General features: G+C 65.0%; 163 protein-coding genes, 1 tRNA gene and 3 pseudogenes. 93 read left to right on the top strand and 74 right to left on the bottom strand.

From position 1 onward, the window contains the following. The first annotated feature begins 409 nt into the window (after nucleotides 1–409). From rpmH to L1F31_RS18585, 7 genes are all read left to right on the top strand, one after another. Nucleotides 410–547 (top strand): 50S ribosomal protein L34, encoded by a 138-nt coding sequence (gene rpmH, locus L1F31_RS18615; protein ID WP_135537704.1) that lies wholly within the window; start codon nucleotides 410–412, stop codon nucleotides 545–547. Nucleotides 548–549: 2 nt separating this feature from the next. After that, nucleotides 550–915 (top strand): ribonuclease P protein component, encoded by a 366-nt coding sequence (rnpA, locus tag L1F31_RS18610; protein ID WP_265418699.1) that lies wholly within the window; start codon nucleotides 550–552, stop codon nucleotides 913–915. Continuing rightward, entirely contained in the window at nucleotides 818–1255 is a 438-nt protein-coding gene (yidD, locus tag L1F31_RS19015) for a membrane protein insertion efficiency factor YidD (RefSeq protein ID WP_346732472.1), read from the top strand. The genes rnpA and yidD overlap by 98 nt, the downstream gene beginning before the upstream one ends. A gap of 135 nt (nucleotides 1256–1390) precedes the next feature. After that, on the top strand, nucleotides 1391–2344 hold the full coding sequence (gene yidC, locus L1F31_RS18600; RefSeq protein WP_265418698.1) for a membrane protein insertase YidC: 954 nt from the start codon (nucleotides 1391–1393) through the stop codon (nucleotides 2342–2344). A gap of 10 nt (nucleotides 2345–2354) precedes the next feature. After that, on the top strand, nucleotides 2355–2912 hold the full coding sequence (locus L1F31_RS18595; protein ID WP_265418697.1) for a Jag family protein: 558 nt from the start codon (nucleotides 2355–2357) through the stop codon (nucleotides 2910–2912). Next, nucleotides 2905–3567, top strand: a complete 663-nt coding sequence (rsmG, locus tag L1F31_RS18590; protein ID WP_265418696.1) for a 16S rRNA (guanine(527)-N(7))-methyltransferase RsmG — start codon at nucleotides 2905–2907, stop codon at nucleotides 3565–3567. Before L1F31_RS18595 ends, rsmG begins: the two co-directional genes overlap by 8 nt. A 67-nt stretch (nucleotides 3568–3634) precedes the next feature. After that, nucleotides 3635–4531: a ParA family protein gene (locus L1F31_RS18585; RefSeq protein ID WP_265418695.1), complete on the top strand. Its 897-nt coding sequence runs from the start codon at nucleotides 3635–3637 to the stop codon at nucleotides 4529–4531. Here L1F31_RS18585 and L1F31_RS18580 read toward each other — a convergent pair. After that, a complete protein-coding gene (locus L1F31_RS18580) occupies nucleotides 4448–5431 on the bottom strand; it encodes a hypothetical protein (protein WP_265418694.1) in 984 nt (327 codons plus the stop codon). The genes L1F31_RS18585 and L1F31_RS18580 overlap by 84 nt on opposite strands. A gap of 22 nt (nucleotides 5432–5453) precedes the next feature. On the opposite strand from L1F31_RS18580, the gene L1F31_RS18575 reads away from it, so the two are divergent. Then, the gene (locus L1F31_RS18575) at nucleotides 5454–6539 is read left to right on the top strand and encodes a ParB/RepB/Spo0J family partition protein (protein WP_265418693.1); all 1086 of its coding nucleotides are present in this window, start codon (nucleotides 5454–5456) and stop codon (nucleotides 6537–6539) included. Between the two features lie 2944 nt (nucleotides 6540–9483). Here L1F31_RS18575 and L1F31_RS18570 read toward each other — a convergent pair. The 7 genes from L1F31_RS18570 to L1F31_RS18540 all read right to left on the bottom strand — a co-directional run bounded on the left by L1F31_RS18570 (nucleotide 9484) and on the right by L1F31_RS18540 (nucleotide 19389). Then, nucleotides 9484–10572, bottom strand: coding sequence for an N-acetylmuramoyl-L-alanine amidase (locus L1F31_RS18570; protein ID WP_265418692.1), 1089 nt, complete (start codon nucleotides 10570–10572; stop codon nucleotides 9484–9486). Nucleotides 10573–10737: 165 nt separating this feature from the next. Next, nucleotides 10738–11055 carry a thioredoxin gene (trxA, locus tag L1F31_RS18565; RefSeq protein WP_265418691.1) on the bottom strand — a complete coding sequence of 106 codons (318 nt, stop codon included), beginning with the start codon at nucleotides 11053–11055 and terminating at the stop codon, nucleotides 10738–10740. A gap of 107 nt (nucleotides 11056–11162) precedes the next feature. Next, nucleotides 11163–12137: a thioredoxin-disulfide reductase gene (gene trxB, locus L1F31_RS18560; RefSeq protein ID WP_265418690.1), complete on the bottom strand. Its 975-nt coding sequence runs from the start codon at nucleotides 12135–12137 to the stop codon at nucleotides 11163–11165. Between the two features lie 164 nt (nucleotides 12138–12301). Next, a complete protein-coding gene (locus L1F31_RS18555; RefSeq protein ID WP_265418689.1) occupies nucleotides 12302–14974 on the bottom strand; it encodes a protein kinase family protein in 2673 nt (890 codons plus the stop codon). A gap of 21 nt (nucleotides 14975–14995) precedes the next feature. Further along, on the bottom strand, nucleotides 14996–16615 hold the full coding sequence (gene murJ / locus L1F31_RS18550) for a murein biosynthesis integral membrane protein MurJ (protein WP_265418688.1): 1620 nt from the start codon (nucleotides 16613–16615) through the stop codon (nucleotides 14996–14998). 3 nt (nucleotides 16616–16618) lie between these two features. Next, nucleotides 16619–18904 carry a DUF6049 family protein gene (locus L1F31_RS18545; RefSeq protein WP_265418687.1) on the bottom strand — a complete coding sequence of 762 codons (2286 nt, stop codon included), beginning with the start codon at nucleotides 18902–18904 and terminating at the stop codon, nucleotides 16619–16621. After that, entirely contained in the window at nucleotides 18901–19389 is a 489-nt protein-coding gene (locus tag L1F31_RS18540) for an NUDIX domain-containing protein (protein ID WP_265418686.1), read from the bottom strand. Before L1F31_RS18540 ends, L1F31_RS18545 begins: the two co-directional genes overlap by 4 nt. A 139-nt stretch (nucleotides 19390–19528) precedes the next feature. Here L1F31_RS18540 and L1F31_RS18535 point away from each other — a divergent pair, with 139 nt between their 5' ends. From L1F31_RS18535 to rplI, 8 genes are all read left to right on the top strand, one after another. Then, nucleotides 19529–21004 (top strand): CCA tRNA nucleotidyltransferase, encoded by a 1476-nt coding sequence (locus tag L1F31_RS18535; RefSeq protein WP_265418685.1) that lies wholly within the window; start codon nucleotides 19529–19531, stop codon nucleotides 21002–21004. A gap of 109 nt (nucleotides 21005–21113) precedes the next feature. Further along, the gene (locus tag L1F31_RS18530; protein WP_265418684.1) at nucleotides 21114–22820 is read left to right on the top strand and encodes an AMP-binding protein; all 1707 of its coding nucleotides are present in this window, start codon (nucleotides 21114–21116) and stop codon (nucleotides 22818–22820) included. A 409-nt stretch (nucleotides 22821–23229) separates the two neighbouring features. Continuing rightward, on the top strand, nucleotides 23230–25662 hold the full coding sequence (locus tag L1F31_RS18525) for a transglycosylase domain-containing protein (RefSeq protein ID WP_265418683.1): 2433 nt from the start codon (nucleotides 23230–23232) through the stop codon (nucleotides 25660–25662). Nucleotides 25663–25706: 44 nt separating this feature from the next. Further along, nucleotides 25707–27149 (top strand): hypothetical protein, encoded by a 1443-nt coding sequence (locus tag L1F31_RS18520; protein WP_265418682.1) that lies wholly within the window; start codon nucleotides 25707–25709, stop codon nucleotides 27147–27149. 108 nt (nucleotides 27150–27257) lie between these two features. Beyond that, nucleotides 27258–27548: a 30S ribosomal protein S6 gene (rpsF, locus tag L1F31_RS18515; protein WP_025779601.1), complete on the top strand. Its 291-nt coding sequence runs from the start codon at nucleotides 27258–27260 to the stop codon at nucleotides 27546–27548. A 34-nt stretch (nucleotides 27549–27582) separates the two neighbouring features. Continuing rightward, the gene (locus L1F31_RS18510) at nucleotides 27583–28215 is read left to right on the top strand and encodes a single-stranded DNA-binding protein (protein ID WP_265418681.1); all 633 of its coding nucleotides are present in this window, start codon (nucleotides 27583–27585) and stop codon (nucleotides 28213–28215) included. A gap of 46 nt (nucleotides 28216–28261) precedes the next feature. Beyond that, the gene (rpsR, locus tag L1F31_RS18505) at nucleotides 28262–28501 is read left to right on the top strand and encodes a 30S ribosomal protein S18 (RefSeq protein WP_265418680.1); all 240 of its coding nucleotides are present in this window, start codon (nucleotides 28262–28264) and stop codon (nucleotides 28499–28501) included. 15 nt (nucleotides 28502–28516) lie between these two features. Next, on the top strand, nucleotides 28517–28975 hold the full coding sequence (gene rplI / locus L1F31_RS18500; RefSeq protein WP_265418679.1) for a 50S ribosomal protein L9: 459 nt from the start codon (nucleotides 28517–28519) through the stop codon (nucleotides 28973–28975). Between the two features lie 165 nt (nucleotides 28976–29140). Here the strand turns inward: rplI and L1F31_RS18495 are convergent, their stop codons facing one another. The 7 genes and pseudogenes from L1F31_RS18495 to L1F31_RS18460 form a co-directional block, all read right to left on the bottom strand. Next, nucleotides 29141–30478 carry a Dyp-type peroxidase gene (locus L1F31_RS18495; protein ID WP_265418678.1) on the bottom strand — a complete coding sequence of 446 codons (1338 nt, stop codon included), beginning with the start codon at nucleotides 30476–30478 and terminating at the stop codon, nucleotides 29141–29143. A gap of 16 nt (nucleotides 30479–30494) precedes the next feature. Next, nucleotides 30495–31706: pseudogene (gene efeO, locus L1F31_RS18490) on the bottom strand (iron uptake system protein EfeO); the annotation flags it as partial. A 168-nt stretch (nucleotides 31707–31874) separates the two neighbouring features. After that, nucleotides 31875–32846: pseudogene (gene efeU / locus L1F31_RS18480) on the bottom strand (iron uptake transporter permease EfeU). Nucleotides 32847–33002: 156 nt separating this feature from the next. Next, nucleotides 33003–33611 carry a DUF488 domain-containing protein gene (locus L1F31_RS18475; RefSeq protein ID WP_265418677.1) on the bottom strand — a complete coding sequence of 203 codons (609 nt, stop codon included), beginning with the start codon at nucleotides 33609–33611 and terminating at the stop codon, nucleotides 33003–33005. Beyond that, on the bottom strand, nucleotides 33608–33826 hold the full coding sequence (locus L1F31_RS18470) for a hypervirulence associated TUDOR domain-containing protein (RefSeq protein ID WP_265418676.1): 219 nt from the start codon (nucleotides 33824–33826) through the stop codon (nucleotides 33608–33610). Before L1F31_RS18470 ends, L1F31_RS18475 begins: the two co-directional genes overlap by 4 nt. A gap of 61 nt (nucleotides 33827–33887) precedes the next feature. Next, entirely contained in the window at nucleotides 33888–35063 is a 1176-nt protein-coding gene (gene argE, locus L1F31_RS18465; RefSeq protein ID WP_265418675.1) for an acetylornithine deacetylase, read from the bottom strand. Nucleotides 35064–35432: 369 nt separating this feature from the next. Beyond that, nucleotides 35433–36257 (bottom strand): class I SAM-dependent methyltransferase, encoded by an 825-nt coding sequence (locus tag L1F31_RS18460; protein WP_265418674.1) that lies wholly within the window; start codon nucleotides 36255–36257, stop codon nucleotides 35433–35435. 240 nt (nucleotides 36258–36497) lie between these two features. On the opposite strand from L1F31_RS18460, the gene L1F31_RS18455 reads away from it, so the two are divergent. Next, nucleotides 36498–37814: a DUF445 domain-containing protein gene (locus tag L1F31_RS18455; protein WP_265418673.1), complete on the top strand. Its 1317-nt coding sequence runs from the start codon at nucleotides 36498–36500 to the stop codon at nucleotides 37812–37814. Nucleotides 37815–37875: 61 nt separating this feature from the next. Here L1F31_RS18455 and L1F31_RS18450 read toward each other — a convergent pair whose 3' ends face one another. Then, a complete protein-coding gene (locus L1F31_RS18450) occupies nucleotides 37876–39759 on the bottom strand; it encodes an FAD-dependent monooxygenase (RefSeq protein ID WP_265418672.1) in 1884 nt (627 codons plus the stop codon). Between the two features lie 337 nt (nucleotides 39760–40096). Between L1F31_RS18450 and L1F31_RS18445 the strand changes: the two genes are divergently transcribed. After that, nucleotides 40097–40294, top strand: coding sequence for a type II toxin-antitoxin system VapB family antitoxin (locus tag L1F31_RS18445; RefSeq protein WP_265418670.1), 198 nt, complete (start codon nucleotides 40097–40099; stop codon nucleotides 40292–40294). Then, a complete protein-coding gene (locus tag L1F31_RS18440; protein ID WP_265418669.1) occupies nucleotides 40291–40650 on the top strand; it encodes a type II toxin-antitoxin system VapC family toxin in 360 nt (119 codons plus the stop codon). Before L1F31_RS18445 ends, L1F31_RS18440 begins: the two co-directional genes overlap by 4 nt. Nucleotides 40651–40657: 7 nt before the next feature. On the opposite strand, the gene L1F31_RS18435 is transcribed toward L1F31_RS18440, so the two are convergent. Next, a complete protein-coding gene (locus tag L1F31_RS18435) occupies nucleotides 40658–41047 on the bottom strand; it encodes a VOC family protein (protein ID WP_265418668.1) in 390 nt (129 codons plus the stop codon). Nucleotides 41048–41219: 172 nt separating this feature from the next. Here L1F31_RS18435 and L1F31_RS18430 point away from each other — a divergent pair, with 172 nt between their 5' ends. The 7 genes from L1F31_RS18430 (at nucleotide 41220) to L1F31_RS18400 (ending at nucleotide 48738) form a co-directional block, all read left to right on the top strand. Beyond that, a complete protein-coding gene (locus tag L1F31_RS18430) occupies nucleotides 41220–41957 on the top strand; it encodes an ABC transporter ATP-binding protein (protein WP_265418667.1) in 738 nt (245 codons plus the stop codon). After that, nucleotides 41957–43312, top strand: a complete 1356-nt coding sequence (locus tag L1F31_RS18425; RefSeq protein ID WP_265418666.1) for an FtsX-like permease family protein — start codon at nucleotides 41957–41959, stop codon at nucleotides 43310–43312. The genes L1F31_RS18430 and L1F31_RS18425 overlap by 1 nt, the downstream gene beginning before the upstream one ends. Nucleotides 43313–43323: 11 nt before the next feature. Beyond that, nucleotides 43324–44706, top strand: a complete 1383-nt coding sequence (locus tag L1F31_RS18420; RefSeq protein ID WP_265418665.1) for an FtsX-like permease family protein — start codon at nucleotides 43324–43326, stop codon at nucleotides 44704–44706. Nucleotides 44707–44915: 209 nt separating this feature from the next. Next, entirely contained in the window at nucleotides 44916–46253 is a 1338-nt protein-coding gene (gene dnaB / locus L1F31_RS18415) for a replicative DNA helicase (RefSeq protein ID WP_039211746.1), read from the top strand. Continuing rightward, nucleotides 46250–46954 carry a hypothetical protein gene (locus L1F31_RS18410; protein ID WP_265418664.1) on the top strand — a complete coding sequence of 235 codons (705 nt, stop codon included), beginning with the start codon at nucleotides 46250–46252 and terminating at the stop codon, nucleotides 46952–46954. The genes dnaB and L1F31_RS18410 overlap by 4 nt, the downstream gene beginning before the upstream one ends. Before the next feature lie 42 nt (nucleotides 46955–46996). Next, the gene (locus L1F31_RS18405; protein WP_265418663.1) at nucleotides 46997–47905 is read left to right on the top strand and encodes a LysR family transcriptional regulator; all 909 of its coding nucleotides are present in this window, start codon (nucleotides 46997–46999) and stop codon (nucleotides 47903–47905) included. A gap of 2 nt (nucleotides 47906–47907) precedes the next feature. Continuing rightward, nucleotides 47908–48738 (top strand): uroporphyrinogen-III synthase, encoded by an 831-nt coding sequence (locus L1F31_RS18400; protein WP_265418662.1) that lies wholly within the window; start codon nucleotides 47908–47910, stop codon nucleotides 48736–48738. A gap of 1 nt (nucleotide 48739) precedes the next feature. Here the strand turns inward: L1F31_RS18400 and L1F31_RS18395 are convergent, their stop codons facing one another. Next, nucleotides 48740–49951: a winged helix DNA-binding domain-containing protein gene (locus L1F31_RS18395; RefSeq protein ID WP_265418661.1), complete on the bottom strand. Its 1212-nt coding sequence runs from the start codon at nucleotides 49949–49951 to the stop codon at nucleotides 48740–48742. A gap of 176 nt (nucleotides 49952–50127) precedes the next feature. On the opposite strand from L1F31_RS18395, the gene L1F31_RS18390 reads away from it, so the two are divergent. Both L1F31_RS18390 and L1F31_RS18385 read left to right on the top strand, forming a co-directional pair. Beyond that, nucleotides 50128–50604, top strand: coding sequence for an acyl-CoA thioesterase (locus L1F31_RS18390; protein WP_265418660.1), 477 nt, complete (start codon nucleotides 50128–50130; stop codon nucleotides 50602–50604). 106 nt (nucleotides 50605–50710) lie between these two features. Continuing rightward, complete coding sequence (locus L1F31_RS18385) at nucleotides 50711–51280, top strand: DapH/DapD/GlmU-related protein (protein WP_265418659.1); 570 nt, start codon at nucleotides 50711–50713, stop codon at nucleotides 51278–51280. 51 nt (nucleotides 51281–51331) lie between these two features. Here the strand turns inward: L1F31_RS18385 and L1F31_RS18380 are convergent, their stop codons facing one another. Then, complete coding sequence (locus L1F31_RS18380) at nucleotides 51332–52555, bottom strand: amidohydrolase (RefSeq protein WP_265418658.1); 1224 nt, start codon at nucleotides 52553–52555, stop codon at nucleotides 51332–51334. Then, on the bottom strand, nucleotides 52552–53214 hold the full coding sequence (locus tag L1F31_RS18375) for an HAD family hydrolase (protein WP_265418657.1): 663 nt from the start codon (nucleotides 53212–53214) through the stop codon (nucleotides 52552–52554). Before L1F31_RS18375 ends, L1F31_RS18380 begins: the two co-directional genes overlap by 4 nt. A 98-nt stretch (nucleotides 53215–53312) precedes the next feature. On the opposite strand from L1F31_RS18375, the gene L1F31_RS18370 reads away from it, so the two are divergent. After that, nucleotides 53313–53957, top strand: a complete 645-nt coding sequence (locus L1F31_RS18370; RefSeq protein WP_265418656.1) for a GNAT family N-acetyltransferase — start codon at nucleotides 53313–53315, stop codon at nucleotides 53955–53957. A 100-nt stretch (nucleotides 53958–54057) separates the two neighbouring features. Beyond that, nucleotides 54058–54540 (top strand): DUF1772 domain-containing protein, encoded by a 483-nt coding sequence (locus L1F31_RS18365; protein ID WP_265418655.1) that lies wholly within the window; start codon nucleotides 54058–54060, stop codon nucleotides 54538–54540. Nucleotides 54541–54570: 30 nt separating this feature from the next. On the opposite strand, the gene L1F31_RS18360 is transcribed toward L1F31_RS18365, so the two are convergent. The 3 genes from L1F31_RS18360 to L1F31_RS18350 form a co-directional block, all read right to left on the bottom strand. Continuing rightward, nucleotides 54571–54876, bottom strand: a complete 306-nt coding sequence (locus tag L1F31_RS18360) for a GNAT family N-acetyltransferase (RefSeq protein WP_265418654.1) — start codon at nucleotides 54874–54876, stop codon at nucleotides 54571–54573. A 94-nt stretch (nucleotides 54877–54970) separates the two neighbouring features. After that, the gene (locus L1F31_RS18355; RefSeq protein ID WP_265418653.1) at nucleotides 54971–55159 is read right to left on the bottom strand and encodes a hypothetical protein; all 189 of its coding nucleotides are present in this window, start codon (nucleotides 55157–55159) and stop codon (nucleotides 54971–54973) included. Between the two features lie 263 nt (nucleotides 55160–55422). Then, the gene (locus L1F31_RS18350) at nucleotides 55423–55626 is read right to left on the bottom strand and encodes a cold-shock protein (RefSeq protein ID WP_062240453.1); all 204 of its coding nucleotides are present in this window, start codon (nucleotides 55624–55626) and stop codon (nucleotides 55423–55425) included. Nucleotides 55627–56272: 646 nt separating this feature from the next. On the opposite strand from L1F31_RS18350, the gene L1F31_RS18345 reads away from it, so the two are divergent. From L1F31_RS18345 to L1F31_RS18315, 7 genes and pseudogenes are all read left to right on the top strand, one after another. Beyond that, a complete protein-coding gene (locus tag L1F31_RS18345; RefSeq protein ID WP_265418652.1) occupies nucleotides 56273–57355 on the top strand; it encodes an LCP family protein in 1083 nt (360 codons plus the stop codon). 56 nt (nucleotides 57356–57411) lie between these two features. Further along, the gene (gene trxA / locus L1F31_RS18340) at nucleotides 57412–57843 is read left to right on the top strand and encodes a thioredoxin (RefSeq protein WP_265418651.1); all 432 of its coding nucleotides are present in this window, start codon (nucleotides 57412–57414) and stop codon (nucleotides 57841–57843) included. Continuing rightward, entirely contained in the window at nucleotides 57840–58577 is a 738-nt protein-coding gene (locus L1F31_RS18335; RefSeq protein WP_265418650.1) for a class I SAM-dependent methyltransferase, read from the top strand. Before trxA (L1F31_RS18340) ends, L1F31_RS18335 begins: the two co-directional genes overlap by 4 nt. Nucleotides 58578–58709: 132 nt before the next feature. Beyond that, nucleotides 58710–61871, top strand: a pseudogene (gene fdnG, locus L1F31_RS18330) (formate dehydrogenase-N subunit alpha); the annotation flags it as partial. 425 nt (nucleotides 61872–62296) lie between these two features. Continuing rightward, nucleotides 62297–63421, top strand: coding sequence for a 4Fe-4S dicluster domain-containing protein (locus tag L1F31_RS18325; RefSeq protein ID WP_265418649.1), 1125 nt, complete (start codon nucleotides 62297–62299; stop codon nucleotides 63419–63421). Next, nucleotides 63418–64689 (top strand): NrfD/PsrC family molybdoenzyme membrane anchor subunit, encoded by a 1272-nt coding sequence (nrfD, locus tag L1F31_RS18320; RefSeq protein ID WP_265418648.1) that lies wholly within the window; start codon nucleotides 63418–63420, stop codon nucleotides 64687–64689. Before L1F31_RS18325 ends, nrfD begins: the two co-directional genes overlap by 4 nt. 327 nt (nucleotides 64690–65016) lie before the next feature. Next, complete coding sequence (locus L1F31_RS18315) at nucleotides 65017–65247, top strand: hypothetical protein (protein ID WP_265418647.1); 231 nt, start codon at nucleotides 65017–65019, stop codon at nucleotides 65245–65247. 77 nt (nucleotides 65248–65324) lie between these two features. On the opposite strand, the gene selD is transcribed toward L1F31_RS18315, so the two are convergent. Together selD and L1F31_RS18305 are read right to left on the bottom strand one after the other, a co-directional pair. Continuing rightward, nucleotides 65325–66311: a selenide, water dikinase SelD gene (gene selD / locus L1F31_RS18310; protein WP_265418646.1), complete on the bottom strand. Its 987-nt coding sequence runs from the start codon at nucleotides 66309–66311 to the stop codon at nucleotides 65325–65327. A gap of 22 nt (nucleotides 66312–66333) precedes the next feature. Continuing rightward, on the bottom strand, nucleotides 66334–70416 hold the full coding sequence (locus L1F31_RS18305) for a phosphodiester glycosidase family protein (protein ID WP_265418645.1): 4083 nt from the start codon (nucleotides 70414–70416) through the stop codon (nucleotides 66334–66336). Between the two features lie 200 nt (nucleotides 70417–70616). On the opposite strand from L1F31_RS18305, the gene L1F31_RS18300 reads away from it, so the two are divergent. The 11 genes from L1F31_RS18300 (at nucleotide 70617) to L1F31_RS18250 (ending at nucleotide 81573) form a co-directional block, all read left to right on the top strand. Further along, nucleotides 70617–70711, top strand: a tRNA-Sec gene (locus L1F31_RS18300). 101 nt (nucleotides 70712–70812) lie between these two features. Beyond that, nucleotides 70813–72216, top strand: a complete 1404-nt coding sequence (selA, locus tag L1F31_RS18295; protein ID WP_265418643.1) for an L-seryl-tRNA(Sec) selenium transferase — start codon at nucleotides 70813–70815, stop codon at nucleotides 72214–72216. A gap of 62 nt (nucleotides 72217–72278) precedes the next feature. Then, on the top strand, nucleotides 72279–74198 hold the full coding sequence (gene selB, locus L1F31_RS18290) for a selenocysteine-specific translation elongation factor (RefSeq protein WP_265420470.1): 1920 nt from the start codon (nucleotides 72279–72281) through the stop codon (nucleotides 74196–74198). Nucleotides 74199–74290: 92 nt separating this feature from the next. Further along, a complete protein-coding gene (locus tag L1F31_RS18285) occupies nucleotides 74291–75667 on the top strand; it encodes an NAD-dependent succinate-semialdehyde dehydrogenase (RefSeq protein ID WP_265418642.1) in 1377 nt (458 codons plus the stop codon). Between the two features lie 147 nt (nucleotides 75668–75814). Beyond that, complete coding sequence (locus L1F31_RS18280; protein ID WP_265418641.1) at nucleotides 75815–76933, top strand: MerR family transcriptional regulator; 1119 nt, start codon at nucleotides 75815–75817, stop codon at nucleotides 76931–76933. 10 nt (nucleotides 76934–76943) lie between these two features. Then, nucleotides 76944–78161, top strand: a complete 1218-nt coding sequence (locus tag L1F31_RS18275; protein ID WP_265418640.1) for an MFS transporter — start codon at nucleotides 76944–76946, stop codon at nucleotides 78159–78161. A gap of 248 nt (nucleotides 78162–78409) precedes the next feature. Then, complete coding sequence (locus L1F31_RS18270) at nucleotides 78410–79006, top strand: hypothetical protein (protein ID WP_265418639.1); 597 nt, start codon at nucleotides 78410–78412, stop codon at nucleotides 79004–79006. 106 nt (nucleotides 79007–79112) lie between these two features. Beyond that, on the top strand, nucleotides 79113–79694 hold the full coding sequence (locus tag L1F31_RS18265) for an NlpC/P60 family protein (protein WP_265418638.1): 582 nt from the start codon (nucleotides 79113–79115) through the stop codon (nucleotides 79692–79694). Between the two features lie 527 nt (nucleotides 79695–80221). Continuing rightward, a complete protein-coding gene (locus L1F31_RS18260) occupies nucleotides 80222–80827 on the top strand; it encodes a hypothetical protein (protein WP_265418637.1) in 606 nt (201 codons plus the stop codon). A 105-nt stretch (nucleotides 80828–80932) separates the two neighbouring features. Beyond that, the gene (locus L1F31_RS18255) at nucleotides 80933–81178 is read left to right on the top strand and encodes a type II toxin-antitoxin system prevent-host-death family antitoxin (protein WP_265418636.1); all 246 of its coding nucleotides are present in this window, start codon (nucleotides 80933–80935) and stop codon (nucleotides 81176–81178) included. Beyond that, nucleotides 81175–81573 (top strand): type II toxin-antitoxin system VapC family toxin, encoded by a 399-nt coding sequence (locus L1F31_RS18250; RefSeq protein WP_265418635.1) that lies wholly within the window; start codon nucleotides 81175–81177, stop codon nucleotides 81571–81573. The genes L1F31_RS18255 and L1F31_RS18250 overlap by 4 nt, the downstream gene beginning before the upstream one ends. Nucleotides 81574–81585: 12 nt before the next feature. Here the strand turns inward: L1F31_RS18250 and L1F31_RS18245 are convergent, their stop codons facing one another. From L1F31_RS18245 to L1F31_RS18235, 3 genes are read right to left on the bottom strand one after another with little or no spacing between them, the layout of a single operon-like run. Then, a complete protein-coding gene (locus L1F31_RS18245) occupies nucleotides 81586–82857 on the bottom strand; it encodes a M20 family metallo-hydrolase (protein ID WP_265418634.1) in 1272 nt (423 codons plus the stop codon). Nucleotides 82858–82888: 31 nt separating this feature from the next. Beyond that, nucleotides 82889–84616: a thiamine pyrophosphate-binding protein gene (locus tag L1F31_RS18240; RefSeq protein ID WP_265418633.1), complete on the bottom strand. Its 1728-nt coding sequence runs from the start codon at nucleotides 84614–84616 to the stop codon at nucleotides 82889–82891. A 20-nt stretch (nucleotides 84617–84636) separates the two neighbouring features. Then, complete coding sequence (locus L1F31_RS18235) at nucleotides 84637–85968, bottom strand: MFS transporter (protein ID WP_265418632.1); 1332 nt, start codon at nucleotides 85966–85968, stop codon at nucleotides 84637–84639. Between the two features lie 185 nt (nucleotides 85969–86153). Between L1F31_RS18235 and L1F31_RS18230 the strand changes: the two genes are divergently transcribed. The 3 genes from L1F31_RS18230 to L1F31_RS18220 all read left to right on the top strand — a co-directional run bounded on the left by L1F31_RS18230 (nucleotide 86154) and on the right by L1F31_RS18220 (nucleotide 90386). After that, nucleotides 86154–87323 (top strand): PucR family transcriptional regulator, encoded by a 1170-nt coding sequence (locus tag L1F31_RS18230; protein WP_265418631.1) that lies wholly within the window; start codon nucleotides 86154–86156, stop codon nucleotides 87321–87323. 273 nt (nucleotides 87324–87596) lie between these two features. After that, nucleotides 87597–88961: an MFS transporter gene (locus L1F31_RS18225; protein ID WP_265418630.1), complete on the top strand. Its 1365-nt coding sequence runs from the start codon at nucleotides 87597–87599 to the stop codon at nucleotides 88959–88961. Between the two features lie 15 nt (nucleotides 88962–88976). Then, the gene (locus tag L1F31_RS18220; protein WP_265420469.1) at nucleotides 88977–90386 is read left to right on the top strand and encodes an FAD-binding oxidoreductase; all 1410 of its coding nucleotides are present in this window, start codon (nucleotides 88977–88979) and stop codon (nucleotides 90384–90386) included. 81 nt (nucleotides 90387–90467) lie between these two features. Here L1F31_RS18220 and L1F31_RS18215 read toward each other — a convergent pair whose 3' ends face one another. After that, nucleotides 90468–91352: a LysR family transcriptional regulator gene (locus tag L1F31_RS18215; RefSeq protein WP_265418629.1), complete on the bottom strand. Its 885-nt coding sequence runs from the start codon at nucleotides 91350–91352 to the stop codon at nucleotides 90468–90470. 82 nt (nucleotides 91353–91434) lie between these two features. On the opposite strand from L1F31_RS18215, the gene L1F31_RS18210 reads away from it, so the two are divergent. Further along, nucleotides 91435–92400 carry a DMT family transporter gene (locus L1F31_RS18210; RefSeq protein ID WP_265418628.1) on the top strand — a complete coding sequence of 322 codons (966 nt, stop codon included), beginning with the start codon at nucleotides 91435–91437 and terminating at the stop codon, nucleotides 92398–92400. Here the strand turns inward: L1F31_RS18210 and L1F31_RS18205 are convergent. After that, a complete protein-coding gene (locus tag L1F31_RS18205; RefSeq protein WP_265418627.1) occupies nucleotides 92379–93389 on the bottom strand; it encodes a siderophore-interacting protein in 1011 nt (336 codons plus the stop codon). The two genes, L1F31_RS18210 and L1F31_RS18205, sit on opposite strands and share 22 nt — an antisense overlap. A gap of 286 nt (nucleotides 93390–93675) precedes the next feature. Between L1F31_RS18205 and L1F31_RS18200 the strand changes: the two genes are divergently transcribed. Next, on the top strand, nucleotides 93676–94650 hold the full coding sequence (locus L1F31_RS18200) for an ABC transporter substrate-binding protein (RefSeq protein ID WP_265418626.1): 975 nt from the start codon (nucleotides 93676–93678) through the stop codon (nucleotides 94648–94650). 31 nt (nucleotides 94651–94681) lie between these two features. Next, nucleotides 94682–96040, top strand: a complete 1359-nt coding sequence (gene dsdA / locus L1F31_RS18195; protein WP_265418625.1) for a D-serine ammonia-lyase — start codon at nucleotides 94682–94684, stop codon at nucleotides 96038–96040. A gap of 74 nt (nucleotides 96041–96114) precedes the next feature. Here dsdA and L1F31_RS18190 read toward each other — a convergent pair whose 3' ends face one another. Then, nucleotides 96115–99357, bottom strand: a complete 3243-nt coding sequence (locus tag L1F31_RS18190; protein ID WP_265418624.1) for a zinc ribbon domain-containing protein — start codon at nucleotides 99355–99357, stop codon at nucleotides 96115–96117. Between the two features lie 172 nt (nucleotides 99358–99529). Between L1F31_RS18190 and L1F31_RS18185 the strand changes: the two genes are divergently transcribed. After that, nucleotides 99530–100444, top strand: coding sequence for a hypothetical protein (locus L1F31_RS18185; RefSeq protein ID WP_265418623.1), 915 nt, complete (start codon nucleotides 99530–99532; stop codon nucleotides 100442–100444). Nucleotides 100445–100511: 67 nt separating this feature from the next. On the opposite strand, the gene L1F31_RS18180 is transcribed toward L1F31_RS18185, so the two are convergent. Next, on the bottom strand, nucleotides 100512–101867 hold the full coding sequence (locus tag L1F31_RS18180; RefSeq protein ID WP_265418622.1) for an APC family permease: 1356 nt from the start codon (nucleotides 101865–101867) through the stop codon (nucleotides 100512–100514). 122 nt (nucleotides 101868–101989) lie between these two features. Between L1F31_RS18180 and L1F31_RS18175 the strand changes: the two genes are divergently transcribed. Further along, on the top strand, nucleotides 101990–102385 hold the full coding sequence (locus L1F31_RS18175; RefSeq protein ID WP_265418621.1) for a hypothetical protein: 396 nt from the start codon (nucleotides 101990–101992) through the stop codon (nucleotides 102383–102385). Here L1F31_RS18175 and L1F31_RS18170 read toward each other — a convergent pair. Then, nucleotides 102321–103247 (bottom strand): LysR family transcriptional regulator, encoded by a 927-nt coding sequence (locus L1F31_RS18170; protein ID WP_265418620.1) that lies wholly within the window; start codon nucleotides 103245–103247, stop codon nucleotides 102321–102323. The genes L1F31_RS18175 and L1F31_RS18170 overlap by 65 nt on opposite strands. Before the next feature lie 147 nt (nucleotides 103248–103394). Here L1F31_RS18170 and L1F31_RS18165 point away from each other — a divergent pair, with 147 nt between their 5' ends. Continuing rightward, nucleotides 103395–104816 (top strand): aromatic ring-hydroxylating oxygenase subunit alpha, encoded by a 1422-nt coding sequence (locus L1F31_RS18165; RefSeq protein WP_346732471.1) that lies wholly within the window; start codon nucleotides 103395–103397, stop codon nucleotides 104814–104816. Further along, on the top strand, nucleotides 104813–106144 hold the full coding sequence (locus L1F31_RS18160) for an FAD-binding oxidoreductase (RefSeq protein WP_265418619.1): 1332 nt from the start codon (nucleotides 104813–104815) through the stop codon (nucleotides 106142–106144). The genes L1F31_RS18165 and L1F31_RS18160 overlap by 4 nt, the downstream gene beginning before the upstream one ends. An 8-nt stretch (nucleotides 106145–106152) precedes the next feature. Here the strand turns inward: L1F31_RS18160 and L1F31_RS18155 are convergent, their stop codons facing one another. From L1F31_RS18155 to L1F31_RS18130, 6 genes are all read right to left on the bottom strand, one after another. Then, nucleotides 106153–107697, bottom strand: coding sequence for an ABC transporter substrate-binding protein (locus tag L1F31_RS18155; RefSeq protein WP_265418618.1), 1545 nt, complete (start codon nucleotides 107695–107697; stop codon nucleotides 106153–106155). Continuing rightward, on the bottom strand, nucleotides 107694–108521 hold the full coding sequence (locus L1F31_RS18150; protein ID WP_265418617.1) for an ABC transporter ATP-binding protein: 828 nt from the start codon (nucleotides 108519–108521) through the stop codon (nucleotides 107694–107696). The genes L1F31_RS18155 and L1F31_RS18150 overlap by 4 nt, the downstream gene beginning before the upstream one ends. Beyond that, nucleotides 108518–109333, bottom strand: coding sequence for an ABC transporter ATP-binding protein (locus L1F31_RS18145; protein ID WP_265418616.1), 816 nt, complete (start codon nucleotides 109331–109333; stop codon nucleotides 108518–108520). The genes L1F31_RS18150 and L1F31_RS18145 overlap by 4 nt, the downstream gene beginning before the upstream one ends. 2 nt (nucleotides 109334–109335) lie before the next feature. Continuing rightward, nucleotides 109336–110256: an ABC transporter permease gene (locus L1F31_RS18140; RefSeq protein ID WP_265418615.1), complete on the bottom strand. Its 921-nt coding sequence runs from the start codon at nucleotides 110254–110256 to the stop codon at nucleotides 109336–109338. An 11-nt stretch (nucleotides 110257–110267) separates the two neighbouring features. Then, nucleotides 110268–111206, bottom strand: a complete 939-nt coding sequence (locus L1F31_RS18135; RefSeq protein WP_265418614.1) for an ABC transporter permease — start codon at nucleotides 111204–111206, stop codon at nucleotides 110268–110270. A 92-nt stretch (nucleotides 111207–111298) separates the two neighbouring features. Beyond that, nucleotides 111299–111979, bottom strand: a complete 681-nt coding sequence (locus tag L1F31_RS18130; RefSeq protein ID WP_265418613.1) for a TetR/AcrR family transcriptional regulator — start codon at nucleotides 111977–111979, stop codon at nucleotides 111299–111301. 45 nt (nucleotides 111980–112024) lie between these two features. On the opposite strand from L1F31_RS18130, the gene L1F31_RS18125 reads away from it, so the two are divergent. Next, complete coding sequence (locus tag L1F31_RS18125) at nucleotides 112025–112999, top strand: quinone oxidoreductase family protein (protein ID WP_265418612.1); 975 nt, start codon at nucleotides 112025–112027, stop codon at nucleotides 112997–112999. A 17-nt stretch (nucleotides 113000–113016) separates the two neighbouring features. Here L1F31_RS18125 and L1F31_RS18120 read toward each other — a convergent pair whose 3' ends face one another. Both L1F31_RS18120 and L1F31_RS18115 read right to left on the bottom strand, forming a co-directional pair. Continuing rightward, a complete protein-coding gene (locus L1F31_RS18120) occupies nucleotides 113017–114078 on the bottom strand; it encodes a proline racemase family protein (protein WP_265418611.1) in 1062 nt (353 codons plus the stop codon). 8 nt (nucleotides 114079–114086) lie between these two features. Further along, nucleotides 114087–116240: an oxidoreductase gene (locus L1F31_RS18115; protein ID WP_265418610.1), complete on the bottom strand. Its 2154-nt coding sequence runs from the start codon at nucleotides 116238–116240 to the stop codon at nucleotides 114087–114089. 151 nt (nucleotides 116241–116391) lie between these two features. On the opposite strand from L1F31_RS18115, the gene L1F31_RS18110 reads away from it, so the two are divergent. Next, nucleotides 116392–117138, top strand: a complete 747-nt coding sequence (locus L1F31_RS18110; RefSeq protein WP_265418609.1) for a GntR family transcriptional regulator — start codon at nucleotides 116392–116394, stop codon at nucleotides 117136–117138. 203 nt (nucleotides 117139–117341) lie between these two features. Here L1F31_RS18110 and L1F31_RS18105 read toward each other — a convergent pair whose 3' ends face one another. Together L1F31_RS18105 and L1F31_RS18100 are read right to left on the bottom strand one after the other, a co-directional pair. Beyond that, entirely contained in the window at nucleotides 117342–118880 is a 1539-nt protein-coding gene (locus L1F31_RS18105; protein ID WP_139909402.1) for an MFS transporter, read from the bottom strand. 312 nt (nucleotides 118881–119192) lie between these two features. Further along, nucleotides 119193–120737 (bottom strand): aminotransferase class I/II-fold pyridoxal phosphate-dependent enzyme, encoded by a 1545-nt coding sequence (locus L1F31_RS18100; protein WP_346732470.1) that lies wholly within the window; start codon nucleotides 120735–120737, stop codon nucleotides 119193–119195. A gap of 91 nt (nucleotides 120738–120828) precedes the next feature. Between L1F31_RS18100 and L1F31_RS18095 the strand changes: the two genes are divergently transcribed. Further along, the gene (locus L1F31_RS18095; RefSeq protein ID WP_265418608.1) at nucleotides 120829–121833 is read left to right on the top strand and encodes a LysR family transcriptional regulator; all 1005 of its coding nucleotides are present in this window, start codon (nucleotides 120829–120831) and stop codon (nucleotides 121831–121833) included. A gap of 66 nt (nucleotides 121834–121899) precedes the next feature. On the opposite strand, the gene L1F31_RS18090 is transcribed toward L1F31_RS18095, so the two are convergent. The 6 genes from L1F31_RS18090 to L1F31_RS18065 form a co-directional block, all read right to left on the bottom strand. Further along, nucleotides 121900–123285 carry a tripartite tricarboxylate transporter permease gene (locus tag L1F31_RS18090; protein WP_127365151.1) on the bottom strand — a complete coding sequence of 462 codons (1386 nt, stop codon included), beginning with the start codon at nucleotides 123283–123285 and terminating at the stop codon, nucleotides 121900–121902. Beyond that, nucleotides 123282–123704 (bottom strand): hypothetical protein, encoded by a 423-nt coding sequence (locus L1F31_RS18085; RefSeq protein ID WP_157070503.1) that lies wholly within the window; start codon nucleotides 123702–123704, stop codon nucleotides 123282–123284. Before L1F31_RS18085 ends, L1F31_RS18090 begins: the two co-directional genes overlap by 4 nt. Nucleotides 123705–123752: 48 nt before the next feature. After that, nucleotides 123753–124688, bottom strand: a complete 936-nt coding sequence (locus L1F31_RS18080; protein ID WP_265418607.1) for a hydroxymethylglutaryl-CoA lyase — start codon at nucleotides 124686–124688, stop codon at nucleotides 123753–123755. Further along, complete coding sequence (locus tag L1F31_RS18075; RefSeq protein WP_265418606.1) at nucleotides 124685–125959, bottom strand: hydroxymethylglutaryl-CoA reductase, degradative; 1275 nt, start codon at nucleotides 125957–125959, stop codon at nucleotides 124685–124687. Before L1F31_RS18075 ends, L1F31_RS18080 begins: the two co-directional genes overlap by 4 nt. 156 nt (nucleotides 125960–126115) lie before the next feature. Beyond that, nucleotides 126116–128014 carry a helix-turn-helix domain-containing protein gene (locus L1F31_RS18070; RefSeq protein ID WP_265418605.1) on the bottom strand — a complete coding sequence of 633 codons (1899 nt, stop codon included), beginning with the start codon at nucleotides 128012–128014 and terminating at the stop codon, nucleotides 126116–126118. Nucleotides 128015–128092: 78 nt separating this feature from the next. After that, a complete protein-coding gene (locus L1F31_RS18065; RefSeq protein ID WP_265418604.1) occupies nucleotides 128093–129373 on the bottom strand; it encodes a pyridoxal phosphate-dependent aminotransferase in 1281 nt (426 codons plus the stop codon). A 160-nt stretch (nucleotides 129374–129533) separates the two neighbouring features. Between L1F31_RS18065 and L1F31_RS18060 the strand changes: the two genes are divergently transcribed. The 11 genes from L1F31_RS18060 to L1F31_RS18010 all read left to right on the top strand — a co-directional run bounded on the left by L1F31_RS18060 (nucleotide 129534) and on the right by L1F31_RS18010 (nucleotide 142106). Then, nucleotides 129534–130169: a TetR/AcrR family transcriptional regulator gene (locus tag L1F31_RS18060; protein ID WP_265418603.1), complete on the top strand. Its 636-nt coding sequence runs from the start codon at nucleotides 129534–129536 to the stop codon at nucleotides 130167–130169. A gap of 165 nt (nucleotides 130170–130334) precedes the next feature. Continuing rightward, a complete protein-coding gene (locus L1F31_RS18055; protein WP_429860936.1) occupies nucleotides 130335–131096 on the top strand; it encodes an ABC transporter ATP-binding protein in 762 nt (253 codons plus the stop codon). Beyond that, nucleotides 131093–131827: an ABC transporter permease gene (locus tag L1F31_RS18050; protein ID WP_265418601.1), complete on the top strand. Its 735-nt coding sequence runs from the start codon at nucleotides 131093–131095 to the stop codon at nucleotides 131825–131827. Before L1F31_RS18055 ends, L1F31_RS18050 begins: the two co-directional genes overlap by 4 nt. Nucleotides 131828–132054: 227 nt before the next feature. Beyond that, nucleotides 132055–132705, top strand: a complete 651-nt coding sequence (locus L1F31_RS18045) for a nucleotidyltransferase family protein (protein ID WP_265418600.1) — start codon at nucleotides 132055–132057, stop codon at nucleotides 132703–132705. Then, a complete protein-coding gene (locus L1F31_RS18040; RefSeq protein ID WP_265418599.1) occupies nucleotides 132702–133556 on the top strand; it encodes an SDR family oxidoreductase in 855 nt (284 codons plus the stop codon). The genes L1F31_RS18045 and L1F31_RS18040 overlap by 4 nt, the downstream gene beginning before the upstream one ends. A gap of 105 nt (nucleotides 133557–133661) precedes the next feature. Further along, nucleotides 133662–135791 (top strand): hydantoinase/oxoprolinase family protein, encoded by a 2130-nt coding sequence (locus tag L1F31_RS18035; protein ID WP_265418598.1) that lies wholly within the window; start codon nucleotides 133662–133664, stop codon nucleotides 135789–135791. Then, complete coding sequence (locus L1F31_RS18030) at nucleotides 135788–137845, top strand: hydantoinase B/oxoprolinase family protein (RefSeq protein WP_265418597.1); 2058 nt, start codon at nucleotides 135788–135790, stop codon at nucleotides 137843–137845. Before L1F31_RS18035 ends, L1F31_RS18030 begins: the two co-directional genes overlap by 4 nt. Further along, nucleotides 137842–138834: a carbamate kinase gene (locus L1F31_RS18025; RefSeq protein WP_265418596.1), complete on the top strand. Its 993-nt coding sequence runs from the start codon at nucleotides 137842–137844 to the stop codon at nucleotides 138832–138834. The genes L1F31_RS18030 and L1F31_RS18025 overlap by 4 nt, the downstream gene beginning before the upstream one ends. A 28-nt stretch (nucleotides 138835–138862) precedes the next feature. Continuing rightward, a complete protein-coding gene (locus tag L1F31_RS18020; RefSeq protein WP_265418595.1) occupies nucleotides 138863–139780 on the top strand; it encodes an AAA family ATPase in 918 nt (305 codons plus the stop codon). Beyond that, nucleotides 139777–140976 (top strand): VWA domain-containing protein, encoded by a 1200-nt coding sequence (locus L1F31_RS18015; RefSeq protein ID WP_265418594.1) that lies wholly within the window; start codon nucleotides 139777–139779, stop codon nucleotides 140974–140976. Before L1F31_RS18020 ends, L1F31_RS18015 begins: the two co-directional genes overlap by 4 nt. Beyond that, complete coding sequence (locus tag L1F31_RS18010; RefSeq protein ID WP_265418593.1) at nucleotides 140973–142106, top strand: XdhC family protein; 1134 nt, start codon at nucleotides 140973–140975, stop codon at nucleotides 142104–142106. The genes L1F31_RS18015 and L1F31_RS18010 overlap by 4 nt, the downstream gene beginning before the upstream one ends. Before the next feature lie 29 nt (nucleotides 142107–142135). Here L1F31_RS18010 and L1F31_RS18005 read toward each other — a convergent pair whose 3' ends face one another. Then, nucleotides 142136–145099: a bifunctional FdrA/YlbE family protein gene (locus L1F31_RS18005; RefSeq protein ID WP_265418592.1), complete on the bottom strand. Its 2964-nt coding sequence runs from the start codon at nucleotides 145097–145099 to the stop codon at nucleotides 142136–142138. Beyond that, the gene (locus tag L1F31_RS18000; protein ID WP_265418591.1) at nucleotides 145084–146289 is read right to left on the bottom strand and encodes an oxamate carbamoyltransferase subunit AllH family protein; all 1206 of its coding nucleotides are present in this window, start codon (nucleotides 146287–146289) and stop codon (nucleotides 145084–145086) included. The genes L1F31_RS18005 and L1F31_RS18000 overlap by 16 nt, the downstream gene beginning before the upstream one ends. Nucleotides 146290–146324: 35 nt before the next feature. Between L1F31_RS18000 and L1F31_RS17995 the strand changes: the two genes are divergently transcribed. The 8 genes from L1F31_RS17995 to L1F31_RS17960 all read left to right on the top strand — a co-directional run bounded on the left by L1F31_RS17995 (nucleotide 146325) and on the right by L1F31_RS17960 (nucleotide 157088). Then, nucleotides 146325–148094, top strand: a complete 1770-nt coding sequence (locus L1F31_RS17995; protein ID WP_265418590.1) for a PucR family transcriptional regulator — start codon at nucleotides 146325–146327, stop codon at nucleotides 148092–148094. 206 nt (nucleotides 148095–148300) lie between these two features. Next, nucleotides 148301–149776, top strand: a complete 1476-nt coding sequence (locus L1F31_RS17990) for a uracil-xanthine permease family protein (RefSeq protein WP_265418589.1) — start codon at nucleotides 148301–148303, stop codon at nucleotides 149774–149776. Between the two features lie 4 nt (nucleotides 149777–149780). Continuing rightward, a complete protein-coding gene (locus L1F31_RS17985; RefSeq protein WP_265418588.1) occupies nucleotides 149781–150752 on the top strand; it encodes an FAD binding domain-containing protein in 972 nt (323 codons plus the stop codon). Further along, nucleotides 150749–151258 (top strand): (2Fe-2S)-binding protein, encoded by a 510-nt coding sequence (locus L1F31_RS17980; RefSeq protein ID WP_265418587.1) that lies wholly within the window; start codon nucleotides 150749–150751, stop codon nucleotides 151256–151258. The genes L1F31_RS17985 and L1F31_RS17980 overlap by 4 nt, the downstream gene beginning before the upstream one ends. Further along, a complete protein-coding gene (gene cutA / locus L1F31_RS17975) occupies nucleotides 151255–153645 on the top strand; it encodes an aerobic carbon-monoxide dehydrogenase large subunit (RefSeq protein WP_265418586.1) in 2391 nt (796 codons plus the stop codon). Before L1F31_RS17980 ends, cutA begins: the two co-directional genes overlap by 4 nt. A 24-nt stretch (nucleotides 153646–153669) precedes the next feature. Beyond that, nucleotides 153670–154380, top strand: coding sequence for an SRPBCC family protein (locus tag L1F31_RS17970; RefSeq protein ID WP_265418585.1), 711 nt, complete (start codon nucleotides 153670–153672; stop codon nucleotides 154378–154380). Next, on the top strand, nucleotides 154377–155825 hold the full coding sequence (locus tag L1F31_RS17965; RefSeq protein WP_265418584.1) for an amidase: 1449 nt from the start codon (nucleotides 154377–154379) through the stop codon (nucleotides 155823–155825). Before L1F31_RS17970 ends, L1F31_RS17965 begins: the two co-directional genes overlap by 4 nt. Nucleotides 155826–155861: 36 nt before the next feature. Beyond that, on the top strand, nucleotides 155862–157088 hold the full coding sequence (locus L1F31_RS17960; RefSeq protein WP_265418583.1) for an MFS transporter: 1227 nt from the start codon (nucleotides 155862–155864) through the stop codon (nucleotides 157086–157088). 52 nt (nucleotides 157089–157140) lie between these two features. Here the strand turns inward: L1F31_RS17960 and L1F31_RS17955 are convergent, their stop codons facing one another. The 9 genes from L1F31_RS17955 to L1F31_RS17915 all read right to left on the bottom strand — a co-directional run bounded on the left by L1F31_RS17955 (nucleotide 157141) and on the right by L1F31_RS17915 (nucleotide 165504). Beyond that, complete coding sequence (locus L1F31_RS17955; protein ID WP_265418582.1) at nucleotides 157141–158571, bottom strand: amino acid permease; 1431 nt, start codon at nucleotides 158569–158571, stop codon at nucleotides 157141–157143. Nucleotides 158572–158704: 133 nt separating this feature from the next. Continuing rightward, the gene (locus L1F31_RS17950) at nucleotides 158705–159280 is read right to left on the bottom strand and encodes a GNAT family N-acetyltransferase (protein ID WP_265418581.1); all 576 of its coding nucleotides are present in this window, start codon (nucleotides 159278–159280) and stop codon (nucleotides 158705–158707) included. A gap of 148 nt (nucleotides 159281–159428) precedes the next feature. Beyond that, the gene (locus L1F31_RS17945; protein ID WP_265418580.1) at nucleotides 159429–160316 is read right to left on the bottom strand and encodes a hypothetical protein; all 888 of its coding nucleotides are present in this window, start codon (nucleotides 160314–160316) and stop codon (nucleotides 159429–159431) included. Continuing rightward, on the bottom strand, nucleotides 160313–161158 hold the full coding sequence (locus L1F31_RS17940) for a hypothetical protein (RefSeq protein ID WP_265418579.1): 846 nt from the start codon (nucleotides 161156–161158) through the stop codon (nucleotides 160313–160315). The genes L1F31_RS17945 and L1F31_RS17940 overlap by 4 nt, the downstream gene beginning before the upstream one ends. A 38-nt stretch (nucleotides 161159–161196) precedes the next feature. Continuing rightward, entirely contained in the window at nucleotides 161197–161841 is a 645-nt protein-coding gene (locus tag L1F31_RS17935; RefSeq protein ID WP_265418578.1) for a SipW-dependent-type signal peptide-containing protein, read from the bottom strand. Between the two features lie 88 nt (nucleotides 161842–161929). After that, nucleotides 161930–162520 (bottom strand): alternate-type signal peptide domain-containing protein, encoded by a 591-nt coding sequence (locus tag L1F31_RS17930; RefSeq protein WP_265418577.1) that lies wholly within the window; start codon nucleotides 162518–162520, stop codon nucleotides 161930–161932. Between the two features lie 179 nt (nucleotides 162521–162699). Next, nucleotides 162700–163356, bottom strand: a complete 657-nt coding sequence (locus L1F31_RS17925) for a signal peptidase I (RefSeq protein ID WP_265418576.1) — start codon at nucleotides 163354–163356, stop codon at nucleotides 162700–162702. A 121-nt stretch (nucleotides 163357–163477) separates the two neighbouring features. After that, a complete protein-coding gene (locus L1F31_RS17920) occupies nucleotides 163478–164620 on the bottom strand; it encodes an ABC transporter permease (RefSeq protein ID WP_265418575.1) in 1143 nt (380 codons plus the stop codon). Continuing rightward, a complete protein-coding gene (locus L1F31_RS17915; protein WP_265418574.1) occupies nucleotides 164617–165504 on the bottom strand; it encodes an ABC transporter ATP-binding protein in 888 nt (295 codons plus the stop codon). Before L1F31_RS17915 ends, L1F31_RS17920 begins: the two co-directional genes overlap by 4 nt. A 178-nt stretch (nucleotides 165505–165682) precedes the next feature. Between L1F31_RS17915 and L1F31_RS17910 the strand changes: the two genes are divergently transcribed. Beyond that, complete coding sequence (locus tag L1F31_RS17910) at nucleotides 165683–166189, top strand: DinB family protein (RefSeq protein ID WP_265418573.1); 507 nt, start codon at nucleotides 165683–165685, stop codon at nucleotides 166187–166189. Between the two features lie 76 nt (nucleotides 166190–166265). On the opposite strand, the gene L1F31_RS17905 is transcribed toward L1F31_RS17910, so the two are convergent. From L1F31_RS17905 to L1F31_RS17875, 7 genes are all read right to left on the bottom strand, one after another. Next, nucleotides 166266–166922, bottom strand: coding sequence for a response regulator (locus L1F31_RS17905; RefSeq protein WP_265418572.1), 657 nt, complete (start codon nucleotides 166920–166922; stop codon nucleotides 166266–166268). Beyond that, a complete protein-coding gene (locus tag L1F31_RS17900; RefSeq protein ID WP_429860935.1) occupies nucleotides 166919–168349 on the bottom strand; it encodes a sensor histidine kinase in 1431 nt (476 codons plus the stop codon). The genes L1F31_RS17905 and L1F31_RS17900 overlap by 4 nt, the downstream gene beginning before the upstream one ends. A gap of 101 nt (nucleotides 168350–168450) precedes the next feature. Beyond that, nucleotides 168451–169041 carry a class I SAM-dependent methyltransferase gene (locus tag L1F31_RS17895; RefSeq protein WP_265418570.1) on the bottom strand — a complete coding sequence of 197 codons (591 nt, stop codon included), beginning with the start codon at nucleotides 169039–169041 and terminating at the stop codon, nucleotides 168451–168453. A gap of 43 nt (nucleotides 169042–169084) precedes the next feature. Continuing rightward, nucleotides 169085–169936 (bottom strand): anti-sigma factor, encoded by an 852-nt coding sequence (locus L1F31_RS17890; RefSeq protein WP_265418569.1) that lies wholly within the window; start codon nucleotides 169934–169936, stop codon nucleotides 169085–169087. Continuing rightward, complete coding sequence (locus L1F31_RS17885) at nucleotides 169933–170508, bottom strand: sigma-70 family RNA polymerase sigma factor (protein WP_265418568.1); 576 nt, start codon at nucleotides 170506–170508, stop codon at nucleotides 169933–169935. Before L1F31_RS17885 ends, L1F31_RS17890 begins: the two co-directional genes overlap by 4 nt. 228 nt (nucleotides 170509–170736) lie before the next feature. After that, the gene (locus L1F31_RS17880; RefSeq protein ID WP_265418567.1) at nucleotides 170737–171429 is read right to left on the bottom strand and encodes a fasciclin domain-containing protein; all 693 of its coding nucleotides are present in this window, start codon (nucleotides 171427–171429) and stop codon (nucleotides 170737–170739) included. A 155-nt stretch (nucleotides 171430–171584) separates the two neighbouring features. Beyond that, nucleotides 171585–173162, bottom strand: coding sequence for a molybdopterin-dependent oxidoreductase (locus L1F31_RS17875; RefSeq protein WP_265418566.1), 1578 nt, complete (start codon nucleotides 173160–173162; stop codon nucleotides 171585–171587). Nucleotides 173163–173270: 108 nt separating this feature from the next. On the opposite strand from L1F31_RS17875, the gene L1F31_RS17870 reads away from it, so the two are divergent. Beyond that, on the top strand, nucleotides 173271–173774 hold the full coding sequence (locus L1F31_RS17870; RefSeq protein ID WP_265418565.1) for an OsmC family protein: 504 nt from the start codon (nucleotides 173271–173273) through the stop codon (nucleotides 173772–173774). 68 nt (nucleotides 173775–173842) lie between these two features. Here L1F31_RS17870 and L1F31_RS17865 read toward each other — a convergent pair whose 3' ends face one another. Continuing rightward, entirely contained in the window at nucleotides 173843–174715 is an 873-nt protein-coding gene (locus L1F31_RS17865) for an alpha/beta fold hydrolase (RefSeq protein WP_265418564.1), read from the bottom strand. Nucleotides 174716–174857: 142 nt separating this feature from the next. Here L1F31_RS17865 and L1F31_RS17860 point away from each other — a divergent pair, with 142 nt between their 5' ends. The 3 genes from L1F31_RS17860 (at nucleotide 174858) to L1F31_RS17850 (ending at nucleotide 177404) form a co-directional block, all read left to right on the top strand. Beyond that, the gene (locus L1F31_RS17860; protein WP_265420466.1) at nucleotides 174858–175544 is read left to right on the top strand and encodes a trimeric intracellular cation channel family protein; all 687 of its coding nucleotides are present in this window, start codon (nucleotides 174858–174860) and stop codon (nucleotides 175542–175544) included. A gap of 145 nt (nucleotides 175545–175689) precedes the next feature. Next, the gene (locus L1F31_RS17855; RefSeq protein WP_265418563.1) at nucleotides 175690–176484 is read left to right on the top strand and encodes a hypothetical protein; all 795 of its coding nucleotides are present in this window, start codon (nucleotides 175690–175692) and stop codon (nucleotides 176482–176484) included. Between the two features lie 59 nt (nucleotides 176485–176543). After that, the gene (locus L1F31_RS17850; protein WP_265418562.1) at nucleotides 176544–177404 is read left to right on the top strand and encodes a polyphosphate kinase 2 family protein; all 861 of its coding nucleotides are present in this window, start codon (nucleotides 176544–176546) and stop codon (nucleotides 177402–177404) included. A gap of 64 nt (nucleotides 177405–177468) precedes the next feature. Here the strand turns inward: L1F31_RS17850 and L1F31_RS17845 are convergent, their stop codons facing one another. Beyond that, nucleotides 177469–177891, bottom strand: a complete 423-nt coding sequence (locus tag L1F31_RS17845) for an OsmC family protein (protein WP_039211873.1) — start codon at nucleotides 177889–177891, stop codon at nucleotides 177469–177471. Nucleotides 177892–177961: 70 nt separating this feature from the next. Continuing rightward, nucleotides 177962–178531 carry a cysteine hydrolase family protein gene (locus tag L1F31_RS17840; protein ID WP_265418561.1) on the bottom strand — a complete coding sequence of 190 codons (570 nt, stop codon included), beginning with the start codon at nucleotides 178529–178531 and terminating at the stop codon, nucleotides 177962–177964. A gap of 94 nt (nucleotides 178532–178625) precedes the next feature. Here L1F31_RS17840 and L1F31_RS17835 point away from each other — a divergent pair, with 94 nt between their 5' ends. The 3 genes from L1F31_RS17835 to L1F31_RS17825 all read left to right on the top strand — a co-directional run bounded on the left by L1F31_RS17835 (nucleotide 178626) and on the right by L1F31_RS17825 (nucleotide 182192). After that, entirely contained in the window at nucleotides 178626–180035 is a 1410-nt protein-coding gene (locus tag L1F31_RS17835; protein WP_265418560.1) for an MFS transporter, read from the top strand. A 249-nt stretch (nucleotides 180036–180284) separates the two neighbouring features. Further along, nucleotides 180285–181352 (top strand): IS110 family RNA-guided transposase, encoded by a 1068-nt coding sequence (locus tag L1F31_RS17830; RefSeq protein WP_265418559.1) that lies wholly within the window; start codon nucleotides 180285–180287, stop codon nucleotides 181350–181352. Between the two features lie 87 nt (nucleotides 181353–181439). After that, the gene (locus L1F31_RS17825) at nucleotides 181440–182192 is read left to right on the top strand and encodes an MOSC domain-containing protein (RefSeq protein ID WP_265418558.1); all 753 of its coding nucleotides are present in this window, start codon (nucleotides 181440–181442) and stop codon (nucleotides 182190–182192) included. A gap of 75 nt (nucleotides 182193–182267) precedes the next feature. Here L1F31_RS17825 and kynU read toward each other — a convergent pair whose 3' ends face one another. Then, on the bottom strand, nucleotides 182268–183560 hold the full coding sequence (gene kynU / locus L1F31_RS17820) for a kynureninase (RefSeq protein ID WP_265418557.1): 1293 nt from the start codon (nucleotides 183558–183560) through the stop codon (nucleotides 182268–182270). Nucleotides 183561–183816: 256 nt separating this feature from the next. Between kynU and L1F31_RS17815 the strand changes: the two genes are divergently transcribed. After that, nucleotides 183817–184242 carry a VOC family protein gene (locus L1F31_RS17815; protein ID WP_265418556.1) on the top strand — a complete coding sequence of 142 codons (426 nt, stop codon included), beginning with the start codon at nucleotides 183817–183819 and terminating at the stop codon, nucleotides 184240–184242. 1 nt (nucleotide 184243) lies between these two features. On the opposite strand, the gene recQ is transcribed toward L1F31_RS17815, so the two are convergent. Further along, entirely contained in the window at nucleotides 184244–186079 is a 1836-nt protein-coding gene (gene recQ / locus L1F31_RS17810; protein WP_265418555.1) for a DNA helicase RecQ, read from the bottom strand. Nucleotides 186080–186094: 15 nt separating this feature from the next. Next, on the bottom strand, nucleotides 186095–187231 hold the full coding sequence (locus tag L1F31_RS17805) for an MFS transporter (protein ID WP_265418554.1): 1137 nt from the start codon (nucleotides 187229–187231) through the stop codon (nucleotides 186095–186097). Between the two features lie 176 nt (nucleotides 187232–187407). Here L1F31_RS17805 and L1F31_RS17800 point away from each other — a divergent pair, with 176 nt between their 5' ends. From L1F31_RS17800 to L1F31_RS17785, 4 genes are all read left to right on the top strand, one after another. Continuing rightward, a complete protein-coding gene (locus L1F31_RS17800; RefSeq protein WP_265418553.1) occupies nucleotides 187408–187866 on the top strand; it encodes a Rieske (2Fe-2S) protein in 459 nt (152 codons plus the stop codon). A 115-nt stretch (nucleotides 187867–187981) separates the two neighbouring features. Next, nucleotides 187982–188833: an HdeD family acid-resistance protein gene (locus tag L1F31_RS17795; protein WP_265418552.1), complete on the top strand. Its 852-nt coding sequence runs from the start codon at nucleotides 187982–187984 to the stop codon at nucleotides 188831–188833. Nucleotides 188834–188868: 35 nt separating this feature from the next. Continuing rightward, nucleotides 188869–191514 carry a trehalose-phosphatase gene (gene otsB / locus L1F31_RS17790; protein ID WP_265418551.1) on the top strand — a complete coding sequence of 882 codons (2646 nt, stop codon included), beginning with the start codon at nucleotides 188869–188871 and terminating at the stop codon, nucleotides 191512–191514. A 239-nt stretch (nucleotides 191515–191753) separates the two neighbouring features. Next, the gene (locus L1F31_RS17785; protein WP_265418550.1) at nucleotides 191754–192872 is read left to right on the top strand and encodes an endonuclease domain-containing protein; all 1119 of its coding nucleotides are present in this window, start codon (nucleotides 191754–191756) and stop codon (nucleotides 192870–192872) included. Between the two features lie 251 nt (nucleotides 192873–193123). Here L1F31_RS17785 and L1F31_RS17780 read toward each other — a convergent pair whose 3' ends face one another. Further along, nucleotides 193124–193576, bottom strand: a complete 453-nt coding sequence (locus tag L1F31_RS17780) for a MaoC family dehydratase (protein ID WP_265418549.1) — start codon at nucleotides 193574–193576, stop codon at nucleotides 193124–193126. Between the last annotated feature and the right edge of the window lie 49 nt (nucleotides 193577–193625).

Here is a 193625-nt window from a genome sequence, read left to right as displayed (position 1 = left end):
TCTTCCTCAACTTTCAAAAAATTCGTTCTCGGCGTGATCCACACCTGTGCATGACTTCCACATAGTTTTCCACAGATTGTGGACTCATGCCGACTCAGGCCAGTGAATCTCCACACGGGTGGATAAGCTTGTGGAAAACTACATGGGTGTGACTTGTGGACGGCCCTGGGCGACGCGGATGTGAACTGTGATGAATTTCGTCCGAGCGTGACGTGAAACATGGCGGAGCCGTTTGACCGTCGGTGCGCGGCCTCGCTAAGATGGAGTGTCCTGTGTACCGGGCTTCATCCGATTATCCTGATCATCTTTTGGCTCTTATGCACAGGAGTGCTCGGCGGTCGAGACTCTCACCGCCGTTTTTTGTGAGAACGCACCGGCGTTCACCCGCAACCTAGAATCGGAGACTGAAGTGAGCAAGCGTACATTCCAGCCCAACAACCGCAAGCGCGCCAAGAAGCACGGCTTCCGTCTGCGTATGCGCACCCGTGCAGGCCGTTCGATCCTGGCCGCACGTCGTCGCAAGGGACGTTCCGAACTTTCGGCCTGAGCGTGCTTGACGCGGCGCATCGGATCCGCAGCGGCGAGGATTTCAGACGAGTCTTCAAAGCCGGGGTCCGGGTGCGTTCCGAGCACCTCATGGCGCACTGCCTGAGAGACACCGATGATACCCACGCTGCTCGCGTGGGTTTCATCGTATCCAAGGCCGTCGGCAACGCCGTGGTGCGCAATCGCACGAAGCGGCGGCTGCGCGAGATCATCCGTCCGCGTCTGGGCGAACTCGGTGCAGGAGAGCTGTTCGTTCTCCGAGCGCTGCCGCATGCGGCAGATGCGGAGTTCGCGGTCCTCGCGACCGAGGTCGAGGCGCTGCTGGCCAAAGCCCACAAGAAGCTGGAACACCGTGGACGCCGAGCATGATCTGAAACATGTCTCCGAGGTGCCGCGTCGGCCGGCCGGATTCTGGCCGACGGCGGGGTGGATCCTGCGAGTCGGGCCGCGGATGCCCTTCGTCTGGTTCATTCGGGCCTATCGGATCGTCATCTCACCTCTCTATGGACAAGTGTGTCGTTATTATCCCAGCTGTTCCATGTACGGACTCGAGGCCTTCGAGATACACGGAGTTCTCAAGGGCATGGTGTTAACTGGGTGGCGCATACTGCGATGCAATCCGTGGTCCCACGGTGGAGTCGACCACGTGCCGGGATCGGCGCGAGAAGCCAGGTCGAAGACCATCCATGACGGCAGAGCTCCCAGCTGAGGAAATCAGACCGGGCAGTCCCCGCGTGTGAGCGGATGGGCTGACTGCCCCGAGGCACTCACATCGTGTCGCGCAGACCTGTGAACAATGGCAAAATGAACTTCGCTCAAGAATAGTTGCAACGAGGAGAACCGAATGGACTGGATGGACAAGCTGCTCTACCCGCTGCAGTGGGTAGTTGCTTGGATCCTCGCGATCTTCCATGAGATCTTTACCGCGATCGGTCTCCCGGCCGACAGCGGTTGGACCTGGGTGCTCTCGATCGCCGGACTGACCGTGGTCATCCGTGCTCTCCTCATCCCTCTCTTCGTCTACCAGATCAAGTCGCAGCGCAAGATGCAGCTGCTGCAGCCGGAGATTCAGCGCCTGCAGGCGAAGTACAAAGGCAAGAAGGATCAGTACTCGCGCCAGGCCATGGCCGAAGAGCAGATGGCACTGTTCCGCGACAATAAGACGAGCCCGTGGGCCTCCTGCCTGCCGCTGCTCGTGCAGATGCCGATCTTCTTCTCCCTCTTCCGCGTCATCCACAACATGCCGAAGGTCGCCGATGGCTCTGTCGGCGCGATCGGCGGCTTCACTCAGCAGCTGGCGATCCAGGCGGAGAACTCCTCGATCTTCGGAATCCACCTGTCGGCGGTCTTCACCGATGATGGATTCGCCGTCAAGCTCCTCACCGGTGTGCTCATCGTCGTCATGGCCGCCACCATGTTCATCACGCAGAAGCAGATGATGGCGAAGAACATGTCGGAATCGGCAATGGCGAATCCGATGATGCAGTCGCAGAAGATGCTGCTCTACGTCATGCCTCTCGTGTTCGGCATCGGCGGCATCTACTTCCCGCTCGGCGTCCTCATCTACTGGCTGGTCTCGAACACCTGGACGATGGCCCAGCAGCACATGGTCATCCGCAATATGCCCGCTCCCGGCTCGAAGGCCGAAAAGGAGATGCTTGAGCGCAAAGCTCGCAAGGGCAAGACTGTGAAGCAGGAAGAGATCAAGAGCCAGACCGCTGTCGAAGAAGCCCCGAAGAAGAGCGGCCAACGGCAGCAGCCCGTGAGCAAGAACCGCAAGAAGAACAAGAAGCGCTGAGGACACGAACATGACCGAAGAGAAGATCGACGAGACCTCCGAGCAGACCTCCGAGCAGACCGCTGAGGAGACCTCGACGAAACCGACCCGTGCCGAACTCCTCGAGGAAGAGGGCGAGATCGCTGCGGACTACCTCGAAGAGCTGCTCGACGTTGCCGACATCGACGGCGACATCGACATCGATGTCGCTGATGGTCGCGCCCAGCTGTCCATCGTCTGCGAAGACGACGAGGACTCGAACCTGAAGACGCTCGTCGGCAGAGATGGGCGAACCCTCGGAGCACTGCAGGAGCTCAGCCGACTGGCTGTGCAGACGCAGACCGGACAGCGCTCCTGGCTGATGCTCGACATCGACGGTTTCCGCAACAGCCGCCGTGAGGAACTCATCAAGAAGGCGAAGCGTGCGATCGACGAGGTCAAGGACGGCGGCGAGGAATACGCCTTCAAGCCGATGAACAGCTTCGAACGCAAGATCATCCACGACCAGGCGGCACGCGCGGGCCTGGTCTCGGAATCCGAGGGTGAAGGCGACGGCCGCCATGTCGTCATCCGGCTCGCCGATGACTGATCTGACCGAGATCGAAAGCGGACTGCCAGAGATCGAAACACCTCCAGCCGGCACCGAGGAATACTTCGGAACGGCGTTTCCCGCTGCCCAGCGCTACGCAGAGCATCTGGCGACCACCGGGATCGAGTGGGGCCTCATCGGACCACGCGAGGTCGACCGCCTGTGGACCAGGCACATCCTCAACTGTGCCGTCGTCGCCGAATTCGTTCGCGAGAACGATGTCGTCGGCGATGTCGGCAGCGGAGCCGGCCTGCCCGGTATCCCGATCGCGCTGATGCGCCCGGAGGCGAAGATCGTCCTCATCGAACCGATGGAACGTCGTGTCGAATGGCTGAGCATGGTGATCGACGATCTGGGGCTGGAGAACGTGCGCATCGTGCGGGCTCGGGTCGAGGAGCTCGTCGACGAAGAGATGTTCACCGTCGTCACCGCACGAGCGGTCAAGGCGATGACGACTCTCATCGAATGGACGCGTGAGGTCATCAGTCCCGGCGGCCGTATCCTGGCTCTCAAGGGAGCTTCTGTCGAAGGCGAGCTGGCCAAGGCGAAGAAGCTGATCAAGCGGTATCGACTCTCACAGCCGATGATCCACGTCGTCGATGGCGGAGGCATCCTCGAGGTCCCGAGTCGTGTCGTCGAGATCGTGAAGAAATAGTACGAAGTAGAGTTGGTCTAGGCTGGATCAGAGCCTTGTGAAACCGATGGATGATGGAGTGCGCCGTATGCCGATCATGGATGAGTCGTCTCCCATTGGTGCCGCGATTGCACGGGACAACCGTCGTGCGGATCGACTGTCGCAGACAACCTTTCCACGACCGGACGATACCCGCGTCTTCACAATCGCGAACCAGAAGGGTGGCGTCGGAAAGACCACGACGGCGGTGAACATCGCTGCGGCCCTGGCCAACCAGGGTCTCAACGTGCTGCTCATCGACATCGATCCGCAGGGCAATGCGAGCACGGCTCTGGGCATCGACCACTATTCCGAGGTCACCAGCATCTATGACGTGCTCATCGATGACGTGTCGATGCGTGAAGCCGTGGCTCAGTGTCCGGACTTCGACACGCTCAAGTGCGTTCCCGCCACTATCGATCTGGCGGGTGCCGAGATCGAGCTGGTGTCTCTCGTCGCTCGCGAACAGCGGCTGCAGCGAGCCCTCGGCATCTACCTGAAGGAAGAGGAAGCCTCAGGCGAACGCGTCGACTACGTCATCATCGACTGCCCGCCGAGCCTCGGACTGCTCACTGTCAATGCCTTTGTCGCCGCGCGCGAGGTCCTCATTCCGATTCAGTGCGAGTACTACGCACTCGAGGGATTGAGCCAATTGCTGAAGAATATCCAGCTCATCCAGAAGCACCTGAACCCTGAGCTGTCGATTTCAACGATTCTGCTGACGATGTATGACGGACGGACGAACCTCAGTGCACAGGTCGCCGACGACGTGCGCACCCACTTCCCGGAACAGGTCCTCGGCACGGCCATCCCGCGTTCAGTGCGGATCTCGGAGGCTCCGAGCTACGGACAGACCGTGATCTCATATGACCCACATTCGAGCGGTGCACTCTCGTACAGAGAAGCCGCTGAAGAAATCGCGAATCGAGGAGTAAGTGGTGGCTGAACGCAAGAAGAGGGGCCTGGGACGCGGGCTTGGTGCACTGATCCCCGACGCGAACTCCAGCGACCGCCCCGTTGACGTCTTCTTCTCGGGCGGAAACGCCGAGGAAGCAGCGCGGGAGGGCGAAGCAAAGACCTCGCGCACAGCCCGTACCGACCCGGCCGCTTCCATGCAGTCCTCACGACGTCGCAAGCCGAAGGCAGCGACAGCGACGAAGGCCGGAGGCTCGACGAAGGCCGAGACCGGGACGAAGAGCGGCACAACGTTAAAGTCCGAAGGTTCGACGAAGTCGACGAGTGCAGGCTCCGCGAAGACATCGACAGCGAAGTCGTCGACTTCTCGGAGTACAGCCAAGAAGACCACTGGAACGGCATCTGCGGCGTCGAAGCAGGGAACAGGGAAGACAGCTGCCGGAAAGACGGTGACCTCAAGCAGGACTTCGAAATCATCCGGCGGCACCCGGTCTGCTGGGACCACAACGGGCTCGAGCAAATCGGCATCCGCTTCTTCCTCTGAGGCATCCTCTGCAAAGTCGACCCCTGCAAAGTCGACCGCGGCAAAATCGGCTTCCTCTGCGAAGACCACCGGTACAGAATCGAAGAGCAACGCGAAGTCGACGCCGGCCAAGCCCGGTACCGTGAAATCCACTACCGCCAAGGCCAGTACTGCGAAAGCCGGTACCGCTGAGTCCAGCAATGCGTCGAAAACGACCGAGACGTCTGAGGCGACTGTACCTGCACCAAAGACGACGTCTGCGGCAACCGTGCACGAGTCAGATGCGCCGTCGACGAAGAGCGCGGCATCTTCCGCTGATACCGGCAATGCGGTGGAAAACGGTGAATCGCCCGTCCAGGCCCGGATATCGGACACGAACGTGGCCGAGGCCGTTGAGTCGACTGCCACTGGCTCAGACAGCCACTCAGACGTGCGTGAAACCCATCCCGGTGTCTACACGTCATCAGGGTATGACAGTGGTGATGACGAAGATGTTGAGGCGACCGAGACAGGGTCCGTCGTCACCGATGTCCCCTCGACTGAAACTACAGACATAGTTAACTCTGGCGATGGGAGTCAGAACGCCGACCGAGGATCGGTGGACTCGGACTCCGCAACCTCTGGAGAGGACTCGGCTCCTTCGGAAGAGGACACCTCCGAAGCAGACGAAGACGAGGGATCGTATGACGGTGTCGAGTCGATTCCGGATACAGAGTTCGGGGAGATCGATGTCGACCTCATCGATGCGAACCCACGGCAGCCGCGTACGGTCTTCGATGAAGATCTTCTGGCAGAGCTTGTCCACAGCATTCGCGAGATCGGTGTCCTCCAGCCGGTAGTCGTCCGCCAGAAGCCCAGCGATCGGTCTCGCTTTGAACTGATCATGGGTGAGCGCCGTCTTCGCGCGACGAAGGACGCGGGACTCTCGACGATTCCTGCCATTATCAGGTATGTCGAAGATACCGACCTGCTGCGCGATGCCCTCCTTGAGAATCTCCACCGCGCTGAGCTGAATCCGCTCGAAGAGGCGGCTGCCTACGGTCAGCTGCTCGAAGACTTCGGATGCACACAGGAGGAGCTTTCCGAGCGGATCGGGCGTTCGCGGCCGCAGATTTCGAACACTCTTCGGCTGCTTCGCCTTCCGCCCCTCGTGCAGCGTCGGGTCGCCGCCGGCGTGATCTCGGCCGGCCATGCTCGTGCGATTCTGGGTCTGCGGGATCCTGAACATATGGAAGTTCTGGCGCAGCGTATCGTCGCGGAGGGTCTCTCGGTACGTGCCTCGGAGGAGGCCGTCGTGTTGCTGAATCGCGGAGATTCGATCAATGTTTCACGTGCAACGACAAAGGTTGCACCTGAATTCCTGGCTGTCGCTGAACGATTGGGCGATCGATTGGACACGAAGGTCAACATCTCGGTTGGAAAGCGAAAGGGCAAACTCAGCGTAGAGTTCGCTAACCAGGAAGATCTGGATCGGATTCTGGGCCTCCTCGGCATCTCCCAGGAGGATGCAGGCTGACTATACGCTGCACCGGCAGCAGAGGACCCGACGGAAATATCCCGTCGGGTCCTTCTCTTTCACCGCGGTACTCCGTACTTTCGACGAAAATGGACCTCCTACTAGTACTAGGACAAGTGGTCCGTGTTGTCAGGGCATGCTTTCAGGACTTGCTATGTGCTGAGGACTATCCGGTAAGGGATGCACCTGGGTACTATCAGCCTCGAGTCGAAGCAGTTCCGGATTGCATCCGTGCATAAACTGGCTGAATCTGTGGAATGCGCTGTATACGCCACTATCTGTGGATTCTCCTTCTCCCCGTATGGCGAAGACGGCCTTTCAGCATCGTCGTCAACGTGGCCCATCTTTCGGATGTGGATGGAAGACGAGTGGGAAACCTTGCCTATTGGGTATGTCTTGGCAACCGATCTGTGGCGTCATCCAACTTTGCCGGAAGCCGACCGAAATGAGGCTGCGGGGTTGGCACCGCACCATTAAACAGTGTTTCACGTGAAACGATGAAGTTGTGAGTTCGCTATTGCGACCTTGCTGCGCTGCCGCAAGGTCGATGACACTAAGGAGTGCTCAATGCAATGTTGTCCTGTCACCTGCTGAGCTAGTCTAACCGGTGCCAATTGTAAGCGTCGCGTTAAGCCGTGGAAGTCTTCGGTTAGCTGAGCGAGATCGTAATAGGTAGGTCAGTCCGATTCTCGTACCGCTGCACTCGCCTAGACGGCTGTGCGGTTTCACATGAAACATCACTTCTATGACGTAGTCGAATGCCTAACGTGTTGTTATAGGTAGATGATTAAGGAGCTTGTTCTCGGTCATTGGGACTCTTCGTCGTGGGACACCAAATTCACATGGCACCACTTCAAGCTGGCTCCAACCGTGACTAAGAGCCGAGGGAATCGTGGCATTCTGTCCGACGTTACGGGCATGGTTTACTGAGAGCTAGTCTGTGGCCAGGGTGAACGCCTGCGCGTTGAGACGCGAATCGTCGGATCGGTAGACAGTACTCGCGGGGCCTCAGGTTGATGTCGAGCTATCAACTTGTAAGAACCAACGTGTAAGAGCGGTCGAATAGCGTCGTGCTTCGTCGTCCACGGCGGGGTGTTTGTGAAGGCTTTTACTCTAGCAAATCTCTGTTTCACGTGAAACGGGGTCGCTTCGCGCGGACTCTTTCGTAGGTTCCCGGGCTTATCAAGCAGGGAATGGGTAGTGCCAAGACCATCACGAACCCTTCATAGCACTGCGAGATCGATCCTGAGTAAGAATATGTACTGCGTAAGTTTTTCTTCTCCCTAAGGAACCTGTACCTAGGACTGCCATTATTACTAAGTCGGGAGCGTGTTTCACGTGAAACGGGTCGCGATCCGCAGATTCCCTTGATCCCTGCCTCCCATCGCCAAGGTCCATCTGCGGTCTGGTCAGATGACTCTCCCGTTGACGATAGCAATAGAGAAGGCAGCGTCACGCTGAGGCAGGGATGTATAAGTCATAGTCGGCGCACCCGGCAGTCGGTTTCATGCTTGTTTCACGTGAAACGAGGAATTGAATCCTGGTCGTCGACTCGGTGGCGGTTGTTGTCCCGGCTCCTCGCCAGCCCCTGTTCCGCCCCGTTACCCCTGACGAGTATCCGAAGGTGACTGCTGCTGCCTCATCAGTTGATGATGCATTTATGAAGGCTGACCGGGCGCGGAATTCGCATAGGACGGGTGCGTGTGTCGGGGATCTGTTGTGATGGGTAGTGGTTCTGTATGCAGCATACTTGGTTTCCGTTGGTTCCTGCTCTGCGCGGTGTCCCTCTTTCATCGGATTGGGTTCGCCACTATTCCAATCAGGGGGGTGGTGTTTCACCGCCATGTTTCACGAGAAACGTGGGGTCGTATTGCCTCAAGAGTTCGCCTGCCTGTATTTGGTGCGAGGGTGAGGAATGCTCGGAGTGAGCCTGTTCCCATTACCCCTACCCCGTCGTGTGAAATCCTGAATTGCCCTTATAGTCACGGTCTTTGCGCACCGTTGGTTTGGGGCTGACGCCTGAACTTTGGGTAGTAGACATAATAGGCGTCCTTCTTGCTCGTACGCATTGAGGCTTGGACGCCAGTGACTCAGTCGACATAGTTGGCCGTTTGTAGTCAGATCTTGAGTCGACCTGCCCAACTATCAGTTATCAGATTCCCGAGACCGCAGCTACAGGGTCGCCGACGATTCCATCGCGCCTGGTGATCCTCCTCGGAGGTACCGTGTTTCACGTGAAACACAGGCTCTGTATCTTTCCCATTCTTACGGCAGATGGCCCGGGCCCGTAGTGATCGATTGACCTGGTGGATACTACTCGGACGATCGGGCCTGGGCTTCAGGTGAAGTGTTATCAACCTAGTGACAACATCAGTGACCATTTCCGTGCCGTGCATTGAGCCTTTCACCTGCCGCGGGCCGATGGAAATTGCGTCTTGGGCGCGGCGTTGCGCGATCTGCGAGCCGACGGATCGGGTCTGCGGCAGCATTGATACTTCGACGAGAGATTGTCGGTTCTTGATGGTCACAGCCACGTCTGCCCTTATGGGAGCTTCGGTGGCTAACAGATGAATAGAGCTGTCTACAGTAGATATTGCTGGAATCTTGTTTCACGTGAAACAGCGCAGTTCACGTAAGGCGTGTTCGGGCTTGGGTAGGTTTCACGTGAAACATCTAGTCCCATCGAACGGCTGTTAGATGATGCTACTTCGCGGAAGCCACGATCTTGCCGACGGTATCTTAGTGTTGCTTTGCGATCACTGCGGATTCTTGTTGAGAGAATTGGTGTCTTGGAGCCGCATTCCGCCAGTAGGCTTATCCGCACGACAGGTCCCAAGGTCGCTTGGTGATGCACTATGGCACTATGCGCCTTGGGCTGCGCAGCTGCTATCGAGAAGATGTTTGAAGGAGAGGGCGTCCGAGTCCCCGTGACCTCTGAGGCAGGTCAGCTGAGTGCTTTGATCGCTTCGAGACTGAGTGTGCCGGTCTGAGGATCGTTGTCCTCCCGTATGTACAAGCGCTGCAGGCCAGCCGCAACGCCATCTGCGATCGCGTCTCGTACATATGGATCCTGCAGATTCTGGAGATCCTCGTCATTTGTGAGATAGCCGGTGACGACATGCACCTTAGGAGTGCGCAGTCGTTTGAGCGACGCCCACGTCCTTGCATGAGTGCGGCAGTCAAGCATGCCGGTGCGAGCGATGACCTCGCCTTGAATGAGCTCGGCGAGCTTCTGTCCGGTCGGCGAATTGAGGTCGTTCTGTCTTTCATGACCGAAGTAGAAGCTGGCAATGCCTTTCGCTTCTTTGGATTTGCTCACGTCTGCGGTGACTGTGATGACGGCAGACGCTCCGAGCGAGTCAGCGCGGTTGATCTCCACTGCGTCACCTTCGAGCAGAATCGCTCCGGCACCGATGGCCTCTAGCCTCCCGACAAGGCGGCTTGCGATATCATAGGTGATCTGGCGCTCGAGGGCTGTCTGCTCTTCGGTCATGGGCAGTGTCTGAAAATCTACAACTGTAGTTGCTGCTTCGATGACGAATGTGCGTCCGACGAGGGATGTGCCTGATGCCGCGACCCGTGCGCGTTCCTGAAGAGCGAAGAGGTTTCCCGTGTCCTGATTGCGGTTGATCGCGTTGAGTCCGCGCAGAGTCTGTGGTCCCGTCACGCCGTCTACTTTGGTTCCGAGGCTCATCTGCAGCTCCTTCACTGCTGCCTCGGTGCGTGCGGCATATTCGGCGTCTACTCTGCCCGGATAGAACCCCAGGCCGGCGAGGCGTGTCTGCAAGACCAATACATCGTCACCTGTGAGGACCCTGACGGGGTCAAAACGGAGCACACGGTCGCCCAGCTGATATCTCGCGTGCTCGAGCTCTGAAAACGTCTCAGGGCCGAGCACACCGTCGCAGAGGATTCCGCGGTCCTGTTGGAACTGACGCACTGCCAGTTCGAAGGGACGATCGAAGTCGGCGGATTCGGAATCGCCGATGTCGAGCCCCAATCGCGCCATCTGAGCCTTGATATTCGGCAGCATCTCAGAAATATCGCCACGCTCGTAGCGCGGTTGGTCAGTGTTCATCAATGCGTGGCCAATCTTCGGTGTAGCGGTCGGTCGATCAGATTTGTCGGTTGGACAGTTTCAGTGCGCAGATACGTCTAAGGCGCCTGTTGATAGTACAACAGGCGCCTCAGAACTCGATCAGATGAACTCGGAGAGCTCATCCTCGAGAGCAGGCTTCGGACGAGCGCCGATGATCGTCTTGGCGACCTCGCCGTCCTTGAAGACATAGAGCGCTGGGATCGAGGTGATCCCATAGGTGCTCGCAGTCTCGAGGTTCTCGTCGGTGTTGACCTTGACCACGTTGAGCTTCTCAGCGTTCTCTTCGGCGATCTGATCGACGATGGGGCTGACCATGCGGCAGGGTCCGCACCACGGTGCCCAGAAGTCGACGAGCACGGGCTTGTCGGACTTCAGTACGGTCTCTTCGAATGTTGCATCAGTGACTTCTGTCGCCATGGTGACCTTCCTTCGCTGCGGGTTTCACTAATCAAGAACAGTGGTGCGTGCGGTTTCATTCCCGCCAGGGTGGGCGCGGTGTCGTACTGCGCCTGGGGCAGGGCTGATCAGGAAGCAGCGACGGCAGCTTCAACAGCGACCGGCTTTTCGGCGGCCTCGATATCAGCGAGGTAGTGTTCTGCATCGAGTGCTGCCGCACACCCTGAGCCGGCGGCGGTGATGGCCTGACGATAGACGGAGTCGATGACATCGCCTGCAGCGAAGACACCTTCGACCGACGTCTTCGATGCACGGCCTTCCACCTTGAGGTATCCATCGGGACGCATCTCGAGCTGGTCGGAGAACAGGCTGGTCCGCGGGTCGGAGCCGATTGCCACGAACATGCCGGTGACCGGCAGCTCCGAAGTCTCCCCTGTGACTGTGTTGCGGATCGTCAGCCCTGTGAGCGAATCTTCGCCATGGACCTCTGCCACTTCACTGTCGAAGAGGAACTCGAGCTTTTCGTCTGCCTGTGCGCGATCCTGCATGGCCTGAGAAGCACGCAGCTCCTGACGACGGTGGACCAGAGTGACCTTCGACGCGAAGCGAGTGAGGAACGTCGCCTCCTCCAGAGCGGAGTCGCCACCGCCGATGACGGCGATGTGCTGATCGCGGAAGAAGAACCCGTCGCAGGTGGCACACCAGCTGACACCGTGTCCCGACAGCTGCTTCTCATTGGGCAGGCCGAGTTCGCGGTAGGCCGAGCCGGTCGCCAGGATCACTGCCTTCGCTGTGTATCGAGCACCCAGAGCGGTCTCGATCTCGTGAGCCCCCGGGTTGAGCTTGAGAGTCTCGACATCGTCGTAGATGACCTCGGCGCCGAACTTCTCGGCCTGCTCGCGCATGCTCTCCATGAGCTCGGGTCCCTGTACACCGGCGGGGAAACCAGGGAAGTTCTCCACATCGGTGGTGTTCATGAGCTCGCCGCCAGCCGTCACCGAACCGGCGATGACGACCGGTGAGAGGTTGGCCCGCGCCGCATAGACGGCGGCGGTGTAGCCGGCCGGGCCCGACCCGATGATCACGAGTTGAGTATCAGTCATGTGAAAAGATCCCTGCTTCTGTTTGCTGTGCCCGACGCGTCACGGGGTGCCGCGCGGAATGACTCTGGTTCCTATAACGGTACGATGCCGAGGTCTATTCCGCACCCGCTTCCCCCAGCAGCCTGACTGCATAGAACGGCAGGAGTGGAAAAGAGCCTCGTCTTTCAGGAGAACTGAACGGAGCTGATTGTGGCCTTGAAACCGCCGTCTGTCTGCGGCAGTTCTGTGACCCAGAGAATCAGCTTGTCGGTCGTGACCTCCTCATCGAACTTCACGGTCACTCCTTCGTCGGCATCGAAGACACCTTCACCGATGACCTTCGCGTCCTCCGGATCGTCTCCATCGCGGATCTCGAACTTACCTCCGGAATTGCCCGACTTGACCTTGACCTGACTGACCGTCGATTCGTCCTCGAACTCGATGAGCAGGCCGACTCCTGATTTGAGGTTGCCGAAGCTCGCCGAGTTGTAGCGGTCGGTGTTCCACGAGCCCTCGGTTTTCGGGATCACGTTCTCGGTCTCGCTGTCGTGTTCCGACCCGTCGCCTTCGGGGTCGAGCGATTCGACAGTCTCGATCTTCGGAGGATCAGCCTTGGGGGTCTCCTTTTCTTCCTTCTTCGTCGAATCGTCGCTCGGCGCCGAGGTCTCAGCGACCGGCGCCGATTCGTCATTGCCGGAATTGAAGTTGACGACGACGATTCCGATGATGATGGCTGCGACCACGGCGAGTCCGAGCACCAACCACAGGAAGGGCTTCCGGGTGGCGGCGAGATCGCGATCTTCCGGTTCGGAGCCACGACTGCCTCCGGACGCCCCTGCCCCGCCTCCGGACGCCCCGGTTCCAGCTCCACCTGCACCGGCCGCACTGCCAACCCCAGCTGCACCTGCACCAGCCGCCCCTGTTCCCGCAGCAGCGGCTCCGGTTGCGGTCCGCTTGGACGAGGACGGCTTCGACGACGCGGAATCGGCTGACGCCGGCCCGGAACCCGAAGGCGACCCGGACGAGGATGCCTGGTTCATCGACGCAGTCTTCGCTGACGTCGCTGCTGCGGCGGCGGTCGAATCGCTGTGCTGACGACGAGGCCGTCCTGCTGCTTTGCGTTCGGACGGTCGAACGGTCGAAGCAGCCGCAGACGACGAATTGTCGGACGACGAACTCTCGGCCGACGAGACAGCGGCAGGGTTTGACGATTTCTCGGCCCCCGAACCACTGGCCCCCGAACCACTGGCCGACGAACCCCCGGCCGACGAATCACCAGTTGACGCAGCAGCGGTCGGTGGGGCCGCCTCGGTGCTGGGGTCGTCGACGGAATCCGGGGACAGCCGGCGCATCTCCTTCGGCGGCGCCGCGGCGTTGGCCTCCTGCTGGCGCGCGGTCGAGCTCGCTTCGAAGGCAGCGAGACGTCTGCGTGCCTCGTCCTCCTTCGCCTGCGCGATGCGACGCTCACGCTCATACTCGCGGCGCTGGTGCTCGCGCTGCTGTTCATTTGTCTCGAACATCCCGCCGAGGAACCAGGACCCGTCGTCCTCGTCCTCGTCGTTGTCCATGATCACGCGAGTGTCGTTCTCGTCGCTGTCGTCTTCGGCAACGATCTCGAGCGCCTGAGTATCCGGGTCGGAATCGTCCTCGCGGTTCATGATCGGAGTCGTGAGATTCTCGTCGTATTCGTGTGCGGCGTACTCCGAATACTCGGAATAGGTCTGCTCCGGCTCCCACTCTTCCCATTCCTGGGCGGCGTGATCGAGCTCCTCCTTGGCGATGGGGAAGCTCGAGGCCTCTCTCATCTGCATCCGATCCGCGTAGCGTCCTGTGGTGTGCCCGACGACGCCTGCGGCCAGGCCCCGGGTGCCCGGACGGGTGATGCCGATGCGCACGAGGGCGGCCTGCACCTGATCCTGACTGGCGCCGTCCGCGGCGCCAGGGCCAGGGCCGATGGTCTTCGCACGGGGTGCAGGCAGGCTCGTGGCCTCGTCGAAGCTGCGGGGCGAGCTGTCGAACAGAGACTCGTTCTCGGCTACGGGCGCACGGCTGACGTAGCGCAGCAGCTCGGGATCCCAAGTGTCGATGTAGCCGAGGACCTCGGCGACCGAACCAGGGCCGGGATCGGTTCCCGTGATGATTCCGCTGACGAAATCGTCGAGCTTGTCCGGAACATCCGGGTTGAGCGCCTTGACCCGCGCGATGCGCGCGTTCTCCTTCTCCGCGGGAGGCAGGCCGTCATAGGCTTCGTCGCCGGGCCAATAGCCGGTCAGGGCCGCATAGAAGAGCCGGACGAGAGACAACGCGTCCCGGCGCGAGGCCTTCGTGGGCGTATAGTCCTTCGGGTCGATGACCCCGGTGTCCAGCGCCAAGGCCGCATCGATGCCGATGCCGGCGATGACCACTGCGCCCTTCGAGGTCAGTCCCACGAGGCTCGGGCGCAGGAACATGTGGAACAGTCCCCGCCTCGCCGAGGTCACCAGGGCGGTGCCGACCTCGCCGATGAGCGCGCATGCGGCGTCGACGGGCAGCGGCGAACGCGGCAGGATCTGACTGAACGGCGTCACCGCAATGCGTTTGATGACGATGTAGTCGAGGCCGTTCGAATGGCCGACATCAAGCGTCGGCGCGATGCGCGGATCATCGAGGATCGACACGCGGCGGGCAGCTTCGACGACATCGCTGGCTCCGCCCGCATCGGCGACGAGGATGAGCACGGGCTCATCGAGGATGGCATCGAGTCCCGTGCAGACGGCACCGATCTCGGGCTTCTCTGGCAGCCATCGGCGGTCGACAGTCGATACGACGTAACGGCCGGCCACCACCATGCCGGGTTCGATATCGATCAGGGCGACCACCTCCGGTGGGGATTCAAGGGCTCAGGCTGCTTTTCTTAGTTTTCCAGCAACCACGTCAATAATCGAATGCAACTCTCTGACTCTGAGCAAATAGCAAGCTCCGATGAAGAAAAGGAGCATCACGGTACCGACGAGGGCCGTTGTGGCGATCGCCTGCAGACGACCGGACAGGGCGAAGTCCGGGAAGAAGTAGAGCAGACCGTAACCGGCACCGCCGGCGACGATCGCAGCCAGCAGGAACTTCAGATGAGAGGTGAGGATCTCGCGCAGATCGATTTCGCCGAGGCGCTTCTTGAGGATGGCGAACGACAGGATCATCGCGAACAGGTACCCCAGGCTCATGACGAGTCCGATGATCGCCACCGTCACCGACTTCGGGAAGATCGTCGCCGAGAGCACGGCCAGGGATTGGAAGACGATCTGCGGCAGCTGGATGAAGAAAGGCGTCTTCGCATCTCCGTAGGCGTAGAACACCCGCTGTGCCAAGTAGTTCGCGCTGAAAGGCACGAGCCCGAAGATCATGGTGATGATGACCAACCCGATCGCCATGGCCTGCTCCCGACCCGGACCGGCGATGATCATCGCCACCGGCGAGGCGAGGACGACGAGGGCGGCGAGGGCGAAGGTGTTGACCATGCCGACCATTCGCACGCCCATGGAGAAGTCGCCGACGACCGCCTCGGTGTCCTCATCGGCCGCGTTCTTGGCCAGGGAGGTGAACAGAGCGGTGGCCAGCGAGACCGCGATGAGTGAATGCGGGAGCATGAACACGAGGTAGGCGTTCGTGTAGGCCGTGTTCGCGGCATTCCCGTCGCCGGGGATCGACGCACCCGAGGCGACACGGGAGATGATGAGGAAGCCGATCTGGCCGACGAGCATCGCCGCGAACGTCCAGAACGCGACCTTGCCGGCGGATCCGAGTCCGACCCCCCGGAACCCGAAGGTCGGCTTGTACTTGAAGCCGATCCGCTTCAGCGGCCAGATGAGGATGAGCGCCTGTGCCGCGACACCCAGGGTGGCTGTTCCCGCGATGAGGGTGATCTTCTCCGGGGTCCACGTGTCAAGGTGATGGGGAGACGCATTGTTCGATCCGAAGACGACGATGAAGACGGCGAGACCGGCGATCGCGACGATGTTGTTGACTACGGGGGCCCACATGTAGGGGCCGAAGGAGGACTTCGCATTGAGCACTTGGCCCAGCAGAGTGTAGAGCCCGTAGAAGAACAGCTGCGGCAGGCACCAATAGGCGAAGGCGGTGGCCAGGGCCAGCTGTTCGTGGCTCCATCCGGAGGAGTAGAGCCAGACGAGCAGCGGTGCTGCCACGGTCGCCACGATGGTCACCGCACCGAGGATGAGGAAGGACAGCGTGAGCAGCCGGTTCGTGAAGTCCTGGCCTCCGTCTTCTCGCTTCGACGCCCGCACGATCTGCGGGACGAGCACGGCGTTGACCACACCGCCGGCCAGCAGCATGTAGAGGGTGTTGGGAACCTTGTTCGCGATATCGAAGGCGTCGGCCTGGACTGCGGTGACACCGATTGCGGTGGCCAGCATCGAGGCTTTGACGAAGCCGAGCACACGCGAGGTCATGGTGCCGGCGGTCATGATCGCCGAGGACCGGGCCAGGGATGAGAAGCTGGACAAGCGCTACCTCTTTTCGGGGTCGTCGGTCTGGGCGCGGGCCATCGCATCGGCCAGCTGCTGCTCGGGGATCTTCGGGCGCCCGCGCGAAATCGTCTTGATCAAGCCGATCACGAACACCGCGGCCAGTGCCAATCCGACGACGGCCGTACCGATGTTCTCCCAATCGGCACGGACCCGCACCAGCAGCGATTCCTCCCTGGGCAGGGCGTCCCCATCAGCAGTGACCATTTCGATGGTCGTCGGCACATCGGCATTGGCCAGGCCCTCGACGGGAACGTCGACGCGCATCGTCTCTGCGGCCGGGACCTTCACGGTCTCCGTCTCCTGGGTCCGCAGCTGCGGGGTGGAGGACGTCATCCGAATCCGCAGAGTCGCCTCGGCGGGGGAATCATTGACGATCGTGACGGGAATCGTCGTCTTCACCCCGGTGACGAGGAGGACGGACGACCCTTTGCGCAGGTGCAGACTGTCCATGAGCGTTCGACTCTGCTCCCGGGCCCGATCCGCGCAGTCGTTCGGCTTCGGATCCAACGTCCACGCCGCCGAGGTGCAGCTGAGCAGCTCCCGATCCAACCGGATGTCGGCGCCCTTGGGGTCGCTGAAGACGTGGTTGAATCCTTCCTGGTCCGATCGGGTCTCGGCCAGCGAGGCCACCGCGGCCTTGCGGATGTGCGGGGCATCGGAATCCGAGCGGAGCAGTCCGCGGGCCTCGGACGGTGAGTCGAGGAGCTCATCGACCCCGGTCGGGTCGATCCACGGCGACGAAGTGAGCGTCTCGACCGTGTCCTCCCACCCCGCCGAGGCGGCCGTGCGCGGCAGGGGCACCATCAGGCTGCGTGTGCGATAGGGGGCTTCGGACTGGATGGCCGCCGCTTCTGCGACGAGCTCGGACAGCGCCGAGGCGCGATGATCGGAATTGATCGCGGCGGCACTCATGTCCGTCAGCTTCGAGTCCGTAATGAGCGTATCGATCGACGATTCCCCATCGTCGGAGATCGTCGTCTGAGAATGCGAATCATCGTGGATGCCGGTGATCGACGGCTGCTGCTCATCGGTGAGGATCGCCGTGGAATTGCCCGACTTCTTCAGCGCCCGCAGTCCGGCCTTCGTCGCGCTGCCTGCCACCGGCCAGGCGATGTCGGTGCGGGCATCGGGGAAGACGTCCTCGACGACCTTGCGCTGCTTCTGGGCGAACGAACCGAGGCGTTCGATCTTGCTGCCGTGCAGTGCGTGGAGATCCGGATCGCCGAAGGGCAGCGCGACGACAGTGTGCTTCTGGGCCGCAGAGACGAAGTCCTCGTACCAGGTGTTGAGGCGATCACGGCGTTCCTCTTCTGCCTCGAGCTCGGCATCGCTGGCTCCGGTGTCGTCGTCCTCGGCGACTCCGACCGGTGGGGTCTGGGACTGCCCGGCCTCGCCGCTGGGCTCGTCGCTCTGCGGCGGGTCTTCACCGTCGGCGGGAGGGGGTTCGGCGATCGCGGCCTCGAAGGAGGTGATGACCCTCGGGTCGATGGCCAGGGCGAGTTCCCTGTGGTCGAGCAGCTTCATGATCGTTGAGAGCGAACCGCCGTCCGCGATGGCCTTGTCGAGCTGTTCGGGGGCGATGATGCCGCCCTCGGAATGACCGGGCAGCGTGACCGGGGCGAGCACACTGACCTTCGTCTGATCGAACTCCGGTGATGGGTACCACGTGGTGAAGCCGACCGCAGACGCACGGAGGCCGGTGTCGTCGCCGAGCTGTACGGCCAGTCCCCGCGGGCCCCAGGAGCTCACGGGTGAGGACTTGCTCAGCTCCAGATCGTCGGCCGGCACGGTGAAGGTGAACTCGGCTGAGGTGCCGGGATCGATGGTGTCCTCGATCGGCGTGTCGAGGACGGTGCCCGCATCGTCGTCCGCCTCGGTGTCTTTGTCCTTCTTCGCCTTTTCCCGGGCCTTCGGTCCGTCGTGTTCGAGATCGGCGACGGTGCGGTGCTGAGACTGTCCTTGTTTCCAGTCACTCAGCCGGGCCTCCGAATTGAGTTTGCGTGACGACATCTGCAGACTCAGCGACGGCTTCTCGATCGCCTTGTCGGTCGGGTTCGTGACGGTTCCACGCACCGTCAGCGTTCCCTCTTCGTCGACCCAGGGCGTGACCTCATCGAGGGTGATCGAGGCTTTGGCCGCTTGAGTGTCGGCTGCCGCCGGGCTCGCGGACAGAAGCGGAAATGCGAAAACCGGCCCTGCGAGCAGCAGAAGCGTGCTCAGCAGGGCGGCGAGGAATCGCAGGCGGTGGTCGGGAATGGGTTTCACTGCTCCAGTCGGGACACCATCGGTCGGGCGGCGGCGACGATTCGGCGCTCATTGGCGAACGACAGTCGCGAACGCAGGTCGTTGAAGGGCACCCACGCCGCATCGATCGCTTCTTGGTCAGGATCATTATCCACGGTCAGGGTCCCCGACTGTGCACGCAGCAGGAAATGGTGGACGAGTTTGTGGATCCGGATCCCGGTCACCGTGAACCAGTAGTCGACGGTGCCCAGGGGGCAGATGATCTGCCCGGCGATCCCGGTCTCCTCCTCCACCTCACGGCGGGCCGCCTCGGCGGGGGTCTCCGTTCCTTCGAGATGACCTTTGGGCAGGCACCATTCGATCCGGCCGGCCCGATTGATGCGCGCGATGACCGCGACGACCAGCAGCGGATGAGAGAAGTCGACGACGATGCCACCGGCGGAGATCTCCTCCACCGTGGTGCGGCGGGACGCCCTGGGTCCCGGCTTGGGCATCGGTGTGGTCATTCTCCTACCTTAGTAGGCGAATCTTGGAAGTTCCGTGTCATCTGCTCCCGGTAGGCTAAAGGGAATCGGAACTTCCGCCTGTGGCCGGGCGGCACGACTGAGCCGGCAAGAGCAGAAATCTCACGACAGAAGGAGCTCGGTGGATCCGCAGACCGCGCACGCCCGACTGCACGACAAGCTCGACGATCTCGAGCACATCCTCGGCCCGCTGGGTAAGAGGTTCTCCGCGGCCGGCTTCGAACTCGCCCTCGTCGGCGGGTCCGTCCGTGACGCCCTGCTCGGCCGACCGATGCCCGACCTCGATTTCACGACCGATGCGCATCCCGACGACATTCTGGACCTCATCTCAGGCTGGGTCGACACGCACTGGGACATCGGGCGGGAGTTCGGCACCATCGGAGCCGTGAAGTCCGGCGTCCAGATCGAGATCACGACCTATCGCGCCGAGGCCTACGAGTCCGATTCGCGTAAGCCCACAGTGCGCTTCGGCACGGACCTCGATGCCGATCTCGTCCGCCGCGACTTCACCATCGGGGCGATGGCGATCCGTCTGCCGTCGAAGACCTTCGTCGACCCGCATCAGGGCTTCGACGACCTCATCGCCGGGCGCATCCGCACCCCGGGTGCGGCCGCGGACTCCTTCTCCGACGATCCGCTGCGGATGATGCGCGCGGCGCGATTCACCTCTCAGCTCGGGCTCGACCCCGCCTCCGAGGTGGAACAGGCGATGACCGAGATGGCTGATCGCATCGACATCATCTCCGCCGAACGTGTCCAGGTCGAACTCGTCAAACTCATGACCGGCATCGATCCGGCCGCGGGCATCGATCTGCTCGTGCGCACCGGCCTCGCCGACCATGTTGTGCCCGAGGTGGCCGGACTGCAGCTGGAGACCGACGAACACCACCGGCACAAGGACGTCTACCAGCATTCGCTGACCGTGCTGCGTCAGGCCGTCGAACTCGAGAGCAAGTATGCGGCGGCTCAAGAAGAAGCCGGAATGGCCGATGATGATCCGCAGCGCTTGCGAGTACCCGACTTCGTCGTCCGCTTCGCCGCGCTCATGCACGACGTCGGCAAACCCGCCACCCGCCGCTTCCAGCCCGGAGGTGCTGTGACCTTCTACCACCACGATGCGGTGGGAGCGAAGCTCACGGCCAAGCGGATGAAGGCGCTGCGCTTCGACAAGGACACGACGAAGGCGGTCGGCCGCCTCGTCGAGCTCCACCTGCGGTTCTACGGCTACGGCGATGCCGGATGGACAGATTCGGCGGTGCGCCGGTATGTCACCGACGCCGGTCCGCTGCTGTCGCGGCTGCACATCCTCACCCGCGCCGATGTCACCACCCGCAACAAGCGCAAGGCTGACCGTCTGGCATTCGCCTACGACGATCTCGAGCAGCGGATCGAGGCCCTGGCCAAACAGGAGGAGCTCGATTCGATCCGCCCCGACCTCGACGGGAAGCAGATCATGGAGATCCTCGACATCGAACCATCACCCCTGGTGGGCAAGGCGTACAAACATCTGCTTGAACTGCGGATGGAGCACGGACCGCTCGGACCCGAGCGCGCGGAGGCTGAGCTGCGGACGTGGTGGCACCAGCACGACCGGTGACCGACCCCCGCTGATTCATCGACTCATCGGTGCTGATAGCTTCTGAATCGTCTAGATTTGTGCTTGGCGTCACACATAGTGACGTGGGCGACGATGTGAGGAGAGAGTCATGACGGTGACCGATGATTTCAGAGCAGCTCGGGATCAGCTGATCGAGCTCCGCAGCGACTACGACGCAGCGCGTGAGGCGTTCGAGTGGCCGCGGTTCACGCACTTCAACTTCGCCCTGGACTGGTTCGACAAAATCGCTGTCAACAATGACAACCCCGCATTGTGGATCGTCGAACAGGACGGCACGGAGGGCAAGTGGAGCTTTGCGGAGCTGTCGGCCCGGTCGAACCAGGTCGCCAACCACTTCCGCCGTGCCGGGATCAAACGCGGTGACCATGTCATGGTCATGCTCAACAACCAGGTCGAGCTGTGGGAGACGATGCTCGCCGGCATCAAACTCGGTGCCGTGCTCATGCCCGCCACCACCCAACTGGGTCCCATCGACCTGACTGATCGTGCCGAACGCGGTCAGGCCGACTTCGTCGTCGCCGGAGTCGACGATGCCGCGAAGTTCGATGACGTTGATGTCGAGGTCGTGCGCATCATCGTCGGCGGTCAACCCACCCGGCAGCAGGACTACGCGTATTCCGATGCCGATGACGAAAGCACCGTTTTCGACCCGCAGGGCCAGTCGAGGGCCGATGACCTGCTGCTGCTGTACTTCACCTCGGGGACGACGTCGAAGGCGAAGATGGTCGCCCACACCCATGTGTCCTACCCCGTCGGGCATCTGTCGACGATGTACTGGATGGGGTTGACCCCGGGTGATGTGCACCTCAACGTCGCCTCACCGGGGTGGGCGAAGCATGCGTGGTCGAATATCTTCACCCCGTGGATCGCCGAGGCCTGCGTGTTCCTCTACAACTATTCCCGGTTCGATGCCAACGCCCTCATGGAGACGATGGACCGGGTGGGTGTGACGAGTTTCTGTGCCCCGCCGACGGTGTGGCGCATGCTCATCCAGGCCGATCTGGGGCATTTGAAGACGCCGCCGACGAAGGCTTTGGGTGCGGGTGAGCCGTTGAATCCGGAGATCATTGATCGGGTCCATCATGAGTGGGGTGTGCTCATCCGTGATGGGTTCGGGCAGACGGAGTCGACTCTGCAGATCGGGAACTCCCCGGACCAGGAACTCAAGTACGGGTCGATGGGCAAGGCCCTGCCCGGTTTCGATGTCGTTCTCATCGACCCCGCCACGGGTGAGGAGGGTGATGAGGGTGAGATCTGCCTGCGCCTGGACCCGCGCCCCATCGGCCTGACGGCCGGGTATTGGTCGAACGAGGAGAAGACGGCTGAGGCGTTCGAAGGCGGTGTCTATCACACCGGTGATGTGGCCGCCCGGGATGAGGATGGGTACATCACGTATGTCGGTCGTGCCGATGATGTGTTCAAGGCCAGTGACTACCGCCTGTCCCCGTTCGAGTTGGAGAGTGTGCTCATCGAGCATGAGGCTGTGGCCGAGGCGGCTGTGGTGCCGTCACCGGATCCGGTGCGGTTGGCGGTGCCGAAGGCGTATGTCGTGGTGTCGGAGAAGTTCGAGGCCAACGCGGACACCGCCCGGTCGATCCTCGCCTACTGCCGGGAGCATTTGGCCCCGTATAAGCGGATTCGTCGTTTGGAGTTCGCGGAGCTGCCGAAGACGATCTCGGGCAAGATCCGTCGTGTTGAGCTGCGGGCCCGGGAGGGTCAGCTCCACCCGTTCAGTGGTGAACCCGTGGTTGAGGGCAATGAGTACGCGGACACGGACTTCGACCTCAAAAGCTGAGGTCGGTCGCGCTCCTCGGACGGAACCGCCTCGGTGACTCCCGAAGGTGGGACTTCCTCCGGTCGCGCTCCTCGGACGGAACCGCCTCGGTGAAGGTGAACCGTCGCTCAACGGGAAGTCGGGATTTCTCTGGTGCTCCGCACCGAAATCCCGACTTCCCGTTGAATGTGAGCAAACACGCACATGTCATGGTTGAATATCGGCCCGTGAAGTAAAATGCCTGGTGAGACATCGAATACCGGGTTACTCAGTGGAGTATACGGTAACCTGGTGTGTTCGCAGGGTGCTAGGATCAGCACTTTTTCACCCTCTACTAAAGAAGGCGTGCGACACTGTTTTGCGTCTTTGACCTTTTTTCGGACCTCGTCGCCACGCTTTGCGGCAGGCTGACTGACCTGGAGGACCTTGGGTGGCTAAGGGACAACACACAGCCAAGAATATCGGCAGGAATACGAAGAACCTGCTCAATTACCCGCGAGCGGGTGTGAGCGGATGGACTCGTTATCTGCCGAGCATCCGCGTACTCGTCGTCGGCGGGCTCAGCCTCGTCATCGCCCTGTGCGTGCTCTTCGCCATCGGGTATGCCGCCACCGACATCCCCGAGCCGAACCTCGAGGCGACCGGTCAGACGTCGACGATCTACTACAGCGACGGCAAGACGCCCATCGGGCAGTACAAGGTCGAGGACCGCAAGTCGGTGGAGATCGATGAGATCTCCGAGCCGATGCAGAAGGCCGCGATCGCCGCCGAGGACACCTCGTTCTACGAGAACCGCGGAATCTCGATCAAGGGTCTCTCCCGCGCCGTCGTCGGCGTGGCCACGAACAAGTATGCGGGCGGTGGTTCGACCATCACCCAGCAGTACGTGAAGAACTTCTACCTCACGAACGAGCACTCCTTCGACCGCAAGATCAAGGAGATGTTCATCTCGCTCAAGATCGACCAGCAGCAGTCGAAGGACGAGATCCTCGCGAACTACCTCAACACCATCTACCTCGGACGCCGCTCCTACGGCATCGAGGTCGCCAGCCAGAACTACTTCGACAAGCCGGCCTCGGAGCTCAACGTCAGCGAGTCCGCACTGCTGGCCGCGATGATCCAGCGCCCTGGTGCTGCTGATCCCTCGGACAACCCCGAGGCCTACCAGGATCGCTTCGACTACGTCGTGAAGTCGATGGTCGACGAAGGCTTCATCACCGAAGAGCAGGCGGCGAAGGTCGAGATGCCCGAGGTGAAGAAGCAGAACAAGGAGTCCTCACTGTCGGGCCAGAAGGGCTACATGTGGGACTTCGTTCGCCGTGAGGCGCTGCGCAAGCTCGACATCGATGAGGCGCAGCTCGACCGCGGCGGCTACAACATCGTCACCACCTTCGACAAGGATCGGATGAAGGCGGCTGAGCAGGCCATCAAGACTCTCCCGCAGGAACAGCCTGAAGGCATGCAGGCGGGACTCGTCTCGATCGATCCCGACGATGGCGGAATCGAAGCCTTCTACGGCGGCAAAAACTATCTGGACCAGGCCTTCAACGCCTCGACGCAGAGCCACGTGCAGTCGGGTTCGACGTTCAAGCCCTTCGCGCTCGTCGCAGGTCTGGAGAACGGCGTACGGCTGACCGACTCCTATCCAGGCGCCAGCCCGACGACCTTGAATAACGACGGCACTCCGTGGACGGTGAATAACTTCGCCAGCACGAGCTACGGACCCGTCAGCCTGCTCAAGGCGACCCAGTCCTCGATCAACACCGCCTACGCCGCACTCAACGTGCAGGTCGGGCCCGACAAGACCGTCGACGTCGCAGAACGTGCGGGACTGAGCCCGAACTGCACCGATAAGGAGATGAAGTCCGGAGATACGGGCGGCTGCTCGATCGGCCTGACCCCGAACCCCTCGAACGTGCTGGGTACGGCCAGCGTCAAGCCCATCGACATGGCTTCGGCGTACGCGACCTTCGCATCCAACGGCGTCCACCACGAGACCCACTCGATCAAGAAGGTCACGAAGGGCGCCGAAGACGAGGAAGTGTACAAGGCCGAGACCAAGGGCAAGCGCGTCTTCGACAAGGCAGTTGCCGCTGAGACCTCCTACGCTCTGCAGCAGGTCGTCAAGGGCGGTTCGGGCGGATACGCACAGAACCTCGGCCGTCCCGCCGCCGGCAAGACCGGTACGACGAACGAGAACAAGGCTGCCTGGTTCTCCGGCTACACCCCGAACCTCGCGACCTCGGTCGTGCTCTACCGTGAAGTCGACGGGAAGTCCGTGTCGATCGGCTCCTTCGGCGGTCGCGGTGAGGTCACCGGTGGATCCTTCCCCGTGCAGGTGTGGACCGACTATATGAAGAATGCTCTGCAGGGTGAGAAGGTCGAACAGTTCCCGGCCCGCGGCGAACTGCCGGACAAGCCCAAGCCGAAGAACACGAACCCGGCCCCGGCTCCGAAGCCCGAGCCGAAGGAAGAACCCGAGCCCAAGGCTCCCGCTGACAACAGCGACGGAGGCAAGGACAAGGAGACCAAGGCTCCGATCGAGACGCCGAAGGACGAGAAGGACAAGGACTCCGACGGCGACGAGAAGGGCAAGGAAGAAGGCTCCAAGGACTCCGACGGCAAGGACGGATCCGACGAAGGCGACAACGGCGATTCCGGTGACACCGGTGGCTCCGAGAACGGCAACAGTGATAACGGCAACGGCGGAGAGGGTGACAAGGGCTCTGGCGGCGGCAACGAAGGCGGGAACGAAGACGGAAACGGTACTGGAGGCGGTGGCGACACCGGCGGCGAAGGCAGCAGCGACAGTGGTCTTGGCGGCCTCGGCGGAGATACCGACGGTTTCAAACCAGGAGGATAGACGTCGTGGCATTCTCTGCGGCGGCTGACCGGTAACCTCGAGTCATGCCCTCCAAGCCAAGCACCCGGATCGCCGAGCCTCTGCTCGGCGGTCCGGTCGGCATTCACCTCGGTGTCGCCGGACGCCGATTCCGGAGCGCACAGGCGTACGTCCTCGCTGCGGTCCTCGGCGTCACCACCTTCCTCGCCCTGGCTCTGCAGGGTCCGTGCCTGAACTCGGGCTACGAACAGCCGTCCGCCTCGGCGAGGATGTGCTCCGGCCCGCTCTCCACGGCCTTCGCCGGTGATGTCAATCCCGACGTCCTCGGGCGGGCGCACGGGGGTGCGGCCGCGCTGGCCCCGCTCGAGGGACGGCTGGTCGACCTGCTCCACCTGGTCACGGACGACGTGTCACTGTTCATGGTCGTCGTGCTCCTGCTCAACACTGCGGGGATCGCCGCCCTCGGTGCGGGACTGCTCGTCCTCGCCCGCGAACGCGCCTGGCTGATCGCGGCCTTCGCCTCCCCGCTCATCCTCTTCACCCTCGGCTCCACGCTCGATCCTCTCGCCCTGGCCCTGAGCGTCTGGGCGATGGTCCTCTTCGCAGGCTCACCGCCGGTGCCTCCGCGCGGGTGGTTGGCCGGCGTCCTCCTCGGCGTCGCGACGTTCATCAACCCTCTCGCCCTGCTCGTCCTCCTGGCACTGACCCTGGCCGGACCGCACCCGGCCCGTGGACTCAGACCTCGGAATCCGCGGATGATGCTCGCCGCGGCCACCATCACCTCGGCGCTGCTGCTCGTCATCGACCTCACAGCCATCGACCGGATCGTCCACTGGTACTCCGACGCCGTCGACGGCGGCTCCTTCGCCTCGATCCTGCTCATGGCCGAACTCGGTGATGTCTCCGTCTGGGCGCCGCTGTGGATCATCGCCAGCGCCGGAGTGATCCTCGCCGTCGCCGTCTCCCTTCACATGGTCCGCCGAACCGGCCTCGACCCGGCAGTCTCCGCGTGCCTGCTCATCGGCGGCTGCCTGCTGCTGGCACCGGGCCTCATGCCCTGGGACAGCCTGTGGCTGCTGCCCTTCGTGGCCCTGTCCATCCGCCGCTGGTGGGTGCTCATCATCTGGACGCTCGCCGAGGCGGTCTTCGCGATCAGCATCCAACTCGGAGATGTCTCCGGCTTCGAAGCAGACAAGGGACTCGACCCCACCTTCGTCGCCCTCTTCACCCTGCTGCGTCTGCTGGCCCTCGTGCTCGTCGTGATCATGGCCGGGGAGAACCTCTACCGGCGACGGATCCGCGGTGTCATGGTCACCGCAGAGCCGCCTCGGCGAGGGGACGGGGATGGACCGTCGCCGGACGGGGACGCCCCACCTCGGCGAGAGGACGAATGGTCCGATCACCCTGCGGAGGACTCCGCACCGCGCGATGATCCGGACTCCGCATCTGCGGGTAAGGAAGCCCACGCTGACGAACATGACAGCGCGCCGACCGGTCGACTAGACTAGTGAGGTCTGTTCCCATTTCGTGACCAGCATGGAAGCGGGACGGACATGCATATACCCTCCTGCCATGGACCGACCATGGCCGCAAAGACCAGAGGAGGTGGGTGACATATGCGTAAGTACGAGCTCATGCTCATTCTTGACAACGACCTCGAAGAGCGGACGCTGGCTGACACCGTGAACAACCTGATCAAGGTTGTCCCGGCTGAGAACGGCACCGTCGACAACGTGGACATCTGGGGACGTCGTCGCTTCGCGTACGAGATCCAGAAGAAGTCTGAAGGCTACTACGTCGTGGTTGATTTCCACGCCGAGCCCGCAACGACCAAGGAACTCGATCGTCAGCTCGGACTCAACGAGTCCGTTCTGCGCACGAAGATCCTCCGCCCGGACGCCAAGTAAGGCATCTAAGCTACCTCGCTTCAAGGAGCATTCAATGGCAGGCGAAACAGTCATCACGGTCGTCGGGAACCTCACCAGCGATCCCGAACTGCGCTTCACACCTAACGGTGCGGCAGTCGCAAACTTCACCGTGGCCTCGACGCCGCGTATCTTCGACCGTCAGGCCAACGAGTTCAAGGACGGGGAAACCCTGTTCCTGCGCTGCTCGGTATGGCGTGAAATGGGAGAGAACGTCGCCGAATCCCTGCAGCGCGGTACACGGGTCATCGTTCAGGGCCGTCTGAAGTCCCGGTCCTTCGAAACCAAGGAAGGCGAGAAGCGCACCGTCATGGAGCTGGATGTCGACGAAGTCGGCCCCAGCCTGCGACGCGCCACCGCCCAGGTGACGAAGAACACCCCCGGCGGCGGAGGATTCTCCGGCGGCGGCAACTTCGGCGGAGGCCAGGGCGGAGGCGGCCAGCAAGGCGGCTTCGGCAACCAGCAGTCGTCGGGATGGGGCAACAACCCCCAGCAGGGCGGTCCTCAGGGCGGCCAGCGTCAGGGCGGCTACGGCCAGGGCGGCCAGGGCGGCAACAACGCACCGGCGAACGATCCGTGGGCATCATCGAACCCGCAGAGCGGCAACGGCGGCTGGGGCAACCCGGGTGCCGACGAACCCCCGTTCTGATCCACGTCTGAAGACATTTCGAGACATTCGTTAACAGGAGATACTCATGGCAAAGCCAGAGATCCGGAAGCCTATCAAGAAGAAGGCTAATCCGCTCAAGAAGGGCGAAGCGGCGAACATCCACTACAAGGACACCGCTACGCTCCGTAAGTTCATTTCCGACCGCGGCAAGATCCGTGCACGTCGCGTCACCGGCGTGACCGTGCAGGAACAGCGCGTCATCGCGAAGGCCGTCAAGAACGCCCGCGAGATGGCACTTCTGCCCTACTCGAGCACTGCTCGCTGATCGGAGGGAAAGAACATGCCTAACCGCAAAGTGATTCTGAACCAGGAAGTCGACGGCCTCGGTGCCGCCGGCGACGTCGTCGAGGTTCGTGCCGGATACGCACGCAACCTGCTGCTGCCGCGTGGCTGGGCTTCGGCCTGGACCGCAGGCGCTGAGAAGCACATCGAGTCCGTCCGCAAGGCCCGCCAGGCCAAGCAGGTCGCCGACCACGATGAGGCCGTGAAGGTCAAGGGCGAACTCGAGTCGACCACGGCTCGCATCGACATGAAGGCCGGCAAGAACGGTCGCCTCTTCGGCGCCGTCACCCCTGCCCTCGTGGCCGAGGCCCTGCAGACCGCGACCGGACGCGACTTCGATCGCCGTCAGGTCGCCCTGACCGGTCACGTCAAGACCCCCGGCAGCTACAACGCCGTCGTGCGCGTCAACGACGAGATCACCGCGAAGATCAAGTTCGAGGTCATCGGCAAGGCCTGATTCCAGGCTCTGTCCGGAGACCCGGACGTGGTGAGTCGGTCGTGGCTTCGGCCGCGATCCCACGGGATCGCTGATCGTCACCACCACACCACCGCCGAGGCGGCACCTGAGTTCAGGTGCCGCCTCGGCGCTTTTCGTGGGGTTGCGCTTCTCGTGGGGTCGGGCTCAGCTGAAGAGCTTCTGGCCGATCATCGTGTCACCGGTGCCCACGCCGGGCGGAATCGCGAACAGCGCCGAGGCCTGATGCTGCAGGTATTCGGTGAGCAGATCCTTCGTCGCCATGGTCCGCAGGATCGGGTAGAAGTTCGTCCGCGGATCCCGGACGTAGGCGATGAAGAACAGTCCCGCGTCGAGGCGGCCGAGCGAATCGTTGCCGTCGGTGTAGTTGTACCCGCGGCGCAGCATCTTCGCGCCCTTGTTGTGTTCGGGAGCGACGATGGAGACATGCGAGCGGGCGTTGATGGCCGCCGCGCCCTCGGCGTTCTTCGCCGAGAAGTCCAGCGGCGTGAACTCTTCGTCGGTGCTGGGTTCGGACACGGACTGTGGAGCGCCGAAGCGCTTGTCCCGGCCGATGATGTCCTCCTGCTCGGCCAGGGACACCCGATCCCAGATCTCCAAGTACATGTGGATCTTGCGGGCGATGAAATAGGTTCCACCCGCCAGCCAACCGTCGGAGGCCGGGTCATCACCCGACTGGACCCAGAGGTGCTCGGCAAGTTCCTTCTGCGGATCCTCGGACTTGATGTTGTTCGTTCCGTCCTTGAACCCGAAAAGGTTGCGTGGGGTCTCCTGCTCCGTCGATGTCGACGAGGTCCGGCCGTAGCCGATCTGACCCCATCGCAGCTTCGCGGTTCCGAAGGCGATGCGGGTGAGGTTGCGGATAGCATGCACCGCAACCTGCGGGTCGTTCGCGCAGGCTTGGACGAGCAGATCCCCGTCGCTTACATCGGCGTGCAGCGCCTCGTTCGCGAACTTCGGGACGCCCTCCTTGAGGACTGCGGGCATCTTGTCGCCCAAGCCGAAGCGATCCTTGCCGTTCGCGTCGACGAACAGAGTGGCACCGAACCCGAAGGTGATGGTCAGACCGCTGGCCGGGTAGCCCCAGACCTCCCCGGAATCCTTCGGCGGCAGCTGCACATTGGCATCCGGAGCACCGCCGACGAGGTCGCCGGCGCTCATCTGTTCGGCCGCGACGGTCCAGTCCTCGAGGAGGCTGATGAGCATCTGCCGATCGGCGGACGTGACATCGAAGGCCGCGGTGTACATGTTGTCCTGCGCCGGTGTGAGGATGCCCTGCTGCTTCTCGGCCCGGAACGGGTAGCTGAGATGGACAGCGGACTGCTTCTTCTCCTGCGCCCCGCGCACCCCGTAGCCGATCGCCCCACCGCCGACTCCGGCGATTCCCAGCGCACCGGCGGCACCGCCGAGGGCGAAGAGCTTTCTGCGGGGAATGCCGCGGACGGTGCCTTCGGCGGTTGCGGTGTTGTCGTCAGTGCTCATCATCGTGCTCCGGTGGTGCTCAGCGCAGGATTGTGCCGCTGACCTGCGACAGGGGTTCGCTCAGCGCATTCACTGCGTCGGAGAGCTCCTGCTGTGCCTGGGTGTAGTCAGAGTCCTTCGGCGCCTCACCGGCATCCTTCTGCACGGCGGCGACCTTCGAGTAGTCCTGGTAGAGGATGTTGCCCTCGTCGTCCTTGCCGTCCTGGTAGGTCTTGAGCACCTGCTTGACCGCGCCGAGGTTCGTCGTGATCTTCTTCGCGAGTTCGGGGTCCTGGGCTTCGACGAGCTTCTCGACGTTGCCGTAGGCGACTTCTGCGCCCTCGACGTTGGCATGGAAGTCAAAGAGGTCGGTGTGTGAGAAGGTCTCCTCCTCCCCGCCGATCTTCGACAGTGCGACCTCTTCGAGCAGCGCCGAGGCGCCCGTGGCGACATCGGAGAGGTTCAGCTCGAACTTTCCGCTGGCCCCCTCGACCTTGCCGTAGACGAGGTCGTAGAGGGTCTGCGTGTCCTCGTTGAGCTTGTCGGCGACCTTCTTCCGGTCAGCGTCGGACGTGAAAGCATAGCCTTCTGACTCATCAGCGAAGAGGTCGGCTTCGATCCGGTGCCAACCGGTCCACTCCGCGAGCACCTCGGGATCGTTCGGCTTCTTCCCGGCATCGGTCGAGAGATCCTGGACGCGAGCGTCGAGCGAGGAGTCCAGATCACCGGCTTCCTTGATGCCGAACGATTCCGCGGTCGGCTCGATGCGCTCGTAGTGCTGACGGGCCAACGGGTAGAGGGCCTTCGCCTTCTCAGTGTCGCCTGCGGTGTAGGCGTCGGTGAAGTCCTTCGTCGCGTCGACGAGCTGACCGACCTGGTCCTTGACGTAGCCGGTGTAGTTCGTGATCGCCTTGTCCTCGGCGGCCTGGGTGTCGCTGTCCACGGCGACCTCTTCGCCCTTCGTCACCGCGAACTTCGCCAGCCCGACGAAGTCGCCGACCATGTTCGGCTTGCACGCCGTGTAGTACGTGCCTTCGTCGAGGGCGGTGGTCACCGTGGTCGTCGTGCCGGGTCCGATGTTCTCCTTCTCCGACTCGATCTGCAGCTTGTTCTCTGCCAGGATCTCGAACTCGTTCGGCTTCGTGCCCGTATTCGTCACCGAGAAGCTCACCTTCCCCGACGGTTGAGTCGCGGGGCTGACCTCGCAGCTGTCATCGGTGATCGTGACTGTGACCGAGTCCCCGGCCGCGGCCGCATCGTCCTTCTTGTTCTACGGATTGTCGGTGCAGGCGGACAGGGACAGGGCGAGAAGCGCGGCAGTGGGCAGAGCGATGAGAGCGGAATGGCGTTTCATGGTTGTCCTTGCAGGATGAGTCGAGAGAGGGTGACGGTGGTGCGGTCGGTGCGGCTGGGCCGCGTTTCAGGGGTGGAGCGTGGAGGCCGACGATGACTCTGCGGCCGGCGCCGAGGTGGGAGCCGCCTCGGCGAGCTCCGTTCCTTTGCTTGTGGCCGGGTCTGTTCGACCCGTTGCGGTGGGCTGTGTCCGGTTCCTCGCGACGGGCTTCTTCCCGTGGATCTGGCGGGCGAAGATGATGGCGACCGGCACGATGTAGACGATCCAGCCGATGGTCTGAAGCACCGTGGGTTGGACGTTGACCTGGAAGATCGCCTGTCCGAGCACGTAGAGCCAGTAGATCGGGGAGGCGGGATCGGGCAGCAGGTGGCTGAGGTCCCACGCGTGATTCATGATGCCGGGCAGGACTCCGGCCTCCTGCAGGTCGCTGATGCCGTAGGAGAAGATTCCGGCGGCGACGAGGATGAGGAAGTATCCGGTGACGGAGAAGAAGGCCTTCATGTTGATCTTCCGCGATCCCCGGTAGATGAGCCAGCCGAGGACGAGCGAGAGCAGCAGGCCGGTGATGACTCCGGCGGTGGTGGCGACGACGTTGTTCTCTACCGAGGAGCGCACGGTGGCCCAGATGAACAGGGCGGATTCGGCTCCTTCGCGACCGACGGCGAGCACTGCCAGGCCGACGATGCCCCACCCCGATGAGCGTTTGTCCAAGGAGGCGGCCATCGAGGATTCGAGTTCGCCCTTCATCGCCCGGGAGTGCTTGCCCATCCAGAAGATCATCCCGGTCACCAGGGCGACGGTGATGATCGAGAGGACGCCGCCGATGATCTCCTACGCCTGGTAGGTCAGGGTCTTCGGTCCCCAGGTCAGCAGGGCTCCGATCCCGAAGGGGATGAGGGCGGCCAGGCCGACTCCCAGCCAGAGTTTGGGCAGCACGTCCCGGCGATCGGTCTTGACCAGGTAGCCCACGAGGATGCCGATGACCAAGGTGGCTTCGAGTCCTTCGCGCAGGGCGATGAGGAGATTCGCGACGAACATCTGACTCACTCTCGTCAGTTCGTCGAGGCGGGTGTTCGGGCCGTCTCGAAAGTGGATGAACGAATTTAGCCTAACCTAAGGTCGGCGGATTCAGTGTACATCCACTTTCGGGCATCATCTGACGGTGAAAAGCGATGAATTCGCGGGACGGCAGGGTCAGTTGTCGGTGGGGTAGGTCAGCGTCCCGTCGTCGTCGATCCGGGCGCCCTCGCTCAGCTTCGCCGCATCGATGTGGCCTTCGCCGAGGATGTGGGAGACGGGAAGATCCCGGGCGAGCAGCTGATCGGCGATGAGCCTGCGGTGGCACCGCCACCACACGGCTTCCGAGCACATGATCGCGCAGCGCGCCTCCGCGCTCCAGGAGATGAGGGTGCCAAGGTCGGTGCGGAATTCCTCGGAGAGGCAGTGGTCGGCATAGTTGTGGAAGCTGCGGTTCTGCCACCAGGCGTTGACCTCGAAGGGCACCGTGCGGCTGACACGCCGCCGCCCGGTCAGCCCCTCGAGACGACGCAGCTCGATGCCCGCCTCGGCGAGGTCGCCCTCAAGGGTATCGGCGTTGAACCAGGGGTTCTTCGTCGAACCGGGCAGCTTGCGGACGTCGACGACCACCTCGGTGCCGGTGCTGGTGAGCAGTTCGATGAACTCGTTCAGTGAACGATTCGAGTGCCCGACGGTGAGCAGCCGCGGCAGGTCCTCAGCGGACTCCGCTGCGGACTCTGCTGCGGCGTCGGAGTTCCGCGTCGACGTGGTGGTTCGTGCCGTCATTCGTTGTCGATGCGGCGCAGAGCGCTGCCTTTGTGAGCGGCGATGTGATCGGTTTTGTCGCTCTTGATCTCATATTGGGGCTCCTCCGCCGAGGCGCGGCGACGGTGGCCCTTGTAGTCGAAGTCGGCGGTGTGGACTTTTGTGATGCGGCCGGAGACCTGCCCGGCCTCGGAGTTCCAGCCCACGTGGTCGCCGACCGAGAATTCGGTTGCCATGCTCCCTCCTTGACTAGAGCGGGTGATCCTCTCTGCAGTGTACGGCTGTGCCGGTCGGTTCTCAGCTCTCGGAGAGGTCGGTGATGAGGGAGTCGATGAAGGACTCGCAGGCAGCGATCTGTTCGAGCTCGATGAACTCGTCGGGGGCGTGGGCCTGCGCGATGTCTCCGGGTCCGCAGACGACGGTCGGGATGCCTGCTTCGGAGAACAGTCCCGCCTCGGTGCCGTAGGTGACCTTGTCATCGGTGGCGAGGCCGCCCCAGTTCGCGGCCAACGAGACGATGTCCGCATCGGCAGGAGTCTCGCAGCCCGGCGCTGCGGCTTCGATCGTGAAATCGACTCCGGCGGACTCGTTCTCCGCAGCCATGGCGCGGCCGAGTCGATCGGCCTCGGCGCGGAAGCGGTCGATGAGTGCTTCACGGTCGACGGAGCCGAGGGAACGGAACTCGAACTGTACGGTCGCTTCGGCGGGGATCGTATTGACGGCGATGCCGCCGTTGAATGTGTTCGCCGTGACCGAGGTGAACGGCACGACATACGCCTCGTCGAAAGGACCTTCGGTGCGGAACTCGGCGGCGACCGCATGGACGAAGGCAACGAATTCGGAGGCGTAGGCAATGGCGTTGACACCTTCGGGAGTGAGCGAGGAGTGGGCGGCGACGCCGTGGAAGTCGACGCGGAAGACGTTCATCGACTTGTGTCCGCGGATGACGCGCATGCTCGAGGGCTCGCCGACGACGCAGCCGCGGGGCGCCAGTTCCGCCTCGGTGATGGCTTCGACGAGCGAGATCGCGCCGACGCATCCGATCTCCTCGTCATAGGAGAACGCGAGGTGGATGGGTTCACGCAGCTTCGCGGACTTGAGTGCTTCGAGGCGGGAGAGGATGACCCCGACGAAGGACTTCATGTCCGCGCTGCCGCGGGCGAAGTACTTTTCGTCGCGGACCTCAGGAGTGAAAGGGTCCGACGACCAGTCCTGGCCGTCGACGGGAACGACGTCGGTGTGACCGGAGAGGACGATGCCGCCGGTCGTCGTGCCGTCGGCGGCGGGGATGGTGGCGAGCAGGTTCGCCTTCGTGCCTTCGGGGTTCGGGATCCGCTGGAAGGAGATGCCTGCGGCTTCGAGGCGGGCTTCGACATGCTCGATGAGCGGGAGGTTCGAGTCCCGACTCGTCGTGTCGAAGGTGATGAGATCGGTGATCTCGGAGATGGTGGCCTCGGCTGGCTGTGCTGGCACGACTGCTCCTGACTGTCGGATGCGGATGACGTCGATCCGGTCGTCTCGCTGAGTCTGTCGCGGAGGGGCCGTGGTGGCCCCCGTGCAGGACAGCGGTGACCAGACACTCTCACTCTACGTGTCGGGCATCGGCCACGGGGCACCGGCCCGGTGGGTGGGCGCAGGTGGTCCGGTGAGTGCTCGCCGAGGTGGTCCGTCGAGGAGCGGCGGCGGTGTGTGCAGCACCCCGCCTGGTCAGCGCCACCTCCTCTCGCTAGCCGCACAACGCACCGGTCGCCGCAAATCCTCCAGTTGCACCGGTGCGCAATGCCGCTGCGGGTGCGAAGCGATGGGAACGGTGACGGATGCTCGCGTGTGGGCAACGGGTTATCAGCCTCGTGTGAGGATGAGCAGCGCCTCATTTCGCGCCTCGAGGCCGTCATCGGGGATCTCAGCCGACACCTCTTCGCGCATGACCGCTCTCTTCACCGGATCCATCGTCAGCTGAGCCGAGTAGGTGAAGACCATCGACAGCCAATCGTGTTTCGAATAGTGAAGGTCTTCGGCGAAGGTGGTCTCGTCAGCAGTGAATCCGCAGGTCCGCAGCTGCTGGAGAGCAGGGTGTTCGACAGGCTCGAAGTTGTCATCGCCCCCAGCTGTGCCCAGACTCGTCGAGGTGCCTTCCGCATGAAAGCGTGCCGCGATCGCATCGAGTCGTGTTCGCAGCTCGCCTTTGGGTTCGATGTCGTTCCAGGCCAGAGCCAATCTTCCACCAGGTTTCAGCAGTGCGCGGATGCGGGGCAGAGCAGTCATCGGATCGACCCAGTGGAACGACTGACCGAAGCTGATGAGGTCGAAGGTGCGACTGTGGGACGTCCATTCCTCGAAGCCGGAGACCTCCACATCAAGACCTTTGGCCCGTGCGACGGCGGCCATCTCGGGATCCGGTTCGACCGCGAGTATTTCGGCCCCCGCGGCCCGGAGCTGGGCGGCGAGGATGCCGGTCCCGGAGCCGACGTCGAGGATGCGCGGCGTGCCTGACCTGGGATGATCCGAGGGAGTCGGTGAGCCATCAGTCCGGGAGCCTGCCCCCTGCGCGGCCGCTTCCATGATGGCGGTGATGAGTGCGGCAGGATACTTCGGTCGATAGGCGTCATAGTCCTGGGCCGCTTCGCCGAAGGATTCCGCACGTTCACGATTCCCGAAGTACTCCATCCACCGAGCCTAACGTTCATCACCGGGTCGAGTCGGTCTTCTCCTACAGGCAGCCGCACACCCACCTGGTGGACTAGGACGTTGAGCGGGTTACGGGAGGTGGTGCGGTCAAAGGGTCGGTATGGGAGCAACGGTGACGGATGCTCAGCGGGCTCCACGACGAATTCTCAGCGGTGAACCCGCACGCGGATGCGGGTCGAAGCCTCTGATTTCGCTAAAGTCGTGGAGCAGGGGGTAACGATGTCGATCGAGAAGTCACCATCCGTGCCGCGCTTCGGCGCCGGAGGCGGAACCGGCGGGCCGTCAGAGCTCACGCCGGAGGACCAGGAGCGCGCTCGCGGGCTGAAGAAGATGCGCACGCTCGCGCTCTCGCTGCTCATCCTCGCCACACTCATCTTCCTCTCCACCCACCTCTTCACCGACAACACGGGAGTGTGGGGGTTCGTCTCCCGTGCCTCGGAAGCCGCGATGATCGGAGCGATCGCCGACTGGTTCGCCGTCACAGCGCTCTTCCGCCACCCGCTCGGACTTCCGATCCCGCACACCGCGATCATTCCGCGCAAGAAGGACACCCTGGGCGCGAGCCTGTCGGCGTTCGTCGCCGCGAACTTCCTTCACGCCGAGGCGGTGTCGACGAAGATCCGGTCCGCCGAGGTTTCCCACCGCGCCGGCCGGTGGCTGGCCAAGCCCGGCAACCGCGACATCGTCGTCGACCGTGCCGCAGGTGGACTCGAATATGTGCTCGCGCGCATCGACGACGATTCGATCAAGGCCCTGACCAGGAACGTCATCATCCCTCGGCTCGTGGCCACGAGGAAGACCCCGGTTCTGGCACAGCTGCTGCGCCAGATCGTGCAAGACGGCGCCCACCACAAGCTCGTCGACCTCATCATCGCCGAGGCATACACCTGGCTGCGCGACAACCCGCAGGTCATCGACGAGATCGTCCACAACCGGGCACCGTCCTGGGTGCCTGATTTCGTCAATGAACAGCTGGCGAACCGGCTGCAGCGCGAGGTGCTGGGCTGGGTCTCCGATGTCCGCGACAACGAATACCACAAGGCTCGTCAGGCACTCGATGCTTGGTTGGTCGACCTCTCCGACGACCTCGAATCCGACTCATCACTGTCCCAGCGGGCCGAGGCCATCATCAACGACCTGCTCAGCCAGGATGGTGTCGTCGATTCCGTGCTCGAGATCTGGGCTTCGCTCAAGCAGCTGCTGCGCGAGGCGATCATCGACAGCGATGGTGAGGTCCGCGCCCGCATCTGGCAGCTCATCGGCGAATTCGCCGAACGGCTGCAGGCGGACTCGGAATTCTCCCGGCGCATCGACGACCGGATCGCCACGACCGCCGGCGATCTGGCCGAAAGCTTCGGACCGGAGATCGCCAGCGTCATCTCCGACACGATCGAACGGTGGGATGCGAAGGAAGCCGCCGAGCGCATCGAACTCTACGTCGGCCGTGACCTCCAGTACATCCGCATCAACGGCACCGTCATCGGTGCGCTCGTGGGCCTCGTGATCCACACCATCATCGTGCTCCTGCCGGGGTGAAGGGCGGACTGCTGCCCTTCACCCCGACAGAACCCCGTCCGCAGCTTGTCGGCGACGGTGATCAGACTGCGGTGAGAACCTTCTCCCGCACCATGGACTGAGCAAAGAACTCGGTGATCTTGTCCCGAGCACTCAATGGCAGAACGTGAGCCACATACATGTCCGGACGGACGATGACGAGGGCCCCGGAACGGTCGATGCCGCGGGCCTCGAAGATGTCATCGTCCGGGATCGCCGCATAGACCTTCTCCCAATCCATCACCTGCAAGCGACCGACCTTCGGCAGGAAGAGACTGGGAGCGTGCGGCAGGTCGACATCCTGATAACTCTGCTGATAGATGACCTTGGCATCGAAGACGTTGTCGATATCCGAGTTCTCGGGGGTGAAGAGTCCGACCGGGGACTCGTCCGATTCCTCCAACCAAGAAGCGAGCTCGGCCGCTGCGGAACCATCGGCGTCGGCGAACGCGTAGAGGCGCCAGCGGCCATCAGCTCGGAAGTGATGACCGACCTGGACTGTGGTCGTGTCCGCGACCCTGGACACGGGAGCGGATTTGAAGCGCATGCCCACCGGGAACCCCTGTGCCAGTTCCTGTCGTGCACCGGTTCCGATGATCGGTGACGCCGTATACTTCGTATCGAAACCGCCGGGGAAGTTCGCAGTGTCGGTGAAGAAGTCGACGATCTCCTGGGGGCTCTCCATCTCTTCGGGACGTCTCGACATCATCGACGACCACTCCTTGTCGTAGTCGATGAGTTTCTGAGCCACGTCCTGACGCTCGTCGTTATACGTCCGGAGGAGCGACTCGTCGCTGCGACCTTCGAGCACCTGGCCGAGCTTCCACGCCAGGTTCCAGCCGTCCTGAATGGAGACGTTCATCCCCTGACCTGCCTTGGCGCTGTGAGTGTGGCACGCATCGCCGGCGATGAAGACCCGCGGATTCAGATCGGGATCATTCTTGGCGGCAACGTCATCGAAACTCTGTGCGACGGTGTGGCGGACCTCGTAGATGCTGAACCAGGTGACTTCGCGGACATCGACCGAGTAGGGATTGAGGATGCGGTTGGCGCGTTCGATCGCCTCATCTGCCGTAGTCGCAAGGATCCGGTCGCGCGTACTCGGCGTCGGATCTTCGAGAGACACATTGAACCGGGTGAGGAACCCGCCTTCGCGCGGAATGAGCAGAATCGACCCGTCCTTGTCCGATTGGATGCCGCTTCTCGTGCGAAAATCCGGGAAGTCCGTATTGGCGAGGATGTCGATGACGGCCCACGCCTGAGTCGTCGAGTCGGAGGTGAGCCTGACATCGATGCAGTCGCGGACCTTGCTGCGCGCACCATCGCAACCGGTCACATACTTCGTCCACACGGTCCGCTGAGCACCGTGTTCATCCACCAGGTGGACCTCCACCGGGTACTCGCCGTCGTCATGGACGGTGAGGTCGAGGAATTCATACCCGTAGTTGACGTTGATCTTGGCGGGACCATTGGCCGCACGTTCGGCGAAGTAGTCGATGACGCGGGCCTGATTCACTGTCAAGATGGGAAACTCGCTCACATACGACGGAGGATCGGCGGCACGCGCTCCGCGGGCTATTTCGGCAGGGCGTTCGGGGTGTGGCCCCCAAAAGCTCATCTCCCTCATATGGCTGGCCTCTTGAGCGATCGCGTCATAGAACTCGAACGCCTGAAAGGTCTCACAGCTGCGCGGGAAGAGTCCGTCTGCTCGACCTGCTGCAAGGCGACCTGGGCGCCGTTCGATGATTCGTGTGTGCACGTCGGGATACTCGGTGAGCTGCGCGGCTTGAACTATGCCCGCGGGGCCCGCGCCGACGATGAGCACGTCCATCGTGTCGGGGAGCTCCTCGACACGATCAGCTCCTGTCCCTTCCGCATCTCTGATTCGAGGGTCATGGGCGACGTATCCGTTGTGGTGATACTGCATTCAATTAGCTCCTTCGCTAAGTGAGTCGTTTCTCAGGCGGGATCGGACTTGCGATAGTCAGAACATGACTTCTTCTCGCAAGCTGATCCCGCTCTCCTCATTCACAGTGATCTGAGACACACCTGGTGCCGTTGTCATCCTGTGCGGGAGGCGTCTGAAACGCCATGAAATGCTTCCATCCAATGGAAATGATCTGCAGGGGTGTCGGAGCACAAGTGCTTCTGAAACCGGCCCGCCTCCTCGGTATTTCCATCCGTTCCCCGGTGTCCACAGCCGAACAATAATCATCAAAATGTTCATCGTTTAGTGCTAAAATTGATGCTAAAAGGAGGTCAGGATGAGGACGACAGTGACGGTCGATGACGAACTCATTGCCAAGGCGACCGAGCTGAGTGGAATCACCGAGCGTTCGGCATTGATCCGTGAAGCTCTGAAGACACTGGTCAGAGTCGAGAGCTCTCGTCGGCTTGCGGCCCTCGGCGGTACCGATCCTGACAGTTCGGCTCCGCCTCGCCGTCGTGACGACGTGGCATGATCCTCGTCGATACTTCGGTGTGGATCGACCACCTGCATCAGCGGGATGAAGAGCTAGTTCGCCGATTGGAAGACGGAGCGGTCGGCAGCCATTCTGCAGTGATCGAGGAACTCGCTCTCGGTTCGATCCGCTCGCGTGAAGAGGTCCTCAGCAGCCTCGAGGACTTGTTCCGCTTCCCCACTCTCACTCACGAAGAGCTCATGTTCCTGATCTCGTCACATTCGTTGTGGGGACGGGGCCTGAGCGTTGCAGATACACACCTCTTGGGCTCGGTGATGCTCATCGAAGGTGCACTCTTGTGGACGCGTGACAAACGATTGCGTCGGGCGGCCGAAGAACTCGGACGGGCACACTAACGCACGGTCACTCGGCCTGGTGGACGAGCTGAATGAGGTTGCCGACCGTGTCGTCGAGGACGGCCGTGGTGATCGGACCCATCGTCGTGGGCTCCTGAGTGAAGGTGACCCCGAGGCTCTGCAGCCGTTCGTATTCGGCTTGGACGTCGTCGACGGCGAACTGATTCATCGGGATCCCATCGGCCACGAGCGCCTCGGTGAACGGCACCACCGCAGGATGCGAGTTGGGTTCGAGGACGATCTCGACACCGTCCGGGTCCTCGGGTGAGACGACGGTCAGCCACCGCGGACCGCCCATGTCGATATCGTGCTTGAGCACGAAGCCGAGGGTGCCCGTGTAGAAGTCCAGGGCCTTCTGCTGGTCGGTGACGAAGATGGACGTCCAGTTGATCTTCATGATGACTCCTCGGGTTCCGGTCGTGTGTCGGCGCGGTCGATGTCGTGGTGTCTGGAGACTATCAAGCCCGGTGCCCGAATTCGGCTTTCCGCCAAGAGATGTTGGGTTTTCCCCTCCGCACCTTTTGGCTGACTTCATGGCCGGCTCGGCGGCCGAGAGGAAGCATGGAGACATGACTTCTTCACAGCATCCTGCACAGCAGCTTCCCACCATCATCACCGCCGGAAACGTCACCAAACACTTCAATCAGACCTACGCTCTCGCCGGAGTCGACCTCACGATCGGCCTCGGCGAATCACTGGCGATCATGGGACCCTCCGGTTCGGGCAAGACCACCCTCCTGCACTGCCTGGCCGGCATCATCAGTCCCGACGACGGCCGCATCCGTCTCGCCCCGACCGACCGCAGCGCAGCCGCCGATATCACTTCACTCAAAGAATCCGGCCGTACCGCCCTGCGCCGCGAAGTATTCGGCTTCGTCTTCCAGCAGGGACTGCTCCTGCCCGAACTCACCGCCGTCGACAATGTCGCGCTCGCCGCCATGCTCGCAGGCATGAACCGGGCCGATGCCACCGCGCATGCTCGAGCCTGGCTCGACCGCCTCGGATTGACCGAGCATCTGAACAAGCGGATCGGTCAGCTCTCCGGAGGTCAGGCCCAAAGAGTCGCGATCGCCCGCGCCCAGGTCACCCAGCCCGTCGTCACCTTCGCCGACGAACCGACCGGAGCCCTCGACTCACGCACCTCCTCCGAAGTGCTCACCGAGCTGCTGAGCTCCACGACCGGCCGCGGATCCACTCTCGTCGTCGTCACTCATGATGAGAACGTCGCCGCCCGCTGCTCCCGAGTCGTCCGACTCGCCGACGGTCGCATCGTCGCCGACTCGGCCATGCAGGATGTCGCGCACTGATGAACGTCCTTCCCATCCTCCTGTCCCGCCAGTCCCTGACCTCGACGACCGCGAAGCTCGTGGGCATCGCCTTCTTCGCCTGCTCGACGATCTTCCTCACCGTCGCCGGCGGTGCCTGGGCCTTCACCGACCGCCCCGATGTCGCCGGATACTCCGAGATCGCCGACCTCTACCAACTCCTCGCGATCTTCGCCACCGTCTTCCTCATCGTTCCCGCCGTCAGCCTCGGAGTCGCCTCGGCGAAATTGAGCGCCCGCCGGCAGGACGAACGCCTCTCCACCCTCTCCCTCCTCGGCGCCGGCCGCGGCACGATCCGGCTCATCGCCGTCGCCGAGCCCGTCATTCCCGCCGCATTCGGGATCGTGCTCGGCATCGGCGGCTACCTGCTGGCCGCCTGGCCGCTGAGCTTCATCAGCTTCACCGGAGCGCCGCTGGGCTACCGGTCGCTGCTCATGCCCGCTTGGCTGCTCGCAGCCGTCGTGGCGGGCCTCGTCCTCATCTGCCTGCTCGCCTCTCTGCTGGGCCTGCGCAAGATCACCGTCTCCCCACTGGGCGTGCGCACCCGATCCCTGGCACGGAAGTTCCCCTTGGCCCGGGTGATCACAGCGATCCTGCTCGTCCTCGTCGTCGCCATCGCCACCTTCATCTCCACTCAGATGCAGCTGTCGACAACGGCCACAATCCTCTACAGCATCGCCACCATCGGGCTTGCCCTCCTGCTCATCAGCGTCGTCGGGGTGCTGTGCATCCGCATCCACGCAGGGATCGCGGGGAAGACCGCACGCGGACCCGCCTCGGTGATCGCTGCGGGAATGGTCGCCGACGCACCCGGCCAATACTGGCGTCGGGTCGCGGGGCTGGCGATGATCACCTTCATCGCCGTCGTCGGCGGGACGGGCACGGCGATGATGCGCAGCGGTCAGGAGGACTTCTCCGCCGAAGACCGAGCCGTCCTCGGCCCGTACCAGTACCTCGGCGACGACATCTTCACCGGACTCATCCTCACCCTGGCCATCGCCTTCATCCTCGTCATCGTCTCCGCCACCATCAATCAGGCCGCAGACATCCTCGACCGGGCCGACACCTACCGTGAACTCCACGCCGCCGGAATGCCGCAGACCATGATGCACCGGGTCACCGTGAAGGCCGTGATGTCGCCGATCCTCCTCGTCACCGTCGTCTCGCTGCTGCTCGGCGGAGGACTTGCCGTCCTCATGGCTTCTGCCGGCGACCTCGGTGATCCGCTCACCATCGGCACCGTCGCCATCGTCCTCGTCGCCGGAGTCGCGATGGTGTGGCTGGGTCTGCAGTTCACACGGCCCCTCGTCCGCCGAGTCACCGCGGCGTCGGCCTGAAAGGAGCACTCATGTCCACCACGTTTCGCACCGTTCCCCTCGTTCTCGGACGCAGATCTCTGACTTCGGCGAGCTCCATGCTCGTGGCCGCCGCGTTCTTCGCCTGCGCCACACTGTTCCTCACTGTCGCGGCAGGCACGTGGATGTTCTTCCAGATCCCACCGGATCCTGACCCCGCGGCGGAGGGCATGGACATCATGTACAAGACCCTGGCCGCATTGGCCACGGCCCTCCTCGTCATCCCCGCGGCCACCTTGGCCTCGGCCTCGGCGACGCTGTCGGCCCGCCGACAGGACGAACGACTCTCGACGATGTCGCTGCTCGGAGCTCGACGCTCCCAGATCACGGCGCTGGCCGTGGCCGAACCGCTCATGCCGGCACTGGTCGGGATCATCCTCGGTGTCATCGGCTATCTGGGACTGGCTCTGCCGGTCAGCTTCATCCACTTCATGGGCCGGCCCATCGGATACGGCAACATGCTCATGCCCGCCTGGCTCATCCTCGTTGTGGTCGCCTTCCTCGTCGCAGTGTGTGCCGGTTCGGCGCTCATCGGCCTGCGGAAGGTCGCCGTCTCCCCGCTGGGAGTGCGGACGAAGAGCCTGGAGCGGAAGTTCCCGCTGGGCCGCGTCATCGTCGCAGTCGCCGCCGTCATCCTCCTGCCGATCGTGTACACACTCACCCAGGCCGGGGGCCTCGGCGTCGGCATCGTCCTCGGCGCGGTCATCGGCTTCTTCGCCCTCGGACTCATCGTCGTCGATCTTCTCGGCGGGCTCCTCATCCGCTGGTTCGCCCATCTCAGCGGCAACCGAGCGGCCACGCCCGAGCGCCTCATCGCCGCCCGTCTGGTCTCCGATGAGCCGAAGCGATTCTGGCGGCGGGTCTCCGGTCTTGCGATGGCGGCCTTCACCGCCGCCGTGTGCGGATCCGGTGTCGCCCTGTCGCAGCTGGGCATCGACGCTGCCGAGGATTCCCAGGCTGGAGTGAGTGAGGCCGAGACCCATCTCTTCCACGACATGTTCACCGGGGTGCTGCTCGTCATGGGCATCGCGATCGTGCTCATCGCGGTCTCAGCGGTGATCAACCAGGTCGCCGACATCTACGACCGCGCGGACACCTTCGCCGACCTCCACGCCGCCGGCGCCGATCCCGAGCTCTTGCATCGGGCGCTGGTGCGGGCCGTCATGGCCCCGGCGATCTGGGTGTCGCTACTGGCGGGAGGCCTCGGACTGCTGCTCGTGCTCCCCCTGGCAGGAGCCGCGCTCGTCCTCAAACCGGTCACGTTCCTCACGATCCTCCTCACCGTGGTCGTGGGCATCGGGATCATCCGCGGCGGACTGCAGCTGACGAAGCCGATCCTGCACTCCGTAGCCACGGCCGGGCGGGCACGGGACTGACGAAGCCCCACCATCACCGAGGCGGCTCACCCGATCGGGGGGAGCCGCCTCGGTGACGGTGTCCGATTCGGACGGCGAAGTCTGCGTCAGTACCGCGCCCTAGGATGGTCGGCATCACGTCGGTGGGACCCTCCACGGGTCTCCGGGTACAGTTGGAGCGCACCACATGAGGGTGGGTGCCGATCAGCCTGTGAGGAAGAGGAAATCAAGTGAGCAACGACCAGGGCTATGACGGTCTGAGAACCCCGCCGCAGGACGTCGAAGCCGAGCAGAGCGTGCTCGGAGCGATGCTTCTGTCGAAGGACGCCATCGCCGACTGCGTCGAGACGATGAAGGGCGATGACTTCTACAAGCCCGCTCACGAAACCATCTACGAGGCGGTCCTCGACCTCTACTCCCGCGGTGAGCCCGCGGACTCGGTGACCGTGGCGAACTACCTGACGAAGACCGGCGACCTCGCCCGCGTCGGCGGTGCCGCTTACCTGCACACCCTCATCTCCTCCGTCCCGACCGCTGCCAACGCCGGCTACTATGCCGCGATCGTCAGCGAACAGGCCGTGCTGCGCCGCCTCGTCGAGGCCGGCACCCGGATCGTGCAGATGGGCTACGACGCCGAAGGCGACACCGATGACGTCGTGAACTCAGCGCAGGCGGAGATCTACAAGGTCACCGAACGCCACACCACCGAGGATTACGTCATCCTCTCCGACATCCTCGGCGAGGTGGCCCAGGAGATCGAACGCAACGGCAACACCGATGGCCAGACCGCGGGTGTGCCCACCGGCTTCACCGAGTTCGACAACCTCACCAACGGTCTGCACCCTGGCACGATGATCGTCATCGCCGCCCGCCCCGGCGTCGGCAAGTCGACGCTGGCGCTCGACTTCATCCGTTCGGCGGCGATCCACAACGATGCTGCCGCTGTGTTCTTCTCCCTCGAGATGGGCAAGAACGAGCTCGTCATGCGTCTGCTCTCGGCCGAATCGGAGATCCCGCTGCAGAACCTGCGCCGCGGCGAACTCAGCCCGCACGACTGGACGACCCTGGCCGCGACCGAGGCCCGCATCAACAATGCGCCCCTGTTCGTCGACGATTCGCCGAACATGGCCCTGACCGAGATCCGTGCGAAATGCCGACGCCTCAAACAGCAGCACAATCTGCAGATGGTCTGCGTGGACTACCTGCAGCTGATGTCCTCGGGCAAACGCGTCGAATCCCGCCAGCAGGAGGTCTCGGAGTTCTCGCGTTCGCTCAAACTGCTGGCCAAGGAACTCGAAGTCCCGGTCATCGCTCTTTCCCAGCTCAACCGCGGCAGCGAGCAGCGCACCGACAAACGGCCGATGATCTCCGATCTGCGTGAATCCGGTTCGATCGAGCAGGACGCGGATATGGTCCTCCTCATCCACCGTGAGGACATGTACGACAAGGAACACGAACGTGCCGGCGAGGCCGACATCATCGTCGCCAAGCACCGTGCCGGTCCGACGATGGACATCCCCGTGGCGTTCCAGGGCGCGAAGTCCCGGTTCGTCAACATGCCGCAGTGATGGACAGTGGTCGGATGCGCAGCGCCGCGGCGTACGGCAACAGGGCCGATCGCCGCTGGAACCGGGGCAGCAGGAACCCGCTGAGCATCGTTGTCACCGGTGCCGTCTTCGTCGTCGGCATCGGTCTGGTCTTCGCGATCGGGTATCTGTTCCCCTCCGTGCTGCTGGTCACCATCATCCTCGGCTGCCTTGTCTTCGTCGGCGTCACCTTGGCGATGCGAGGAATCATGGGACACACCGGGGCGTACTGGTACACGGGGCCCGTCGTCGCGATCGCCCTCATCGGCACGGTCATGCTCGCCGAGGATGTGGCACTGTCCCAGGCGGGTGAAGTCGCCGAGGTGGTCGTCGTCGATCACGAGGTCGACGTGAAGGTCGCGCGTGACTCGAACGGCAGACACCCACGGAAGGTCTTCACACACACCTACACGCTCGAACGCACCGACGGCACTCCGGTCGCCGAACCGATGATCTACCGCGGCAAGGACGGCTTCGATGACTTCGACGAAGGGGATGTGGTCTCCGTCCTCATCGATCCGGAAGGGAAGGCACCGACCAAACCGGTCGATGACGTCGACTTCGCCGCCGACATCGGCATCCTCGCCACCGGCCTGGTCACCTCGGGGATCGTGTTCCTCATCTGCTTCATCGTCGTGCTGCTGCGATGGACGCGCTCGCCCTCATCGCAGAACGTGCGCTGAGGAATCACGGCGATGTGATCGGATGTGCCTACTATGGCAGGCATGGACACCACTCCCAATGACCTGCTCGTCCTGCTCGCCGTTTCCCGCGCCTCCAAGTTCACGACGGCCGCCCACAACCTGGGACTGACCCACTCGACGGTCTCACGACGCATCGCCGCCTTGGAGAAGTCACTCGGCGGGCGGGTCCTGGCCCGATCCGAGGACGGCTGGGAGCTGACCGAACTCGGACAGAAAGCCGTCACCGTGGCCGAGCAGATGGAGACCGCAGTCGCTGAGCTCGGCAACACAGGGCAGGGACCGGACGCGGTCACCGGAGTCGTGCGCATGACGGCCACCGATGGGTTCAGCGCCTATATCGCCTCCCCGGCGGCGGCGAAGCTGCGGCGCCGGCACCCCGGACTGAGCGTGGAGATCGTGACAGTCACCCGGCAGGCACTGCAACAGCGATCGGGGCTCGACATCGAGGTCGTCGTCGGCGAACCGCGCGTGCACCGGGCGGAGGCGATCGAACTCGGCGACTACGAACTCGGACTCTACGCCTCGCGTGAATACCTGGACACCCAGGGCACTCCCGCTTCGGTGGAGGAACTGAGCGATCACCGCCTCGTGTACTTCGTCGATTCCATGCTCCAAGTCGACGACCTCGACGCACCGAGGCGGCTCTTCCCCGAGATGAAGGACGCGCTGACCTCGACCAACGTCTTCGTCCACGTCGAAGCCACCCGGGCCGGCGCCGGCATCGGGTTCCTGCCCTGCTTCATGGCCGACCTCCACCCGGATCTCGTGCGGCTCTTCCCCGACACTGTGGCCGAACGCCTGCCCTACTGGATGGTTCTGCGCCCCGACTCGATGCGCCGTCCCGCCATCGCGGCTCTCGTGCAGGCGCTCAAAGACCAGATGCTCGCCTTTCAGAATGCCCTCGAGGGCCGCGCCGGGACCAGGATATGAGCATGAACCAGCCCCGTACCGCTGTCGGTGACGAACTGTCGGGACGCCGTATCGTGCTCACCGCACAGCGGCGAGCCGAGCAGCTCGCCTCCGCTCTGGAGAGGCACGGTGCGCAGATCGTGCACGCGCCGACCCTGTCCGTCATTCCGCACAGCGACGATCCCGAACTTGTTGCGCGCACCCGCGAACTCATCGACCACCGACCCGACCTCGTCGTGGTCACGACCGGCATCGGATTCACCGGCTGGGGCGAAGTGGCCGAAGCTGCGGGACTGCGCGAAGAGTGGCACGCGATGCTTTCAGCAGCACGGATCGTCGCCCGCGGCCCCAAGGCACGAGGAGCGATCCAAGCCGCCGGACTCACCGCCGCCTGGGTCGCCGAATCCGAGACGAGCGCCGAGATCGAGGAGACCCTCCTCGCCGATGGCGTCGACGGCATGCGGGTCGCGGTGCAGCATCACGGTGCCGGAGCCGACGGACTCGATGAGGCCTTCGCCGCGGCAGGCGCCGACGTCCGCTCACTCGTCATCTACCGCTGGGGTCCGGCACCCGACCCGAAGGCTGTGGTCGACGCGGTCCGTCTTGTTGCGCAGCGCCAGTGTGATGCCGTCGCCTTCACCTCGGCCCCTGGTGCCGCGGCATTCCTCACCGCGGCCGAGGAACAGGGCCTGCTGCCCGCAGTGATCGAGGCGTTCAACGACGGTGTGGTGGCGGCTGCGGTCGGCACCGTCACCGCGGCTCCGCTGCATGCACAGGGGATCAGAACCGTGATCCCCGAGCGGTTTCGTCTCGGAGCTCTGGCCCGCACCCTGGTCAGTGAGCTCACCGGCTGATTCAGTCCGAGCAGAACTCGATCTCGGCGCCACTCGCTTCACGCAGCGCGGCGATCGCCTCCGCTTCCGACCTCAGCGCTCTCTTCAAAGTCGTCGAGACTGTGCCGAACGGAGCAAACCTGATGTTCAGTCGTCGATTCTGCTTCCGCACCCTCCAGGTGCCGACGATTCTGCCGTCGACGAGGAGCGTCCCGGGATCGCCGACGGTCTTCCAGACCTCGCGGTGGTGTTCCTTGGGCACAATCGTCTCCCGATCGCGCATCTGAGTGTAGGGATCGTGCGGTGGGAGAAGACGGACGCCGCGGGGAAGTTCGGCCCGGTGCAGCCGATCGACATCCTCGGCGAGCATCCAGGCCCTTCGGCCGCAGTCGATTTCGGTGATCTGCCCGTCGAGGAGATCCCACCACGGTTGCGCCTCAGTGGATCGGATTCCGAGCCATGCGGCGAAGTCGGCACGCGTCGACGGCCCATAGCAGTGCAGGTAGCGACGCAGGAGTTCGGCCCTGGCCCGGTCCCGCTCGTTCCCGTCGGGCGCCTGCGAGGAGGTGATCGAGGGTTCGTCGATCCACTCGTCGAGCAGAACGAATGGTGCCGTGTTGCCTTCGCGCGGGGCGAAGCAGAGGACCTGCCGCAGAGTGAGCAGGCGAATGCAGAAATGGACCACACCCGCGCCGAGGCTCTGCCCCTTCGCGTACGGACCGTCGGATTCCCATACCTTCCGCTGTGGGGTGGTCAGGGAGGGGCCGAGTCGGTCGGCCACCTCGGCGCCGAGTTCCGTGATCGTCAGCCGCCGCCCCGGCAGAACCTCGCGCACCTCGGATTCGGACCGATCGACGAGATCGCTCAGTTCCAGGCCGAGATCGTCCACCGACTTCTCGACGCCGAGGACGAAATGTCGCAGAGCTCTCTCTGTCTGCGGCAGCACCCCGGTGGTGAACACCGCGAGATCGGAGGTCGGGACGACGAACGGCGCGCCGCGCATGCACCAGGTCTGCACAAGGGACTTGTCCTCGGCGATCGCGGAGGCGAAACCTGCCTCGGACATATTCTCAACGCGTGCGTGCAAAGCGGTGAGTGCGGAACCGGGAGGACTGTTCTGGATTCCGCAGGCTCCCGCGGCTTCACCCAGCCTATTGTGATCGAGTCGCTCATCGAGGTGGTGAGCACTGAGACGGAAGGCGATGATCTCGTCGTTCGTCGCGGAGTCGGCCATGTGCACAGGCTAACTCAGCGACCAGAATCCACAGGGGACACCTGACCCGGTGGAGTCCGGAGATCATCGGAGCGAGCACACGCTCAGTCCCCGGTTCCCGGCTCGTAGGCGACGTCGTCGAAAGGCGGTGATCCAAGCGAAACGCGAGCGAAACATCTCCTCGCTACGCTGACCGCATGACAGAGACGGCGCATCCTGCACAGAGCCCCGCCCACCATGTGGAGGGCATGAACTTCTATACCCGCAAATGGGTCCGGCCCGAAGACCTCAACGCCAACGGCTCCCTCTTCGGCGGCAGCCTGCTGCGGTGGATCGACGAGGAGGCCGCGATCTACGCGATCATCCAGCTCGGCAACCACCGTGTCGTGACGAAGCTGATCTCGGAGATCGACTTTCAGGCTTCGGCGCGTGAAGGCGACCTCATCGAGATGGGGCTCATCGCCACTCATTTCGGGCGGACCTCGCTGACGATGAAAGCGAGGGTGCGCAATATGATCACCCGGAAGTCCATTCTCAGCATCGAGAAGATCGTATTCGTCGGCGTCGGCGAGGACGGCACCCCGATTCCCCACGGGTATTCGACGATCACCTACGACCGTGATCGGATGGCTCACCCTCAGGCGGAGCCCCTGTCGCAGGCGGGGAAGGTATGAGCAGAGGTTCCCTGACAGGGTGTCGCTTGGCGGAGTGAACGCGTCTAGCCTGGTGGATATGGGCAAGCAGCGGCGTCATCCGCGCACTGAGGAAAGGTGACACCACATGGAAACAGCAGATCTGCTGAAAGCGCTCAATGCCGGAGAGACGATCACCGGCGGATCGCCCCTACACGAGGTGATGCACCGGACCAGCCAGAGAGCTCTGCGCATCACCGCCCAGATCAACGGCAGCTATCACGAACCCGATGAGCTGCGAGCCCTGTTGGCGGAGCTGACCGACCGCCCGATCGACGCGTCCGTGATGCTGTTCCCGCCGTTTCACACCGATTTCGGTCAGAACATCACCTTAGGGCAGCGGATCTTCATCAACTCCGGGTGCAGCTTCCAGGATCAGGGCGGCATCACGATCGGCGATGACACCCTCATCGGGCACAACACCGTCCTCGCCACCCTCAACCACGGGATGGAGCCGGACCGACGTGCCGATATGCATCCGGCCCCGATCACCATCGGACGCAATGTGTGGATCGGGTCGAACGTGACGGTCCTCCCGGGCATCACCATCGGTGATGACGCTGTCGTCGCCGCGGCCTCCGTCGTCACCCGAGACGTCCCCGACCGCGCCGTCGTCGTCGGATCACCGGCGCACGTCGTGCGCACGGTCGATGAGTGAACTGCCTGTCTTCCCGCGGCCGGTCACCGGCCGCGCGACGATCACTCGTGATCAGCCGCCGAGGTAGGCGAAAGCACCGATGACCTGCGCCTTCGTCGCGATCTCAAGTGTCGGATCGAGCTCGGGTGCGAAGAACGGCGAGTGATTGGCCGGAACGTCGGTGAGCACGGTGCCGGCCTCCTCGGCGGCCTGGTACTTTTCGGCATCGAAGGACCCGACGAACCAGTAGGAGTACGGGATGCCGAAGGCACTCGGCAGTTCGCTGAAGTCCTCCGAGGCGGTCGCCGGGGTCGCCTCCTGCACCGTTTCTGTCCCGAAGAACTCGGTGAGCGCCTCGGTGACGGTGTCATTGACGGCCTCACTGTTGTCGGTCAGCGGGAACTGGTCGAAGTATTCGAAGGTCGGTTCCTTCGGTGCGCCGGCGGACTCACATTCGCCGCGGACGATGCGCTCGATCGAGGCGATCACCCGCTCACGCACCGCGGTGTCATACGTGCGGACGTTGAGCAGCAGCTCGGCCCGGTCGGGGATGATGTTCGACTTCGATCCCGCATTCGAGGCCCCGACTGTGACGACGGCGAACTCGCCGGGGTCCGTCTCCCGCGACACGATCGTCTGCAGGCGCAGGACGATCGAGGCGGCGATCACCACGGGATCGACGGAAAGATGCGGCATCGACCCGTGGGCACCACGTCCGAAGACCGTGATCTTCACCGAATCGCCGGCCGACATGACCGGGCCCGCGGCAGTGAAGATCTTTCCCACGGGCATCGGCATGACGTGCTGGGCCAGGGCGACATCCGGTGTCGGGATCTTCGACGTCAGCCCGTCATCGATCATCGCCTTCGCCCCGGCTGCGTTCTCCTCTGCCGGTTGGAACAGGGCGATATAGGTCCCTGACCAGGCATCGCGGTTCTCATTGAGCAGCCGTACCGCGCCGAGGAGGGCAGCCGCGTGCATATCGTGCCCACAGGCGTGCATGACACCGTCGACCTCGGAGGCGTAGTCGAGTCCCGTGTCCTCGGTGACGGGCAGCGCATCGATATCGGCGCGAGCGAGGACCGTGGGGCCATGTCCGTTCTCGATCACCGCGACCAGACCGGTGTCCGAGATGCCCTGGGGCTCGAGTCCGAGATCGGTGAGCTCCGCGGTGATGCGTTCTTTCGTCCGGTGCTCTTCGAGGCTGAGTTCCGGGTTGCGGTGGAGGTCCTTATAGAACTCGCGCTGCCAGTCGAGCTGAGCATCGAGGGAGTCAAGGAATGCGGGTTTCGTCATCGTGTCTCCTGTGATCCGGGGGTGGGTGCTTCCTGCGCTTCGAGCAGCCCGAGAGCGGACAGGTCCTTCCGCAGGGAGGCGGCATCGGTGAACACGTGCCCGAGGATCCCGAGGCGTTCAGCGGCCTCGGTATTCGTCGGCAGATCGTCGACGAACACGGTCCTGCCGGGGTCGAGATCGAACCGGGTGAGGAGGAGCTCGAAGATCGCCGGATCGGGTTTGACCATGCCGACTCGGCCCGAGACGACGATGTCCTCGAGCTCATTGATCGCCGGGGCCACGACGGGCGCGTGATGGATGGTCTCAGCCGACCAGTTCGAGAGCCCGAGCAGGCGGACGCCGGAGTCGCGCAGTTCGTTGACGACCTCGGCCATGCCATCGATGGGGCCGGTCAGTGACTTCTCGAAGTTCTCGTAGTAGCCGGCGATGATCTCACCATGACGGGGATCTGACTCGCTCGCTCGGGCGATGAGCTCGGTGATCGGAACCCCGGAATCAGCTGCGGTGTTGAGCGTGGGGAAGTCGGCCGCCTCGGCGAAGGCATGCCATTCCTCGGCACTCATCCGATCGGACAGAGGGCCTGTCTGATCCCAGCCGATGAGCACATTGCCGAGGTCGAAGACGACGGTCGTCGGAGTCGGGCGATCGGATTCGGTCATTGGCCACCACCTGTCATCGGCATTCTGGAGTCGACTCCCACGCTACCCGGACTCGGCGGGCCATTGTGGATTCGTCCCCGCTGACCTAGGTTGGACACATGATCGGCTACCCGCCACTGCAGATCCGGGTGAAGACGCCCCGACTCGAACTCGTCGGTGCCGACGACGAGATGCTCGCCGCGCTCGCCCCGCTCGTACATGAGGGCAAGGTCTTCGCCGAACCCGCTCCGTACGACGATCCGATGTCCTTCTACGAATCCGATCCGGACGTGCGCGTGAGCAAATGGCTGCAGAGCGTGTGGCGCGGACGGGGACGGTTCACTCCATCGGAGTTTCGTTTGGCCTTCGCGGTCCTCGTCGACGGTGAGGCCGTGGGGATGCAGGACCTCATCGCGGAGAAGTTCGACACCTGCGGCACTGTCCTCTCGTTCTCGTGGCTGTCGACGGATGTGCGCGGACGGGGGCTGGGCACCGAGGCACGCAGCGCCATGCTTCACTTGGCCTTCGCCGGACTCGGTGCCCGGGAAGCCAGCTCCGATGCCTTCGTCGACAACATCGGATCGAACCGGGTGTCCGAGGCGCTCGGCTACGAGCACAACGGCGTCGATTGGGACATCCGCCGCGGCGAACCGGGGCTGATCCAACGCTGGCGGCTGACTCGCGAGGCGTGGGAGGCGAATCGGCGCGAGGACATCGAACTCGGAGGCGTTCCGGAGTTCCTCGAGCTGCTCGATCAGGACTGAGTTCAACGCACTGCCGTGAGGTCAGGGTGTCGATCCCCGCGTTGGACGGAGGGTCTTCTGCGCACTCACTTCGAACCTGACGTCCGTGAGAGAATCGGGTATGGAAATTTGGGCCCTCGTGGCGGCATCGGTGGGCATCGTTGCAACGGGGCTGGTGGCCGGAACGGTGTTCGCATACTCGAACTCGGTCATGCCCGGTCTGCGCAAGGCCGATGACCGGACGATGGTCACGGCGATCCGACTCCTGACTTCGTCGGTCGCCAATCCGGTGTTCCTGATCATCTCGAACCTGGCACTGGTTGCCCAGATCGCGTTCGTGGTCCTGGCCTTCGTGGCGAACCTGCTGTCCGCCTGGGTCGGCATCGCCGCACTGGTCCTCTATGCAGCCACCCAGTTGATCACCTTCGCCGGGAACCTGCCCTTGAACAAAGCCATCATCAACGGCGGCGAACCCACCGCGGACAATGGATGGCACGGATTGCGCACGGACTTCGAGGACCGGTGGACCATGCTCAACCATTGGCGCGTGGTCACCGCCGCCGCGAGCACAGTCCTGTTGGTGGTCGCTGTCGGAATGATGTGATGCGGATGTTCCGTCGATAGCGGTATCCGTTCACAACTCCATCGAGAACACCTCGTGGAGCGGGGATTGGTGTCTGAGGTCGGGGTCGCGGTGCATGCCCAGCTTCTCGGCAACGCGCTGCGACGGCCGGTTCTCATGGTGGATGATGGCGATGAGGAGTGGAGTCACGCCGAGATCACTGGCGAGATCACGGCAGGTCAGAGCCGCCTCGGTGCGGTCTTTGGTGTGTGGGTAGTAGGCCATATCCTGCTCATCGTCGAGGAGGGCCGCCATTTCATCGAGGTCGTTCGACCGCATCTCTCGCAGACGCAAGCGGGGCGTTTCGAGAGGCGTCATGGGTTCAGGGTAGCCGGGAGGGTGGGAACCGTCGTCGGGTTGCGCGGTGATTCGGCGGATCAGCGGAAAGTGTTTGAAACCGAGCTCGAGCCGATCAGCGTGGACGACGCTGTCGGCGGTCTCGGACGACGGCCAGCACCAGCGCGATGATCAGCAGCAGGAGGGCGGAGAACCACAGCAGCGCGGCGAAGTCATGGAGCTGAGGCATCTGGGGAAGCAGAACGCAGGTGGCCGCGAGCAGCGTGAGTGCGACGATCCAACGAGTGAGTCTCGAGTGCGTCATCGCTCCTCCAGCGTCGCGGTTCACGGTCGTTGGCATCGACACTAAGGAGAGCCAAGGCGCCTGTCAACGTCGGTGACGGCGCCCCAGCAACCTGGCGCCGAGTTGCTGGGGCGCCGTCAGGTAGTAATGAGGGGATGAGAACGGCGACCCTTCGTCCCTCGCATCCGACGCGTGGTCGATTGCGAGGGCGAAAGGTCGCCGGTGTGTCTCAGCGGTCTCGCGGGGAGACCGACAAAGTCTCTAGGAGAGACCCTCTAAGAGTCTCAGAGGCCGCGGACGCGAGTCGCCTGCAGGCCCTTGGAGCCCATCTCAGAGTCGAACTCGACGTTCTGACCCTCGGTGAGCTCGCGGTAGCCGGAGGCTTCGATCGCGGAGAAGTGGGTGAACACGTCAGCCGAACCGTCGTCAGGCTGGATGAATCCGAAACCCTTTTCCGCGTTGAACCATTTCACGGTACCTGTTGCCATAATCTTTGTATCCTTATTTTTAAACTGATGACCGCTGATGCGATCGTGATGGTCGAACCCATTTCTGGGCCCGGCTTTCCCGCTGGATGAACTGAATCTTGGACACAGGTCCAACGAAAAACTGTGGGCGAACCGAGAGCTCGGAATTCATGGTGAGGGTGAGGACTCTGGTGAGAGGTCTCTGTCTCAGACGAAATCGTGGGGAGTCTCGGTTTCGATCATGCACTTGAAAGTGCTGGACGGAAGTCGTCAGATGAACGACGTGGAAAATCATGAGGGGCGCGGAAGGCAGACACGCGCCGACGGGCAAACACATGGTGTCGAACGAATCTACCTACACTAAAGACACCATCTGCTCCGCACATTTCTGTGCGAGAACAGTTCAAGCTTAACAGAGAGATCGTCCCAGTGGCGACATCGATCGAGATCATCACCGAAATCAGGCGCCCTGAGCAGGTCCGATGCCAACTCGACGGGCAGTCTGCACGCCGGAGCAGACCGCGCGAGATCGCAAACCGAGAGATGGCGCACAGTGATGTGCACTCGCCGATCCTGGTGTTTAGGATTGTATGCAAAACGTTTTGTATGCAATCCGCCGTGACCCCGGACGCAGGAGCACCGAGCCTTGGACAACCGAGAGACACCAATGCCGCCAGGCCCCCGCAGACAGCGTCGCCTCGCCGCGAAATACCGTCGCCGTCGCACCTTCGTCGCAGCGGCCGCGGTCCTCATCATCGCGGCCCCGGTGACGATCGCGGTGGCGGTGCACAACCTCGGCGCGAACATCTCGTCGTCTCCGCTGCGTGCCCACGACGGTGATGTTCCCGAGAAGCTCACCGACGAAACGAATATCCTCATCCTCGGATCCGACACCCGAGACCTCGACTCGACGAAGGATGACTCGGATGAGGCGGGCTCAGATTCCGATCCGAACGCCGACGGGAACTCCGAGGCCGCCTCGGGGCAGGGATTCGGCACCGCCGAGGGCGCCCGCAGCGATGCGATGATCCTCGCCCACGTCTCAGCCGATGCCGACCGCATCGACGCCGTGCAGATTCCACGCGACACGATCATGGACATCCCGGCCTGCGACGACACCGGAAGCGGGGCATCGCCAGCCGTGCATGGGATGATCAACTCCGCCCTCAACGCAGGACCCGCCTGTTCGGTCTCTGCCGCAGAGGTGCTCACCGGGGTCCGCGTCGATCACTTCATCAATGTCGATTTCGACGGGTTCGCAGCGATCGTCGATGCGCTCGACGGCATCACCGTCGATCTCGACGAACCGTTGAACGATCCGAAGGCGAACCTCGACCTGCCTGCGGGCGAGCAGACCATCGGCGGTGACGACGCGCTTGCGCTGGCTCGCACCCGGCACGCCGTCGGCGACGGCAGCGACATCTCCCGGATGGGCAACCAACAGATGGTCATGGAAGCCATCATCGACCGTGCCAAGAGCGGCCAGGTCCTCACCCGACCGGACCGCCTCTACGGATTCCTCGACGCCGTGACCTCGACCATCGGGGTCGACGAGGAGCTCGATTCGATGCGGGCGCTCGCCTCTCTGGCGACGACGGTCGCCTCAGTGCCGAAGGATGACATCACCTTCGAGATCATGCCGTGGACCGCGGCACCGGAGAACCCCAACCGCGTGGTCAAGTCCGCCGAAGCCGACGCCGTGTTCACCGCCATCAACGACGACGCACCGATCACTGACCTCGTCGGGTGAGGCGCCCGCCCAACCCGTCCATGCGTTATTCAACCTCGGCTCCTAGACTGGGCGGCATGTCTACGATCGAAATCACGCAAGACAACTTCGAGTCGACCATCAACGACAACGAAATCATCCTCCTCGACTTCTGGGCCGATTGGTGCGGCCCCTGCAAGCAGTTCGCCCCCGTCTTCGAACAGGCCGCCGAGGCCAACCCCGACATCGTCTTCGGCAAGATCGACACCGAAGCCCAGCAGCAGCTGGCCGGACTCTTCGCGATCTCCTCGATCCCGACACTCGTCGCCTTCCGTCAGGGCATCGTCGTCTTCGCCCAGCCGGGTGCGCTCGCCGCCCCGCAGCTCGAACAGGTCATCACCGCCGTCAAGGGCCTCGACATGGACGAAGTCCGTGCCGAACTGGCCAAACAGGATGCTGCCGCAGAGACTGACGGCGCGGACGGTGCCGGTCCCGATTCGATCCCGGCAGACCCGGGCGTCGAGCAGTGACCGAGGCCGGCAGCCACCACGACCACACCGGAGCCGAGCACTCCACGGCGGACGACGCCGGAGTGCCCGGTTCCGTGGCCGCTTGGGAAGAGCGCTATGCGGAGAAGCCCGACGCCATCTGGTCGGGCAACCCGAACGCGGCCCTGATCGACATCGTCGGTGACAAGACTCCGGGCCGTGTCCTCGACGTCGGCTGCGGCGAAGGCGCCGACGTCCTCTGGCTGGCCGAGAACGGCTGGGACGCCACCGGCATCGACCTCTCGACCACGGCCATCGACCGTGCCCGCCGGGCCGCCGAAGACCGTGGCGTCCAGGCCGAGTTCGCCGTCGCCGACATCTCCACATGGACACCGGGCATCGCGTCCTCCGACGACGAAGATCGCCGAGGCGGCTTCGACCTCGTCACCGGATTCTTCCTCCACACCCGCCTGCCCGACACCCGGGAAGAGCTGCTCGCCCGGGTCGCTGAGCACGTGGCACCGGGCGGAGCCCTGCTCCTCGTCTCCCACGCCACGATGCCGCCGTGGGCGGCCGAGCACGACGAGAAGTTCGACCACGGGATGGATCACCACCACGAACCGGTGAGCCCGAACGGAGACTTCGCTCTGCTCATCGGTGCCAGCCCTGACCGGTGGGAGATCGAACTCGCCGAGATCCGCACCCGGCAGGTGACCTCTCCCAGCGGTGAACCCGCAGAACTCGAGGACGCCATTCTCCTGGCCCGACGCGTCTGAGTCAGGCACCACCGGAAAGGCCGAGCGGTCACCAATGACCGCTCGGCCCTGGCCGTCTCACCTTGCAGGACGCGGTGAAATCACCCGCCGGGCCTAGTGCCTTTTCCCCGCCCGAAGGGCTATGGTTGAGCCATGGCTCGGTTCAGCTTCCTCGAGTGGCCGGTACTCCGGCAGTTCCGCACGTCGGATAAGACGGGACGCGGAGAATCAGTCGTGTCCCAGAAGACCCGAGACACCACCCCACGCACAACGACGGCCGACAAGGTCGTCCAGTCCGTGTGCCCGTACTGCGCCGTCGGCTGCGGACAGAAGATCTTCGTCAAGGACGACAAGGTCGTGCAGATCGAAGGCGACCCGGATTCACCGATCTCCCGCGGGCGTCTGTGCCCGAAGGGCGCAGCCAGCGAACAGCTCGTCAACAACCCCGGTCGCGTCACCGATGTCCTCTACCGTGCCCCGAAGGCCAAGGACTGGACGAAGATCGAACTGTCGACCGCAATCGACATGATCGCCGACCGCTTCATCGAAGCCCGCCGCAATCATTGGGAGGACTTCGACGACAAGGGCCATCCGCTGCGGCGGACGATGGGCATCGCCAGCCTCGGCGGAGCGACCATCGACAACGAGGAGAACTACCTCGCGAAGAAGCTCTACACCGCGGCCGGGGCGATACAGATCGAGAACCAGGCGCGTATTTGACACTCCGCCACGGTTCCCAGTCTGGGAACCTCGTTCGGGCGAGGCGGCGCCACACAACCCGTCCAGGATATGGCGAATGCGGACTGCATCATCATCCAGGGATCCAATATGGCCGAGTGCCACCCAGTGGGCTTCCAATGGGTGACAGAGGCCAAGGCCCGAGGTGCCCGCGTCATCCACGTCGATCCTCGTTTCACGCGCACCACCGCGATCGCCGATAAGCACGTTCCCATCAGGGCGGGCTCCGACATCGTGCTGCTGGGCGCGCTCATCAACCGAGTGCTCTCGGAAGGCAGCTACTTCGAGGAGTACGTGCGGGCGTATACGAACGCGACGAACCTCATCAGCGACGACTTCATCGGCGCCGAGGACCTCGATGGGCTGTTCTCCGGGTTCGACCCGGACACGCACTCCTATGACAACTCGTCGTGGTCGTACCAGACCGACGACGCTGGGGCACCGGTCCGCGACGAGACGATGAGCGACCCGCGGTCGGTGCTGCAGATCCTCAAGCACCACTACTCCCGCTACACCCCGGAGATGGTGGCCGAGAACTGCGGCATCAAACCGGCGGACTTCGAGTACCTCTACGAGTCCGTGACGCAGAACTCGGGTCGCGACCGGACCACGTGCTTCGCCTACGCGGTCGGGTGGACGCAGCACAGCCTCGGCGCGCAATTCATCCGCACCGCCTCGATCCTCCAGCTCCTGCTGGGCAATATGGGTCGTCCGGGCGGCGGCATCATGGCGCTGCGCGGTCACGCCACGATCCAGGGCTCGACGGACATTCCGACGCTGTTCAACCTGCTGCCGGGCTACCTGCCGATGCCTAACGCCGGAATCCACGACACCTTCGACGACTACGTCGCGGCCGTCGGCACCCCCGAGACGCACAAAGGCTATTGGGCCAACGGGCGTGCGTACGCGACGAACCTGCTCAAGGCGTGGTGGGGCGATGCGGCGACGCCGGAGAACGACTTCGCCTTTGACTACCTGCCGCGGATCAACGGGGCGCACGGCACCTATCAGACGCAGGTGCGCATGCTCGCCGACGGCGTCGACGGATACTTCCTGCTCGGCCAGAACCCGGCAGTCGGTTCGGCGAACGGCCGGATGCAGCGGATGGCGATGAGCCATCTGAAGTGGATGGTCGTCCGCGACTTCAGCCTCATCGAATCCGCCACCTGGTGGAAGGACGGCCCGGAGATCGAGACCGGGGAGCTGAAGACCGAGGACATCGACACCGAGATGTTCTTCCTGCCCGCAGCCAACCACACGGAGAAGGCCGGCACCTTCACGCAGACTCAGCGTCTCGTGCAATGGCGCAACAAGGCAGTCAACCCGCCCGGGGACGCGCAGAGCGAGCTCGACTTCTTCTACGAGCTCGGCAACGCCGTGCGAGAGAAGCTCAAGGACTCCGACGACCCACGGGACCGACCGCTGCTCGACATGACCTGGGACTACCCGGTCGATGACGAGGGCGAGGTCGACGCCGAGGCGGTCGTGAAGGAGATCAACGGCTACTTCATCGGCGGCGAACGCGACGGTGAGCCGCTGGAGAACTTCAACCAGATGACCGACGACGGCACCACCGCCGGCGGCTGCTGGATCTACGCGGGCATCTACGCCGGCGGCGTGAACATGGCCGCGCGACGCAAACCGCGGGCCGAGCAGGACGAAACCGCAGCCGAATGGGCGTGGGCGTGGCCGGCGAACCGTCGCATCCTCTACAACCGAGCATCGGCCGCACCGGACGGAACTCCCTGGTCGGAGCGGAAGAAGTTCGTGTGGTGGGACGAGGAAGCCGGGAAGTGGACGGGCAAGGATGTGCCCGACTTCCCGATCGATCGTGCACCGGCCGCCCGGTCGGATCAGGCGTACGGCGGGCCCAGCCACCTCGACGGCGATGATCCCTTCATCATGCAGGCCGACGGCAAGGGCTGGCTGTTCGCCCCCAGCGGCATGGTCGATGGTCCCTTGCCCACGCACTACGAACCGCAGGAATCTGCGGTGACGAACCCGTTGTACCCGCAGCAGAACAGTCCGACCCGAATGGTCATGCGCCGCGAGGACAACCTGTCGGCTCCGGGTGCCGGAGTGCCCGGTTCCGAAGTGTTCCCGTACGTGTTCACGACCTATCGGCTCACCGAGCACCACACCGCCGGCGGCATGTCCCGTTGGCTGCCGTACCTGTCCGAGCTGCAGCCGGAGATGTTCTGCGAGATCTCTCCGGAACTCGCTGCCGAAGTGGGGCTCGAACCCTACGGGTGGGCGACCCTGGTCTCCCCGCGTTCGGCCATCGAGGCACGCGTACTCGTGACCAGGCGGATGACTCCGCTGACGATCGGCGGGAAGACCGTCCACCAGATCGGACTGCCCTACCACTGGGGCGTCGGCGGAACCGGAGCCGTGGTCGAGGGCGATTCCGCCAACGACCTGCTCGGCGTGACGATGGACCCCAACGTCTACATCCAGAACAGCAAGTACGTCGCGGGAACGATCATTCCCGGCAGGCGTCCGCGCGGCCCCGAACTCGTCGACTTCGTCGAGAAGTACCAGCGAGAGGCAGGGCTGAGTCCCGAATCCGGCAACCAGCAGGTCACAGTGCCCGCCGAGGATGTCGAGGCCTCCCACGGCGCCGGTCACGGCGTCAGCGCCGGTGGGCACGCCCACCGCGGCGGCGATTCGGCCGTCGGCGTCAGCCCGGGCAAGACCTTGGGCGGGGGACCGGAAGGTTCGTCCGACGGGGACGGCCCGAGCGCCTCGGCGAGGGGATCTGATCACGGTACGACCACCTCGGGGGCGGTCGACAGTGCCGATGACCGGACCGGTCGGATCGGCCTCGAACCCGTCGAAACGGCGGTGGCCAACCGTGCCGACGACGGCGACCCGAGCGACGGCGACCCCGACCGGGGCCGGCACGGCGACGGCACGGCGATCACCGACATCGAGGCGGAAGCGGCCGAGGACCGTGCGATGAAGGCGCGGGAACGGCAGGAGAACGAGGAGGAGGACGACTGATGTCGACACCGACGATCGATGAGGGCGCGCTCGCGGACGGGCATTGGCACGATTCTCCGCACAGCCGCAAAGGATTCTTCACCGACACCTCGATCTGCATCGGCTGCAAAGCCTGCGAAGTCGCGTGCAAAGAGTGGAACAACAACCCGCAGGACGGAACCTTCGAACTGCTGGGATCCTCGTACGACAACACGGGCAGCCTCGGGGCGAACACATGGCGGCACGTCGCGTTCATCGAACAGGACTCCGACAGGATCGAGAAGGCACGCGAATCCGGGCGCAAGCTCGTCAACCTCGGGATGCCGACGATCCGCCCGCGCACCGACGAATCTGCCGGAGCGCAGCCCCTCGACGGTGCCCTCGGCGCGGCAGCGGAGGGTCGCACGAGTGCCGGTCTGCCGACGACCCCCGAACTGGGCGTCGATCTGCTGGCACCCGGCGCGCTCGAGCCGACCGACCTGACCGGAGTCGACACGACACCGCCGGACACCGACGATTTCCGGTGGCTGATGTCCTCGGACGTGTGCAAGCACTGCACCCACGCCGGGTGCCTCGACGTGTGCCCGACCGGTGCGCTCTTCCGCACCGAATTCGATACCGTCGTCGTTCAGAACGACGTGTGCAACGGCTGCGGCACCTGCGTGGCCGGGTGCCCCTTCGGCGTCATCGAACGCCGCGACGACGGCACGATCAACACGCCCACCGACCGGGACGACCGCAAAGCCGCGGACATGGACGTGCCGGACAAGGGCACCGCGAACAAGTGCACGCTCTGCTACGACCGCCTCGTCGAGGGGCAGGAACCGGCCTGCGCGCAGACCTGCCCGACTCAGTCGATCAAATTCGGCGACCGCGAGGACATGGTCAGCCAGGCACACGAGCGTGTGGCCGAACTCCATGCGAAGGGACTGACCGAAGCGCGCCTGTACGGGGCGAACCCGAACGACGGGGTCGGCGGAACCGGGTCCGTGTTCCTCCTCCTCGACGAACCCGAGGTCTATGGTCTGCCGCCGGACCCGCGGGTGGCGACGAAGGACCTGCCGAAGATGTACGCCAACGCCGGGATCGCGGCGCTGGGCATGGTGGCCGCAGCCGGACTCGCGTTCCTCGGGAGCAAGCGTTGAGCACATCCGAATATGATTCCTACCGCCCACCCGAGCCCGAAGGCGGACGTCGGAAACGTCGCCGAGGTGGTCGCGGCGGACCGGGCGGCCGTGGCGGTGGCCGTGGTGGCGGATGGAAGAACCGCGGTGCCGATGGCAACCGTGAGATGCCGATGGTCGAAGACGTCGAGTTCAGCTCGTATTACGGGCGGTCGATCGTCAAGGCTCCGCCCTGGGGCGATGAGATCGGAACGTACCTCTTTCTCGGCGGGCTCGCCGGCGGTTCGTCTCTGCTGGGCTTCGGTGCGCAGCTGACCGATCGGCCCGGGCTGCGCATCGCCTCGCGGATGACTGCGATCGCGGCGACCGGCATCGGTGGGGCCGCGTTGGTGGCGGACCTCGGGCGGCCGGAGCGGTTCCTCAATATGATGCGCGTGGTCAAGGTGTCGTCGCCGATGAGTCTGGGCACGTGGATCCTTTCCGGCTTCGGCGTCGGATCGGGCGTGACCTTCGCGATCGAACTCGACCGGGTCACGGGCGAGCGTCTTCTGCCTCTGGGTCCTCTTCGCAAGGTCCTCCACGCGATGGAGACGCCGGCGGCAATCGAATCTGCGTTCTTCGCGACCCCACTGGCCGCATATACGGCCGTGCTTTTGGGCGCGACGGCCGTTCCCACGTGGAATGCTGCGGGTCGCAATGGTCTGCCGTACGTGTTCGTGTCCTCGGCTTCGATGGCCGCGGGTGGTGCCGTGATGGCATTGGCTCCGGTGGCAGAGACCGGACCGGCGCGACTGCTCGCGCTCGCTGGCACCGCCGGTGAGGTCCTTTCGATGCCAGCGATGAAGCAGCGCATGCATCCGGCCGAGGTGGACCCGATGGAGGACGGCGAACCCGGCCGCAAACTTCACCGAGCTGAGAAGCTGCTCATCGCCGGAGCTGTCGGTGCCGCCGCCGTCGAGGTGGGGGCGCGGGTGTTCGCGAAGAAGCTGGGTCGTGATTCTGGTGGTTCGGGTGGTTCTGCAGGTGCGATTGCAGACGCTGTCAGCAGCCTCGGTGGTTCAACTGGTGTCGGCAAGCGGAGTTGGAAGACTCGCGCCGTCCTGCGGGGACTGTCCGTGGTCTCCGGTGCGGCACTGGCAGCTGCATCTGCGTACACCCGCTTCGGCATGCTTGAGGCCGGCATCGAATCGGTGAAGGACCCGCGTCACGTGGTCGAACCGCAGCGCGCTCGCCTCGAGGAACGCCGTGCCCGCGGCATCACCGACGATTCGATCACGACCGGCCGCTAACGTTCTGGTCGGTAACGTTCCGGTCGGTGCCTCGCAAGCATCCCTCACTGTCGGGGCTCCGACTGGTGTTCCGCGAGCATCCCTCACCGCCGGCGCCACTGCCTACAGCTGGCCCCAGCGCCTACAGTCCGCTCGGCACCCCACACCGTTGGCTCGATATCACCCCGGTGCAACGGGGTGTTTTGCCGCTAACGGTGAGGGGTGCGGCACACTCTGGCCGGCCGGGCCATGATTCGGGCGACGAATCGACGCAGACCCTCGCATGCCTGCCACCTACTAGGCAATGAACCTTGCGAATCACAGTGTTTCGGGTAGCGTGAGAGACCTATGAAGAAGCTGCTCCAGGATCGTCAGTCCATCAGAGCCGGTGTGCTTGTGGCCCTGATGTTCCCACTGGTCTACTTCGCCATGCATCTGCTCGGCTGGGGCAGCGATTCATTCAACTGGTGGCAGACTCTGCTGGTCGGTCTCTTCACCGGAGTCTTCTTCTGGTTCTTCACGTCCAGCTTCCGCCAGTTCCGCGACGAGGACGTCACTCCGCGCAGTAACGGAAAATAGCCGCAGCAGAACGCGTGCAGCCTTCGCCGCACATGTGAGACCACCACTGCGTGTGAGACACCCACCGGCCGGCGGAATCACCGCACGTGCACGCCCGAACCCACGACGATCTCACCGATGACAGGATGGCCGGGCAGTTCACCGACGACGAGCAGTCCACCCGAAGTCTGTGCATCGGCCAGAAGCAGCAGATCGTCCTCGGTCACCGAATCATCGGCGGTGAGGTGCGGGCGCACCCAGTCGAGATTCCGTCGGGTCCCGCCGGAGACATAACCGGCGGCAACCGCTTCGTCGACACCGCCGAGGCGCGGCACCGCGGATGCGTCGATGACTGCTCCGACCCCGGAGGCGCGAGCCATCTTGAACAGGTGGCCGAGCAGCCCGAAACCGGTGACGTCGGTGGCGGCCTTCACTCCGGCTGCCAGTGCCGCCCGCGAGGCCTCGTCGTTGAGCGTGGTCATCGTGGCCACTGCCTCATCGATGCTGTCGCCGGTGGCTTTGTGCCGGTTGTTGAGGATGCCCACGCCGATCGGCTTGGTCAATGTCAGGGGAAGACCCGCCTCGGCGGCATCATTGCGCATGAGCTTACCCGGGTGGGCCACACCGGTCACGGCCATGCCGTACTTCGGTTCGGGATCGTCGATCGAATGCCCACCGGCGACGGGGCAGTTCGCTTGCGCCGCGACATCGAGACCGCCGCGCAGCACCTCGGTGAGCAACTCCATCGGCAGCTTCTCCCGCGGCCACCCGACGAGGTTGATCGCCGTGACCGGAGTCCCGCCCATCGCGTAGATGTCGGAGAGCGCATTGGCCGCCGCGATCCGTCCCCAGTCATAGGCATCGTCGACGACAGGGGTGAAGAAGTCCGCGGTCGAGAGCACCGCGAGGTCATCACGGACCCGCACCGCCGAGGCGTCATCACCGTCATCGAGGCCGACGAGGACGTCGGGACCGGACTGACCGACGAGACCGCGCACTGCGTCCTCGAGCTCACCCGGCGGGATCTTGCACGCACATCCTCCACCGTGGGCGAACGAGGTCAGACGGTCCTGCATCTCAGTCATAATGCGAGGCTAACACCGGCGGTCAAGAGGGTCGACGGGCGTCCACCCGTGCCCGTGCCGCGTGGACGGCGATGATTCCGCCGATGACGAGGAGTGCGCCGAGCAGTGCGATGAGCAGGACCGGCCCGCCGGTGCGTGGCAGATCGCCGTCGGACGATCCGCTGCCCGACGAATCCGCGTTCGCACCGCTCCCCGCCGAGGCGGTCGACGAGCCTTCGCTCGACGCTCCGGTGCCGGACCCGGCTCCGTCGGAATCGCCGCCGGACCCGGACCCGGATCGGTCGGAATCGCCGTCGGTCCCGTCCGCGGCACCGTCGGACGAGGAACCCCGATCGGCAGCGGCCGAAGACTCGGACGACGCTCCGTCGTCCGATCCTTCCGACGATCCGCCGTCGTTCGCTCCGCCGTCTTTCGCTTCGTCATCGTTGGGTCCGTCCGAGGAAGCCGCATCGCCGCCCGCCGAGGAAGCACCGTCAGATCCGCCGTCCTCATCACCGGTGTTGTCGTCCGAGCCCTCGGACGATCCGCTGCTGTCCTCGGACCCGTCGTCATCACCGGGGCCCGGAGGCGGCTCCTCCCCGGCCACTTCGACGGTGGCCTTCGCAGTCTTGCCGTTAACAGTGACCTCGACGGTCGCCGTACCGGGATTCTCGGCAGTGATCTGCCCCGTCGCCGGGTTGACGCGCACGACGTCGGAGGCCGCCTCGGGGGCACTGGATTCGGCCGCCTGGGCACTGACCTTCGCGCCCATCGCCTTCTGCATGGCCGCCTCGGCGCCGGAATCGACGACGACACCCTCACCGCCCCACTGAGCGGTGGCCGGCCAACCGACGGGCACGGTGCGCTCACCCTGTTTGAATGATGCAGCAACCTCCGCGGACTGGCCCGGGGCCAGCGAACCGGGGGCCTCAAGCGAGATCGAATCCACCCGCGGCTTCGTCTCCGCAGCCAACCAGCCGACCCGATCGGCCGTGGTCGGATTATCCCCGACATCACCGACTCCGGGATCGATTCCGAGCATCGTCCACCCGGTGAATCCGCCGGTCGCCGGGGTTCCGGCCGGATCCTTCCCGGAGTTGCCGTTGATCAGGTAGCTCACGCCTTCGACCGCGGAGCCGTGGAACGCACCCACATGCCCGTTGATCACGGCCGCGGACTTGCCGCTGTCCTTGCGGAACTCGCCGAGCTTCTTCTCCAACTCCTCGGCCTCCCGCCGGTCCGCGAGCTGGCTCGTCTTCGACGGCAGCGGATCCTGCGGCGGATGGTGGAAGAACACTGTGATGCCGGTGAGCTCATCACTCTCGGCCACCTCGTCGAGGGCGTCTTCGAGCATATTCAGCTGCGCATCATCGCTGCCGTTCAACGTTCCATCCGAGGAATTCAGGGTCACCATCTTCGTCCGACCCACGGTGCGCTCGCCCGTGGGGCTGCCGAACGCGGCCTCGAAGTTCTCGATCTCACCGCCCATGATCTCGTGATTGCCGGGGACATAGACGTACGGGATGGAGTCGTCCCACTCCTCGTCGATGATCGACTTCGCCAACTCGAAATCGGCCGGGGAGGCCTCATCGACGAGGTCGCCGTTGATGACGAGCAGATCCGGTTTCGCCGCGCGGATCTCCTTCAGCGTCCGCCTGGCACCTTCGACCGCAGCAGAGTCGGGATCCGTCGCGACGAACTGGGCATCGCTCATGACCGCGATGTTCTGCGGGCGGTCCTTGACGGTTCCGTTCGTCAGCAGCGCCGGATCATGCCGCGCCGAGGCGGCCGGATCGTCGGTCTCGGGAGTGGAGATCGCCCGCAGGTCGGAAATCGAGATATCGCCCGTGTACTTCTCGGCAGAGCGGGTCTCCATCATCCGGATCCGTTCGAGGGTGAGCGGCTGAGACAGCCCCTCGGGAACGGTGAAGCGGACCTTCTGCCACCCGTCGAAGGTGATGTGATCACCGTCGATGTTCGTCACCGTGCCGTCGGGAGTGCTCACCTGCAGCCTGGGCCAGGCCCCGGTGCCGTCGCCGCGGACCATCATCTCGAACGCCACCGTGTTGCCTTCCAGCTTCACAGGCTCCTTCGGAATGAGGTAATACCCGCGCGTCGCGGAGGAGGTGGAGAAGTCATACTTGAGATCGATGCTCGGTGTGCCCTCGGGACTCGGCTCCCCGGCCGCGAATGACCCGGTGGCCCGATCTTTGCCATCGGTGAACGCCGAGGTGTCGGAGAAGTCGAGGACCTCATTCGATTCGGTGCCGACGGTGACCGGGATGGTCGTCGTCACGTCCCCGACCGTGAGCTTCAGGTTCCCGGAGGTCGGTTCGCCGTCCCGAGAGTCCGCGCTCTTCGCCGCCGTGTCCGGATCGGCGGAGACGACGAGTTCGCCGAGGCTGTCGGTGTCGACCCTGAGCCCTTCATCGGCGTCGACCTCGATGTCGTCGGTTTCGATGAGCGATCGTCTGCCCTCGGAGTCGTACCCTGTCAGAGACACGGACTGCGAGTCCTCGGCGTCTTCGAGGTTGATCGTCCGCGCGCTCGGCCACAGTCCGACCGGTTCGCCGATGACGTCGAGTTCCTTCCGTGCCGTGTGGCCGCCGACCTCGAAGCTCACACGACCCTTGCCGGTGGACTCACCAGTCACGCGTGCGCTCGCCTCATCGGACTCGCCCAGCTTCACTCCGCCGTCGACGCTGAACGTCCCCGAGGCGGCCACCGGTTCGAGATTCGCCCCGAGCCCCGTGCCCTTCATCGTCCGGGACAGGCCCTTGAGCACCGTGGTCTGCTTGTCGAGTTCGGGTTCGATCTGCGCATCGGTGAGCTGCTCGGCCGGAGCATCGGAGTAGAAGACGAGGGCGTTGGCGACTGTGCGCTGCTCACCGTCGGACGGGTCGTTCTGCACCACTGGCGCATCCTTGCCGGCGGCGCGAGCGAGCATCGTCGTCGACCCGCCGCCGTCGAGGTTGACCGCGTTAAAGGCGCCGATGTCGGAGAAGAACTCGCCCATGTCCTCAAGGCTCATGCCGCCGGAGGATTCGCTGCGTCCGTCGATGGTGGTGACGAACAGCTCTGAACCGTCCTTGCTGATGCCCACAGCAGTGCGCGGATGGGCGGTGTCCTCGAGGTCACCGGCGGCGAGGTCGGGGACCGTGCCGTCGGTGAGGATCTGATGGCTGCCTGCAATCCCCATGTCGACGTCCTCGCTGGGACCGATCTCGACGTCGACCTCATCGCCGACCTCGAGTTCTGAGAGCGTCTTCGCCCCCGCGTCGCGACCGAGCAGTACCTGACCATCGGCGGGAATCTCGGGATCTCCTGCCTTCTCGACCATGCCGGAGGCCTCGGTGACTCTGCCGTCGACGACGGTGACGCGGGCGACCTCGGCGGCGATCTCATCGGGTCCGCCGACCGGACGGTCGAGCGTGTGATCGCCCCAGGCTTCGTTGTACACCCCGATCGAGTCGGGGGAGAGTTCCGGGTTGTTCAGTCCGCCGAGTTCCGTCTCCTGCCCGTCGTGGGACAGCGTGCCCGCGGCCGAGAGCATCGACACCGCGGCCTTCTTGTCTTCGAGAGTGAGCGCCGGTTTCGGCTCCTTCGAGCCGATGCGCATGCCCTCCTTCGACACCGAGGTGTAGATCGGCGCCCACGACTTGTTGATGTCGAAGAATGTTCCGTTGACGGCGGCGACCGCCTTCTTCCCGTCGGGGCCTCCGGCCATGATCTCGCTCGTCGTGCCGCCGCCGGCGACCTTGCCGGTATCGCGGACGTCCATCGACAGGGAATCCGTGGTGAGGTCCGCGGTGAGCACATTGCCGTTGTTCCAGCCGCCGTCCTCGAGGCGGGAGAAGTTCGTCAGCTCCAACCCCGGGGCCACGTGCTTGGTCTCCGCGGAGCGCAGCGCCGATCCGTCCTTGCCGAGGTCGTCATCACTCGGCGGTGCGGCATAGGCCGGCGCCGAGGCGGGCCCCGGCTGACCGGGAAGCGTTCCCACGGGCGCGACGAGGGCGGCGAGGACAGCCAACGTGGTGAGGATCGCGGGGACGAATGCGGGGGAGCGGCGTGCTCCTAACGAAGAGAATCGGGTGGATGACCAGGCAGGATGGAGTGAGGAGGGCATGATGACCTTCGAGCGATGATGGCTGGGAACCTTGTCACCTTAGGCCGCCCATGGAGAAGCCTGAGCGAATGCTGAGTGAACTCGGTCGGAAGATCAGGACCGCACCGCTGCACACCTGGCACCGGCCCACTGTACGGGAGTCCAGTTGTCTGCTTCGGTCACCGCACCATCGTCATTCGCTTCCGCGATAGGATCGGCGTGGAGGCGTCCGTGTCCTGGTGGGCGCCCTGGTCTTCAAAACCAGTGAGACCGAGCATCTCGGTCTGGCGGGTTCGATTCCCGTCCGCCTCCGCCAGACATCGTCCGCGCCGACGCCGATCGTCACGGTCAGCGGTGCCGAGAACCGTGGGGAGACTTCGGCTCGCGCACCCGTGCCGGCACATCCAAGGAGGCCAGATGGTCGCAACCGACCCGCGTCGCAACATTCCGCGCACGGACCGCCTCCTCGCCGATCCGGAGGTCATCGCTGCAGGTGAGCACCTCAACCAGGCGACCATCAAGGCGATCATCGCCGAGGTGCAGACTGCGGCTCGCACCGGTGAGATCCCGGTCGCCGAGGTGGCCCCCACCATCATCTCCAAGCTCGGTTCCCGTGCGGCCTCCTCCCTGACCCCGGTGCTCAACGCCACCGGCATCCTCGTCCACACGAACCTCGGCCGAGCACCACTCTCACCCGCGGCAGCACAAGCCGTCACCGAGGCGGCCGGCTACGTCGACGTCGAAATGGACCTAGTCTCGGGCCGTCGCAGCAAACGCGGCACCCGGGCGAAGGCGGCACTTCTGCAGGCTTGCCCCGCCGCCGAGGACGCCCTCGTCGTCAACAACGGAGCCGCCGCCCTGTTGCTCGCAGTCACGGCACTGCGCAACCGGGGGACAGGGGCAGGATCCGGTGCAAAGAGAGACACCGCGCCGAACCCCGTGCACTCACCGTCGACAGCGCGGTCAGACGCCAGCCCCGGCGAGATCATCATCAGCCGCGGCGAACTCATCGAGATCGGCGCAGGATTCCGGCTCACCGACCTCATGACCACCACCGGAGCACGGCTGCGCGAAGTCGGAACAACGAACCGCACCCACCTCGCCGACTACGCCGACGCCATCGGCGAGGACACATCGTGCCTGCTCAAGGTGCACACAAGCAATTTCCGCGTCGAAGGCTTCACCTCCTCGGTCGAGGTCGCCGAGCTGCGCACACTCGCCGATGAGCACGAGCTGCCGCTCATCGTCGACCTCGGCTCCGGACTCTTCACCCCCGATCCCGCCCTGCCCGACGAGCCCGACATCGACACCGCCCTGCGCGCCGGGGCCGACCTCGTCATCGTCTCCGGCGACAAACTCCTCGGCGGCCCCCAAGCCGGACTCATCCTCGGCCGGACCGAGGCCGTGCAGAGGGTCGCCAAGCACCCCCTGGCCCGGGCGCTGCGCACCGACAAACTCACCCTCGCCGCCCTCGAAGCGACGATCACCCACACCTCCAATCCCATCCACGACGCCCTCCACATCGACCTCGACCGGCTGCGCGAACGCACCGCAACCCTCGCCGAGGCGGTCGGCGCCGCCATCGTGGCCCACGACGGTCGGGTCGGCGGCGGGGGAGCGCCCGGAGTGCCGCTGCCCGGCTGGGCGGTCGAACTGCCCGAGGGCTGCGCACCGGCGCTGCGCACCGGCGATCCCGCGATCGTCACCCGAGTCCACCAGGGACGATGCCTCGTCGACCTCCGCTGCGTGCCCGAAACCGATGACGACCGCCTCGCCGCCGCCGTCACCGCGGTGCTCGGCCGCCTCGGTGACGGTGCCTGAGGAGACCCACCATGCCAGACCCCACTGACACGACCCGACCCACTGACACGACCTCACCGAAGATGCCCACCGCCGGCACCTTCGTCATCGCCACCGCCGGGCACGTCGACCACGGAAAGTCGACCCTCGTGAACGCCCTGACCGGGATGGAACCCGACCGGTGGGCCGAGGAGAAGAAGCGCGGACTGACCATCGACCTCGGCTTCGCCTGGACGACCCTGCCCTCAGGACGGGAGCTCGCCTTCGTCGACGTGCCCGGGCATGAGAAGTTCCTCGCGAACATGCTCGCCGGACTCGGCCCCGCTCCCATCGCCTGCTTCGTCATCGCCGCCGACAAGGGCTGGCAGGCCCAGTCGAGTGACCACCGCGACGCGATCGCGGCCCTCGGCATCACTCGCGGTCTCGTCGTCATCACCCGCGCCGACCTCGCCCCGAACACGATCGAGTCGACGAAAGCCCAGGTCAGCGCCCAATTGCGCGGCACGCCTTTGGCGGACGCGCCCATCGTCACGGTCTCCGCGACGACCGGTCAGGGGCTGCCCGAACTCATCGACGTCCTCGACCAGCTCACGGCCACCGCCGAGGACCCGACCACCTCGGCGCGGGTGCGACTGTGGATCGACCGCGCGTTCACGATCAAGGGCGCCGGCACCGTCGTCACGGGCACGCTCACCGCCGGGACCCTGCGCACCGGCGAAAGCGTCGACCTGCACGGCGAGACGATCGACCGGTCCGTGACCATCCGCGGTCTCCAATCCCGCAACGCCTCCGTCGCCGAGGTGACCCCGCAGGCCCGCGTGGCCGTGAACCTGCGCGACGTCCCCGCCGAGGACCTCCATCGCGGCGACGTCCTGCTCACTCCCGACGCCTGGCCGGTCGTGACGATCGGCGATGTGCGCCGCACGATGGGCGAGGACCTCGACTCCGGGGTCCACGAACTCATGGCGCACATCGGCACGGCCGCCGTGCCCGTGCATCTGCGCGCCTTCGACGCCGACCACGCCCGGATCACCCTCGAGCGGCCCCTGCCGCTGCAGGTCGGCGACCGCATCGTGCTCCGCGCGCCCGGAAGCCGCAACGTCTATGCCGGACTGCTTGTCCTCGACGTCGACCCGCCCGAGCTCAACCGTCGTGGTGCCGGCGTGAGACGGGGCCGCGAGCTGGCTGAACGTCCGGATGAGGGCGATATCCTCGCCGAGGTGGCCCGCCGTGGAGCCGTCGAACGCTCCGTCCTCACCCGGTTCGGTCTGCCGGTGCCGGGAGAGGCTGAGGTGACTGCCGGTGACGGAGCTGAGGCAGCCGCCGGTGCTGACGCCGGGGCTGCCGCGCTGCCTGCGGACATCGAGTCCGTCGGTGAGTGGCTTGTCCACGGCCCCGCGCTGACCGCGTGGGTCGAGACAGCGAAATCCCTGGTCACCCGCGAACTCGCGGCCAAACCGATGGCGCCGGGAGTCCCCGTCAAGGCCATAGCCGAGGCGCTGCGCCGGACCGGCACGGGGAACGGGCGAACGACTCTGCCCCTGCCCGATGCGTCTGCCGCAGCGACTCGCACGCTGCTGGGTGCGGTCATTTCACGTGCCGGTCTCGAATCGGTCGACGGCATGGTCCGCCCACCCGGCCACGCGGCCGACCTCGGTGCGGCCGAACCCGGAATCGCCGAACTCGAACGGCGCCTGGCCGCCTCACCGTTCGCTGCACCCGAGGCCGATGACCTCCGTGAACTCGGGCTCGGAGCGCGGGAGCTCGCGGTCGCCGAAAAAGCTGGAAGGGTGCTGCGCCTCGGCGACGGGATCGTCGTCTCACCGCACACGCCGGCGCAGGCGATGCGGATCCTCGCCGGACTCGACCAGCCGTTCACGACGAGCCAGGCCAGACAAGCACTGGAGACGACGAGGCGGACCGTCATCCCCCTACTCGAGCACCTCGACTCGCGCGGATGGACCCGACGGATCGACACCACGCATCGCGAAGTCGCTCGCTGATCGAGCAAAGATTGTATTACAATCAATCGTGAAGTGATCAATCGCGCCCGTCTCGGGCGACGATCGCCACGACTTATGAGGAGCTGCATTCAATGTCGAACTACCGCGTCCAGAACCCCGCCACCGGAGAGATCGTCGAGACCTTCACAGAGGCCACCGACGCCGAGATCGAAACCACCGTCTCCGCCGCCCACACCACGTACCTGACCTGGAAGGACACCGATATCCAGGAACGTGCGGGCATCGTCCGGCGCGCCGCGGAGATCTTCCATGAGCGCAAGGACGAACTCGCGAAGACGATCTCGACCGAGATGGGCAAGTCCTATGCCGAATCCGTCGACGAGGTCGAATTCGCCGCCGACATCATCGAGTACTACGGCGTGCACGGCCCCACCCTCGCCACGGACTACCAGATTCCGTCGACGATCCCCGGCACCGCGCGCATCGAGGCCCTGCCGATCGGTGCCCTGCTCGGTGTCATGCCGTGGAACTTCCCCTACTACCAGGTCGCCCGCTTCGCCGCACCGAACCTCGTGCTCGGCAATACGATCATGCTCAAGCATGCCGACATCTGCGGACGCTCGGCCCTGCTCATCGAAGAGATCTTCCGCGCCGCCGGAGTGCCCGAGGGCGGATACTCCCACCTGTTCGCCAACCATGATCAGATCGCTGCCATCATCGCCGACCCGCGCGTCCAAGGCGTGTCCCTGACCGGATCCGAACGGGCCGGAGCGATCATCGGCGCGCAGGCAGGGCAGAACCTCAAGAAGGCAGTGCTCGAACTCGGCGGCATCGACCCGATGGTCGTCCTCGATGCCGACGATGTCGCCGCTGTGGCTCGCGAGGCGTGGGAGTTCCGCACCTACAACGCCGGCCAGGTGTGCAACTCGAACAAACGCCTCATCGTCATGGACGACATCTACGACGAGTTCGTCGCCGAGCTCGTGAAGCTGGGCACAGGGCTGAAGCCGGGCGACCCCGCGAAACTGGGCGAGGGAGAATACGTGCCGCTGTCGACCCGCGCCGCGGCCGAGACGGTTGACGCGCAGGTGCAGAAGGCCGTGTCCGAGGGTGCACGGGTGCTGGTCGGCGGGGAGCTCGGCGAAGGACGGGCCGCCTATTATTCGCCGACCGTGCTCGTCGACGTGCCCCGGGACTCCGAGTCCTACGAGGAGGAGATCTTCGGACCCGTAGCCACCGTGTTCAAGGTGTCCAGCGACGAGGAGGCTCTCGAGCTCGCCAATGACTGTGCCCTCGGGCTGGGCGGGTCGGTGTTCTCCACCGATGAGGCCCGCGCCGACCGGGTGGCCTCTCGCCTCGAAGTCGGTATGACGCATGTGAACACCATCGCCGCCGAGGCTGCGGAGATTCCCTTCGGTGGAGTGAAGCGCTCGGGCTTCGGCCGTGAGATGGGCCCGATCGGGATGGGCGAGTTCGTCAACAAGCGCCTCCACTTCGTCGCGAAGTAGGGGCCTGCTTACTCATGGAGTAGGACTCAGCGTCGTCGCGTCGTCGAACTCAGCCGAGTGCGGCGGCGATGAGGGGGTGCCGGGGGATGGCAGCGACTTCTCCCGGACTCTTGACCTTCAGTCGGGGTGAACGTCGATGATGGGTCCATGGAGTCCACGCGCGAACCCGAAGCCACCGGAACCGCCGATGTCACCGGAGGCCAGCAGTCGACGAGCCGGTCGCTGCAGACGATCGGTGACTTCGCTCGCGCCGTCGGGCTCAGCGCCAGCGCTCTGCGCGAGTACGGCAGCAGCGGACTTCTGAGACCCGCACACGTCGAGGACCGGACCGGCTACCGCTACTACGGACTCGACCAGCAGCAACGGGCGATCTGGATCCGACGACTGCGCGATGCAGGATTCCGGCTGCGCACGATCGGCACCATCCTCGACAGCGAACCGGCGACCGCCGGAGCCCTGCTCGACGACTGGCTCGCGGAAGCGGTCGGCCGAGCCGATTCCGCCGCGGCGCTGGTCGACGACCTCAAAGCGGTGCTCCGATCCCGGTCCGAGACGCCGCGGGTCAGCCGCGCCCGAGTCGACTCCGCCGTGCTCGCCGCTGCGGTGCGCCAATTGGCACGGCCGAAGGACACCGACACAGCCGATCCGCCCCTCGACGACCTGTGCGTGGAGATCAGGACCGATGCTCTCACCCTGGCCGTGACCGACGGCTTCATGCTCATGGCGCGCATGCGCATCCCCGCCCAGGTCGACGCTCCGTCGGCTGCAGACGGGGCGCCCGGGCCGGTCGGCGCGTCGACGGTCGTCACCGCCTCGGCGCTCATTTCGCCATTGATCCAGAGCACCGAGGTGGCCTTCACGATCGCTGTCACCGGCGGATCCGTCGACCGCCCCGAACAGGTGCACGTTTCGCTGGAGGACTCCGACGGGGAGTCGACGACCCTGACACAGCCCGACCGCGGCTTCCCCGATATCGGCCGCACTGTGGAGGCGGCTGTCGCTCGCCGGCGAGGCAGAAGCCGATTTCGGCGCAACGAGATCTTGCGGCTCGTCGACGAGACTGCGGGCCGGTCGCCGGGCACCGGGGTGTTCCTTCCGGGAGAATCGGAGAGGTTCGAACTCTCCGTCGCCTCACTGACTGCCATCGCCGAGGCGGCCGTCGGCGACGAACTGATCTGCGACTGGGGCGGCGACGCCGATCCCCTCGTGTGGCGGGCTCCCAGCCAACCCGACTTCGTGGCCCTCGTCATGCCGCGCCGGGTCTGAGCCCCGCGCCATGGGGATCTCAGGCAGGGGCCGAGCCCCGCTGCCGAAGGGATTCACCACGTGGGTGTTCACCTCGGTCGTCACCGAACTCGGCACCGGAGTCCTCGGATTCGCCCTGACGTGGGTCGCCTCCGGCCACGGACCGCACCTCGCCGCCTGGGTATTCACACTCACCGTCCTGCCGTCGGTGCTGTTGGGACTGCTCGGCGGGGCGGTCGCCGACCGGTTCGGGCCGCGCCGGGTGATGCTCGCGTGCACACTCGCCTTCATGGTCATCGGCTCAGGGCTCGCGCTCGCCGTGACAGCCTGGTCGACCCCGCCGCCGGTCCTGCTGACGGCCGCCGTGCTCATCGGGGCGGTGGCCGCGTTCTACCGACCCGCCGTCGGAGTCTTCCCACGACTCTTCGTCTCCGAGGGCTCGTTGGGCAGAGCCATGGCCCGATCGGGCATGGCCGCGCAGCTGGCACGCACCATCGCTCCGCCGCTGGGCGGAATCCTCATCGGAATCATCAGCCTCTCCGGGGTGGCCCTGCTCGATGTGCTCGGGTGCCTGATCATGCTCCTCACACTGCTCGCGATCCGACCGCCTCGGCGCGTGGAGCACCTGCCCAATCCGGTCAGCATGCGCGGAATCGTCGACGGGGTGCGAGCTGCCCGGACGACACCGGGAGTCCCGGCCCTGCTGACGGGGGTGTCCATCGTGGCCGGCGCCGTGATCCCGGCGGTCCTCCTCGGCATTCCCCTGGCCGCCCGCGAACGCGGATGGACCGCCGCCGAGGCGGGACTCATCGAATCCGGATGGATCGCCGGGGGTCTGCTGATGAGCGCCGTCTTCGCCTGGCGCGGCATCGCGGATCGGGTGTCGATCCCGATGGTCCTCGGACCGTGCATCGTGGCCGCAGGACTCCTCGGTCTGGCTGTGTCGACCGATTGGAGGGCGGCCTGTGCAGCGACCGTCGTCGTCGGTGTCGGAGTCGTGGTCTTCACCGCGCACGTCTTCCCAGCCTACGTCCTGCTGGCTCCGGCAGCTAAGGTGTCGAGATTCCAGAGTCTGCTCATCGTCGTCCAACAAGCCCCGCAGGTCGTGGTCAACCCGCTCATCGGCCTCGTCGCCGGACTCTTCGGAACGGGTGCGATGATCACGGCCGCGAGCCTCATCGCCGTGGCCGCCTCGTTCGCCATCGGGCGGGACCGCACGCTGCGGACCTTCAGATCCGAGTCCGACTGATCCGAGTCCGACTGATCCGAATTCGACGGATCCGGGTTCACGTGTTGTTGAAACCGTGTTGAGACACCTGTGGCGTGATGTTGAAACGGAATTTGTTGAGGACGCCCAACAGGTCCGACAGGCTGAAAGGCGTGAGCGAAAAGGCAGGATCGCTTGCGTGATCGATGCCGGTATGCGATCGCTTCCCCACTCAGCTGGTCTCGCGTTTTCGACCACAGCATCAGCCCACACAGACGAAGAGGAAGCAGATGACACTCGTACGCAAGTTCACGCTGACGGCACTGTCCGTCGCAGTCGCGGCCGGTGGTGTATCCATGGCGACGACCGCCTCGGCCGCACCCACAACGGCCCCCGTCTCCAAGGAAGCCGCACCATTCACCAGCAAGGCGCTCGACGGCGGCAAGGTGCCCAGCACTCAGGACGCCACTCAGCTCACGCAGGAGCAGATCGACAACGCTCGGACGATCATCGCCGTCGGCAAGGGAGCAGAACTGTCGACCCAGGCGCAGAAGATCGCGGTGATGACCGCACTGCAGGAGTCGAGCCTCTACAACCTCGACGGAGGAGACCGAGACTCCGCCGGCCTGTTCCAGCAGCGTCCCTCCATGGGCTGGGGAACCCTCGCCCAGGTGACCAATCCGGTCTACGCCTCGAAGTCGTTCTACGGCGTCAACCCCGAGGGCACGAACCTCGGCCTCATCCAGATCGCGGGCTGGGAGACGATGGTACCGGGAGCCGCCGCCCAAGCGGTGCAGGGCTCCGCCTTCCCCGCCGAGTACGACAAGTGGGAACCGCTGGCGACCGAGCTCGTCAACGGAAACCAGGACGTCGCCCCGATCAGCTGAGACGCGGGCCATCCGCAACGCACCCGAAAACACTCCGTCCGAAATCACCCTTTCCGAAATCACACTGTCGACGTCGCAGATGCACACACGAGAATGATCAGGAGAAATGATGAAGATTTCGCGCACACTCACGACCACTGTCCTCACCGCAGGAATCCTCGCCGGCGGCACCACGCTGGCCACCGCACCCGCACAAGCCGAATCGGCACCTGCACAGGCCGCGGGCACCGAAACGCAGGGCACACAGAAGCAGACCGCCGGGACGCAGGCAGATGACCGTCGCGATGAGATCATCAGCCGCGCTCAGACCTGGGTCGACCAGGGCGTTCCCTACAACTGGGACGCCACCCACCCGGATCCGCAGGGCAAGCAGTACCGGATGGACTGCTCGGGCTTCGTCTCCATGGCATGGGGCCTCGATGAAAGCCTGAACACGGTGACACTGCCCAATGTCGCCCACGAGATCGACAAAGATGAACTGAAGCCCGGCGACGTCCTCATGAAGGGCGGCCCCGGAACCGAAGGCGCCAACGGCCATGTGGTGATCTTCAACGGCTGGGCCAATGACGACAAGACCGCCTACCACGCCCTTGAGGAGAATGGTTCGCTCGGCACGGTGGCCCACGAGGTCTCCTACCCGTACGACCAGGACGACAGCTTCGTCCCGTACCGCCTGAACGGTCTGTGATCTGAAAGGCTCATGATCAGATCCCTCTGAACAAGTCCGTGATCCGGCACTGATCCGCCGGCACTGATCGGGCAGTGATCCGCCGGCAGTGCTGCGCGCACCGGAGCACATCGTCGCCGCGTCCCCTATCAGGGACGCGGCGACGATGCGTGTGTTGAGGAGGTCACGTCGGAGCGACTGAGTCTTCGCTGGCCCACGCCTGCGAACAGCCCGACGAGACGTTCGAGACCCGGGTCACTGCCTGGTGAGAGCGCCGCTGGTGGCCGCGGAGCGTTCAGCGGACTCTGATGACATGCACACCGAACCGTGACGATTCGTTGCGACGAGACGAAGTCACCTCAAAGGCTCTCTTCATTGAACAGGGCCGGTCGGTCCGTCAGTGTGGTGTGGGGCGATTCCACGGCACCTTCTGCACTGGTGTTCCTGTGCCGATCACAGACCAAATGCCGCAGAACACAACACGTGTGCCGCGCACCAGGAGTCGCCGACCGGGCCGCGTGCCCGATCGACGAAGAAAGTGAGAACAGATGAAACGTGCGCGCACACTTGCGGTGACTGCACTGTCCGCAGCCGTCCTCGCGGGAGGAGTCTCCCTGGCAACGGCGACCTCGGCCTCGGCCGACCCGATCTCCGGAGGCGTCTCGCAGGAGGACACAGGAGCCTCGGACGGCGGCGAATCCGACGCCGGCTCGACCGGAGGGATCGACGACCCGGGCGAGCTGAGCGACGAGCAGGTCGACAATGCGCGCACCATCATCGGCGTCGGCAAGGGCGCGGACCTGTCGAAGCAGGCGCAGACGATCGCCGTGATGACCGCACTGCAGGAATCGAGCCTCAACGACCTCGACGGCGGAGACCGTGATTCCGCCGGTGCCTTCCAGCAGCGTCCCTCGATGAACTGGGGATCGGCCGAGGAAGTCACCGACACCGTGTACGCATCGAAAGCCTTCTACGGCGTCGACTCCGGAACCGACAACCCGGGACTGACCCAGATCGACAACTGGGAGAGCATCGACCCCGGTGACGCAGCACAGGAAGTGCAGCGCTCCGGCTATCCCGACGCCTACGACAAGTGGGAGCCGCTGGCAGAGAAGCTCGTCGACGAGAACCAGGACGTCGACTCCATCGACTGATGACCGCGGGTCCGAGAGTCCTGTCCACTCGGCATCAGGCTATGGATTCGTCCACAACCCCGAGATAGAATGTACCTACAGTAGTGACATTTCGGGAGGTGGAAGATGACCACGATGTCGAGTCGGGAATTCAACCGGGACGTATCGGCGGCCAAACGTGCGGCCAAACACGGACCGGTCACCATCACCGAACATGGTCGCCGCGCGCATGTTCTGCTGACTGCCGATGAGTACGATCAACTCAGCGGCAGATCGGACCTCGTCGGAGATGCCCTCGTCATCCACGACGATGATCCGGACCTCGATCTGCCTCATCGTTCTCAGCGATCGCTGCGAGTGCCCGAACTGTGAGGTATCTGCTCGACACCAATATCGTCAGTGACGCTCGCCGCGGCGAGCGGACTCCCGTCGGATCCTGGATCGCCGCGCAGAGGATCGACGATCTGGCCATCAGCGCCATCACGGTCCTCGAACTCGACGTCGGCGTCCGACGGGACGCCCACGCTGGATCCGTCCTTCGACAGTGGTTCGACGAACAGGTCTCTGAGGTCTTCGACAGAAGAATTCTTGCCGTCGATGCCGAAGTGGCTGTGCAGGCGTCGCGATTGCACGTCCCTGACCCGATGCCCGACATGGACAGTCTGATCGCAGGGACCGCACTCGCGCACTCTCTGACGCTGGTGACGAGGAACATCGCCGACTTCGCGAATACCGGAGTCAGGCTGTTCAATCCTTGGGAGGATTGACCTCCTTCGCCGTCACGCCGCCAATGCACCGGCAGCGAGCCGGCGAACCACCTCGGTGAGGTGATGGAGACCCGAGACCAGATCCTCGTCCTTCGTGAATTCCTCCAGGCTGTGCGAGACCCCGTCGACGCTGGGGATGAAGAGCATGACGGTGGGCACCTCGTCCTTCATATTCGTCGAATCATGCCCGGCCACGGTCATCACCCGCGCCGAGGTGAGTCCCAAGTCGTCCGCGACCGTGCGTGCCAGCTCGACCCCGGCCTCGGAGTAGGGGTTCTGATCCCAACTGTGTTCGGCGACGACCTCGATGCCGACCCGATCGTCCTCGCTGACCTGGGCGATCGTGGACATGAGCTTGTCATGGGCGGCGGCGATCACCTCGGCGCTGGGCGAGCGCAGGTCGAGCAGCAGGCTGACCTCACTGGCGACGACGACCGGGGAATTCGGGTACACGGTGAGCTGACCGCATGCGGTGTGCAGCGCCCCTGGCTCGAAATCATCGACGAGCTCACGGGCGGCCACGACGAGCCGCGCCGCCCCGAGCAGAGCATCCTGACGGTCCGACATGAGCGTCGATCCGCTGTGCGCCTGCGCCCCGGTGACCTTGAACTCGTATTTATGAGCCGCCCATGTGGCGTTGACGAGGCCGATCGTCACCCCGTCCTCCTCCATGCTGCGGCCCTGCTGAACATGGATCTCCGCATAGGAGGCGATCTCAGGAGCTGTGAAGTCCCCGCGCTCGCCGAGTGCATCGAGCGCCTCGGCGACGGTGACACCTGCGGCATCACGGGTGGTCAGAGCCGCTTCGAGCTCGGCCTTGCCGGTGAAGACGTTGCTGCCCATCATCGAAGGCTTGAACCGGGAGCCCTCCTCATTGAACCAGTTGACGACGGCGAGGTTGAACTTCGCCCGCGCCGGATCCGCCCGCAGCTCATCGGCGACGGCGAAGCACGCGTGTGCCGAGGACATCACCCCGTACGCGCCGTCGAAACGGCCGGCCGTGGGCTGGGAATCCATATGCGAACCCGTGAGCACATAGGGGGCGCCGGGCACGAGCTCGAGCAGCCCGAACTGATTGCCGATGGCATCCCGGTGGACGCTGAAACCGTGCTTGACGAGCAGGTCCTCGAACCATTTCCGCTGCTGCCCATCGGCCTCGCTCGCCGCCTGCCGGTCGACGCCGTTCGTGCCCTCGACGGCACCGAAACGCGAATGCACGGACCAATCGGCGAGGAACTCTGCCTCACGATCGGTGCTGATCAGGGAGGGTGAAGAAACAGTCATGGGGAATCCTTTCGAGATGCAGAGATGTCTGTCAGGCGATTTCGTCGGCGGCCGGCGGCGTGGTGGCGGGGTCGATGAGCACGTGGATGAGGGCGGGCCCGTCTGCTGCCAGGGCGCGATCGAGCGCGGGCCCGAACGCCTCGGTCGTCTCGACGCGCTCACCGTGCCCGGTCAGCCCGGCCACAGAAGGATCGGCCCCCGCCGAGGCGGCCCCGGAGCTGCTCGTATCGAATGCCGACATCCACGTCGCGAAGTTCGGGTTGACCATCCGCGTGCCCGATGGGCGACCCGGATAGTGGTTCTCCTGGTGGGACACGATCGTGCCGTACACGCCGTTGTCGACGACGATGATGAGCGGCTTGGAACCGTGCGCGAAGGCCGTGGCGACCTCCTGCCCGTTCATGAGGAAGTCCCCGTCGCCGCAGATCGCGACGGCACATCGGTCCGGGTACGCCAGGGACGCGGCCACCGCACCGGGCACGGCGAGGCCCATGGCTCCGTTGCGGGCTCCGACGAGGCTGGCCGGAGTGTTGTGCCGGATGAAACGGTGACCCCAGATCGTGGCGTTGCCGGCCCCGTAGGTCAGAATCGCCTCCCCGCCGAGGCGGTCGTCGAGGATCCCGAAGGCCACTCCGAGGTCGACCCCGTGCGGGGTCGCACCGTGTGACCCCGAATCGGCGGGCGCCGTCTGGGCGTCGGGTCGATGAGCTGCGAACCGGGCCTGTGCCGCCGCGCGTTCGTCCATCCAGTCATCGGTCCGTGAGCCGCGGGAAGCGGCGGCATCGAGACGGGTCAGTGCTGCGGTGAACGATTGCGGCCCAGCGAGTATCTGCTGGTCGATGCGCCCGGCGTGCTGTGTGGCTTCGGGGTCGAGGGAGACGAGCACGGTCTCGGCGTCGAAGCCGATCGTGTACCCGTCGCTTGCCACATCCGAACGGGTGCAGCCGACGAAGATCAGCAGGTCCGCCTCGGCGAAACCGGTCGCCACGGCATCGGCGCGACCATAGCCGAGCCACCCGGCCCACGCCGGGGAGCTGTGCGGCAGCGCATCGTAGGCGCGCCAATCGCAGAAGACCGGAACCCCCGCCGCGGTGGCGAAGCGAGCGAGATCCGCACCGCAGCCCGACTGCCAGCCGTCACCGCCGAGGACGAACGCCGGACGCTCGGCAGCGGCGATGCGGGCGGTCAGCGATTCGAGCTCTGCGTTCGCCGGGATCGGGGGAGCCGCCTCGGGGAGGGTCGGGGTGGGGGATTCGGTGAGCCGGACGAGCACATCCTCGGGCAGGCCGACGACGACGGGACCGGGACGGCCCGACGCGGCGATGCGCAGGGCATCGGCGGTGAGGTCTCCGGCGCGGTGCTCGTCATCGATGGTGATGACGCGCTTCGCGGTCGAGGAGAACCACTCGGGCAGGCTGAACTCCTGGAAGGAGTCCCGCGACCGATCGGTGAGCGGGACGAGGCCGACGAAGAGGACGAGCGCGGTCGCGTCCTGCCAGGCGGTGTGGACGGCGATCATCGCATTCGCGGCACCCGGACCGCGGGTGACCATGGCGATGCCGGGACGCCCGGTCAGCCGGGATTCGGCCAGGGCCATGAACCCGGCCCCGCCCTCCTGACGGCAGACCACTGTGTCGACGGAGGAGTCATAGAGGCCGTCGAGGACGTCGAGGTAGGACTCGCCGGGGACGGCATAGACGCGTTCGGTCCCCGCGTTCTCCAAGGTGTCGACGATGAGATGACCGGCGGAACGCGCCATGGTGGAGGTGTCCTTTCGAATCAGTGCTTGAAGCCGGGCAGGTCGACGCTCATGCGGGGTGCGACGTAGCCGGCGAAGGCGGTGAAGAGGGAGAGGAAGACGAGCATCGCGGCGGCCGGCCACCAGTGGTCGCCGGCGGAGGCGACGAAGCTCGTGGCCAGCAGCGGGATGAAGCCGGAGAGCATGCCTGCGGCGTTCTGCGCCATGCCCACACCTGTGTAGCGGGTGGTGGCGGGGAAGAGTCCGGTGAGCACCGTGCCCGATGCCGCGTAGGGCAGGGACAGGGTGGACACGGCCAGGGTCATGGCGATGACAACGAGGACCGGGTTGCCGGACTCGAACATGAAGAACGCGGGAACCGCGACGATCGCCGAGGCGACTCCGCCCCAGAGGATGACCTTCGAGGCGCCGTACTTCGTTCCCAGAGCGCCGCCCCAGATGAGGGCACCGATTTCGACGGCGGCGGCGACCATGCTGCCGAGCAGGAGGAGGGAATCGTCGTAGCCGAGGACGTTGACGCCGTACCAGACGCAGAACGCGGTGACGAGGTAGAAGCCGCCGACGCCGAGCAGAGCCGCGGCCATGCCGATGATGATCTGCTTCCACGAGTCGCGGAAGGTCGTGCGGATGGGGCTCTTCTCGACTTCACCGGACTCTTCGAGCTGGCGGAAGACCGGGGACTCCTCGAGGCGGGAGCGCAGGTAGACGGCGACGACGAGCAGCGGCAGGGCGATGAGGAACGGGATCCTCCAGCCGAAGGAGTTGAAGTTCTCCTGCGAGAACACGAGCGTCATGATGAAGAACCCGCCGGAGGAGAGGATCGTGCCGATGGGCGAACCGATCTGCGGGATCGCCGCGTACCGGGCCCGCAGGTGCAGAGGGGCGTTCTCGACGACGAGCGTCATCGCGCCCGACCATTCGCCGCCGACGAAGAGGCCTTGGAGGATGCGCAGGAGGACGAGCAGGGCAGGGGCGGCGAAGCCGATCGCCGCATAGGTCGGCAGAAGGCCGATGAGACCGGTGACGACGCCGATGCCGATGATCGTGATGAGCAGGACCTTCCGGCGGCCGATCTTGTCGCCCATGCGGCCGAAGATCAGACCGCCGATGGGGCGCGCGGCCAGGCCGACACCGAAGGTGGCGAAGGAGGCCATGGCGGCGGCGGTGGCGTTTTCGCTGGTGAAGTACTGGACGTTGAAGACCAGGGCAGCCGCGGCCGAGAAGAGGAAGAAGTCGTACCACTCGAGGGCGGTGCCGATGAGGGCGCCGGCGGCGACCTTGTTCGCGTCCTTGATGCTCAATTCCGTTGTGGCATTGAGCTCGGCGGACGCCGTGATGTTCTGCTCGCTCATGGTTCTCTCCGTCGAGTAGTGGGATCGGGGCCGGGCCGGCCGCATCCAGTTGCAGGTAGTGCACCGGTCGTTGTGATCGACCGGCAGGTTTCGACCTTACAGAGTGTCACATGTTCTTTTCCAGGCGCATTTGTCGCCGAAAATCTGACTGCGCTTGTGCACATGCACATACTCTTGGGTGTGTGATGGATGAGCATGACGGATTTGCGGGTACACGACAGCTGCGGGACAGACCGGAACCCGGAGACGAGCGGCGCTGGCTCGAACTCCTCGATGCCCTCGACCTCGACGAGCTGACCGAGAGATTCATGACCCGCGTGGTCACGGTCTCCGGCTACGATCCCGCCCCGATCCCGGTCTCGGAGCTGCGCCGGACCGGGCGGCTGTCGTTCTCCACCCTCATCGAGGGGCTGCGAGCCGGCGGCTTCGACGGGCCGGTCGCCGTCTCGACGGAGGTCGGGGTCTCCCGGGCACGTGCCGGCATTCCGCTGGAGGCGCTGATGACAGCGATTCGTCACGACTTCAACGTGCTGTGGGAGGTGCTCACCCGGGTGGCGAGCCAGGATGATGCGGAACTCGTCATCCGCCACACCGGCATCGTCCTCTCCACCGTCGACGAATACGTCTCCCAGGTCCAACAGGCCTACACGGCTGAGCTCGCACGGATGCGGGCCGAGGAGTTCTCGGTGCACGCCGGCCTCATCGCCAGCCTCTTCGACGATCCGGACCCGACCGGCGAACGTCTGTCGACGATCGCGGCGGGCCTCGGCCTCGACGTGGATTCCCCGCTGCTCGTCATCGCCGCCACCGGGGACGATGTCCGAGCGCTGCGCGTCCTCATCTCCGATCATGCCCGCGCAGGCGGGACCATGTTCACGCACCACCTCGGCGAGGTTCTCATCGCGTTCACGGTCGCCCCCGAGTCTCCCGGCGAGCTCACCCGCAGAGTCGCCGAGGCGCGGGTCGGATATGTGCGTGCCGAGAGCATCGGGGCTCTGCGCCGTTCGGCGCTGACGGCACGAGACCTCGCCGACGTCATCGGCCCTGATGAGACGTCCGCGATGACGTGGCGACGTGGGTGGGCGAGGTTGGCTGCCCGGTCGCTCAACGCGGCGGGCAACCCGATCCTCGCCGATGTCGAATCGGCGCTTGCCCACTGCGGGCCGGTCGAGCGGGAGCGTCTCATCGAGGCGGTGCGGGTCTACCTCGCCTCGGGAAGCATCGGTGACTCGGCGGCAGCTCTGTTCTGCCACCGCAACACCGTGGCCAACCGGCTGCGCCGTTTCGCCGAACTCACCGGAGTCGACCCGATGATCCCCGCCGAGGCGGCCCGCCTCGTCGTCGGATGGGCGTGAGCTGGGGCGCGGCGGTGTCGCAGCAGAGGCGCATCAACTGGTTCAAAGTGCGGACGCCCCGATCAGATTCACCGCGCCCGCACTTTGAACCCGCTGGTCTGCAATCATGCGCAGCTCCGGCGCCCAGTCACCGTCCCGGTATTCGGTACTTCGCGTCCGAACTCTAGGCGAGCCGGGCGCGCTGTCGTAATGTGTTTCCGTAATGCGCCGACTGCCGCCATCGCGGCACGACCCGAGCCGCCGCCGTGGCCGGTCCTGATCGAAGGAGATCACATGTCATCCGAGGTGAGCCCATCCGTGGGCGGAGCGACCCCCGCCGATTCGGCAATGGAGAAGCGGACCCTGCGCAAGGTGCTCGTCCGCCTCATTCCGTTCATCATCGCGATGTACTTCATCAACTACCTCGACCGCACGAACCTCGGCATCGCCGGCCCCGGCGGAATGAACGAAGACCTCGCGATGACCGCGACCCAGTTCGGCTTCGCAGCGGGCATCTTCTTCTTCGGCTACCTCATCCTCGAGGTGCCCTCGAACCTCGCCCTGCACAAGTTCGGTGCCCGCATCTGGCTCGCCCGCATCCTCATCAGCTGGGGCATCGTCGCCGCCGCCATGGCCTTCGTGCCCAACCACGGCTGGCTCTACGTGCTGCGGTTCGTCCTCGGTGTCGCCGAGGCGGGATTCTTCCCCGGCGTCATCCTCTACCTCACCTACTGGTTCCCGACCTCGATGCGCGCCCGGGCAACCGCCCTGTTCATGCTCGCGATCCCGCTCTCCAGCGTCATCGGCACGCCTCTGTCCTCGTGGCTGATCTCCAGCGGCAACGCGATCTTTGAGAACTTCGCCGGCTGGCGGTTCATGTTCATCATCGAAGGCGTGCCGGCCGTTCTGCTGGGCATCATGTGCCTCTTCTACCTCACCGACCACCCGCGCGACGCGAAATGGCTGAGCGCCGAAGAGCGCAACTGGCTGCAGGCGACGATGGACGCCGAGGAGAAGGGCAAAGCAGAGACCTTCCACTACCCGGTCCGCCGCTCCCTGCTGCAGCCGCGCGTGTGGGCGTTGTCCTTCGTCTACTTCGGCATGGTCTACGGCCTCTACGCGATGAGCTTCTTCCTACCGACGATCATCTCCGGTTTCCAGGAGACCTTCGGCGTCGAGTACTCGATCGTCCAGATCGGCTTCATCACCGCCATCCCCTATATCTTCGGCGCGCTGGCCATGTACTTCTGGTCCCGTCACGGCGACCGCAGCGGCGAGCGGGTATGGCACGTGGCCCTCCCGCTGTTCGTCGGCGGCGTGGCGATCCCGATCGCGCTCTATCTGTCCTCCCCGTTCACGACGATGATCGCCGTCACGATCACCTGCATGGCGATCTGCGCGGCCCTGCCGACGTTCTGGCCGCTGCCGCAGACCTTCCTCGCCGGTGCCGGAGCCGCCGCCGGGCTCGCACTCATCAACTCCTTGGGCAACTCGGCCGGGTTCTTCGCCCCCTACATCACGGGCTGGCTCGCCGACCTCACCGGCACCCAGAACGCGGGCATGTGGGTCGTCGGAGCCGCGATGGTGGCCGCCGGAATCGTCACCCTCATCCTCAAGGCGGCCCCGGCACCCGATAGTGTGAAAACCACGCCGAACTGAGGAGACTTCTTGTCCATTGCCACGCCATCGGAAACAGTCGACTTCGCGGATCTCATCGCCCGGCTGAGTCCGGGTGCGCTGACGACGGATCCCGATGTCATCGACGCCCATTCGAGCGACGAAGCCCTGTTCTGCCCACGTGAGGGTGCGATCGCCCTGGTCAGGGTTGCCTCGGCGAAGGACGTCCAAGAGGTCATGCGGTTTGCCACCGAGCATCGCATCCCCGTCGTCCCGCAGGGCGCGCGGTCGGGGATCTCAGGCGGGGCGAACGCCTCACCCGGGGCGATCCTGCTCAACGTGTCGAAGATGAAGGACGTCATGTCCGTGAACGAGGCCGAACGCCTCGTCACCGTCCAACCGGGCATCATCAACCAGGGCCTCAAAGACCATCTCGCCCCGTTCGGGCTGTCCTACCCGCCCGATCCGGGCTCGGTGGCACTGTCGTCGATCGGTGGGAACATCGCGACGAACGCAGGCGGACTGTGCTGCGTTAAATACGGTGTGACCAGGGACTACGTCCGTTCACTCAAGGTTGTGCTCGCCGACGGGACCCTCACCACGCTCGGCCCGCAGACCGCCAAAGGCGTGGCCGGGCTCGATATGCGCCACCTGTTCATCGGCTCCGAGGGCACCCTGGGCATCGTCGTCGAGGCGACGCTGCGCCTCGTGCCCGCTCTGCCGGATCCGTTCACCGCGATCGCGACCTTCCCGAACGAGCGCAGCGGACTGCAGACCGTGGCCGACTTCATGGCCGGAGGCGGGGTGCCCAGCCTGCTCGAATTCCTCGACGGGGCGAGCCTGCGCATGCTCAACGACTACGGTGACTTCGGCCTCGACTCCGAGGCCGGAGCGATGCTCATCATGCAGGTCGATGAGAATCCGAGCGAGTCCGAAGCGGCGATGGAGACCTTCGCCGAGGTGGCCCGCCGCTGCGGTGCCATCGACGTCGCGTACTCCGATGACCCGACCGACTCCGCGGCCCTCATCACCGCCCGGCGAATGATCCAGCCCGCGTATGAGAAGTTCGCGAACGCCCACGGCGGCGGTCAGCTGCTCGACGATGTGTGCCTGCCGCGCACCGCCGTGCCGGAATTCTGCGACCGTCTGGCCGAGCTGCGTGAGACCTCCGGCCTCGAGATCGCCCTTGTCGCCCACGCCGGGGACGGGAACATGCACCCCTCGGTGTTCTTCGACTCCGGCGACGAGGCGGAAACAGCGAAGGCGCAGGAGATCTTCGAAGAGATCATGCGCGTGGGCCTCGACCTCGGGGGCACGATCACCGGCGAGCACGGGGTCGGGTTCCTCAAACGCGCCTGGCTGCCGAACGAACTCGACGAAGGCTCCCGCCGCATCCAGCTGGCGGTGAAGAACGCGCTCGACCCGTTGGGCATCCTCAACCCGGGCAAGATGCTCGCCGAGATCTGAGCGGAGCGACTTCGTCTCACCGGGCAGGCGACTCCGCTCAGCCGGGCAGTGACTCCGCCCCACCGGGCTGCGTGGTGACCGTCAGCTGTTGGCGAGCTCGCACAGAGCCGTGATCGCATCGGCGATGAGATCCTGCTGCGGGTGGCCCGGGTCGCTGATCGCGTGGATATAGCGGATCGGCTTCGGTGCTGCCAACGGGATGATGGTCACCCCGGGAGGCAGAGGTTCGACGCCGAGTCTGGGCAGCAGTGTCAGGCCGAGTCCCCGGCTGACCATGTGCAGGGCGGTGACGAAGCTGTGAGCCTCATGCTTGAAGTGGATCCGCACACCCGCGCGTGCGCAGGCATCGAAGAGGATCGTTCGGCACGGGCCGCCGCCGGTGTCGTTGTCGATCCAGGGGAGGTCCTCGAGTTCGCTGAGGCCCACCTCCGTGCGGGACGCCAGGGGATGATCGTCCGGCACTGCCACCACATAGGGGTCCTCGGTGAGGAAGTGGCCTTCGACCTGCGGTGGGAACACCGGTGTCGCGGTCTCCGAGACCACCACGTGCAGGTCCGAGTGAAACTCGGTCCACGGTCCCTCGCTGAGATTGAGCTGCACGGTGACATCGGGGTGGCGGTTCTCGAGGTAGGCCACCAGTTCCGGCAGCCATCGTGTGCCGGCCGTCGCGAAATAGCCGATCGACAGGCGTCCGATTCGATTCTCCTGCAGGTCGGAGATGCGCTGTCCCAACCGCCCCGAACTCTCGAGCACTGAGTCAACGTCAGCCATGATCGCCGAGCCCGTGTCGGTCAGGCACAGACCGCGGCCCTGTCGTCGAAACAGCGTCAGGCCGGTCTCCTGCTCGAGGAGTTTGAGATGATGACTGACCGCTGAGGGAGAGAGGCCGAGATGCTGCGCGGCCGAGCGCACCGACCCGGTCAGGGCGACGGACTTGAACGACTGCAGGTGGGCGACGTTGTGCATGCTCGCACTGTACGGATTCTGCGCACAGTTGTGCAATGGTGTGCGCTTTCGTTTCATAGTCGAACGTCGAATAATCGTTGATATGAAAAGTTCTGAGGACAGTCTTCGAACCTCGATGCCGAACCCGGAGCCGAAGACGGCACCACGCGGACTGCCGTGGATCGCGGCGCTGCTGACCATGACCTTCTGGGCGTCGTCGTTCGTCGTCATCCGTGACGCCGGCGAGGCCTTCTCGCCCGGACCGATGGCCCTGCTGCGTGGCGCCTCCGCTGCCCTCGTGCTCTCCGTCTGGATGCTCTTCCGCCGCCCGAGGTTCCCCTCCGGCAAAGTCACCTGGCTGATCATGATCCTCTGGGGAGTCGCCTGGTTCGCCGTCTACGTCGTCGTCCTCAACGCCGCCGAGAAGTCCATCGACGCCGGCACTGCCGCGATGATCGTGAACATCGCCCCGCTCATCATCGCCGTCTTCGCGGGCCTCGTCCTCGGCGAAGGCCTGCCGAAGCGCCTGATCATCGGAATCATCGTCTCCCTGCTCGGAATCGGAATGATCACAGCCGCCACGTTCACCGGGTTCTTCACCGTCGGCGGTCTCGTCCTCAGCCTCGTCGCGGCACTGCTCTACGCGAGCTGCGTGCTGCTGCAGAAGCACTTCCTCTCCCGCGAGGATTCGGTGACGGTCACATGGGCGGGAATCTTCGTCGGTGCCCTGGCCAGCCTCGTCTTCGCCCCTGCGCTCGTCACCGAGGTGGCTGCGGCACCTCTGAACATGACGCTTCAGGTGGTCTACCTCGGGGTGGTGCCCACGGCCATCGCCTTCAACCTCTGGGGCTATGCGCTCAAGCACCTTCCGGCGGGACTGCTCAGCTCCTCGAGCCTCGTGGTCCCCGCCATCGTCGTCCTCCTGGCCTGGATCGTCCTCGGAGAAGTTCCGCCTCCGCTGGCGGCGGCCGGCGGGGTGCTGTGCCTTGCCGGAGCGGCTACGGCGATCGGTCCGCAGATCGCCGGAGCTCTGCGCCGATCGCGATCTCAGCCCTCGGCTCTGCCCTGACGCCAATAGCCCATGAAGGCGATCTGTCTGCGGTCGACCCCGACCTCCTGAACAAGGTAGCGGCGCAGCCGTTTGACGGGTCCGGCCTCACCGGCGATCCAGGCATAGAACGGGCGCTCGCCCTTCTCCGTCGCACTCGAACTGCCCTGGGCCGCCTCGGTGAGGGCCGCGGGCACATCCCAGAGGATCTCTTCGTCGATGTTGACATCGTCGAGTTCCCGCACCGGAGCAACCGACCCATCGGAGGGCCCGGCTCCCACTTGGGCGGGGATTCGGGTCTCCGACCGCACCGCCTCGCGGACGGCGGGTTCGAGGAGTGCACCGACGTCGGCCCCGCCGCGCGGCAGCCACTCGATCTCGAACCCGGCAGGGGCGTCGATGTCGATGATGTCCGCGGGACTCGGGACCTCGAGAACGGCCTTGCCCTGGGCCTGGCCGTCCTTGAGCGAATCGAGGATCGACGCGATTGCGGGCACCGCGGTCTCGTCACCGGCGAGCAGGATCTGGTGGGCATGGCCGGGGGCGAACTCGATGCCGGCGCACGGGGTCTCGGAGTCACGCGAAGGTCCGATGATGTGGAGACGGTGCCCCACCTCGGCGGATTCGGCCCACTGGGCGGCCGGACCCGAATGCCCGTTCGCATCGGTGTGCAGAATCATGTCGACGACGAGCTCACGGTCGGCGTCCCTCCAATCCCGCACGGTGTAGGTGCGCATGGTGCCGCGCTCGGCCGGGTCGACCTGCAGCCACGCCTGGTACCAGGACACTCCAGCCGCCTCCTGCTCGGTGAGGAAGCCGGGCAGATCGAACTCCGGCGCGCTCGCCCCCGTCGGTGGGATGACGAGTTTGATGCGCAGATCCCGCGGATGGGTGTTCGGCCCGAAGGCCTGCAATCCGGCACCGCCGAACGTGATGCGGCGGAAAGACGGGCTGAGGTCCTCGACGGCCAGGACCGTGGCTTCGAAGGCGCCGATGGGAGCTCGTGACACAGATTCTCCTTCACATCCCGAGACCCGGGGGTCTCGGGTGCGTCCCTGGCGGCGGGACGCGTCGAGTTCGTGGGCAGTGCGGTCGCGGACGTGTAATCGTCCGCATCACCACCCTAACCCATTTTAGTAAGGCAAGCCTTTCCAAACAATGCTACGGTGGTCCCGACAACGTCGGCAGTCGGCGCAGCGAATCGCGACCAGCGCCTCCGGCAACCCTGTCACCAGCGACTTCATTCGTCTTCAGCTCTTCACGTCCCAGCCTGGGACGGTCACCGAAAGGTCCTCGATGCACCGTCGACAGCTCCTCGCCCTGTCCGTTCTCGCCCCATTCGCTCTCGTCGCCTGCGGGGACCCGAAGCCGGGTGATCCGCAGAGCGAACCGTCCGCGGGAGCCGGTGCGGCACCGAATTTCACGTACTCGCCGGAAGGCTATGACGGTCTGACGATCGAACTCGATCGGCCCGCCGAACGCATCGCCGCAGACTTCTACTCCGCGGCCGGTCTGGCACAGTACGGGATCACGCCGGTGGCGGTCTTCGGCTTCGGTCAGAACGAATCCCCGGGCAAGTCCTTCGACGCAGACGGCGTCGAGGTCGTCGGCACGGAGATGGAACTCGACATCGAAGCCCTCGCGCTCACCGAACCGGACATCCTCGTCGCCTACGGCAATGAGGCCGGCGACGGCTGGACCTGGTGGGACGAGAAAGTGAAAGACCAGGTCGCAGGGCTCGTCGACTTCGTTCCCGTCAAACTGAGCGAGCAGAGTCCGGACGCGATGTTCGCCCAATACGCCGCGATCGCCGAAGCTCTGGGCAAGGATACGGACGCCGCTCCCGTCGCCGAGGGGCGCAGAGCGTTCGAACGGGCACGCAAACGCATCCGCACGGTCGCAGAGGACAGCGATTCGCTGACAGTTCTGCTCGCGAACTTCAGTGCAGAGATCAACTACACCTCCACCTCGTTGGGGATCGCCCAGATGCTCAGCGAGGACGGACTCACCCTCGTCGGGCCGAAGTCCCCGGCCGACAGCAGCTGGGCCGAAGTGTCCTGGGAGAAGATCTCCGACTACCCGGCCGACGTCGTGCTCGTCCACGACGCCTCAGCCGACTTCGAGGACAACCCCGTGTATCGGCGACTGCCCGCCGTCAGGGCCGATCAGCTCGGCACCTGGGACGACAAACGCGCCTACACCTATGACGGCTACGCGACATGGCTGAACGAACTCGCCGACGTCCTCGAGGGGGCGAAGAAGATCGTCTGAGCCCGGTACGGCTTGCGGCTACGATCGGAGCATGAGCGAACTTCCAGCTGATCTCCGCAATGACGAGGTGATCCGATCCCTGGCATCGGCCCAGGCGACCACGTGGATCCGCAGCACCCCCACCGAGGCGGCCCTGCCCGATCTCGCGGACGTGATGGATGCCGCGGCGGCCCGGTTCGACCGATTCGCTCCCTGGTTCGCCGAGACCTTCCCCGACACTGCAGCCCTGCCCGCCGAGCTCGCGGAGGCATTCCCCGAGGCTGCGGCCGGCGGACTCATCGAATCGCCGTTGGCACGGGCCGCCTCGGCGCAGGAGCGGTTGGACGGGCTCTTCGGAGTGAGCCTGCCGGGGCAGCTGTGGCTCAAACGCGACGACTGCCTGCCGGTGAGCGGATCGATCAAGGCCCGCGGAGGATTCCATGAGGTCCTCGAATTCGCCGAGGCGACCGCCGCCGGCCACGGTCTCGACGCTCATGATCCCGCCACCTATTCGAGTGGACGGTTCCGTGAGATCGCCGCCGACCACAGGATCGTCGTCGGTTCGACGGGCAACCTCGGCTTATCGATCGGGATCCTGAGCGCCCGACTCGGATTCGCCGCCTCGGTGCACATGTCGGCCGACGCCCGCGAATGGAAGAAGACGATGCTGCGCGACCACGGCGTCGATGTCATCGAGCACGCGGGCGACTTCGTCGAAGCAGTGGAGGCCGGCCGCGCCTCGGCGGACGCTGCCGAGAACACCCATTTCGTCGACGACGAGGACTCGGTCAGCCTCTTCGCCGGATACTCGGTCGCGGCCCTGCGACTGCGGCGCCAAATCGAGGCGGCCGGAATCAGAGTCGATGCGGACAACCAGCTGGCCGTCTACCTGCCGTGCGGGATCGGCGGCGGTCCCGGGGGAGTGACCTTCGGACTCAGGCGCGTCTTCGGCGACCATGTTCGCTGCATCTTCGTCGAACCGAGCCAAGCCCCGGCGATGTTCCTCGGCGTGCACACCGGCCGCCACAGCGACATCGCCGTGCAGGACATCGGAGTGTCCGGGGCGACCACGGCCGACGGTCTGGCCGTCGCCCGACCCTCACGATTCATCGGACCGACGATCGGGCCGCTGATCTCAGGCTTCGCCTCGGTGCCGGACGAGGTCATCGCGGCAGGAGTCGGAGTCCTCCACGAGTCCGAGGGCATCGACGTCGAACCCTCGGCGACCGCGGGACTGAGCATCCCCTGGCGACTGGGCACCGAATCGCCGTGGCCGAAGGTGAGCACGCATCTGGTCTGGCTCACCGGCGGGGCGATGGTCCCCGTCGACGAACAAACCGCCTACGTCGCAGCGGGGACGGCGAACTTGGAGCGGATCGCCGGTCCCGCCTCGGCGGTGTTCACCGACTGATCCCCGGTTCCTCCGGTGCGTCGACCGAGCCTCGAGTGCCGATCATCGGGACTGCCGCGGCCCGGCCGGCTCCGTCACCAGTCCCAAGGGTCCTTGTCCACGGTGATGACGATCTTGCCGTCGACGATCTCGGCGGTGCCGGACAGGGAGATGGACACCGTGTCTTCGAATGTGTCGTCATCCCAGCCATCGTAGGTGCCGGTGACCAGGGCTTCGCCCTCGACATCGGAGGAGATCACCCAGGCGGGACCGCCGTTGGGGCCGGTTGAGGATTCGGGGTCCGAGTACGGGTCGGAGCCCAGCGAATCGTCGGCGACGGTGACCGTCGGGTACGACGAGATCGACCAGGTCAGACCGGTGGCGTCATACATGTCGGCCCGTGATGAACCGAATGGGCAGCCGTCGGGTTCGGCGACGGTCTTCTTCGCGCAGCTGTCGAGCAGAGTCTTGACCTGTTTGTCGACTTCGGTGCGGAACGCGTCGGAGGGTTGAGCGGCCAACAGCGGCACGTCCTCACCTTCCATGTCCATGCCATCGCCGAGGAACGCCCGGACCTCAACGGCGTCGGCGCTGATGAGGTCCGATTTCTCTGCCAACCCGATCGTGTAGAGGCCGGGGAAGGCCGGCAGTGCCAATGTCGAACCATCGGTGTCGACGTCGATGCCGTTGACCTTGACCTTCGTCAGTCCGGGGGTGTCGACGGCGAGGGTGAGCAGCTCGGGGGATTTGAGTGCCCAATCGTCGAAGAACAGAGCCTTCTTCCCCGCCTTGTGCAGGGTCAGGGTGCTGTGGCCCTTCGATCCGCCGACGTCGTAGCTGACCGCGACCTCGGCCGTGTCGCCGGAGATGTTCGCATCCTCGACCCTGACATCATCCGGCAGAGCCTTCGCCCCGCCGAGGATGTCGTTGCTCAGCAGGGTCCGTGACTCCTGGGGAACATCGACGTCAGCGACCTTGAGCGCACCTTCGGCATCGCCGTCGGAGAGTTCCGCGAAGTACTTCTCCACCGTCGCTTCGGGGCCGAACATCCGCCCATTGACCTGGGTGACGACGATGAGCGCGGCCACGAGGAGGAGCACCGCACCACCGGCGACGACCGCGACGAGTTTGGCCTTCCTCTTGTCGAAGGGCTGTGCGGGACCGGCGTACGGCTGGGTGGCATAACCAGTCTGCTGGTATCCGGCCGACTGGTAGCCGGCCTGTCGGGGGTCGTACTGCTGGGAGCCGTACTGCTGGGTCCCTGCAGGGCCCTGCGAAAACGCGTACGGGTGGTGACCGGCCGGCGAGGCATCCGGCGACGGTCCCACCGGAGCCGAGTACGCCTGCGCCCCGGCCTGCGGATAGTGCTGCGGGGGACCGGACTGACCCTGGGGCTCTGCCAGACCGGGGCTCTGAGTGCCGACCTGACCAGGATCCTGAGAACTTGCCGGGCTGGGACCGTGAGGGCCGACCTGACCGGGGCCGGGAGCAACGGGTGGTGCCGTCGGCGCGGCGGCCGACGCGAGGCCGGGGTGGACGAAGGCAAAGCGGGGTTCGCTCATGCCCAGGTGAGGCCCCCAGTGCGGATGCACGGCGCGGCCGGCAACGATCCGCGCCAGTGCGGGGAAGGTGAGGACGAGTCGGGGACCGAGGGTGCGCGAGAGCACCTCGACGATCCCACCCCAGACGGCGAAGATGAGGAACGTCCACGCCAGCGGAACGATCCCCGCACGAGCCGCACCGGAACCCCCGAAGATCATGGCCGCCTCGGCGGACCCGGACATCGAGATCCGCATCGGAATGGCAACCAGCGACAGCAGGCCCCAGGCCAGGCAGAAGGCCACGGGCAGCTTCCAGGCGCTCGCCCACTGCTGCTTGTCCTGCTCGATCACGGTCCACGCCGGCCGTCGGGTGACGGTGGCGGCGAAGGTCGCGGCGAGCAGCGCGACCACGACGAAGAGCAGGCCCAACCACAGCTGCCCGGGTGCGTCCTGACTGAAGATGGTGAGGTTCTCGGAGAAGGACTCCGAACCGAAGCCGACATCGCCCTGCGCGGTGGCGCTGATCCCGCCGAGGTGGGTCAGCGAGGTGAGGATGAGGCCCATGTTGATGAACAGCAACGGCACCAGCTGGCCCGGGACGTCCATCGAGAGCGGGAGGACGAAGAGCGCGACGATCGAGAACACGGCGACGGTGACGACGAGGTGGATCCAGGTCACCAGCAGCGGTGGGACGGCCCAGCGCAGGAAGGGTGCGCCGATCGCCTCGGTGCCCTTGAAATGGCCGGCGACACGTCCGGCGATGCTCGTGATGAGGATGACGAGCAGGGGCAGGAAGAATGACCGAGCGGTGATCGCGGAGAAGGAGAAGGACACGGTCCCCTCATTCTCGAAGGTGGAGAAGCGGGCGGCGAAGATGAGCTGCAGGAAGAAGAGCACGAGCGTCATGGACAGGGTCGAGACGCCGATGCGGACCCACGTCGAGACTCGGTTGGGCGAGGGATCCCTGCGCTCGCTGAGCTTCGTCAGCCACCACAGCAGACCGACGATGACGACCGTCACCACCAGAGGTGCGCCGGACATGACGATGTTCAGCTGCGCATTGAAGGATTCGACGGCGTTGATATCCATGTGCAGCACGGCCGAACCGAACAGCGCCAGCGCCATGAGGATGAACGGCAGAGCGTAGCTGATGCCGTCGAGGTTGAAGCCGGTGTCCTCGGTGAACGAACTGAACTCGGGCAGCGAGGCGATGAGCATGGTGAGGATGATCGCAGCGATGATGCCGCCGAGGAGGGCAATCCCCGGAGGGATGAGCGCCGTCTTCCAGGTTGCCCCCTTCGCCAGGGCGGAGGTGAACTTCGACCTCGGTGCCGGCCCCGACTGACCGGGAACGGCGGGGTAGGGCATGGGCCCGGGGCCGGGCGGATAGGGCCCTTGCGGGTAGGGGCCGGGTGGGAGCGAACCGCCGTTCTGCGAATACGGCTGCGGACTCTGCACATACGGGCTTGAACCCGGGCCGTAGTAGCCGGTGCTCGGCGCGGAGTGGGCAGAGGGAGCGGAGGCATCACCCTGCGGTGGGTCCGGTGGATACTGCGTGCTCGGAGGCGAGCTGGGTGCGGCGGGTGCACCATCGACCGGTGGCGCCCAGCGGGCGGTCTCTTCTGTGGACTCGGTCGAGTCTGGTGAGTCGGTGGAATCGGAAGCATTCGTGACGTCGGTATCGACATCGTCCCCGGCCGATTCAGTTTCCTCCGACTGTGGGGGAGCCTGCTCGGGGTCTCGGTCCTTCGGGTTCTCTGCCGCTGTCGGTTGTGTCTCGTCGGTAGCGTCGTCCATGCCCAGTCCTCAAGCGCCGTTGCCTGAAGCCCTCGAAATGCAGTTCAAGATAAAACAATGAACGAGACCTATCAGGCATGTGTAGTACACAACTTATAATAGGCTGTGAATGCAAGAGAAGTGTTCCACATGACATTCTCTGAGATATGGCCTGATCGATCTGGAGTTGCGGATGAGTGCGAATCCTCCCGGGCGCGGAGATGAGAACGAATGGGACGTCAACGACCAGTCCGGCAGCCAGTGGGGGTCGCAGCCTCATTCCCAGCCGAACACCGGGTGGGGCACTCCACAGTCGGGCCAGCCGTCCTCTCCGCCGAATCCGCCGCCGCGCGTGCAGCACCAGCACCCACAGAGTCAGCAGCCCGGTCCTCAGGGCCAGCAGGGTTCGGGCACCTACCAGCAGGGACCGGGGCCTTATCAACAGGGTCCAGGTCCGTATCAACAGAGTCCGGGTCCCTACCAGCAGACGGCAGCGGCCGCCCCGCAGAAGAAGCGCGGCGGTCTGATCGCCCTCTTCGCGGTGATCATCATCGTTCTCGGTGTGGGCATCGGCTGGGGAGCCGCCACCCTGTTCCCGCGCGACTCCGATGATCAGTCCACCGTCGCGTCAACGGGCGAGCCGACGGGCGGTGAGACCGGAAGCGACGGTTCGGCTTCAGCAAGTGCAGCTCCCGAACCCACCGAGGACGAAACGCAGCTGCCCGACGACCCGAAGAAGGCCCTCGAACAGCTCGCCGACACCGACGGGAAAGAGGTCACGAACGACCTCGACGGCAAATGGGTGCCGCAGCTGAGCTCGAAGAAGGTCGGACTCGAAGCCGAAGGCCAGACCTGGGACGAGGAGGCGATCCTCGAAGAGCATCAGGACCTGCGAGAGGAGTTTCCGCGGGTCAAGCTCGTCTGGAGCGGTGATTTCTCAAGCTTCAAGGAAAGCAACTTCTGGGTCACGGTCGTCGGAATCGGCTACAGCGATCCCGAAGACGCACTGTCCTGGTGCTCGTCCCACGGACTCGGGCCCGACTCCTGCTACGCCAAACAGCTGAACACCTCAGGCGGCCACGACGGAACGACTCGACTGCAGGACTGAACATCCCCTCGCCGAGGCGGTTCACCCTCGGATTCGCCGCCGGCTGGCCAGCAGAGGACCGTTGCGCTCAAACTCTGCGGCTGCGCCGGTTATTCAGCAGGTACACACCGATTCCGATGACCAGCCAGATCGCGCCGATGGCCAGGGCCAGAGGATTCGCGCTGACGAGTACGGCGATGAGCAGACCGGCACCGATGACCGGAACGACACCATGGTTGAACCAGTTCGGTGCCTCACTGCCGTGCTTCTTCACGAGGAAGAACCCGACGACCGAGGCCTGAAGGAGCACGAACGCGCTCAGTGCACCGACGTTGACGATCGAGGTCAGCTGGTCGAGACCATCGGCACGGGTCGCCGCCCACCCGGCCACGACGACATTCCCTGCGGCGGCCACGAGGATTCCCTTCCACGGAACACCGGTCTTGGGGGCCACCTCGGCGAGGAAGGTCGGAACCTGTCGCTGCCTGCCCATGTCCATGAGGATGCGGGATCCGGCGGCCTGACCGATCATGGCGGAGAACGCCGCGCCGACGGCCTTGGCCAAGGCGAGGAGCCAGTGCAGCCAGGGGCCGACCGTCGCGTCGACTGCGTTGTAGTACGCGGCACCCTCCAGTGAGGGATCGGCCTGCAGATCCGCGGGTGACAGCGGCGACAGCAGACTGCCCACCCAGGTCTGGGCGACGAAGAGGACGCCTGCCAGGACCAGGCAGATGAGGGTGGCGAGGCCGACGATCCGCGGCCCGCCCTTCGCCTCCTCGGAGAAGGTCGCCAGCGAATCGAAGCCGAGATAGGACAGCACCGCGACGGAGACCGCAGCGAGGACCGCCGTCATCGAGAAGGCGTCGACCCCGGTCAGCGGGGTCATCCACCCGCGAGTCGGACCATGTTCGACGAGGTAGGCGACGCCGAGGACGAGGACGAGGGCGAGGACGGCCACCTCGACGAGGACGACCCCGGTGATCACGCGGGAGGCGACCTTGACCCCGGCGAGGTTGAGCCCGGTGGTGAGGATGACGGCCACCGCCACGAACGCCCACACAGGCAGGGCCGGGAAGATCGAATTCAGGGCGATCCCGGTGAACAGATAGGCGACCGAGGGGATGAAGAGATAGTCGAGGAGGATCATCCATCCGGCGACGAAACCGGCCGGCTTCCCGATGCCCGCCGAGGCGTAGGCGAAGACCGTGCCCGCACGGGGAACCTCACGTGACATGCGCATATAGCTGACTGCCGTGAAGGCCATGACGATCGTGGCGACGATGTAGACCAGAGCCACGGCTCCGCCCGAACGGGCGTCGAGGGTGCCGAACACTCCGACGGCGGCCGCCGGCCCGATGAAGACGAGGCCGAAGAAGACGAGCTCGCTCAGGCCGATCGTTCGCCGCAATCGACCCTGCGTCTCGCTGCTGTCGACATCATTCATCGTCGTGCTCGCCCTTTCGTCCTACTGTGCCGGGACGGCTGTCAGTCCCTCTTACACTACGCCGCAGCGACGACGGTTATTCCGGCTTCCCGCTAGGATCGGGGGAGACGAAGGAGGCCCGGATGACGCATCACCCGCACACGATCCAGCCCGGTTGGGTCCCGCCGAGAAGCGTGCCTGCGAAGAAGCCGTCCGTGGTGCCGGGAATCCTTCTCATCGTCGCCGGTGCCCTCGGTCTCGGGGTCGCGATCGTCATCGCCGTCGTCCCCATGTTCCTGTTCCTCCTCGGAGGCGGTGGGAACGTGGACGCTTTCGACGATGTCGCCTCCGGCTTCGCCATCACAGGACTTGTTGTGGGCGTCGTATCCGTTCTGGTTCTGATCGCCGGAATCGTCCTCACCACCATCGTCGCCAGAAAGCGGCGCAGCTTTAATCCGCCGCGGGTCTGGACGGTCAATCCTCCTGTCGGTTCACAGCAATGGCAGCCTCCCGCAGGGCCTCGAGCGCCGCGGCGATGATCGGCTGGGCACCGGACCCGCTGCGGATTCCGGTGAGGATCTTCCGTGACGGCACGGGATCCCCGTGCAGCGGCACCCGCACGACATCGAACCCCGCAGGCAGTCGGGCCAAGCGCGGAATGAGCGCGACACCCAGCCCTGCCGAGACGAGGGCCGCCCCAGTCTCCCACTCCCGTGACTGGTGGGCCCGCTCCGGTTGGAAGCCGGCAGCGGCGCAGGCTGTGCGCACCAGACGGTTGTAGGGCGAACCGGGCCGGTCGAGGATCCACGATTCCTCGGCGGCCTCACTGAGCGACACTGCAGTCCGGTCGGCCAGACGGTGGTCGGACGGTACGAGAAGGTCGAGATGATCACTGAACAGCGCCGACTGTTCGAAGCGGGGATCGCCGCGCGGTGGCAGCGGGTCGGTGGCTACGACGACGGCGATATCAGCATGTTCGGACACCAAAAGATCGAAGCACTCCTCCGGATCGGCTTCGATGATCGTGACATCGGCACCCGGGAAACGCTCCATCACCGTCAATGCGGTCGGCGGCAGCAGGGCCGCGGCCGCAGTGGAGAACCCGCACAGACGCAGTCGCCTGCTGCGCGTATCGATTCCAGAATCGAGACTGTCGAGTTCGCCGCGGATCTCCTCCCACCGAGTGAACAGCTCCTGCGAGCGCTCGAGGAGGAGCTGACCGGCCCGGGTGAGGACGAGGCCACGGCCGCGGGGTTCGACGACACGGACGCCGAGATCCTTCGACAGGCCTCTGAGCTGGTGCGATACGGCCGACGGTGTGTACCCGAGACGGTGCGCCGCCTCGGTGAGGGTGCCGACCTCGGCAAGGACGCGGAGAACGTGGAGACGCGGATCGATCATGCAATAGTATTGCACGTTTCGGATGAAGAAGATTCGCTTTTCTTCAGCAAAACTCTGGCGGACACTGGGGGCAGGAGCACGAACTCCGAGGTCGCCGCGGGCTCAGCGTCCGGTCAGAGAAGCGGCCGACACGATCACGATGAGGTGGTGGACGAATTGACTCTGGCACCAGAGCAGAAGAGAATCGATTCCAGCGCGAGCAGCCATGGTGCGGCCGGATCGGGTGGGCACGGGCGGACCGACATCGATCGGCTCATCGACGAGAGGGTGCCCGGATACTCGCTGGCGGCGCCCTTCTACATCAGTCCCGAGTTCTTCGCTCGCGATGTCGAGGCGATCTTCGCCTCGACATGGATCTTCGTCGCCTCGACCGCTGAGGTGCCCGAGGCCGGCGACTACCTCACGATCGACATCGGCACCTACTCAGTCATCGTCATCCGCGACGACGATGACGAGATCCGCGCCCATCACAATGTCTGCCGCCACCGCGGCACCCGGCTGCTCAACGACCTGTCCGGATCGGTGGGCAACATCGTGTGCGGATACCACCAGTGGACCTACACCCCGGCCGGCGAACTCATCTCCGCGGGAGTCCAGGCCCCTGGCTTCGACCGGACCTGCTTCTCCCTGCGCTCGGTCAACGTCCGCGTCATCGGCGGGCTGATCTTCATCTGCCTCAGCCCGAACCCGCCGGACGACATCGATGAGGTGGCCGCGGTCGTCGAGCCCTATCTGAGGGGGCACGACATCGCCGGGACGAAGGTCGCCGCGCAGGTCGACCTCATCGAGGACTCGAACTGGAAGCTCGTCATGGAGAACAACCGCGAGTGCTATCACTGCGAGGCCGGGCACCCGGAGCTGACCTGCACGTTCTTCCCCACCTACGGGTACGAGCCCGAAGAGATCCCCAAGCGACTGCAGCCTGCCTACCAGCGGTTCCTCGACGCCGAGGCGCAGCTGCACGCCAATTGCGACCGCAACGGCCTGCCCTACGCGCTCGTCGAGGAACTCAGCGGACGTCCCACCGGATTTCGGATCGAACGGGCAGCCCTCGACGGGCAGGGTGAGTCGTACACGATGGACGGATCGGCCGCCTCGGCGAAGCTGTTGGGCGACTTGGACACCTTCGTCCTCGGCCGGGCCTCGCTGCACGTGCAGCCGAACATGTGGTTCCACGCGATGGGCGACCACGTGGTGACGTTCAGCCTGCTGCCGCTCGCCGAGGACAAGACGCTCGTGCGCACGACCTGGCTCGTCCATGCCGATGCGGAAGAGGGCGTCGACTACGACCTCGACAATCTCACGACGGTGTGGATCAAGACGAACGAACAGGACGCGACCTTCTGCGAGCGCGGGCACCTGGGGATCTCGTCACCGGCATATGAGCCCGGCCCCTACGCACCGACCGAATCGCAGGTCGACGACTTCGTCACCTGGTACATCGAGCGGCTCAAGGCCCATCGGGACGCACTGGTGAGCCGCGCGTGGTCGACCGGGGTGCGACCCACCGGGTCGCAGGCAGCCGGGGCTCGGGCGAATGAAACACGGACGGAGGCGAGTTCATCATGAGGTATCGTCACTCGACATTCACTTCTCAGCGTGCCGGTGCGGCAGCATCAGCGGCCGGGAACCCAGACACTGCGATGCCCCTGAGCAAGGCGACCTTCCGTGTGCCCGCGAAGACCGGGCGGACGTGGGCCGACTGGCCTGCACAGGCGGCCCCGATCGCTCCTGCAGCTTCTGGCCCCGTACCCGCTCACCCGGCCGCGATCACCCCGGTCGAACCGCCTGCTCAGACGGGCCAACTGGCCGTTGTGGCGGAGACGCCGCTCGACCCGGAACTGCTCACCGGCCCCGTCGAGGTCACCGGCATCACCCAGGTCACCCGCGACGTGAAGACCTTCGAGCTGCGAGCCGGATGGATGTCCGTCGTCGACTTCGCTCCTGGCCAGTACGTGACGATGCGCATCCCCGAGCTCGGACTCGAGCGCTGCTACTCGATCTCCTCGGCGCCCTTCGGCACGAACATCTTCACCATCACGGTCAAGCGCGTGGCCGGGGGAGCGGTGTCGACCCACCTGCACGACTTCGTGCAGGTCGGCGATCATCTCCACGTCGACGGGCCCTACGGGCTCTTCAGCACCAACTTCCACCAGGCCGAACGTCACCTCTTCCTCTCCGCCGGCTCCGGAATCACCCCGATCATGGCGATGGTGCGCAGCCTGCTGGCCCGGCAGGGCGGGTACGGCACCGACATCGCCTTCGTCCACAGCGCCTCGACGCCGGTCGACATCATCTTCCGCGCCGAGCTCGAACAGCTCGCCGAAGTCGCCGGGGTCAGCGTCACCATCCTCTGCTCCCGCGACGGGGAGTCGGAGACGTGGGCGGGTCGGCGCGGGCGGATCGATGCGGACACCCTCGCCGAGGCGGTCCCCGACGCGGCCGACCGCGAGACCTTCGTGTGCGGGCCGGGCCCCTATATGGACGCGGTGCGTCCCCTGCTCGCCGAGGCGGGAGTGCCGCAGGCTCGGACGCATGAGGAATCATTCGTCTTCGCGACCTCACCTGCCGACCGGTTGGCCAGGGCCGAGGCGAGGGCCGAGGCCGCGGGAGGCGTCGCCGGAGTCACGGGTGTGTGCCATTCGGTCGAGTTCACGGTCTCCGGGCGCGTGGTCGACTGCGATGAGTCCACGACAGTCCTCGACTCTGCTCTGGATGCGGGTCTGTCGATGCCCTCGTCCTGCTCGGAAGGTGCCTGCGGAACCTGCAAGTCCGTCCTCGTCAGCGGTGAGGTCGAGATGAAGCACGCCGGAGGGATCCGACCGAAGGAGATCGCCGCCGGAATGTTCCTGCCCTGCTGCTCGACCCCGCTGACCGACCTCGTCGTCGAACGCTGAGCAGCGGCTCAGTGCTTGAGCTTCGTCTCCTTCAGCCCGTAGGTGCCGAGGACGTAGGGCTGGAAGTCCACGACGTCTCTGCTCATCCCGTACAGCGCCTTCTGGTAGGCAATCGGGACGATCGGGGCTTCGTCGGCGACCTTCTGTTGGATCTCGGCATACAGTTCGTTCTGCTTGTCCGGATCCTCCTCTGCCACGGCTTCCTCCGCCCACTTCTCCACCTGGGGATTCGCGTACCCTGATCGGATTCCGGAGTCGTCGGTGATGGCGAGGAAGTTGATCATCTGCGAAGTGTCGGAGACGTCCGAGGTCGCATAGCTGACCTGGACTTGGAAGTCACCGTTCGTCCGATTCGTCGTCAGCGTCGCGTCGTCGAGCTTCTGGACGCGAACGCGCAGGCCGATGTCCTGCCAGGCCTGCTGAGCGATCTGGGCGAGAAGCTCACGATCGGGCACTCCCGACGGAATCTGGATCGTGATGTCGATGCCGTCGGGGTGATCGGACTCCTTGACCAGCTGCTTGGCCTTCTCCATATCGAACTGGCTGCTGTCGACGTCGTCCGAGTGTCCGGAGAGACCGGGGGAGATGAATGAAGTGGCGGGTTCGGCGTATCCGGCGTAGACCACCTCGACGATGGACTCCCGGTCGATGGCGTAGGACATCGCGCGCCGCAGCTTGGGGTCGTCGAGGCCCTTCTCCTTGTTGTTGAGGTTGAAGTAGAGGATCTTCGTCGAAGTGAACGCCTGGGCGTTGATGTCCTGGGAGCGGGAGAGCTGACTCATACTCAACGGTGCCGGTTCCTGATTGATGTCGGCCTGCCCACCGAGCAGCTGCAGGCGGCGCGTGTTGTCCTCGCTGACGACATTGAACGTCACGGAATCCAGCGAGGGGACGCCCTTCTCCCAATAGTCCGGGTTCTTCACGAGTTTGAGGCTCTGCCCCTTGTTCCACTTATCGACCTTGAACGGTCCCGTGCCGTCGGCATGCGCGGCCATGTACTCGGCATCGTGGCCTCCGAAGTCGTCGGGATAGATCGACGCGGCGAACAGCGCCATATAGCTCGGCAATGGACCCCACGGTTGTGACAGGTCGATGCGCACAGTGCTGTCATCAACTTTCTTCACGTCTTTGATCGGGTCGAATTCGGCCGCCCAGAGGTTGTTCTCATCCTCTTGATCGCGGGCATAGTTGAGCGAAAAGACGACGTCGTCGGCGTCGAGCTCCTTGCCGCTGTGGAACTTGACCCCTTCGCGCAGATGGAACGTCCACGACAGCTTGTCCTCCGACTCCTCCCAGTCCGTGGCCAGACCCGGTTCGACTCCGGTCCCATCGGGTTTGTTGAGCGTGAGAGTCTCATACACCTGCTGCAGCGTCCAGATGTCTTCGTTCTGGGTCGTCGTCGGGGGCAGGAGAGTGGTGGCATCGGCGGCGCGAGCGAAGACGAGATCGCCTCCGGGCCGTACAGTCTTCTCACCGCCCGAGCCGCACCCGGCGAGGACGAGTAGGCAGGCGCAGAGCGCGGCAGTCATTGCGCCGAAGCGTGTGCGCATCATCGTTCTCCTCCTCGAATCCGATCGAGGTAGGCGCTGTCGAAGCTGGGGATCGCCTCCAGCAGAGTCTTCGTGTAGTCGTCGCGCGGGGAGGCGAAGATCGCCTCGGTGGTGTTCTCCTCGACGAGGCGGCCGTGGTGGATGACGTAGATCCTCTCGCACAGCTTCTTGACGACGGCCAGATCATGGGAGATGAAGAGGATCGACAGATCGAGCTCCTCGCGCAGTCGGGCGAAGAGTGCGACGATCTCCGCCTGAACGCTGACATCGAGCGCGGAGACCGCCTCGTCGGCGACGATGACGTTGGGTTCGACGGCCAGTGCTCGGGCAATCGCCACCCGCTGCCTCTGCCCGCCCGACATGGCGGTCGGTGTGCGGTCGAGGAATTCCTCGGGCAGACGCACCATCTCCATGAGCTGCCGGCACCGGTCCCGCAGTGCGGCCCCAGAGGCGAGACGGTGATGGCGGATCACCTCGACGAGGGTCGCCCGAACCGTATAACGGGGATCGAGGGAGGCGAAAGGATCCTGGAAGACCATCTGTACGACACGCCATTGGGCGCTCGTGCGCTTCTGCGCGAACTCCCGGCCGTCGATGCTCACCTTTCCGTCGTAGTCGCGCTGGAGTCCGCAGATGACGCGTGACAGCGTCGACTTTCCCGATCCCGACTCGCCGACCAGCCCGACGATCTCGCCGGGTCGCACGTGCAGATCGGCGGAGTCGACGGCAGTGAAGGCCCGGTCGCCATGGCCGAAGGTGACGGTGACGTTCTCGGCGTGCAGTCCGAGTGCTGGTGCGGGCGAAGCCTGAGTCTCGGTCTCGGTCATCGGGTCTCCTCGGCGACGGTGTCATCGATGCGCGGGGTCGCGGCGAGCAGGCGGCGCGTGTACTCCTCCTGCGGATCGTCGAAGATCTTCTGCAGCTCACCGCGTTCGATGATCCGTCCGTCCTTCATCACGCTGATGCTCGAGCACAGTTGAGCGACGACCGCGAGATCATGGGTGACGTAGAGCAGGCCGAGCCCCTCGTCCTGCTGCATGCTGCGGAAGAGGTCGAGCACCTGGGCCTGAATCGTCACGTCGAGCGCGGTCGTCGGTTCGTCACAGAGCAGGACCTGTGGTTCCTGAGCCAGCGCAGCCGCGATCATCACGCGCTGGCGCATGCCTCCGGAGAGCTGGAACGGGTAGTTCGAGGCTCGCCGGTCGGGGTCGGCGATGCCGACTCGGTCCAAGAGTTCGACGGCGAGGTCGTGCGCCTGCTTCTTCGACAGTCCTCTGCGTTCGGCGATGGCATCGGTGATCTGCCGCCCCACCTTCAGCACCGGGTTGAGGGCGATGGCCGGTTCCTGGAACACCATGGAGATGCCGGTGCCGCGGATGCGCTGGTCGAACCTCCCGCCCGGTCCGGAGGAGAGGATGTTGCGTCCCTGGAAGCGGATCTCCCCGTCGACGACAGTGGCGCCGGGCGGCAGCATCCCGAGGATGCTGCGCAGGGTCATCGACTTGCCCGATCCCGATTCGCCGACGAGTCCCATCGGCTCACCGGCTTCGAGGCTGATGGACACGTCGTCGAGGATCCGGCGCCGACCGGCTTCTCCGTCGATGTCGACGGTGAGCGAGTCCACTTCGAGAATCGGCATGGTCACCTCTTCGGCTTCAGTGTGTTCGTCAGGCCGTCGCCGATGAGCGCCAAGGCGAAGGAGACGATGACGACGGCGAAGCCCGGCCACAGGATGAGTCCGTAGTTGCCGGTGCCCATGTACTGCTGACCGTCATTCATCATCTGCCCCCAGTCGGCCGTCGGCGGGACGATGCCCATGCCGAAGTAGCTCAGCGTCACGACGACTCCGATGTTGAGGACGATGTCGCTCATCGCGTAGATGATGCCCTGGCTGACGGTGTTGGGGATGACGTGGCGGGCGAGGATCCGTGGTGTGCTCAGGCCGGAGGCTCGGCAGGCGGAGATGAATTCCTGCTCTCTCAGGACGAGCACTTCACCACGCACGATGCGGGCGTAGGCCACCCAGGACACGGCGCTGATGGCGACGAAGATGCTGCCCATGCCGTTGCCCATGACGAAGACGAGCACGATGACGAGGACGTAGAACGGGAAGGCCGAGACGATGTCGGCCAGGCGCATGACGACGATGTCGACCCACCGGCCGAAGTAGCCGGCCAGCGAACCGAGGATGGTGCCGAGGAGGAAGGGTACGATGACGGCGACGACGGCGACGAAGAGATCGATGCGCCCGCCATGGAGGAACCGGGAGAGGACGTCGCGCCCGAGCTGATCCGTGCCCAGAGGATGTGCGAGCGACGACGGGGCGAAGGTGTTGAGCAGGTCCTGCCGGTTGGGGTCATCGGTGACGAAGAGCGGTCCGATGGCGAGCAGAAGCACCATCGCCCCGAGGATGACCGCACCGATCCACAGCTGCAGATTGTGCCTGCGCAGGAACGCCGGCAGGGGCAGGGTGAATCGCGCGGTCGGCGTCGCACGGGAGGCGGTGCCGCCGCGGGTCCGAGGGGGCTTGCCGCCGGGTCCGCCGGGTGCTGGGGAGGTCATCGGCTCGGTCATCATGCCCCCAACCGCACGCGCGGATCGACGAGGCTGTAGACGATGTCGGTGAGCAGGTAGACGAGGACGACGAGCACACCGAAGATCACCGTCAGGGCCTGCACGACGTCGTAGTCGCGAGCAAGGACGGCCTCCATGAGGAGTGATCCGACGCCGGGTATCGCGAAGACGTTCTCGACGACGAGGGCACCCCCGACGAGGTGGCCGACCTGAATGCCGAGGATCGAGATGCCCGTGATCCCGGCGTTGCGGAACGCGTAGTCGATGACGGTTCTTTTCCTGCTCAGCCCCTTCGACAGGGCGAAGTTCGAGTATTCGGCCGACATCGATTCGTTCAGTGCAGCCGTGAGGCTGCGGATGAGCACGGGGCAGATCGTCAGTGCCACCGCGAGGCCGGGCAGGACGAGGGAGTAGAGGTGTTCGCCGAAGCTGCTGCCGTAGCCGCCGACCGGGAAGATCCCCAGACTCACCCCGAGAACGAGGATGAGCAGCGTACCGACGAAGAATGCCGGCATGCCCTGGACCGTGGCGGCGAAGACCCTGGAGACGATCGCCGAGGTGGCTGATCGTGTCGCGGCCACCCACAGGGACAGCGGGACGGAGATGACGACAGCGAAGACCAGGGAGACGAGCATGAGCAGCAGCGTCGCCGGCATGCGCAGCTTCAGCAGTTCGACCACCGAGGTCTGGAAGATGAACGACTGCCCGAAGTCACCGACGAGGAGTCCGCCGAGGAACTGGAAGTACTGAATGATCATCGGCTCGTCGAGGCCCCAGGCATGACGGAGCTGGGCGACGTTCTCCGGGGTGGCTTTGTCGCCGAGATATGCGGCGGCGGGGTCCCCGGGTGCGAGCTTCATGAGGATGAAGGACAGAGTGGCGACACCGAGGACGATCGGGATCATCAGCAGCACACGCCGGAGGATGTACTTGCCCACGCGCGCTCCCTCGAAGTGTGACCTGGATTACATCTGTCATTCTATTCGCAACGTGGGTTGTCTGTGTGGTCCGGGAAGCGGCGTGTCGGGCTCTACCCTGCGGCGATCGCGGTGACGATCGTCTGAATCTGCGGGATGAGCTCGTCGAGTGTGCGGCCTTGTCTGTGGAGCCACTGATCGAGCTGAGCGGCGGAGAGAACCGCCATGACCGCCTCGGCACGGGTCCGGATAAGTTCACGCTCGGGCGCGTTCGCGTCTGACGAATCGGGTTCCGCGAGCGTCCACATCTCGGTGATGAGGATCTCCACGTGGCGCCGCCAGAACGGGTAGCCTTCCCGGTCGAACCGGCCCTTGGGAGAGCTGCTTTCGGTGAGCAGGACGAGATCGAGGTTGCGCGCGATGTGGTTGAGGTAGGCATCGACGAAGGCCTTCAAGCGCTCGCCTCCCGAGGCTCCGGGGCCCAGAGGGGGCGGCCCCTGCAGCATTCTCGCGTGCATGTCCCTGACTCGGTCGTCGAGCAGTGCCGAGGCGATGCCGGGCTTGTCCGTGAAGTTGCGGTAGAGAGTGCCCTTGCCAACCCCTGCGCGCCTGGCCAGCTCGTCCATCGTCAGCCCGTCCACTCCTTTCTCGGCGAGGAGCGCGGTCGCGGCATCGAGGATCTTGCGTCGATTGCGCAGCGCATCGGCGCGCAGAGGTGCCTGCGAGGGAGCCAGGGGGAGAAACTTCTCGGCCCCTCTTCCAGAAACGGACTGCGGTCCGGTAATGTCTGCCATATACGGACTATAGTCCGGATCGGATTCGACTTCGAGGAGGCAGCAATGACATCGATCATCGTCAACGAACACGGGGGACCCGAAAAGTACGTGGTCGCCGCTGACACCGACGCCGCAGCTGCTGCGCCGGCCGAGGGACAGCTGCAGGTGAGACTGGCTCTGGCCGGGGTGAACTTCCTCGACGTCGCCCAACGCCGAGGCGGAACTCCGGTGAAGGCGCCGTTCGCTCCCGGTGTCGAAGGAGTCGGCACTGTCACCGCAGTGGGCGAGGGAGTCGACGGCTTCTCACTCGGCGATCGCGTCGGCTGGATGACCGGAGGTCAGGGGAGCTTCTCTGCGACCGCGCTGGTCAATGCCGACAAGGCAGTGCCGCTGCCGGATGACATCGATGACGAGACCGCTGTGGCGGCACTCATGCAGGGCATCACCGCCCACTACCTGACCACCAGCACCTTCCCGATCTCTGCCGGCGACGTCGTGGTCATCCACGCCGCGGCAGGAGGGCTCGGGCAGATGCTCACCCAGATCGCCGCGCTCAAGGGAGCCACCGTGATCGGTACGACCTCGACCGCAGAGAAGGCTGAGATCGCCCGTGCCAACGGTGCCGCGCATGTCTTCGGCTACGACGACTTCGCTGCAGGAGTCCTCGACGTCACCGATGGTGAAGGAGCAGCCGTAATCTTCGACGGCGTCGGCGCGACAACGTTCGACGACGATCTCAAGGCACTGCGGACCCGCGGCACGGTTGTGGTCGTCGGCAATGCCAGCGGTCCCGTCCCGGCAGTCGATGTCAACACCCTCAGCGCTTCCGGGTCTCTCTTCCTCACCCGACCGACGGTCGTTGACCATGTGCGCACCCCGGCTGAGCTGCGCTCACGCACGGACGAGATCTTCGGCTGGATCCGCGGGGGAGACCTCACCGTCCACATCGGTGATCGTTTCCCCATCACCGAGGTGGCCGCCGCCTTCAGCGCGCTCGAGTCCCGGGCGACGACCGGAAAGGTCATCCTCCAGCACTGATTGAGAAGGACCCGAGCTCACCGCAGCACGAATCCGGGCACGAGGTCATCGAGTGGGTCGATCTCGAACGTCGAGGTGGCCACGCGGTTCGCGCTGCCGGTCACGACCGGGACGACGCCGTCAGCAGTCTCTTCGAGCACTCTTGCCCGGAACCTGGTGCCGACGATCGACTCGTGGACCAGAGTCTGTCCCGCTCCGAGCTCTCCCGTGGCATGCAGGGCTGCCACCCTGGCCGCCGTCCCCGAACCGCAGGGGGAGCGGTCGACCTGACCATCGGCAAAGATCGTGACATTGCGCTGATGCAGCTCACCGCCTGGCAGAGTCCCCAGCCGGTCGACGAAGATCGTGCCGTACACCCCGGAGAGGCGTGCATCCTCGGGGTGGACGGTGTCCGGATGGTCGACCAGACCTGCCTTGACCTCACGCCCGAGTCCGATGAGTTCGGTGAGATTCTCCGGCAGGACCGCACCTCGGTACCCATCGGCACCTCCGCTGTCCGCACCCGAGCCGCCGAGCGGTGTCCCGCCGAGCAGTGCCGTGTCGACGAGCGCGTAGATCGCCCCGCCCCACGCGAGATCGACCGACACCGAACCCCGGCTCGTATCCACAGTGATCCCCGCAGTGATGAGGCGGCTGGGCACATTGACGAAATCCACCGAGGCGGCCCGCCCCTGCGCATCAGTGTGCACCTGCGCACGCACTCGGCCCGAGGGCACGTCGATCGTGACCTCGGTGGTCTCGGATGGATCGACCGGAACCATTCCGGAGGACACTGCCCATGCGCCGAGCGCCATCGTTCCGTGACCGCAGGCTGTGGAGAAGCCGTCCTTGTGCCAGAACAGCACCCCGAAATCGGCTCCGTCGTCATCGGGGGCGGTGATGAAGCCGCCGTACATGTCAGCATGACCGCGCGGTTCGAAGCACAGCAGCCGGCGCAGATCATCGACCGGCGAACCCGGCATGGCCAGCTGCCGCCGCTCGGCCACGCTTGTGCCGGGAATGTCGACCGGAGGCTCGGGCACGATTCGGAACGGTTCGCCTGCAGTATGGAAATCGACGCTTGTGCAGATGGTTTCCACCGTCTCCCTCACAGCCCCATTCCCACTCTCAGTCCTTCCAGCACGGCGGCATGCACATTGCGGGAGGCGACGGCGTCACCGATGCGGTAGAGCGCGAACTTCGGCCCCGCCTCGGTGCCGGATGAACCGATATCGGGCGACGATTCGGACGTGCCCGCCGACGCAGACCCGTCGGCGTCCGGCTGCGGTCGTCCGCGCACCCACGCCTCGAGGTCGGTCGCTCCGTGATTGGACGACTGCTGTCTGAGCTCGAAGTAGACCTCATCGTTGGGCGTCGTCCCGAAATCGACGACCACGGCATCGGTGACGATCTCGGTCTCCCGATCCGAATAGTCGTTGCGCAGGCTCGCCACGATCTCCTTCCCCTCGATCCGCGGCTTCTGGCTCAGACGTTCGCCGAGGCGGACCTCGACTCCGAATTCGGAGAACACCTGCAGGTAGGCCGGAGAATTCATCGACCCCACATCGATGCCGATGGTGCGTTCGGGGCTGACGTAGGTGACCTGCTGGCCGCCGCGAGCCAAGCGCTCGACGGCGTCGAGGGCCGGGTAGAACCCGTGGTCGTCGAAGACGAGCACCCGCTGCTTGGACTTCAGCCGGTCGTCCATGACATCCCAGACGTCGAAACTCGGTCCCTGCTCACGGAAGGGATACCCGGCATCGGGGACCCCTCCGGTGGCGACGATGACGACGTCGGGGTCGAGCGCAATGATGTCCTCCGCCTCGGCGAAGGTGTTCAGGCGGAGGTCAACCCCGTGCTTCTTGCACTGTTGGACGCGCCAGTCGATGATGCCGATGAGGTCGCGGCGGCGCTGCGAGCGGGCGGCGATGCGGACCTGCCCACCGGGAGCGTCCTCGGCCTCGAGCAGGGTCACCCGGTGCCCGCGCACGGCGGCGACCCGGGCGGCTTCGAGTCCGGCGGGACCGGCGCCGATGATGACGACGTGTTTGGGTCCTGACTCGACGTTGTGGGGGACTTCCTGAGGCAGGTCAGCCTCCCGGCCGGTGGCGGGATTGTGGATGCAGGTGGCCGAACCGGAGGTGTAGATCGAGTCGAGGCACATGTTCGCGCCCACACAGGGGCGGATGTCGTCCTCGCGTCCTTCGGCGACCTTGCGGGCCAGATGCGGGTCGGCCAGCTGTGCGCGGGTCATCCCGACGAGGTCGAGGCAGCCGTCGGCGATCGCGAACCGGGCGGTCGCGGCATCGGAGATGCGCGCGGCGTGGAGGACGGGGATGTCGATGGCCTCACGGATGCGGCGGCAGGTCTCGAGCCAGGGCGCCGAGGGGGTGCCCATGCCGGGGATCGCCTCGGCGAGCTGACGGTCCGAATTGATCATCCCGACGTTGAGGTTGAGGAAGTCGATGCCGTGATCGGTGTAGGTCCGCAGGATCTCGGTGGCCTTCTCTTCGTCCATGCCGTCGTCGCGGCGTTCGTCGACGGCCATGCGGATGCCGAGGACGAAGTCGTCCGGGACGGCGGCGCGCACGGCGTCGATGATGCGCATGGGGAACCTGATGAGGTTCTCCAGCTCGCCGGAGAACTCATCGTCGCGGTCATTGAGCCACGGGGCGAGGAAGGAGTCGAGCAGGTGTCCGGCGTGCATGATCTCCAGGCCGTCGAATCCGGCGGCGGCGACGCGTTCGGCGGCAGCTGCGAAGTCGGCGACGATGCGGTCCATGTCGAAGTCCTCGAGGGCCTTCGTGAACGACCGGTGCGCGGCCTCCCGGGTCCTCGACGCCGAGACCAGCGGCAGCCAGTCCCCGGCGAAGTTCGAGGACCGGTGCCCCAGATGGGTCGCCTGGATCATGATCGCAGCACCTTCGTCGTGGCAGTCGCCGGCGATCGCGGACAGCCACGGCACCACCTCGTCGGTGGACAGGTCGATGTTGCCGAACGCGGCGGGCGAGTCCTTGGACACGATGGCCGAGCCGCCGATCATCGTCAGCCCGACGCCGCCGCGCGCCTTCTCCCGGTGATAGAGCCGGTACCGGTCCTTCGGCATGCCGAGTTCGGTGTACGCGGGCTCATGCGACGTCGAAACGATGCGGTTGCGCAGCGTGAGTCTGCCGAGCTCGAAGGGCTGGAGCAGCGGATCGGCGGACGTGCCGGGCGCAGACGTGTTCGGTGCGGGTGTGCCGGATGCGGGGTCGGCGGTCATGGGTTCCTCCTTCATTGCAGGAACGTCACTGTGGGTTCGACTCCGTGGGGAGTCCGGGTGGGTAATCGGTTACCGACTACTTAGTTCAATGGTGCGATCTCGCGGTTATGCTGTCAATAGTCGCCGACCACGATTCGAAGGGGAGTGTGCGATGGAGCGAGTGAGACCGCAGGCCGAATCGCTGCGCGAGCAGGCACTGGGCATCATCCGCGATGCCATCACCTCAGGTGAGCTCGCCGAGGATCGCATCTATTCGGCAGCGGGCCTGGCCAAGCAGCTCGGCATCTCACTCAGCCCGGTGCGCGAGGCGATGATGGCGCTCGTCACCGAAGGGACCGTCGAGGCCGTGCCCAATCGCGGCTTCCGTCTGGTCACCATCACTGAGGCGGACCTCGAGGAGATCATCGCCATCCGCGTTCTTCTCGCTGTCCCCGCCGCCCGCAGTCTGGCAGAGGCCGGCAGCGATGACATCGTCGGTCGCGGCCTGAGAGCTGACGGCGTGCAGGCGGTGACTGACGGGTCGGTGACCGAGACCGGCAAGGCAGCGACCAAATGCGAGGCGATCGACCGACTGCGCGAACTCGCCGAGGCGACCGTGGACGCGGCCGAGGCCGGCGAATTCGCCGAGTTCTATACGCAGGACCGCAGGTTCCATGAGGCTCTGCTCGAGCACGGCCTCGGCGGGCGTGCCGCCGCGATCAGTCTGCGCCTGCGCGATCAGTCACGCCTCTACCGGCACCAGGATCAGATCGGGGCCATCGCGGTCGATTCCGCTCGCGAGCTGCCGAGGATCGTCGACCTCATCGAGTCCGGGGACGCCGCCGAGGCGGCCGACCTCGTCACGTCGAACCTCTACTTCTTCAAACGCGTCCCGGCCACAGCCGACGGCGAAGGCTGATTCGTCACTGTCAGAACGGCCCAGTTTCGGCTGAGTAGCCCAGTTTCGAACATGGGCTGCTCAGCTCAGAGTGGGCTGGTTGTCTCAATCGGCTGTAGTGCGAGCCGAGAAACGACGAAACGACGCTGGGCCGCCCCGAAACAGGACGGCCCAGCGTCGTTTCACTCGATCAGGTATCGCAGTCGATCAGGTTCTCACCTCGATCAGGCGGGTGCCTTGTCGGGGTCGATGTCGACGATCGGCATGGACTCGATGTCCATATCCGGGTTGTCGGCCTGAGTGCGAGCCAGCTCCTCGGCCTCCTCGTGGGTGTTCACCGTCGGGAACGAGCCCGGCAGCGGTCGGTGCGCCGATTCCTTCATGAGCAGCACGGCGACGAGTGCGACGACCGAGAAGAACATGATGTAGAACGCGGGCATGTACGAGTTGCCGGTGACATCGATGAGCGCCTGGGCGAACAGCGGCGTGGTGCCGCCGAACAGAGAGACGCCGAGGTTGAACGTCAGGCCCATCGCACCGTAGCGCGACGCGGTCGGGAACAGCGCCGGCAGGGTCGAGGCCAGGCAGGCGATGTAGAACCCGGCGGGCAGGGCGACCATGAACAGAGCGACCATCACTGCCCACATCTCACCGATCTGCATGACGGCGAACGCGGGAACGATGAGGACGATCGTCATGATGGCTGCTGCCAGGAAGACGAACTTGCGGCCCATCTTGTCGGAGAGTTTGCCGATGAGCGGCAGGCACAGCGACATGACGACGAGGACCGGGATCGTGGCCACGGCCGCCTGGACATTCGAGACCTTGACGGTCTCCTCCAGGTAGGTGGGCATGAAGCTCGTCAGCGCGTAGCCGACCGTCTGGGAGCCTGCGACGACGGCGATGCCGATGAGGATCTCTTTCCAGAAGTGACGGATGACGCCGATGAGGCCGTGGCGGGCGTACTTGTCGTCCTTGACCTTGACGTCGCGGCCGGCTTCCTCGCTCGATTCGAAGCTCGGGGTCTCCGGGATCTTCAGACGGAACCAGATGGCGACGGCGCCGAGCGGGATGGCGATGAGGAACGGGATCCTCCAGCCGCCGTCGAGCATGGCGTTCTCGCCGTTGATGGACGTGGTGATCACGGTCGTGAGAGCCACGGTTCCGGCACCGGCGGCGAAGCCCAGGTAAGAGCCGACATCGAGCCAGGAGGCCCAGTAGCCGCGGGACTTGTCCGGAGCGAACTCCGAGACATAGGTGGTGGCACCGGCGTACTCGCCGCCGGTGGAGAAGCCCTGGATCATCTTGAGCAGGTAGAGGGGGACGATCACCCACAGGCCGACCTGGGCCGCGGTGGGCAGGACGCCGATGAGGGCGGTGGCGGTGGCCATCGTGGCCATCGTGAAGAACAGGACCTTCTGGCGGCCGATCTTGTCGCCCAGCGGTCCGAGCACCATGCCACCGAGCGGGCGGACGAGGAAGGACACGGCGAAGCCGAGGAGGGTCACGAGCAGACCCATCTGTCGGTCCATGCCTTCGGTGAAGACGGAGGTCATCGTCACGGCCAGGTAGCCGTAGACGCCGAAGTCGAACCATTCCATGAAGTTGCCGACTGTGGTGCCGCCGATGGCGGTGCGGATCGATTTGGTTTCGACGACGATGCAGTCATCGGCCTCGAACCGCTTCTGTTTCTTTATTGCACGCCGTTCCTTGCGGGTCGGCTTCTTGTCTTTCTGCGCGGGTCTGTCGTGGCCTTCTGACATCAGTGGTTCCTCGTTTCAGCTGCTGCTAGGCAAGTTGCAGGGCCGAGTCGCCGGAATGGTGCGAACTCTGCGCGGCAGTTGCTGTCGGATTTCGACAATGCAGAACATCCTTGCTTGGTACTCAGGGAGTGTCAATAAAAATTGTGACACAGTTCACGCCGAATGCGCCCGAGGGTAGTTGCCTTCGTTGAAATTCGTCCAGTGGTCCAGAAAATACGCAAGAAAGATGTTGCCTAATTCGCAGTGGCACTTGTCCAGTGACGTTGTCGGCAGCGACCGGCGGACACGGGGTGGATGGTGACTGCGCGAAGATCAGTTCCTGACGACGCGATAGGTCTCGAGTCCGGGGTCGACAGCACCGCGGACGTGACCGGACGGGCTTGCCGCCACGGCCTGGAGGAAGTCGACGATTTCGGCGGTGATCTCCTCGCCGGGCAGGACATTGGGGATCCCGGGCGGGTACGCGGCCAGCGAGTTCACGCTCACCCGTCCGACCGCCTCGGCGGCGGTGACGAGTTCGGAATCGGCGAAGTAGGCCTCACGCGGGGTCATCGCCAGTCGCCCGGCCGTGGGCAGGGGTGGGAGGGCAACTGCCGGGCTCGTCTCCGTGGCGGAGTCTGCGGTTTCGAGGCGCAGGGTCTCCAAGGCGTCGATGAGGCGGCCGATATCCGGGGATTTTCCGATGCCGATGAGCGCGACGAGGGTGGTCGCCGTCGACATTTCGGGGAAGATGTCGAACTCCTCGGCCAGGCGCTTGCGCACCGTGTGGCCGTCGAGGCCGGTGGCGGTGATGTCGATGGGCAGGCGGAACGGGTCGATGTCGACGACGTCGGCATGGCCGAGGAATTCGCCGGACAGCAGATGATAGCGATCGGTGGCCTCGATCTGCGCACGGATGTGGCGGATGTTGTCCAGCGAATCCGTGATCGCCTCGGTCGAGGTCATGAGTGCGCGGCGGGCCAGATCGATCGAGGCCATGAGGTGTGCGTTCTCGCTCGTCGAGGCGGTCATCATGAACGCGCGTGCCAGTGCCGGTTCGAGGCGATCGGCGAATTCGGTGTCGCCGAGGTGGAGCAGCGCGGACTGAGTGAGCGAGCCCGCGAGCTTGTGCGTGCTCATGATGACGATGTCGGCGCCCTGGGTGACAGGGGAAGCCGGCAGATCCGGGTGGAAGCCGAAGTGGGCACCCCAGGCGGCGTCGATGATCAGTGCCGCACCCGCTTCGTGGGCCGCCTCGGCGAGGGCTTCGACGTCGGCGACAGCGCCGAAGTAGCTCGGGGTCACGAGGTAGACGGCGGTCACCGGTTCGGGGTGGTTGCGGATGGCCTGGCGCAGGGCGTCGGGGGTGACGCCGTGGGCGATGCCGTTGACCTCGTCGACGTTGGGGCAGACGAAGCCGGGGTTGAGTCCGGCCAGCACGATGCCGTCGATGAAGCTCGAATGGGCGCTGCGCTGGGTGACCACGCCGGAGCCGAGGGTGCCGACGGCGAGTGCGGCCATGCGGTTGCCCTGCGATGAGCCGTTGGTGAGGAACCAGGTGCGGCGGGCGCCCCAGGCTTCGGCGGCCAGGCGCAGGGCCTCGTCCTTCGGGGTATCGACGCCGAGGTCGATGCCGTCGAAGAGCGGGGGGATGTCCAGGGAGAGGGTGTGCTCGCCGAAGAATTCGGCCTGAACTGCGGAGATGCCTTCGGTCGTGCCTCCGTGTCCGGGGGTGGACAGGAACAGCGAATTGCGGTCGGCCGCGTGCGCCAGGGCTTCGGCGTAGGGCGCGCGGGACTGCGTGAGGGCGGGATGCATCGGCGACCCCGAGGAGGAGTGCGGGGCCGGGGGCATGGGGGAGTCCTGGTGCACGGTCATGCGTCCAGATTAAGGAGGCGAGCAGGTAGGAGAGAATAGCAACTTTCCTCCCTTGTTCTATAGTCAGTATTGAACTCGATGGAGGAGATCAATGGAACCACTCGATACTCGCGGGCTCACCGCTCTCCGGGCCGTCGCCGAGACCGGATCCGTCGCCGCGGCCGCTGCTCAGCTGCAGTGGAGCCAGCCGACGGTCAATCATCATCTGCGCAATCTCGAGCGCGCTCTGGGTGCCACTCTGCTCGATCGCACTCCGCGCGGATCGCAGCCGACGACGGTGGGCCGCCTCGTTGTGACCCGTGCCGTGGAGATCCTCGGTCTGTGCCAGCGCCTCGGCGCCGAGGTGGCGCTGTGGCGGGAATCCCAAGCGGTGCCAGTGCGCATCGGGGCTGTGCCGACGGTCGGAGCCCGCGTCATCCCGCGTCTGCATGATCAGCTGCAGGCTCGGCCCAGGTGGCAGACCCGAGATGAGGCGGTTGCCGGTGACCGGACCGACGTACTCACGGCGGCCCTGGACGTGACGATGGACGAGCATGCGAAGCTCGTCTCCCGACTCGAATCCGGGGACCTCGACCTCGCGCTGCTCGTGTCGACCGACCTCGACCGAACGTGGATTCCGGCGACGCTCAATGCCGCGCACCTGTATTCGGAGCGGCTGTTCCTATGCGTTCCGAAGTCCATCGGTCCGATCAGCGTGGACGACCACGGGCGGCCGGACCTCACGGCTCTGGTCTCACAGACCTGGGCGTTCAGCATCGACCCGGGTGATGCCATCGACGAGGTCGTCCGCTCGTTCTGTCTGTCTGCCGGCTTTGAACCCCGCGTGGGGATGCGGATGGATGACTATGCGGCCATCAATCGGATGATCTCGGCCGGTTTGGCGGTGGCGATGATCCCCGAATCATCGCTGTCGACCGACCCGGACATCACCGTCATCCCGATGCCGCTCAGCGACTGCCGCCGTGACGTTCTGCTCGTCTCCCGGGCGGCACGGCCGCAGCTGCGCGTCCGCCACGATCCGATCGTCGATGCGCACAACTCCGCCATCGCCGAGGTGGTCGCCGACGTCCGCACGGTCACCCGGCAGTGGCGGTGACGCTCGGTCTCAGAGCTAGGTGAGTCGAGGTCTCACCGCGGTTTTACAGGGGGTTGAGCCGCCTTCTCACAGCGCGAGGATGGCGGGCACGGTGAGCACGGCGACGTAGTAGCCCATGAACTGGACGCCGGCGTGCATGCCGATCATCCGGTTGAATAGACCGCCGACGAGGCCGACGGTGATCGTCACACCGAGTGCCAGCAGTCCGCCTTCGTAGAGGCAGATGACGCATATGAGGGCCGCGAATCCGGCGATGATCGCCTCGTGGGAGACCGATCGCATCACCCAGGTCGCCGCCCGGTGGGCGTTTGTCATGACGAAGGGGTAGGCGATGGCGACGGCGATGACCGCTGCGATCACGGAGAAGAGTGCGAACTGACCCGTCGTGAGCAGGTCGTGGAGATTGTTCGTCGTCCCCGCCTCCGCGTCGAGAGTATAGACCGGCGGAGCATTGAACAGGGGTGCCGCCGGACCGGCGGCCATCGGCGAAAGCGGCAGCCCGATGGCGATCAGTGGAATAAGAGTTTCGGCGATATAGGTCGATTCCGTTGTTCCATTCCTGACAGTGATGACAGTCGTCAGTCGCTCATAGCCATTCTTGATTCGGCTGCCGACGGCTTCGCCCATGAGCACGGCCATGGCCACGGGTGAGAACACGAAAGTTGCGCTGGTGATCGCTGCCGATCCGCTGGTGTAGGCGAGTTGTTTGCCGCTCAGAGCCTTGAACGGGTTAAGCAGTCTCCTGTCGCCTCTCGGTCGAACATCAGGCGCAAGGTTGAACTCCCGCTTGCCTTCCTGACGCATGGCCCGACGGCCGACAGGCGACATTGCGGAGAACAGGTCGAAGATGAGCGGACCGGTGGCGATTCCCAAGAAGAACGACGTCGTAAAGGTCGCTTCCTTCTGTTCCATAATGAAGGCCTGGAGTCCGACGATGAGCAGAACGAAGGGGATGAGCGCAGCAACGGCGGCTAGTTTTCCCTTTGAGGTATAGGCGACGAGGACGGCGGCAGCGATGAAGATCCACGGAGCGGCGGCACCGATAGCATCAGCGAATGGCGTGAGTACGAGAGCAAAGACAATCGACAGCGGAACTGCTATCGCAACCGATATGACACCACCAGAGATCGCCTTCTGCAAAGCGATGTGAGGGACGCCCAAAGAGCGCAGAAGCTGAGCTTCGCGCAACATGGGAACGGCGGTGGTATCCCCTGGTATGCCCAGAAGCGTAGTGGGCACAGCGTGGGAAATATGTTTGGAAATGATCGCTGCAAGGAAGAATGCGATGACGCCCGAGGGCGGAACGCCAATAAGGATCACCAAGAGCGCAAGCGGTGCAACGATGGCTGTTTCGTCTGTGCCGGAGATCAGGCCGATCCCTGTGAAGAGCACTCCGGCAAGGACCGCCATTCCAATTGCCCACAGGACGGGTTCGATGAGTTCTGCGCTCACTTCTCCCCGCCCTTCTCCTGGGCGCGAGCCTCATGATTCTCGACAAGCGCGTCGAAGAGGCCGAGGGCCCGAACCTCTTCTTGGACCGCAGGACGCAGTTCGCGGGGGTCGCCCAGGTCCCCGTATTCCTCGACGATTTCGTCGAGGATCTCCTGGCGATTTCGAGTGTCAGAATCGGATGTAGTGATGACTCGCTTGGGCTTGAACAGCACTCCTGTGATGACCGCGCCGATGATGCAACCGACGATTCCGATGAGGAGTGCATAGGAATGGCCCAGAGTCTCGTCGCCTCGGGAAGCAAAGTACTGATCTGAGATCAGGTAGGCCGGGACAGCGATCCCGACTCCGATGGCTATTCCTCCGATGAGATGTTTGGGGTCGACGGTGTCATTCCACACCTCGAGCAATTGCGGCATCATTGCCTGCCTTCTGTCGGCCGACGGCTGTCGGGAACGTGAATGTTGGAACTACCGGCCGAGGACGGCCGAGGACGTTTCGGATGGAAGCGGGATGTCGAGCTGCTCGCCCAGCCACTGGCTGGCCGTCGCCACGGCTTCGAGGTCGACGCCGGTCGAGATGCCCAGGCCCTGGAGCATCCAGAGGAGGTCCTCAGTGGCCAGATTTCCGGAGGCGGTGCGAGCGAAGGGGCAGCCACCGATCCCTCCCGCCGATGCGTCGAACTGACTGACACCTGCTTGGAGCGCGGAATAGACATTCGCAAGCGCCTGGCCATAGGTGTTGTGGGTGTGCAGGGCGATCCGATCGATCGGAATCCCGGCGCCGACCAGGCTATCAAGAACCGCGGTCACATGACCGGGCGTTGCGGTCCCGATGGTATCGCCGAGTGAGATCGTCAGGCAGCCGGCATCGACGAGTCGGCGCGCAGCCGCCGCGACGTGCTCAGGGTCGACCGCGCCCTCCCAGGGATCCCCGAAGACCATGGACAGATAGCCGCGCACCCGCATGCCCGCCGCAGTCGCTGCGTGTGCCACTTCGAGGCTGCGTTCGGTGGTGTGCTGAAGTGGACCGCCGAGGTTGGCCTGCGAGAACGATTCGGTGACGCTGATGAAGACCGAGGCATCTTTCGCTCCCGCCGCGACGGCATCATCGAGACCCCGACTGTTCGGGACGAGGACGGGGAACGCGATATCGGAGTCCAGGTCGAGCCCTGCGAGCACCGATCGGGTGTCGGCCATCTGCGGAACAGCCTGCGGAGAGACGAAGCTTCCGGCTTCGATGGTCTTCAGGCCGGCTTCGGAGAGCCGCCGGATCAGTTCGAGCCGGGTTGAGACAGGAAGTGTGCGTGCTTGCGACTGCAGACCATCTCGAGCGCTGACTTCGCAGACGCTGACCTCGGTCGGCAGGTTCGACGGCACGAACTGCTGTGGGAGCTGTGCCGTCATCGCGATGCACCGGAGCGGAGTTCGTCGAGGATGGACTGGACCCTGTCGAACCGGAATGCCTTCTCTTCGATGAGGCGGTCCACGATGATCGCGGTCTCCTCGGCGTTCGCTCCGGCAGAGGCAGCGAGGTTCTTCGCATGCAGAGACATGTGTCCGCGCTGCACACCCTCGGTGGCGAGAACTCGCAGTGCCGCGAGGTTCTGCGCCAAGCCGGCGGCGACGATCATCTCGGCGAGATCCTGTGCGGTCGCCACCTCGGCGATCTGCAGAGCAGTGCGCGCGGCGGGATGGACCTTGGTGGCGCCCCCGACGAGGCCGACGGGCATGGGCATCTCGAGGGTGCCGACCAGGTCGCCGTCGGCATTCCTCTCAAACGTCGAGAGAGAAGAGTATCGGCCGTCGACGAGCGCATGGGAATGCGCTCCGGCCTCGACCGCCCGAGTGTCGTTGCCCGTTGCGAGAACGACCGCCGAGATGCCGTTCATGATGCCTTTGTTGTGAGTGGCCGCTCGATAGGGGTCGGCTGCGGCGAGTTCGTAGGCATGGAGGATGTTGTCGATGACCTCATTCCCGCCGAGCAGATCCCTGTCGAAGACTGCCCGTGCCCGAGACAGTCGACGGTCCGCCTTGTTGGTGAGGATGCGCAGGAGTGCGTCGCCTCCGGCAATGGCTGCCACGGCTCCGGAGACCGCCTCAGCCATCGTGTTGACCGCATTCGCCCCCATCGCGTCTCGGACATCGACGAGGAGGTGGACGAGAACGTACGTGGTCGTCCGCGCTTCGACGAGACGGACCTCGAGGCCCTTGACTCCGCCGCCGACCTCGACGAGCTTGGGGTCCTGCGCATTGGCCAGGTCGATGATCTCGGCTTGCCGTTCGAGGACACGTATCCGAGCGGCCTGCGGATCCGCCACGTTGATGAGTTGAATCTGTGCCTGCATGATGGGCTCGGTCGAACTTGTGAAGAAGCCGCCGTGCGGACGTGCCATGCGTGCTGCGTTGCTGGCGGCGGCGATGACGGAGGCCTCTTCGGTCGCCATGGGAACGAGGACGTCGGTGCCGTTGATCGTGAAGTTGGTGGCTGCGCCGAGAGGAAGCGAGAACACTCCGAAGATGTTCTCGCTGAGGTTCGCGGCATCTTCGGGGCCGAAGGCATCCGCATCGATCTGGCTGAACAGGTCGGCGTCGAGACCGGTCGAAGCCGCGACGGCTTCCCTGCGGTCATCGACCGACATGTTTCTGAAGTCGGCAATTCGGCTGTTCTCTGCCATCGTAAGTCTCCAGTCAGGTCGTCTTCGGCCGGCATCGGCTGTCAGTCGGAGTTCCTCCGCAGAGATCAGTCAACCAAGGCATCCACGAACTTGCCATGTCTCTTTCGGACATGAAATCTTCTCAGCTATAGCTCTTCCGGACATAGCGAGAGCGATCTAGAGGAACGACTTCAGCTTGTCCAGACGGAGAGCGACCTGAAGGCGGAATGCCCGCTCCGGTGCCCTCCACCCCTGACCGAGTACGAGATCGGCTCTCTCCAGGCGTTGCTTGACGGTGTTGACATGCACCGACATTCGGGTCGCGGTGCTGCGGATGTTCATGCCGGATTCGAAGTACTCCCGCAGCGTCGAGAGCAGCTCGGCTGAATGGGTTCGGTCCCATCGGCGCAGCGGCCCGAGCATCCGTTCCATGAATCTCTCCACCTGCTCCGGCGCGGTGCCGAACATTGCGGTATAGGGTGCGAAGTCCTCGGTGGGAAAGATTCCTTCGCTGATGCCGAGGGAATTGAGAATGCGGATGCATGACCACATTTCGTCCTCGGCGGTGCGCAGCTGCTTCCGGTCGTAATCGGTGTCGGAGATGATCACCAACGAACTGTCGAGGGCGCCCGACTCCTCGAACAGGGTGTCCAGGGTGGGCCTGTCGCGGAACACGGCGCTGGGAAGGAGCACCGTGATCCCGGGGGATCGCTGCGTCATGAGAATGCGCGGCTCGATGCGGACCAGGTGGGCGCCGAGGCGGTCATCGTTATCGCTGTCGCCCTGAATCGTCATCAGTCTCCAGGGTCCGGAGAGGCTGAAGCTGCCGATTCGGGAACGGGCCTCGAGCTCACTGAGATCACGAGTGCCGGCAATGATGTCGACTGCGAGTTCTCCACGGACTCGGTTCTCGGCATCGGCCCGGGCTTGTTCGTTCATTCGGATGAGCGCGAGCGTCTGCGCCGCCTGAGCGACGATGTTCGCGTCACCGTCCGCCGGTTCGTCGGTGAAGCGGACGAACAGTCCGCTGTGCTGTCGGCGGTGGGAAGCCACCGAGGCGACATACAGGTGCTGTGCTCCATCGACCTGTGCGCTTCGGCCCGTCGCCCGGCTGTGACTCAGCGCCGCGTGGACGTCAGCATTGTCCACCGCGATGCCGTCGAAGAATTCCTCGTCGGCGGGGAAGTTCGGAGAGCCGAGGCGTCCACTGTCGACGACGATCACGTCGGCCTGGAGCAATTTGGAGATGGCGTCGAGAACTGCGGGGACTCCTTGTCCCTGCAGGACGAGCTGCGTCAGCTGCTCCTCGACCTCGACGAGCCGTTGGAGGGTGCTGGCCTGCGCGGCTGCCGTCTCCTCGGCTTCCGCGGAGGCTTGGGCCGCCTCTGCGAGGTCTCCCATCAGCTGCGCCGTCTTCAGCACCACGGAAGCGTGGTCTGCGAGAGCTGACAGCAGGGTGATCTCGTCGGTGGTGAAGTCATGTGGATAGCGGTTGGCCGCGAAGAGTGCGCCGAGGACTTCGCCGTCGACGACCATCGGCACTCCGAGGAGTGATTCCATGCGCTCGGCCTTCACCGCGGAGTCGACGCGTCTTTCGTGAGGCAGTCGGGTCAGATCGTAGTTCGACGTCCACTGTGCGGCGCGATCACGCACGACCTGTCCTGCCAGTCCGACGCCGGGAGGCACTCGCAGTTCTTTGAGATTCGCCGAGATCGCTCCGCGACTTGCCTGAACACGTAGGTCGTCGGTCTCTGGATAGTACTGGGAGAGGTAGGCGATATCGCATCCGATGAGTGTTTGGGCGCGGTCGACGAGCTTCTGCAGCAGCTTCTCGGTGTCTCGCACACGGATGAGCTCCGAGGCGCTTTCGAGCAGGGCCGAACGCTCTCGATCCTTCTGCTTCCACCGGGTCATGGTCGAAGAGAGATCGGAGAAGGAGTCGATGAGGTCGGGGTGGTGCTCGAGACCGCGGGCCAGCGCCGTGCGGTCGAGATCGACTCCGCGAGTGAGAGCTCTGACGATCTCGGCCACGGCGGCCGCGGACACGGTCCCCGATTCATCTTCGATCTCAGTCATGAGACCAGTGTCGCAGGGCTCCGTCTTCTCCGCTGCACCCGATGGCGGACGGGCGCAGCACCTGAGCGGTCGTCGCCGTCAGCCGGCTGCTGCGGATCCGGCGCGTGCGGGTTCGCGCACGATGGGCAGCTCACACGTCGTCGGAGCGACCTGCCGGTAACCGGAGAGGAACGTGTCGAGACGTTCGATCGCCTCGGTGAGCACCTCGACCGACGGCAGGGTGACGAGTCGGAAATGATCGGGCTTGGGCCAGTTGAAGGCCGTGCCGTGGGAGACGAGGATCTTCTGTTCGCGCAGCAGGTCGAGGGCGAACTGCTCGTCATCGGTGATGCCGAACTTCTCGACATCGAGCTTCGCGAACATGTACAGCGCGCCGTCGGCCCGGTGGGCCGAGACCCCGTCGATCGAGTTCAGCCCCTCGTAGGCGACCTGCATCTGGTGGCCGAGGCGGCCCGTCGGCAGGATGAGGTCGTCGATCGACTGCTTTCCGCCCAGGGCCGCCTGGATAGCGTGCTGGGCCGGAACATTCGAGCACATGCGCATATTCGCAAGCAGTTTGATGCCCTCGAGGTAGCTGTGCGCTTCGTCCAGCGGCCCGGTGATCGCCAGCCAACCGGAACGATAGCCGGCGACCCGGTAGGCCTTCGACAAACCCGAGAAGGTCAGGCACAGAACGTCGTCGCCGGTGAGCGTGGCCATATTGACCAGTTCGACGCCGTTGTAGGTGATCTTCTCGTAGATCTCGTCGGAGAAGACGATGAGGCCGTGGCGGCGGGCGATGTCGGCGATCTTCTGCAGCGTCTCCTTCGAGTACACCGCTCCGGTCGGGTTGTTCGGGTTGATGACGACGATTCCGCGGGTGCGTTCGGTGATCCGGGACTCGAGGTCGTCCAAATCCGGCTGCCACGCATCTTCTTCCGCGCAGCGGTAGTGGACGGGGGTGCCGCCGGACAGCGCCACCGAGGCGGTCCACAGCGGGTAGTCGGGCCCGGGGACGAGGATCTCGTCCTCCGGGTTGCACAGCGCCTGCAGGCTCAAGGTGATGAGTTCGCTGACTCCGTTGCCGAGGAAGACCTCGTCGGTGCCGAGATTGTGGATGCCGCGGGTCTCGTAGTACTGGACGACGGCGCGGCGGGCGGAGAGGATTCCCCGCGAGTCGGAATAGCCCTGCGTCACGGGCAGGTTCGCGGCGATGTCCTGGACGATCGCCTCGGGGGCTTCGAAGCCGAAGGGGGCAGGGTTGCCGATGTTGAGCTTGAGGATCGTGTGCCCGGCGGCTTCCATCGCCTGGGCCTCTTCGAGGACGGGTCCTCGGATGCCATAGAGGACATTGGCCAACTTCGACGACTGCCTGAACATGTGAACCGAAAAACCTTTCATACGACTGCTGCTACATCCACGCTAGGACCCCGCCGAGGCGGTACTGACCAAACAGAGGCCCGTTTCCCAGACCTTTGCCCCGTCCGGCGGATCGTTGTGCAGACCTTTTGCAACTGGGCCACACGATACTCTGGGGAGCATGGCGGATGTGAAGCCGGGGCCCCGCCGGAGGGGGCGCCCACCTAAGGAAAGCGGCAGTGACGCTCGGACAGCGATCACCGATGCCGCCTCGGTGGAATTCGCGGAGAAGGGCTACGACAAGGCGTCTCTGCGCAGCATCGCCCGCCGAGCCCAGGTCGACTCCGCGCTCGTCCACCACTACTTCGATTCGAAGGCCGGTCTCTTCGCCGAGGTCGTCAGGCTTCCCGTTCGGCCGGACCGCATCGTCCGCACGGCCTTGGACGTATCGGACGACCGCCTCGGCGAGTCCCTCGTGCGCACGGTGCTCAGCGCCTGGGAACGATCGAGCGTGAAGTCGATCGGGGTGACAGTTCTGCGTTCCGCGGTGAGCGACTCGGCGGCGGGGCGCCTGATCAGGCAATTTCTCCTGCGCGAGCTCAAAGGAGCGGTGGCGGCGAGGATCGCGGACAGCGGCGTCGACCAGGCTGAGGCGGATCTGCGGGCCACGCTCGTTCTCACTCAGATGGCGGGTGCACTCATATTTCGCCACGTCCTCGAACTCGACCCGTTGGCATCGATGCCGGTCGACGATCTCACTGCACGCCTGGCGCCCGCGGTGCAGGGGCATTTCGATGAGGTCAGCGACGCGAAGTGAGCCGAACGGCTCCAGCACGATTGCGCCTCACCAGCGGTGGGGCGGCAGTCATGAAATCTCTCCCTGAGAACCCTTGACCGAAGCGCCCTCGGGTGTCATATTCAGCGCATGATGAATAATTCGGTGGAGGCACGAGGGCTGACGATCCGCAGGGGTCGAAAGACAGTGATCGACTCACTGGACCTCGAGTTGCCCAGGGGCGCGATCGTCGGGCTGTTGGGGCCCAGCGGCAGCGGAAAGACGACACTCATGCGGGCCGTCGTCGGGGTCCAGATCGTCGCAGGCGGACGGGTCCAGGTGCTGGGCCGCCCTGCCGGATCGGCAGATCTGCGCCACCGAGTCGGCTATATGACGCAGTCGGCGAGCATCTATGACGACCTCAGCGTGCGGTCGAATCTGCGCTACTTCGCACGAGTGCAGGGCGCTCCGAAGACCGATGTCGACCGAGTCCTCGAACGCACGGACCTGACAGGGCAAGCCGATCGGCTGGCACGGGCGCTCTCCGGAGGTCAGGCCAACCGAGTGTCACTGGCCGCGGCGATGCTCGGATCCCCGGACCTGTTGGTCCTCGACGAACCGACCGTGGGTCTCGATCCTGTGCTGCGCAGTGATCTGTGGGACCTCTTCCGCGGCCTCGCCGAGGAGGGAACGACGCTGCTGGTCTCGAGCCACGTCATGGATGAGGCCACGCGCTGCGACCGGCTGCTGCTCATGCGGGAGGGGGCGATCATCGCCGATACGACACCGCGCGATCTGCTCTCCAGCACGGGGGCCGCCTCGGCGGAAGAAGCGTTCCTCGACATCATCGAAGCGGACACGGCTGGAAGGGGATCTTCCGGGCGGAGCCGGCGATCGGGGACCCATCTGCTCTCGCGAGGCGGTCGCGTTGGCAGGGTCCGCGGCGCGGAAAAGGGAGGTCGGCGATGAACCCGATGCGCACTCTGGCGACAACGGGACGCGTCCTCGTCCAGATCCGGAATGATCCGCGCACGATCGCCCTGCTGCTCATCGTCCCGAGCCTCCTGATCGGCCTGGTGGCGTGGATCTTCGATGAGACCGAGGTGTTCGCCGATATCGGGCCGGCGATGCTTGCGCTCTTCCCGTTCATCGTCATGTTCCTCGTCACCAGCATCGCGACCCTGCGCGAACGCCGCAGCGGAACGCTCGAGAGGCTGCTGTCGATGCCGTTGGGGCGCGGTGACTTCATCCTCGGCTACACCTTGGCGTTCGGACTGCTTGCCGTCGTGCAGACGGCCGTGGCCGTCGGCTACGCGACCCTGGTGTGCGGTCTGGAGATCGAAGGGCCGGTCTGGCTGCTATTCGTCGTGGCGATCGCCGATGCGCTGCTTGGTACGGCTTTGGGCCTGCTGGCCAGCGCTTTTGCACGTACCGAGTTCCAGGTCGTGCAGTTCATGCCCGTCTTCGTGTTCCCGCAGATCCTGCTCGGCGGGATCTTCCTCCCGCGTGATCAGCTGCCCGATGTGCTCGAGGTGATCGGCGACTGGCTGCCGCTCTCGCACGCGATCGATGCACTGGACGCGGTGTCGACCGGTGACGAGGACACCGTCTATATCTGGCTGAGAGTGCTCTTCATCGCCTGCTGGATCGTCGGCGCCGTCATCGTCGGTTCGCTCACCCTGCGCCGTCGGACGCCGTGAGGTGCGGCGGCACTTTAGTCATCTAAGTCTTCAGGCAGCTCGTCCTATTTGCTCGCCAGTCTGCTGGCCAGACCTCATCTGAAGGCCCATGGAGCCACGGCCCGCTAAGCCGGAAGCAATATGCCCGGCGACGCCCTTCCGATACCACGAGATCTGACGATGGGCTGGGACCGTCTTTGGTGAGATATGCAGTGGCACATCGGCGGTAGTGGTGCCACCCTAGGCACATGGATCAGGTAAACCAGGCGCCGAGTCTTCTTCTGCTGGCTGCCGGCAGCGGTACGCGGATGGGCGGGCCGAAGGCACTGCTGCGGTACGCGGACGGCACAGCGCTGCTGACCGCGCAGGTCGAGAAGATGCTGACGGCGGCAACCGCACGAGGACTCGCCTCGGACGTCATCGTCGTGCTCGGCCCGATGTCGGCGCAGGCGTCCCTTCTGGTGCCCCGCAGCGCACGGATCGTCGAAAACTCGGACCACCTTCAGGGCCTGAGCACCTCCTTGATCGCAGGGCTGAATGCGGTGCCGAACAGGGCCGCCGGTGTCGTCATCTCACTGCTCGACCTGCCCGACGTCCCAGCTGAGGCATACGGGCGCCTGCTCGATGCGACTGCCCCCGCAAATCTCGCCCGCGCGCACTGGAACTCGGTCCCCGGCCACCCCGTCGCCCTCGGTCGCGAACACATCGCCGAAGCGCTCGCGGTCGCGGCCGGGGACAAGGGACTGCGGACCATGCTCAAGCGTCACTCGGGCAGCGGCGACGTCACCAGCGTCGAGTGCGCGGACCTGCTGCCGCCGGGCCACGACGGGCTAGCCGATGTCGACACCCCGGAAACCGCAGCCCGATTCGGACTGCATTTGGAAGGAACACGCTCATGACACAGATCGCTTCGACCAAAACACCCGACGCACAGAGAGTTGCCATCGTCTCCGGCACCGGGAAGACCGGGCGCGCGATCGCAGACGCAGTAAGTGCCGCAGGCCATGTGCCGGTCCCTCTCGGGCGGAGGGACCTGACCGATCCCACTGCCGCTCTGCGCGGCTGTCACGCCGCCTACCTCATGGCCCCTAACCTGCACAGCGACGAACTCGGGCTAATCGAGATGCTCCTCGATTCCTCACACAGAGCAGGTATCGAGCGCATCGTCTATCACTCGGTAGCTGCTCCCTACGCACCCTCAATGCCGCACCACCTCGCGAAGGCCGAGGCCGAGGACCGAGTGCGCAGAAGCTCTCTGCCTTTCACGATCGTCCAACCCTGCGCATACATTGAGAACCTCCTGCCCGGACTGCGCGAGACTCCACCCGCCATCAGTGTCGCCTACAGCGCCGACACTCCCTTCGGGCTCATCGGTCTGCGCGATGTCGGTGAGGCGGCCGCGCGGCTGCTCACGACCGAGGACCACCTCGGCGCGACCCTTGAGCTCGGCGGACCGGAGCTCGTCAGCGTCGGGGACGTGGCTCGGGCCGCAGGACAGGTCCTCGGCGCGATGGTGGGCATCGAGGTGACGAATCCAGCGGCCTGGTCCGCGGCGCAGGAGGCCCGCGCCGATTCCGGCATTGACGCCCGTGAACGCGCATGGCTGACGGCGATGTTCGACTACTACGACCGCTACGGACTGCCCTGTGGCAGTGCCGGGATCCCGGCGATCCTCGGGCGCGAGGCCCGCAGCCTCGATGAGGTGCTCGCCGAGGAACTGCACACCAGCCTCGGCGAGAGCCGGTTGTGAACTCTCGCCAACAGACGTACTCGCGTTTGTCAGCTCTTGCCGGTTCAGTCAGCGTGGGCACCGGGAAAGATGGTGACAAATCCCACGCGACCTGGAAGGACGAAGATGTCGCCCCACGCTCCACGGATCCGCATCGGCATTGACACCGGCGGAACATTCACGGACATCGTCGCATTCGACGAATCCACCGGCACACTGACGACGACGAAGACTCCGTCGACGCCGTCGAACCCAGCCGACGGGTTCATCAACGGCATCGATAAGGTGCTGGGCATGCTCGGCGACTCGGTCTCAGCGGAGCACATCAGTGCCGTCAGCCACGGCACGACCGTCGCGACGAACCAGCTGCTCGAGGGCAAGCTCGACCGTCTCGGCTTCATCACCACCGAAGGCTATGAGTTCGTCCTCGAGATCGCCCGTCAGGCAGTGCCCGACGGCTACGGCAACTCCTATTTCTGGGTCAAGCCCGATCGCATCGTCCCCGCCGACCTCGTCAAGACCGTGTCGGGTCGCCTCGACTTCGAAGGCGGCGAGGTCCGTCCCTTTGATGAGGCGCAGGCCCGCGAGGTCGCCCAGTGGTTCAAAGATCAGGGCGTGATGACGCTGGGCGTGAACTTCCTCCACGCCTACGCCAACCCAGTCCATGAGCAGAGGATGCGGGAGATCCTCACCGAGATCCACCCCGAGGCTACGGTCTCGCTGAGCTCCGAGGTGCTGCGCGAATACCGCGAGTACGAGCGTTCGATGACCACCCTCGTCGACGCGGCCGTCAAACCGAAGGTCTCGAAGTACGTGCACAACATCCACGAACGCCTCGACGCCTACACCGGCGCCGGCGAGGACTCCGCTCTGCCCTTCTACATCATGAAGTCCAACGGCGGGGTCCTCTCCGCCGAAGAGGTCGTCCACCAGCCCATCACCACCGTGCTCTCAGGGCCGGCCGCCGGTGCGCTCGGCGCCGGGCTCATCGCCCGGGAAGCGGGCTTCGACCAGGTGCTCACCTGTGACGGCGGCGGCACCTCGACCGACGTCACCGTCGTCATCGACGGAGAACCGGCCCTGACCACCGAGGGCACCGTCGGCGCTTACCCCTCGAAGATCCCGATGATCGACGTCGTCACCGTCGGCGCCGGCGGCGGCTCCATCGCCTGGACCACACCGGAGGGCCAGCTCAAGGTCGGCCCCCAGTCCGCGGGAGCCGATCCCGGCCCCATCTGCTACGGCAACGGCGGCACCGAGCCGACGATCACCGACGCCCACGTCTTCCTCGGGCGGATCCCGCCCCACCTCCTCGGTGGGGAGATACCGCTCGACGTCGACGCGGCGAAGTCCGGCATCGCCCGGATTGCCGAACGCCTCGAGCTGAGCGCGGAGAAGGCGGCGACCGGCATCCTCGAGATCTCCGCCTGGAATCAGGCCAATGCCTTGCGCCAGATCTCCGTCCAACGCGGACTCGACGTCCGTGACTTCATGCTCGCGACCTTCGGCGGCTCCGGCTCCCTGCTCGCCTGCACCCTCGTCGACGTCCTCGACCTCGCCGGCGTTGTCGTCCCCCACGACCCAGGCAACGTCTCGGCGTACGGTCTGCTCACCGTCGACGTGAAGAACGACTACGTGCAGACCAACGTCTGCCGCGACGACCGCCTCGACATCGCCGAGGTGGCCGATCTCTTCGCGGGACTCACAGCCCGGGCCGCCGCCGCACTCGACGGTGAGGGCTTCCCCGCCTCGGCGCACCAGTTCGACCGTTCGGTCGACCTGCGCTACTTCGGCCAGGCCTTCGAGGTCCGCGTCCCGGCACCGGCGGGCGCGATCACGAGAGAATGGGCCGATGAGGTGACCCGAGCCTTCCACGCGGAGCACCGCAAGCTCTACGGCTACGACTTCGCCGCCGCCGACGACCAGTTCGTCGAATGGGTCAACCTCCGTGTGTCCGGCATCGGACCGATCACGCGTCCGGAGACTCGCAGCATCGCCTCGGCCGACGGTGCGCCCGCCCTCGACAAGAGGGCGAAGACCGGTCACCGCCCCGTCTGCTTCGCCGCCGCCGACGGCTTCGTCGACACCCCGGTCTACTGGCGCGAGGAGCTGCTGGCCGGTGACGAGATCGCGGGGCCCGCGATCATCGAGGAGTTCGGTTCGACGGTGCCTCTGCACCCCGAGTTCAGCGCGCGCATCGATCGCGCGGCCAACATCATCATCACCCGCACCACCGGTCAGGAGGACAGCAAGTGACTACCACAGCCGACACGAGCGCCGTCGATTCGGGTTCGATGCTGCGCACCGAACCCCTGACCGGCCAGGAGCTCGCCGACTACATCGCCGCCTCGCCGATCAACTCGGCCGGTCTGCCGACTGCCTACGAGCACGGCAACCGCCTCACCGCGGAAGGGTCGAGCGTCGACCCGATCATCGTCGAGATCGTCGAAGGCACCCTGGCCAGTGTGGAGATGGAGGTTGAGACCTCGATCTCGCGCACCTCACGCTCCCCGATGATCCGCGATGCCCATGACTTCCGCGCCGGTATCCACGACCGACAGCTGCGCAAGCTCACCGGCCGTTCGTACTCCGCACTCGTCCACCCAGTCGTCCGGGACTTCCCCATCGAGGAGATGCGCGAAGGCGATGTCTTCTTCCACAACGACGTCTACGAATCCGAAGGTGGCATCGGCCACCTGCCGGACATGTGCGTGACCGTTCCCGTCTTCGCCGAGGGACGGGTCGTGTGCTTCGTCCAGGCCTTCGGCCACCACGACGACATCGGCGGGGCGTGCCCCGGTTCGATGCCCTCAGGGGCGACGAGCGTCTTCGAAGAGGGCCTCATGATCCCGCCGATCAAGTTGTGGTCCGAAGGGGTTCCGAACAGGTCCGCACTGCGGATCATGTCGCGCAACTCCAGGATGCCGGATTCGCTGTCGGCCGATCTCGACGCCGAGTGCTCGGCCTGCCTGATGGGTGCTCGTCGTCTCTCGGAACTCTTCACCCGCTACGGAGTCGAGACCGTCGAAACGGCCTTCGACGCGATACTGCAGAACTCCACTGAGATCTACCGCCGTGAGATCCTGTCGAAGATCCCCGACGGCCAGTACGTCTGGGAGGACTATGCCGAGCACGACGGCGTCTCGGACCCCATGCTCCACACCCAGCGCATCACGTTGACGAAGACGTCGACCGGGGGACCGGACGACGGACCGCGACTTATCGTCGACTTCACGGGCACCGCCGCCCAGGCCGCGGGACCGATCAACCACTGCGGTGACTATGTGGGCGGAAACTTCCTCAAGAAGTGGCTCGCCCCGATCCTGCGCAACCTCGCCGACACCCCCGAGCGGATGGGCGAACTCGACGTCAACGAGGGCATTGTGCCGCTCATCGAGATGCGCTTCCCGGAGAAGGGTACCCTGCTCACCCCCGAGTTCCCCGGACCGACGAACGCACGCACGTTCGTGATTCTCCGCCTCCTCGGCGTCCTCGCCGGCGTAGTCGCGAAGGCCGTGGACGGCCGCATGCCCGCGGACCAGGAGACGATCCGCTACACCGGGGTCTACGGCAAGGACCGCGATGGCAAGGACTACCTCATGCGCGAGGTCCTCGGCGGAGGCTCCGGCGGACGCTACTACTCCGACGGCGAGGACACGATCCACGTCGTCCCCGACTCCCGGAACCTGCCCACCGAATTCACCGAGTCCCGGTTCCCGTTCCGCGTCGAACGCCTCGGTCTGGCCGTCGACTCAGGCGGTGCCGGTCGTTACCGCGGAGGCCTCGGCTACGAGAAGCACATTCGGATGCTGCGCGACGGGCACTTCATGTCGATCGCCGACCGTTCGATCCTCGCATGCTGGGGGGTCAAGGGCGGAAAAGCGGGCAGGCCGTTCGAAGTGACCATCGATCCGGGAGGTCCGAACGAACGTCAGATCGATGCGCTCGCCGATGCTGAGGTCATCAGAGCCGGTGAGGTCGTTCGGATCCGCACCACGGGCGGTGGAGGCTGGGGCGACCCCCTCGACCGTCCGATCGCCGAGGTGGTCCGCGACGTCAGCTGGGGCAAGGTGAGCATCGCCGGCGCTCGTGAGTCCTACGGAGTCGTCGTCACCGCCGATCCGAGCGCATCCGTCGGCGCCGATGCCGCCGGAGTCGACGGTGCCGAGGCCGACGAGGCGGCCACGACCGAGCTGCGCGAGCAGATGCGGGCCACCCGGGATGCGAACGAGCCCTTCTTCGATCGTGGACCCGGCTATGCCCAGCTCTCCGTCGACGGAGCCTCAGCTGCGGCGGTCGACTGGCTGTGAGGGTCCTCGTCGCCCTCGGCGGCAATGCGATGACCGGGCCCGACGGAGATCCGTCTCCGTCGGCCCAGCAGCGCGCGATCTCCGCCGCGGCCGTGCATCTGGCCGATCTCGCCGCAGCCGGACACGAACTCGTCATCACCCACGGCAACGGGCCGCAGGTCGGCAACATCCTGCGCAAGAACGAACTCTCCGCTCACGAGCTGCCGCCCGTGAGCCTCGACTGGTGCGGAGCACAGACCCAGGGCACCATCGGCTTCACGATCGTCAGCGCCCTCGAACTCGAACTCGCAGCCCGCGGGCTGGGGAACAGGGTCGCCGCCGTGGTCACCCGCACCGTCGTCGACCCCGACGACCCAGCGTTCGCCGATCCGGTCAAGCCGATCGGGTCCTATCAGGATGCGGATTTCGCCGCGGAGATGACCGCTCATGGCCAGACCTGGAAGGACTTCGGCGACAAGGGGTGGCGTCGCGTTGTGGCCTCTCCGGACCCCGTCGAGATCCTCGAGACTCCGATGATCTCCTTCCTTGCGGACTCCGGCTGGATCGTCGTCGCCGCTGGCGGGGGCGGCATTCCCGTCCTACCCGCGGACCGGGGCTGTGCCGGGGTATCCGCGGTCATCGACAAGGACCTCAGCGCTGCGAAGCTCGCCGCCTCGGTGGATGCGGATCTGCTCATCATCGCCACCGATGTGCCCTGTGCGGTCGCCGGCTTCGGCACTCCGGACGCGAGCGATGTCGGTGCCGTCACCGCAGCCGAGCTCAAAGCCCTGCGTGCCACCGGCACCTTCGCCTCCGGTTCGATGGGGCCGAAGGTCGACGCGCTGCTCGACTTCGTCGACAACGGTGGATCACGAGCCGTCATCGCCGAGCTCTCGCAGCTCGCCTCGGCAGTAACCGGGAGAGTCGGCACCGCCGTGAGTTCGCACGGTCAGGCGCACTCGGATGATCGGGTGGCAGCGGACGTTCGAGAGAGCAGAGACGATCAGTAGACTCGACTCGGGAGGAGGCGACGCAGCCATGACGATCTTCGACGATCCCCGTTTTTTGGCACAGGAGCTGGAGCGCGTGGGGCACATCGTCGCACCCGAACTTGCGACCACCTGTGTGCTCGCCCACCGCCTCGGCAAACCTCTGCTGTGCGAGGGCTCCCCGGGCGTGGGCAAGACGAGTTTGGCTCGAGCGCTCGCCCGCGCCTCCGGCGGCTCTTTCATTCGGCTGCAGTGCCACGACGGGCTCGAGGCCAGCCAAGCGCTCTACGACTGGGATTTCGCGAAGCAGATCCTCCACGTGCGCACGATCGAGGCGGCGTCCAGCTCGGCGGGGGAGCGCATCGACGCGATCTGCCTCGACGATGAGCTCCACGACCGGGCCTTCTTGCTCGCCCGTCCGATCCTGCGCGCGATCGAGGACTCGCGGGGACTCGGGCCCGACGAGGCGCGACCGGTGCTGCTTATCGACGAGATCGACCGCGCCGGCGACGAATTCGACGCTCTGTTGCTCGAGGCGCTCGCCGACTGGTCGGTCACCGTGCCCGAACTCGGCACGATCTCGACGCAGACTCCGCCGCTGGTCATCCTGACCTCGAACCGCACCCGCGACCTCCACGACGCCCTGCGCAGGCGCTGCCTCTACCAGTGGTTCGACCAGCCCGGCGCCGAGGCTGAATCACGGATCCTCTCCCTGCACGTCCCCGAGGCCGACGAGTCCCTGCGCCGGGCCGTCATCGCTGCGGCCAACCGACTCCGCAGCGCCGATCTGCTCAAACCTCCCGGCACCGCCGAGGCCATCGACTGGCTGCGCGCCCTGCACGCCCTCGGCCTCGGCGAACTCGACGACCCAGCGATCGCGGCGACGATCTCCGCCGTCCTCAAGGACGCCGACGACCTCGCCCCCGCCCGCACAGTTCTCAGCCCATTCGGAGGGGATGGAACGTGAGGACCCTGACGGACACCTTCCTGACCCTTGGCATCCGGTTGCGGGCCGCGGGACTGCCTGCAGACCCGGACGCGGTGCGGTCGCTTATTACGGCCGCGGCCTGCCTCGACCCGCTCGATCCGCAACAGGTTCGAGCCGCGTCTCGGGCGCTTACCTGCACCCGACCCGAACATCTGCGCCTCCACGATGCGATCTTCGACGCCGTCTTCGGACTGGCAGGCAGACAGGATGCGGAGGAGCCGAGCATCGACGTCGAATATCCCCGGCCCGAGATGAGCACAGAGGGCGCAGGCGGGGAGGCGAGCGAGATCACCGAAGCTGCCCGGACCGAACATCTGCGCCATGTCGATCTCGGGTTCGAACACGGCAGCGAAGCTGCCGCGCTCATCGACGGCCTCGTCTTCCGACCACCGCGCGGCCTTGCACATCGGACTCGCTCGGGTCACACCGGCATCATCGATGCCCCTCGGATCCTGCGTCGGCTCATCCGCAACGAGGAGATCTCAACCATCCCGCGGAGGCGCAGTCTCTATCGCCGGCGCCCCGTCACCCTCGTCGCCGACGTGTCCGCCTCGATGACGGTGTGGCGGGAGCCCGCGCTGCGTTTCCTGGCTCGCGGCTCTGCAGTGCTGGGAGCCCGTTGTTTCACGGCGGGGACCCGCCTGACCAGAGTCGACCTGAGCCCACGAGCTGCGGCCGGACACGGGCGAGGAGGCAGCGGTGTCGCTTCGGCGTTGGATGAGGTCCTCGACGCGGGAGCCGGGACGCGCCTCGGCGATTCTCTGACCGAACTTCTGAGCGGGCGGATGAAGGACCTGGTACGCGGCAGCACCCTCGTCGTCATCAGCGACGGCTGGGAACACGGGGACTGTACGGAGCTCGACATCGCCTGCGCGCGGCTGGCCCGACTCAGCCATCGGTTCCTCTGGGTCAATCCCCGCGCCGGACGCGCAAGATTCGAAGCGCGCACTCGGGGCCTGGCCGTCGCCGCGGCACATGCTGAGGCCGTGCTTCCGGCGACCACCGTCGCCCAGTGGCAGAGGGTTGCCGACTTCATGGCGGCACGGGCATCGGCGCACGGCGCCGGCGTCGTTGGCGCCTTCGCGCTTCCGCGAGCTGTCGGTGGGCCTGTGACCACCGTACCCGCGACTGTGGCCACAGTGCCGACAGCGACTGGTCAGGAGGCGCGCGCATGAACGAAGCCGATTCGATCCTCGCCTGGCTCGACGCAGGTCGGAACTTAGCGCTCGCCGTTGTGACGAAGACCTGGTCATCGGCGCCGCGACCGGCGGGCGCGATGATGGCCGTCGCTGCGGACGGACAGGTCATAGGCAGCCTCTCGGGCGGGTGCGTCGAATCCGCCGTGCACGAACTCGCACTCGAGGTCCTCAGCACCGGTCGTGCGGCCTCGGCCCATTACGGAACGAGCGATGCGGAGGCTTTCGCAGTCGGGCTGGCCTGTGGAGGAGAGATCGACGTCCTCGTCACCCCCGTCCTCGAGCCCGCCACTGTCTCCCGGCTGCGGATCTACCTCGAGGCGGTCTCCGGATCCCGTGCGGCAGCACTGGCTCTCGAGCTGCCGGGAGCCACCGAGGAGGATGGCGCAGAACTTGACGGACCGAGCCGCATTCTCGCCCTCGACGCAGAGGGGAGAGCGCACGGTGACTTCGCTCATGATCGCCTCACCGAACACATCTCCACCGACGCCCGAGCGATGATCGCCGACGGCGCCGCCGGGATCCTCGAATACGATGAGACGGGACGTCGCCTCGGCTCGGGCACTCGCGTTTTCGTCACCACCTCGACGCCTCCGCCGCGCCTGCTCATCTTCGGTGCCATCGACTATGCCGCGGCCCTGGCAGAACTCGGCCGGTTCCTCGGCTACCGAGTCACGGTCTGCGATGCCCGGCAGGTGTTCACCACCACAGAGCGCTTCCCCGCGGCCCATGAGGTCGTCGTCAGTTGGCCTCACCGCTACTTCGCCGCCGAGGCCGCAGCCGGTCGCATCGATGCCTCGACCGTGGTTGCCGTGCTCACCCACGACCTCAAGTTCGACGTCCCGGTACTCCTCGAGGCCGTCCGGTCTGCGGCCGACTATGTCGGTGCGCTGGGGAGCCGGCGCACCCACGCCCAGCGCACCGAGGCTCTTCTCGAGGCCGGGGCGAGCGAGGAGGAGATCGCGCGGATTCACGGTCCCATCGGCCTCGACCTCGGCGCACGCTCTCCAGAGGCGACCGCGCTCTCGATCCTCGCCGAAGTGCTCGCCGAGAGGTCGCAGGGCACCGGGGTGTCCCTGAGCGTGACCACCGGAGCGATCCACCGCTGACGGCGGTCTGCCCCGGTGGGCGCAGGGCATCAGCGCCGCTGTGCGCTCAGGCCCTCGACCGCCGAGGTGAAGCAATCGGCCGGTGGCGTGACGAGTCCCGCGCCCACCTGGCCCACCCCGGCGACCTTTCCGGCCATCCCGGTGTTGATCTGCGGTAGGACGTGGGTACGGAGCACCTTCGCGAGGTCGATTCCGCTCGGCACCCCGCGGAACTCGAGGACGGGGATCTGGTGCTGGGGATGCTCGCCGAGGGTGATCTCATACATCCGGCGGGTGGTGTCGACCGCGAAGGAGACGTCCCCACCGACGAGACGCACGACCGCGGGAGCTGCGGCCATCGCGAGGCCGCCGATGCCCGCGGTCTCCGTGATCGCGGAGTCGCCGATGTCGGGATTGGCGTCCTCGACGCCGTAGGAGCCGAGATAGAGACCGTCGGCGATCTGCGCCGGGCCCGAATACCACTGCTCACCGGTGCCGGCGAGCTGAATGCCGAAGTCCGTGCCGTTGCGGGCCATGGTGACGACGAGAGTCGAGCCGGGCACCCCCTTCGCCGCCGCCATGGCGAGCTTGCACGTGGGCATGACGAGGTTGAGCGCGAAGTAGTCGTTGGCCCCGAGGAAGCGCGCGACCTCGGCGAGGTCGTCAGCGGGGAAGTCGAGGGTGAAGAGCTTCGGCATGATGTCACGGAGGAAGAGCAGGGTCGCCGTCCGATTGCGGTTGTGCCCCTCGTCCCCGGACTGGAGCATCTGCGTGACGTAGTTCTTCGTGTCCAGCGGCCCGGTGGCGGCCACGGCCGCGGCGAGCACGGGGCCGAGCACGTCGCGCATCCAGTTCAGGCGAGTGAGCACCTCCTCGTTGTTCGCTCCGTAGCGCAGCACCTTGCCGAGGCCCTCGTTGAGAGAGCAGTAGGCGCGATTGCCGTGGACCGGGTCGACGAGCTCGAACATCCACATCGAGGGGCTGACCACGCCGGCCATCGGTCCGACCGCGTCACGGGAATGGCAGGGGGCGAAAGAGAAACGGCCATCGGCGAGACCGGCCTCCGCTGCCTCCAGAGTCTCGGCGAGTCCTTCGAAAACGACGGCGCCGGCCAGAGCCCCACGCATCGGGCCAGAGGCTCGGTCCCACTCGAGCGGAGGGCCCGAGTGGAGGAACTCGTCCTCGCGCAGTCCGAGGCATTCGCGAGCCGGTCGCAGTCCCACGACCTCGGCTCCGGCAGAAAGCATGCGCTCGAGCGCTTGTGCGTTCGCCTCCCGGCGACGGGGGTCCGCCATCACCTGATAGAGCGCGGCGGGATCGCCGAGGGCGGGCTTCCACTGAACCTCCGTCACAGGCACCGCCTGGGCACGCAGCTCCTCGGCGAAGAGGCTCAGGCCCACGGAGACCACGGAGGGCGCGGTTTCGAGCAGGCCCGAGAGGCTCTGGGCGCCGGTTGAGTGCGATGACAGTGCGGCGGGGATGCGCTCCGGTGGCACTGAGGATTCGATGACCGTGCTCATCTGTGCCTCGCAGCCGAGGTGGGCGAGTGCACGGCAGCTCGCCTCGGCGTTCGAGAGGAATACCTCGGCGTCGGCGGCGACGAGCGCGCGGACGGCGGCAGAGAAGTCCTGCGGATCGGCGCTCGTGCCGATGAGGCTGACGATGACGGGCAGGACCCGGCCTTCTTCGGCAGCCGTCGACTTGGCATCGGTGATCGCTGCGGCCAGCTCATCGGCGGGATCCGCGTGGGCGCCGTGGCCGAGCACGAGGTCGAGCAGCAGCACACCGGCTCGGGGGCCGAGGTTCCTGATCGCCTGCAGACGCAGCGAGGGGTCGATCATCGGGTGGGCGCGGCCCCGGGTCATCTCGTCGGCACCGAAGTCGAGCACGGTGTGCGTATCGGCGCTGATGGTCATTCCGCTCACCAGCTCAGCACCGGCGAGGGGGATGTTCGAAGAGATCGGGCCGAGCGCGGACCGCGCGATGAGCATCGCCTCATCGGCCATGGTCCCACCGCAGAACAGGCCGATGAGCGAACCGGTCTGCACCTCGACGGATTCGGAGATTCCCCAGCTTGGCCATTCTGGCACAGTGAATCCGGCCGCGCTGAGGGCGGACTCGACCCCGGCTGAGAGACTCGGGGAATCGGGACCGAGGATCGCCCAGCTCACCCGTACACCGAGTTCGGCAGCGCGGTCTTCGATCTCAGCGACCACCTCGGCATCGGCGGGCTTCGAGACCACGATGATGTGCTCGGTCTCGGCGTCGACGGCGAGCGCCTGCAGGGCCTGTCGTGCGCTGAGGCCGCCGACGTCGCGCGAGAGATCGCGCCCGCCCGTGCCGATGAGATGGCTGACCCCGGCCCCGGCAGCATCGAGGAGCACCGAGACTTGCTGAGCGCCCGTGCCCGAGGCCGCAATGATGCCGAAGCTACCGCGCCGCACTTGATTGGCGAATCCCAGCCCGACCCCGGAGATGATCGCAGTACCGCAGTCTGGGCCCATGACGATGAGCCCGTTCTCGGCGGCACGAGACTTGAGTTCGACCTCGGTCGAGACGTCGACATTGTCGCTGAAGAGGAGCACCGAGGACCCGGAATCGAGGGCCGCGAGGGTCTCGACTCCGGCGCTCTCGCCGGGCACCGAGACGAGAGTGAGCCCGGCGTCGGACCCGGCGAGCGCGGATTCGACGGTGAGGGCCGGCTGCACGGAGCCGCCTGGGCCAGTGGACTCGCGGGCGGCGGCGGTGAGCCTGTCGAAGGCGACGTCAACGGCATTGCTGCCTTCTGACAGGGCCGCCTCCGACTGGGCGCGGATAGCAATGATGAGATCGTTCGGGGTGACCTCTTCAGCGATGTCGAAACCGGCTCCACGGATAAGGCCGAGGTTGAGCTCCGAGGCCATCCCAATGAGGGCGTCGTCGACCCCGGGAGTGGTCTTGACCTCGGTCGAGACCTGCATGAGTGCGACCGAGTCGACGTAGACGCCGCGGCGGACGGTCAGTGAACGTGGCATGGATGAGTACCTTTCGAAGAGTGCTGGGTCGGAATGCAGGCCGACTCTCGCGGGCCGTCGCTGACGCGGATGCGGATCATCGCCGCGGACGGAGGTCGGGGTGGTGGCAACAAGGGGCTCGACTTCGGGCGCGAAGGGCGGCTACAGGTCAGAGCTGTGAGGACGGCGTGGAATCCCGTGAACAGGTCGTGGCCGGAACTGTGGCCGATCCGGTCGAGCGGAGAGAGCACGGCGAGGAAGCCCGCAGCCGAGGTTTCGGAGGCGGCCGACCGAGGCGGCGGTTCCGTCCTGTGCGCCGTCAGCAGCCTGTGGGCGGCCTCGATCGCCGCCGCGACCTCGGGTACGCAGTGACCGGCTACGGCCGCACGGATGAGCGCGGCCGACAGTGCAGGAGTCGCGTGGGCGAGGTCGATGGGTTCGACTGTGCGCGAAAGCAGATCGAGCGGAGGGTTCCTGCCTGTGGATCGGAGCGCGAGGGCGATGCCGGACAGAGCGTCGTCACCGCTGGGGGTGCTGCCGGGCCCGGCGCCGATGAGAGCTCGCACCCCAGCCTCGGAGTCGGCGACGTCCTCGTCGAGGAGGGCGGAGGCGAGGTCTCCGGCACGGGAGCCCAGATTCGACAGCCCGGGACGCAGATGGCCGGCCAGGGCAGCCAGCGTTGCCGGGTCGAGGCCCTTCCACGACCGCGCCTTCACACGCAGCGGCCGGTGAGTCCGGACGATGTCGAGCGCGAAGTCAGATAATTCGATCCTCCGAGGTGAGGGGGCATGGTCTTCGACGATCGGCGGATGAGAACCGCGTCGCAGCGCTGAGGCGGCGGGGATCACCCGTGCAGGGGTCCCCGGCCGCAGCGTCGCGAGGTGCTCACGACCGAGCTGCGGAACTCTGAGTCCGAAGGGCAGCTGGAGGGCGGCAGGCCCCAAGATGGGCAACAGGCGTCTGCCGGGACCTCGGGGGTCATAGGGGTCGTCGACTGCGAGGTAGAATCCCGCGCTGAACACATGGACCACCTCGGCGCGGGCAGCGCCATTCCCGGCAGGAGCAGCACTGACCCCGGCGAGGGCCGGGTAGACGTCGGCGGAGGTGCGGTCGATCGGGGAATGGTCAGCGCCGCCGACCCGCGCCGCCTCGATCCGGGGGACCGGCAGGAGGGAAGCGGTGGCGGGAAGAACCACGGACCGAGACCTCATTTCGACAGAGTATCCCGCCCTGTTATCGTCAATGCATGTCAAATGATGCCAAGGATTCGGGATGCGGTCAGCAGGAATTGACATTCGAGGCGGGAGAAGGACACGGTTTCTCCGCCGAATCCCTCACCGTGGCGGATGTGCTCAGACTGCCGAGCATGCGTGGGGCCCGACTCATCGGCGGTGCCGCTGGTCTCGACAGAGTCGTCGAGCTTTCGAACGTCATGGAGGTCCCGGACATCCTGCCCTGGGTCAAGCCCGGGGAGCTGATGCTCACAACCGCGTATCCGATCCGTGATCGTCCCGAGGATCTTGAGGGGCTGCTCGAAACCTTCGATCAGCATGGGTTGGCGGCGATCGGTCTCAAATCCGGGCGCTATCTGGAGCAGATCCCCGAGGCTGCCGTGAAGGCCGCGGATGCTCTCGGCCTGCCGCTCATCCACCTCGGCGAGGACGTCGGTTTCGACGAGATCATGCAGGAGGTGCTCACCGGCAATCTCGACCGGCGGGCTCAGGTCATTGCCCGCACTGAGGCGTCCATGCGCGAGCTCGTCGATGTAGTGGTCGGTGGCGGGGACCTCGCAGACGTGTGCCGCATGCTCGCTCAGTGGACGGGTGTGGCTGCAGCGGTGACGACGCTTGACGGCCGTGTGAGATGTCTGCGCACGGCCGATGCGGAGGCCACGTCTGCCGAGGTCTCCGGTCTCGAGTGCTTCGATCGTTCGGGCCGCTTCCGTGTCGAGGACGAACCTGCTGGCATCAGCCGCCACGCGAATCCCCGAGGTCCTGAGCACCGAGAAGGCGACGGCACCATGAGCGCGGTACTGAATTGGGGAAACGTTGTCATCGAGGGAGGCAGGAGACCGGCGGCCGAGACTCTGCCCGCTCAGAACCTCGGCCGGATCGTCGCCTTCGGCACCCGTACGCTGCGGGCAGGTGACTTCCGTCTGCTGGAACAGGCGGCGGCTGCGGCAGCACTCGTCATCACCCGTGAACAGGCCATCACTGCTGTCGAGAGCAAATACCGCACCGATTTCGTCCTCGAGGTTCTGCGTGGTCACATCGCCTCGACTGGCCGGGTTCTTTCCCACGCGTATTCGCTTGGTTGGGACCTCGACCGGCCCATCAGCATCGCTGTCGCCGAAGTCGATTCCGAATCCGACTCCACGGATGCGAGCAATAAGCGGACGATGCAGGCGCTGTTCGCCAACGCCTGGACGAAGGTCGTCTCCCAGTTCGATCCCCGTGCGGCGGTCGTCGGCTCGGGCGATCAGGTGATCGTGCTCCTGGCGGCAGAGCCGCGAGAGCGGATCGTTCGTCGTTTGGAGGAGTTCGTCTCCTCGGTGAGGGGACACGGGGGAGGGGGCAGGCGACAGTTCTCTGTCGGTATCTCACGCCCTGCCGAGGGCGTCTCGCGTCTGGCGCCGGCCTATCAGGAGGCGATGCGCGCGCTCGAGGTCGGTCGGCAGCTCGACCGCGGTCAGGGTCTGCGTCACTATGACTCTCTCGGCGTCTACCGGCTGCTGCTCCAGGTCGGGGAGCAGACCGAGCTGCGCAAGTTCGCCGAAGAGGTCCTCGGACCATTGGCGACGGATGCCAAGGAGGAGTACGCAGGCCTGCGTGAGACCCTGCAGGCGCTACTTGACCATCATCTCAACGTCGCCGAGACCGCGCGAGCCCTGTTCTTCCACTACAACACTCTGCGCTACCGAATCGGCAAACTCGAGCAGATGGTCGGGCCCTTCACCGAGGATCCCGATCTGCGGCTCTCACTTGCTCTCGCTCTGCAGATCGTCAAGCTGCCCTGAGGACGAGCTCAACCTAAGGTGTTGGCGAAGAGTGCCGAAGGAGAGAGTGACTATTTGGCAGATAATGACGTGATACGGGCCTCATCGGCGAAATAGAGTCTGAACCTAACCCGGATCATCCAAAGACGTCCGATCGTCGGTTCAAGTGGCCGTGCCGCCTTGAGTCAGGATCGTTCGACCTGATGCAAATGGACGAGGAGAAGCACATGTCGATGTTTTCCTGGAAGCTCCACGGCGATGGAAAGACCATAGCGCCTGGGCGGGCTGTTGCACCGGACGAGCGCCTGTCGTGGGGCAGGACCGTAGGGCTCGGCATCCAGCACGTCGTTGCGATGTTCGGAGCGACCTTCGTATTCCCGATCATCATGGGGCTCAACCCGCAGCTGGCAGTCATGATGTCCGGAGTCGGCACAATCATCTTCCTGCTCATCGTCAAGGGCAAGGTGCCCAGCTATGTCGGTACCTCGGCCGCCTTCGTCGGAGGCGTCACAGCTGTCACCGCTCAGGGAGGCACTCCCGCAGAGGTCACCGGTGCGATCATGGTTTCGGGCGTCATCCTTGCGCTCGTCGGTACGTTCATCCACTACATCGGCTCTGCGGCTCTGATGAAAGTCCTTCCGCCCGTCGTTACCGGTGGCGTCGTCATGCTGATCGGCTTCAATCTCGCACCGGTGGTTGCGAACACCTATTGGCCTCAGGACCAGTGGATCGCCGTCATCGTCATGGTCTTCATCGTCTTCGTATCAGTATGGGTGCGTGGCTTCCTCGGTCGCATCGCTGTCTTCCTCGGTCTTGTGCTCGGCTATGTGCTGTCCTGGATCTTCGACCAGGTGTTCGGCCAGATCACCTCTTTCAGTGCTACCGCCGGTGAGGTGACGACCCACTTCCGTGTCGACTTCTCTGGTGTCGCTGCGGCGCCCTGGATCGGATTTCCGCCCATGACCGACACCGCGGCCGGAGTCGTCGGTGTCCATCTGCCTGTTTTCAACGCCGCGGCTATCGTCGTCATGCTTCCTGGCATCATCGCCCTCGTCGCCGAGAATGCTGGTCACGTCAAAGCCGTGGAAGAGATGACGGGAGCCCCCCTTGACAAGTATATGGGGCGTGCCGTCATCGGCGATGGCGTCGCCACCGTCGTCGCCACTTCCGTGGGCGGTTCTCCGACGACGACTTATGCGGAAAACATCGGAGTCATGGCAGCGACTCGGGTCTATTCGACAGCTGCCTACTGGGTTGCCGCTCTGGTGGCGATCCTGTTCGGCCTCTCGCCGAAGTTCGGCGCCCTCATCTCAGCGGTGCCCGGGGGTGTCCTCGGCGGCATCACCGTCGTCCTCTACGGCATGATCGGCATGCTGGGCGCGAAGATCTGGATCGAGAACCGCGTGAATTTCGCTAACCCGCTCAACATCGTGCCAGTCTCGGCGGGTCTGATCATTGCGATCGGCGATGTGAGCCTGAACTTCAGCGAGGATTTCGTCCTCTCGGGAATTGCCTTGGGAACGATATCGATGCTGGTCATGTACCATGTTGCCCGCCGGTTGGCACCTGCTGACATGCTTTCCGACTCCGACGGCGGTGCCGGTGGGGCTGGTCTCTCTGTCGGGCGGGAAGGGCACCAAGGACGTGTTGTCGATGATGCGGAAAGCGACCGCGGCCGACGCGGTCAGGAATCGAGTGAATGAGACGATGAAGCCATCACCCCTGCGAATCCATCGACCGACGACAGTCGACGAGACTCTCGACCTCCTTGCCGCCCGAGGTGACACCGGAAAGATCCTCGCCGGAGGCCAGAGCCTCGTTCCCGTCCTCAACATGCGCCTGGCCGCTCCCAGCGATCTCATCGACATCACCTCTGTGGCCGGAATCGACGATCTCGAGGTCTCGGGCGCCGACGGTTCGGAGGAGATCTGCGTGGGTGCGAGCGTCACACATCGACGGGTCGAACGCAGCGCGGACGTCACCAGGGCCAACCCCCTCCTCGGCGAGGCTCTGCGCTTCGTTGCGCACCCCGCGGTGCGCAATCGGGGCACGACCGTCGGATCGATCGCCCATGCCGACCCCAACGGCGAGATGCCGATGGTCCTCGCGCTCACCGGTGGTCGCATCGAGGCGCGCAGCCGACGCGGTGAGAGGACATTGGACGCCGAGGAACTCAACATCGGGCCGTTGGAGACCTCGCTGGAATCCGATGAGCTCATCACCCGTGCGATCTTCCCAGCGCTGCCCGCGGGTTCGCGCACAGGCTTTGACGAACTCGCCCGGCGCAGCGGGGACTACGCGCTTGCGGGAGTGGGGATGATCCTCGACGTCGACGGCGAGACTGTGACGGGGCTGCGCTGCGGATTCGTCTCCGTCACCGACGTTCCCGACATCCTCGACCTCGGCGAAGCCGTATCAGGTGCCGAGCTCGGCGATGCCTCCACGGTCGCTGCAACGGTCGCCGAGGCGGTGCGTGACTTCATCGACCCGGGCGGGGACATCCACGCCTCGGCGGACTACCGGAGACACCTTGCCGGAGTGATCGCCTCCCGCTTGTTCCGGCGTCTGTGCCGCAGCGACGGCTCAAGCGGTCGCGGAGATGCACGCGGCGCAAGCGGTCGCGGCGAGGACAGCCTGGTCGGGGCGACCGGTGACGACACTGAGAGTAGGCGAGCATGACCGAAGACATCGGCACAGAACCGACATCGAACATCCGACTCGCAGTCAACGGCACCCTCCACGAGCTCGAGGTTCCCGACCGGAAGCTGCTCTCGGACGTGCTCCGGCAGGATCTGGAGCTGACGGGCACCCATGTGGGCTGCGAACACGGAGTCTGCGGGGCCTGCACGGTCCAGCTCGACGGTGAGCCCGTGCGCTCCTGCCTGATGTTCGCCGTCACGGCTCAGGGACATGAGATAACAACGGTCGAGGGCATCGGCGACGATCCCGAGAACCCGTCCGACGTCCAACAAGCCTTCATCGACTGCCACGGTCTCCAGTGCGGGTTCTGCACCCCGGGCTTTGTCACGACCATCGACGCCTACATCGACGAGAATCCGAACCCCACCGAGGAGGAGGCGCGCGAGGCCGTGTCCGGCAACCTCTGCCGCTGCACCGGCTACCAGAACATCGTCTCCGCAGTGTGTCGAGCCGCCGAACTGCGCGCAGAGGGGGCCTCGCAATGACCACTCGCCTCTTCGGCCAGAAGATCACTCGCCGCGAAGACCCGCGCCTGCTCACCGGCCACGGCCGGTATGTCGACGACGTCTCGGGAACGGCGATCGCCGCCGCATTCGTGCGCAGCCCCCACGCCCATGCCGACATCCTCGACATCGACGTGACCGGCGCCCTCGACGTCGCCGGCGTCATCGCGGTGTGGACGCACGAGGACCTGCCCGGACAGGCTGCAGAACGGCTGCCGATGCTCATTCCGCATCCCTCGATCGTCGCCCCGCACACTGGGTACGCCCTGGCCAGGGATCATGTGAACTTCGTCGGCGAGCCCATCGTCATGGTCATCGCCGAGAACCGCTACATCGCGGAGGACGCTGCGAACCGTATCGAGGTCGAGTACAGCTTCCGCGAGGCCGTCGTCGGAGTGGAAGCGTCCCGCGAGGGAACGCGAATCGTCCATGAGGGGATGAAGGACAACGTCGCCGCTCACATCGTGCAGGATGTGGGCGATGTCGATGCGGGCCTCGAGGGCGCGCCCCATGTCCTCGAACTCGACCTCGAATTCGAGCGCAGCGCCTGCATGCCGATGGAGGGCAAGGGCGTCGTGGCACGGTGGGACCCCGGCGAGGAGAGCCTGGAGGTCCACTCCTCGACACAGACGAGCACAGGGCTGCGGGCCGTGCTCGCAGCCAAGCTCGAGATCCCGCTGACCCGGGTCGAGGTCATCACCCCCGACGTTGGCGGAGCCTTCGGTGTGAAGATCAACCACCCCTGGCCGGAGGAGCTCGCCGTGGCCTGCGCCGCGCGTGCGCTCGAGACCACTGTCAAATGGACCGAGGATCGTCGCGAGCACTTCATCTCCTCCGCCCATGAGAGAGCGCAGACCCAGTGGGTCAAGGTCGGCTTCGACGACGAGGGACGGATTCTCGGACTCGACGTGAAGTTCTGGCATGACAACGGGGCCTACCTGCCCTATGGCGTGATCGTCCCGCTCAACACCTCCACCCACATCATGGGCCCGTACGTGATCCCGGCGTTCCGCGTCGAGTACTGGTCGCTGTACACGAACACCGTCATGGTCACCCCGTATCGTGGTGCCGGTCGCGCCCATGCGGTGTTCATGATGGAGAGGACGATGGACGCGATCGCCGCCGAGCTCGGCCTCGACCGCACCGAGGTGCGTTTGCGCAACTTCGTCCGCGACTTCCCGCATCCCATGGGCCTGCGGATGCAGGACGGAGCCGAGGGCTGCATCGACTCGGGAGACTTCGTCACCTCGATGGACAAACTCAAATCGATCGTCGGCTGGGATGAGTTCGAGACCTACCGTGAGCAGGCCCGCACCGAGGGCCGCCGGGTGGGCATCGGTCTCGCCTGCTACATCGAGAGCACCGGTGCCGGGCCCTACGAAGGCGGACACATCGAGGTCGAGTCCTCCGGACGGGTGAACGTCTGGACCGGCCTGACGACCCACGGGCAGGCCCATGCGACGGTCTTCGCCCAGATCGTCGCCGATGAGCTGGGAGTCCCGCTCGAGACAGTCCATGTCAAGACCGGCGATACGCGCAAGCTGCCCTATTCGGTGGGCACATGGGGGTCGCGCGGAGCGGTCATGGCTGGCAACGCACTCCACCTCACCGCGAAGAAGGTGCGGCAGAAGGCTCTGCGGATCGCCGGTGAGTCCCTCGAGGCCGATCCCGAGGACCTCGAGATCGACGAGGGCATGATCCAGGTCAAGGGCGATCCCAGCGCGTCGATGCCGCTGGCGGCGGTGTCGGTGCTGTCGAACCCGCTGCGCTACGCCTTCGACGAGAGTGCACGGGCGGCCACCCAGTTCGCCAAGGACTCCGCCGAGGACGAGCCCTCGATCGGGCCGGGAGAGCAGCCGGGGCTCGAGGAGCAGGAGTTCTTCTCGCCGCTGCGCTCAACCGTGGCCAACGGCATGCATGCCGCGATCGTCGAAACCGATCCGGAGACCGCGGACATCAGAATCCTGCGCTACTGCGTCGTCCACGACTGCGGACCGATGGTCAACCCGCTCGTCGTCGAGGGGCAGGTCCACGGAGGTGTGGCCCAAGGAGTCGGCGGGGCGCTGTACGAGAAGATGGCCTATGACGCCGACGGACAGCTGCTCAACGCCTCCTTCATGGACTTTCTCATGCCCTTCGCGTCCGAGGTCCCTCACGTCGAGACCGACCACCTCGAGACTCCGAGCCCGCTCAATCCGCTCGGCATCAAGGGGGCCGGCGAAGCCGGCACGATCCCCGCCGCCACTGCGATCGCCTCGGCCATCGAGGACGCCGAAGGGATCCCCATCCGCTCGATGCCGTTGGACCCCTCGACCCTGTGGCATATGAGAACGAACCATGCCGCGGGCGAGCTCAACCGCTCCCGCTGAATCCGACCGAAGGACATCCAAACCATGCTCATCTCCTCCACAGCCACGATGATCGCCGATCCCGCGACTGCTTATGCCGCATTCCACGACGAGTCGATCCTCGCCGCGACCATTCCGGGAGTCGAGAGCTTCACCCGGACCGGTGAGGGCAGCTTCGACGTCGTCCTCACCATGGGCGTCGCCGCCATCAAGGGCACGTACAAGGGCACCGTCGCCTTCTCCGAGGAGGTCGAGGACACGTCGTTCGTGCTCAGCGCCAAGGGTGCGGGCGGCCCCGGCACCATCGGTGCGGACATCTCGGTGGCACTGGCACCCGCAGCCGAGGGCGGCAGCGACATCACCTGGGAAGCCGATGCCGTGCTCGGCGGGCCGATCGGTGGAGTCGGACAGCGGATGCTCGGCGGGGTCGCCAAACGCATCGCGAAGAAGTTCTTCGCCGACATCGACGCGGCCATCCGCGACGGTGTGCCGGAGAAAGGTGCGCCCGCAGGTTCCTCGACCAGCTCCGAGGTGGGCGCGGGCGTGCTCCCCGCTGCCGCCGCTCCTGCCGAGTCGAATGGCACTGTCGTGGGTGCGCCCGCGGCTTCGTCCGTGTCAGGAGATGCTCCGGTTCCCGCCGCCCGGGCGACCGGCAGCCACCGACCGTGCGGCGATGGCTTCGTCGTCGGCGCTGCCGTCGGGGCAAGCGCAGCGTTGCTCGGCGTCTGCTTCGGTCTCCTGGCCGGTCGTCGTTGACGACGGATTCCCCGACCTGGCTGTCGCTGACCGAGCAAGCGGCCGTCCTTGACAGTCGTGAGCTCAGCAGCGTCGAACTCGTGACCGCGCACCTCGACCGTATCGCCGAGATCAACCCGGCGACGAATGCGATCGTCACCCTCGAGCCCGAACGCGCGCTCGCCGCGGCCCGTGAGGCGGACCGACGACGTGCGGCCGGCGAAGAGGGCCTGCCGCCACTCTGCGGAGTGCCCATGACCCACAAGGATACGCATGACACCACGGGCATGCGCACGACCTACGGCAGCGAGCTCTTCGCCGATCATGTGCCGCAGCGGACCAGCACCGTCATCGCGCGACTGCAGTCGGTAGGTGTGATCTCCACAGGCAAGTCGAATGTGCCCGAATTCGCGGCCGGGGCGCACACGGCCAACCGAGTCTTCGGGACAACACGAAATCCCTTCGACATCACCCGGTCGGCCGCCGGATCCTCGGGAGGCGCGGCCGCGGCCATCGCCTGCGGAGTCCAGGCTGCCGGGGACGGTTCCGACACCGGCGGCTCACTGCGCCTGCCCGCCTCGTTCAACAACATCGTCGGGCTCCGGCCCTCGCACGGGTGGATTCCCCGGACCTTCCCCGAAGATCCCTGGCAGTGGCTGAGTCAGCCGGGCTTCATGGCGCGCACCGTCGACGACGTCGCCTGGCTCATGGAGCTGTGCAGCGGGACTGGCCCTGGGCCCGCCTCGCCGCGTTGCGGGCCTTGGCGCGAGGAGGCGACCGATCTCAGCGGAATCACCGCAGGGTTCTCCCCCGACCTCGGTGGTCAGCTCGAACTCGAGGCGGAAGTCCGGGACGTGGTCGCCGGCGCTGCCTCGGTGTTCGCCGACCTCGGCGCCCGGCTGAGTGAGGCCGTGCCGGATCTCCGTGCGGCTCGCGGTGTGTTCCGCACGGCCAGGGCCTATGAGTTCGCGGCGAACCTGCGGGAGGTTGATGCCACCCATCCGGGGCGGCTGAAAGCCTCCCTGCAGGCCGATGTTGATGCCGGTCTTGCACTCACCGCCCCCGATCTCTTCGACTTCGACCGGGCACGCACGAAGCTGTGGGCGGCGATGAACGACTACTTCTCCACCCACGACGTCCTCATCACGGTGACCTCGCAGGTCCTCCCGTTCTCTGCGGAGGACGACTACCCCACTCGGATCAACTCTCGACCGATCGATGACTATATGGCATGGGTCGACTCGACGACTCTCATCTCCGCCACAGGCTGTCCGGCACTGAGCGTGCCCGCTGGCTTCGGCTCCACTGGCCTGCCGATCGGACTGCAGATCATCGGCCCGGTCGGTGGTGATGCCACAGTGCTCCGCGTCGCCCGTGGCTTCGAGGCCGCCACCGGATATGCCCGGCGTCGTCCGGACCTGTGGGGGGCGGGAATCTCAAGCCGGGAAGTCAGCATCGGCGGCTGAGAAGAGGAAGCGAACGGTCCGCGAGGGGCGACAGAGATGAAGCGAAGCACGACCACTGACCGTGTTGCCGCCGGCGAACGGTCGGGCACAGGCTGGACGCTGGCCGCGACGACCTATGTGTTCGCGGTCGTCATGATCGGCACCACTTTGCCGACGCCGCTCTACCCGCGCTATCAGGTCGAGTTCGGGTTCGGCAGCACACAGACCACTCTGCTCTTCTCGATCTACGCGGGAGCCGTCATCGCCGCGCTCGTCTTCTTCGGCAGGCTCTCGGAGGCCTGGGGCCGGAAACCGCTGCTGGCCGCAGGCGTCCTCGTCTCCCTCGCCTCGGCGGCGCTGTTCATGGTCGGTGATCATCTCGGTCTGCTCTACACCGGACGGGTGCTGTCCGGGATCGCAGCCGGCATCTTCACGGCCACCGGGACTGTCGCAGTGCTCGAGAATGCTCCGCCCGGCAGACGCGGACTCGCAACGTCTCTGGCCACAGCCGCGAACATCGGCGGCCTAGGATTGGGCAACCTCATGTCGGGAACGGTCGCCGAGGCGTTCCCTCGCCCTCTGTTCATGCCGTTCCTCATCCACGCCGTCCTCCTTCTGCTCGCAGGAGCAGCGCTGGTGGGGGTCAGGGAGAGTGCGCTCTCGCGTTCCCGTTCCCTGCGCCTGCAGCTTCCCGCCATCCCGTCCGAGTCACGTGCGGTCTTTCTCCGTGCGGTGCCGGGTGCCGTCGCGAGTTTCGCGATCGCCGGTCTGTATTCGGCCGTGGCTCCGAGCTTCATGCAGCAGACCTTGGGCATCGCCTCTTCGGCCGTCATCGGTGCGGTCGTCTTCGCGCTCTTCGGGGCATCGGCCGTGTGTCAGCTGCTGTTCCAGGGGCTGGCCGATCGGGCTCTCGTCCTGTGTGGAGGGATCATTCAGGTCGCATGCATGGCGTCCCTGTCGTTCGCACTCCTGGCGGATTCGACCCTGTTGCTCGTCGCCTCGGCGATCCTCGGTGGGGCCGGGCAGGGCTTCCTCTTCACGACGGGCATGCGCGCCATCACGGCCGTCACGGAGGTGCGGAACAGAACGGCAGTGACGACTTCGTACTTCATCCTCGCCTACCTGGCCATGTCGGCGCCGATCATCGGCGTCGGTGCGCTCGCACTCGTGACAGGGCTCGTCACCTCGACGATCACTTTCGCCGTTGGGACAGTCCTGGTGTCCTGTCTGAGTCTGCTCGGGCTCGGGAGATGGAGTAGTCAGCGTCGCGGGGGCGACGGGTAAGCATATTGATGTACTCGAGTTGATCGGCGACTGACGGACGCGAGTCGGGTGATCAGTTCGTTCCGGACCCCATGGGCTCGGTGCGGTCACTGAGTTCGTGGGGTCGGCGACCGTCCCCGCGGACGAACGCGAGGTAGCACAGCCACAGGGCGAGAGCCCACAGCAGGCCGACCCACAGCGCCGGGCGCGAGTCGGGGACGATGCCGACCATGACCAGCACGAAGAGAATGAATGCCACGGTGAGCCAGGAACCGAGGGGCCATAAAGGCACGGGGAATTCGCTGGGCAGACGGTTCTCCCGGGTGATCACGCGTTTCATCCGAAGGTGGGCGGCGAGGATGACCAGCCAGACCAGCAGCGTGGCGAAGGTGGCCAGTGCCCCGAGCAGGAACAGAGCCTGGTCGGGGTAGAGGTAATTGAGAAGCACTCCGACGAGCAGGGCGACGACCATGGTGATGACTGTCATCACGGGCACGCCATTGCGGGAGGTGCGGGCGAAGGACCGTGGGGCCTGCCCCTGTTCAGCCAGCCCATGGAGCATCCGGCCGGCGCCGTAGATATCGGCGTTCATCGCAGACAGCGCCGCAGTGATGAGGACGACTTGGAGGACGGCAGCGGCTGCACTGAAACCGACGGAGTCGAAGATCGCGACGAAGGGACTGACGTCGGAGGTGATCTGGTTCCACGGCAGGATGCACATGATGACGCCGAGGGTGAGCACGTAGAACAGCAGGATGCGCACCGGCACCGAATTGATGGCTGCCGGGATCACCTTCTTAGGGTTCTGCGCCTCTCCAGCGGTGACGCCGATGATTTCGACGCCGCCGAAGGCGAACATGACAATGGTGAACGAAGTGAGCAGACCCCAGATCCCATTGGGGAAGAAGCCGCCGTGGTCGAACAGGGACTGCGGTCCCATATGGTCGTGGTCGGCGATGCCGAAGCCGAAGATGATGATCGCGATGCCTGAGGCGATGAGGGCGATGATCGTGACGATCTTGATGAGCGCGAACCAGAACTCAAGCTCACCGAAGACCTTCACTCCGATCATGTTGATCGCCGCAATGAAGAACACCACGGCGAGCACCCAGATCCACCGAGGCACCTCGGGGAACCAGAAGCCCATGTACACGCCGATCGCGGTGGCGTCGAAGACGGCGACGAGGACCATTTCGAAGGCGAAGGTCCAACCGACGAGGAACCCTGCGAACGGGTGGAGATAGTGGGAGGCGTATTGGCCGAAGGAGCCGGAGACGGGGTGGCGGACGACGAGTTCGCCGAGGGCGCGCATGACCATGAAGACGGCGGCGCCGCCGATGATGTAGGCCAGCAGTACGGCAGGTCCGGCCGATTGGATCGACTCCGACGAGCCCATGAAGAGGCCGGTGCCGATGGCCGAGCCGAGGGCCATGAAACGGATATGGCGAGCGGTCAGGCCCCTTTTCAGGCCTGCGTTCTCCCCGTGCTCGTCGGCTGAAACCATGGGTGTCCTTGACTCTCGACTGCCCGGGGCCACCCTTCGAATCCGCGTTCTGTCTCGGCCCCACGGCCATCTCAGGATCTCATATGGACAAGGAGGTAGTAGACGGACCCCGGAGCAAAGAGTCAGAGGTCACTCAAGCCGTCTGCCTGTCACTGGCGAGCATTCCGAAGATGAGGGTGTCGGTCCACTCGCCCTTCGACCACCAGTCCTTGCGCAGGTGCGCCTCCTCCCGCATGCCGATCCTGCGAGCCAACTTCGCCGAGGCTGTGTTCCGCGAGTCCATCTGTGCGAATACCCGGTGGAGGCCGTAGTGATCGAAGGCGACGTTGAGGACGGCGATGGCCGCTTCGGTGGCGAAGCCGTGGCCGCTGGCGGCCGGATCGAGGATCCAGCCGATCTCCGCTTTCTCATCACTGCCGTCTTCGAGCCACAGCGCGATATCGCCGATGACGCGTGAGCCCTCGAGCGAATCGAGGCCGTCGGCGGTCTCGATGACCAGGGCCAGGGCGCGGGATTCGGTCTCGAGCCCCGTGCGGGGGAGGCGTTTGGCGATCTCGGTCTCGGCCATCTCTGCGGTCCAGGGGTCTTGGAGGAGGAACCGAGAGACGTCCTCACGGGAGTAGATCGGAAGGTGCGCCTCGGCATCGGATTCGACATAGGTGCGCAGACGCAGCCGGTCGGTGGTCAGCGGAAGTTCGAGTGGTTCCATGTGCCTACTCTGCCAGGCGAATCTGTGGGGATGACGAGCAACGCTGGGAACGGGGCTCTGGCGAATGCGTGACTAACGCATGCGAGCGGGCGGCCTCCAGCCTGATCGGCATCCGCGTGAGGTGAGTGGAGGGAACTTGGAGCCTGAGTCAGCTCGCAGCTCGGCCTTTGCGCCTCTGAACAATGGAGATCACGATGCTGCCGAAGAGCAGCAGACCGGCACCGGCGAACAGCACAGGCAGCGACCCGAGCCCCGTCCGCGGAAGCGCCCCGTCGGCATCTGATCCCGCATCTGCTGTTGTATCTGATTCGTCGAAATCTTTGCCTCCAGCGTCCGAAGCGGCATCTGAATCCGAGCTGCCGGAGGCTCCCGTGCTCGCATCACCGTTCGATTTCGAGTCTGAGGCGGCAACAGCTTCGTTGCCTCCGTCTGCGGACGAACCATCATTCTCATCTGAGGAAGAGGCACCTGCATCGCTCGATGCACTGTCGTCGAAATTCGCGTCGGAGTCCTTCGGCGGATCGGTCGGCGGAGGCGTGGGTCCGACATCGTCTCCCTGAGCAGTGACGATGACTCGGAATCGCGCTTGATCTCGCTTGGTGTCGTTCCCCGCCGATTCGGGGAGACGGACGGAGATCGTGATTGACTCCTTGTCGCTTGGGGAGAGCGTGCCGAGCCAGAATGGGGATTCGGTATCAAGAGCTTCGCCGAGAGATGCGGAGACGGTGTCGCCGAATCCGATGATCATGACCTCGGCGGAATCATAGAGCGGACCGTGCGGTGAGGCGGATTCGAAGCGGACACCGGTCATGACGTCCTCATCGGTCGTCTGCGAGACGATGAGTCTCTCCGACTTCGTGTCGCCGGGCACAAAGGTGAGGTCGGTGAAGAGCTTGCCGGGTGCGCTCCCGTCGGGACGGGTGACGACGATCTGACCATCGGCGCTCGCTGAGGCGGGGGCGAGCATTCCGCCGACCGTGGAGAGTAGCAGGACGAACATCGCGACTGCTGTTGACTGAACAAGACCACGAGTCATCGCACAAATACCTCGACGACCATGTCGTTGCTTGGCGTGGTCGAGCCCCACCATTCCATGACAACCCACTGCACCTGGCGCCCGTCGAAGCTATCGATGTTGTTAGCGTAAGGAGCGAGATTGACGGGATGAGCTGCGGACTTGTCGAAGTCGCCGCCATTGATCCAGTAACTCGAGGCGAGATATTGGACTGAGTTGTCGAGGGTCCGACTCCCGGAAGTGTCTCCTGTGAAGGCGTTCGAAAATGTTGGGTATGCCTCGATGTTGATCCAACAAAGACTTGTTGCACAACTAGGGAAAGCGTCCCTGTTCGTCTTGGTTCGGTTGGAGCTCACAATCCACGAATAGAGCTGGCGATCATTTGTAGTGAGTTCTGCTCCGGCAAGTGAGGTGGATCCTTCTCGGTGCAGGAAAGACAGCCTGGCTCCGAGGCCACTGGCCGGATCCAGGCGGCTGGCTGCCAGAGTCGAAGCTTGTGTTCTCCAATTGATCGAACCGGATCCCGAAGAGTTGCGCCAGGATGTGACCTTGAGTGTGGAGTTATTGGTCAGACGAGTGGAGTCGCAGGCCCAAGTCCTAACTCCGAGGCGTCCGTCTCCTCCGCCTGATCCAAACTCACCATTACGGACAACGGGGACGATGATCATCGAGGAACCGTTTGAAGAATAAGTAGGAAAGTCCTTCAGCCGGTAGACGTTGGGATTTTCAGCAGGATTGGGAACCGAGCACCAGCGGCCGACTCCGCCCGTGGTCTGGTCAGCCGTTGCACGGTCGGTGAGGTAGGCCGTCGTGACGCTAACCGGAACAAGCAGGAGCAACGCAGCCAGGATTGCAGTGATCATCCACGCTCTGCGGTGCGTCGGTTTCGGAAAGCGGCTCGTCAAGGCTTGCCCGCCTGCTTGAGTTGTAGCGAGTTTCTCATCGTGAAAATGGACTGGACGTCCAGACTGGCGCTGCGCCGGTTGAGAAGCTCGACTGCGACGTCGACCTTCTTCCCTGCCGAATTCGTCGCAGTTGCCGGCATTGACAGATCGAGAGTGACGGTCGCGGTGCCACCGGGCTTGAGAGTCTTGCCCAGATCCACCTTGTGGGTGAACCCGCTAGTGGTAAAGGCGGAGCTGGGAATGTCCTTCTTCGTGCCGTTGACGGTGGCGGAAGCCCGCAGATAGGTTCGCACGGCTGCGTAGTCATCGGCGCTCGACGGGGTTCCCGCAATGTCTAGGGTTCCCACTGCCGCAGTGGCGGACTCAGTCGAGTTCGAAACCGTGTACGTCCACCGCTGAGCCTGGACTCCGGGAATGATCCCTTTGCTTCCTGCAGGCACGACGATGTTCGGGTTCGACCCGGTCGAGACACTGGTGGGCCCGGACTGAGCGATTTCGGCCTCAAGTGTCCCCGCTCTGACTTTTGTGGTCTCCGACTCTGTTGAAGCAGACCACGCCGCATACGTCGCTCCGCCGCCGATGAGCAGTGCGCCGGCCGCAGCGGCGGCTGCGGCAGCGAACACTGCGCGACGGAAAGACATGTGCGTACTCCTCAGGTAGAGACGGGGATTGAGGAAGAGTCGAAGGGTGGGTCCGAAACAGCCGAACCCACCCTGAAGCTGATACGGATCAGTTACCGGGGACCTGAGTGAGGGTGTAGTCCACAGCGAAGTTGAGCGCACCGAGCTTGGCATCGTTGTACTGACCCTCGGTGCCCCACGGGAAGGTGATAGTGGTCGTCACCTCGACGGTGCCTTCACCTTCACCGGCGAGAGTCTCGCCGTCGAGTGTGAGGTCCCCGGTTGCTCCGGTCAGTCCAGTCGCTGCAAGATCTTCGGACTCGATGGCACCGGACAGGGCAGTGTCGGCGGGTGCGTCAGTAGAGGGAGTCACGTCGATAGTGCCGTCGAATTCAGCCTTGATGTTCTCGCCCTCGAGGGTGACGGGAATCGACTGCGTGTAGGTGAGAATGTCGCCGGGGACGATCTGGTCAGAACCGGGGTTGAACGCCACCGGATCGGTTGCGGTGCCGGATCCGTCGCCTTCGTGGCTGATCTCCCAGCCGCCTCCGGCGGGCGTGCCGAGGTCCAGAGTTCCAGCGGAAATGACCCCGTCGCCGCCTTCAGCTTCGTCGGTCCAGAACGATACGGTGCTGGCTCCGCCGACGAGGAGAGCGACGCCGATGCCGCCAGCAATGAGTGCCTTCGTTGATTTCTTCACGTGTGATCCTGTGTGTACGGGAGGGGTGGTTGTCGACGCGTGAAGCCATCAAATAGTCACATACTGGACTTCAATTGCGTCATGATGCAGGTAATCAGCATCCGTGAATTATGGTAATTGATAAACTTACAACAGGCAACGTAAATTGTGCAAAAGAGAAGTGATCTTGACCGCAGGCATCATTGTTTGATATTTGCTTCGGATGGTAGTTGCTTCTTCCTCCGATGCTCGATGAAGCTGCGGATCAACATGATGACTGCGTAGCCGATGAGGCAGACACCGACGATCGTGGCGATGGTTTGTCGGTTGCCCATCGGCACTAACTGGCCGAGGTATCCGACGTACGGAATGTGGTAAGTGACGACTCCTCGGATCTGTTCGGGGCGGACAGGGAGGGGATCCTCGGCGTTGTTCGCATCTCCCTGGGTCCGATAGCGAGTCTTGCCCTCGACGACATCCACCGCCACGACGCGGTGCGTCACCGTCAGAGGCTCTCCGGACTTCAGCTGATAGGTCACGACATCGCCGAATGTGACCTCGCCGGCTTCGACATGTTTGGACACGACGATCGAGCCGGTCGGAATGGTCGGCTCCATCGATCCGGAGATCACCGTAAACGGCTCTGCTCCGATGACTCTCGGCACCACAACCGTGAGCACGATGATGAGCGCGAAGATGCCTGCCAGTGTCCAGGCGATCACCTGCAGGGCGATGCTCAAACGGCGCATCCAAGGGGAGCGGGAATTCGTGGATTCTTCTTCACGGCGCTGCCGACGGCTGACCGGCGGCGGATCGACCTCCGGCGACCGGGTGTCTTCAGAAGAATTCTCGGACATGCTTCCAGTCTGCCATTTTGTGACAGCCGATGTTGTCAGGATCGGTGATACTGAAATTCGCCGTCGAGGACATGTTTGAGCTCAGCTGATAACTTTCGACATCTCAGGCATGCTCGCTCTGTCACCGCCTCAGCGCCTGCCCCCACGACAGCTTCGGACCCGACTTCAGGATCGAGCGCTCGAAGATCCTCGTGGCCAGCAGCAGCGCGAGCAACGTGGTGACGATGAGGATGAGCAGGGACACCAGCGGTTCCCACCATTCGATCGTGCCGAGAAAGACGCGCATCGGCACTGCCACCGCTGCCGAGAACGGAATGTAGGACAGCACCGCCATGACCGTTTCGTTCGAGGAGAAGATGATGACACCCATATAGGGCAGGAAGATGAGCATCATGATCGGCGTGCTGGTCGAGGGAAGGTCCTCGGTGCGCGAGACCATAGAGGCGGCGGCCGCATAGAGGGCGGCGACCATGACGAAGCCGACGATGAAGAGCGGGACGAACCAGGCGATCGGTTCGGCGACCTTGTCCAACACCATGTCGTTTCCGCTGATGGCGGCACCCGCGAGGACCGCGACCGCGGTGAGCCCGATCTGCGCGAAGGCGAGGATCGTACACGCGATGACCTTGCCGAACATGAGCACCCGTGCCGAGGTGGACGCGAGCAGGATCTCCACGATCCGCGACTGCTTCTCCTCCACCACGGACGAGGCGATCGTGTTCCCGAACGTCATCGCCGCCATGAAGAACACCAGACCGAGGCCGAGCCCGATGAAGTACGTGAGCGCCGGGTCCGGGGCATCGGGATCGAGGAGTTCGACCTCAGGAGTGAGACTGAGTGCGCCGATGAGCGATTCCGGTGCCGAACGCAGGGACAGCACCGCCACCCCGGTCGGCGAATCCTCCGATTCGACGACGGCGGATTCGACCTCCTCGGAGTTGATCAGGGCTTTTGCCTCGTCGACGTCATCCACTTCGACGGTCTCGATATCGTCGATCCCCTCGACGGCTTTCGCCCCCGCCGAGGTGACCGCCACCTTGTCCGTGGAGGAGAACAGTGAGGGCAGCGCTCCGGAGACCCCGACGAGTACGCCGAAGAGGACGATGCTCAGGATCGTCGAGACCATGAAAGCTTTCGACTTCAGCCTGACCATGATCTCGCGTTCGATGACGAGTCCGATCGCGGTGGTGAATCCGGCTCGGCTGCTGCCGGCGCGGGCTGCTTGAGTGCCGTCGGCGGCGGTGGTCGTTTCGGTGGTGCTCATGCCTGCGTGACCTCCTGGAAGAGACGGTTGAGGGCAACGTCGTGCGGAGCGAAGGACGACACCGAGGAGACGGTGAGCGCTTTGCGCAGGACCGCCTCGGCGGCATCGGCATTCGGGGCCGTGAACCGGACCCAATTGCCGTCGAGCTCGACGACGGAGATATCGGGCAGACCACGCACCCAGCCGAGGTCCGCATCCGTCTGCAGCGTCCACTCGGGCAGACTGCGCTGCCGGCGCAGTTCCGCGGTGGTGCCTGCTGCGACGAGGCGGCCGTCGTTGATGATGACGAGATCGTCGACGAGGCGTTCGACGAGGTCGAGCTGGTGGCTGGAGAAGAGCACTGGGGCGCCGGAGGAGGCGAAGGCGGTGAGGACGCCGAGGGTGCGTTCGACGGCAGCAGGATCGAGGCCGGAGAACGGTTCGTCGAGGACGAGGGCTTGCGGGTCGTGGATGAGCGCCGCAGCGATCTGGACCTTCTGCTGATTGCCGAGGCTGACCGATTCGAGAGTATCGGTGGGTTCGCCCTTGAGGTCGAGCTGCTCGAGAAGGTCGAGGCCGCGCTTCATCGCCGCTTGGCGGGTGAGGCCGTGGAAGCGGGCGAGGTAGACGAGCTGATCGATGATCGGCATCTTCGGGTAGAGACCTCGCTCCTCGGGCATGTAGCCGATCGCACTGCGGTGATGTGCCGTGATCGGATCACCGTCGACGAGGATGCGGCCGGAGTCCGCGGCGAGAACGCCGAGGAGGATCCGCATGGTCGTGGTCTTGCCCGAGCCGTTCGAGCCGACGAAGCCGGTCATCCGGCCGTCGCTGATGTCGAAGCTGAGGTCGTGCAGCACCTGCTTGTCGCCGAAGCTGCGGTTGATGTTCTCCAAGGTGATCATGCTTCAACGCTATGTGAGGCGCGGTGCGAGCGGATCAGTCTTGAGGGTGAATTCGGTACCCTGCGTGAGGGGGATCGCGGCTCTTCGCAATCGAGGGTGCAAATGGGGTCGGAAGGTGCCTGCGAAGAGTCCGAATATCCCCTGTTGCGTGGTTCGGTACGCGAGTATCATTCAGCCCATGACGAGACCGAGTGAGATCCTCGGCAGCGTAGTCGCCGCCAGTGAACGCGAGCAGCTTGAGACGTTCCTGGACTATCTGCGCGACGCCGTCGTGCGCAAAGTCAGCGGCGTCTCGGAAGAGGATGCCCGGCGCAGCCCGGTTCCGACCGGCACCAACCTCGGCGGCCTGATCAAACACCTTCGGTGGGTGGAAATTGGCGGGTTCGCCCAGCAGATCGGGCAGATCCCCGTAGCGGAACTGCCGACACCGCCGTGGACCGACGCAGACCCTGAGGCCGACCTGCGGTTGGAGCCGGACGAGAAGCTGGACGATGTCATCGGTGCCTACCAGGCGGAGTGCGACCGCTCCCGAGAGATCGCCGCCCAGCATAGCCTCGACTACTCTCCGCAGGGCTCGGAGCTGACGTTGCGGTGGGTGTACCTGCACGTGATCCTGGAGACCAGCCGGCACGCGGGACACGCGGACATCGTGCGCGAGATGATCGACCACACCGTTGGCGACTGACTGCTCGCCGCGCGGCGGCGGCATAGGGTGGCAGCGAGAGGGAGTAGCGACGGCGCCAACGGCAGTGGCGACCTGTCTAGCCCCCGACCTTCGCCACGCCGTTCTCGTACGCCCAGATCACTGCGTGGATGCGATCGCGGATGCCGAGTTTCGACAGCAGGTTCGACACGTGGGTCTTCACGGTCGCCTCACCGACGAAGAGGTTGTTGGCGATCTCGGAATTGCTGGCCCCGGTCGCCACCAATTGCAGAACCTCGAGCTCGCGGTCGGTGAGGTGGTCGAGCTCAGGAGCTGTCGGCGTCGCAGGTTCCGGGGTGGACACGGATCGTTCGATGACACGGCGAGTGACCTCGGGGGAGAGCAGGCCGTCTCCGGCGGCCAAGGCGGTCACTGCGTCGATGAGCTGCTCGGCCTCGGCGGTTTTGAGCAGAAAACCACTTGCGCCGGCATCGAGTGCACGAAACAGGAAGTCGTCGCGGTTGAAGGTCGTGAGCATAAGGACCGCTCCGGCAGCGCCGCGGCGGACGATCTCCTCTGTCGCCTCGAGCCCATCCATAACCGGCATCTGCACATCCATGCAGATGACATCGGGTGACAGCTCAAGTGCCCTGTCGATGGCGATCTGCCCGTTCTCGGCCTCGCCGACAACGGCGATCCCGTCCTCGCTTTCGAGGATCGTGCGGAAGCCGGTGCGGACCATGGACTGGTCGTCGACGAGAAGGACTCGGATCATATGGATGCCTTCGCAGAGGTGTCGGGGCGATTGTGGGTGACTGGGTCTGCAGTTCCAGAAGAAGCTGGGTCGTCCGGGCAGACAGTGCTGCGTGGATAGGGGATGCGAGCACGGACGAGCCAACCGCCGCGTGACTTCGGGCCCGCTTCGAGGCTGCCGCCGAGGGCGCTCATCCTCTCCCGCATACCGACGATGCCCAATCCCAGTCCTTCGCTCTGAGTTCGTCCCTCGGCTTCGGGCCGGGCACCAGCGGAAACAGACGTGGCCGCACCGCCTGCCGGGTGAGAATCACTGACTTCGACCTCGAGATCACTGCTGCCGTAGCGCAGCCGTACTTCCACCTCGGCGCCGGCGCCCGCGTAACGAGAACAATTGGTCAGAGATTCCTGAATGACGCGATAGATCGACATCTCGGTGATCGGAGTGAGGGGGCGAGGTTCCCCGATCGTCGCGTACTCGACAGTTTGGTCGAATCGTCGGGCCGATTCGATGAGTTCCGGAAGATCGCCGAGGCTGGGGTTGCCTTTCGTCGACGCCGCCGTCGCATCTCCGGCCGGGTGGTCCGCTGCCTGTCCTTCCTGAGCAGACGCATTGTCCTTGGTGGCGGTGTCGTCGGTCGACGAGTCCGTGTCACGCAGTGTGTAGACGAGGGCGCGGAGTTCGTCGACGGTCTCGCGGGTCGAGGATTCGATGACCTGGAGCGATTCCTTGGCCTTGGCGGGGTTCTTCTCAATGCTGCGACGTGCGGCAGCGGCGTGGATTCCGACCCCGGCGATATGGTGGGCGACTCCATCGTGGAGTTCCCGCGCGATGCGGACGCGTTCGAGGTCGAGAGCCTGCCGAGTCAGCTGCTGCTCCTGTTCACGGACCTCTTCGTTGGCCGCGCGAAGCTCGGCCATGAGTTTCCGTTGCTTCCATGCGCGGTTGCCGAAGAGCCATGCTCCACCGAAGAACGCGACGTTCGTCAAGAAAGACACTCCACCGGACGCAGCGAACTGCAGAAGGGTGAAGTCGCCGAGAGCCCGATACTGGACGGTCAGCGACACCGTGAAGAGGATCGCCATGCCGATGCACAGCAGCAAGCGCGACCAGAAGGCGACCTTGCGGCTGCGCTGCCACTGTCCGATCGAATAGATTCCCATGAACAGGACGATCTGGGAGACGCCGATTTCCATGGCGCTGTTGACTAGTGCTACCGAGTAGACGAGGCAGATTGCAAATGCGCTCTGAGTCGGAAACCGGCGCCGATACAACAAGGGTGCGGTGAGGAGGACGGATGCGAGGCAGCAAGCCCACAGAGGTGCCTTCAGAACCTGAATGCTGGAGGCGCTGTAGAGCACTGCGAAGAGCATTGACGACACGGCCAGGCCAATGACGATGTAGACATCGCTCTTGGTGGTTCGCACAGGTGCCTGATCCTCCGTCATCCTTCCAGCTTAGACAGTGCCGTGCCCGGCCGGTATCCGCCGCAGTGGGGAATTCGCGATGCAGTCCTCCCACCGCTGGTGGAGGAGGGGAGCCGACGATATCAGCGCTGCTTCTCGGCGACGACGACGGCCAGATCCCGGTGCTGCCAGTGCACGTGGGTGGTCAGTCCTGCCTCGGCGAGCCAGGTCAGCTGCTCATCGAGCGAACTGGGGGTGTCGTCGATCCAGTCGATCGGGGTGACGACGTCCGCTGGGTCGGCGGGTACGACGAGATCACCGAGGACGAACCTCCCGCCGGGCTCGAGCACCGACGCGATGCGGACGAAGAGGTCGGCCTTGCCGGGGCCGTCGAGATGATGGACGGAGAGCGTCGACATGACCAGGTCGAACGGCCCCTTCGGCAATGATTCTTCGAGGCGGCCCAGCTGCAACCGGGTGCGTTCCGGGTCAAGGGTCGACTCGGCAGCGGAGAGCATCTCGGAACTCGCGTCGATGCCGAGCAGCTCGGCCTCCGGGAGTGCCTCGAGGACGCGCTGTGCTGTCAGTCCGCTGCCGACGCCCAGATCGAGGATTGACCTCGGTGCCCCGGTGGCCGCCGCAGCTGCCACCTCGGTCTGCAGGCGCGGGTAATCGGGGATCTCCTCGGCCATGAGCGCCAGGTAGGTCTCCGGGTCCCACTCGAAATCGGACATGTCAGCTCCTTCGCCGGTGCGACGAAGCCTACTCCTCGCGGCCCTACAGGTCGATGGCGACGATCGGATCCGTGGTCGGCTGCTTCGAACCGCCCTCGGGTTCGACGGTGATACCGAAGACGCTGCCGTCGGTGAACTTTTCGCCGGTGATGGTCACCGGCTCATCCGCCATCAGGCCGGCGTTTTCCGGGCCGTCGGCACCGATGACCCACATCTGCATCGACTTTCCGGCCGGTGGCTGTCCGATGTCTTTGGGGCTGAGGCGGATGAGCTGCTCGCTCTCGGAAGAGAGAACAGTGACAGAGCCGCCCTCGGGCAGCTTCTCGGTGTGCGTACGCAGATCACTGGCCTCCATGAGACGGGCAGAATCATCCAACTGCTGCTGAGTCGCGGCCAGCTCCTCTTCCAGAGCGTTCTGCCGCTGTTGCTGCTGCCAGAGGGTCCCGCCGAGACCGGCGGCGACAACGATCGCGGCCGCAGCTGCCGCCCAGGGCAGCCAGGAACCGCGGCCGGATTGCCGCTCACCTCGGCCCTCATTGCGGGCATCGGATAGGCGTGCCTCCCGACGTTCGCTGAGCGACGCCGGAGCGGCCGGCTCATCGGTGGCGGCATCCGCAGCGACCGACGAAGTCTCAGCCTCGACAACGGGTGAGGTCTCCGGAGCCGGTTCCTGTGCACGGCTCTCGGGGATCGACAGAATCGCCTCTTGAGTCGCCGAGCTGACCTCGACCGGTTCATCGGATTCGGCCGCGTCGGCCATCACGTCGGCATAGGCGGCGACTTCGGCGCGGAAGTCGGCGTCGGCATCGGCCAGCGCCTGAGCCTCGGTGAGTTCTGAGTCGCTGAGCCCGCCGAGGGCCAGCCCGGCAGCCAGATAGTCACGATCTGCGCTCATCGGCTTGCCTCCAACTCTTCTCGCAGCTTCTTCATTCCGTCCCTGATCCGTGACTTGATGGTACCCAGGGGCACCTGGAGATTCTCAGAGATCTGGGTGTGGGTCATGCCTTGGTAGAAGGCCATGACGATCGGTTCGGCCTGCTCATCCGGGAGGATCCGCAGAGCCGAGACGGTCCGGTCCGACTCTGCACGGGCGATGACGGTCTGCTCCACCTGGTCGCCTGCTTCGGCGGTGGTGCGGAGCCCGTCCGCATAGTCTCTGTCTTGTTGAGCTTGGACGCTGCGCACACAGTCGATGGCTCGCCTGCGGCACAGGGTGATCAGCCATGCCCGTCCGCTGCCGCGCCCCGGGTCGAAGCCCGAACACCGGGTCCACACCTCGGTGAAGCAGTCCTGGAGGACCTCCTCGGCCAGTGTTCGGCTCTTGACGATTCGCAGGATGACGGCCATGAGGATGCGGGAGTGAGTGATGAACAGTTCTTCGAATGCGGACCGGTCACCCTCGGCGATGCGGATCAGCAGGGCACCGCCGGGATCGGCGGAATCCGCCGGCTGGTGATCAGAACTCATTGCCCAATCATGCCATGCATGCAGAAACCGATCACACCTTTCCCAGGTGAGCGAGTCGAGCGGGGTGGGTGCAGTGGTGAGAGCGTGTGCAGCAGAGACGGTCAATCGACGTTCGCCTGAAGCCGCACGAACCGGCGAGGAACCGAAAGCGGCCGGGAGCCGATCCTGTTGCTGCTGATCGGTTCCCGGCCACTGCATCGTGGTGTTCTCTCGCTGTGGACTCTCCGGTCACTTCTTGGGCATCATCACGGCGTCGACCATGTAGACCGTGGCGTTGGCGGTCTTGACTCCGCCGCAGACCAGTCCGGCATCGTCGAACTTCATGTCCTCGCCCTCACCGGAGATCTTCACCTTCGAACCTTCGACGGTCTCGTGTTCACCGGCGATCTCATCGGGGGAGAGCTGTCCGGGGATGACGTGGTAGGTCAGGACCTTCGTCAGCTGGTCCGAGTCCTTGGCCAGGGCGTCGAGGTCGTCCTTGGGCACATCGGCGAAGGCGTCGTCGACCGGGGCGATGACCGTGAACTCGTCGCTGTTGAGGGTGTCGACGAGGTCGACATCGGGGTTGAGCTTGCCCGAGACAGCCTTGGTCAGGGTCGTGAGCATCGGGTTGTTCGAGGCGGCAGTGGCCACCGGGTCCTGGCCCATTCCCTCGACAGAGCCGGCTCCGTCCGGGTTCTCCTCGGCGTAGGTCGAGCAGCCCTTGCCGACGAGGTCGGAATCGGCCATGGAGGAGTCGCCGGACTCGTCGGGCATCTCGGACTCGCCCGAGTCAGCGGGCTGGGATTCGGAGCTGCCCGATTCCGAACCGGACTCCTCCCCGCCGGAACCGGAATCCATTCCGCAGCCGCTCAGTGCCAGGAGGCCGATGGCGCCGGCCGAGAGGATGGTGGCGGTGCGTGTGCGAAGCAGTGTCTTCATTGTTCTTCTCCTAATCAACAGTGATGCGTATTCGCGCACAGCTGTGAAGTGATCTCCATTGCTCGCTGTGTACTGGGTATTCGGTGCGGTGCTCGGTTCGGATGGGTGGATGGGGAAGAAATCTTGAGAATCTCTTCGCCGAGGCGGCTGCGGGCTCATTCGACGCGGAATTGGATGTGGTGGTGCCCGGTGGCCGAGTTCGGGATCGAATCCCGACGTTTCGCTGTCTGCACTGTGCCGTCCTTGTCCGTGGCACGCACGGTGAGGGTATGTGACCCCGCGGCCACCTCGGCGAATTCGGTCCGCCACTGTCGCCAGGTGTCGATCGTGACCTCCTCGGCCAGATCCGCCTGCGTCCATTCGCCGTCGTCGAGCTTGACCTCGACGCGGTCGATCCCTGCACGCTGCGCCCAGGCGGTGCCGCCGACTCGGATGTCCCCAGCAGGGACCTTGGCCAGCGGCTTGGGGACCTCGATGCGCGAAGCGACGAGGATGGGGGCCTTGGCATCCCACCCGCGGTCGGTCCAGTAGGCGGTCTTCTCATCGAAGCGGGTGACCTCGAGTTCGGTCACCCATTTCGTCGCGGAAACGAAGCCGTAGAGCCCGGGAACGACGAGGCGGGCGGGGAAGCCGTGGATCGGGGTGAGCGGTTCGCCGTTCATTCCCACCGCCAGGAGGGCGGCGCGGTCATCGGTCAGTGCACCGATCGGGGTCGAGGCGGTGAATCCATCGAAGGAGTGGGAGAGGACCATATCGGCTTGCGAGTTCGGGCGTGCTCGGGCGAGGAGATCACGCACGGGATATCCGAGCCAGGTCGCGTTTCCGACGAGGTCCCCGCCGACGGGATTGGACACGCAGGTGAGCGTGATGTGGTGTTCTTCCTGCGGCAGGTCGAGGACGTCGTCCATCGTCAGGGTCACCTCCTCTTCGACCATGCCGTGGATGCGCAGGGACCACTGTTCCGGGTCGATGACCGGTGGTGAGAGCACCGTGTCGATGCGGTAGAAGTCCTTCGCTTCGGTGACGAAGGGGACCGTGCCGTCGAGGTCGGTGCTCGCGGCGGCGGGAATCGCGGCCGCCTTCTTCGCAGGGGTGGGCAGAACCAGTTTGGCCACCGCTGCTCCGGCTTCCTGTGTAAGAGAGACGAGGGTCTGGCCGGCGGCGATGGTGACGGCCCCGATGGCGCCGATGGCACCGGCGAGGCCGAAGAAACGGCGGCGGCTCAAAGATTCCGAGGTTCGCGAACCGCGCGCGACATCGGGACTGTCGGTCGCCTCGGCGTGGGTTGCCGGTACCCCGAAGCGCAGCAGAAGTAGGAAGACCGCGACACCCGCCGCAATGCCGATGAGCGTAGGAATGACGTCGATGGCACCCGCTTCGGGGCGGATGATGATGACGATGACTGGGACGAGCCCGGCGACGACCAGCAGTGTCGTGGCCAGACGCCGGCGGGAAACCGCCAGTGCTCCGATGAGACCGGCGAGGATGATCGCACCGAGGCCGGTGGAGAGGACGAGGACGAGTTTGTCGTTGTCGCCGAACAGGGCGATGACGGGTTTGATCGCCGCCGGGGGAGCCAGTGGGATGATCGCCTGACCGAGGGTGAGCAGGGGTGCGGCGCTCGGGGTGAAGGCACGCGCGATGAGGTCTGCGAGACCGAACATCATGACTGTGGCGACGATGCCTGCCACGACGCCGCGGAAACGGTGGGTTGCACGGGTTGTCCGATTCATAGTGATCATTCGGAGCCGCCGGGACGGCGGATGGGTCTGCGGGTTTTGTTACTGACCATTCACTGAAACGCCGGTGACCTTGTTGCGTGCCTGTCGTAGCATGGTGCAATGACTGAGAAACCCGGATACGCCCAGCCGCAGGCTCCGACCGGAGATGCGGATGAGCCGAAGAGCCCGAGTGCGCCGATCTACACCGCAAAGGTCGAGAACCTCGGCGGCACCTCGGGCGAGGTGCGCGTCGAAGACGGCCAGACCCTGTCCACCGCCCCGACCTCACGGGTCGTAGAGGGCAACAACCCGGAACAGTTCCTCGCCATGGCCTGGTCGACCTGCCTCGGCGAGACGCTCAAGGTCGTCCTCGCGGTCAATGAGATCGAGGCGCTCTCACGCGTGCGCGTCGAAGTCGAGCTGCACAACGAACCCTCCGGCAACGGCTTCTACTTCGCTCCGAAGGCGTTCATCTCCATCGAAGGGGTCTCGGACACCGACGCCGAGAAGTACGCTGCCCGCGCCCACGCTCGCTGCCCCATCTCCAAACTGCTCATGGGCAAGGGCAATCCGGTCGTCGAGATCGAACCCTACAAGAACCCGGACAACTTCCAGCTCAGCTGAATCGGCTGAGCAGAGAACGAGAGGCCCCGACTGTCACGGTCGGGGCCTCTTCAGTTCGCACTCGCGCTTTACCTGTCGGACTCCGCGGCAACGTCGGCGGCGATCTGCGCCAACTGCACGGCCGCCTCGGCGGGGTGGATCAGCCATCCCACGTGGGACGACGCGAGCGTGCGCACCCGGTAGGGATTGTCCGGGGTGAGCGCATCACCTTCGCGGATGAGGCGATCCTGCATCGCGGTCGGCACGCTCCGATCCTCGCCGAGGCGGACGAACGTACGCGGAATCGTCCCCCACGTGCCCGCCTGCGCCCGGTGTTCGGGCCCTCCCGCGTCGAGGTTCTCATCCGGCTGCAGTGAGTTCAGGAAGATGCGGAATTCGTCATCGCTGACGTCGGCGCAGAAGAGTGCTTTCAGGCCGTCGAGGACCTCAAGGTCGGCCTGGCGGAAATTGCAGCGCAGCAGTCCCAGCTGCCCGGGATCACCGGCCAGGGCCCGGGCGAGAGCCGCATTGTCGACGGTCTTCATTTCGGGTTCGGCATTGTATTCGGCGGCCGGGAGGTCCACCGGTGCCCATGCGGAGACATAGACCATGTGGTCGATGAGCTCCGGATGCGCATTCGCCAAGGCGGTCAATGTGGCCCCGCCGCGGCTGTGGGCGACGATGACCACCGGTCCGTGCTCCTTGGCACGGGCGGCCGCCTCGGTGAGAGCCCGGACATTGTCGTCGACGGTCACACCCCTGATCGATCCCGGCTCCGAGGTGAACTGGGCAAGGTCCTGAGGCGCCTGATACCCGAGCGGGAAGGTGGCGGCGAAACCGTGACCCGGCAGGTCAACCGCAGCCGAGCGAACTGCGTGGAAGGCGAGTTCGGCCTGCAGCGGGGCGAAAGAGAAGGAAGTGGCGAAAGCGCCGTGGACGAGGATGAGCGTCGGCTGCGTCATCTCCTCAGCCTAGCGGCCGCCTCGGCGATGGGGAACGGAACACCAGACAAATGGCTCACGGGATGTCGAAGAGGATTACAGTGGCTGGTAGGACGCTCGGCACCGGGGCGGGCACGGAGCGACGAGAGGAGCCGAGGTGGAGATGAACTTGCAGGAGTTCCTGTTCCTCGCCCTCGACCTCACCGGCACCTTCGTCTTCGCGGTCTCCGGAGTGCTGCTGGCCGCGCGACGCAATTTCGACATCACCGGCGGGTTGGTGCTGGGCACGATGACGGGCATCGGCGGAGGCATGATCCGCGATGTGCTCCTCGACCGGGTGCCCAACGCCATCGGCCAACCGATCTACCTCGCCCCGCCGGTGATTGCGACCCTGCTCATCTACATCATCGGCTCCCACATCTCCCGGGCACGGATCTGGATCGTCGCCTTCGACGCGATGGGCCTCGGCCTCTTCAGCGTCACCGGCACGACGATCGCGCTCGCCGCCGGGACGAACTATCCGGCGGCGCTGCTCATGGGTGCGCTGACCGCGTGCGGCGGCGGACTCATGCGCGATGCCGTGGCCAGTGAGGACCCGGCGATCTTCCGCGGCACCGACCTCTACCTCATCCCCGCCCTGTTCGGTTCGGTGCTGACGATCATCGCCGAGGTGACCGGACTGTTGGGTGCCATCGCCTCACTCATCATCGCGGCCGCCGCCTTCGGCTTCCGCATGCTCGCCTGGAAGCTGCAGTGGCGGGTGCCGCAGCCGATGCGGCAATGGTCGTACCGGGACACCGGACGTCGGGTTAAGAAGAAGCTGCCGTCGGTGTTCCGGAAACCGGACTGAGGGTGGTGGCTCGATTCGGCGAGGTCCGCGGTGTCGAGGCTGACACATCGACGCGGGCGTCGACCCTCGTGCCGTGTGCGACGATGACGTTATGAGTGAGACACCGGTTGGACCACCCCCGCCTGGACCGCTTCCGCTGCACGAGATGAAGCCGGTTCCGACGTGGCCTCGTGACTTCCTGCGCGTCTTGGGCATCGCGCTCTTCGGTGCGCTCTTCTTCACCTTCCTCATCTGGTTCGCGTCGACGGGGCTGATGCTGCAGCAGAACTTCGAGGTCGTTGAGGCGGACGGCGTCTGGGCGGGAATCTGTGCCGGCGTTATGACCATTCTCTTTCCCTTCCTGTTCATGGAACACAAGCGTCCGGACGACGGTTTCCGCCGTGAGGGTCTCATTCCGTTGACATTCCTCGGCGTGGTCGCCTCTGCAGTGATCGTCACTCTGGTGGCGCTGGTCTGGCCGTTCTTCCTCGGCGAGCGGGCTGTTCCCGGGACGGTTGCGGCGGATCTCAACAGCGATCCGGCGAGCTTCTTCCTCGTCCTGCTCTTCTTCATCGGCGGCATGGCGTGGAGTATGTGTGTAATGATGCCGATGATGATCGGCGGCTACAAGGTGGCTCTGTGGCTGCTGCTGCCGTATCTCGGATTCGTCTTCCTCATCTGCTTCGCTGGCGTGAGGGTCTTCGAGAATCCGCCGAGCCTGCTTGCCACGATGATCTGGGTGGCTGTTGCGCTGTCCGGGCTGGCGGTGCTGACGGTGCTTGCGATGCTGCGCAATGTCATCGACAAACCGAATCCGCAGATGACCGCGGCCGAACGCGAAGCGGCCTACCAGAAGTACCTTGCGGACAGGCGTCGGCGCGGATTGACGAACGAGAACCCGCTGCCGGGCATCGATGGGCCTCAGCCGCCGCAGCATCCGCCGCAGGACCCGAGGCGGTGAGCGTTCACCTGTGACTCATCGGCATGGACGCGGCCCTTCCCACCTGGAAAGATGAACGCATGAGTGAGCCGACGAGCAACTGGACGACTGACCCCACCCCACTTCTCCGTGCCGGGGAGGGATTCCGCCTCGGCGAGGTCGATCCCGAATCCACTCCCGGCTACGACGGGGACAAGAAGAGCGGGAAGAAGGATCTCGAGACGCTGTCCGCTGAACTGGGCGACCTGCAGGAGCGCCTCTTCGCTGCTCACCATGACGAGGACTCCGGCCCCGCTGTCCTCCTCGTCCTGCAAGGCATGGACACCGCGGGCAAGGGCGGAATCGTCCGACACGTCGTCGGAGCAGTCGATCCGCAGGGTGTCGAGCTCGCCGCCTTCAAGAAACCGACTGAGGAGGAACTGGCCCATGACTTCCTTTGGCGCATCCGTCCGCGCGTGCCCGGTCCCGGAATGATCGGAGTCTTCGACCGCTCCCACTACGAGGATGTGCTCATCGGCCGCGTCCGTGAACTCGCCGACGCCGCCGAGATCGAGCGCCGCTATACCGCCATCAACGACTTCGAAGCCGAACTGGTTGCGGCGGGGGTGCGGATCGTCAAGGTCATGCTCCACATCTCTCCGGACGAGCAGAAGGAGCGTCTGGCCGAACGTCTCGACCGGCCGGACAAGTACTGGAAGTACAACCCGGGTGACGTCGACGAACGACTCCTGTGGCCGGATTACATGGATGCCTACCAGGTCGTCTTCGACCGCACCTCCACCGAGGCGGCGCCGTGGTTCGTCGTGCCAGCGAACCGGAAATGGTACGCCCGCTTGGCTGTGCAGCGGCTGCTGCTCGACGTCCTCAAGGACATCGACCCGCAGTGGCCGGCCGCCGATTTCGATGTCGAGGTCGAGAAGAAGCGGCTCGCCGAAAGCTGAGGGTCACGTCCGTACGGAACGGCGGTCCGCCTCGGCGAAGGATCTGCCGCGACGAATCGCGACGTCAGTCGCGACGGATGCTGAAGTCGACCTTCGTGGGGTGTTCGACGGTGCGGGAGACCGTGCAGTACTTGTCGTGGGAGAGCCCGACAAGGCGTTCGACGCGGGCATCGGCCTTCCGGCCCTCCTCGTCGTCGGGGAACGCCAGGTCGAAATCGAGGTGGACGTTGTCCACACGGGAGGCTCCGTCCTCGTCGATCTTGTCTGCGGTCGCGGAGACGTCGAACTTCGTGGGTTCGGTGTGACGGCTGGTCACAGTGTCGACGTCGATCGACGAGCAGCCGGCCACGGCGGCCAGGAGCAGTTCGACGGGGGTCATGAGGCCTTCGCCGCGGCCGAATTCGATGCTTGCTCCGCTCGGGGCGGTGGCGCGGTAGTGGTTCTCGGCGATGCGGGTCAGTTCGATGCTGCGGATGTCTTCACTCATACCCTAATGATGGCAGACTCCGGGGTTGGGAGCGGGGGTGGTCAGGGTTTGGGGTTGGGAACGCGAACGATCAAGGTTTGGTGAAGTCGACCTCGCTCGATTCCTGAACGCGAGCCTGCCGGCCGGGACCGGATTCGAACTGCCAGTACAGGTTCGTGTGGGAGACGACCTGCTCCGGTGGGGGAGCGCCCCATTCGGTGAGATCCTCGGTGGTGTGGGCGTCGGTGACGAGGGTGACGTCGTAGCCGCGGGCGAAGCCGCCGTGGATCGTCGAGCGCACACAGGCATCCGATTGGGCACCGGTGACGACGAGGTGGCCGACGTCCTTTCCGGCGAGCACCTCCTCGAAGTCCGTGTCCTCGAAGGTGTTGCCGTGGGTCTTCTCGATGATGGATTCGCCGTCGGCGGGCGCGAGCGAGTCGACGATCTGCCATTGCGGGGAGTCGATCGGCAGCTGACCGGAGCTGTGCCGGACCCAGACCACTTCGGTGCCGGTCTTCCGGGCACGGTCGACGAGATCGGAGATCGTGGAGATGACCGAATCTGAATTCCAACTGGCTTGCATCACCCCGTTCTGAATGTCGATGACGACGAGGGCGGAGTTCGGGCGGGCGGACGTCGGCGGCTGAGCTGTGGACATATGATCCTCCTTGATCAAGGTTCATTGTCCTCGCCTCGATCCCAGCCGACAAGAGGTCGGCGCCGGTCGGTTCCGCGGGTGTGAGAATGGGGGAGTGAGCGATACCTCCCAGAACCCCGGCGACGAGGCGGGCGCCGGCAAAGTAGGCGCCGGCCAGGCGGGTGCCGGCAAAGTGGGCGGTGGCCATGTCGTTGCTGGCCAGGCGGCCGGTCCGCGCCGTTTCAGCGTGCTGCGCAGTTGGAAGACTGCGCCCTACTTAGTCGGGTCGGGTACGGCGATGATGGGCGACAACATCGAACACGTCATCACCTACTGGGTGCTGTGGCAGAAGTTCGAATCCCCGGCGCTCGTCGGGTTCCAGCTCATCAGCCACTGGCTGCCGTTCCTGCTTCTGTCCGTCTATGCCGGATCACTGGCCGAACGCTTCGACTGCCGCCGCCTCATCCAGATCGGACAGATCATGTTCATGGTCGTGTCCCTGTGCTGGGGGATCCTCTTCCTCACCGATTCCCTGCAGCTGTGGCAGGCCTGCGTGCTGCTCGTCATCCACGGGCTCGCCGGATGCCTGTGGGGTCCGGCCGAACAGATGATGCTCCATGACTTCGTCGACCGCAAGGAGCTGCCGAGCGCGGTCCGCCTCAATGCCACGTTCCGCAGCCTCGGCATCCTCTTCGGACCGGTCGTCGGATCCGCCCTGCTGCTCGGGGTCGGCGCCACGTGGGGCATCTTCATCAACATCATCTTCTACCTGCCGCTGACGATCTTCCTCATCCGCACGCCCTTCACCGGACACCTGCGCAGCGGAGGAGTGCGCACTGCGCGGACGACCCTCATCCAGTCGCTGCGGGTGCTCATCGATGTCCGCCACAATCGGGCGATCGTCGGCATGCTGCTGTTGGCCGCGCTCGCCTCGACGACGATCGGGGCGGTGCTGCAAACGGCGATGCCGGTGTTCGGCGACATCCTCAATCCGGTCGGCGGAGACAGCGACTTCACCTATGGCGTGCTGCTCTTCGCCATGGGCGCCGGCGGGGTGCTCGGCGGCTTCGGGCTCGAAGCGACCGGGTGGATCAAGGCCGTTCCGGCTGCGGCTGCTATGGCTGCTGCGGCGATGGGTGTCAGCTCACTGCTCTTCGCTCTGACCTCCCACCTGTGGGTGGCCGTCATCATGCTCGTCATCGCCGGAGTCTCGAAGATCACCGCCGAGTCGACCGAGATGGCGATCATCCAGCTCGAGGCTCCGCCCGAGATCCGCGGTCGCGTCATCGGCTCTTATGCGACGTTCGGCCCCGGCATGCAGACCTTCTCCGGAGTCACCGTGGGAGTGCTCGGTACGATCGCCACGATCCCCGGAGCCGTCATCATCGGCGGCACGGTCCTGGCGATCGGCGCGGTGGCCATCGGAACCTACGCCGTCTCAGGAAGACGCAACCCCCATGCCCCAATTGCTACTGTGAGTATTGATAGTGGCTGGTCTGGGATCGGCTGGCAGAGTAGGAGCTGACCGTCCTATCGATCATCATGACTCTAATTGCTACTGACTCGAACGATGTCCTCGTCGGGATCTGTCTGATGATCGGTGGGCGGTCGGCACCGGCTCGGCCCACATCGGTAACTTGATCAGAAGGTTGTCCGTTCCTGACCGAACGTGACTCATCACAGTAGTGTTCCGACGTGACTATCTCCCGGGCCGGAGCCGACCGTTCGACGGTCGGACCTCATCCGCTCTGACACGGGAGAATCACGAACCGTCATGACTATCATCTCGCATTTATACGCGTTTGTCGTTGGCGTCGACACCCACGCGAAGAACCACGTCTACAGTGTCCTCACCCGCTCTGGTGAGCACGTCGACACTGCTTCATTCCCGACCACGAAAGCTGGCTTGAAACGGGCCCTGACCTGGGCTGGTCGCCGGACCGGCGGGGACCTCGACACCCTGTGGGTCATCGAGGGCATCGGCACGTACGGGGCGATCCTTGCCGACCATGTAGCCGACAATGGGTACCTGGTCGCCGAGGCCGCCAGCATGAATGCTCGCGACCGGCATGCCACGGGCAAGGACGACCGGATCGATGCCCGCAGGATCGCTGGTGCGGTCCTGTCCCTAGACGAGTCACGACTGCGGTTTCCCCGGCAGGCTGATGGGCCGCGTCAGGGACTGCGGATCCTGGTCAAGGCTCGGGAGTCCATGACCCGGGAGAAGACCCGGACCATCAATGCGCTCACCGCGCTGTTGCGTACTCATGACCTCGGTATGGATGCGCGTCGGAAACTGTCGGTCGTCAAGATCCAGACGGTTGCGAAGTGGCGGGCCAGGAACGAGTCTGTGGCACTGGCCGAGGCCCGTCGGGAAGCCATTCGGTTAGCCAAGCGCGTCGTCGAACTCGATGCGGAAATCAGGGACTACGCCATGCGGATCGAGGCTTTGGTCAAGGACAGTCCGGCTGCCGTGTTGCTGGAACAGCCGGGGATGGGGCCGATTACCGCGGCTGTGTTTTACCTGGCGTGGTCGCATCATGGGCGGGTGCGTTCGGAGGCTGCGTTCGCGAAGCTGGCGGGGGTCTGTCCGATCCCGGCGTCGTCGGGGAATGTGGTGAGGTTCCGGCTGAACCGCAGTGGTGATCGTCGGTTGAATTCTGCGTTGTACATGGTGGCCATCACGCGGCTTTCTCACCAGAAGAGGTCTCAGGCGTACATGGCTAAACGGCTCAGTGAGGGGAAGACGAAGAAGGAGACGATCCGGTGTATGAAGCGTAGCTTGGCTCGTTCGGTGTATCGGATTCTCGAGGCCACGAACCCGATCGGTCAAGCCGCTTGACAGACATAGAAGGATCCTGACGGCGGCGCAGCAACCTGGCGCCAGGTTGCTCCGCCCCCGTCACCTGCTCCAGCGCGGGAATTCGGCGTGCCATCGATCGGCTTCGCCCATATCAAAGGCACCCGGCACGAGGCCCGACCGGGAGCGATCGTCGATGCTCAGGGGCCGGTCGGCGACCGCCCGTTCTGCTTCGTCGATGTCGAGCGAGCGCAGGTGCTCAAGACCGTGCAGAATCCGCGGCTCATCCGAATGACCACCTCACTCGTCGACGACACACTGACGGTCACCCTGCCCGACGGGCGCTCTGCCTCTGGGGTGCCAGCCGGCTCGGGCGAGCGCCTGACCTGCTCCTACTGGAAGCGACCGGTCGACCTGGAACTCACCGACGGTCCGCATTCGGCGCTCGCCTCCGAGTGGCTGGGAAAGTCGGTCCGGCTGGCCCGCGCACACCGTGGGGACGTGATCTACGGAGCTGGCCTGTCGATCGTCACGACTGCTTCGATGAGGGAACTCGCCGATCAGTCCGGTCACCACGAGCTGCAAGATGAGGCCGCCCGCTTCCGTGCCACCCTCGTCCTCGACACGGACGAACCCTTCATTGAAGAGACCTGGCGAGGCAGGGATGTGATGCTGAACGTGCCGGACGTCGGCGCTCTGCGTGTGCGGATCGGGGAACCGATTGCGCGGTGCGCCATCCTCGATCTCGACCCGATCACCGGCGAGCGGGGCAGCAACCTGCTCAAGACGCTCGTCGCCAGCCGCCCGCGGAATGAGGCGGGTGAACCGTACTTCGGGGTCAACGCCGAAGTCATCGAAACCTCTGCGGCTCCGGACACCTGAGTGGCCACGTTCCAACGCAGGTGACGGCGGCCCAGATACCTGGCGCCAGGTTGCTGCACCGCCGTCAGGTAGTAATCAGGTGACGGCGCCGCGGACTTTGTGAGCGTCTGTGTCCCAGAGGTGGTTGTCGAGGATGTCGCGCAGGGCCTCGACGGTGTCCCACACCTCGGTGAACCCGATATAGAGCGGGGTCAGCCCGAACCGCAGCACCTCCGGTTCGCGGTAGTCGCCGATGATTCCGCGCTCGATGAGTGCGCTCATCACCGCAAACCCCTCCGGGTGCCGGATCGAGACCTGGGATCCGCGATGAGCGTGCTCACGTGGGGTGACGACCTCGACCGGGTGATCGGCCAAACGCTCATCGACGAGGTCGATGAACAGGTCGGACAAGGCCAGGGACTTCGCCCGCACCAGGTTCATGTCCACCCGAGAATGGATGTCGAGGCCGAGCCCTGCCACGGACATCGACAGGATTCCCTGCGTTCCGGTGAGGTAGCGGCGGATGCCATCGGCTGGCTGGTAGTCCGGGTCCATCTCGAAGGGTCGGGCATGCGACCACCACCCCGACAGAGGTTGGCTGAATCGGTTCCGCAGCCCTTCGGCTACCCAGATAAACGCCGGTGAGCCGGGCCCGCCGTTGAGGAACTTGTACGTGCAGCCGATCGCCATGTCGGCACCCGAACCGGTGAGATCGATGGGCAGAGCACCCGCCGAATGGCACAGGTCCCAGATGACCATGGCCCCGCCGGCATGGATCGCCGAGGTGGTCGTGCCCATATCGAAGAGACGACCCGTCCGGTAGTTCACGTGGGTGAGCACGACGAGGGCCACCTCGTCGGACATCGTCGTCGGGAACCCTGCGGTGACTTCCTCATCGTCGACGAGGCGGACTTTGTATCCGTCGCCGAGCTGTTCGGCCAATCCTTCGAGCATGTAGATATCGGAGGGGAAGTTCTCCCGCTGAGTGAGGATGACCCGCCGGTCCGGGGAGTCCTCGGCCTGCATCTTCAGCGCCGCCGAGGCGGCCTTGAACAGGTTGATCGAGGTGGTGTCCGTGACGACGGTGGACCCGGCCCCGCCGCCGACGATCCCGGCGATCTTCTCACCCAATTTAGCGGGCAGGTCCCACCAGCTGGCGGAGTTCCATGACCCGATGAGGCCGGTGCCCCATTCGTCGGCGATGACGTCCTGGGCGCGCTCGGCCGCGCCTTTCGTGCGGGGACCGAGCGAGTTCCCGTCGAGGTAGATCGTGCCTTCCGGGAGCAGGAAATCGTCGCGGAAATCACGCAGGGGATCGTTCGCATCGCGTTGTTCGCAGTTCGCGCGGGTGATCGCCGAGGTGGTGGAGACCGGGTCAGGAGTCGTCATCGTCGCCTTCCAAGTAATCGAGAGGGCCGGTGGGCCCGTGCGCTTCTCAGGCTACCCCGTCACTTCCCTCCCAGAACTACCTGACGGCGGCCCAGCAACCTCGCGCCAGGTTGCTGGGCCGCCGTCAGGTAGCAGGGTGTTGACTTGGGGTGGGTGTGCGGAGAGAATCAGACTCCCATCGTTCAGCCGTCCGGCTGTCATGGTTCGTCTGGGCTCGCATCCGCTGATGCGTCGCCGTCACTGCAAGGGAGCAGTTATGACCCAGATCTTCGTCAACCTTCCGACCACCGACCTCGAGCGTGCCAAGACCTTCTACCAGTCCATCGGCGCCGAGGTGGTGCCCGAGTTCACCGATGACAATGCGTCGTGCATCAGATGGACCGACGACATCTTCTTCATGATCCTCACCCGGGACTACCTCGCCACTTTCACGGACAAACCGATTGCCGACCCGCACACCACAGCTCAGGCGCTCACTGCCCTCAGCCGCGAATCCCGCGACGAGGTCGACGCGATGCGCGCCTCGATCCTCGACGCCGGTGGTGGGGAGAACAAGGAACCGCAGGATCTCGGGTTCATGTACGGCATCAGCATGACCGACCCCGACGGCAACATCCTCGAGTTCATGTGGATGGACCCGACGGCAGCCGAACAGGGCCTCGAGGCCTTCGCCGAAGGCTGAGTCAGCCAGCGTGCGCGGCGAGCACTTCGAGCACGGAATCGCCATAGCGGTCGAGCTTCTTCAAGCCCACACCGCTGACCTGGCCGAGTTCGCTGATCGTCGTCGGTTTGACCTCGACGATGCCGTAGAGCGTGGCATCGGGGAACACGACGTAGGCGGGCACGCCCTGCTCCTTCGCCTGCTCTCCGCGCCAGGAGCGCAGGGCCTCGAACAGGGAGGCATCGGCGGGGTCGAGCTCGACCTCGGGGCCGCCTCGACGACGGGATCCGGCCTTCTTCGCCCCTGCCTTCTTCACCGGGTCGACGCGCAGTGAGATCTCCTCTTCTCCGCGCAGGACGGGGCCGGCGGCCTCACCGATCACGAGCACCCCGTAATCACCGTGGGATTCGAGGAGTCCGCGGGCGAGCACCTGGCGGATGACGGTCTTCCACTGACTCTCGGACAGGTCTTCGCCGACGCCCCAGACGCTCAGGCTCTCATGGTCCGAGGCTCGGGACCGGTCGTTGTGGTTGCCACGCAGCACGTCGATGACCTGGCCCGATCCGAAACGCTGCCCGCGTTCTCGGTCGAGTCGGATGACGGCCGAGAGCAGCTTCTGCACGGCGACGGTGGCGTCCCAGGTCACCGGGGGTGTCATGCAGGTGTCGCAGTTGCCGCACGGTGCGGATTCCTCGTCGAAGTAGCGCAGCAGCTGGACGCGTCGGCAGTCGACGGTCTCGCAGAGGGCGAGCATCGAATCGAGGTGGCTCATCTGACGGCGTTTGAACACCTGGTCGCCCTCGCCGGATTCGATGAGGCGGCGTTGGGAGACGACATCGCCGAGTCCGTAGACCATCCACGCATCCGCGGGCAGTCCGTCACGGCCGGCACGACCGGTCTCCTGGTAGTAACCTTCGACCGACCGTGGCAGGTCGAGGTGGGCGACGAAGCGGACATCGGGTTTGTCGATGCCCATGCCGAAGGCGATCGTGGCGACCATGACGATGCCGTCTTCGCGGAGGAATCTCGCCTGGTTCTCCGCGCGCACCTCACCGGGCAGCCCTGCGTGATAGGGCAGAGCGGTGATGCCGCGAGCTGCCAGCGCTTCGGCCAGCTGGTCGACACCGCGGCGGGACAGACAGTAGACGATGCCCGAGTCGCCGGAGTGTTCGGTGGTGATGAAGTTCAGCAGCTGTGACCTCGCCGAGGCCTTCGGTTCGATCCGATAGGTGATATTCGGTCGGTCGAAGCTCGCGACGAAGTGCTCGGCATCCTGGAGGTGGAGGCGCTCGGTGAGTTCGGCATGGGTGGCCGGGGTGGCCGTGGCGGTCAGGGCGATGCGGGGAACATCGGGGAATCGTTCGGCCAGAACGCCGAGCCCCAGATAATCGCTCCGGAAGTCATGGCCCCACTGCGACACGCAGTGGGCCTCGTCGATCGCGAACAGGGAGATCTGCGCCTGCTCGAGCAGGCGCATCGTCCGCGGCAGGACGAGACGTTCGGGTGCGAGGTAGAGCAGATCGATCTCACCGGCGAGCAGCTGCTGTTCGACCTGCTGGGCGGTGTCGAAATCGAGAGACGAGTTGAGGAAGGCCGCCCGCACACCGAGGTTCTCCAACGCCGCGACCTGATCGGCCATGAGCGCGATGAGTGGAGAGATGACCACACCGGTACCGGGCCTGACCAGGGCAGGGATCTGATAACACAGGGACTTTCCGCCGCCCGTGGGCATGAGCACGACCGCATCCCCACCGCCGACGACCTGATCGACGATGGCCGCCTGCTGACCCCGGAACTCCTCATAGCCGAAGACATCGTGGAGGACGTCGAGAGCGGAGGTCGTGGCTGTGGAGGTCATGGCACCCACCCTAGTTCACGTCACTGACCCGAACCTCCGGGCCGCCACGAGTCCCAACACACACACGACGGCCACCGCGACGGCGAAGACGACGGTCGCATTCGCCAGTCCCACCTCGGCGGCGAGGAATCCGGCACCGATCGCCGGCACCGATATGAACACGTACGCGAGGATGAAGTACGAGGTGGTCGCCTCGGTGCGGTGTTCTGGCGCGGTCACCGCGGTGATCGCACGCATCCCGGTCATGAACACGAGCCCCTGCCCGGCACCGGCCAACGCTGCGGAGGCGATGAGCACCGGCAGCGACCCTGCCATGAGCGCGCATACGAGAGCACCCATGCTCACGATCATGGTCACGGTCCCGCCGATGATGAGCCGACGGTCGCTCAACCCGCGCAGCAGCACCTGCGCGGTCGCCGAGGCGCCGAAGAGAAGGAACACGACGGCGCCCGTGACCGCGGTCGACGTCACGTGCAGGGTCTGACCGATGAAGCTCGGCGCGATCGCCGAATACAGCCCGCACACCGCGAAGCCGGTGGTCGCCCCAGGTGAGGCGGCTAGGAACATGCGCTTCGCCGAGGCGGGAATCCCCGGCAGCTGCAACCGCACAGCCGTCGCCCCGCCGCGCGTCCGGTCCCGCACGAAGATGAGCGCCAAGCCTGCGATGACGAGCATGAGCGCGTTGACGAGGAACGGCGTGAGCAGGGGAGCGGGGGCGAAGCGGGCGAGCAGTCCGGAGGACAGGATCCCGAGTCCCAGCCCGCCCATATTCGCCGCCGTGGCCAAGGATCCCGCGAGTCGTTCGCGCCCGGCCGGCGCGTTCTCGAGCACGGTGACGGTGGCGGTCGACGTGAAGATCCCCGCGGCCAGACCGGACAGGACTCGGCCGGTCAGCAGCAGGCCGATGTGGGATCCGATGAGGAAGAGCACCGCCGAGGCGATCGAGAAGATCACCCCGAGGCTGAGCACCGGCCGTCGCCCCAGTCCCTCGGAGAGCCGACCGAAGATGATGAGCGCGCCGATGACCCCGACCGTGTAGATCGCGAAGAGCTGAGTGGTGAATGCGGTGCCGAACCCGAACCGCTCCTCATAGAGCGGGTAGAGGGGCGTCGGCAGGGTGGTGCCCATCATGACGACGGTGAATACGTACACCGAGGCGGCCCACCGCACCCATCGCCCCGATCGTCCGAGGAGCGGTCCGGTGCCATTCGATGCTGACAGGTACCTGCAGGCGGTGAACCGACTGCGATTGTACGCTGGAACTTACGAGTCCATGTCTGTTGGCGGCATGGCGGATTGTGCGCACCCGCGAGAAGGAGCAGATTCCGATGACGACGACCCCGAACAGCCCCGCCGAAGCCGACTCGACCGCACCGGCGGACCCGACCCGGCGCCGGGTGATGAAGACGGCGGGCGTGGCCGGAACGGTGGCGGTCATCGGCGGCTCGGTGGCGGCCACCTCGGCGTGTTCGTCCGACGAGGATGCGGAGCCGACGAAGGACTCGAGCCTGCCGGCCTCCGACGTTCCCGTCGGTTCCGGCACCGTCATCGAGGACACCTACGTGATCACTCAGCCGAAGGAAGGCGAGTTCTTCGCGTTCTCATCGGTGTGCACCCACCAGGGCTGCCAGGTCACTCGGGTCACCGAGGAGGCCATCGTCTGCCCGTGCCATTCCTCGAACTTCTCGGTGACAACCGGAGAGGTGATGTCCGGGCCGGCCGAGGAGCCGCTGCCGAAGTACGAGGTCTCCGAAAGCGGCGGCACGCTCACCGTCAAGGGCAAGTAACACTTCACACCGGTCTTGATCCGGCCCCGCCGCCGGTCCTTCACTCGCCCCACTTTCGACCCTGAGCCGACGCTGACCGGACAGACTCAGGCTGGCGACCTAGACTGGTGCCGTGATGAGTACCGAAGATCCGCGCACCGAATCCACACCCCCGCGAACCGAGGCCGCCCCGCAGGCCATTGCCGCAGCGAGCCGACTCGGCTGGCCCATGGTCGTGCGCGGAATCCTCGGCGTCGTCTTCGGCATCGTCACCGTCTTCTGGCCCCGCGATTCGAGCAATCCGCTGCAGCTGAGCATGCCGACCGAGGTCGTCGACCACCTCGCCATCGGCTACCTCATCCTCTTCGCCCTGGCCCTGGTCTTCCAGGCCGTACGCTCGCCGTTGAACGTGCGCACCGCGATCTTCGGTCAGGCCGTCATCGCGATCCCGGCCATCGTCTTCCTGTTCCTCGCCGACCACCCCGCCGAACTGCGTGCGGCCCTGAGCATCTGGGCCCTGCTGCACGGTGCCCTCGAATTCTGGGCCTACCGACAGCTGCGATCCCAGCCCATGGCCTCGGACTTCCTCATCGCCTCCGGAGTCCACGTCCTGCTCGGCATCATCCTCGTCTTCGGCGACGGCATGGAGGCCCTGTCGATCCTCGGCTTCACGGGAGCGGCGACCCTCATCGCCGGCGTGATCTTCATCATCGGCGGCTACTCCCGCCTGAGCAAGGGCCGCCAGCTGGCAAAGCTCGGTGCCTTGCCCGAACAGATCGATACCCCCACCGAGGCGACCGACCGCGCCGACGCTGCCCCCTCGCGTGCCGCTGACGCCGCCGACGATACGAACCCGTCCGATGCTGCGGACACGTCCGACCCAGCCGATGCCGCCGACGAATCCGATCGCACGACCGAGGCCACCGGCGATGATGCCGAGAATCCCAACGATCCCGAGAACGACACCCCAGCGACGAAAGAGCCCTGACCGGCACCTGAGCCAACCGAGACATCCGAGGTGAGATGAGCACTGTCGAGCACGAGAGCGCAACCGAATCCCGATTGGCCACCATTGCCGCCTCGGTGAGGTCCTCCGAACTACTGGGCGACTTGGCCGAAGCGAGCCGAAGACTCGACCCCGTTCTCTTCCGGCGGCTCTTCGAACTCTCCCGGTCGCCATCCCTGCTGGTGGCCACCGATTACGACGGGACGATCGCCCCCATCGTCGACGTTCCCAGCCAGGCCTTCCCTTTGGAGGGCTCGGTCGACTCACTGCGCGCGCTCGCCTTGCTTCCGTCCACCTCGGCGGGGGTGATCTCCGGTCGCAGCCTGCGCGACCTCGCGGCGATGTCACGCCTGCCCCGGGAGGTCCACCTGTTCGGATCTCACGGCGGTGAGACCGACACATTCACCATCGACACCCTCACCGAAACACAGCGGACGGTCCTCGCCGACTTCCGGGCCGACCTCACCCGCACCCTGCCGCGCGATGTCATCGAGCACAAGACTACGGGCGCGGCCGTGCACCTGCGCGGACTCGACGAGACCGACCGGCGTGAGATCGAAGCCGCTGTCGAGAAGCTCGCGTCCGCTCACCCGATCCACCCCACTCGCGGCAAACAGGTCATCGACCTGTCCGTCGTGCCCTCCTCGAAGGCCGATGCGCTGACCCGGCTGCGCAGCCAGACCGGAGCGGAAGCCGTCGTGTTCATCGGCGATGACACCGCCGACGAATTCGCGCTCGAGACACTCGGCGCCGACGACCTCGGGCTCAAGGTCGGTGCCGAAGCCGCGCCCACTCACGCGGACTTCCGACTGGACTCACCGGCGGAAGTCTCCATCGTCCTCAGTGCACTGTTCGAGCTGCGGAAATCCTGGCTCTTCGGGCGCCGTGCCACCCCGATCCAGCGGCACAGCCTCATCGGAAACGGACAGTCGACCGCGCTCATCGACCCCGCCGGCAGCATCTGCTGGATGCCGCACCCGCTGCCACACTCGGCATCGATGTTCTCCGAGGTCCTCGGCACCGAGGCGGCCGGATTCTTCGCCGTCTCCCCCGAAAACGGGGCGGCCCCGCTGACCCAGCGGTACCTCGGGAACTCGACCCTGCTCGAGACCCGGTGGGCCGGGCTGAGCTGTGTGGACTACCTCGCTCCCGTCGACGGACACAGCGACGACACGATCGTCGTCCGCGTGCTCACCGGCGACACCCCGACCCGTATCCGCTTCGCACCCAGACTCGACTACGCCACGGTTCCCACCCGCATGACCAGGACCGATGACGGGGTGGCGGTGCTCGGTACCGCGGAGCCGATCGAACTCCACGCCCCCGGAATCGACTTCGACATCATCGAGAACGGAGACTCCCACACTGCCGCGGCGACCGTCGTCCCCTCGCAGCAGTCCGGCGGATCCGTCGTCCTCGTCCTCGCCTGCGGATCGGGCACGGGAGATGCCGGATATATGGCCACCGGCGGCGAGCATCATGTGCGCGAACGCGCGCTGAATTTCTGGACGAACTGGGTCGACTCGCTCACCCTGCCCAGCCACCACCGTGAAGAGGTCATCCGCTCCGCGATCACCCTGCGCGCCCTGTGCCACGAACCCACCGGCGGAGTCCTCGCCGCCCCCACGACCTCCCTGCCCGAGGGCATCGGCGGTGTCCGCAACTGGGACTACCGGTACACGTGGCTGCGCGACGGGTCGATGACCGTTCGGGCCCTGCTGGCCCTCGGATCCACCGGTGAGGCCGAAGGTTTCCTCTCCTGGCTCTCCGGCATCCTCGAGCGAACGGTCTCTCCCGAGCAGCTTCATCCGCTCTACGCCGTCGACGGTTCGGCGCTGACTACCGAGGCGGTGCTCAACCACCTGCCCGGATACGCCGGATCACGGCCGGTGCGGGTCGGCAATGCCGCCGAACATCAGGTCCAACTGGACGTGTTCGGCCCGGTTACGGAGCTCCTCGACGAACTCAGCGACCACCTCGGCGAGCTGCCCGAGGACTATTGGACTCTCACCTGTCAGATGGTCGAAGCCGTGGGCAAACGGTGGTTCGAGGCCGATCACGGGATCTGGGAGGCCCGGCGTGCGCCGAAGCACAACGTGTACACGCGGGTGATGTGCTGGGTGACGGTCGATCGGGCGCTGCGGATCGCGGACCGGTTCGACCGGGAGCCGCCCGGTGCGTGGAGGCAGCTTCGTGAGGAGATCGCCCACGACGTGCTCACCAATGGCTTCAACGAGGAGGTCGGGGCGTTCACCGTCGCCTACGGTGAAACGGACCTGGACTCGGCGGCGCTGTTCGTCGGCCTCTCGGGGCTGCTCGACGCCGACGACCCGCGGTTCGTGTCCACCGTCGACGCGATCGAGCGCGAACTGCGCGTCGGCCCGACTGTCTTCCGCTACCGGTATGACGACGGGCTGCCCGGACTCGAGGGTGGATTCCACATCTGCACGACGTGGCTCATCGAAGCCTTCATCAAGGTCGGCCGCATCGACGATGCCTGGGATCTGTTCCGGCAGGTCGACGACCTGCTTGGACCCACCGGACTGCTGTCGGAGGAGTACGACCCCGTCGCCGAGATGCACTTGGGCAACCACCCGCAGGCGTACTCACACCTCGGCTACATCCGCGTCGCCCAGCAGCTCGACGCCTACCGCCCGAGCTGAGCCGGCGAGCGGACGCGCACCCGCCGCGCAGACGCGGCTGCGGCGCATCTCCAGCGAGTTAAGTGGGGTCAGATTGCCGTTTTCGACGCAGGAATGTGCAATCTGAACCCACTTAACTCCAGTTTCCTGCGGGCACGACCGGCGACTCAGACGTATTTGACCTGTGGATAGCGAACCCCTGTCCACAGGCGGGTAATTGCCACTAGGATTCTCCACCGAAGTTGAGGCAATGTCGGCCTATGGATAATCAGGCGTCGGCACCTCAGTCTCTCGACCCTGCTCAGCGGACCGCCCGACAGCGCAGTAAACGCACCGGCCCGCGGCGCGTCGAGCGCACCGACCCTCTGGCCAAGGCAGCTGGGGAATCGACGGCTCCTCCGGAGCTGCGCGTCGAACCGAGCTCGCGGAAGCTGCGTGTCCGCCCCTGGATGGATAAGCCGCGTCAGCTCATGACCGCCGCGGTCCCGTTTACACGGGCGCAGGGCGTATCGCGGGGAATCACACGCCGTGCGTTGGACGATGAGCAGAAATATCGGCAGCTTGGCTACGGCGTGTGGGTCGAAACGGCTCCCACGACTCTGGTCGTCGCCCCGACTTGGGCGGATTCCGAATGGGTCGAAGAACGCGTGAAGCTGTCGGGCCTGGTCTGCGTTGATCCTGATATCGTCGCCTGCAATGTCACTGCGGCACGGCTGTATGGATTGCCGGTGCCTTGGAATGCCGACACACGGGTGCATGTGGCCCGTGAGGACAATGGCCTGTCCAAGCACCGGAAGAATGTTGCCTTCCATCGATACGAATGGCTGCGGTCGGAGAACTTCTTCGGTCTGCCGATCATCACCGCGGCACAGCTGTTCATCGAACTTGCGCGGGTGCTGACGGTCGGGCAACTCGTGGAGCTCGGTGATGCCGCCGTCGGCCGGTGGCACGGAGGGCCGCTGACGACGATTGACGAGATCCGCGCTGAACTTGTTTCCCGGCGCCGAGTGAAAGGACGTCTCACTGCTGAACGGGCACTCGGCTTGGTGCGAGACGATGTCGATTCCCCTCCGGAGACGAGGCTGCGACTGCATCTCATCGACGCAGGTCTGCCTGAACCCGTGGTTCATCCGGCGATCACGTGCTCACTCATCGGAACGCAGCTCCACCCGGACATGGGATATCCGTCGATCAAGCTGGCCATCGAGTACGAGGGCGACCACCACCGCAGCTCGCCTGCACAGTTCGCAGAGGACAATCGCCGTATCTCAGCACTTCAGGCTGAGGGGTGGACGGTCATCCGAGTATCGAAAGGCTCGGACATGGCGGAGATCCGCCGCCTGATCGCCCACAAGCTGCGTGCCGGTGGTCTTATCTGAGAACGCGACGCAGCCCCTTTGCCGACCGGCTGTTGCGCGGTTCGGTGGCCGTGCCGGTCGGCGTGAGATAAGTGGGTTCAGATTGTCCGTTTCAAGCCGGAAATTGGCATTCTGAACCCACTTAACCCGCTGGAAGGCGTGGCGAGCTGCTCAGCTCGAGAGACGGACATCCGTCGAGTTGGCGACTACTCTGGCCAGCCACTGACTCTGCCCCGACCGGTATCAAGGAAGCGGCCACCCCGGCTCTGCGCTCACTCGATGAGGAGGGTGACCACCTCGGCGATGCAGGCGGGGCGTTCCTGATCCTCGATCTCGATCGTGTGGTTGAGGATGACCTGCGTGCCCTTCTCGCCGCGGATGACGTCCTTGACCTCAACCTTCCCGCGCAGGCGCGAGCCGACGACGACGGGCTGGAGGAAGCGGACCTTGTTGAGCCCGTAGTTGACGCGGATGGACACGCCTTCGATGGTGAAGATCTCGGAGGAGAACTTCGGGATGAGCGAGAGCGTGAAGAACCCGTGGACGATGGTCGCGCCGTAGGGGCCCTCGGCGGCGCGGGCTTCATCGACGTGGATCCACTGGTGGTCGTCGGTGACATCGGCGAAGGTGTTGATGGCGTCTTGGTCCATCGTCGTCCACTCGGACTTGCCGAGCTCGGTGCCGATGAGCGATTCGATTTCGTCGATGCCGTTGATGGTGCGCATGGGAGGTCCTCCTTGACTGAGCGGACAATCGATTGAAAAGCGTCCTCTT

Origin of the sequence: Brevibacterium spongiae, from assembly GCF_026168515.1 — a bacterium.
Lineage (GTDB): Bacteria > Actinomycetota > Actinomycetes > Actinomycetales > Brevibacteriaceae > Brevibacterium > Brevibacterium spongiae.
This window is presented reverse-complemented; position numbering and strand designations above follow the sequence as displayed.

Bases quoted from the DNA above. Each gene is read 5' to 3' on its own strand.
- L1F31_RS17945 (WP_265418580.1), bottom strand. From the start codon at position 160,316: ATGACTCGTGGTCTTGTTCAGTCAACAGCAGTCGCGATGTTCGTCCTG.
- L1F31_RS18260 (WP_265418637.1), top strand. From the start codon at position 80,222: ATGAAACGTGCGCGCACACTTGCGGTGACTGCACTGTCCGCAGCCGTC.
- L1F31_RS18240 (WP_265418633.1), bottom strand. From the start codon at position 84,616: ATGGCGCGTTCCGCCGGTCATCTCATCGTCGACACCTTGGAGAACGCG.
- L1F31_RS17795 (WP_265418552.1), top strand. From the start codon at position 187,982: ATGAGTACCGAAGATCCGCGCACCGAATCCACACCCCCGCGAACCGAG.
- L1F31_RS17940 (WP_265418579.1), bottom strand. From the start codon at position 161,158: ATGATCACTGCAATCCTGGCTGCGTTGCTCCTGCTTGTTCCGGTTAGC.
- L1F31_RS18180 (WP_265418622.1), bottom strand. From the start codon at position 101,867: ATGAATGATGTCGACAGCAGCGAGACGCAGGGTCGATTGCGGCGAACG.
- L1F31_RS18265 (WP_265418638.1), top strand. From the start codon at position 79,113: ATGATGAAGATTTCGCGCACACTCACGACCACTGTCCTCACCGCAGGA.
- L1F31_RS18495 (WP_265418678.1), bottom strand. From the start codon at position 30,478: ATGATGAGCACTGACGACAACACCGCAACCGCCGAAGGCACCGTCCGC.
- otsB (WP_265418551.1), top strand. From the start codon at position 188,869: ATGAGCACTGTCGAGCACGAGAGCGCAACCGAATCCCGATTGGCCACC.
- L1F31_RS18345 (WP_265418652.1), top strand. From the start codon at position 56,273: ATGCCGCCAGGCCCCCGCAGACAGCGTCGCCTCGCCGCGAAATACCGT.
- L1F31_RS17925 (WP_265418576.1), bottom strand. From the start codon at position 163,356: ATGTCCGAGAATTCTTCTGAAGACACCCGGTCGCCGGAGGTCGATCCG.
- L1F31_RS18435 (WP_265418668.1), bottom strand. From the start codon at position 41,047: ATGAAGATCAACTGGACGTCCATCTTCGTCACCGACCAGCAGAAGGCC.
- L1F31_RS18460 (WP_265418674.1), bottom strand. From the start codon at position 36,257: ATGGAGTACTTCGGGAATCGTGAACGTGCGGAATCCTTCGGCGAAGCG.
- L1F31_RS17955 (WP_265418582.1), bottom strand. From the start codon at position 158,571: ATGGTTTCAGCCGACGAGCACGGGGAGAACGCAGGCCTGAAAAGGGGC.
- L1F31_RS18520 (WP_265418682.1), top strand. From the start codon at position 25,707: ATGCCCTCCAAGCCAAGCACCCGGATCGCCGAGCCTCTGCTCGGCGGT.
- L1F31_RS17815 (WP_265418556.1), top strand. From the start codon at position 183,817: ATGACCCAGATCTTCGTCAACCTTCCGACCACCGACCTCGAGCGTGCC.
- L1F31_RS17900 (WP_429860935.1), bottom strand. From the start codon at position 168,349: ATGACGGAGGATCAGGCACCTGTGCGAACCACCAAGAGCGATGTCTAC.
- L1F31_RS18315 (WP_265418647.1), top strand. From the start codon at position 65,017: ATGAAGAAGCTGCTCCAGGATCGTCAGTCCATCAGAGCCGGTGTGCTT.
- L1F31_RS18140 (WP_265418615.1), bottom strand. From the start codon at position 110,256: ATGACCTCCCCAGCACCCGGCGGACCCGGCGGCAAGCCCCCTCGGACC.
- rsmG (WP_265418696.1), top strand. From the start codon at position 2,905: ATGACTGATCTGACCGAGATCGAAAGCGGACTGCCAGAGATCGAAACA.
- L1F31_RS18280 (WP_265418641.1), top strand. From the start codon at position 75,815: ATGGAGTCCACGCGCGAACCCGAAGCCACCGGAACCGCCGATGTCACC.
- L1F31_RS17840 (WP_265418561.1), bottom strand. From the start codon at position 178,531: ATGTCCACAGCTCAGCCGCCGACGTCCGCCCGCCCGAACTCCGCCCTC.
- recQ (WP_265418555.1), bottom strand. From the start codon at position 186,079: ATGACCTCCACAGCCACGACCTCCGCTCTCGACGTCCTCCACGATGTC.
- L1F31_RS18235 (WP_265418632.1), bottom strand. From the start codon at position 85,968: ATGAGCGAGCAGAACATCACGGCGTCCGCCGAGCTCAATGCCACAACG.
- L1F31_RS18130 (WP_265418613.1), bottom strand. From the start codon at position 111,979: ATGGCAGACATTACCGGACCGCAGTCCGTTTCTGGAAGAGGGGCCGAG.
- L1F31_RS18255 (WP_265418636.1), top strand. From the start codon at position 80,933: ATGACCACGATGTCGAGTCGGGAATTCAACCGGGACGTATCGGCGGCC.
- L1F31_RS18020 (WP_265418595.1), top strand. From the start codon at position 138,863: ATGACGATCTTCGACGATCCCCGTTTTTTGGCACAGGAGCTGGAGCGC.
- L1F31_RS17950 (WP_265418581.1), bottom strand. From the start codon at position 159,280: ATGGAACCACTCGAACTTCCGCTGACCACCGACCGGCTGCGTCTGCGC.
- L1F31_RS17980 (WP_265418587.1), top strand. From the start codon at position 150,749: ATGACCGAAGACATCGGCACAGAACCGACATCGAACATCCGACTCGCA.
- L1F31_RS18065 (WP_265418604.1), bottom strand. From the start codon at position 129,373: ATGTTCAGGCAGTCGTCGAAGTTGGCCAATGTCCTCTATGGCATCCGA.
- L1F31_RS17800 (WP_265418553.1), top strand. From the start codon at position 187,408: ATGACGACGACCCCGAACAGCCCCGCCGAAGCCGACTCGACCGCACCG.
- L1F31_RS17875 (WP_265418566.1), bottom strand. From the start codon at position 173,162: ATGAATCGGACAACCCGTGCAACCCACCGTTTCCGCGGCGTCGTGGCA.
- L1F31_RS18095 (WP_265418608.1), top strand. From the start codon at position 120,829: ATGGAACCACTCGATACTCGCGGGCTCACCGCTCTCCGGGCCGTCGCC.
- L1F31_RS18450 (WP_265418672.1), bottom strand. From the start codon at position 39,759: ATGCAGTATCACCACAACGGATACGTCGCCCATGACCCTCGAATCAGA.
- L1F31_RS18080 (WP_265418607.1), bottom strand. From the start codon at position 124,688: ATGACGGCACAGCTCCCACAGCAGTTCGTGCCGTCGAACCTGCCGACC.
- L1F31_RS18115 (WP_265418610.1), bottom strand. From the start codon at position 116,240: ATGACCGCCGACCCCGCATCCGGCACACCCGCACCGAACACGTCTGCG.
- L1F31_RS17865 (WP_265418564.1), bottom strand. From the start codon at position 174,715: ATGACGCAGCCGACGCTCATCCTCGTCCACGGCGCTTTCGCCACTTCC.
- L1F31_RS18200 (WP_265418626.1), top strand. From the start codon at position 93,676: ATGCACCGTCGACAGCTCCTCGCCCTGTCCGTTCTCGCCCCATTCGCT.
- L1F31_RS18425 (WP_265418666.1), top strand. From the start codon at position 41,957: ATGAACGTCCTTCCCATCCTCCTGTCCCGCCAGTCCCTGACCTCGACG.
- L1F31_RS18160 (WP_265418619.1), top strand. From the start codon at position 104,813: ATGAGGTATCGTCACTCGACATTCACTTCTCAGCGTGCCGGTGCGGCA.
- L1F31_RS18445 (WP_265418670.1), top strand. From the start codon at position 40,097: ATGAGGACGACAGTGACGGTCGATGACGAACTCATTGCCAAGGCGACC.
- L1F31_RS18215 (WP_265418629.1), bottom strand. From the start codon at position 91,352: ATGCACAACGTCGCCCACCTGCAGTCGTTCAAGTCCGTCGCCCTGACC.
- L1F31_RS17960 (WP_265418583.1), top strand. From the start codon at position 155,862: ATGAAGCGAAGCACGACCACTGACCGTGTTGCCGCCGGCGAACGGTCG.
- L1F31_RS18045 (WP_265418600.1), top strand. From the start codon at position 132,055: ATGGATCAGGTAAACCAGGCGCCGAGTCTTCTTCTGCTGGCTGCCGGC.
- L1F31_RS18105 (WP_139909402.1), bottom strand. From the start codon at position 118,880: ATGTCAGAAGGCCACGACAGACCCGCGCAGAAAGACAAGAAGCCGACC.
- selA (WP_265418643.1), top strand. From the start codon at position 70,813: ATGGTCGCAACCGACCCGCGTCGCAACATTCCGCGCACGGACCGCCTC.
- L1F31_RS17885 (WP_265418568.1), bottom strand. From the start codon at position 170,508: ATGAGTTCTGATCACCAGCCGGCGGATTCCGCCGATCCCGGCGGTGCC.
- L1F31_RS17920 (WP_265418575.1), bottom strand. From the start codon at position 164,620: ATGAGCACCACCGAAACGACCACCGCCGCCGACGGCACTCAAGCAGCC.
- L1F31_RS18440 (WP_265418669.1), top strand. From the start codon at position 40,291: ATGATCCTCGTCGATACTTCGGTGTGGATCGACCACCTGCATCAGCGG.
- L1F31_RS18380 (WP_265418658.1), bottom strand. From the start codon at position 52,555: ATGACGAAACCCGCATTCCTTGACTCCCTCGATGCTCAGCTCGACTGG.
- L1F31_RS18305 (WP_265418645.1), bottom strand. From the start codon at position 70,416: ATGCCCTCCTCACTCCATCCTGCCTGGTCATCCACCCGATTCTCTTCG.
- L1F31_RS18035 (WP_265418598.1), top strand. From the start codon at position 133,662: ATGTCGCCCCACGCTCCACGGATCCGCATCGGCATTGACACCGGCGGA.
- L1F31_RS17970 (WP_265418585.1), top strand. From the start codon at position 153,670: ATGCTCATCTCCTCCACAGCCACGATGATCGCCGATCCCGCGACTGCT.
- dsdA (WP_265418625.1), top strand. From the start codon at position 94,682: ATGAGCGAACTTCCAGCTGATCTCCGCAATGACGAGGTGATCCGATCC.
- L1F31_RS18475 (WP_265418677.1), bottom strand. From the start codon at position 33,611: ATGACGGCACGAACCACCACGTCGACGCGGAACTCCGACGCCGCAGCA.
- L1F31_RS18210 (WP_265418628.1), top strand. From the start codon at position 91,435: ATGAAAAGTTCTGAGGACAGTCTTCGAACCTCGATGCCGAACCCGGAG.
- L1F31_RS17830 (WP_265418559.1), top strand. From the start codon at position 180,285: ATGACTATCATCTCGCATTTATACGCGTTTGTCGTTGGCGTCGACACC.
- L1F31_RS17895 (WP_265418570.1), bottom strand. From the start codon at position 169,041: ATGTCCGATTTCGAGTGGGACCCGGAGACCTACCTGGCGCTCATGGCC.
- L1F31_RS18405 (WP_265418663.1), top strand. From the start codon at position 46,997: ATGGACACCACTCCCAATGACCTGCTCGTCCTGCTCGCCGTTTCCCGC.
- L1F31_RS17850 (WP_265418562.1), top strand. From the start codon at position 176,544: ATGAGTGAGCCGACGAGCAACTGGACGACTGACCCCACCCCACTTCTC.
- L1F31_RS17870 (WP_265418565.1), top strand. From the start codon at position 173,271: ATGACTGAGAAACCCGGATACGCCCAGCCGCAGGCTCCGACCGGAGAT.
- L1F31_RS18040 (WP_265418599.1), top strand. From the start codon at position 132,702: ATGACACAGATCGCTTCGACCAAAACACCCGACGCACAGAGAGTTGCC.
- L1F31_RS17780 (WP_265418549.1), bottom strand. From the start codon at position 193,576: ATGCGCACCATCAACGGCATCGACGAAATCGAATCGCTCATCGGCACC.
- L1F31_RS18585 (WP_265418695.1), top strand. From the start codon at position 3,635: ATGCCGATCATGGATGAGTCGTCTCCCATTGGTGCCGCGATTGCACGG.
- L1F31_RS17880 (WP_265418567.1), bottom strand. From the start codon at position 171,429: ATGAAGACACTGCTTCGCACACGCACCGCCACCATCCTCTCGGCCGGC.
- L1F31_RS18050 (WP_265418601.1), top strand. From the start codon at position 131,093: ATGAACCCGATGCGCACTCTGGCGACAACGGGACGCGTCCTCGTCCAG.
- L1F31_RS17915 (WP_265418574.1), bottom strand. From the start codon at position 165,504: ATGATCACCTTGGAGAACATCAACCGCAGCTTCGGCGACAAGCAGGTG.
- L1F31_RS17995 (WP_265418590.1), top strand. From the start codon at position 146,325: ATGTCAAATGATGCCAAGGATTCGGGATGCGGTCAGCAGGAATTGACA.
- L1F31_RS17990 (WP_265418589.1), top strand. From the start codon at position 148,301: ATGTCGATGTTTTCCTGGAAGCTCCACGGCGATGGAAAGACCATAGCG.
- L1F31_RS17855 (WP_265418563.1), top strand. From the start codon at position 175,690: ATGAAGCCGGTTCCGACGTGGCCTCGTGACTTCCTGCGCGTCTTGGGC.
- selB (WP_265420470.1), top strand. From the start codon at position 72,279: ATGCCCACCGCCGGCACCTTCGTCATCGCCACCGCCGGGCACGTCGAC.
- rpsR (WP_265418680.1), top strand. From the start codon at position 28,262: ATGGCAAAGCCAGAGATCCGGAAGCCTATCAAGAAGAAGGCTAATCCG.
- cutA (WP_265418586.1), top strand. From the start codon at position 151,255: ATGACCACTCGCCTCTTCGGCCAGAAGATCACTCGCCGCGAAGACCCG.
- L1F31_RS18150 (WP_265418617.1), bottom strand. From the start codon at position 108,521: ATGACCGAGACCGAGACTCAGGCTTCGCCCGCACCAGCACTCGGACTG.
- L1F31_RS18070 (WP_265418605.1), bottom strand. From the start codon at position 128,014: ATGACTGAGATCGAAGATGAATCGGGGACCGTGTCCGCGGCCGCCGTG.
- L1F31_RS18110 (WP_265418609.1), top strand. From the start codon at position 116,392: ATGGAGCGAGTGAGACCGCAGGCCGAATCGCTGCGCGAGCAGGCACTG.
- L1F31_RS18400 (WP_265418662.1), top strand. From the start codon at position 47,908: ATGAACCAGCCCCGTACCGCTGTCGGTGACGAACTGTCGGGACGCCGT.
- L1F31_RS18370 (WP_265418656.1), top strand. From the start codon at position 53,313: ATGATCGGCTACCCGCCACTGCAGATCCGGGTGAAGACGCCCCGACTC.
- L1F31_RS18005 (WP_265418592.1), bottom strand. From the start codon at position 145,099: ATGCCACGTTCACTGACCGTCCGCCGCGGCGTCTACGTCGACTCGGTC.
- L1F31_RS18375 (WP_265418657.1), bottom strand. From the start codon at position 53,214: ATGACCGAATCCGATCGCCCGACTCCGACGACCGTCGTCTTCGACCTC.
- L1F31_RS18125 (WP_265418612.1), top strand. From the start codon at position 112,025: ATGACATCGATCATCGTCAACGAACACGGGGGACCCGAAAAGTACGTG.
- L1F31_RS18155 (WP_265418618.1), bottom strand. From the start codon at position 107,697: ATGATGCGCACACGCTTCGGCGCAATGACTGCCGCGCTCTGCGCCTGC.
- L1F31_RS18455 (WP_265418673.1), top strand. From the start codon at position 36,498: ATGTCGATCGAGAAGTCACCATCCGTGCCGCGCTTCGGCGCCGGAGGC.
- L1F31_RS18420 (WP_265418665.1), top strand. From the start codon at position 43,324: ATGTCCACCACGTTTCGCACCGTTCCCCTCGTTCTCGGACGCAGATCT.
- L1F31_RS18365 (WP_265418655.1), top strand. From the start codon at position 54,058: ATGGAAATTTGGGCCCTCGTGGCGGCATCGGTGGGCATCGTTGCAACG.
- rplI (WP_265418679.1), top strand. From the start codon at position 28,517: ATGCCTAACCGCAAAGTGATTCTGAACCAGGAAGTCGACGGCCTCGGT.
- L1F31_RS17935 (WP_265418578.1), bottom strand. From the start codon at position 161,841: ATGTCTTTCCGTCGCGCAGTGTTCGCTGCCGCAGCCGCCGCTGCGGCC.
- L1F31_RS18085 (WP_157070503.1), bottom strand. From the start codon at position 123,704: ATGATGCCGCAATTGCTCGAGGTGTGGAATGACACCGTCGACCCCAAA.
- L1F31_RS18355 (WP_265418653.1), bottom strand. From the start codon at position 55,159: ATGACGCACTCGAGACTCACTCGTTGGATCGTCGCACTCACGCTGCTC.
- yidD (WP_346732472.1), top strand. From the start codon at position 818: ATGCGGCAGATGCGGAGTTCGCGGTCCTCGCGACCGAGGTCGAGGCGC.
- L1F31_RS18530 (WP_265418684.1), top strand. From the start codon at position 21,114: ATGACGGTGACCGATGATTTCAGAGCAGCTCGGGATCAGCTGATCGAG.
- L1F31_RS18470 (WP_265418676.1), bottom strand. From the start codon at position 33,826: ATGGCAACCGAATTCTCGGTCGGCGACCACGTGGGCTGGAACTCCGAG.
- L1F31_RS18390 (WP_265418660.1), top strand. From the start codon at position 50,128: ATGACAGAGACGGCGCATCCTGCACAGAGCCCCGCCCACCATGTGGAG.
- rpsF (WP_025779601.1), top strand. From the start codon at position 27,258: ATGCGTAAGTACGAGCTCATGCTCATTCTTGACAACGACCTCGAAGAG.
- L1F31_RS18430 (WP_265418667.1), top strand. From the start codon at position 41,220: ATGACTTCTTCACAGCATCCTGCACAGCAGCTTCCCACCATCATCACC.
- L1F31_RS17860 (WP_265420466.1), top strand. From the start codon at position 174,858: ATGAACTTGCAGGAGTTCCTGTTCCTCGCCCTCGACCTCACCGGCACC.
- L1F31_RS18350 (WP_062240453.1), bottom strand. From the start codon at position 55,626: ATGGCAACAGGTACCGTGAAATGGTTCAACGCGGAAAAGGGTTTCGGA.
- trxA (WP_265418691.1), bottom strand. From the start codon at position 11,055: ATGGCGACAGAAGTCACTGATGCAACATTCGAAGAGACCGTACTGAAG.
- L1F31_RS18270 (WP_265418639.1), top strand. From the start codon at position 78,410: ATGACACTCGTACGCAAGTTCACGCTGACGGCACTGTCCGTCGCAGTC.
- L1F31_RS18540 (WP_265418686.1), bottom strand. From the start codon at position 19,389: ATGACCACACCGATGCCCAAGCCGGGACCCAGGGCGTCCCGCCGCACC.
- L1F31_RS17910 (WP_265418573.1), top strand. From the start codon at position 165,683: ATGACGAGACCGAGTGAGATCCTCGGCAGCGTAGTCGCCGCCAGTGAA.
- L1F31_RS17845 (WP_039211873.1), bottom strand. From the start codon at position 177,891: ATGAGTGAAGACATCCGCAGCATCGAACTGACCCGCATCGCCGAGAAC.
- L1F31_RS18595 (WP_265418697.1), top strand. From the start codon at position 2,355: ATGACCGAAGAGAAGATCGACGAGACCTCCGAGCAGACCTCCGAGCAG.
- L1F31_RS18245 (WP_265418634.1), bottom strand. From the start codon at position 82,857: ATGACTGTTTCTTCACCCTCCCTGATCAGCACCGATCGTGAGGCAGAG.
- L1F31_RS18230 (WP_265418631.1), top strand. From the start codon at position 86,154: ATGGATGAGCATGACGGATTTGCGGGTACACGACAGCTGCGGGACAGA.
- L1F31_RS17985 (WP_265418588.1), top strand. From the start codon at position 149,781: ATGAAGCCATCACCCCTGCGAATCCATCGACCGACGACAGTCGACGAG.
- L1F31_RS18190 (WP_265418624.1), bottom strand. From the start codon at position 99,357: ATGGACGACGCTACCGACGAGACACAACCGACAGCGGCAGAGAACCCG.
- L1F31_RS18360 (WP_265418654.1), bottom strand. From the start codon at position 54,876: ATGACGCCTCTCGAAACGCCCCGCTTGCGTCTGCGAGAGATGCGGTCG.
- L1F31_RS18185 (WP_265418623.1), top strand. From the start codon at position 99,530: ATGAGTGCGAATCCTCCCGGGCGCGGAGATGAGAACGAATGGGACGTC.
- yidC (WP_265418698.1), top strand. From the start codon at position 1,391: ATGGACTGGATGGACAAGCTGCTCTACCCGCTGCAGTGGGTAGTTGCT.
- L1F31_RS18385 (WP_265418659.1), top strand. From the start codon at position 50,711: ATGGAAACAGCAGATCTGCTGAAAGCGCTCAATGCCGGAGAGACGATC.
- L1F31_RS18275 (WP_265418640.1), top strand. From the start codon at position 76,944: ATGGGGATCTCAGGCAGGGGCCGAGCCCCGCTGCCGAAGGGATTCACC.
- L1F31_RS18060 (WP_265418603.1), top strand. From the start codon at position 129,534: ATGGCGGATGTGAAGCCGGGGCCCCGCCGGAGGGGGCGCCCACCTAAG.
- selD (WP_265418646.1), bottom strand. From the start codon at position 66,311: ATGACTGAGATGCAGGACCGTCTGACCTCGTTCGCCCACGGTGGAGGA.
- L1F31_RS18075 (WP_265418606.1), bottom strand. From the start codon at position 125,959: ATGGCAGAGAACAGCCGAATTGCCGACTTCAGAAACATGTCGGTCGAT.
- L1F31_RS18100 (WP_346732470.1), bottom strand. From the start codon at position 120,737: ATGACCGTGCACCAGGACTCCCCCATGCCCCCGGCCCCGCACTCCTCC.
- L1F31_RS17890 (WP_265418569.1), bottom strand. From the start codon at position 169,936: ATGAGCGCAGATCGTGACTATCTGGCTGCCGGGCTGGCCCTCGGCGGG.
- L1F31_RS18225 (WP_265418630.1), top strand. From the start codon at position 87,597: ATGTCATCCGAGGTGAGCCCATCCGTGGGCGGAGCGACCCCCGCCGAT.
- trxB (WP_265418690.1), bottom strand. From the start codon at position 12,137: ATGACTGATACTCAACTCGTGATCATCGGGTCGGGCCCGGCCGGCTAC.
- trxA (WP_265418651.1), top strand. From the start codon at position 57,412: ATGTCTACGATCGAAATCACGCAAGACAACTTCGAGTCGACCATCAAC.
- kynU (WP_265418557.1), bottom strand. From the start codon at position 183,560: ATGACGACTCCTGACCCGGTCTCCACCACCTCGGCGATCACCCGCGCG.
- L1F31_RS18510 (WP_265418681.1), top strand. From the start codon at position 27,583: ATGGCAGGCGAAACAGTCATCACGGTCGTCGGGAACCTCACCAGCGAT.
- L1F31_RS18145 (WP_265418616.1), bottom strand. From the start codon at position 109,333: ATGCCGATTCTCGAAGTGGACTCGCTCACCGTCGACATCGACGGAGAA.
- L1F31_RS18000 (WP_265418591.1), bottom strand. From the start codon at position 146,289: ATGAGGTCTCGGTCCGTGGTTCTTCCCGCCACCGCTTCCCTCCTGCCG.
- L1F31_RS17905 (WP_265418572.1), bottom strand. From the start codon at position 166,922: ATGATCCGAGTCCTTCTCGTCGACGACCAGTCCATGGTCCGCACCGGC.
- L1F31_RS18570 (WP_265418692.1), bottom strand. From the start codon at position 10,572: ATGCTGCCGAATATCAAGGCTCAGATGGCGCGATTGGGGCTCGACATC.
- L1F31_RS18395 (WP_265418661.1), bottom strand. From the start codon at position 49,951: ATGGCCGACTCCGCGACGAACGACGAGATCATCGCCTTCCGTCTCAGT.
- L1F31_RS18170 (WP_265418620.1), bottom strand. From the start codon at position 103,247: ATGATCGATCCGCGTCTCCACGTTCTCCGCGTCCTTGCCGAGGTCGGC.
- L1F31_RS18325 (WP_265418649.1), top strand. From the start codon at position 62,297: ATGTCGACACCGACGATCGATGAGGGCGCGCTCGCGGACGGGCATTGG.
- L1F31_RS18010 (WP_265418593.1), top strand. From the start codon at position 140,973: ATGAACGAAGCCGATTCGATCCTCGCCTGGCTCGACGCAGGTCGGAAC.
- L1F31_RS17785 (WP_265418550.1), top strand. From the start codon at position 191,754: ATGGATAATCAGGCGTCGGCACCTCAGTCTCTCGACCCTGCTCAGCGG.
- L1F31_RS18175 (WP_265418621.1), top strand. From the start codon at position 101,990: ATGACGCATCACCCGCACACGATCCAGCCCGGTTGGGTCCCGCCGAGA.
- L1F31_RS18285 (WP_265418642.1), top strand. From the start codon at position 74,291: ATGTCGAACTACCGCGTCCAGAACCCCGCCACCGGAGAGATCGTCGAG.